A 230,686-nucleotide genomic window follows, 5' to 3' on the forward strand; every position below is an offset into this window, starting at 1 on the left:
TGGTGCAGGTCGGCGCACCGGAAAAGCCCCTTTCCGTCCATGCCTTCAGCCTTATACCCGGCCGCAAGACCTTCGCCGGTTCAATGATCGGCGGCATTCCCGAAACCCAGGAAATGCTGGATTTCTGCGCCGACAAGGGCATCACCGCCGAAATTGAAATGATCGACATCGATCAGATCAACGACGCTTATGAACGTATGATAAAAAGCGATGTGCGTTACCGCTTCGTCATTGATATGAAGAGCTTACCGCGCCAGAACGCTGCCTGAGCAAGACGCTTGTTCAAGGAGAAATGAGGCGCCGGTTGGCGCCTCTTTTTTTGAACATATCGGCTGAAAGCCCAGGACGACAGATGACGATGAATTCCGGCTTCAGCGATACGGTCAGAGGCATGATGATTATGGCGGGCTGCATGATCGTGCTGCCGGTCATGGATGCGATCGCCAAATATATGGCCGTCAGCGGCGGCATGTCGCCGGCGCAGGTCACCTTCTACCGATTCTTCTTCCAGCTGCTCTGCACCCTGCCCCTCATCCTCGTGGTGTCGCCGAGGGCGCTGTTCACCGCCAAACGTCCCTGGATGAATTTCCTGCGCGGCATCCTGCATGCCGCCGCCAGCCTGACCTTCTTTGCCGCCGTCAAATACATGCCATTGGCGGATGTGTTCGCGATCTATTTCGTCGAGCCTTTCATGCTGACCATGATGTCGGCCATCTTCCTCGGCGAAAAGGTCGGCTGGAAACGCTGGACGGCAATTGCCGTCGGCTTTGGCGGCGCGCTGATCGTCATCCAGCCGAGTTTTGCGATCTTCGGCTGGACATCGCTGCTGCCCGTCGTCTGCGCCTTCCTCTACACGCTCTATCTTTTCATGAACCGCGCCATTGGCGATGCCGACAGCCCGCTGACCATGCAGACCATGGCCGGTATTGCCGGCACCGTGTTCATGGGCGCGGCACTGCTGATCGGTGACAGCCTTGGCGACAAGGACTTTGCAATCTCGCTGCCGCAGAATGGATCGCATCTCATTCTGCTGATCCTGCTCGGATCGATATCGGGCTACATGCACCTGCTGATCGTGCAGGCATTCCGGCTGGCGCCACTGTCTCTGCTGGCGCCGTTCCAGTATTTCGAAATCATCTCCGCGACCGTGCTCGGCTACGTATTCTTTGCCGATTTCCCGACCCCGTCGAAATGGCTCGGCATTCTCATCATCGTGGCTTCAGGGCTGTTCATCATCTGGCGGGAGCGCAAGCACGCCGGCGCAACCCAGCCGCTCGACACGCAGTAAAAACGTTGAAGGCGTGGCCTCAGGCGTGCGAGGGCGGCAAGTCGTGCGCGTGGTGGTCCTGCGCTTCAACGAGGCTGCCAAGCAGCCACAGAGAAACCTCGGCCGCCTCTCCCGCCGATTTGAAGCGGTATGCACCGCTATATTTCGGCATGTCCTCAAAGCTCACGACAAAACCGTCGCCGCTTTCCAGACTTTCCACACGGATGCGCTCGGGATCGATCAGGATGCAGGCATAGTGTGAGCCCATGTTGCGCATGAAGCCCGCCTTGTTGTCGTGCAGGCGCACGAAGGCGGTCTTTCCATCCACCGTCATGTGCAGGCTGCGGATCGCCTCGTTCGGGAACGCCCGTGCAAAATCCATGATTGCCTGACCGACATCATGACTGTTGTCGTCGTCGGTCGCCCGCGACATGCGCAGGGCATAAAAAGCGAAGACTGCAAGCAACACGAAGACGATGATCCAGATCGCCAAATTCATCCGCGACGCTCCCTCGGGCAAGTGGCTGGTGTGATTCGCGACTCTGAACGCGCGAACCCGATCCCCGGTTCATACCAGCCGAGGCTTGCGTGGAGTTTGGGTGTGAAAATTCTTCCCTCAGAATCGCTTGAGGAAGGATGCCTTTGCCAGAAGCCATTGGCGGCGCAGCTGCGAAAGCTGCACGCCACCGTCCAGAAGACCGGCGCCGGCCTTCCTGGCAGCAGAGATCACCGGGCCTGCCATGGCGACAGGCAGAAAGGCCGGAAAGACCTGCGGTGAAATTTTGTGCGCCCTTGCCTTGGCAAGATGATCGAGCCCATGAACAGCAAACAGTTCAATGGCGATACCGATGCGCTGCCTGTCGTCGCCCTCAAGGAAGCTCTCACGGTTGAGACCGGCAGCCGCCAGCATGTCGGCGGGAATATAGACCTGGCCGCGACGGCGATGCAGCGGCATGAGCAGCAGCAGCCCCGCCATGGCCTGCGCCACACCGGCATGGCCGGCAGCTTCCGCGCTGGCAGCAGCATCCTCGGGCGACAGGACGAGGCTGGAAAGCTGGATAAGCGCCGAGGCGGTTTCACCCGCATAACCCTCGAGCGCGTTTCTGTCTTCGAACACGTCGTCATAGAGATCGAAGATACGCGCTTCGATCATGTTGAGGAGAACCTGACGCGGCAGACGGTGTTTCTCGATGGTGTCGAGGAGTGCTGCCGCAACCGGATGCGACTGGCTGTCGCCATGCGGATTGCCTTCCAGCAGATCGCTCCACCACTGCATCCGCACTTCACCGGGCAAGGCGTCCCGCACCAGATCGCGAATGCGGGCGATTTCGGCGTTAAAGGCATATAGCGCCGCCAGAGAGGACCGTTTGTCCTCAGGCGAAAGCAGGCAGGAAAGATAGCGGTCGCGATCGGTGTCGCGCAACGTCGCAAGGCAGATGTCGAGATTTTCTTGGCGCGCCATCGTTCCCCGCGAGGTCCGTCTTTTTAGCCTTCGACCGCGATCAGTGCCGCAGCGACGGCACGCGATTCCGAAAGCAGAATATTGTAGGTCCGCACCGCAGCCCCCGTGCTCATCGGATCAACCGATATGCCCGCCTCTTTGAAGACAGCGCGCAGTTCCTTCGGAACCACCCGCATGCCGTCACCCATGCCGAGCAACAGCACTTCAATGTCCTGCGCTTCGGCAAGCACCTTTTCGAAATGCTCAAGCGCCAGATCGCTGTACGTCACCGGCGCCCAGCCGTGGATGCCGGAAGGCAGGCACAGCAGCGAACCGCGATGCGACATGTCCGCAAAGCGAAATCCGCCGTTGCCATAAGCGTCGATGGGCGCCCGGCCGGGAAAATGGGCCGGGCGTATTTCGATACCGCCAGCCATCAGACGGCAGGCTTGCCGCCGATGGTGCCGTTCTTGGCAGCATCTTCCTTCTCGTCTTCCGCATCGGCGCTATCAGGGCGCAGCTTGAAGGCAATCAGCACCGGAGCCGCGATGTAGAGCGAGGAGAAGATACCGATACCGACGCCGAACAGCATGGCAAAGGTGAAGGAACGAATGACTTCGCCGCCGAACAGGTAGAGTGCCAAGAGCGCCAGCAGAACCGTCAGACCCGTCAGGATCGTGCGCGACAGCGTCTGGTTGAGCGACACGTCGATAATCATCGACAGCGGCATCTTCTTGTAGCGTCTGAGGTTTTCGCGGATTCGGTCGTAAATGACGACCGTATCGTTCAGCGAGTAACCGATGATGGTCAGGATCGCCGCGATACTCGTCAGGTTGAATTCTATTCCAAGGAACACGAACAACCCGAGTGTGAACACCACGTCATGCACCATCGAGATAACCGCACCGAGGGCGAACTGCCATTCGAAACGGAACCAGATGTAGACCATGATCGCGCCCATCGCGAGCAGGATACCAATGGTGGACGTGAAGGTCAGGTCACCGGAAACGGCAGGGCCAACCACTTCAACGCGGCGGAAGTCGTAATTGTCTTCCAGTTCGCCACGCACCATGGTGATCGCAGACTGCTCGGCATTTTCGCCGCCTTCCTGCGCCTGAATACGGATCAGAACGTCCTGCGGCGTGCCGAAATTCTGCGCCTGGATTTCGCCGAGGTTGAGCTGGCTCAGGCGTTCGCGGATATCGGCCAGATCAGCTTCACCCTGCTTGGCACGGACTTCGATGACCGAACCGCCCTGGAAGTCGATACCGAGGTTCAGACCCTTGCTGACGAAACCGCCAACGCAGACCAGCATGACCGCGCCGGTGATCATGAAGACCAGACGGCGATACCGCATGAACGGAATATCGCGGCCATCGAACATGGCGGTGCGAACACCCTTCGGCAGATGCTTCGGACGGCTGCGGCGAACCCAGAAGCCGAACATCCACGCCGTCAGCGTGTAGGCCGTGAAGACGGTGGTGATGATACCGACAGCCAGCGTAACGGCGAAGCCTTTGACCGGACCGGTACCCATGTAGAACAGCACGCTGGCGACGATCAGTGTCGTCAGGTTGGCGTCGATAATCGTCGCGAAGGCTCGTGAGAAGCCGTTTTCGAGCGAAGATATCAGCGGTTTTCCGCTCTTCACCTCTTCGCGGATGCGCTCATAGATCAGAACGTTGGAGTCAACCGCCATACCAATCGTCAAGACGATACCGGCAATACCCGGTAGTGTCAGTGTCGACCCGATAATACTGAGCACCGCCAGCAGCATGACGATGTTGACGACGAGCGCGATGTTCGCAAGCAGGCCGAAGAAGCCATAGAAAACGAACATGAAGAGCAGAACGCCGACCGCGCCGATGGCGCTGGCCGTCAGACCCGCGGTGATGGAGTCGTTACCGAGGCTTGGACCGACGGTGCGTTCTTCAACCACCGTCAGCGTTGCCGGAAGTGCACCGGCGCGCAATAGCACGGCGAGATCGTTTGCACCCTGAACGGAGAAGTTGCCGGAAATCTGGCCCGAACCGCCGATGATCGGCTCACGGATCACCGGTGCGGAAATCACCTGATTGTCGAGCACGATGGCGAAGGGCTTGCCGACGTTCTGCTGCGTTGCCTGGGCAAAGCGCTGCGCACCGCGGCTGTCGAAGCGGAAGGTCACGACCGGTTCGTTGTTCTGCTGGTTGAAGCTTGCCTGCGCGTCAACGAGGTTGTCACCCGAAACGAGAGCGCGGCGTTCGACCAGGTAAGGAACCGGCGGATCGTCCTGCGAATAGAGAACTTCAGAGGTGGCCGGCGGACGGCCATTCATGGCTTCCTGCACCGGCATGGTGGTGTCGACCATGCGGAACGACAGCTTTGCCGTCTGGTTCAGAAGCGACTTCAGGCGCTGCGGGTCCTGAAGGCCCGGCACCTGCACGATGATGCGGTCGCCACCCTGACGCTGGATCAGCGGCTCGGTGGTGCCGACTTCGTCGACGCGGCGGCGAACGACTTCGATCGACTGCGACACAGCCGACGACAGACGGTAATCGATACCCTCGTCGGTCAGGTTGAGACGCAGAGAATTGTTGTCGCCATCGCTCATCGTCACTTCCGTGACGGTGCCACCGACCAGCGTTCCGTGGGAGACAGGCAGGGTCAGATCGCGAAGCGCGGTTTTCGCCGCTTCGAGCTGAGCCGGATCGCTGATGCGAACCTGGACCTGCTGTCCGTTACCGGCAAGGCCGGAATAGCGGATATTGGCATCGCGGAGCTGCGTGCGCACGTCTCCGACGATGGTTTCGAGGCGTTCCTTGACGATGTCGGAACGCTCGATCTTGAGCATGATATGCGAACCGCCCTGAAGGTCGAGACCGAGCGTTACCTTGTTGTCCTTGTACCAGGCGGGCATGCTGGCCAACTGTTTGTCTGAGAACAGGTTGGCGGAGGCGATGACGACGCTTGCCAGAACAAGCAGCCATATAAAGACTGTTTTCCAACGGGAAAAATGAAGCATTTCGATCTCGGTCAGGGTTGGGGGTCGCGGAATCCGCAACCCGTCAAAGGTTCGTTATTCCGGCAGGATCAGGAAGCGGCTTCCGTCTTGACCACTTCGCCCTTGACGCGCACTTCAGCAATGTAAGCGCGTGCGGCACGGATCTTCACGCCTTCGGCGATTTCAACTTCGAGTTCATTGTCGTCGATAACTTTCGTCACCTTGCCAACGATGCCGCCACCCAGAACGACCTGATCACCACGGCGAACAGAAGACAGGGTTTCCTGACGCTTTTTCATCTGCGCGCGCTGCGGGCGGATCAGGAAAAAGTACCAGACCACCATAAGCGGTGCAAACAGGAAAAGCATCTCAAGGCCGGAGCCGAGTGCAGACGTACCGCCTGCTGCATCCTGCGCAAAAGCTTGACTAATGAACATATAAAACTCCTCAGATTACAGCACCATCCAAAGATGCCGCCCCAGCTTTCAAGTCGCCGGAATATAGTGGGGAACGCCGTGAATGCAACAGATGCAAGGGGCACGCCGTACCGATTCCGGACCTCTTAACCTTTATGTGCCCGAAACGCCATGCTAGGCGGGGCCGAAAACATCGTTTTGAACATGCCAAAAGCGGGAGAAACATCATGATTCAGGAAGAAACCGCGTCCCTTCTTCTTGCAGAACTGCGCAGACTGGCCACCGCCGTAGAACGCCTTGCCGGCCCCGCCCCGGCCGTAAATGACTGGAATGCTGCCGACTGCTTCGTCTGGGTGCCTGCCAATTCCTGGCTGCAGCCGGTTGCACGCCCCAACCGCATCGCGCTGAAACTCATCCGCGGTGTAGACCATGTGCGCGACATCCTGCATGAAAACACGCTGCGTTTTGCCGAGGGTTTTGCCGCCAACAACGTGCTGCTCTGGGGCGCACGCGGCATGGGCAAGTCCTCGCTGGTCAAAGCCGTTCACGAAGATGTGCGTGCCGCAAGCGGCGTATCGCTGAAGCTGGTGGAAGTTCACCGGGAGGATATCCATACCCTGCCCGCCCTCCTCGACATCCTCAAATCGTCGTCGCAGCGCGTCATCGTCTTCTGTGACGACCTGTCCTTCGACCACGACGATACCGCCTACAAGTCGCTGAAGGCAGCGCTCGACGGCGGCATCGAGGGACGGCCGGACAATGTGCTGTTCTACGCAACCTCCAACCGCCGCCACCTCTTGCCGCGCCACATGATGGAAAACGAGCAGTCGACCGCCATCAACCCATCCGAAGCCGTCGAGGAAAAGGTGTCGCTGTCGGACCGTTTCGGCCTCTGGCTCGGCTTCCACAAATGCGGCCAGGACGATTACCTGACGATGATCGACAGCTACGCTGCGCATTTCGATCTGGGTCTGGACAAGCAGACGCTGCATCACGAAGCGCTGGAATGGGCAACGACGCGTGGCGGACGCTCCGGTCGCGTCGCCTGGCAATATATTCAGGATGCCGCTGGCCGCCTGCGCAAGCCGCTCGACAGATAATATCACCGCGCAGTGATGCATCATCGCAAACAAACAGAAACGCCCGCAACGAAGACCGTTGCGGGCGTTCTTTTTTAAGTCACATGACCTGACATCACCTTGCGGCGACGATCAGAGATCCACGTCGAGGATCGCCATGGAGAAGTTGTAGGAACGGTCGCCGTCTTCGTCGTCGATGTAGACAACACCCAGGAACTCGTCGCCGAGATAGACTTCAGCGGAATCGTCCTTGCGCGGACGGGCCTTGACCACCATTTCGGGGTTGAAGGTGCGCTTGAAATAGGCGTCGAGCTTTTTGATTTCGTCGGCTTTCACCACTGTTCTCCTGTGCGGTTCCCACGGCGCCGCGCACCCATCCAGGGCGCGCCACAAGGACGCCGTGCTTCTGAAAATTCCACGCCACACCAAGACCGGTTCCGATCCCGAATGTTCGCGTCAAGTGCGCCGCTTTTGGCATGGCTTAACGGCGAAAGTAAAGTGAAAGCGGGAAACTGTCCGCATGTTCCACACGGACGTTTGATCACATGTCAGATATCGGCGCCGATGACCTGATCCATCAGGCGTGAGGGCTCGGAACACCCGGCCTCTCCTACCACGCGCGCCGGAACACCCGCCACGGTGGTCTTGGACGGCACATGTTTCAGAACGACGGAACCTGCGGCAATGCGCGAGCAGCTGCCGATCTCGATATTGCCGAGAATCTTGGCGCCTGCGCCGATCATCACGCCATTGCCGATCTTCGGATGGCGGTCGGCGCCTTCCTTGCCCGTACCGCCCAGCGTCACACCATGCAGAATGGACACGTTGTCGCCGATCACGGCGGTTTCCCCGACGACTAGCCCGGTCGCATGATCGAGGAAGATCCCCTTGCCGATCCGTGCAGCCGGGTTGATGTCCGTCTGGAAGATCGAGGACGAACGACTTTGCAGATAGAACGCGAAGTCCCTGCGGCCCTTCTGCAGCAGCCAGTGCGCGAGGCGGTGCGTCTGGATGGCGTGGAAACCCTTGAAATACAGAAGCGGCTCCATGAACCGCGTGCAGGCCGGGTCACGGTCATAGACGGCCTGGATATCGACGCGCAGCACACTGCCCCATTCCGGCCAGTCTTCCAGCATCTCCTGGAACGTCTGGCGCAGAAGAACGGCCTGCATGTCGGGATGGTCTAGGAGTTCGCAGATCCGGTAGATCACGCACTCTTCCAGCGAACGATGATTGAGGATGGTCGAATACAGGAATGCCGACAGCAGCGGATCTTGCGCAGCAGCGGTGCGCGCCTCGTGCAGCAGACTTCCCCAGATCGGGTCGACGATCGCCAGTTGATCCTGCTGACGGGCCTCGGTACGTGCGACCATGAATGGCCTCCTCATGAACGTGGTCGTTCTTTATACAAAAAAAGACGTCCGTTAGAAATGGGATTCGAACGACGACTTTAAAGGCGGGATAGCCTCAGTTTTTCTTCATCATTGATGAAAAAGCGTTTCTTGCCGGACCCGGCTTTTAGAGACTGGCGTAAAACTCCAGAACCGCAGCCTTGAACACCCTGTCGCCGACGGCAAGCATGTGATCGCGGCCGGGAATGTCGATGGCGCGTGCATGCGGCATCAGGGCGGCAAGCTCTTCACCCGAACCGGCAATATCGTCCTTGGTGCCAACGCCGATCAATGTCGGAACGTCGATTTTGCCCATGTCTTCGCGGCTGACGAGAACACGCGAGGTCTCGATACACGCAGCCAGCGCCAGCCGGTCGCTTTTCGTCTGATCGGCAAACGCCCGGAACATGCGGCCACGCTCATGCGTCACCACATCGAGCGACGGCGCAAGCAGCGCCTCGGCAATAGGGTCCCAGTCGCCAACGCCATCGACCATGCCGATGCCGAGCCCGCCGAATACCAGAGACCGCACCCGTTCCGGATGCGCCAGCGTCAGAAAGGCGGAGATACGGGCGCCCATGGAATATCCCATGATATGCGCTTCCGGAATTCCCAGATGATTGAGCAGCGCCACGGCATCGCCAGCCATGACGGAAGGATAATAAGCCTCCGTGTCATGCGGTTTGTCGCTTGCGCCATGGCCGCGATTGTCGATGGCGATCACCCGGTATCCCGCCTCGCCCAGCGTCTTCAGCCATCCGGGATGAACCCAGTTGACGTTGGCACTGGAGGCAAAGCCATGAATGAGTAAAACCGGCTCGCCAGCAGGATCACCCTCATCGAAATAGGCCAGACGCAGGCCATCGTGAGAAAAATCGGAAAACTGCGGCGTGTTGAGATTCATCAAAGACATCCTTTTTGCCGGACCATATGGCAGGAAATCGCATGGTTGAACATGTTTTCCTGACGATTTTTATGGAGATGCAACGCGTTTGAGGCTACATATCCGCAACAATGAGCCTGGCCGCGTTGACGGCGTGAGGCTCACCCACAATTTCGCATTTGGAGACAAGCATGGCCGGGCATTCCATTCCCCACTTCCAGAACGACGGCGGACACCGCATGATCGAGATCGGCGTCAAGGAATTCATGTGCACCGGCGCTTCGGTTCCCTACGATCACCCCCATATCTTCATCGACATGGGTGACGACAACGAAAAAGTCTGTTCGTACTGCTCCACGCTTTACCGCTACAACCCGTCGCTGAAAGCCGAGCAGACCAATCCTCCGGGCTGCGTCTTTCACGTGAAGGCGGCCTGATCCCTCCTTTTTCCTGATTGGGGCTTCCAATGCCCGTTAAATCCGTTGCCATTGTCGGTGCCGGCATCGCCGGTCTTACCGCTGCGCTTTCTTTTGCCCGCAAGGGCGTGAGCTGCGACATTCTCGAACAGGCACCCGAACTTGCAGAAGTCGGCGCCGGTCTTCAGGTCTCGCCGAACGCCGCCCGCATTCTGGCGGAACTCGAGGTGCTGCCGCAGCTCGAAGCGCGCTGGACCGAGCCGGTCAGCATCGACCTCGCATCCGGAAAATCGCTTGCCACGCTTCTTTCCCTGCCGGTCGGCGCAGTTGCGCGCTCCCGCTGGGGCCAGCCTTACGGCGTTCTTCACCGCGCCACCCTGCAAAGGGCGCTCCATGAGGCGGTGATGCGCAATCCGCTCTGCCATCTGCATCTTGGCAAGCGTATCGAGAATGCAAAAGCCGAGACCATCGCCGCCCTCACCTTTCGCGATCACGACCTGATAGTCGGTGCCGATGGCGTCTGGTCTGCCGCACGTTTTTCCGTGCCGTCAGCACCCTTGTCGACCTTTTCGGGAAATGTCGCCTGGCGTTTCACCGTCAACGACCGCGATGTGCCGTCTTCCGTCAACAAGCGCGCCGTCACGGCCTATCTAGGCCCGCGCGGCCACATCGTTGCCTATCCTCTGAAAGAGGTCGGTGGCCTCAACATCGTGGCGATTGCGCTTGGCCCGGACCCCGGCGCCACATGGCGGGCAGAATCGAGCGGCCAGCACAAGACGATGCTGATGCAGCAGTTTCGCGACTGGAACCCGGAAATCGTCAAATTGCTCGCCTCTGCCGAACAGCCGACCTTCTGGCCGCTGTACCAGGCCGGTGCCGGACACTGGCACAATGGCCGCGATACCGTGCTGATCGGCGACGCCGCCCACGCGATGATGCCTTTTGCCGCGCAGGGCGCCGCCATGGCCATCGAGGACGCCTTCGAACTGGCGGGCAAGGTCACGGGTGCCCTGCCCTTGCCGCAGGCGCTGGCCTCCTTCGAGGCCCTGCGTCTGCCGCGCATTGAAAAGGCCCGCAAGCGGGCCTCCGTCAATCGTTTCGCCTATCACGCCCGCGGTCCCTTCCGCCTGGGAAGGGACTTTGTTTTCGCCACGCGCCCGACTCAGGCCTTTCTCAAGGACTTTGACTGGCTCTACGGCTACCGCGCCGAAGGCTGATCGCTCTGCTCAGACCGCCGCAGCGGCTGCAAAACCGATCTCGAGATCCTTCTTGAGATCGGCAACATCTTCAAGACCGATCTGCAGACGGATGACCGGACCTTCACTCGGGCCCTTGGCGACGGTTCGGTCGGCCAGCGACACCATGACGGCCAGCGATTCGTAACCGCCCCAGGAATAACCGAGACCAAAGAACGTCAGCGCATCGAGGAAGGCCTGCGCCGCCTCCTTGAACTTTCCGTCTTCCGCCTTGAGCACGAAGGAGAACACGCCGCTAGCGCCCTTGAAATCGCGCTTCCAGAGATCGTGCCCCGGAAAGCTCGGCAAGGCCGGATGCAGAACCCGCAGCACATCGTCGCGGCCTTCCAGCCATGTGGCGATGTCGAGCGCGCTTTTCTGGTGGTGCTCCAGCCGCACGCCCATGGTGCGCAGGCCGCGCAGGATCTGGTAGGCGTCATCCGACGTCACGCAGATGCCGAGATTGGCATTGGCCTGGTAAAGCGCCTTCCAGTGCTTCTCGTTGGAGGACACGAAGCCCATCAACACATCGGAATGACCGGAGGGATATTTCGTCGCCGCATGGATCGACACGTCGACACCAAAATCCAGCGGTTTGAAATAAAGCGGCGTCGCCCAAGTGTTATCCATGGTGACGACACAGTCATATTTATGCGCGACGGCAGTGATCGCCGCGATATCCTGAATTTCGAAGGTGTTTGAACCCGGCGCTTCGGTGTGGATGAGCCTGGTGTTCGGGCGAATGAGCTTTTCGATGCCTGCACCGATCGAAGGATCGTAATAGTCGATCTCTACGCCGAGCTTGCGCAGCATCACATTGCAGAAACGCCGTGTCGGGAAATAGACCGAATCCACGATCAGGGCGTGATCGCCGGCCGAGAGGTAGGCAAGAAACGGAACCGTGACAGCAGCCAGACCCGATGGCACGAGAATCGTGCCGGCAGAACCCTCCAGCTCGTTGACCAGATTGCAGAGCGCATCCGTCGTGGGCGTGCCATGCGTGCCGTAAGTGTATTTCTGGTCTTCCGTCGCAAGCGTCTTCGCATCGGGAAAAAGGACCGTGGAACCACGAACGATGGGGGGATTGACGAAACCGAAGCAGTCATACGGGTCGTTGCCGCCATGGGCCAGGCGGGTATTCACACCTGCGCCTGCGCGCAGGTCATTTTTCTTGGTCATTGCGGATCAGCTTTCGAAGATGTTTGACGCGAGCGACAATGCTGAGCGCGCAACCCAAGGTCAAGCCCTCAACGATGACACCGAACCGTACCGTTTTGCCTCAAAAACAGCACGCAAAAAGTATACAAAAAATATGCACGCGTAAATTTTTGCCAAAACATGCTTATTTTTTCATCCTATGCACTGTTTAAAGTCAAATTTTGGAAAATTCCGTTTTGTAGGCACAATTATTGCTCGCAAGTCTTGACCCAAGCCGGAATGTCGACTGTGATGTACAAGGCGGATCAAAAAGATACGCCGAAGGGGGAACTGGGGGAACACAATCACGCAGACCCTCTTCCAATTAGATGAGAACAAACAAAGGTTGGGAAAAATGAAAAAGGCAATTCTGTCAGCCGCTGTTGGCGCTGCGGTTTTGGGGGGAGCGTCATTCGCTTCGGCTGCGACACTGGACGACGTTAAGGCAAAGGGTTTCGTTCAGTGCGGCGTCAACACAGGTCTTGCAGGTTTCGCATCGCCGGATTCGGCTGGTGAATGGACTGGCTTCGACGTCGATTACTGCCGCGCAGTCGCGTCTGCTATCTTCAACGATCCCAAAAAGGTAAAATTCACGCCCACGACCGCACAGAGCCGCTTCACCGCTCTGCAGTCTGGCGAAATCGATCTCCTGGCACGTAACACCACTTGGACGATCAGCCGCGACACCGCGCTCGGCTTCAACTTCCGTTACGTCAACTATTACGACGGCCAGGGCTTCATGGTCCCGAAGAGCCTCAACGTAAAGTCCGCTCTTGAACTGTCCGGCGCAGCCGTCTGCGTTCAGTCCGGTACGACCACCGAACTCAACCTCGCCGACTACTTCAAGGCCAACAACCTGCAGTACAACCCGGTCGTCTTCGAAAAGCTCGAAGAAGTGAACGCCGCCTACCAGGCTGGCCGTTGCGACGTTTACACCACCGACCAGTCGGGCCTGTATTCGATCCGCCTGTCGCTGAGCAACCCGGATGACCATATCGTTCTGCCGGAAATCATCTCCAAGGAGCCGCTTGGCCCGGCCGTTCGCCAGGGCGACGACAAGTGGTTCGACATCGTTTCCTGGGCTGGCTACGCGCTGGTACAGGCTGAAGAGTTCGGCATCACCAAAGCCAACGTCGACGAGATGAAGAACTCGACCAACCCGGACATCCGCCGCTTCCTCGGCGCTGAAGCCGACACCAAGATCGGTACCGACCTCGGCCTGACCAACGACTGGGCCTACAACATCATCAAGGGCGTCGGCAACTACGGCGAAGTCTTTGAGCGCAACATCGGTACGGGCACCCCGCTCAAGATCGAGCGCGGCCTGAACGCTCTGTGGTCGAAGGGCGGTCTGCAATACGCACCGCCGATCCGCTAAGCGGTCGCATAAAACACTGAACAAGGCGGCCGCTGGCCGCCTTGTCTGCCTATAAAAACAAAACAATGGGCCAAACAGGCCATATCTTTCGGGGACCGGGCAAGCATGACTGATCAGGCTACAATTGCGCCTTCCGGCGGGCGAACGACCCGCTCATTGATCTACGATCCCAAAATTCGTTCTATCGCCTTCCAGATTCTGACCATCGTTGTTCTGGTGATCTCCGTCTGGTGGATCGGGCACAACGTGGCGACGAACCTCGCGCGTTCCAACACCGCGTCCGGTTACGGCTTCCTCGCAGGCCGTTCCGGTTTCGATATCGGCGATACGCTGATCGAATACAGCAGCAACTCCACCTATGGACGAGCACTCGTTGTCGGCTTCCTCAACACCTTGATGGTTGCGGCAATCGGCATCGTCACGGCAACGATCATCGGCTTCATCGTCGGTATCGGCCGCCTTTCCGGCAACTGGCTGATTGCCAAGCTGTGCACCGTCTATGTTGAAGTGTTCCGCAACATCCCACCGTTGCTGGTCATCTTCTTCTGGTATTCGGGCGTCCTCAGAGCGCTGCCGAACGTGCGCGAATCCCTCGCGCTGCCATTCAACGTTTTCCTCAACAACCGCGGCCTGGTGTTTCCCAAGCCCATCTGGGGCGAAAACGCCTGGATGATCGCGGTAGCGATCCTTGTCGGGATCATCGCGACCGTTGGGGTCTACAAATGGGCAACAAAGCGCCAGATGGCGACCGGCCAGCGGTTCCCGATCCTCTGGACCGCCATCGCGCTGATTATCGGACTGCCGCTCATTACCTTCCTGGCGCTCGGCGCACCCATCACGTTCGACATTCCTGTAGCCGGACGTTTCAACCTGACGGGTGGCGGCACGATCCTGCCGGAATTCTTCGCGCTTTACCTGGCCCTGTCGTTCTATACGGCCGCCTTCATCGCGGAAATCATCCGCGCCGGTATTCGCGGCGTTTCCAAGGGCCAGACGGAAGCCTCGACGGCTCTCGGCGTCCAGCCGGGGCTGACCACGCGCCTCGTTGTGGTGCCGCAGGCAATGCGCATCATCATTCCGCCGCTGACAAGCCAGTATCTCAACCTCACGAAGAACTCGTCGCTTGGCGTCGCCATCGGTTATCCGGAACTCGTTTCCACCGGCGGCACGACCATGAACCAGACCGGTCAGGCTGTTGAAATCGTCTCGATCTGGATCGTCGTTTATCTCAGCATCAGTCTCGCGACGTCGCTGTTCATGAACTGGTTCAACGCCAAGATGGCTCTGGTGGAGAGATAAACCATGGACACCAGAAACATTCACTTCGTTCGTTCCAGCATGCTTGCGCCGGAGCCTCCGCCGCACAGCGAAAAGAACATTGCCGGCTGGGTGCGCAGCAACCTCCTGGCAACGCCCAAGGACGTGATCCTGACGATCATCGGTCTGTTGATCGTGTTCGCCATTCTTCCGGGCGCAATCAACTGGCTTTTCCTGCAGGCAAGCTGGTTCGGTGCAGACCGCACCGCCTGCCTCAGCGTTGCACAGGGCGGCGTCCAGCCGGATGGCTGGAGCGGTGCCTGCTGGGCATTCGTACAGGATCGCTTTTCGCAGTTCATCTTCGGTCGTTATCCGCTCGATGAGCGCTGGCGTCCGATGCTGGTCGGCATCCTGTTCATCGCCCTCCTCGTCCCTCTGCTCATCCCCAAGCTGCCGCACAAGGGCCTGAACGCCCTTCTGCTGTTCGTCATCTTCCCGGTCGTTGCCTTCTTCATCCTGCATGGCGGCTTCGGACTGGAACGTGTCGAAACCCCGCTCTGGGGTGGCCTGATGGTGACGTTGATCCTGTCCTTCGTCGGTATCGCGGTATCGCTGCCGCTCGGTATTCTTCTGGCACTCGGCCGTCGGTCGAACATGCCCGTCGTGAAGATGCTGTGTGTCACCTTCATCGAGGTGGTGCGCGGTGTGCCTCTGATCACGGTTCTGTTCATGGCCAACGTGATGTTGCCGCTCTTCCTGCCGACAGGCTGGACGATCGACAACTTCCTGCGTGCGCTGGTCGGTGTCGCCCTCTTCGCCTCTGCCTATATGGCCGAAGTGATCCGTGGCGGCCTGCAGGCGATCCCCAAGGGACAGTCCGAAGGCGCCGATTCTCTCGGTCTCGGTTATTGGCAGAAGATGCGTCTGATCATTCTGCCGCAGGCGATCAAGCTGGTTATCCCAGGCATCGTCAACACCTTCATCGGCCTGTTCAAGGATACGTCCCTCGTCTCGATCATCGGTATGTTCGACCTGCTCGGCATCGTCCGCCTGAACTTTACCGACACGACATGGATCACGCCTGTCACGCCCATTACCGGCCTCATCTTCGCCGGTTTCATTTTCTGGATATTCTGCTTCGGCATGTCGCGTTATTCTGCCTTCATGGAACGGCACCTCGACACCGGGCACAAACGATAAGGGACGCTCAAATGGCAGAAACCCAAGCAAAAAAACTGGCCGTTTCGGCAACCGACGTTGCAATCGAAATAGTCGGCATGAACAAGTGGTACGGCGATTTCCACGTGCTGCGCGACATCAATCTCAAGGTCATGCGCGGCGAGCGCATCGTCATTGCTGGCCCTTCCGGTTCCGGCAAGTCGACCATGATCCGCTGCATCAACCGTCTGGAAGAACACCAGTCGGGCAACATCTTCGTTGACGGTATCGAACTCACCAACGACCTGAAGAAGATCGATGAAGTGCGTCGCGAAGTCGGCATGGTGTTCCAGCACTTCAACCTCTTCCCGCATCTGACGATCCTGGAAAACTGCACGCTGGCACCGATCTGGGTTCGCAAGATGCCGAAGAAGGAGGCCGAGGAAGTGGCGATGCACTACCTCAAGCGCGTCAAGATCCCTGAACAGGCCAACAAATATCCCGGCCAGCTTTCCGGTGGTCAGCAGCAGCGTGTGGCAATCGCCCGCTCGCTGTGCATGAAGCCGAAGATCATGCTGTTCGACGAACCGACCTCGGCACTTGACCCGGAAATGGTCAAGGAAGTGCTGGATACGATGGTGAGCCTTGCCGAAGACGGCATGACCATGCTGTGCGTGACCCACGAAATGGGTTTTGCCCGTCAGGTGGCAAACCGGGTGATCTTCATGGATCAGGGCCAGATCGTCGAACAGAACTCCCCGCAGGAGTTCTTCGACAATCCGCAGCACGAGCGCACCAAGCTCTTCCTCAGCCAGATTCTGCACTAGGCCAGATTCTTCACCAGGATCGAAGAAACATCGAACCTTCATCAGACGGGGCCTCAATGGCCCCGTTTTTTATTGGCCGATCGCAGTTTTCGGCGATTTTTCTGGGCCGCAGCGATTCCGGAAATTCGAATCTCTTGTGACGTTTCCGGCGATCAAAGGCTCGAAACAGGGCTGAATAGCACCTCAACGGTACGAATTAACTATCTGTTACGAAACGAAAATCCTTGTTTTGCAGGGCTTCTGGAGCGCCTTGTCATTTTTTTGTCAAATCATGCAATTTTCCGCTTGCGGACATTCAAGAGCCTGACTATAAGGGCGCCACACCACAAGCGCACGCGCCCTTCGTCTATCGGTTAGGACGTCAGATTTTCATTCTGAAAAGAGGGGTTCGACTCCCCTAGGGCGTGCCACTTGTGGGGTTAATCTCCCCAAGACAATCTGATCTGGCTTCAAACATTGCTTTGATCTGTCGATCTGCGTCTCCAGTTTCACTGCCTTATCCATCGCCCAGAACAACGCTTCGAGGACACCTCCCCGGTCGTCACGCGTCCGCTGCGCATCATTTTGTCGGATCATAGCCGCACCCGATGATGTCAGCGAAAATATAGGTGCCTTCGGCGCACCTCACCGTTTAGGCCCTTTAGAATATCCTCATATTTTCAATCGCTTGCCGATTTTGAAGCCAGTTTTCCACAGGCTTCGGCGGCCAATTAAAAAAAATGCCGTTCAGACGAAAAAAATGCATTTTGCCGCTTGCGGAGAATCCGGAGCCTGACTATAAGGGCGCCACACCACAAGCGCACGCGCCCTTCGTCTATCGGTTAGGACGTCAGATTTTCATTCTGAAAAGAGGGGTTCGACTCCCCTAGGGCGTGCCACTTGCTTCTCTCATAAAATCATAGAGTTACAGCAACGTCTTGAACGTCGCGACATACGTTTGCGATCAAACTTGACGTGAACCGTATCGCGATATTTCGGTCCTCCTCCCCTCGGCTTGAATACTTTTTCAGACGCAGACCAGCGCCGCAAAAACCGCGCAACGGTTTGGCGTATCGGGCTCTCTGCAGGAAGAGTGTAACCTGCTGGCCTTGCGGCCCGTCAGGACGCCGCCGGAGCGCTATCAGGCAGACTTGTCAGGGAGACAGGGCAGCATCGAGAAGACGAAGCTGCACGCGCTTCTGTCCCTGCCACAGATCCGCACCAAGCGTGCCTGCGACGTGGAGAAGCTTACCGCGAGAATTGAGCAGCAATTGCCCCAGAGGCGCCTCTGCGGCACGAAATGCGATACCATCGAGCCGTGAGCCATCCATCGCCTCCAGCGTCACCTTGACGTGCGAGGTGCCAACCAGGCGCACATCGCGCAGGCGGTGGGCTGGAATCGCAAAGACTGGCTGCGAATGACCGGAGCCATATGGCCCGGCCTGCTCCAGCTGGTCGATCAGTTGCAGGGTCGCGCCGGATGCACCGATGGCACCGTCAATCTTCAGAACGCTGTTTTCAACCAGCGTACTGACCGTCTTGGCAGCGCTCTCCTCGAAAAAGGCTCTCAGTTTGCCGAGATTGGCACGCTCGACGGTGAGACCGGCCGCCATGGCGTGACCGCCACCCTTGACCAGCAGCCCCATGTCCACGGCGGTACGCACCATCTTGCCAAGGTCGAAACCATTGATCGAGCGTCCCGAGCCCGTGCCCTTCCCCGAGGGATCGAAAGCAATGGCAAAGGCCGGACGGCGAAAACGATCCTTGAGGCGCGAGGCCAGTAGGCCGACAATACCCGGATGCCAGTTCTCGCGCGCCGTGACGATCACGCCGGCACCTGTGCCGTCGCCATATTCAAACAGCGCCTCAGCCTCGGCTTCAGCCAGCATGGCGGCTTCCATCGCCTGACGCTCGCGATTGAGCTCATCCAGCTTCTCGGCAATGACTTCCGCCTCGACCGTATCATCAAGCGTCAGCAGCCGGCTGCCGAGTGCGGCGTCACCGATACGACCGCCGGCGTTGATACGTGGGCCGATCAGAAAGCCGAAATGATAAGGCGTCACAGGCCCGCCAAGGCCCGCCTTGCGAAACAGGGCAGCAAGCCCGGCATTGTTCATGTGGCGGGCCGCAATCAGCCCCTTGACCACATAAGCGCGGTTCAGCCCCTTGAGCGGCACAACATCGCAAACAGTGGCGAGCGCGACGATATCCAGATAGGACAGGAGATCGAGCGTGAAGGCCTGCCGGTGCTTGCGGTCTTTCAGCAGACGCAGCGTTGCGACCAGAACAAGAAACACCACACCTGCCGCGCAGAGATGCCCCTGCCCCGACAGATCGTCCTCACGGTTCGGATTGACCAGCGCCACCGCATACGGCAGCTCCGTGCCGACCTGGTGGTGGTCGATGACGACGACATCGGTACCGGCCTCGCGCGCCGCCGAAAGCGATTCATGGCTGGTCGAACCGCAGTCGACGGTGACGATCAGTGTGGCGCCATTGGCGGCCAGTTGCTGCATGGCGGCGCGGTTTGGCCCGTAGCCTTCGAAAATGCGGTCGGGAATGTAGATTTCCGGCGTCAGGCCGAAATGATGCAGGAAACGATACATCAGCGCGGAAGACGAAGCACCGTCAACATCATAGTCGCCGAAGATCGCAACCTTTTCGCCGCGCTCAATGGCCTGCGCCAGACGTTCGGCCGCTTTTGCGCAATCTGTCAGCACATGCGGATCGGGCATCAGTGAACGGATGGTCGGATCGAGAAATGCCATGGCGTCATCCACGGCCACGCCACGTCCCGCCAGCACGCGTGCAATCAGTTCCGGAATGCCGTGAACCTGTGACATGGCGAGCGCGCGGTTCTGGCCGGCCTGATCGAGCCGCGACACCCAACGCTGCTCAGTCGCCGACCGCTCCACGCCGAGAAAGGCGCGGGCCACGGCATCGAGCGGCTCATTCATTGCGATTCTGTCCATTGTCCTGCCTTGCGCCTTTCCATCAAGGCGCATGTTGTCTCAACAATGGGCTAGAGGGCAGATCGGCGTTTTTCAAGCAAAAACGCCTGAAGGTAGGGTCATAAAGCCAGAATCGAGAAAAACGGGCTGGCGATGGAAAGCGTGCCGACCAGCAGCAGCGACGAAAAAACCGCCAGGGAACACCAGTTGCGCTCCCGCATGACGACGTCGAACTCCATGCTGCGGATATTGTCATTGGCGCTATGACGCGCCCTGCAACGGGCAACAGCAACCTGCGACGGACTGGAATCCTTGAAGAGAATGATGGATGTCACGGCCGCGCCTCCCTCGCTTCGGTGAACTTCATTAACCGTATTCTGAAATACGAGTATTTTCCAGTGTCTTTGTCCCATCACAACTCAAGAATTTGCAGGCAATTCAGCAGTCTGAAGTCACCACGACTGACAAACCGCAATAAAAAACGGCGACATCTTTGAAATGTCGCCGTTTCCTGAAGATCATCTGCCTGCGAGAGAAACTTACGTCCGCTCGATTCGGATCACCTGCGGTTCACTGACGAGATACTTCTCGTTCTTGATCGCCTTCACCGCCTTGCGGATCGCATCTTCCATCGTCGCGTGCGTAACGAGAATGATGGTCTTCGCGCCGCCTTCAACGGGAACGCGCGAGTGCTGGACGATCGATTCCAGCGAGATGTTGTTGTCGGCCATGCGGGTGGCGATCGACGCAAACACGCCGGCCTTGTCCTTCACGGTCAGACGAATGAAGTATCCGCCCTCGTGGCTCTTCATCTTGGCACGACGATATTCGGTCAGCGCCTTGGCCGGACGGCCAAGCACCGGCACCTGCTGTGCGCCCGGACGGCTCTTGGCAATGTCGGCGATGTCGCCGAGCACGGCCGAGGCCGTGGCGTTGCCGCCGGCACCAGGACCGACCATCAACAGTTCACCGAGAATATCGGACTCGACGGCAACAGCGTTGGTCACGCCGTCCACCTGCGCGATGACGGAATCGAGCGGCACCATCGTCGGATGAACGCGCTGTTCGATGCCGGTTTCAGTCACCTGCGCCACGCCGAGCAGCTTGATGCGGTAACCGAGATCGGCTGCCGCCTGAATATCCTCGATGGAGATATTCGTGATGCCTTCGAGGTAGATATCGTCAGCCGAGATCTTGTTGCCGAAAGCAAGCGTTGTCAGGATCGCCAGCTTGTGCGCCGTATCGTTGCCTTCGATGTCGAAGGCCGGGTCGGCTTCGGCGTAACCGAGACGCTGGGCTTCCTTGAGGCAGGCCTCGAACGACAACCCTTCCTTCTCCATCTTGGTAAGGATGTAATTGCAGGTGCCGTTCATGATGCCGTAGATGCGCGACACATGGTTGCCGGTGAGCGACTCGCGCAGCGCCTTGATGATCGGGATGCCACCGGCCACAGCCGCTTCGAAGTTCAGGAGCGCGCCCTTCTCTTCCGCCAGCACAGCCAGCTCGACGCCATGCTTGGCAAGCAGCGCCTTGTTGGCTGTCACCACATGGAGACCACGTGCGAGCGCCGAACGGACGGCATTTTCCGCCTGTCCGGACGCACCGCCGACCAGTTCAACGAAAACATCGATATCGGCTTCGCTGGCAAGCTGCTCCGGCGTGTCAAACCAGGTAATACCGGTGAGATCAATGCCGCGGTCGCGCGAACGGTCGCGCGCGCTGACGGCAATAATCTCAATTGCGCGTCCGCAGGTAATCGCAAGTTCGTTGCTTCTCTGCTGGAGGATGCGCACGAGCGAAGCGCCGACAGTGCCGAGCCCCGCTATGCCGATTCTCAATGAATCTGCCATGGGTATGTTCCTGATTTGCTGGTGATGGTGGCGGCCGGGACCGGCCGCCTTCGGGTGCCCTTATCTGTGGGCGTTCAGAGAAACGACGTTGTGCATCGTTTCGTCTGCAGTCGACAGGAAGCGCTTCAGATTGCGCGCGGCCTGGCGAATTCGATGCTCGTTCTCAACGAGCGCGAGACGAACGTAATCATCGCCCATCTCGCCAAAACCGATGCCGGGAGCAACGGCGATATCGGCCTTCTCGACCAGGAGCTTGGAGAACTCCAGAGAGCCGAGATGGCGGAACTTTTCCGGGATTTTCGCCCATGCGAACATCGTCGCAGCCGGCGGCGGAACTTCAAAACCGGCCTTGCCGAACGTGTCGACCATGACGTCGCGACGGCGGCGATAGACATTGCGCACTTCCGCGATGTCGGAACCGTCGCCGTTGAGCGCGTGGGTCGCGGCAACCTGGATCGGCGTGAACGCGCCGTAATCCAGATAGGACTTCACGCGTGTCAGAGCTGCGATCAGGCGTTCGTTGCCCACCGCAAAGCCCATGCGCCAGCCGGGCATGGAGAAGGTCTTCGACATGGAGGTGAATTCCACCGTCACATCGATAGCGCCCGGCACTTCCAGAACGGACGGCGGCGGGTTGTTGTCGTCGAAATAGATTTCCGAATAGGCAAGGTCGGACAGCACGATCAGCTCATGCTTCTTCGCAAACGCGATGACGTCCTTGTAGAAATCCAGCGATGCAACATGCGCCGTCGGGTTGGACGGGTAGTTGATGATCAGCGCCAGAGGCTTCGGAATGGAGTGGCGCACAGCGCGCTCCAGCGGGCCGAAGAAATTTTCATCCGGCTCGACATTCATCGAACGGATAACACCGCCAGCCATCAGGAAGCCGAAAGCGTGGATCGGATATGTCGGGTTCGGACACAGGATGACATCGCCCGGTGCCGTGATGGCCTGCGCCATGTTGGCGAAGCCTTCCTTGGAACCGAGGGTCGCAACGACCTGCGTGTCCGGGTTCAGCTTCACGCCGAAGCGGCGGGCGTAATAGGCGGCCTGCGCGCGGCGAAGGCCGGGAATACCCTTGGACGAGGAATAGCGATGGGTGCGTGGGTCCTGAACCACTTCGCAGAGCTTGTCGACGATCGCCTTCGGCGTCGGCAGATCCGGATTACCCATGCCAAGGTCGATGATATCCGCGCCACCCGCTCGCGCGCTCGCTTTCAAACGGTTGACCTGTTCGAAGACGTATTGCGGCAGACGCTTGACCTTGTGAAACTCTTCCATCTCTTTCCTCATGGAAATGGACCGGACTGCCGGCCCATAACGAAGGTTCGTTTTTGTTGGTGAACGCTGCCGATACGAACCCATCCGGCAAGCGTTGTTCATTGTAACGCAAAGCGCCGAAAAACATAAAAGGGTTTTCGTCCGCAAAGCGGTTGTGCGATCGCCTGCCCTGCCATCACCGGCACAAGCTTCAGCGGCTCATGCGAACCGCATGGATTTCAGCAGGAAATCGAAGACCTTGCATAACGCCAGATTCTGGGAAAATGCAAGGCAAGCTATGCTCAAGGTGGTCGTGACGATTCAACTTTTATTCCGCGACACGCGAAATCGTCACGACGGACCTCAAACCGCCATTTACGGCATCAGCCGCGTTCACCGCGAACGATGACCGCCTTGATCAGATCCAGCACCCGCTCCGGCTCGATATCCGTGCAGATAAGCTGGCTTGGATGACCATCCCAATGGCCCGGCGGAAAACCACGACCATCCGGCTTCTGAATCGTCTGACCATCGGCAATACCGCCGCAGACAACGCGGATCGGGCCGCTACGGGTCTGGAACAGCTCGGGCGCCACCAGATAGACGCAGGCGCAGCTATCATGCACCACCATGCCGTCGCCGGTGCGGGTCTTGTAGAAATCGATGTAGAACTGCGACAGATCGGACAGAAGCTGGACGGGCTTGCCGCCCTCCTTCGCCATCTCGTCGAGAAATGCGCTCGTCATGACCGTCTTGGTGGTCACGTCGAGACCAACGACGGTGACACGCCAGGGCGCGGTGAAGACCAGATCGGCCGCTTCCGGGTCGCCGTGGATATTGGCTTCTGCGGCGGGCGAAACGTTGCCGTTCATGTCGAAGGCGCCGCCCATGATGATGACGTCTTTCACCAGTGCGGCGAAATCCGGCTCCTGACGCAGCGCAAGCGCAAGGTTCGTCATGCGGCCAACGGCAATCAGCGTCACTTCGCCCGGATTGGCCTTGACCGTGTCGATGATGAAATCATGCGCCGAACGCGGATCGAGCGGCAGGTCGATGGTCTCGGGAATATCGATGTCGCCAAGACCGTTCTCGCCGTGAATGAGGGTCGGCCAGTGACGCTCAGGACGGGCTGGATCGAAGGTGACGCCAGCCCCCTTGGCGACAGGCGCCGTCATCTGCCATTCCTGCTTGAGGAACAGCGCATTGCGGGTGGTGATATCGATCGGAGCGTTGCCGAACACCGTCGTCACGCCGATAAGGTCGATATCGGGATGGCGGTGCAAAAACAGCAGCGCCATGGCATCGTCCACACCGGGGTCCGTATCGAAAATCACTTTATGCATTGTCGTCCTGCTCCAAAATTCCGGCACTGCCGGAACTGACCGGCGGCACGCCACGCACCATAGCCATAAGCGCCGCCGCCGCAAGCCGGGGACGATCCGAATATCGAAGCGGATGACTTATAAAATCATTGCACCGGCATCGTTTAGGTGAAAGAAGAAGCCCACCTCCCCGCATCCGCTTTCTCCCGGATTTTTTCAGTGCAAGACATCGCCCTCCACGTATTCCTGGTTCTCATTCTGGTTGCCGTTTTTGCCGGATTTATCGATTCCATCGCGGGTGGAGGCGGCCTCATCACCATTCCGGCCATGCTCATCATGGGCATTCCGCCGCTTGATGCGCTCGGCACCAACAAGCTGCAATCGCAGTTCGGCTCCGCCTCGGCGACCATCGCTTACGCGCGCCGCGGCCACGTCAATCTGCGCAAGCAGTTGCCCATGGCATTCATGGCGATGCTGGGCGGCATGCTAGGCGCGCTGGCAGCGGCCTTCGTGCCCTCCGATATCCTGCGCGCCATCATGCCGTTTCTGCTGATCGCCATTGCCACCTATTTCGCCTTCAAGCCGCAACTGAGCGATATCGACAGCCACCAGCGCATGACGCCGTTCATCTTCGGCGCCGTGGTGGCGCCGCTGATCGGCTTTTATGACGGTGTTTTCGGACCGGGCGCAGGTTCCTTCTACATGCTGGCCTTCGTGGCGCTCGCAGGCTTCGGCATGCTCAAGGCGACGGCGCACACCAAGCTTCTCAATCTCGGCTCTAATTTCGGCGGCTTCGTCGTGTTTGCGCTGGGCGGTGCAGTGCTGTGGAAACTCGGCCTCGCCATGGGCTTTGGTCAGTTCGTCGGCGCGCAGATCGGCTCACGTTTTGCCATGAAGAACGGCGCAAAGATCATCCGCCCGCTTCTGGTGATTTCGTGCGTCGCCATGGCGGCGAGGCTGATGATGGACAGCTCAAGCCCCTATTCGATCAGCGCTCTTCTGAACGCTCTGATTTCGGGATAAACGACGTTTCCTTACGCCGTTACCATCACGCCATCGCGCGGCGTCTGCGATCGGCGATTTCGCGGATGACCACCATGGCGCCCACCAGCTTGTAGGCCGAGGAATAGCACGGCGACATCTCGAGCGACTTCACAACGGTATGGCCGTTGCTGTCTTCCGCGTAGGTGTACTTCGAAGCGTCGCCCTTGAAGCAGTTGTCGAGCTTCTCACGCAGATCGTTCTGGAAACGGTGAACCCCGACCAGCTCGGCAATGTGGCAGCCGACCAGCCCCTCGGGAGCATTGCGCTGGAAGGTATCCAGACCATTGGCATAGGACACGCGATAACCGGGAGAGACGACGACAACGGGCTCTCCGAGATCGGACAGCATGTCCTCATCGAAAACGAGATGGCGGTGCTGCCATTCGAAACTGCCGATATCGGCGTCTTCGTCACCAACCGCCTTCGACTTGCGCGACAGGCCGACATAACGATCGACAAGCGTTCTCAGGATTTCGGAGTTGCGCTGGACGCAACCCAGGTCCTCGGCTTCATGGTTCAGAAGGTCGATGGCGAAACGGAACTGCTCGCGAATTTCTTCGGCGTTCTCCGTCTTGCTGCCGGCGATCTTGTCCAGAAGCTGTTCGAGCTCACGCTCCAGCACTGCGATCTTGTCGGCTTCGTTCTTGCCGACAGCAGATTGCAGTTCCGTGTAACGCAACCAGAACAGTTCAATCAAATCTTTCAACCCGACTCTCCCGGAACGAACAAATAGCCCGTTCTCAACCCGAACGCATATACCCTGTTCTCCCCGTTATATCGGCTGGTCGCTTAAAAATGCCGTAACGAGAAACGAGAACGCCATTCAGAATAGCAGCCAAAATATCACAGCCGCGAACGTTTTTTCAATTTCGATAATCTACGAGCAAAAAGTTAGGGCTGGAAGTCCGGTTGGCCCGACCAGAAATGCCTTTTGTCAAAAAAAACCGGCGCCTCGAAAGGCACCGGTCTTTTGTCTTATTCAGCTGGAATCTGGTGTTTGACGTTCCAGCGATCGTGGTACCAGAGCCATTGGCCGGGATGCTCCCGTACCCAGCTTTCAACCTTGTCGTTGAGCATCTGGGCCGTTGCCTGCACGTCGACATTGCCTTTGTCATCGCGCGGAATGTCGACCTTCGGTTCGATTTCCAGACGATAGCGGTTGTCGGGCAAGCGCACGCAGCGCGCCGGATAAACATCGCAGTTGAACTGGCGCACCAGCTTGGCAAGCAGCGGGTTGGTCCGCACCTCAAGATCGAAGAACCTGGTGGGCAGCCCCTTGCTGAACTTCTGGTCGACGAGAACGCCAACCCCGCCGCCCCTCTCGAGCTGGCGGGCCAGCGCAAAGGACGATCCGGCATGCGAAGGCACGAGATTGCCCATGCGTTCCTTGCGGAAGTTGAACACCTTGTCGGCCACGTAAGGATTGTTCGGCGGACGGAACAGCACCGTGACATCAAGACCGAACGCAGAGCTTGCAACCGGCAGCAATTCGAAATTGCCGGTATGGGCGGTGAAAACGATGAACGGACGCGGATTGTCGCGCAGTTCCAGGAACGAAGGAATGCCGACAACCTCGATACGGCCGGGCTTGTCGTTCTCGGGATCGAAGTCGAAGAGACGGTCGAGGAACACATATTCGGCCGCAAGACGGCCCATATTGCCCCAGCTATCCATGGCGATTGCCAGGCGCTCTTCCTCGGTCTTCTCGGGGAAGGCCCGCGCCAGATTGTAGAGTACAAGCCTGTGACGGCCGGTCTTCGGCCCCATCCAGCGGGCAAATCTGTCAGCGAAGCGAATTCCCGCATCGGCGGGAAAAAGCTTCAATATGTTCAAGAAACCAAACGCAAAGGTCGCGATCAACCATTGCCGGAAGTTATCCAGCTTCAGGACGATGCGCGTGAGAAACATTTTCACGGGCTTCAATCCATCCGCAGAACGATTTTCCCGAAGACCTGGCGGGTTTCCATGCGCTCCAGCGCCCGATCGATATCATCGAAAGTCACTTCGGTATCGATAACGGGGTGAACGATGCCGCGTGCCATCTTCTGCATGGCGTTCGCCATGTTTTCCATGCGGCAACCGAAGGAGCCGAGCAGCTTCAACTGCTGCTGGAACAGCATCATCAGGTTGATATCGGTCGAAACACCTGAGGTCGAACCGCAAGTGACGAGACGTCCGCCGCGCTTCAGCGAGAACATGGAACCGGCCCAGGTGTCCTTGCCGACATGTTCGAAGACGACGTCGACGCCCTTCTTCTTCGTCAGCTTGCGCACGACGCCTTCAAAACGGTCCGTACGGTAGTTGATGACGTGGTCGGCACCCAATGCCTTGGCGCGTTCGATCTTGTCGTCGGAACCAACGGTGGTGATGACGGTGCAGCCCATCTTCTTGGCAAGCTGGATGGCGGCCGTGCCGATGCCGGAACCGCCGGCGTGAACCAGGATCGTTTCACCCGGCTCGAGCTTGGCGTTGTCGAACAGCATGTGCTCGACCGTGCCGAAAGTCACAGGCGCCAGCGCAGCACCGATGGCGTCCACGCCGTGCGGTGCCGGAACGAGCTGGCGAGCCGGGATATTGATCTTTTCCTGCGCAAAGCCGTCCAGATGGAAGCCATGGACACCCTGAACGTGTTCGCACAGGTTGTCGCGGCCTTCGCGACAGGGCTTGCAGAGACCGCAGGTGCGCGCGCCGTAGATCGACACGAGCTGGCCGGGCAGAACATTCGACACGCCGGGGCCGATTGCCTCGACCACACCGGACGCCTCGGCGCCGATGGTGAGTGGCATCTTGCGCTTGGCGAACGCCATGCCGCGCCAGCCCCAGACGTCGATATGGTTCAGCGCGACAGCCTTGACGCGCAACGTCACTTCACCCGCAGCCGGTGCTTCCGGCTCGGGCAGTTCCACTTTTTCAAGCCTACGGTCATCGACGAGTTGCAGAGCGCGCATAATTTAAAGTCCTTCGCCTGGAGGCGTTATTTTTGTTTTTGATCCAGAGCGCCGCGCGTCCGTCAGGACGCGCAAGAGGCGCTCAATCTCTTTGAATGTCTGCATCGTCCTGGCCGAAAATCGTTTCCGATTTATGGCAACGATGCCTCGGGGAACCGATTAAGCCGGTTCCCGCGTCATGACAAGGCTCGCATTCTGCCCGCCAAACCCGAAGGAGTTGGACAGAACAGCACTAACCTCGGCGTCACGTTTTACGTTGGGCACCACATCCAGCACGATAGCCGGATCGGGATTGGTGTAGTTGATCGTCGGCGGCAAGGTGCCGGTCAACATGGTCTGCAGCGAAAACACCGCTTCAACCGCACCAGCCGCCGTCAGGGTGTGACCGATCATCGACTTGTTGGACGAGAGCGGAATATCCTTCAGTCCTTCGCCGAACACGGCAAGCATCGAACCATATTCCATCTTGTCGTTTTCAGGCGTCGACGTGCCATGGGCGTTGATGTAGCCGATATCGCTTTCGGCAACACCAGCGTCCGCAAGTGCGGCGCGGATTGTCGCGATAGCCGGGCCGCCATCAGGCGAGGACCGGGTGCGGTGGAAGCTGTCGGCCTTTTCGCCAGCGCCCTTGATGATGCCGAGAACCTTTGCGCCACGCGCAACGGCCGCTTCGAGCGACTCCAGCACCAGCGTTGCAGCGCCTTCGGCAATCACGAAACCGTCGCGATCCTTGCTGAACGGCTTGGACGCCTTTTCCGGCGGATCGTTCTGCGTCGACAGCGCCGACAGCAACGAGAAGCGGATCAGCGCTTCGGCACTGACCGAACCGTCGGTGGCAACCGTCAGTGCACGGTCGGTGCGACCCTGACGGATCGCCTCGACGCCGAGCTGGATTGCCGTGGCGCCGGAGGCGCACGCGGTCGACAGCGTTACCGGAAGGCCACGCGTGCCGAAACGGTCGGAAAGACGCTCGGAAATCGCGCCGAACAGCGCCGCTTCCTGAAATGCTGGATCGGGACGCTGACGCAGCGCCGCCATGAAGCGATCATAGGCGTCGCCGGGCTTCGCAGCCGGTGGAGAACGGTCGCCCAGTTCGAAACGTGCACTCCATTCCGGCTCGATCGGCGGTGCGGCAAGAAACAGCGGTCCCTCGAAATCACCGGAGATGCCGGCCTGCGCCAGCGCTTCGATCGTCGTTTCACGCGCAAACGCATAGGAGCGCTCGACGGAATTCGGCACGGGAATGTCGATGAAATCGACGGTACCGCTGATGCGGGTCGAAAGCTTGTCGGTCGGGAAACGGGTGATCGCATGGATGCCCGATTTGCCCGAGGTCAAAGCCGCCCAGTTGTCCTGAAGGCCCTGCCCCAGCGACGTGATGATGCCCATGCCGGTAACGGCGACGAGCGGGCGACCGAGATGATCCTTGAAACTGGAAGTCATATCCTTCACTCCCTCAAACGTCGCGCGACAGCACGGCAACACCTTCGCCGCGCACATGACCAACCGTGGTGACAACCGCTTCATCAGCGGCCTGTGCCATCGGCTTTTCGGCATTGGCATCGAATGGCGGAACCTTGGCACCGCTTTCAAGCGTCAGCGCTGCGAGCGCCAGACCAAGCGGGAACTGTGCTTCGAGGCCATGACCGGTGACACCGCCAAAGCCGCGAATGGCAGCCTGCGGCAGAACTTTTTCCAGAACGTCCTTTTCCCGTACGGTCACCGAGTCATAACCGCTGGCACCGGAGAACACGACCGTTGAGGCGCTGTCACTGGCAGGTGCCAGCATGCGCTCCAGACGCTTTTCCATGCGCCCCTCGTCACGGCTGCCGCGATCGCCTTCAATCGCGTCGATGCGTGCATAGATGCGTGCGCCGCGCGCTTCGGCGCGCTTGCGTGATTCCAGCACCAGGAACGCGCCGAGCGAACCGATGACGATGCCGCCGCCTGCAGCCTCAGAACGAGACCAGAGCGGCTGCCAGTCGCCCTGCGCATGCGCGCCGATGGCTTCGAACAGCAGGATCATGTCAGGACGTTCGGCCGAAAATGCGCCGCCCACCAGGGCGTGCGTGGATTCGCCTGAGCGGATGCGATGGAACGCGGTCTCGACGGCGGAGATGCCGGCAGCCTCTTCACCCATGAAGGTGCGCGACGAACCGGTGACCTTGTGAACGATGGAGATGTTACCGGCCATCAGGTTGGAAAGCTGCGCCAGGAACAGCGTCGGACGCAGTTCCGTCGTCAGCTTCTCATTGAGCATGACTTCACGGTCGTTGCGCTTCAGGCCTTCATCGACGATCTGCGTGTCGACATTGATGTCGCGCTCGCCGCCACCGGCCGCCACGATCATGTCCATTGTGCCGCAGGCTTCGGCGTCTTCCTTCAGGCCGGCATCATCAAGTGCCACGCCTGCGGCGTAAACGCCGAGACGCTGCCAGTTTTCCATCTGGCGCTGATCCTTGCGGCCGATCTGGGTAGACCAGTCGATTTCCGGTAGCGGATGGATCGGGTATGGCGCAAATTTTTCGGTTTCGACAATCGCTCCCGGCGCGGAACCGGCGGAGAGCAGTGCAATATGGGCGTCAACACCGACACCATGACAGGTCACGATACCGACCCCGGTAATCACCACATCATTGTCAGACTTCATAATCCGTCATCCTTTGTCGCTTTTCCGGAACATAGTGTCTCCGGGCCAGCCATAAAAAACGGCAGGAACGCCGCACTTGCCATGCGGAATAATGCCCGCGATGCGGCTTTGCAATGGCGAAGGCTGCAAGACCTGCTCCAATGCATGACTTTTCATCGTTTAACGGCGGGCTTTTCGCAAAGATCAGGCAGAAGTATCGGCGGCGATCGCCGCCATCAGGCCAACTTCCTCGGCCCGCTTCTTGACGATCGGGCCAAGCGGAATTTCGCTGAACGGCATGGTGCGCAGCTTGAGTTGCGCATCGCAGACCTTCTTGCCGCCGGACGTGATCTTCGCCTTGGTCACGGCAAAGCCCGAACCGTCATGCTCCAGAACCGCCTCGATATCCAGCACGGCGCCCGGCTCCACGAAGGTACGCATCTTGGCGCCATCGACCGTCATCAGGAACGGCATGGCGGCGAAATCGCTGAACGCCAGAACCAGCATGCCCGAAGCCTGCGCCATGGTCTCGATCAGAAGCACACCCGGCACCAATGGCATGCCTGGAAAGTGTCCTTCGAAAACCGGGCTTTGATCCGGGACAATGGACTGCGCCTTCAACGTGCGCGTACCCATATCAACGGCTTCGACCTTGTCGATCATCTGGAAATATTCGAGCAGCATGTTTCGTCCATGAAGTTGGGTAGCAGCGGAAGGAAGGCTACACCGATGTATGCACGACGTCCCGACTTGCGTCATCCCGGAACTGATCCGGGAGCCAGCCGCCGCGCGTCTGCGCGGCAGAAGAGCTCTTCGCGATCAAGGACCTGATCGCACTGGATTCCGGCTCAAGGCCGGAATGACGAATATTGAAAGCACGCCCGGCCGTAATTGCCGGGCACCCTCAAAATCAGCCCTTGGCTGCGCGCAGTTCGTCGATCTTGGCGCAGAGGTTCTTCAGCACGAAATACTCTTCCGTGGAAACCTTGCCCTCGTTGACTTCCTGCGTCCACTGCTCGAGAGGAATCTTGATGCCGAATTCCTTGTCGATCGCGAAAACGATGTCGAGGAAGTCGAGGCTGTCGATGCCCAGATCGTCGATCGTGTGGCTCTCCGGCGTAATGGTTTCGCGGTCGATTTCGCTGGTTTCAGCGATAATGTCGGCAACCTTGTCGAATGTAGCTGTCACGCCCATAATCCTTATTGTCGTTGTATAAAATAATCTTGTCTGACGCTCCACATAGGCAAGTCGCGTCAAAAAGCCAATGGTTTCGTGACCTGACATTCAAATTTGGCGGGAAACTGTTGCTTAAACAGCAACCGAATGGCGCCCACGGCCATTGGAAAGATAGCTGTCGAAGGTTGCGGCAACTGTCCGGGCAAACGGCTTTCCGGCGTCGCTCAGGGCAAAAACGTCACCGTCGAGTGCCACAAGCCCATCCCTGTCGCCTGCGGCAAAAAGCTGCGCCTCGGCCATCACGGCATGGGCGGTCTTGCCGAAGGCACGCTTGAGCGCAGCCAGATCAAGACTGAAATCGCACATCAGCCGCTCAATGGCAAAAGCGCGCACGCGGTCGTCATCCGACAGCGCAATGCCCCTGACCGCACAAAGCCCACCCTCGCCTGCCATACGCTGATATTCCCCTGTCGCCACCATGTTCTGCACATAACCCTGCGGCAGCTTGCCGATCGATGACGCACCAAGCCCGATCAGCGCGTCGGCCGTATCCGTCGTGTATCCCTGGAAATTCCGCCGCAACCCGCCATCGATCGTGGCCTTCGCGAGCGTGTCATCCGGCTTGGCAAAATGATCGATGCCGATCGCCTGATATCCCGCCGCGCCCAACATCCCGGCCGCAAGCGACATCTGCCGATAACGCTCCTCGATACCGGGCAGCGCATCCTCCGGTATCAGCGACTGGTGTTTCTTCATCCACGGCACATGCGCGTAACCGAAAAGCGCAATGCGATCAGGGTCGAGCGAGACGATCTGCTCGACCGTTCGTTTCAGCGTGTCGAGCGTCTGATAAGGCAGCCCATAAAGAATGTCGCAATTGACTGAATTGACACCGCGTGCCCGCACCGCCTGCACCACCGACCGCGTCTGATCGAAACTCTGGATGCGATTGATGGTCTTTTGCACCTTCTCATCAAAATCCTGCACACCCAGGCTGGCGCGTGTCATGCCGATCGCGGCCAGCGCGTCATACCGCAAATCGTCCAGATCGTTGGGGTCCATCTCCACACTGATCTCCGGCTCGATACCGAAGGTAAAATGCTCCTTCAGACACGCCATCAGACCTTTCATGTCTTCCGGCCTCAGCATGGTCGGCGAACCACCGCCAAAATGCACCGCGCTGACCACGGCATCAGGCGACACACGATCTCCGACAGCAGCAATCTCCCGTTTCAGTGCTTCGACATAGGCGGCAATCGGCTCGTATTTCAGCGTGTGCTTGGTGTGGCAGGCGCAGAACCAACACAGGCGATCGCAATAAGGAATGTGCAGATAGAGCGAAATCCGGTTCGTTCGATCCAGCGCGCCAAGCCACCCGGCGTAAACATCTGAATTGATTCCCTCATGGAAATGCGGGGCAGTCGGATAGCTCGTATAGCGCGGCACCGCGCCCGAATATTTCTTGAGGAGTTCGCCAGCCATGTCCAGTTTTGCCTTTTGTCAAGAAAATGTCGATTTCATTCCCCTGAGTAGCGGCTGCGACAGTTTGCAACTTTGACTTCAATCAAATAGCGACTTAAATTCCACGTGAATTCGTTGAGGGGCGGTGACGAAGATAAGCGGCCTAAAACGACGCGGTTTTGCCGGCATAGCTTGACGTTTGCGAAGCCCTCACTGGAATCATCGGCTCATGGATACGCTGCAGAAAACCATCCACAATTCGGACGTGCCCGTTGTCTGTCGGTCGTGTGAATCGCGCCACGGCGGCCTTTGCAGTGCGCTGACCCCGCAGCAGCTTTGCGAACTGAACCGACATTCCAGCCGCAAGAAACTGGACGCCGGAAACGAACTGCTTGGTCAGGGAGAACTGGTCACCTCTTACGGAAACATCCTGAACGGCGTCGTGAAGCTCTCGAAAATGCTGTCGGATGGACGCCAGCAGATCGTCGGACTGCAATTCGCACCCGATTTCCTCGGCCGTCCCTTCATGGCGGAAAGCCGCATGACGGCGGAGGCCGCGACCGATGTGGAAATCTGCATGTTCCCGCGCCGCGTGCTGGACCGCATGGCAACGGAAGTGCCCGGCATGGAGCGCAAGCTGCACGATCAGGCACTGAAAGAGCTGGATGAAGCGCGCGACTGGATGCTGACGCTCGGACGCAAGTCGGCCCAGGAAAAGGTTGCCAGCTTCCTTTACCTGATTGCCACGCACATAGACCCCGAAAACGATGACAAATCCTGTTTCGATTTGCCGTTGTCACGCGCCGATATTGCTGATTTCCTTGGGCTTACCATCGAAACCGTCAGCCGTCAGATGACCAAGCTGCGCAAGGATGGCATCATCCGCATCGAAAACAACCGCCACATCACGGTTCCCGATCTGCGCGCCCTGAACGAAGCCGCCGGCAACGACTGACGATACGGTTTCAGGCCGCTCGGTCGACTGTCCTCACCGGCCATGCAGCGCATGCGTGCCGCCATAGATCAGCGGCGCACGTGCCTGTGCGGGATTGAGCGCAAAACCGGCAAGAACCAGCAGAGCGGCGATGCATTTCATGATATTTCACCCTGAATACCGCTTTTTCGGCGGCCTGTTTGTTATGGCCGCACCATAACCACCAAACCGCATCCATTCGCTTAAGAACTTGGGTAAGCGGATCGTTGAGCGACAGGGTAAAGAAGGTCTTGCGACGGCGTAGCAATACGCCTGTCGACGCAGATCTTCAGCCACCGGACATCATACGGAGCACACGCCGTCTCGAATAACAGGAGCGTCGATTTTACTGCGAGGCTGGTGTCGGAACCGGTTTTTGATTTTCGGCAATCGCACGCAGTTCGGCAACGCGGCGATTGTATTCGGCTTCCGAAATCTGGCCGTTGCGACGCGCCAGGCCGAGACGCGTCATGCTCGTCTCCATCTTGGCGGCTTCGTCATCGGTCATCTGGCTGCCTGCCGCCGTCATGGGCTGGCCGAAGGTCGGATAGGTGCCGGTATCGCGCTTCTGACTGACGGCATCGCTGTTGACAGGCTGCGGACCGACAATTTCAGCCGTCGGGCGGCGCATATGGGCGGGCGCAACAATCGGCTCGGGCGCCTTGCAGGCGGCAAGCATCACGCCGGAAAGGGACAGAAGCATGATTCTCCCCGTATATTTCCCGTACTTGCCCATCTGCTTGCCCATCCGTATGTTCCGCCTCTAGGGATATCTGCCGATACCGTATCCGACTGTGAGGGCGCTTGACCGCCTCACCCTTGCTGGTGGAACTTGTATTCGTTTTCATGCAGAATGTGCAAACACAAAGATAACAAAAATGTGCAGGAGGACGGGTGCATGGCAGGCGTTGATGGCATGGGCGGAGACAAGGACGAAAAAGCGTCCGGCTTCGATGCCAGATCCGCCGAAGCATATGTGATCCGCGACCCCCAGGAATTTGCGATGAATATCGCCCGGGCGCTGGAAAACCTGGGCAAGGCGGCGTCCGAATGGCTGGCTCCGCGCGAACGGGGTGACATTCCGCAAAACAGCGCAAGCCCGATGACCGATCTGGTCAAAACCCTCTCCGACGTTGCCGAATACTGGATGGCGGAGCCGAAGCGCTCTCTGGAAGCCCAGACCCACCTGCTCTCAAGCTATTACGATCTATGGACGAAATCGGTCGCGCAGTTTTCCGGCGAGACGCCGCCTAAGCCCGAAAAGGCCGACCCCGGCAAGACCGGCCGCCGCAACCGGCGCTTTGCCGACGAAGACTGGCACGCCAATCCGTTTTTCGATTTCCTGTTAAAGACCTATCAGACCACCGTCGCCTTTGCCGACAAGATGGTCAATGAAGCCGAAGGGCTTGACGATCATACCCGCGAGAAAGCCCTGTTTTACATGCGGCAGATGACCGATGCGATTTCACCGGCCAACTTCGTGTTCACCAACCCGCAGGTGTTTCGCGAGACCGTGGCAACGAGCGGCGCCAATCTGGTCAAGGGCATGGCGCAACTGGCCGAAGATGTCGCCGCCGGCAATGGCCACCTGAAACTGCGCCAGACCGACTACAGCAAGTTCGTCATCGGTCAGAACATTGCCATAACCCCCGGCAAGGTCATTGCCCGCAGCGCTCTTTGCGAAATCATCCAGTACGTCCCCTCCACCGACAAAGCTCTCAGACGGCCGCTCCTCATCATCCCGCCGTGGATCAACAAGTTCTATATCCTCGATCTCAACCCGCAGAAATCCTTCGTCAAATGGTGCCTTGAGCAAGGCCACAGCGTCTTCATGGTGTCGTGGATCAATCCGGATGCGCAACTCGCCGACAAGAACTGGGAAGATTATATCCGCGAAGGAATAGGCTTTGCGCTGGATGCCGTCGAAACTGCGACCGGCGAAAGCGAGGTCAACACCGTCGGTTACTGTGTCGGCGGCACCCTGCTCTCTTGCGCACTGGCGCTCTACGCGCAGGAGGGTGACACCCGCATCCGTACCGCAACGCTTCTGGCGGCGCAGACGGATTTTACCCATGCCGGCGACCTCAAGGTGTTCATCGACGAAAACCAGCTTGCCGCACTCGACCAGCACATGAAGGCGGTCGGTTACCTCGACGGCTCGATCATGGCGACAGTCTTCAACATGCTGCGCGCCTCCGACCTGATCTGGCCCTATATGGTCGACAACTATCTGCGGGGCGCAGAGCCGCTGCCCTTCGACCTTCTGTACTGGAACTCCGATTCAACCCGGGTGACGGCGGCGAGCCATTCCTTCTACCTGCACAATTGCTACCTGAAGAACAATCTGGCCCGCGGCCTGATGAGCGTGGCTGGCAAGCGGATCAATCTCGGTGACGTGAAAATCCCGGTCTACGATCTGGCAACCCGCGAGGACCATATCGCGCCCGCCAAGTCGGTTTTCACCGGCGCATCCCTGTTCGGCGGCCCTGTGGATTTCGTGCTCGGTGCCTCCGGCCACATCGCCGGTGTCGTGAACCCCCCGGAGCTTGAGAAATATCAATACTGGACAGGGCAGTCACCATCCGGAGACTTTGACGCCTGGCAGGCTGCGGCCACCGCGCACAAGGGCTCGTGGTGGGTGCACTGGCAAAGCTGGATCGAAGGCCACGACAACACAAGGGTCAAGGCAAGACCGCCCGGCGCCAATGACAGACCGGTGCTCGCCGATGCGCCCGGCACCTATGTTCTGGCATGAACAGGCAGCATGCCGGGGCGCTTGCCATCCCTCACGTCGCGGTTCAATAAGTCGTCATGCAATTTTCCCCGCCCCTTACGCCCGCCACCCTCGTTACCCGCTACAAGCGGTTTCTCTTCGATGCCATTCTCGAAGACGGAACCGCGATTACCGGCTCCTGCCCCAATACCGGTTCGATGCGCGGCCTGACGACGCCAGGATCGCGGATCTGGCTTTCCGAACACGACAGCCCGACCCGCAAGTACCGCCACATGCTCGAAATGGTGGAAGCCGACGGTACCGTGGTCGGCATCAACACCGGCATGCCGAACAAGCTGGCGGAAGAAGCAATCCTCAACGGTCGCATCGAACCGCTCACCGGTTATGCGACGCTCAAACGCGAGCAGAAATACGGGCGCAATTCCCGCATCGATTTCCTGCTCTCAGGCCCCGGACGGCCCGACGCCTATGTCGAGGTCAAGAACGTGCACTTCATGCGCGAGCCGGGTCTGGCGGAGTTTCCAGATACGGCGACCAAGCGCGGCGCAAAACATCTGGAAGAGCTGGGCGACGCGAAAGAAGCGGGTCACCGCGCGGTGATGCTCTATCTCATCCAGCGCGGCGATTGCGACCGGATGCGCATCTGCGGGGATCTGGACCCGGTCTATGCTCTGGCCTTCCGCCGCGCCATGCAGCGTGGTGTCGAGGCATATGCGGTCAAATGTGACGTTTCTCCGGCACAAATTGCAGTCAGCGCGGCGGTTAAGATGGACGAAGGCCACCTCGCTGTTTTATGAACGGAGATAAGAAAGAACAGAAAGCACTATCATGGTCACCTATATCGATGCAGCCTCTGCTCCCCTGAAGAATACCGGCGTCATCCGCCTCTATAACGCGGAAGACTTTGCCGGCATGCGCAAGGCGTGCCAGTTGACGGCGCGCTGCCTCGACGAGCTTGCGGCAATCGTCAAGCCCGGCGTGACGACCGATACCATAGACCGTTTCGTTTTCGAGTTCGGTGCCGATCACGGCGCCTTGCCCGCAACGCTGAACTATCGCGGTTATACCAAATCGGTCTGCACCTCGATCAACCATGTGGTCTGCCACGGCATACCGGATAACAAGCCGCTGCGTGAGGGCGATATCGTCAACATCGACGTGACCTATGTGGTGGATGGCTGGCACGGCGATTCGAGCCGCATGTACCCGGTCGGCCAGATCAAGCGCGCTGCAGAGCGCCTGCTGGAAGTGACCTATGAGTGCCTGATGCTCGGCATCGCCGCTGTGAAGCCCGGCGTCCGCACCGGCGCCATCGGCGCTGCCATTCAGACCTATGCGGAAGCGGAACGTTGCTCCGTGGTGACGGATTTCTGCGGCCACGGCGTTGGCCGCCTGTTCCACGATACGCCGAACATTCTCCACTACGGCAAGGAAAGCGAAGGCCCGGAAATCCGCGAGGGCATGATCTTCACCATCGAGCCGATGATCAACCTCGGCAAACCGCATGTGAAGGTGCTCTCGGACGGCTGGACGGCGGTAACGCGCGACCGTTCGCTCTCGGCGCAGTACGAACATGCCGTCGGCGTCACCGCAACCGGCTGCGAAATCTTCACCCTGTCGCCCGGCGGCTTCGACCGTCCCGGCCTGCCGCCCCTTCCCAAAGCTTGAGGCAACGACCGCTCGATGGCCAAACGCCCCGTCCCGCCTTCTGCCGATCTATTGACGACATCAGGCTCCGGGGCGGGCCAAAGCGGCCTTTTCGGGCAGGATGACGAACGTCATTTTTTCGCCGACCCACAACCGGCAGCCAGAAAGACGGCATCAACTGCGCCGAAACGGGAACCGGATGCGGCCCATTATCACGGCCATCGCGACCGATTGCGCACCCGCTACCGCGACGGTGGCGACGCCGCCCTGGCCGATTACGAACTGCTGGAACTGCTGCTGTTCCGGCTGATCCCCCGCAAGGATACCAAACCCATTGCCAAGGCGCTGATTGCCCGGTTTGGAACGCTGGGCGGCGTTTTCGGCGCACCGCCAACCTTGTTGCAGGAGGTCGATGGTGTCGGCGAAGCCGTCGCACTCGATCTCAAGCTCATCGGCTCCGTTTCGCAGCGCATGCTGAAAAGCGAAATCCGCAACAAGCAGGTTCTGGGCTCCTGGTCGTCCGTCATCGACTATTGCCATGCGGCGATGGCCTATGAATCGCGCGAACAGTTCCGCATTCTGTTTCTGGACAAAAGAAACGTCCTGATTGCCGATGAAATTCAGGGCCACGGCACGGTGGATCACACGCCGGTTTATCCGCGCGAGGTGGTGCGAAGGGCGCTTGAACTGTCATCTACAGCCTTGATTTTAGTCCACAATCACCCGAGTGGAGACCCCACCCCTTCCCGCGCCGACATCGAAATGACGAAGACCATCATTGACACGGCCAAACCTCTCGGCATCGCCGTTCACGACCACATCATCATCGGCCGGGATGGCCATGTCAGTTTCAAAGGCCTGCGCCTGATCTGACGATCTTTACTTGCAAGCAACGGGAATTTTACTTGCGCCGCAACCTTTAAGGGTCGGCGCAAGGGAAAATTAACGTCTGCAAATTAGCATTTCCGAAAATAATAATATCCGGCGTTCAAGAATAGCGCCAATAAAGCGGGAGTGTGCTATGCGTAAGGGGGTACGTTTATTCCGTGACCGGTCTGGCTCGTCGGCTGTCGAGTTCGCGATTGTCGCACCGATTTTCTTTCTCGTTCTGCTGACCATGATTGCCTACGGCATCTATCTGATGGCTGCCTATTCGGTTCAGCAGGTTGCAGCTGACGCCGCACGTACGGCCGTTGCCGGGCTGAACACCGCCGAGCGACAGAAGCTCGCCCGTGATTTCGTTGCCCAGAGCAACCTCAACTACGCCTTCATGAACAAGAACCATTTCACCATCAGCGTCGATGGCGACCCCAGCAATGCCAACCAGTTCACGGTGAAGGTCGAGTACGACGCCCGCGACCTGCCCATCTGGAGCCTCTACAGCTACACGCTGCCGGAACCGGTGATCCGGCGTTTCTCCACGATCCGGATCGGGGGAGTCTGACATGAAACATGCATCCTCGCTCCTCACCCGCCTGTTTCGGGACCGTTCAGGCAACATCGCCATCACTGCCGGCCTGACCGCGCCGCTGTTCATCGGCATTCTCGCGCTTGGCGTCGATTACGGTTACCTCACCCTGCAGAAACGGCAATTGCAGCAGACGGCTGACCTGGCCGCCATCTCCGCCGCCGGAACCACCAATCCCGAACAGGCCGTCCAGCAATACTTCCAGCTCAATGGCATGAACCTTGGCGTCAAGACCGCTCAGGGCCTGCTGACGGAAAATGGCGTCGTCCCCTTCGACCCGCTGAAAGCCTTTGCCACCCGCAACGGTTACGCCGAAGTGGTGAAGGGTCACTATGAACCGGATGCAAGCCTCGCCGTCGGCAAGCGCTTTGTCGAAAATGCCCTGCCGACCAACGCGGTGAAGGTCAATATCGTCGAAAAAGGCCAGATATTCTTCGCATCTGCCTTCACCACACCACCGACGGTCTCGGCGGTCGGAACGGCATCGTCGCAAAGAATTGCCGCCTTTTCCGTTGGCTCGCGCCTGGCAAGCCTGAATGACGGTCTGTTGAACAGCCTGCTTGGCGGCTTGCTCGGCACCACCGTCTCGCTGAAACTGATGGACTACAAGGCGCTGGTCGATGCCGACGTCAACGCGCTTCACGTCATCGACGCACTGGCGCTCGACCTTGGCCTGACGGCTGGGACCTACAAGGATGTGCTGAAGACCGAAATCACCTACGGCAAGTTCCTGAACGTGCTGACCAAGACCACCGGCATTCAGCCAACTGTCGCCACCGTTTTGAAAACGCTCGAAAAAGCTGCGAACAAGACCAACGTCAAATTGCGCCTGGAGGAAATCCTCAATCTCGGGCCATTGAGCGAACAGCTCATCGGAACCGGCGAGAACCTGAAGGTGACGGCAGGCGTCTTCGATCTGATCAACGCCGCAGCCGTCGCCGGCAATGGCGGCAACCAGATTGCGCTCGATGCCGGTGCGGTCGTTCCGGGCCTGGCCTCGGTCAAGATCACGCTGGCGATCGGCGAACCGCCGGTTGAAACACCGCCCATGGCGGTTGGCGGTGTCGGCACGGTCGTTCGCACGGCCCAGACCCGCCTGTCGGTCAATGTCACCGTGGATGGACTTCAGGCAATTGCCGGCCTGAAGATCAATCTGCCGCTTTACGTGGAAGTCGCCAATGCCGAGGCGCGGCTGGCGGATCTGCGCTGCACCGGTGGCGGTCAGGGCACGGTCGATGTCGAAGTCGTTCCCGGTGTCGCCGAAATCGCTGTGGGCAATGTCGATACCAGCGCCTTCAACAACTTCGGCAAGGACCCACGCGTCACCAAGGCAGCCCTGATCGACTCCGCCCTGCTCAGCGTCAATGGCATGGCCCATATCAATGCCGGCAACATGACCAAGACCAAGCTGACCTTCCAGCAGACGGATATCACCCAGGCGAAGATCAAGAGCGTCTCGACCAAGAACACAGTGACCTCTCTGGTCAGTTCGCTGCTGACGAACCTCGATCTCGACATCAAGATCCTGTTCCTCAGCCTCGGCACCCCGACGCTGATCCAGCAGGCGCTTGCCAACACGCTGTCGCTGGTAACAGCCCCGGTAGATGCCCTGCTCTACAACACGCTGCTGGTGCTCGGGGTCAAGATTGGCGAAGCCGATGTCCGTGTCACCGATGTTCGCTGCATGCAGCCCGCGCTGGTGCAATAACCCCTCCTCCACCGCCGAACAAAAAAGCCGCCGGTTCAACTCCGGCGGCTTTTTTCATTCGATCTTGTCGGCGATCAGAAGTTGGCGATTGCCAGACGCTTCTCGTCGCGGCCGCTCTTCATGCGCTCCGACAGCAGGAACGCCAGTTCCAGAGCCTGATCGGCGTTGAGGCGCGGGTCGCAATGGGTGTGGTAACGATCCGACAGCGAGTCGGCCGTAACCGCGCGTGCACCGCCGGTGCATTCGGTCACGTCCTTGCCGGTCATCTCGATGTGGATGCCGCCCGGATGGGTGCCTTCCGCACGATGGATCTGGAAGAAGCTCTCGACCTCAGACAGGATGCGCTCGAAAGGACGCGTCTTGTAGTGGTTAAGCGTGATCGTGTTGCCGTGCATCGGGTCGCAGGACCAGACGACCTTCTTGCCTTCCTTCTCGACAGCGCGAATGAGCTTCGGCAGGTTTTCGGCAACCTTGTCGTGGCCGAAACGGCAGATCAGCGTCAGGCGACCGGCTTCGTTCGTCGGGTTCAGCGCATCGATCAGCTCGATCAGGTTGTCGGGCTGCAGGGATGGGCCACACTTCAGACCGATCGGGTTCTTGATGCCGCGGAAATATTCGACATGCGCGTGATCGAGCTGGCGCGTACGGTCGCCGATCCACAGCATGTGGCCGGACGTGGCGTACCAGTCGCCGGAGGTGGAATCGATACGCGTCAGCGCCTCTTCGTAACCGAGAAGCAGCGCTTCATGGCTGGTGAAGAAATCCGTCTCGCGCAGGCTCGGATTGTTTTCAGCCGAAATACCGATGGCCTTCATGAAGTCCATGGTTTCGGAGATACGGTCCGCCAGCTTGCGGTAACGGTCTGCCTGCGGGCTGTCCTTGATGAAGCCGAGCATCCACTGATGCACGTTTTCGAGGTTGGCGTAGCCACCCATCGCGAAAGCGCGCAACAGGTTCAGCGTCGCTGCCGACTGGCGGTACGCGTCGAGCTGGCGCTCAGGGTTCGGAATGCGCGAACCTTCATTGAATTCGATGCCGTTGATGATGTCACCACGGTAGGACGGCAACTCGACGCCGTTCTGCGATTCAATGTTGGAAGAACGCGGCTTGGCGAACTGACCGGCAATACGGCCAACCTTGACGACAGGAAGCTGTGCGCCATAGGTCAGAACAACGGCCATCTGCAGGAACGCACGGAAGAAGTCGCGGATGTTGTCAGCGCCATGTTCCAAGAAGCTTTCAGCGCAGTCACCGCCCTGCAGCAGGAACGCATTGCCTTCGGCAACGTTGGCGAGCTGCTTTTTCAGGCGACGTGCTTCACCGGCAAAAACCAGCGGAGGATAGCTTGCAAGCTGGGCTTCCGTAGCAGCCAGAGCTGCTGCGTCAGGATATTCAGGAACCTGCTGGATTGGCTTGTGTCTCCAGCTACCGGGGGTCCAATTCTGTGCCATTGTTCTTCACCTGGTTTTCACGTCCGCTCCATCCCGGGCGGCGATCTCGAAAGTTGCGCGCTTATATCTCCAAGGATCGGCTTTGCATAGCCGATCCTTCCGTGCCCCCTGGGTTTCGGGGCGTTTTGGGCCTTCAAAGCGCAGAAAAACAAATCTAAACGATTTAAATTTCTGACCGGACCTGAAGGCGCAGGGCGCAAGGCCTGAACGCAGATGATATCACGCTTGCGCGCTGACTACACGCGCTCGCCGTTGACGACGCGATAGCTCGGCGAATACATCGTGACAAGCTCTTCCGCAGCCGTCGGATGAACGGCCATCGTGCGGTCGAAATCGTCCTTCGTGCAGCCGGCCTTCAATGTAATGCCGAGAAGCTGCGCCATCTCGCCAGCCTCATGGCCGAGGATATGCGCGCCGACAACCTTACGGTCCGCCGCATTGACGATCAGCTTCATGATCGTCTTTTCCGAGCGGCCGGAAAGCGTCGCCTTCATCGGCCTGAACTGGGCGCGGTAGACTTCAAGTTCAGGATATTTCGCACCGGCCTCTTCTTCGGACAGACCAACCGTGCCGATTTCCGGCTGCGAGAACACCGCCGTCGCGATCAGTTCATGATCGGGCTTGGTCGGGTTGTTCTTGTATTCGGTCTCGATGAAGCACATGGCCTCGTGGATCGCCACCGGCGTCAGTTGCACCCGGTCGGTGACATCACCCAGCGCGAAGATGCTCGGCACGTTGGTACGAGAATAATCGTCGACGATGATCGCACCGCGCGCATCGAGCTTCACACCGGCATTCTCAAGGCCAAGGCCCTTGGTGTTCGGATCGCGGCCAAGCGCCAGCATGACCGTGTCGACCGCAAGCGTGCCGTTGTTCTTGGTGCGGGCGTTAAGACCGCCCTCGCCCTTCGTCACCTCTTCGATGACGTCGGTGAGTAGGATCTTGATGCCTTTGGCTTCCATGGCTTCGTGCAGACCACGGCGCATGTCGTGGTCGAAACGCGACAGGATTTCCTTGCCGCGATAGATCAGCGTCGTCTCGACACCGAGACCATGGAAAATATTCGCGAATTCGACGGCAATGTAGCCACCGCCGGCAATCAGGATCGATTTCGGCAGCTCTTCCAGGTGGAACGCCTCATTGGACGAGATCGTCAGTTCATGACCCGGCAGCGCCTTGTGCTCGTTCGGCGTGCCGCCGACGGCAATGACGATGCGCTCGGCCGTGAAGGTCTGACCGGTCTTCACCAGCTTGACGGTATTCGCGTCGACCAGTTCGGCACGGCTGTCGAAAATATCCGCCTTGGCGTTATCCAGTCCTTTGCGGTACAGGCCCTCAAGGCGGGTGATTTCCTTGTCCTTCGCCTCGATCAGCTTCTTCCAGTCGAAGCTGCTTTTGCCGACAGTCCAGCCAAAGCCTTCCGCATCCTCGAAATGTTCCGGGAACTGCGAGGCATAGACAAACAGCTTCTTCGGCACGCAGCCGCGAATGACGCAGGTTCCGCCGTACCGGTATTCCTCGGCGATTGCGACGCGCTTGCCGAGAGAGGCAGCCACGCGGGCGCTGCGCACACCGCCGGAACCGCCACCGATGACGAAAAGGTCATAGTCATAAGCTGTCATAGTCAAAACCCCTGCTCAAAATCACTGGCCGACCGCCTGAAGATGGCAGCGGCGCATTCGTGGCACATATAGGTGCTGCGACGCACAAATGAAAAGCCCGGTCTTGCGACCGGGCTTTGAAAATTTCTGAACGAAACGTCAGCCGATTATGGCTTCGGTGCAGCCGGTGCGCCGCCCGTTGCGTTCTGGTCTGCCGGAAGCGGAGCCAGATCGGCGCCGGCAACCTTCTGCAGTTCAGCCATGCTGGACGTGTTGAGGTCGCGGTTGATGCCTGCAGCCCAGATATCGGCAGCCTTCATCAGTTCGCGCGTAGCGATCGGGCCGTCCTTCAGGAGCTTCTTGCCGGCTTCGCTGCCGTAGAATGCAGAAATGGCCTTCAGCTCGTCGATGGTGAAGGCGCGCGCATAGGTCAGCGCAGCTTCACGCTCGAGGTCGGCACGGCGCGGTGCAAGCTCGAGAGCCTTGGCATCGACGGTCGCGCTGATGGCATCCTGAACATTCGGCGAAGCCTGGATGAGCTCGCCCTTCAGGCGCTCTGCCAGGCCCGGAAGGATGGCGTCGAAACGATCGGTAACGCCGAGAGAGGCGATTGCCTGCCGTGCGGCAGCGACATGCTCTTCCGAAATTTCCTGAGCCCGTACGGCCGTGCCGAATACGATGCCGGAAATGAGGATCGAAGCAGCGGCAGCTTTGCCCAGTCCCGCTAGTTTGACCATGAAAATCTCGCTCCTGTTATACTGCCTGCATCACGCGGGCGCCGTCCGGGCCTGCAATGATGGCAAGCGATGCCAAATTTATGAAAAGTCCGTGCTCGACGACACCGGGAATCGTGTTCAGCTCGCGTGCAAGCGCTTCTGCATCAGGAATACGGCCAAAAGATGCGTCGAAAATAAGGTGTCCGCCGTCCGTGGTGAAAGCGCTGTCTCCCATGGTGCGGGTGGTCAATTCACCGGTCAGACCGAGACGCGATGCCAGTTTTTCAATGGCGATGCGTGTCGAAACCTGCCCGAAGGGATTGACCTCGATGGGCAGCGGAAAAGCGCCCAGCGTCTCCACGACCTTGGTCTGGTCGGCAATGACGATCACGCGCTCGGAAGCCGCAGCCACGATCTTTTCGCGCAAAAGTGCGCCGCCGCCGCCCTTGACCAGCCGCAGGGCATGGTCAACTTCGTCTGCGCCATCAATGGTCAGATCGAGTTCCGGCAACTCGTCGAGAGATTTGAGCGGCACGCCGAGTTCGACGCAGAGCCGCGCAGTTCTTTCAGAGGTCGGTACGCCCTGCACTTTCAGGCCGCCCGCAACCTTTTCAGCCAGAAGTCGCACGAATTCCTCAGCCGTCGAACCCGTACCGATACCGAGACGCATGCCGTCTTCCACATAGGACAACGCGGCCTCGGCGGCCTTGATCTTCATCTGGCGGGCATCCATGTGCCTGAAACTCCGGTCTCTTGATCGTCGCCGTGCTGTTTACACGGGTCGCAGGCCAAACGAAAGCCTTTTTGCGCAGAAGAAACAGAACACTTGCCCGCGATTGCAAAGACGACGGGGATTGCCTACGGTTTGCAGCAACACCACACCAGCACGACACCGAAAGAGGCGATCTCTTGACTTCCCCGCTTGCCATCTTCGATCTCGACGGCACATTGGTCGACACTGCAACCGACCTCGTCTCGAGCCTGAACTACACCATTGCCGCCGCAGGCCTTGCCCCTGTGACCTATAACGACCTGACCCATCTTGTCGGCCAGGGTGCGCGCGTCATGATCAAGCGCGCCTTTGCGCTGCGTGAAACGCCGCTGTCGGAAGATGAGGTCGAGCCGCTCTACGAGCGTTTCATCGCCCATTACAAACATGAAATGCCTGGCGAAAGCCGCCCCTATCCCGGCATCGTCGAAACGCTGGAAAGCCTTGCCGCAGCGGGCATCACACTTGCCGTCTGCACCAACAAGACCGAAGTTCTGGCGCTTCCGCTGCTCGAAAAACTCGGCCTGACCAAATATTTCGCGGCGATTACCTGCGGCGATACCTTCGAGTACCGCAAACCAGATCCACGCCATATTCTCGGAACCATCGCCAAGGCCGGCGGCGACCCGCTGCGCTCCGTCATGGTGGGCGACAGCATCAACGATATTCTGGCGGCCAGAAACGCCGAAGTGCCGTCGATTGGCGTCACCTTCGGATACACGGATGTACCGATGTCGGAACTCGACCCGACCGTCATCATCGATGACTACAAGACGCTGACACCGGCCCTGTTCAACAAGCTGATTGCCGGCCGCGTCGCCGCAGCCTGACCATCGGCTGCACCACAAACGAAAAAAGCGCCGTCTCCGGCGCTTTTTTTATGTCTTGTCAGATCGATATCAGACCGACGAGCCACGGGCCTTCGTGGTGATGGCAAACGCCTTCTGCACGTAGCTGTCGCGATCGTAGACGTCGTTGAAATATTCGATCTTGCCGTCCTTGTTCGGCCATGCCGTGAAATAGGACACGTAGACCGGGATCTTCTGCGGCACCTGAACGGCGCGGTTCTTGCCGGAAGCGATCTGCTCGCCGACCTTATCGACACTGGTGCCGAGAACGGCGGCTGCCATGCGGCGCGGATCGACCAGACGAATACAGCCGTGGCTGAGAGCGCGCATGTCACGGTTGAAGAAGCTCTTGGCCGGCGTGTCGTGCATGTAGATCGCATGCGCGTTGGGGAAGAGGATTTTCAGATCGCCCAGCGCGTTGTCACTGCTCGGTGGCTGACGCACGGAAATGGCGTTCGTGGAGCCGTACCAGTTGACGCTGCTGGAAGACACGGCCCGGCCACCGACCTGAACCTCGTAACCCAGACGGTCGAGGTAGGACGGATCGCGGCGCAGTTTCGGCAGCATTTCATTGACGATGATCGACTGCGGAACGCCCCAGTAGGGGTTGAATTCCACCGTCTGGATTTCATCTTGGAAGAAATAGGTCTGGTTGGCCTTGGAGCCGACGACCACCTTCATGCCGAACTCTTCCTGGCCACCGTTATGGTAGTACGCCATGAAGGCAGGCTGGTTGATGAAGACGTAACGCTGGCCGAGGTCAGCCGGAAGCCAGCGAACCTGCTCCATTGCCACTTCAACCTTGGCAATGCGCGCATCGTTGGTTTCGCCAACCATGGCACGAACCGTCGCCGGACCGATGACGCCATCGGCCTTGAGACCCTGCGCGCTCTGGAATGCCTTCACCAGATCGACCAGTTCCGGCGAATAGTCCGTCGTCTGCTGGTAACCGGAGATAACGGCCGCATGCTCGGTCTTGAACGACGCCGAAGCCCGGTGTTCAATGGCCTTGACCACATTCGCCAGTTCAGCGCTGCTGTTGCCTGGCTTGAGGACCAGATCGGCAGGAACGGAAACGACATGCGCCGGATCGGTCTCGGCGCGCAGCGTCGCAAGTTCGGCCTTCAGCGCCTGATATTCGGCACTCGACGGCTCGCGGCTGCGCAGATAGGCGCCAACATCGGGGCTGAGCGAAGCAAGCTTCAGCACCGGTGCAAGGTTGACAGTCTTGCGCTTGAAATCATGATAGCCCGACAGCCGGTTCGGATCGACGCGGCCACGATTGGTGTCCTGCACGTAAGCCAGAACCTTCGCGGACAATGTCAACTCAAACTGCATCAGGGCGCGCTGATAGGCGTCCGACGCCGATGTGGAAGCGTCAGCCTGCGGTGCGGCGGCAGTGTCGCTAATGCTGGCAGTGACGTCCTTTGCCGGTGCGGAGACGGAATAGTCGGCCGGATCAAGGCCGCTGGCACCGACGGTCTCAAGGAATGCCATTGCCGCATTGGCGCGATCAGTCAACGCACCTTCTGAGACCCAGAGCTTCTTGCCGCCGGCGCCATAATAGGCTTCCAGCGCCTTGGCGATCTCGGGCGTGGCGCTGAACTTGACGCCTGCCAGACCATCCGCAAATTTGCTGGTATCGACAGCACGCGTCGCATCGGCCTTGTAGGTGTAATAACGCGGACCGGAAACGCGCGGCAGAGGCTCGGGATCGGAAGCATCGGCGCTGAGAGATCCGGACGAAGGAGACGTGACGATGCCCGCAGGTGGCATCTCGCCGCGATCACGCGCAACCTTGCCCGGACCACCGCGCAGCAGATCCATCAACGTGATTGCGTCCGCAGTGCCAGGCATGGCCGTGGAGAAGGAAAGACCGAGAGCCAGCATTACTGCTGCTGATGTTTTTCCAGATGTGACTTGCAATTTGATCCTCGTAGCACCCGGCATGTCTATCCGAAGACATGCGTCAGTTTCATGCTTTGTCTAGCCGATCGGCGGCCTGTTGAAAAGAAAACGCGCGAAGCACAAACCTGCCGCGGAATGAACTTCATGTTACAGCCGAAACCATAAAAGCGTAATTTCCAGAATTGGTCAGAACGGTTAAATTTTCATTTATTTCATTAACTTTACGACAAGACTTTGAAGATCGGCAAAGCCTGTCGCGATGGCTTTTTTACGTCTGAGGGCCGCGTAGTAAAAATGCCACGTTCCCTGCTTTTTCGCAAAGTCGGGAAATATCTGCCGCAGCTCCACGCCAACGCTTTCATTGGCGGCACGATGATTCTATATATCGGCGCGCGCGAAGCGGGCCGAGGCGCCGTTTTGGCGGAGGAAAACGAATATAAAGGCAAGATTGATGACAGCCACACGCACGGAAACCGATACATTTGGCCCTATTGAGGTTCAGGCCGACCGCTACTGGGGCGCGCAGGCGCAGCGCTCGCTCGGCAACTTCAAGATCGGCTGGGAAAAACAGCCTGCTTCCGTCGTGCGTGCACTCGGCATCGTCAAGCAGGCCGCCGCCCGCGCCAACATGGCGCTCGCCGGCCTCGACCCGAAAGTCGGCGATGCCATCATTCAGGCCGCACAGGAAGTCATCGACGGCAAGCTGACCGAGCACTTCCCGCTGGTCGTCTGGCAGACGGGTTCGGGCACACAGTCCAACATGAACGCCAACGAGGTCATCTCCAACCGTGCGATTGAAATCCTCGGCGGCGAAATGGGCACCAAGAAGCCAGTTCACCCGAACGACCACGTCAACATGAGCCAGTCGTCGAACGACACCTACCCGACCGCGATGCACATCGCCTGCGTCGAGCAGATCGTTCACCACCTGCTGCCGGGCCTCAAGCACCTGCACGCGGCGCTCGAAGCCAAGGTCAAGCAGTTCGAACACATCATCAAGATCGGCCGCACCCACACGCAGGATGCAACGCCGCTGACACTCGGCCAGGAATTCTCCGGCTACGCAGCCCAGGTTGCTTCCGCGATCGCCAACATCGAAACCACCCTGCCCGCGCTTTCCAAGCTGGCACAGGGCGGCACGGCTGTCGGCACGGGCCTCAACGCACCGATCGGCTTTGCCGAAAAGGTTGCCGACGAGATTTCCAAGATCACCGGCCTGCCGTTCGTGACCGCGCCGAACAAGTTCGAAGCACTTGCTTCGCACGATTCCATGGTCTTCTCGCACGGCGCCATCAATGCTGCCGCAGCCGCTCTCTTCAAGATCGCCAACGACATCCGCTTCCTCGGTTCCGGCCCGCGCGCCGGTCTTGGTGAACTGTCGCTGCCTGAGAACGAGCCTGGCTCGTCGATCATGCCTGGCAAGGTCAACCCGACCCAGTCCGAAGCGCTGACACAGGTTTGCGCCCACATCTTCGGCAACAACGCAGCTCTTTCCTTCGCTGGCTCGCAGGGCCACTTCGAGCTGAACGTCTACAACCCGATGATGGCGTACAACTTCCTCCAGTCGGTCCAGCTTCTCGGCGACGCCGCCGTCTCCTTCACCGACAATTGCGTTGTCGGCATCGAGGCCCGCGAAGACAACATCAGGAAGGGCGTTGAAAACTCCCTGATGCTCGTCACGGCGCTGAACAGCAAGCTCGGCTACGACATCTGCGCCAAGATCGCCAAGACCGCACACAAGAACGGCACAACGCTGCGCGACGAAGCCGTCGGCGGCGGTTACCTCACCAACGAGGAATTCGACCAGTACGTTCGCCCGGAAAACATGATCGGCCCGAAATAAGCCGATCGCGATTTTCACTGACAGTCAGGAACGGGCCTTCGGGCCCGTTTTTTTGTTGGGTGGATAGAAAGAGTTTGCTCCCATCCCCAATGACCGATTTGATTCTGAGCCGGGTGCGATCAGGGACTCGTCTCAAGGCGCAGGCGCAGGCGCGTCGTGGCCTGACTACGTCCGTAGCACCGCAAGGGTGATTTCCTGGAGCGCGGCATGATGGCAGACCTTGGGCCACTTCGTTCAGCCCATCAAACCGGAGTCACCAAACAAAAAGGGCCGCTTTCGCGGCCCTTTCGAATTCTTAAACCAGACGGCTCTGCTCGAGCGCCGCTTCAACGAAGCTGGCGAACAGAGGGTGTGGATCGAGCGGACGGCTTTTCAGTTCCGGGTGGTACTGAACGCCGATGAACCACGGATGGTCAGGGTATTCCACCGTCTCAGGCAGAACGCCGTCCGGTGACATGCCCGAGAACACCAGGCCGCAGTTTTCCAGGCGATCCTTGTAGTCCACGTTCACCTCGTAACGGTGGCGGTGACGCTCGGAAATATCGGTCGAACCGTAGATTTCGGCAATCTTGGTGTCTTTCTTGAGCGATGCCTTGTACGCGCCAAGACGCATCGTGCCGCCGAGATCACCCTTCGCGTTGCGCTTCTCCAGCTCGTTGCCCTTCACCCATTCGGTCATCAGACCGACAACCGGCTCCTGCGTCGGACCGAATTCGGTCGACGAGGCTTTTTCGATACCGGCGAGATGACGGGCCGCTTCGACGACTGCCATCTGCATGCCGAAGCAGATGCCGAAGTAAGGCACCTTGCGCTCACGGGCGAACTGCGCCGCCATGATCTTGCCTTCGGAACCGCGCTCGCCGAAACCACCGGGAACGAGGATCGCATTGACCTTTTCCAGATAAGGCGCCGGATCTTCCTTTTCGAAGACTTCCGATTCGATCCACTCAAGCTTGACCTTGACGCGGTTGGCGATGCCACCGTGATGCAGCGCTTCGATCAGCGACTTATAGGCATCCTTGAGACCGGTATATTTGCCGACGATGGCAATGGTCACTTCGCCTTCCGGCGTATGGATGCGGTCGCAAACCTCTTCCCACTGCTCCAGACGCGGCTTCGGTGCAGGCTCGATGCCGAATGCTGCCAGAACCTCGTTGTCGAGGCCTTCCTTGTGGTAGGCCATCGGCACGTCGTAGATGTTGGCAACGTCGAGCGCCTGAATAACGGCCGATTCGCGCACGTTGCAGAACAACGAAAGCTTGCGGCGTTCCGCTTCCGGGATTTCCCGGTCTGCACGCACCAGAAGAATGTCAGGGTGAATACCGAGTGCCTGCAGTTCCTTGACGGAGTGCTGGGTCGGCTTGGTCTTCAGCTCGCCTGCAGCCGGAATGTACGGCATCAGGGTCAGGTGAAGATAGATCGCCGTGCCACGTGGCAGGTCGTTACCGAGCTGACGGATCGCCTCCATGAACGGCATCGCTTCGATGTCACCCACGGTACCGCCGATTTCGCAGATGACGAAGTCGTAGTCGTCATTGCCCTCGATCACGAAATCCTTGATTTCGTTGGTCACGTGCGGGATCACCTGAACGGTCGCGCCGAGATAGTCGCCGCGGCGTTCCTTGTCGATGATGTTCTTGTAGATGCGGCCAGTGGTGATGTTGTCGGTCTTGGTCGCCGAACGCCCTGTAAAGCGTTCATAATGGCCAAGATCGAGGTCCGTCTCGGCACCGTCATCCGTCACAAACACTTCACCGTGCTGTGTCGGGCTCATTGTGCCGGGATCGACGTTCAAATAGGGGTCGAGTTTACGAAGTCGCACCCGATAACCACGGGACTGCAACAACGCTCCGAGTGCTGCGGCCGCAATGCCCTTTCCAAGAGAGGAGACCACGCCGCCTGTGATGAATACATATCGCGCCATGGGATTCACCGGATACCTTTTTACCTTTGATTCCGCCAGCCCAAAATTCATGCTTTTGCAAATTCGCTGTTGACGAACGTGCAGTTCCACTGGCCGGAATGCGAACAAAAGAAAACCGGCAGGCTTTTGGCCTGCCGGAGCGTCAAACTTGAACCGGGCTTACTGTCCGGTCGGAACTGCGTTCGGGTCCGCCTGCTGAGCGGGAGCCGCCGGGGCTGGTGCCGGGGCGGCTGCGCCACCAGCGGCCGGAGCCTGGCTGGTAGAAGGAACGCCGTTGTCGGCCGGAGCCGGTGTTGCTGGCGTCGTGGCCGCCGGGCCGAGCGTATCGAGAATGCCGTTACCCTGACCCTGCGTGGCCGGAATACGGTTCAGGATATCGGTCGGGCGTGCTTCGTAGCGGGTCAGAAGACCAAGACCGAGCGAGGTGATGAAGAACAGCGCGGCAAGAATGCCGGTCGTCCGCGTCAGCGCATTGGCCGTTCCCCGTGCGGACATGAAGCCCGAACCGCCGCCGATACCAAGGCCGCCGCCTTCAGAACGCTGGATCAGAACGACGCCAACCAGCGCCAACACGATCATGAGGTGAATAACAATCAAAACGGTCTGCATGACAATCCATTCCATGCCCCGAAAGGAGCACCATAAAGAAGGTTTTGCGGCTCTTTACATGAGGTAGCGGCTTATTCCAAGCCCCCGTGACAGGAAACCGTGTTTCAAGCCGTCAGTTGCTCGTATGCCGCATAGATGGAAAGGAAGTCCGACGCTTTCAAGCTCGCCCCACCGATCAATGCACCATCGACGTTTTCGACACCCATCAATTCGAGCGCATTGGACGGCTTTACTGAGCCGCCATAAAGGATTCGCATCTTGGCGCCTTCGCCACCGAAGCGCTTGACGAGTTCGTCGCGCATGAAGGCGTGCGCCTCGCGCACGTCCTGAACGGTCGGCGTCAGGCCGGTGCCGATGGCCCAGACCGGCTCATAGGCGATGACAGTATTTTGCGCCGTCGCACCATCCGGAAGCGAACCGGCAAGCTGGCGCTTGAGGATATCGAGCGTCTGGCCTGCCTTGCGCTCATCGGCCGTCTCGCCGATGCAGACGATGGCAACCAGTTCGGCCGCATGTGCAGCCTCTGCCTTGACCCGCACCAGATGGTCGGTCTCCGCATGGTCGGTGCGACGCTCGGAATGGCCAACGATCACGTGGGTACCAAAGCAATCGGCAATCATCTCGGCGGAAATATCACCGGTATGGGCACCCGAAGCGTTCTGATGGCAATCCTGCGCGCCGATCAGCAGCGGGCTATCGTCGCAAAGCGCGGTCGCTACGTAAAGCAGCGTCGAAGGCGGGCAGATCAGTGCGTCCACTTTTTCGGACAGCGCGCCCTTGACGCCTTCGGCCATGGCCTTGATCTGATCGAGGGATGAACGGGTGCCGTTCATCTTCCAGTTTCCGGCAACGAGCGGTCGAACATTCGGCGTCATGCGTATCTAATCCTCTGCTGAAACGGGGTCCACGCCACCCTGGCAGCGTTACCCCTCTCCCCTTGCCCCGATCGCGGTTCGCCCTGCGACGGACAGCCTTAAAAACTCCGACACTCCCTTTAGCCGCAGCCAGTGGCAATTGGTATAAAAAAGCGCCGGTTTGGTTCAGAACCGTGGTTAATTTTGCCGAAATCACGCAAGTTTCATCGATAACGGCAATAAAACACCCGTCAACGGCTCAAAATCCAGTTCAGCACCGCCCGCCAGTCGGTCATGCGCACCGGCGTTCCATGCCCGCCGGTCTGGAAAACCGAAAACCGCGCCGGTTGCCCGGCCTTGAGCATGGTGCGGAAAATCGTTGCCTGCTGATCGGCTGAATAGACCTTGTCGACGCTGCCATGGGTAAACCACACTGGCTTCTTCGCCCTGGCGAAAGCGCTCTTCGGGAATTCGGGATCGACCGCACCGCCAAGAATGGCCATGCCCTTGAGATCGGCAACGGCAGTGGCGTCGCGGCTGATGCCGTAGCAGATGAAGCTGCCCATCGAGGCACAGGTGAGAATGACCGGCTTGCCCCCGGAACTGCGCTTTGCGTCGGCAATCAGCGCGGCAACATCTGCAACACCCTGCGCATCGAAAGAGCGGACGCTCGGCACATAATAGGTGCCGCCATTGGCAGCGGCGAGGTTCTTCAGCCGGTTGAAATTGCCGCCGAAGGTATAATCGTTCATGCCAAGTCTCCGGTCGCCACCGCGCCCGTGGATGAAGATGACGGTGAAGGACTGCCCGGAGGCCGGCCCGACACGTCCGACCTCGACTGCCCTGCCCCCGGCCGTGACGGTTTCGAGCGCCTGCACCCTCTTGATACCCATATCGACATATTGCCGTTTCACGCGGCGCTCGGGCACCTCGTCGCGGCCGTTGATATCGCGCATTTCGTCGTAGTCGAGAACTTCCGAAGCTCCGCCGTCGGCGGTGGAAAGCACCGTCTGACCCGAGAACAGATCGTCCTTGAAAGGCTTGAGCGGCCCGCCCGATGTCTGCGCGGCGACCGGCATCACCGCAACAGTCAGGCAAAAAAGAGTACAAAACGTGAAATGAGCTGTGGACATGCCTTGCTGAACCGTTCCATTAGTTGGCCTGAGACTTGCCATCGCGACGGCGGCGGCGCAATCCTCCTGTTGCGAAACCCTGACATATTCAGTCGTGCAGGAGGCCTCGCCTTTGGCCGACCGGGCGGATTGTAGTGTTTCGCGCTATACTCGCGCCGATTCGCATGGCGAAATTCTGACGACACGATAAGACTTGAACCTTGGGCACGATGGACGACAGCAACGATCTTTTCTCCGGTCTACCGGCAGCACGGCGCTATGAAACGGAAACGCAGGGCGAACCGGCGCAGCCGGCAAACGCCAATACGCAGCCGAAGCCCGCAGCCGTGACACCTGTTGCCGCGCCGGCCGCGACATCCGTTGCGCCGCCCGTGTCATCATCCGGTGACGACTACGGCGCGTCCTCGATCCGCGTACTCGAAGGCCTAGAGCCGGTGCGTATGCGCCCCGGCATGTATATTGGCGGCACCGATGAAAAAGCGCTGCACCATCTGTTTGCCGAAGTCATCGACAACTCGATGGACGAAGCCGTTGCCGGTCACGCCAATTTCATCGAGGTTCATCTCGATGCCGAGGGTTTCCTGACGGTCAGCGACAACGGTCGCGGTATTCCGGTGGAAAACCACCCACAGGTTCCCGGCAAGTCGACGCTTGAAGTCATCATGACCAAGCTGCACGCCGGCGGCAAATTCGACGGCAAGGCCTATGAAACCTCCGGCGGCCTGCACGGGGTCGGCGTCTCCGTCGTCAACGCGCTGTCCGACCTGCTGGAAGTGGAAGTCGCCCGTAACCGCAAGCTCTATCGTCAGCGCTTTTCACGCGGCCTGCCGCTTGGACCGCTGGAAGAGCTTGGTGACGTGCACAACCGTCGCGGCACCCGCGTTCGCTTCCATCCCGATCCGGAAATTTTCGGACCGCACGCCAAGTTCGAAGCTGCCCGCATTTTCCGCATGGCGCGCTCGAAGGCCTATCTGTTCGGCGGCGTCGAAATCCGCTGGAGCTGCGATCCGGGCCTCGTCCAGCAGGGCGGCGAAATCCCGGAAAAAGCGGTTTTCCATTTCCCTGGCGGTCTGAAGGATTATCTGTCTGCCACGCTTGGCAAGGAATTCACCGTCACCCGCGAAATCTTTTCGGGCCGCACCGAAAAGACTGGCGGCCATGGCGCACTGGAATGGGCGGTCACCTGGTATGGCGGCGACACGCAGCTACATTCCTATTGTAACACCATCCCGACGCCCGAAGGCGGCACCCACGAAGCCGGTCTGCGCATTGCACTGACCAAGGGCCTCAAGAACTATGCGGAGATGACGCAGAACAAGCGCGCCAAGGAGATCACCACCGATGACGTGATGATTTCCGCCGTTGGCATGTTGTCCGTCTTCATTCGCGAACCGGAATTCGTCGGGCAGACCAAGGACAAGCTTGCGACCGTCGAGGCGCAGCGTATCGTCGAAAACGCCCTGCGCGACCCCTTCGACCATTACCTAACCGGTAACCCGGCGGAAGCCGACAAGCTGCTGGAATGGGTGATCGAGCGCGCTGAAGAGCGTCTTCGCCGCCGCAAGGAAAAGGAAGTCAACCGCAAGACGGCCGTGCGCAAGCTGCGCCTGCCCGGCAAGCTGGCGGACTGCGCCCAGAACACCGCCGAAGGTGCTGAACTGTTCATCGTCGAGGGCGACTCGGCTGGCGGTTCGGCCAAGCAGGCGCGTAACCGCGCCAATCAGGCCATTCTGCCGCTGCGCGGCAAGATCCTCAACGTCGGTAGCGCCAGCCGTGAGAAGCTCTCTGCCAACCAGCAGATTGCCGATCTCATTCAGGCGCTCGGTTGCGGCACGCGCACGAAATATCGCGAAGAAGATCTGCGTTACGAACGCATCATCATCATGACCGATGCCGACGTCGATGGCGCACATATCGCATCGCTGCTGATCACCTTCTTCTATCAGGAAATGCCGGAACTGATCCGCGGCAACCATCTCTACCTCGCGGTACCGCCGCTCTACGTCATCCGTCAGGGTGCGAAGACCGCCTATGCCCGCGACGACGCCCACCGCGCCGAACTGATGGAAACGACCTTCAAGGGCCGCAAGGTCGAAATCGGTCGCTTCAAAGGCCTTGGCGAGATGATGGCCGCACAGTTGAAGGAAACCACCATGGACCCGGCAAAGCGCACGCTGCTGCGCGTCGAGATCGATGATGTGGATTTCGAAGGCACCCGCGAAGCCGTGGACAACCTGATGGGAACCAAGGCCGACGCCCGTTTCCGCTTCATCCAGGAACGCGCCGCCTTCGCCGAAAACCTGGATATCTGACGCTTGAGCGCAGAGCCATTCGAGCGGCCCGTTCTGCGGGCCGCAATTTTACTTCCCCTTACGTGAACGCTTTATCCTCTCGCGCGTTTTCGCCCGGCCTGATACTGTCGGGGCGGGAGCAAAAAAAGACGTGACTGCAATCTGGGTCGTCATAGCCATTCTGTCGCTGGTCCTCGGGTCCAGCCTTTTTGTCGTTGTCAGCAAACAGCTCGAAAAAACCAGTCCGAAGCGCCCTTCCCGCGCCTTGCCGGTGCATGAAAACCGCACCCCGCTCGACCGTCACTGGCAGGTGATACGCAACGGACGCAATGAGCGAAACGCGCTCTGCCTCCTGCAATCCAACCTCGATGCCTTTGCGGTGCGCGTTGCCACGGCACGCGCCGCCGGACGCAGCCTCGACCTGATGTATTATATGTGGAACGCCGATCTGGCCGGTCGGCTGATGATGCGGGAAATCGTCGCCGCCGCCGACCGTGGCGTTCGCGTGCGCCTTCTTCTCGACGATCTCGGGGTATCGATCTCCGACCGCGTTTTCCACGCCATCGACCGGCATCCGAATATCGATCTCAGGCTGTTCAACCCGACGCGGGCACGCGAAAACGCCCTGCATCGTGGCATCGAACTTCTGCTGCGCTTCGGCAGCGTCAATCGTCGCATGCACAACAAGGCATGGATTGCCGATGGACGCGTCGCAATCGTCGGTGGCCGCAACATTGGTGACGCCTATTTCGACGCGGCAGAGCAGGCCAATTTCCGCGACTTCGACATTCTTGGTTTTGGCAAGGTTGTCGAGGATGCCTCGCTGATCTTCGACGACTACTGGAACAGCGCCGCAGCCGTGCCGGTTCGCTCTCTTCTGGCGCGTCGGCCGAACAAGCTCGCCAGATTGCGCCGCGACCTTGCCGCCCTTCCGAAGAGCGATGCGGCCAAGCCCTATCTGGCCCGTGTCGAAAAACAATATGACAACGGCAACTTCCTGATGTCCGACCGGCTTCATTGGGTCGATGCCGCCGACGTGCTGGCAGATCCGCCTGAAAAGGCCACGGGAAAACGGCGCCAGGGTCACAATTTCCTGATGGAGACGCTGCTGCCGCTGCTTGAAGCCGCACAGCAGAATCTGCACATCACCTCCCCCTATTTCATTCCCGGCAAGCAGGGCGTCGCGACCTTCTCCGGACTGGCAAAGGACGGGGTCTGCGTCAACATCCTGACCAATTCGCTGGGAGCAACGGATGTCGCCGCCGTTCACGGCGGTTATGCCCGTTATCGCAAGCCGCTTCTGGCCGGTGGTGTCATTCTTCACGAGTTGCGCCCACGCGCCGACCACCAGCCGCTGTCGCTGCGTGGTTCGGGTCAGGCGAGCCTGCACACAAAGGCCTTCACCCGGGATGGAGAAACCGGTTTCGTCGGCTCGCTGAATTTCGATCCACGGTCCATGTCACTGAACACGGAAATGGGCGTGCTGTTCTCCTCGCCTGCCCTTGTCGAGATGATGGATGCCGTCTTCTGCGAGGAAACCAACAGCTCCATGAGCTTTCAGCTCGAAATGACCAGGGGCAACCGCATTGTCTGGTCATGCACGGAAAAAGGCGAACCGAGGCGTTACAGCAGCGAGCCGAACGCCCCGCCGGCACGCCGGCTGATTGCCTGGGTCATGGGCCTGCTGCCGCTGGAATCGCAGCTCTGACGATGAAAGGTGACATCAGGCGGCTGCGGCCTTCGCACCCGCCTTGGCAAGCTGGATCTGCACCAGCGTGTCGAGGTTCTGGTTGACGCGGCAATAGAACTCCTCGTCGATGAACGGCCGCAGCATGAAGTCGTTGCCGCCAGCCTTGAGGAAACGCGCTGATAGAAGCCGGTTGGTCGAAGACGACACACCGATGATGCGCAACTCGTGCGATCCACGCATGGTGCGTATGCGGCGCGTCAGTTCGAAACCGTCGATATCGGGCATGTTGTAATCTGTGACAACAAGGCCGATATCCGGATTGGCCTTGAGGATTTCGAGTGCCTTTGCACCGCTGTCGGCAAGGCTGACGCGGAAATTGTAGCGCTTGAGGCGGCTGGACAACAAGGCACGCGCTGTCGGGCTGTCATCGACGATCAGCACGTGGTGACGATGATTGGTCAGGAACCGGCAGACGGATTCCGTCAGCATGTCGACGGCGAAGATATTGTCCTTGAGAATGTAGTCGACCACGTTCTTGGCGATCAGCGTTTCGCGGGTCGCCTCGTGGAAGGTGCTGGTAAAAACGATGGTCGGGATCGACAGGTCGATCAGATATTCGAGCGCCTCGCCGTTTTCCGCACCCGGCAGATTGATGTTGGAAATCGCCAGCGTCACCGGATCGGAGGAGCGCTCGTAGCACTCCTGCAACTCCTCGAACGAGCGGCAGATTTCGACGGTGACACCCAGCAGCTCTCTCAGCCGCATGCTCACCATCTGGGTAAAGACATTGGTGTCTTCCGCCAGCAGAATACGATTGTTCGTAAAAGGTACGCCGGAATATTGCATTCCGGTAATTCCGAGAAAGTTCATGTGCCCCAAGCCCCCGTCTTTTCACGGGAAAAATAGCCGGGACCATTTGCCGAATGATTAATCGCATTTTCGCCGCGCAACGAGTTTGCGGACATGATTACTCAAAAGAAAATACGGCCCCGAAGGGCCGTATTCATCGCGTTCGAATGGGGTGCCGGTCAGCCACGCAAAGCCACGTTGTCGGTATCGAACGGGCTCTCCTGAACGACCTCGGCATCGTAGAGAACGCCGAGAATACGCACCTTGAGTTTGGTGCCGATGGCAGCATGTGCAGGCGCCAGCATGGCAAGCGCCACCGACTTGTTGATACGCCAGCCGAAACCGCCGCTTGTGACGCGTCCCACCAGTGCGCCGCTTTCGTCGTAGATCGCTTCCGACCCACGCGCATCGACATCGCTATTGCCTGAAACGATCAGCGTCGAGAAGATCCATTTGACGCCTGCCTCCTTGTAGGCAACCAGCGCATCGCGGCCGATAAAGGATTTTTCCGGACGCAGGAAACGGTCGAGACCGGACTCATAGGCGTTGTATTCCACCGAAAGCTCACGCCCCATGTTGCGGTAGGACTTTTCGACAGCCATCGACACCATCGCCCGGATGCCGAACGGCTTGATGCCGAATTCAGCCCCCGCCTCCATCAACCGGTCGAAGATGTAATTCTGCATTTCGATCGGGTGGTGCAGTTCCCAGCCGAGTTCACCGACAAAGTTGACGCGCAAGGCATGAGCGGTGGCGACACCGACGGAAATCTGCTTTGCCGTCAGCCACGGGAAATCCTTGTTTTCAAGACTGGTACGCGTCAGCTTCTTCAGAAGATCGCGCGACTTCGGCCCTGCCAGCACCAGCACCCCGTATTTCTGGGTAATGGGCTGCAGCACGACCGACCCGTCACCCGGCAGCAGCCGGAACAGCGTATCGTGGTCATGGGCCTCCAGACCGCCCGCCGAAACCAGGTAGAAACGGCCCGGTGCCCATTCGTAGACGGTGAACTCCGCCTTCACACCACCATTCGGCGTCAGAAGATGGGTCAGCGCGATACGGCCGCGCTTCTTCGGCACCGTATTGGCGAGAATACTGTCCAGCCAGGCGCGAGCGCCCGGACCCGAAACTTCCATTTTGGCGAAAGCCGACATGTCGAGCACGCCGACATTCTGGTGAACGTTCTTCACCTCGTTGCCGACATGCTCGAAATAGTTTGAGCGGCGGAACGACCACTTTTCAACGAAACGGCCATCATCCAGCGGTGGCGCGTAGTTGTGGCTGGTGATGACATCGACGCCAACACCCTTTTCGCTCTCCGGCAACTCGTAGCCTTCGGGCGCATACCAGTTGGCGCGTTCCCAGCCATAGACGGAACCGAACACACCGCCGAGCTTCTTCAGGCGGTCGTAAACCGGTGTCGTCTTCAGCGGGCGGGCCGCCGAACGCTCCTCATCCGGGTAGTGCATGGTGAAGACGTTGGCATAGGCCTCCTCATTTTTGGCAATGAGATAGCCTTCCGTCGCGTAAGGTCCGAAGCGTCGTGGATCGACACCCATCAGATCGAGCGTCGGCTCCCCATCGACAATCCATTCGGCAAGCTGCCAGCCGGCACCACCGGCAGCAGTGATGCCGAAGGAGTGGCCCTCGTTCAGCCAGAAGTTCTTGAGCCCCGGCGCCGGACCGACAATCGGGTTGCCATCCGGCGTATAGGCGATCGCGCCATTATAGACCTTCTTGATGCCGACCTCGCCAAAGGCCGGAACACGCACCATCGCCGCCTCGATATGCGGCATCAGGCGGTCGAGTTCTTCCTGGAACAGCTCGTATTCGCTGTCGTCGGAGGGACCGTCGACATAACAGACCGGTGCACCAACTTCGTATGGGCCAAGGATCAGGCCACCGGCCTCCTCACGCATGTACCAGGCGGAATCGGATTCGCGCAGCACGCCCATTTCCGGCAGGCCCTGCTTGCGACGTTCCAGAATGGCCGGATGCGGTTCCGTGACGATATACTGATGCTCCACCGGAATGACGGGAATATTGATGCCGACCATCTCGCCTGTCTTGCGGGCAAAGGAGCCGGTACAGGAGATGATATGCTCGGCAATGATCTCGCCCTTATCCGTTATCACCTTCCAGTGACCGCCTTCAAGCTGTTCGATACCGGTAACGGAGGTGTTGCGGTAAATGGTGGCGCCGCGATCACGCGCCCCCTTGGCCAGCGCCTGCGTCAGATCGGCAGGCTGGATGTAACCGTCGTCGGGATGCTGGATGGCACCGAGAAGCCCTTCCGTCTCGCAGAGCGGCCAGACTTCCTTGATCTGTTCGGGGGTGAGGATATTGACCTTGATGCCGATGGTTTCGGCAATGCCGGCATAATACATATATTCGTCCCAGCGATCTTTGATCCGGGCGAGACGAATGTTGGAGACTTTCGCAAAACCGACATTCATGCCGGTTTCTTCCTGAAGCTCCTCGTAGAACTTCACCGAGTATTTGTGGATCTGGCCGACCGAGTAGCTCATGTTGAACAGCGGCAAGAGGCCCGCCGCATGCCATGTCGAGCCGGATGTCAGTTCCTTGCGCTCGATCAGAACGCTGTCGCTCCAGCCCTTTCTGGCAAGATGATAGAGCGTCGACACGCCAACAACGCCGCCGCCGATCACCACTGCCCGTGCATGTGTCTTCATTTACAGAACCCCTCATGAGCGCCGGCCTCGTGCAAGTGTGCCGACAAATCGATGAGGAGAATATGAAGCGACTGATTTGCGTTCAGCCGCCTGATTGCGACATGGCCAATGGGTGCTGCGACAGGGCTGAAAATGCCGTCATCCGTCTGTCGGTGGGTCGCCGTCTCCAGACGTAGACACGACGCCCCACCACAGAAGATCTTACCGACGCGCCTCGGACACGGACTTGCTGGGCTGTTCGGCGCCCTTGTCATCCCTGTTGTCTTCCTTCGGCGTCTGCGCGACCTTCGCCGATGCGGCAGCGGTACGCGACACAACCGTCTTGTCGCCTTCCTCTTCAAGGATTGCCGCCAGCATTTGCGGGTTGTTTTCACCATCCACGTGGATGTTCAGATTGCGCTGCGGGAATGGAATTTCGATGCCTTCCTCGCGGAAGCGCTTGAGGATGGCGATACGCAATGCGTTCTTGACGGTCAGACCGCTGGAGAGGTCAGCGAGATGGAAACGCAGTTCGAAATCCAGGGCGAAATCGCCAAACCGCATGAATTCCACATGCGGTTCCGGATTGCGCAGCACCGGCGGCTGCGCCCGTACCAGCTCGAGGAGAATATCCATCACCTGCTGCGGATCGGCATTGTAGGACACCGAAACTGGAATTTCCGCACGCATGATGCGGTTGCGGTGGGTCCAGTTTCCGACAGAGGCGTTGATGAATTCCGAGTTCGGCACGATGATTGACTGCCCACGGAAGGTTTCGATTTCGGTCGCACGCACCGACAGGCGCTTGACGGTGCCCTCGGTCGTGCCTGTCACCACCCAGTCACCAACCTTGAATGGGCGCTCGACCAGCAGGATGAGGCCGGACACAAAGTTCGACACGATGTTCTGCAGGCCAAAACCGATACCGACCGACAGTGCCGAGGCGACCAGCGCCAGACTGGAGAGATTAAGCCCCGCCGACGAAACGCCGAAGATCGCCGCAACGGCAATACCGAGATAACCGATACCCGTCTTGACGGAGTTGCGCACGCCGGCATCCACCTGACCGCGCGCCATAACGTTGTTATCAAGCCACTTCTGGAACCAGCGGGTGATGGTGTAGCCGATGGCGAAGACCATAACGCCACCGAACAGCCCAAGCAGCGAAATCGAGGCGTTGCCGACGGTAATGCCTGTCAGCAGACGATACGCCCAGCTTTCGATGTCGCCCGGCTGGAAACCCCAGGAGAACAGGATGAGCGGCACACCGAAGAACAACGCGACGACATAGATGCCGAGACCGGCGGCAAGACCGGCCTGATCGAGCGGCACCGGGCCGAGATTATAGCGCCGCTGCAGGAAGCGGCCGGCCAGGGATTCGGCAAAAGCGCCCTGTCGGGAAATCGCCTTGCCCGAGAGGATGCCGATATACATCGTTGCCAGAACCGCGCCTGTCGCGACGATCTGCGTGGCTAGGAAGCGCGCAAGGCCGACATAACCGGTGAGGCACGCGCCGATGAGAATGAGGCCACCAACCCGCAGCAGAATGACGAGCCAGCGCGGCAGGCGCTGGTTGCCGGTATCGTGGTCCTGCCCCTCGCCGATGACCGGTCGCAGGAACGACACGGCGAGAAGAATGACGCCGATGGTCACAGACGCAATGAAGCTCTTGGCCACGGTGACTATCAGAGGCGAATAGAGCGTCTCGCTGATGGTTCCGAACAGATAATCGAGACCATTGACCAGCGCCATCAGAACGACGGCTGTCGAGAGCGTATGCGCGCCCTTGTTCGAGACCTGCAGCAAACGCCATTCCGGCTGCGTTGGCGCAAAGATCGCGTAGCTCAGCCGCGATACGAAATAGACGAAGCCGATGATCGCCATGGCGCCGAACAGGATCGGCGCGATGTCGGACCGCAGGACGTTGAAATTGTCTAGAAAGAAGGCCGAGGTGATGAGGAACAGGAACAGCGAGAGCGACTGAACCATCGTCGACCAGAAGGCAAGCGACAGACGTCGCAGATAAGACGGTTCACCCGAAAACGCCCGCCGGTCCATGCGGCTGCCGAAAAAGCGATAGCCGCCGACCAGGAACAGCATCGCTGCCATGACGGAAAGCGCCACCGCGCCGAACATCGGAAGGCGCTTGTAGTTCCAGACGAACGTTACCCAGCTGCTGACGGCGTTGTTGAGATTGGAGAGTTCGTCGACAAAGGCAGACGTGGCTTCTGTAAATGTGGCTGCGGACAGGTCCGTCCGCTTGAACAGTGTCGCGGCAAACAGTGCACGGCGGACAGCCGTGATATTGTTGGAAATCTGCGCCGCATTGGTGGCGATGCTATCCACCTCACCGGCAATGGCATTCACTTCGGCCCGTTCGGACGTCAGACGGGTGCGCTCTTCGGTAACGACGCTGGCTTCGGGCGCCTGCCCTTCGGCTGGCGGTTCGCCAAGCGCATCAAGCCGGGCCTTGATCTGGTCGAGGCGCGCACGCAGCTTGCTGTTGGTCGCACCCGCATCACCGGCGATCTGGTCGACCTGCCCCTTCATATCCACCAGCTTGGCATCGTCGTTGCCACCCGCCTCGATCTGGCTGGTCACTCTGGCGACATCTGCCTTCCAGCGTTCGAGATCGGTTTTGGCCTGCTCGGAAACCGATTGCTGGATTCCGACAGCGGTTGGCGGCGTTTCCTCCTGGGCGGAAGCCTGCATTGCGGAAAAGAACAATCCGCCAATGAGGGCCAGCACAATCGCCCCGATGAATTTATGCCGCTTGTCAAACATCAACCGCACTCCGTTCCTTTCCGTCGTCTCGATCATCGCACCCGGCCCGTCAATGCCCGACACCTTGAAAACTACCCGCAAAAGGGGTGTTTCCCCAAGGATTGCCTTGCCTTCCAACGCGAGAATCACCACCTTTGATATTGCAGCAATCATGGGAGGAAATCATGGAATCTGCTGGCATTGGCTGGATTGCAGCCATCATCATCGGTGGCATCGCCGGGTGGCTCGCCGAACAATTCATGAAAAGCAATATGGGTGTTTTCATGAACATCCTACTTGGAATCGTCGGCGCGGTCGTCGCCAACGCCATTCTTGCCGTTTTCGGAATCGTTTTGACGGGCTGGCTCGGTTATCTCATCGCCGGATTCGTCGGCGCATGTATTTTGATCGCGATCGGGCGAATGTTCAGACGCGGATAGCGAAAAAAAAGAAAAGCCGGAAAACCCCGGTTTTCCGGCACTTTTCGCGATTGCCGAAATTTTTCTGTCATAAAAATCGAAGAAAATTCATTTCGGCGCTAGACAACCAGAATGATCCTCTTTATACGGCCTCTCACACCGCCAGACGGCGGGCGGCGGGTGATTAGCTCAGTTGGTAGAGCAGCTGACTCTTAATCAGCGGGTCGTAGGTTCGAGCCCTACATCACCCACCAAATTCTCTCAAAAAGACAATACGTTGCTGATTTTCGTTAAAGCGCTTTCGAGGCGCTTGGCGTAGCGGTTTCAGCCTGAACGTGGTCCAAGGACTACACAGTTCGCGCTTAAATCCGAGATAGTGTTTTCTTCGAAATTCTGTGTCATCGTTATTGCGGTGTGACGAAAGCGGAGAAACAATTGCAGTTTGAATACACCCCTCCCCAAACCACCTTTGAGGAAGCATTTGGGGGCTTTAATTCAATCAATGCATTCGGCCCCATAGCGGCCGGAGATGACGAACGTTTTTTGGATTTTTTGCAAAAAACACAAGCGCCACCAAGAACACCCATTTATATTAACTCTACAGGTGGTGACGTAGAGAGTTCAATAAACATAGGTCGAATGGTAAGAGATAGCTGGCTCTCTACTAATGTGGGCCAATATATTCTGGATGAGGACCTATCAGATGAACTCACCAAAAAGAGAAAGCTATTACCCGCACGTTGTTTAAGTGCGGCAACGCTCATTTATTTGGGTGGTCGTTTGCGCTATCTCAATCAAGATTCAGAATTTGGCGTCCATCAATTTTCTTTTAGAAATCCCTCACCAAGGCATCTTGCGCAATCGCAAATTCTCTCCGCAAAAATCGCGCGCTACATTGTCGAAATGGGAATAACATCAGAATTTCTAGAGATATCCTCCGCCACTCCAAGCGATGAAATTGAGATTTTATCGCACGACCTCCTAGAACGACTCGGCGTCGTAACTGGTGGTCAAACCCCTGTGACATGGTCCATTCAAGCTGTTGAAGGCGCTCTTTATGTTCGAGGCGAAAGAGACAACTTGTTTGGCCATCATAAAATGCTTTTAGGCTTCATAAAACCCAGAGGTTTTTTCGTTCACGCGGTAATTGAATCACAGGGAAGGGAACAGGAACTTATGACGTTCCCCCTTGTCGAGTTGGTAATTGGAGACAATGATAGCGAGACAATCGATATTTCAGATCGTTGCGATAGAAAAATTAATGGCATTTACGCTAATGTCAGCGCGTATCTCGATCCCGAAGAGGCTAGACAGGTCGCGCATTCTAACGCATTTGGAGTACGGCTCCGAACCACCCCAGATGCACCGGTATTTTTAGGCATAGGCCCAATGTCTACCGATGGTGGCGGCCATTTGCTGCAATCGTTCTTCCTAACTCTGTCATAGCCATTAGTAATAAGGCCAATATTCGAAGCCCACTGTCAGTATTTCGCATTTGTCGCTTTCGCCCATCAAGCGATAACTGCCCGCCCGTCAAAATTTCCGGATCGACCGCGTTTTTCCCCAAAGCTGTCTTAATCGTACTTATGATTGAGACCATGAGACTGATCACCAATATAGTGCTGTTCGTTCTCGGCATCGTCGGAAGCGGAACGCTTGCATTTTTATTGTCGTCGGCGCTTGCCGCAAATGGCCTTCTCGGTTCCTGTTTCGAGGGAAGCTGCGGTTACGCTGCCCTCTTCATGGTTGCCCCGCTCGCCTGGTTCGTCATGTTCGCCCTTTATGTCATGGCCCTGCTGATCTGGCGAAAAAAGCCATTTAGAAGTGAAAAATTGTGAGATCACGACGCTGACGACACGTAACCCGACGTCTCAGTTGCAAACACCACCAACCGTTCGTTGACAGTCGTTGCGACTTCCCGCTAACGTCCGGCTGCTGTGGGGAATCGCTGTCTGCGATGCGTGTGAGATATCAGGTCTTGCCGCATAACGGGCCTCTGAAGAGACATGTCGCCACTATGTATGGCGTGCGACATGCGGGAAAACAGGGAGACTAAACGATGCGGGCCGCCATTAACCCACCATCGCTTTCCATCGGCACGCTCGACTATCAATCGGAATGCCAGTTCGCACTTGAACCATCGATCCAGGGGTTGCTCGAGAAGGCAATCGATGCCGGATGGAACCGCCAGCAGGCCGCCATGGCCATCATTGCACTGGCAAGCGAACATGTCGGCGACTTTACCTCCGAGATCGTTCTGTCAGAACAGCGCCCGCTCTGCTGAGAGCGCGCCACACGACGGGAGGCGGGTATCTGCCCGCCATTCACCCCGAATAGTGAAAAGCCGCTCCTGAGCCGCCCTCCTCCCTTTTTACCCCCATTTCCAGACAGGACTTGCCCACGCTGCCACAGTGTTGACATCAACCGCCATTAATGAGAACATAAAGTGAACATTATGGAGGTCAGCATGAACAGGCCAGACATCACCATAGAAAATGCACTGTCCGTTGTTGCCCGCTCGCAGAGCATGCGGGAGCGCGCACTGGAAAGACGGCGTGAATTGCAGCGGCGCACCGAGGTCATCACCACCCGCCCGCTCTATGTTCTGAAAAAGCGCCCCGTGGAGCGGCAGCTTTCCCTGAAGCTGGATAGCTGATTGCAGCGATAAAAATGAAAATCCCGCGCAAACCAGATGCCACGCGGGATGATCGTATAAAGATGTCGCCAGGCTTATTGCATGCGTTGCAGTGCAGCTTCCGGCTCTCCCACCGTCGTCGATGACGGAAGGCGGTCTGTCTTCTTGAGAACAAGGATCGGTTTTTCCACCGGATCAGACGGCGGAACGATGCTGGCGGTCTTGAATTCGCGATCTACGGCTGGAACGGATGCGTTGATCTGTTGATGACCTGCGCATTCCGCAAACGCTGCGCTGGCGGAAAAACCAAGTACAGCGGCGATTATGAGAACTGATTTCATGTCATTCTCCCTTCGCTATTATGGCGATCTCCAGTCTATGTGGAGATCTTGCTGATTGAAAATCACACTTTAGTGGGCACTAAAAAACGGCAATACAGTCTGCGTGCCAATCTTCTCTTGCCTGAAACAAGAAAAACCGGATCAAACACCGCTACCCTTTTTGCACATCATGTGTTTTTGGGCCTCGGGAACGGCGGAATATCATCGCGGCGAAACTTCCCTTGAGGGGAATGATGATCGGATGATACGTCGATACCGTTTCCGTGTTTGCGGCCTTAATCGTTCTTCCGGCTGTGGAATTCTGCTGCATGGCACGCCTCCTTCCGAGGCGTTAACGACAGACATGCCGTCTTGTTCCCTCAGCTATCCCTGCAAATGCTTGAAAGCGGCACTGCAAAGGCTTATATCGCTCTCGCGAGGACGACCTCGGCCATCATGGCAATCGCATCGGGACGGCCCGGACATCAACCGGAGAACACCATGCGTTCCCTTGCAGATCGTATCCGCCACGCGCTCAGCTTTGAAATCATCGGTCTTTTGCTGGTCGTTCCGCTCGGTGCGCTGGTTTTCGGCATGCCGATGGAAGACATCGGTATCGTCGGTGTGGTCAGCGCCACGCTGGCAACCACCTGGAACTATCTCTACAACCTGATCTTCGATCACGCCATGCAGCGCCTGAAGGGTACCACCCTCAAGACGCCAGCAATCCGTGTCGCCCATGCCGTGCTGTTCGAGATCGGCCTGTTGATCGCGTTGATGCCATTCATCGCCTGGTATCTCGGCATCAGCCTCATGCATGCGCTGGTGATGGATATCTCGTTCGCGCTGTTCTACGTGGTCTATGCCTTCATATTCAATCTGGGCTACGACAAGCTTTTCCCGCTGCCTGAGTGGCAGACAGAAGCGGCGGCCGAATAGGCCGCCCTACCCCCTCTGAGCGCAGTCTCAGCGCAACGACGCCTTGAAGAAGGCCACCACGCCCTCGTTGAGCGTGCGGTGAAACGCCACCCGGTCAAACCCCTCTTCATCGCCGCAAACCTGCGGCGCCATCTCTGCCATTTCGGCAGGACACGGGGCGACAAATGAAAAATGCCCTGCCCCGGCCACCGTATGAAACTCGGGCTTCGCCGGCAGGTTGTCGCGCAGTGCCGCAATATCCTCCGGCGTAACACCGTCGCCACCGCGCTCCGACTGCCAGAGCTGGACGGGGATCGTAATCGCTCGCAGATCGTCGGCATCGGGAAAAGCATTCAGCGGATCTGCAACCGACACGGCCTTCACTCTGGCATCACGAAGCGCACCCTGCATTCCCACGCCTTCTTCCTTCATCCCGGCGCAGACTGTCGCCTGCCCCTCAGGACACGGCAGCGTGGCATTCTTCCAATCGGCAACAGCACCGGCAAGCAGAAGCGCCGTATAGCCGCCACGCGAAAAGCCGAAGACACCAATCTTATCGGCATCGATAAAACGACGGTCCGTCCAGTCGCCAAGCAAATGATCGAGCAGGCGGATCACATCGGACGGGCGCTCGGTCAGCGCCGAAACCTCGCCGGCCCGCGTCATGTCGAGAGCACTGTCGCCGGGATGATTGATCGCCACCACCAGAAAGCCGGCATCCGCCAGCGCCGTAGCCGTATCGCGGTGGCTGAGATAGGTGCCTTCAAAGCCATGCGAAATGACCACGAGCGGATACTTCCCCTCGGCGATGTCGCAATCGCGCACGGCGGGCAGCACAAAAGGTCCAATACGGGTGTCAACCGGCGCTGCCGCACAGGGCGACCAGAGTGCCGCCCTTATCGACGGTTTTCCTTGAGGCGAAGGCACTTCAACCAGCCGCAGTCCCGCCGCCCAGGCGACACTGGTCTGCGGAACAATGGAAAGAGCAGTAACGAAGAGCAGCGTTGAAATTCGCATGAAGACCTCGCATGTCGACAACATCAGGTGCGGCCGGTCAAAACCGGCCACGACCGCGAGCACAGCGTTTCCATGTCAGGAATGACGACAGCCGGTTAAAGCGACTTCAGCGTCCAGCTTACGATATCGCGCGTTGCGGACGCGAAGGCCTGATCGAGTGCCTTGACGAGATTGGCATTACCCGAGCCGCTGACGCGGGCACCGGCGCGGAATACTTCCTGCGCCTTGACCGTGCCGTTGCGATCGTTGAGCAGCTTCACCGAGATTTCGATGTTGGCGACATTGCGCGCCGTATCGATCTCGAAGGCGCGGATATCGGTCACGACCTGATAGTCGATGGCAAGGCCCTGCCCCGGCCGTCCGACACCACCCAGTTTGCCGGTATCTTCAAACGCTTCAACCAGCTTCGACTGCACCATGCGCGGCAGGCGATCGCTCCACTGCGAATTGGCGAGATACTGCACTTCCGATCCCGAAAGCCGCACAACGATGTTCTCGCTGTCGAGCGCCTTCAGAGCGGTCGGATCGGCAATCAGCAACTGCCGGCTTTTCAGCGACGGTCCCTGCGTCTCGGCAGCCGACGAAACCGACAGATCGAACGTGTCGTTCTTCGGGCTTCCGGCACATCCGGCCAGCAGCGCGGATACCAGCGGAACCAGCAAAAGGGTGCGGCGTGTATTGCCGCTGATCAGTCGTCTTTTCACCCCAAAACCCCTCTTAACGCCTGGTCCTGCCATCGTATTGTTTCACGGTTTCGCCCCCGAAAATCAACCGCTGCGGATCGCGGTCGATATTGGTGATCGCATTGTTCAGATTGTCGACGGTCTGTCGCGTGCTGCCGATCAGCGCCTGGAAGTCCTTCAGACCGGAGCCGGAGAACCGGGTCAGATTGTCGGCAATCGGACCGATGCGCGCATTGAGATTGTCGGCGACCGCCTTGAAGGACACCAGCGTCTCGCGCGCCTTGGCAAACAGCGAGTTGGCATCCTCGGTTCCAAGCATGGTGTCGATCTTGGCAAGAATGCCATCGACACGGCTGGATGCGAGGTTCAGCTTGCGTCCCATTTCGGTGAAGTCGGACACGGCCTGATCGATATCGGCGCGGCGTGCGCCCACATCATCGGCAATCTGCTTGAAGTTGGCGACCGCATCGCGTGCGTCCGCGGTGGCGGTGGACACATCGTCCACGACATTGCCGACCTTGGCCGGATCGACGGAAGCCAGAAGCTCGTCGGCGCGCTTGACGACAGTCTGCACCTCGGTGCTGGCAGCCTCGAAATTACGCGCAGTGCTCTGCACCGTTTCCATGATGCCCTGAATATCGCTCGATGCGGTGGCGACATCCTTCGTCACCTTGTCGACATTGGTCAGGATGGAATCGATCTTGCCGGCATCGACGGCCTTCACCAGATCCTCAACGGCCGTCAACGTGCTGTCGAGACGCACCGAAACGGACTGCACGGTCGTGGAGAGCGAGCTCAGGCTGGCGATGAAGGTCTTGATGCCATCGGAGTTGGCAGCCAGCGCATCCGAAAACTTCTCGGCGTTGCGCACCGTCTGCGTCAACGGGCCACGTGCATCCTGCACGAAGCCCTGCAGCTCGCCGATGGCGCCATCGGCGCGCTTCAAAATCTTGTCGGCAGTGGCAAGCAGGTTGGTCACGCTCGAAAGATCGGCTGTCAGTTCGGCAGGAACACCGGTATCGACGGCTTTCTGGAGAATGCGCTCGCCATCCTTGTTGCCGCCGGACAGTTCGATGTAGGCGGCACCGGTCAGGCCCTGAATTTCAAGCACGGCGCGGGTCGACGGAAACACCGGCGCATCGGCCTGTACTTCGGTGAAGGCAATGGAATAGGCCGGATCATCGCGGTCGATGGCAAGCCCGCGCACCGTACCAACCGGAATACCGTTGAAGCGCACCGGCGAACCGACCGAAAGGCCGTTTGCCGAGCCGGGAATACGCACGGTGAGCTGCGCTGTCGGCCCACCACGGCCGAACTCCGCCATCCAGTAGACAAAGCCGAAAGCAGCGGCGATCACGATCAGCGTGAAAATTCCGACAATGGTGTAGTTCGCCTTGGTTTCCATACTGTTCGTTACTCCACCGGATTTTCGTGCTTGCCGTCCGGAAGAACGACAGAACGCGCCCGCTTGCCGCGAAAATAGGACTGCACCCAGGGGTCGTCGCAGGCAAACATGTCCTGCAGCGTTCCCTCGACAAGAACCTTCTTCTGCCCCAGCACCGCAATACGGTCGCAGACGGAAAACAGGCTGTCGAGATCGTGCGTCACCATATACACGGTCAGACCGAGCGAATCGCGCAAGCGCGCAATGAGCATATCAAATTCTGCGGCGCCGATGGGATCGAGGCCGGAAGTCGGTTCATCCAGGAACACCAGATCGGGATCGAGCGACAGCGCGCGGGCAAGTGCGGCACGTTTGATCATGCCGCCGGAAAGCTCCGACGGATACTTGTCACCCGCATCGGGCTTCAGACCGACCATCTCGATCTTGAGATAGGCCAGTTCGTCCATCAGCTTCTGCGGCAGGTCGAGATATTCACGCATCGGAAGCTGGATGTTTTCCTTGACCGTCAGGCCGGAAAACAGCGCACCCTGCTGAAAAAGAACGCCAAGCCGCGTGTCGAGCTTCACCCGCTCGTCTTCGGTCGCCTTATCGTAATCCGTGCCGAGAATGCGGATCGTGCCCGCCTGACGAGGAAGAAGACGCAGCACCGCGCGCATCAGCACCGACTTGCCGGCACCGGACGGACCGATAAAGCCGAGGATTTCGCCGCGATAAACGTCGAGATTGAGGTTCTCCAGCACGTTCTTGCCGCTGAAACCAACCGTCACGCCTTCGACGGAAAGCACCACTTCGCGGTCTTTCTCAGGCTTCTGTGCCGGTTGTAACTGTGTGGTCGGCTGGTTCAACGCGCCCTCCTCAAAAATCGATGGCTGCGTAGAAGATGGCAAACAGGCCATCGACCAGAATGACGACGAAGATCGATTTCACCACGGAGGACGTCACATGCTGGCCGAGCGATTCTGCCGAACCGCCAACCTTCATGCCTTCCACCGCAGCAACGATACCGATGATGAGCGCCATGAACGGCGCCTTGATCATGCCGGCGGCAATAGTGGATTGCTCAACCGCACCATGCAGGCGCGACAGGAACACCTCGAATGTGATGCCGGAATAAAGCAGCGCCACGACGGCAGCGCCAAAAAGCGCGGCGAAGTTGGCCAGAATGGTCAGAAGCGGCAACGCGATCGTCAACGCAACAAGCCGCGGAAACACCAGAACACCGACAGGGTTGAGGCCGATGACCTTCAACGCGTCGATTTCCTCGCGCATCTTCATCGAGCCGATTTCGGCTGTAATGGCGCTGCCAGAACGACCGGCAATCATGATCGCGGTCAGGAGAACGCCGATTTCGCGCAATTGCAGAATGCCAACGAGATCGACAACGAAGACTTCCGCGCCAAAATAGCGAAGCTGGAACGCGCCCTGCTGCGCAATGATCGCACCGATCAGGAACGACATCAGCACGATGATCGGCACGGCACGCACGCCCATGTGGTCGATCTGGTTGACGATGGCCGCAGGCGATACGCCGCGTCCGCGCCCGAGTTTCATCTGCGCACCGCGCACCGCCGAGCCGAGAATATACATGCCGGCCAGAAAATCCGCACCGCTCTGGATCACCGCTTCGCCAACGGGTGCGAAGATGCGTTCTGCCCAGCCGCGCTTTTCAACCGGTTCGCTCGGCTGTGGCGGCTGGTCGGGCAACTGGCCGATGAGGTCCTCGACACGGCTGTTGCCGTCGAGCTTGACGGTGGCGCCGCGCGCCTCAAGCTCCTGCCGCAAGCGGTGAATGATCCAGGCACCCGTCGTGTCGATGGCGTCGACGCCAGAGAGGTCGATATCGATTGCACCGCCCGGCGCACTCTTGCCGATCTTCTCCACAGCCTCGAAGACATGCGCCAGATCGCTGTTTCGCCAGGAGCCGGTCAACGCGTAGCGAACACCTTCGCCGTGGACATTGTTGTCCTCGGAGATTGCGGCCGGGTTCGCCTGTTGCCGTCTGTCCTGTTCTTGCATAATGCTCCGAGCGAATGCAGCCTTCATGAGAATCTTAAAGGTTTCATAACGTTTTGACCTTTGACAGGCCACAGTGACGGCTGACAATTCGTAATAAATTTGGCGTCATCCCCTTCTTGTCGCTTATTCGGAAGTGAAAAATCATGCCCCGTTACCTCCAAGCCACAACCGAACGCTTTCCCGTTGCAGGGAGCTTCACCATCTCGCGCGGCAGCCGGACTCACGCCGACGTCGTAACGTGCACGATCCACGACGGTTCCCTTGCCGGTCGCGGCGAATGTGTTCCCTACCCGCGTTACGGCGAAAGCATTGAAGGCGTGATCGCCGATATCGAAGCAATGGCCGACGCCGTTTCCAATGGCCTGACACGTGCCGAACTGCAAAAGGCGATGAAGCCGGGCGCCGCCCGCAATGCGGTGGATTGTGCCTTGTGGGACCTCGAAGCCAAGACATCCGGAAAAAGCGTTGCCGATCTTGTGCTTGGCGCCGCCGCAAAACCGCTGGTCACCGCCTACACGATTTCCCTTGGCGAACCTGAGACGATGGCGGCCAAGGCGGCGGAAAATGCCGCCCGCCCATTGTTGAAGATCAAGACCGGCACGGAGAGCGATGAAGCGCGCCTGCGTGCCGTACGCGCCGCCGCCCCCGACGCCCGCATCATCATCGACGCCAATGAAGGCTGGAATGACGGCAATATCGAATATTACCTGCGGCTGGCGGCGGAGTTGAAGATTTCGCTGATCGAACAGCCGCTTCCCGCCGACAAGGATGATATTCTCGCCCGCATCGAGCACCCCGTCCTGATCTGCGCCGACGAAAGCGTGCATTCCACCAGGGATCTGGAAGGTCTGCGCAATCGCTACGACGCAATCAACATCAAGCTCGACAAGACGGGCGGCCTGACGGAAGCGCTGGCGATGAAGGCGGAGGCGGATCGGCTGGGCTACACCGTTATGGTCGGCTGCATGCTCGGCACCTCGCTTGGCATGGCGCCTGCGATCTTCGCCGCACAGGGCACGGCCTTTGCCGATGTCGACGGCCCCCTGCTTCTGGCCGAGGATCGCCAACCCGGCCTCATCTACGAGGGATCGCTGGTCTATCCGCCCAAACCCGACCTGTGGGGCTGACCATTCCCCCATAACAAAAGGGCGCGGATTTTACACCGCGCCCCTTTTTATATGAAGTGCCGTGAACTCAGGCGGCCCGTCTGCCGATCAGGCCCGGCAGGTTGACCGGCTCCATCTCGTCGGAGGCGCCCTCGGAGGCAACGTCGCTTGCCTGCATCCAGGTGATCAGTTCGAAGCTGCCATCCATGTTTTCGGCAATCGCCGTGCAGCTTTCCACCCAGTCACCGGTGTTGATGTAGCGGATGCCATCCATGTCTTCCATCACCGCATGGTGAATATGGCCACAAATCACGCCATCCACATTGTTGCGGCGCGCTTCGTCGGCAACAACGCGTTGAAACTCGCCGATGAAGTTGACGGCGTGTTTGACCTGCAGCTTTGCCCAGGCGGAGAACGACCAGTAAGGCAGGCCGATACGCCGACGCACGGCTGCAATGCCGATGTTGAGCGCGATGGCCGCGTCATAGGCCCAGTCACCGAGATAGGCGAGAAGCCTTGCATTTCGCACCACCACATCGAATTCATCGCCGTGGATAACGAGGTATTTCTTGCCATCCGCCGCTTCGTGGATCATCCGCTCGGCCACTTCGATACCGCCGAAATGCGTGCCGGGAAACTCTCGCAGGAATTCGTCATGGTTGCCTGGGATGTAAACGATGCGCGTACCCTTGCGCGCCTTGCGCAACAATTTCTGCACGACGTCGTTGCAGCCCTGCGGCCAATACCAGCTGCGCCGCAAGCGCCAGCCGTCGATGATGTCACCGACGAGTATCAGCGTCTCGGCCTCGTGATGTTTCAGGAAGTCGAGCAGGAAATCCGTCTTGGCGGCTTTTGAGCCAAGATGGACGTCCGAAATGAAAAGCGTTCTGAACTGTCTGGGTTCACTGTGACCGGCCACGGAATTCATCCCCCTGTTCGGCTGCGTCTTCTGCGACTTTCATGCCTCTCAGAACCAGACTCGTGTTTCAGCAAAATGACAGACAGGCTTTTTTGTGACAATTCCGGCCGCGTACCTCACGAAAATGCGAATAACCCGTGCCCCGAATTTGCATGACAGAGCGGCAAATAACGGCTGTACGCACAGGCTGTTTGTTGTATGCAGGTGCCTACCAAGACAAAACAGATACGACGGTGAAAAGCATGACGTCTCAAGATAAGAACAAAACGCCCGCCACCACGGCAAAGGCCGATATTGAAGAACAGGCGCTCTTTTTTCACCGCTATCCGCGTCCAGGCAAGCTGGAAATCCAGGCGACCAAGCCGCTCGGCAACCAGCGCGATCTTGCGCTCGCTTATTCGCCGGGCGTTGCCGCACCGTGCCTCGCCATTCACGAAAACCCGGAAACCGCTGCCGATTACACGGCCCGCGCCAATCTGGTTGCGGTGATCTCGAACGGCACTGCCGTTCTCGGTCTCGGCAACATCGGCCCGCTGGCGTCGAAGCCGGTCATGGAAGGCAAGGCCGTTCTGTTCAAGAAATTCGCCGGCATCGACGTGTTCGACATCGAAATCGACGCGCCCGGCATCAACGACATGGTCTCGACCATTTCAGCACTGGAGCCGACCTTCGGCGGCATCAACCTTGAAGACATCAAGGCGCCGGAATGTTTCGAGGTCGAGCGTCAGCTTCGTGAAAAGATGAACATCCCGGTGTTCCACGACGACCAGCACGGCACGGCCATCATCGTTGCGGCAGCCGTCACCAACGCTCTGGAACTGACCGGAAAGTCGCTGTCGAGCGTCAAGATCGTCGCCTCCGGCGCCGGTGCGGCCGCCCTCGCCTGCCTTAACCTTCTCGTTTCCATGGGTGCAAAGAAGGAAAACATCTGGGTCCACGACATTGAAGGCCTCGTTTATGACGGCCGCAACACGTTGATGGACGAGTGGAAGGAAGTTTACGCCCAGAAGAGCGACAAGCGCGTGCTTGCCGAAACCATTGATGGCGCAGACGTGTTCCTCGGCCTTTCGGCTGCAGGCGTGCTGAAGCCGGAACTGCTGGAGCGCATGGCGGAAAACCCGCTGATCCTGGCGCTTGCCAACCCGAACCCGGAAATCATGCCCGAGGCTGCGCGCGCTGCCCGTCCGGACGCGATGATCTGCACTGGCCGTTCTGACTTCCCGAACCAGGTCAACAACGTTCTCTGCTTCCCTTACATCTTCCGCGGCGCGCTGGATTGCGGCGCCACGACCATCAATGAAGAGATGAAGATGGCCGCCGTCGAGGCCATCGCAGCGCTGGCGCGTGAGGAAGTCTCCGAAGTTGCCGCCAAGGCCTACAGCGGCGATACGCCGGTCTTTGGCCCGAACTACCTCATCCCGTCGCCATTCGATCCGCGCCTGATCCTGCGCATCGCGCCCGCTGTTGCCCGTGCCGCGGCCGCAAGCGGTGTCGCCGCGCGTCCGATCACCGATTTCGAAGCCTATCTCGACCAGTTGAACCGCTTCGTCTGGCGTTCTGGCTTCATCATGAAGCCGATCTTCAACACGGCCAAAGTCGCGGAAAAGAAGCGTATCATCTTCGCGGAAGGCGAAGACGAACGCGTCCTGCGTGCCGCACAGGTTCTTCTCGAAGAAGGCACCGGCGTTCCGATCCTGATCGGCCGTCCGCAGATCATCGAAACACGACTGAAGCGTTTTGGCCTGCGTATCCGTCCGCACACCGACTTTGCCGTCGTGAACCCGGAAGACGATCCGCGTTACCGCGAATATGTCGACGACTATTTTGCCCTCGTTGGCCGTGTGGGCATCAACCCGGAAGCGGCGCGTACCATCGTTCGTACCAACAGCACGGTCATCGGCGCGCTCTCGGTGAAGCGTGGTGAAGCAGACGCCCTGATCTGCGGCCTCGAAGGCCGTTACGACCGCCACCTGCGGGACGTCAACCAGATCATCGGCAAGCAGGAAGGCGTCCGCTCCTTCGCTGGTCTCAGCCTACTCATCACCCAGCAGGGTGCACTGTTCCTGACGGATACCTTCGTCAATTACGAGCCGACCTCGGAAGAAGTGGCCGAAATGGCGGTACTTGCCGCCAAGGAAATCCGTCGTTTCGGCATTACGCCGAAGATCGCGCTCGCCAGCCATTCGAACTTCGGTTCGCGTGATTCCGAAAGCGCCCGCAAGATGCGTCGTGCGCTGCAGATCATCCAGAACGTGGCACCGGAACTGGAAGTGGACGGCGAAATGCAGGGTGGTTCTGCGCTTTCGGAAGCACTGCGCAAGCGCGCCATGCCGAACAGCGCACTGACGGGCGAAGCCAACCTTCTGGTCTTCCCGAACCTCGATGCCGCCAACATCACGCTCGGTGTCACCCGCACGCTGACCGAAGGTCTGCATGTCGGCCCGATCCTGCTCGGCACGGCTCTTCCGGCCCATATCCTGTCGCCGTCGGTCACCTCGCGCGGCGTCGTCAACATGGCGGCTCTGGCTGTCGTTCAGGCCTCGCATCCTTCGGTGTGATAGCCTCCTGACGGGATATTAACGCAATTTTGAACGCGCTGTTGCCGCCTTGCGGCAACGGCATATGCTAAAGTCCGAAAAGACACTTTGGACTGGCAATGCCGACAGCATGGCTGACAGCATTGCCCGCAAGATCTGACGGAACGGACAAATTGACCTGCCGCAGCCGCATGACCGGCTTCTTTTTTGCGATGTTCCTTGCCGCACCCGCTGCAGCATTTGCGAACGAGGTGTGCGACACGCTGTATGCCCAGTTGCGTGAGCCACCTCGCGTCATCGGCAACACGGCGGAAGTCCGCTTCTACGCCAACGCCCTTGCCCGCCAGAACATCGCCATCCGCAGGATCAGGAACGATCTGCGTGGCTACGGCTGTTCTTCCGGCAGCATCATCACCTACGGCAGTCCGAATGCCGGTGTCTGCGCGGAAATAGGCGATGCGCTTCTCGACGCCGAACACGAGCGCGATGCCATCATCCATGATCGCGATCAGGCGCTGGCAACCCAGCGCGGTGATGATCCCGGCATTCGCCGTCAGCGCATTCTGGCGGCTTTGGACGCAAATGGCTGCAGCCCGGTGGAGGCCGAACGGCCTGCCGTAACGGAACGTAACGTTACGGTATACGGGAACGCCCCGCGGTACGACCAGACGGGAATCCCGCCGCAACCCGGCCTATCCGGCGAAACTGGCCTCAGAACTCTTTGCGTGAAGACCTGCGACGGTTCATTCTTTCCGATTGCTTCCAACGCCTCGCCACTTGATTTTCGTGGACAGGCGGAACAGTGCCGCAACATGTGCCCCGGCACGGAAACGGAACTTTATTACCACTCCATGACGGATCAGGAGACATCCGACATGGTATCGGCCGAAACCGGCAAACCCTACAAGGAACTGCCGACGGCATTCGCCTATCGCAATGCGTCCACCCGCGCACCGGGCTGTAGCTGCAACATGGCGGCCTATCAGGACGAGATGAAAAAGCAGGAAGCGGCTGCGACGCCGGAGGCCGAAAAGCCCTACTCCAGCATCACCGACATCACGTCACCACCGGGAGACAAGGTGGCGAAACCTGTCGAACCCGAGGCTGCCAAGGCGCCGGAACTGCAGGTTCCGGAACGCGAGTACGATCCGCACAACAACAAGGTGCGCGTCGTCGGCCCAAAATTCCTGCCGGACGAAACAAGCCGCATCGATCTGAAGAACCCTGCCCTCAAGGGTATCCAGCCGCAACAGTAACAACGCTCAGCGGTTGCCCCAGCCGTTCCTGAACACCAGCTCTTCCAGTGGCAGGCGCTGGCGCCAGCCTTTGACGGCAAGTTCCGGCTCGCTATAGAGCGTGTCGACGCGGCCGAGGCAGAGCCAGGCGACGATTTCGATATGCTCGGGGATATCGAGAATGACGCGAATATCGCTGTCATGAAAGATGCTGAGCCAGCCAACGCCGACCCCTTCAGCCCGCGCAGCAAGCCAGAGATTCTGGATGGCGCAGACGGTGGAATAGACGTCCGTGCGCAGATTATGGGTACGTCCCAGCACCACATCGCCGCCACGGGTCGGATCGCAGGTCACACAAATGCTGAGCGGCGCCTTGCGAAGTCCCTCCAACTTCAGACTGCGGTAAAGCGCCTGCCGCTCGCCGGAAAACATCTCCGCCGCCTCTTCATTGGCGCGGCGAAACGCCACCCAGGCCGCCTGCTTGATGGCGCCATCGGTGACAAGCGTGAAATTCCACGGCTGCATGAAACCGACGGATGGCGCGGCATGTGCGGCGGCCAGCAGACGTGTCACCAGATCATCCGGCAGCGGATCGGGCAGGAATTCGTCGCGCACATCGCGGCGCGTTTCAATGGCGCGGTAAAGCGCCGCCTTGTCTTGTTCGCAAAATTCACTGGCCGGACGCATGGCCTTGCGGAAGTCTTCAGGTTGCATCGTTAATCCCCAACAATGCCGGGGCAAGACACGAGAGCGCCTCACCCATCAACAACCTTCCGCCGTCCGCGCGGGTTGGTCTATCGTATCAGGCCGGTCTTCTGACTTGGCTTCATCCACCCGCTTCGCCTTCCCGAATGACTTCAGTGGCAATCAAAGCTGGTGTCCGCCTTACAGCGCTGGGCACGTTCCGGTCTCACACCGGATTCCCGATTCTCCCGCCCCGTGGGCAGGCACCTGATGCCTGAGGTTATGGCTACGGCAGCGCGGGAATGCAAGCATCATGAATGCCGAACGCTGACCTGGCTGTGGCCAACACCCAGCCTGCCCTTCTTTCCGGCCTTGAGCCAATACCCGACCAGCCCAAATCCTTGAGCTGGAAATATCTCTTTCATGCGTGCGCTGTGGCGGAGACAGACTCGCGTGCCGGCTTATCCGACAGGGAAATACCTGACATAGGCAAACTCATCCCCATCCGGTGACCAGTTGGGGGAGTTCATCGTGCCCTGCCCGCCGAAGAGATCAAACAGCGTTTCGACATTGCCGCCATCGGGGTCCATCAGCCGCACGCGCACATGAAGGTCGCGTGGATGGTCGAAGACATCGCCATCATAGGAGACGAAAACCACTTTGTCTCCCTTCGGTGACGGGTGAGGAAACCAGTCACCATACACGCTGTCCGTCACGCGCTCGACCGCCGAACCATCGGTGCGCACGCGCCAGATCTGCATCTGGCCGGTGCGGCTGGAGTTGAAATAGATCCACTGCCCGTCGGCAGAATAATCCGGGCCGTCATTGCGCCCTTCGCCATGCGTCAGGCGCGTCTCGATACCGGTCTCGATCTCCATGGAATAGATGTCAAACACCTGATCGCGAATGCCACAATAGGCGAAGTGCTTTCCATCCGGCGACCAGCCATGCCAGTATGACGGCAGGTTTTTCGTCATCAGCCTCAGCGCGCCACCGGAAGACGGCAAAAGATAGATGGTGCTCTTGCCGAACTCCACCTTGTCCGAGAGCGCATACATCAACCCATCGGGTGAAATGCCGTGATCGTTGTTGCAGATCGTCGCAAACCCCGTGTCGACCTTCTGAGGCGAAGGATCGCCGGAAAGCGGCAGGCGATAGAGAAATCCCTCGGAATTAAGCAGCAGATACATGCCATCAGGCGACCAGTTCGGTGCCTCGAACAGTTCAGGTGTCTGCCAGACCACCCGCATCTGGCGGGTGCGGATATTATAGATTTCGATCGAACTGCGCATTCTGCCTCCCGCTTCGTCATCGACCCGCACTATGACCGAAACATTTGGCGCTTGCATACCCCGAAGCTGTCTCTATGGTCACTAAGTCGCAGGCACCGTCCTGCATACGAAAATTTGGAGCATGGCAACGAACCGGCACCGTCCGCGTCTGTCGCCCTCTCTCCTTCGAGGTTTCTCGATGAATACCAATGCCGATCAAGCGATCCGGTTCGGCCGTATCGCCGCAATGCTTCCCGTCAAGAATATCCAGAAGGCCCATGATTTCTATGTGGGCGTGCTGGGCTTCACCAAAACCTTCGAAAACGGCAATCCCGTTGGCTTCATGATCCTGAAACAAGGCAATGCCGAACTTCACCTGACCTTGCAGCCATCGCACAAGGCAGCCCCCTTCAATGTGGCGCATATGATGGTGAGCGATGTCGACGCGCTGCACGCCCTTTGCAGGGCGCACGGCCTGCGCATCATCAAGGGCCTGCAGGACAAGGACTATGGTTTGCGGGCCTTCGTTTTCGAAGACCCGGATGGCAACCGCATCGATGTCGGGCAAGCCATATAAAGGCCAGATCCGGCGGCGCGGTTCACTCCGCGCCGTTTGCCGGCGGTGAAAATGGCGCGCAGCAAAAGCTGCACGTCATAAAAGACTACCGATCACGGAAGCGATTGGTGATCGGGTAACGCCGGTCACGGCCGAAGTTCTTTTTGGTGATCTTAACGCCCGGCGCCGACTGGCGGCGTTTGTATTCGGCGAGATAGAGCAGATGCTCGATGCGGTGCACGGTGGCAACGTCATGACCACGCGCCACGATATCCTCAACCGACATTTCCTGCTCGACCAGGCATTCCAGAATATCGTCGAGGACCGGATATGGCGGCAGCGAATCCTGGTCCGTCTGGTTGGGACGAAGCTCGGCGGATGGCGCCTTGGAGATGATGTTCTGCGGAATGACCTCGCCCGAAGGGCCGAGGGCGCCAGGCGGCACATGGTCGTTACGCCATTTCGAAATTGCGTAGACCTGCATCTTGTACAGATCCTTGATCGGGTTGAAGCCGCCGTTCATGTCGCCATAAAGCGTGGCATAGCCGACCGACATTTCCGACTTGTTCCCCGTCGTCACCACCATCGAGCCGAACTTGTTGGAAACGGCCATCAGGATCGTTCCACGGGCACGGCTCTGCAGGTTTTCTTCGGTAATGCCCTCTTCCGTGCCTTCGAACAGGTCCGACAGCGCCGACATGAAACCGTCCACCGGCTCGGCAATCGGCACGATATCGTAACGGCAGCCAAGTGCCCGGGCGCAGTCCGCAGCATCCTTCAGCGAATCTTCAGAAGTGTAGCGGTATGGCAGCATGATGCAGCGAACCCGCTCCTCGCCCAGCGCATCCACGGCGATTGCCGCGCAGATGGCCGAATCGATGCCGCCGGAAAGGCCGAGCACTACGCTCTTGAAGCCGTTCTTGTTGACGTAGTCGCGGAAGCCAAGCAGGCAGGCCCGGTAGTCAGCCTCTTCGCCTTCAGGAATTTTCGAGAACGGCCCGTTTTCGCAGCGCCAGCCATCGCCGTTGCGCTTCCAGTCGGTAACGGCAAGCGTCGCCTCGAACTGGCTCATCTGGAAGGCCAGCGTCTTGTCGGCATTGAAGGCAAAGCTTGCGCCGTCGAACACCAGTTCGTCCTGGCCGCCAAGCTGGTTGGCGAAAATCAGCGGCAAACCGCTTTCGATCACCTGTTTCAGCGCGACCTGATGGCGAACATCGAGTTTGCCGCGATAATAGGGCGAACCGTTCGGCACCAGCAGTAGCTCGGCGCCGCTTTCCGCCAGCGTTTCGCAGACACCCATGTCGTTCCAGATTTCCTCGCAGATCGGAATACCGATCCGCACGCCACGGAAATTATAGGGCCCGGAAATCGAACCTTCCGAAAAGACGCGTTTTTCGTCGAACTCGCCGTAGTTCGGCAGGTCAATCTTGTCGCGCAGCGCAATGATCTTGCCACCGTCGATAAGCGCCACAGAGTTGTGCCGGCCAGTCTCGCCCTGGCGCGGGAACCCGATAATCACGCCCGGCCCGCCATCGGCCGTATCCGCTGCCAGTTCTTCCACGGCCTTGAGGCAAGCCTTCAGAAAAGCTGGCTTCAAAACCAGATCTTCAGGCGGATAGCCGGAAATGAACAGCTCCGTCAGAAGCAGGAGATCGGCCCCTTGCGTTGCCGCATCGGCTCTCGCCTCACGCGCCTTGGCGAGATTGCCCGCCACGTCGCCGACTGTGGGATTGAACTGCCCGACGGCAATCCGGAGATGGTTCGCAGTGGTCTGTCTGTCGCTCATGGCTCTTCATTACCGCGCTCGCGCCCGCTCCGCAACGCGGCAAATGCAGTGCGCGCATCATCCCTTGCGTTCACGCAGAGGTTATCGCGCCATCTGTGTGTGAACGCAAAGTTCATGTCGCATTCATCCCGCTTATGTGACAGTTACATGACACTTTCGCGACATACGATTCACTCCCGCTTCGTCACGTCGCACTGCATACCGGAGTTTAAGAGTTTGAGAAATTCGGCGCCTGAAACAGCGGCTTCCGAAAAGGCGAAGTCTGTCTTTTCGTTTGGCCTGGCTCGCGGCCTTTCCAACCGTGCCCTTTCCAAAGGTGCGGCCATTGCCTACACGACCGCCAATCTTGTGGTGATCTCCATTCTGCTGATTGTTGCACTGGAATGGATCGTGCGTGGCACGCTGACAGATGTTGGGCCGTTTCTCACCTCGTCCGTTCGCCCCGGCATGACAACCATTGCATCGCTGGCGCTGCTGATTATCGCGCTCGATGCCGTTTTCGGCCGGCGTTATCTGTCGCTGATCGTCGTTGCTCCGACACTGCTGCTGGTGGCGCTGATTTCGGCACAGAAACAGACCTATCTTTCCGATCCGCTCTACCCCTCCGACCTGCTGTTCGGCCGTCAGATCGTTGAACTCCTGCCGACCATGCTGAAAGCCCAGCCGCTGGTGGCGGCACTTGTCGTCCTCGGCCTCTGCGCCGTTGTCGGAGTGCTTGTCTTTGCGTGGATCTCCGTTCGCAAACATGCGCCATCGCTGCGCTGGCGCGAGCGTGTCCTGAGCCTTGCGTTGGCCCTGCCCCTGCTGGCCGGTCTCGGCTCGCTGATGGAGTATTCACATTATTCCTGGATGCGTGACCGCCTCAACATTATCCCCATGATGTGGGACCAGAAGGAAAATTACCGTCACAACGGCTTCCTGATGGCCTTTGCCTTCAATATTCCGATGGCCAATGTCTCGGCACCCGACGGCTACAGCGAAAACACCATCGCCGAACTGATGCCTGATTCCTCCGCCTTTGCTGCCAACAAGAGCGATTACCCTGATGTCATCATGCTGATGAGTGAATCGCTGTGGGACCCGACACGACTGAAAAACGTCGAGCTTTCAGCCGATCCGATGCCGGCAATCCGCGCCAAGCAATCCGGCAACGTGTTTTCGCCGGAGTTCGGCGGCATGACGGCCAATGTGGAATTCGAGGCGCTGACCGGCTTCTCCAACGCCTTCCTGCCCTATGGCAGCATTCCCTATCAGCAGTATATCCGTCGCCCAGTCCCCTCGCTCGCCAGCTTCTTCCGTGGCGAAGGTTATTCGGCCATTGCCATGCACCCGTTCCAGGAATGGTTCTGGAACCGCAAGGAAGTCTACAAGAACTTCGGCTTCGAGGAATTCCGCTCGGAAGAAACCTTGCCTCCGATGGAAAAGCGCGGCAACTTTGCCTCCGACGACGCGCTGATGGAAGAGATCATGACGACCGCGGACCAGACCGCGAACCCGCTGTTCCTCTTTGCCGTCACCCTGCAGGGACATGGCCCTTACGAGGCCGATCGTTACGCTGCCAATACCATTGGCGTCAGCGGTGATCTCTCCGCACCGGCATCGCAGGCGCTCGCCACCTACACGCAGGGCGTGGTCGAAGCCGATGAATCGCTCGTCAAGCTGATGAAGTGGGCCAAGAAGCGCGACCGCGAAACCATCATCGTTCTTTTCGGCGACCATCTGCCGCCGCTTGGCCGTACCTTCATGGAAAGCGGCTATATGCCGGGCATGGTGGCAAGCCGCCGCGCGCCGCTCGACGTCATGAAAAAGGAACACGAAACGCCACTCGTCGTCTGGTCGTCGAAAAAGGGCGTGCAGAAGAACATCGGTACGATCAGCCCGTCCCTGTTGCCCTACCACATTCTCAAGACGGCAGGCTTCTCCGACCCGTTCTATACGGATACACTCGGTGAACTTCAGGACAAGTTCTCCGTCATCGACAGGCACATGCTGGTGACCAAGGAGGGCAACGCCCTGCCCGACTGGTCGATTTCACCGAAGGACGTTCCACAGTCGGTGAGCAATTATCGCATGCTGCAATTCGATATGATGTTTGGCAAGCAATACGGCCGCGAGCGCTTCTTCCCAGGCTTCAACTGGCTGAACACGGAGCAGCAGCCGTCAGTCTGACCCCATCGGCGAGGGACGCCGGCCCGCATGGCACGGAAATCATTTGAATTCCGTCGCCATGCGGGCTTATGTCTCAGCACTTACAAAAGCCAAGCGGGGTTCCGCCGTGTCAGATATCTCCGACTATATCGTTTCGCATTTCAAACGCTCGTCCCGCGAGATTGGCGAGGTGGAGCGGCGCATTCTGGAACTGTCGCACCAGAAGAAGCTGATCTCGACGGACACGAATGCGGAGTTTTCCGCTGGCGCCAGCCTTGGTGACAAACTGGCCGATGGCATTGCCAGGGTCGGTGGCTCCTGGGGCTTCATCATCGGATTCTGCTGTTTCCTGATCTTCTGGGCGGTGATCAACACCATCATCCTTACCACCGGTGCCTTTGACCCCTACCCGTTCATCTTCCTCAACCTGCTGCTTTCCATGCTCGCAGCCATCCAGGCGCCGATCATCATGATGTCGCAGAACCGGCAGGCGGCGCGTGACCGCTTCGAGGCCGCCAAGGACTATGAAGTCAATCTCAAGGCCGAGCTCGAGGTTCTGTCCCTGCACGAAAAGATCGACGTAAAGGTTCTGGCCGAACTCGCCCTGCTGCGGCAGGAACTGGCGCAGCTTCATAGCAAGGTAACAGACAGGAAGCTCTGAAGCTGCGGCAATCTGCCCGGCGATACCGGCAGGCATTCATTTTCCACGTCGCAAAACGGAGATTGGCTGTTCCGGTTACGAATCCGTCAGAATCTTCCGCTACAGATTGACGCAGGCGTTTGTTGCATTGCACTCTTGCGGGCAAGGCAAGGGAATCAGTTCCCTCCGTCGAAAGGGCATCATGCCCATTTCGCAGCGACGCCAGGCCGGATACCAGTTCCGGTCATCGCAAATGCATTAATGTTCCGGGGTTTTTCATGCACCAGTACGATCTGATTGTTGTCGGTAGCGGTCCGGCGGGAAGACGCGCCGCCATCCAGGCTGCCAAGCTGGAAAAAAGAGTTCTGGTCGTGGAAAAAGGCACCCGCGTTGGCGGTGTCTCGGTACACACCGGCACCATCCCCTCCAAGACGCTGCGCGAAACCGCGCTGAACCTGACGGGCTGGCGCGAGCGCGGCTTTTACGGCCGCTCCTACCGCGTCAAACAGGAAATCGATGCCGAAGACCTGCGACGCCGCCTGCTGATAACACTCGACCACGAAGTCGAGGTTCTCGAACACCAGTTCGCCCGCAACCGCGTACAGCACATTCGCGGCACGGCAAGCTTCATCGACGCCAACACGCTGAAGGTCGTGAAGAACGATGGCGAAATCCTGAGCGTCACCGGCACCTCCATCCTGCTGACGATCGGCACCCGGCCCTACCGGCCGCCGCACATTCCCTTCGATGGCGAGGCCGTGATCGATTCCGACGAAATTCTCGAAATCAAGGAACTGCCGCGCTCGATGATCGTGGTTGGCGCAGGCGTCATCGGCATCGAATATGCAACCATCTTCAGCGCGCTCGACACCCAGGTAACGGTGATCGAACCGCGCGAAACCATGCTGGAATTCATCGACAAGGAAATCGTCGAGGACTTCACCTACCAGCTTCGTGATCGCAACATGAAGTTGATCTTCGGCCAGAAGGCTGAAAAGGTCGAGCGAGACGAGAGCGGCAAGTGCCTGGTATCGCTTGGCAATGGCCGCGTTCTCAAAGCCGAGACCGTGCTGTTTGCCGCCGGCCGCGTCGGCGCGACCGATACGCTGAACCTTGCCGCCTGCGGACTGGAAGCCGATAGCCGTGGCCGTCTGAAGGTCGATCCCGTGACCTTCCAGACCTCCGTTCCGAACATCTATGCCGCCGGCGATATCATCGGCTTCCCAAGCCTTGCATCGACCTCGATGGAACAGGGCCGTATCGCCGCCCGCCACGCGGTTGGTGCGCCAGCTGGCGAACCGCCGCAGTTCTTCCCCTATGGCATCTACGCCGTACCGGAAATTTCCACCTGCGGCCTGACGGAAGAAGAAGTTCTCGAGCGCGGCATTCCCTATGAATGCGGCATCGCGCATTTCCGCGAAACGTCACGCGGTCACATCATGGGTCTCGACAGCGGCTTGCTGAAGATGATCTTTTCGTTGAAGACCCGCCGCCTGCTCGGCGTCCACATCGTTGGCGAAGGCGCGACCGAACTGGTGCATATCGGCCAGGCCGTGCTGAACCTCAAAGGCACGGTGGAGTATTTCGTCGAAAACACCTTCAACTATCCAACCCTTGCCGAAGCCTACAAGATTGCCGGCCTGGATGCCTGGAACCGCATGGGTGAAAAGAAGGAATAGGCCGCGCTATCGCCGGTCCTTATTTGCAGCCGTTACCCCGGACGTGATCCGGGGTGACAGACCCATCACGTCGTCCAAGCACTCACCACTTGATGCTGTAACGGGCGTTCACGCCGGGACGGAAACTGTCCTCGAAGCCCTGATTGAGCGTGCCGCTGACGGTCAGATGATCGCCAAGCTTCTGTTCGACGGCAACGCCGGTCGAGAACTCATCGAAACTGTTGCGGCTGGCTCCTGTCAGCACGAAGGCCGTGCCGGTCTCCGAGCGCGTCAGGCGCAGGGATTGCGAGACATCGAGACCGCTCCACTGCTGCGCGGAGCCATCATAGCGAACAGTGAAATTGCGATTGGCTTCGATATCCAGCTCTGGCGTGACGATACGCTTTTGCGACGATGTCATCGTCAGCGCACTGGAGCCGGTCAGGGCATTGAACATGACTGCCACGTCGCGGGCAAGTGACACCCCCGGCAGGTTTGTCGAAGCAATCGACATGTTGCCCCAGAACCGCACAGGCGTATCCGTCACCTGCCCTTTCCTCGAGGCATTCATACCCATTTCGAGCCCGGCGCGAATGGGCGTATCGGTCGGCAGCTTTGCCCCAAGCCGCGCCGAATAAGACCGGCTGGAATTCTTGACCGGCTTCCAGATCAGGCCGGCATCGTCAGCGTAAACTGTGCTTGCGGCAAAAAGGCTTGCAACGAAAGGCAGGCAAAAAACGAAAATTGGCGTCCGTGACGGCATATCTTGTTCCCAGGCCATTTAAGGGCGCACCGGTGCGATCCGGTTTGCACGGTAAAAGTCGAGTCCAACGAGATTGTCGGCGATGAGGGCCACCCCCTTGGGATGGCCTTGCATTTCCCTTGATGGCAGCGCGAAGCAACCGGGAAATCATGCTTCGCATTCTGCCAGATGAACGGGAGATGAACAAGCGCACATGCAGCAAAAATTATATGCGCCGCATTAAAGGCACAAATCGTGACCGTATCGCCACGCCCGTGTCCGGTGCTGGCTATACAGTCAGGTCCAAAAGATCGAAAAAAACCGGCTAAACCTAGGCGTAGGTAAAAACGAATGACGGGCTCTGCTGAACACGCTCCATCACACTCTCCGCGCCGGAAAGTTGCGCAAGCGGAATGAAGAAGATCACGTCCGGTAGATTGCGGGCATCGCCAGGGGTGATTTGCAGCATGCCGTTTCGCTGAAAGATAAGGCCGATCTTTTCGGCATCATCATAGCTGGCCGAAAATTGCACATTATCCTGCACCAGTTCGAAATGATCTTCACCGAAGCGCGCCTCGCCCCGCACACTGTCCCGCCCCTTGAAAATCCGTTTTTCGAGGGCTTTGACGACAGCGTTGCGCGAAACTTTACGTGTGGCGCCCAACTGGTTCATGCCGCGCTTGATGCGCCAGTCACTGAACTTGAAGAGAACACCAAACACCATCAGAACCACCACGCCGATCTGCATCCACGGCGCTTTGTTTACCCAGATGCCAGCGATCATCGTCGGAATAAGCACGACGACCGAAAGCATCCTGAGCTTTCTCCAGAGCCCTGTCTTGTCATCGACGACCTGTGCGGACGCCCCACGCATATCCTGCATCACAGCCAAAACATCCTGGCGCTGCAGTGTAAAACTGCCCCTGCCGATCACCTCATCGTGTCTCATGGGATTCCCGCTACCATCGCAGCTTGTGGCTGCGTTCATTACAATCACAGGAGGGATTTAGAGGATCTGGTGTGGGGCTTGTAGGGCGAAATCATACCAGTGAGCGTTTAGATGACGCTACCGTTCCGGGGTTCTAAGGGCCCGCTTCCAAAACAAAAAGGCCGCAGCTTTCGCCACGGCCTTTCGTTTGTTCAGCGTATGCTGAAGAAGATTATTCGGCGTCGCCTTCAGCGGCCTTCTTCTTGGCCGGAGCCTTCTTCTTTGGAGCGGCTTCTTCGCCTTCAGCAGCGTCGTCAGCCTTGGCAGCAGCCTTTTTCTTGGCCGGAGCCTTCTTCTTGGTTTCGGTCGCTTCTTCAGCGTCGTCAGCCAGCAGCTCTTCCTTGGAAACGGTCTTGTCCGTTACCGAGATTTCGCCGAGCAGCTTGTCGATGACCTTTTCTTCGAAGATCGGAGCGCGCAGCGAAGCGGAAGCGCCAGGCGTGTTGCGGAAGAAATCGAGGATTTCCTTCTGCTGGCCAGGGAACTGCTGAAGCTGCTGGAACAGGGCGCGCTGCATTTCTTCTTCGGTCACTTCGACGCCGGCCTTTTCGCCGATTTCGGAGAGAACGAGGCCGAGGCGAACGCGGCGTTCAGCCAGCTTGCGGTATTCTTCGCGAGCTTCTTCTTCGGTGGTGTCTTCGTCAGCAAAAGTCTTGCCGGACTGTGCGAGATCGGTGTTGATCTGGCGCCAGATGTTGTCGAACTCGGCGTCTACGAGACCAGCCGGCGTGTCGAACTTGTACATCTCGTCGAGCTGGTCGAGGATCTGACGCTTGACCTTCTGGCGGGTGACGTTGCCGTACTGGCTTTCGATCTGACCCTTGACGATTTCCTTGAGCTTTTCAGCAGACTCGAGACCAAGCTTGGAAGCAAGTTCGTCGTTGATTTCAACGGCGCCAGCAGCAGCAACTTCCTTGACGGTGATGTCGAAGGCAGCTTCCTTGCCAGCAAGGTTTGCAGCCGGGTAATCAGCCGGGAACGTTACGGTGATGGTCTTTTCGTCGCCAGCCTTGACGCCAACGAGCTGGTCTTCGAAGCCAGGAATGAAACGGCCCGAACCGAGAACCAGTTCTGCGTCTTCAGCAGCGCCACCGTCAAAAGCAACGCCGTCGACCTTGCCGAGGTAGTTCATGGTGACGCGGTCGCCTTCAGCGGCCTTGCCCTTCTTGGTTTCGTAAGTGCGTGCGCTTTCAGCGATCTTGAGGATCTGCTCGTTGATTTCGTCTTCGGAGACTTCAACAACTTCGCGGGTAACCTTGATGCCGTCGTTGGCTTTCAGTTCAATCGCAGGAATAATTTCGTAAGCCAGCGTGAATTCGAAATCGGCTTCGCCTGCAATGATCTTGTCGGCTTCTTTTTCGTCTTCGGTCATGGCGATTGCCGGCTGCGTTGCAGACTTTTCACCACGGCTGGAGAGAATTTCAGTCGGCTTCTCGCGAACCAGTTCGTTGACAAGCTCGACCATGATCGACTTGCCGTACATCTTCTTGAGGTGACCAACCGGTACCTTGCCCGGACGGAAACCGTTGATGCGAACCTTGTCCTTGGCGTCAACCAGGCGCTCATCCAGACGAGCCTTCATGTCGGCAGCCGGGATAACGACCTTGAGTTCGCGCTTCAGCCCTTCAGAGAGCGTTTCGATAACCTGCATTTTCTCAAACCTTCACAATCATGGCGGCGGTGCTCAGACAGCCGTTGGTTTACTTTCGAGCACTGCGCCGGAAACATGGATACCGGCCGTGACTTCAATTCTCATTGCACAAACAGCGCCGGACACCTGATATGTGCTTGGGTTCGGGAAATAATGAGCGGTATCTCGCGAACCGTCAGACCTCCCGCGCAGCAAAATGCGCCGGACCGGACCTGACGCCCCGCCCTGCTCGACCGAAACCGGATGTCCTGAGGACATCACGCCGTTCCAGCCTGCATCTCGCCGACCCATGCCTATACCGGCATACTCTGGCGCAAGCGTGGCACCGCCAAGCTTTGCTTGTGGTGCGGGTAGAGAGACTCGAACTCCCACGCCGAAGCGTTGGTACCTAAAACCAATGCGTCTACCAATTCCGCCATACCCGCACGTTGGGCGGCGGTATGTCACAATGTTCAGGAAGGGTCAAGCGCGGGTTTCCGGCCTCATCCGTTTCCAACGAATTTTCCCGCCCGGACGAGCCGACTTCACGTCCAAAAGCCCGCAAATGATGGTTATCGGCCCAAAGGGCCAACTACGCGAAGTTCGCAACACTATATATAAGGAGCGCGCTGAAACCAGGGAAATGATGCATGACGCTCGCCATGCGTCAGTGGCATCGCGGGAATCATGTCGCCTCGGACCCGCCACCTTCTCAAAAACATACCGATTTTTAACCCTCTCCCGCGACGGATCATCAGTTGATTGGCTGGCAGGCAGCCCAAAACGCCACAATCGGGTGAAAGCCTCAATTTTGGTCACAAATTGAGCACGGAAATGCCTGAAACGGCCGAATACGCCCACTGCCTTGCAAATGGTGCATAGGTGGCATCTTGCTTTGTCTGTTTTTGTTTCGATTAAAACGATTATATCTACGGCCATACAAGAGATCGAAGTTCAGCGCAGGCCACATCCTCCCAAGACAGGCCGCGGACTGGACACCACGAAAAGGAAGATGACCATGAACATTGCACGCTCGCTCACCAACTGGCGCAAGTACCGTCAGACCGTAACCGAACTCGGCCGCATGACCGACCGCGAACTGAACGACCTCGGCATTGGCCGCCAGGACATCCGTCGCGTCGCTCGCACCGCAGTCGGCATGTAATATAAAGTGTCGCCATAACTGGCGACGCGCAGAATTGACCTCCCAAAAAGGCCAGAGGCTTCCCGCCTCCGGCCTTTTCTGTTTTTTGGCGCATCACACTGCACGCGCATGATGCAAACGGCATCCCAGACCTTGCGCAATCGGCAGAGCTCAAGCCACCGCAAGCCTTCATCCAGACAGCTTCCGCACCAGGGATTCCCGTCGCTTTTCGCTCTGAAACGCAGCAAAAGCGGGTTCATGAACCCTACCCCGCGCCTGACCGCCTATGACGCGGGCATTTTCGCTCAAAAAACGCGCATATGGCCCCTGCAGCCGCAAAATTAGCCGACACATTGCACAAATGCATGGCAGTCGCTTAAAATCTGCACTCCAAAACATGGCTGATTGCCTCTATATAAGCCTCAACAGCCGAGAGCGCAGAACAACTTCTGAGCCGGCCGCGAAATTCAGACAACACACCAACACAACTTAGATTGAGGAAAAGAACGATGAACCCGATTCGCATTGCAAAAAACTGGATCAGCTACCGCCGCACGATGAACGAGCTCGGCAGCCTCTCCAACCAGGCTCTGAACGACATTGGCCTGACCCGTTACGACATCCGTAACGTTGCTTCCCGTTCGTTCCGCTAATCAGCGTCAAGGGTCATCCCGCTGCCCGACCTCCAGGGCGCGATGACTGAGCGACAGGTAAAAGAAACGGCGCCTCTGGCGCCGTTTTTGATTCTGGGGACAGAACGCGGTTCCGGGTCATTTCTTCCGTTATATCGTTTCCTCGGCATCGAGGCGTATCCCGCAATCAAAGACTTGATCGCACCGGTGTCAGGCGCAATGCCCGAATGAAGATCACGCATGGAGTCACGCGCACCCTCACCGCTTTTTTCTTCCGCCTCTTCCTATGAGCGCCAGCCAAAGCGCGCCGCGAAAACATTTGGCGGCAACGCGCTTGCATGCTACTGCATCGGCACGAAGACGCATCCCTGAGGATTGCGCGAAACACTCACTTTAAAAAACTGCCGCGTCATGGAGGCTCATGCTTCCCGGCGGCATATGGGTTGACGATGCAAGACAAGACTTATTCCCCCATTCACGTCGTTGGTGGCGGACTGGCCGGCTCAGAAGCCGCATGGCAGATCGCACAGAGCGGCGTCCCCGTCATTTTGCACGAGATGCGCGGTGTACGCGGCACGGACGCACACAAGGGCGATACGCTGGCTGAACTCGTCTGCTCGAACTCTTTCCGCTCCGACGACGCGACTGCAAATGCCGTTGGCGTCATTCACGCCGAAATGCGTCTTGCCGGCTCGCTGATCATGGCCTGCGCCGACAAACACCAGGTTCCGGCCGGTGGCGCACTGGCCGTCGATCGCGACGGTTTTTCGCAGGCAGTGACGGACATGCTGGAAAGTCACCCTTTGGTGACGATCGTGCGCGAAGAGGTCAACGGCCTGCCGCCAAAGGAATGGGGCAACACCATCATTGCGACCGGCCCGCTGACATCGCCCGATCTCGCCGCCGCCATTCAGTCGCAAACCGGTGAAGATGCGCTTGCATTTTTCGATGCCATTGCGCCGATCGTTCACCGCGACAGCATCAACATGGATATATGCTGGTACCAGTCGCGCTACGACAAGGTCGGCCCAGGCGGCACCGGCAAGGACTACATCAACTGCCCGATGAATGAAGAGCAATACAATGCCTTCATCGACGCGCTGGTCGAAGGCGATACGGTCGGCTTCAAGGAATGGGAAGGCACACCCTACTTCGATGGCTGCCTGCCAATCGAGATCATGGCCGAGCGCGGCCGCGAAACCCTGCGTCACGGCCCGATGAAGCCGATGGGGCTGACCAACTCCCACAACCCCACCGTCAAGGCTTACGCTGTCGTACAGCTTCGTCAGGACAATGCGCTTGGCACGCTCTACAATATGGTCGGCTTCCAGACGAAGCTGAAATACGGTGCGCAGGCGGATATTTTCCGCATGATCCCCGGCCTTGAAAACGCGGAATTTGCGCGTCTCGGTGGCCTGCACCGCAACACCTATATCGACTCCCCGATTTTGCTCGATCCGTATCTCAGACTGAAATCGCGTCCGGACATCCGTTTTGCCGGCCAGATTACCGGTTGCGAGGGTTATGTCGAAAGCGCCTCGGTCGGCCTCCTGGCCGGTCGTTTCGCCGCTGCCGAGCGAAAGGGTGAGGAACTGAGCCCGCCGCCTGCGACCAGCGCGCTTGGCGCGCTTCTCAACCACATCACCGGAGGACACCTGTCCTCCACCGATGAGCCGGGCAAGCGCTCCTTCCAGCCGATGAACATCAATTTTGGCCTGTTTCCCGAACTCGCACCGGGCTCCATCGTCAAACCGGAAGGCGTCAAGCGCTTCCGTGGCAAGGACAAGACCATCATGAAGCGCCAGCTTATTGCCGCACGCGCCCTCAAGGATTGCGCCGGATGGCTGGGCGTTGAAACTGCCGCCGACGAACAGGAAAACGTCGCAGCCTCGTAAGTTTCACGACGGCACAATCTTTTAAAAACAGGCGGGGTGCGTTTCCCACGCACCCCGTTTTGATTCCACAAACCGTATTTTTACGCCTGTGGCCCTTGTCGCTCCCGGCAGGCTCAGGCAAAAAACGTTTCAAATCACATAGGCAATCCCAAGGAGATCACCGATGGATGTTCGCGCCGCTGTTGCCATTCAGGCAGGCAAACCACTGGAAGTCATGACCGTTCAGCTCGAAGGACCGCGTGCGGGCGAAGTGCTGATCGAGGTCAAGGCCACGGGCATCTGCCACACCGACGACTTCACGTTGTCCGGCGCTGACCCGGAAGGCCTGTTCCCGGCCATTCTCGGCCATGAGGGTGCCGGTATCGTCGTGGATATTGGCCCAGGCGTCACCTCGGTCAAGAAGGGCGACCACGTTATCCCGCTCTACACGCCGGAATGCCGCGAGTGCTATTCCTGCACCTCGCGCAAGACCAACCTCTGCACCTCCATCCGTTCGACGCAGGGCCAGGGCGTGATGCCTGACGGCACCAGCCGCTTCTCGATCGGCAAGGACAAGATCCATCACTACATGGGCTGCTCGACCTTCTCGAACTTCACCGTTCTGCCGGAGATCGCCCTTGCCAAGATCAACCCCGACGCTCCGTTCGACAAGGTTTGCTACATCGGCTGCGGTGTCACCACGGGTATCGGTGCCGTCATCAACACCGCAAAGGTCGAAATTGGCTCGACGGCCATCGTTTTCGGTCTTGGCGGCATTGGCCTCAACGTGCTGCAGGGCCTGCGTCTTGCCGGTGCCGACATGATCATCGGCGTCGACATCAACCCCGAGCGCAAGGCCTGGGGCGAAAAGTTCGGCATGACGCACTTCGTTAACCCGAAGGAAGTCGGCGACGACATCGTGCCCTATCTGGTCAACATGACCAAGCGTAACGGCGACCTGATCGGCGGCGCGGATTACACCTTCGATTGCACGGGTAACACCAAGGTCATGCGTCAGGCGCTGGAAGCCTCGCACCGTGGCTGGGGCAAGTCTGTCATCATCGGCGTTGCAGGCGCTGGCCAGGAAATCTCCACCCGTCCGTTCCAGCTCGTGACCGGCCGTAACTGGATGGGCACGGCCTTCGGTGGCGCACGTGGCCGTACCGACGTTCCGAAGATCGTCGACTGGTACATGGAAGGCAAGATCCAGATCGATCCGATGATTACCCACACAATGCCGCTCGAAGACATCAACAAGGGCTTCGAACTGATGCACAAGGGTGAATCGATCCGCGGCGTCGTCGTCTACTGATCGTCACAATCCGACCCGAACTGGCAGGCGGCGCATCTTTCGCGCCTCCTGTCCACCGATCATAAAAATGTGATCGCACAACTCGCCGTTCAACCTCGGCATTTAACGGCCCGGTAAAATTATCGTCATAAAGCGTTGAATACGCGGCACGGTTGAAACTGCTTTCGGCCCGGCGAGACGAAACCCCGGAGAACAGACGCTGAAGACCGTTCCCATCGACAAGGATAACATCGACGCAGCCCACGCGCTGCTGGTCAAAGGTTTTCCGGAAAAAACGGCCTCCTTCTGGCGCGAAGGCCTGACCCGCGTCAGCGCCCATCACGAGCGCCGCAATCTCGGCAGTATCGGCCAGCTTCTGATGAAGAAGGAAGAGGCAGTCGGCGTTCTCCTGACACTCAAAAGCCGCCTGCCCGGCAGCGAGCGCCCGGTTGTCAACCTCTCGAGCTGGTATCTCGATCCATCCTGCCGCTGGTTTGCTCCGCGTATGCTGCAACTGGCATCCGCATCGGCGGATGAAACCTACACCGATCTAACACCCTCGCCCGAGGCCGCCACGCTCAATGAAAGGCTGGGGTTTACAACGGCCACGGATGTCACGCTATTCTATCCGCTGCCCCTCAAGGCCCTTCGCCCATCAGAGGCGGCAGTCGTCGACATGAGGACGGTGCCGCAGGATGCCTTTTCCCTAGATATAACGCAGATGCTGGAAGACCACCGCCGCCTAGGCTGCATTCTGGCTGCCCTTCGTGTTGATAACAGCTATCACCCACTGGTCTTTTTGAAGACAACCACCAAGCGATTGCCCTCCGCTCGGCTGATCTATTGCGACAACCGCCATCTGGCCCAGAAAAACCTTGGCGCCATTGCCCGTTTCCTTCTGAAGCATGGGCGGATTGCCATGACCATGCCATGCCCGCAAGAGGACAAGAACAGTGGCGGCTTTGCTTTGCACAAGACTGCGACGACACAAGTAAAAGGCGAGTGGAACGCTCGCCTTGTTAACGAAACATATTCAGAATTGGTGTTATTACCACTCTAGGACGTAGTCGCGACGTGGCTTTTATCTCGATAAGAGTCAAAGATCGTTGCGGTCTCGAAATTGAGACAGACCATTTAAATCGCCTGCCGGTGTTGCGCAGACAAGAGTGAATCCCGACTTACATGAGGTAACGACGGGAAATCGGAGACTTGATATGCTTGCAGCGAAATTGAACGAGCGCGATGTTGCGGAAACGATTTACGACTATCTCGCACAACGTTTTCCAGCATCTGCGCCCTTCAGCGCCGATACCCCGCTTCTCGAAGGTGGTGTGATCGATTCTCTCGGTTTCCTGGAACTCATGGTGTTTCTGGGCGAGACGTTTGGCATCCTGCTTGAGGATGAACATTTCACCCCTGACAACCTCGGCACGCCCGCAGAACTCATCGCTTTCGTCGTGCGGGAAAAGAGATGAAACCATCCTACCTCCTGCATCATCTGCTGGACGCGCAAGCGGACAATGACCGCCAGGCGCTTGCCCACAATGGAAAATCGCTGACGTACCGCGAATTTGCCTTGGCAACGGCGCGCTGTGCGGCAGCGCTGCGGGAGAAGGGATTGCAGCGCGGCGACCGTGTGGTCGTCTTCTTGCCACGCGGCCTTGAGGAATGCTGGTCGATCTTCGGTGTCAGCGCCGCCTCCGGCGTCTTCGTCCCGGTCAATGCGTTGCTGAAGGCTCCTCAAATCCGCCATATCGTGCAGGATTGCGGCGCAAAACTCGTTATCGGCAGCACCGAGATGCGTGCGGAACTGGACGCCGCCCTGACAGGGCTTTCGGATGTCACGGTTCTTCTGGCTGAAGAGATCGACGCCCGTCAGGATCTCGGCACAAAACCCTCTGCCGCAATTGGCGAGGACCTTGCCGCAATCCTCTATACATCGGGCTCAACCGGTTCGCCCAAGGGCGTCATGCTTTCGCACCGGAACCTTCTGGCTGGTGCGCGCATCGTACGCACCTATCTGGAAATCACCGAAAGAGATCGTATCCTTTCGATCCTGCCTTTCAGCTTCGACTATGGCCTGAACCAGCTGCTTACCGCGGTGGAACAGGGCGCGGTCACGGTGATCTCGACGTTCAGACTGGGCGACGATATCGTCAAGGCATTGCGTGACAACGAGATTACTGCACTTGCAGGCGTGCCGACCGTGTGGGCGATCCTGACGCGTGCCGCACCGCTTCTTGCCAAAACGCCGCTGCCGCATCTGCGTTACGTCACCAATTCCGGCGGGCGTGTTCCCTCCGAAACCGTCAAGGCACTGCGGGACAAGCTGCCCGACACGAAAATCTTCCTGATGTATGGTCTGACCGAAGCATTCCGGTCCACTTACCTGCCACCGGAAGAAATCGACATCCGCCCGACCTCCATCGGCAAGGCCATTCCGGAATGCGAGATCTTCATTGTCACCGCCGAAGGACAACGCGCAAAACCCGGTGAACCCGGAATTCTCGTTCATCGCGGCCCGACGGTATCCATGGGATACTGGAACCGGCCGGAAGACACCGCCAAGGTGCTGCGACCTCACCCCTTCATTCCCGTCACCCAGGGCGGCGAAACGGTATGTTACTCCGGCGATCTGGCGATTGAAGACGAAGACGGCTTTTTCAGTTTCGTTGCCCGCAATGACGCGATGATCAAATCATCCGGTTATCGCATCAGCCCGACCGAGGTGGAAGAAAGCCTGATGTCGACAGGTCTCTTCCATCAGGTTGCGGTGATTGGCCTACCAGACCCCTTCGCGGGGGAAAAGGTGCATGCCGTGGCAACAGCAGCCAACCAGAACATCGATGTTTCCGCGGCACTCAGAAAAGCTGCGGAAATGCTCGCCCCCTTCATGATCCCGCGCGCCATTGAACTGGTCGATCAGCTTCCGGTGACAGCAAACGGCAAGGTCGATTATCGCGCCTTGGTGCGCGAACGGACAGACAAATAGACGGTACGATGGCGCCCACGGACAAGACTGCAAACCACGGCCCGGACATTGCTTCCGCATGGTTCGAGGTAAAGGGAAACGATCTTTTTGCCAGTGGCGTGCCGATTGGCGACATCGTTGCCAGGACCGGAACACCCGCCTTCATCTACGACGCCGCTGTCATGCGCCGGACCTATGCTGATCTGCAGGCGGCGCTGAACGGGTTTGCCGACATCTATTATTCGGTCAAAGCCAACCCGCTGCCAGCCGTCATCGCGCTATTTCATGGCCAGGGTGCTGGTGCCGAGATCGCGTCGATCGGCGAATATCACGCTGCACTGAAGGCTGGAGTCCCGCCTCAACACATCATCTTTGCCGGTCCCGGCAAACGTGAAAGCGAGTTGCGTGCCGTGATCGATGGCGGCATCGGCGAGATACACGTCGAGAGCGCTGAAGAAATCGCCCGCCTCAAGGCCATCGGCAAGCCGGTCAAGGTTTCGATCCGCATCAACCCGGTGCCGGATGCGCAGGCCGGTGCCATGCGTATGGGCGGCAAGGCGACCGCTTTCGGTTTCGATGAGGAAGAACTCGAAACCATTCTGCCGCTTTTCAATACAGCGCCGAATGTCGATCTCGTCGGCATCCACGTTTATGGCGGCACGCAGATTCTCGATGCGGACGCACTTGTCTCCCAGTGGAGACATGCTGTCACGCTCGGCGGCCGCGTTGCGGCCATGCTCGGCAAACCGCTTGAAACAATTGATCTCGGCGGCGGATTGGGCATCCCCTATTTCACCGGGGAGACGCCGCTTGACCTCAGCGTTGTCGCGTCTGCGATTGCCGATCTCAAAGCCATGCTTGCCGGCGATCCGAACCTTGCGGCGACACGGGTGATTGTCGAACCCGGCCGTTATCTGGTTGGACCGGCGGGCATTTATGTCTGCGAGATCAATTCGGTGAAAGTCTCGCGCGGTACCACATTCCTTGTCACCGATGGTGGCATGCATCATCATCTGGCTGCATCGGGCAATCTCGGCCAGATCGTCAAGCGCAATTATCCCATCGTGGCTCCAGCCAGGATGCGCGAGACATGCGATGAAACCGCAACTGTCGTCGGCCCGCTCTGCACCCCGCTCGACACCCTCGCCCGCAACGCCGCCCTGCCAAAACTGAAGGCTGGCGACCTAGTCGCTTTCCTGCAATCGGGCGCCTATGGCGCCAGCGCAAGCCCTGCTGGCTTCCTCAGCCACCCCCATGCGACGGAAGTTCTGGTGGACAATGGCGCGTTTGAGGCGATCGAGCGTTAGTCGACACAAGCTAGTAATGACCGAAGAGAGATAGGCTACGGAAAGATACCGAGCTTATTCACAGACCAACAGCGAGAAGACAAAAAGCTTCCGCTTATCGCCCCTGCAACAATCTGTCCCCGACGGCAAATCGGGATTTCAGCAGGCATTCCGCATATTCCGCCTCTGCCTCGGAATCGAAGACAATGCCGCCGCCGACATTGAAGGTGGCGTTGCCATCTTCAAACAGCGTCATGGTGCGGATTGCCACGGAGAACCGCATCTCTCCACTCGGAGACATGACGCCAATCGCGCCGCAATAGACGTCTCGGGGTGTCTGCTCCAGATCATGCAGGATCTTCATGGCCCACATTTTCGGAGCGCCGGTAACCGAACCACAGGGAAACAGCGCCGAGAAAATATCTTCGACCGTCATGTCTGGCAGGAGTTTTGCCCGCACATGGCTGACCATCTGATGCACGGTGGGATAGGTCTCGATTTCGAACAGCTTCGGAACATCCAGACTGCCGACTTCGGTAATCCGGGAAATGTCGTTGCGCAGCAGATCGACGATCATGCGGTTTTCGGCCAGCGTCTTTTCGTCCTCAAGCATCGCCGCGATGATCGCCCTGTCTTCCGCTTCCGATGCTCCGCGCGGGGTCGTGCCCTTCATCGGGTGCGTTTCGATCCATCCCTCTCCATCGACCGAGAAGAACAGTTCAGGCGAACGGGACAGGACGACGGGGCCGCCGAGATCGACCAGGGCACCGTATTTGACCGGTTGCCGCTCGATCAACGACCAGAAGGCGGTCAGGGGATCACCGGACCAGCGTGCATGTACCGGCATTGTCAGATTGCCCTGATAACAATCGCCTTTGCGCAGATGCATGTGCAGACGGTCGAACCGCTCGCGATATTCGGAAAGCGTCCAGGCCGGGCGTGGATCGGAAAGTAACGCGTCCGCCGCTGGTATGTTCACCGGACGGTCGAATCGGCTATCGTTTTCGTGTGGCCCGGAAAACACCCCGAACAGGAGAAGCGGCACCTTGCGATCCGTCTGGGCAAAAGTCGTAAGTTTGGGCTCAAATAGGTAGCCGGCTTCATAAGATATGTAACCGGCAAGATACTTTCCGCTCTTTCTGAGCGTTTCCATGCGCTGCAGCGCTGCAAAAAACGCCTCTGGCTCGTCCGCAAAAATGATCTCTTCCGGTTCGGTGAACGCCGTCACCGTACCGGTGGAATCATCCCGGAAAAGAACATAAGGCGCGTTTGCCAAGCCAGGGCGTCCGAACTGCAGCGATGGGGAGCGAAGGGTCAGACCGGATCGATGTCGCCTCTCGCCCACATTTCTATGGTTTCCGCATAGAAATCGGCAAAGCGGCCTTCTTCGATCGACTTGCGAATACCCTGCATCAGCTCCTGATAATAGGCAAGATTGTGCCAGGAGAGCAGCATGCCGCCCAGCGCTTCGTTGGCGCGCACCAGATGGTGCAGGTAAGCGCGGGAATAGTCGCGCGAGGCCGGGCAATTGGACTGCTCGTCCAGCGGGCGCATGTCTTCGGCATGGCGGGCATTGCGGATGTTGACCTTGCCGCGACGGGTAAATGCCAGACCGTGACGACCCGACCGGGTCGGCATCACGCAGTCGAACATGTCGATGCCGCGTGCCACCGACTTCAGAATATCATCAGGCGTGCCGACCCCCATCAGGTAACGCGGCTTTTCGCTCGGCAGAACCGGCAGCGTGATATCGAGCATGCCAAGCATCACGTCCTGCGGCTCGCCAACGGCGAGACCGCCAACAGCATAACCCTTGAGGTCAAGCTGCTTCAGACCTTCGGCGGAGCGAATGCGCAGATCCGGCTGGTCGCCACCCTGCACGATGCCGAACATCGCCTTGCCCGGCTGCTCACCGAAGGCAACGCGGCAGCGTTCGGCCCAGCGCAGCGACATTTCCATGGCGCGTTCGATTTCCTTGCGCTCGGCCGGCAGCGCAATGCATTCGTCGAGCTGCATCTGGATATCGGAATCCAGCAGGCCCTGAATTTCAATGGAACGTTCCGGTGACATGTGGTGCAGCGAGCCATCGACGTGGCTTTTGAAGGTCACGCCCTTCTCGTCGAGCTTGCGCAGACCGGACAGCGACATGACCTGGAAACCGCCGGAATCGGTCAGGATCGGATGCGGCCAGCGGATCAGCTCATGCAGACCGCCAAGCCGCGCCACGCGCTCCGGGCCGGGACGCAGCATCAGGTGATAGGTATTGCCGAGAATGATGTCGGCGCCAAGCTCGCGCACCTGGTCCAGATACATGGCCTTGACGGTACCGACAGTACCGACCGGCATGAAGGCCGGCGTGCGGATGACACCGCGCGGCATCGCCACTTCGCCGAGGCGGGCGCCGCCACTGGTTGCTTTCAGGGTGAAGGTAAAGTTCTCGTGCATCAGTTTTTCCGGAACAGCAGGCTGGAATCGCCATAGGAATAGAAACGGTAGCCGGTTTCGATGGCATGGGCATAGGCCGCCCGCATCGTTTCCAACCCGCTAAAGGCCGAAACCAGCATGAACAGCGTGGATTTCGGCAGGTGAAAATTCGTCATCAGGATATCGACCGCCCTGAAGCGATAACCCGGCGTGATGAAGATGCCGGTTGCGGCAGACCACGGCTTGATCTGACCGTCTTCGGCCGCCGCACTTTCGATCAGGCGAAGCGAGGTCGTGCCGACACAGATGATGCGCCCGCCCCTCGCCTTCACGGCATTGAGCTTGTCGGCCGTCTCCTGCGAGACGTAACCGATCTCCAGATGCATCTTGTGATCGTCGGTGTCGTCAGCCTTGACCGGCAGGAACGTGCCCGCACCAACGTGCAGCGTCACGAAATGCCGTTCGATACCGGCCTTGTCGAGCGCCTCGAACAATGCAGGCGTAAAATGAAGACCAGCCGTCGGCGCGGCAACCGCGCCTTTTTCACGGGCATAGATGGTCTGGTAATCGGTCTGGTCCTGCGCGTCTTCGGGCCGTTTGGCGGCGATGTAAGGCGGCAGCGGAATATGGCCGACGGAGGCAATCGCTTCATCGAGGACCGGGCCCGATACGTCGAACAACAGGGTGATTTCACCCTCGTCGCCCTTTTCCTCAACAGTCGCCTCAAGGAAGGCCAGACCGCAGGCATTGTCGCGCTCATAACCAAAGCGGATGCGATCGCCCTGCTTGATGCGCTTGCCCGGACGGGCAAACGCCTTCCAGCGGCTGGCATCGGCACGCATGTGCAGCGTTGCGGAAACCGGTGTTTCCTGCGCGCCTTCACGCAGCCGCACACCTTCAAGCTGGGCGGGAATGACGCGTGTGTCATTGAACACCAGCGCATCGCCGGGCTTCAGAAATGACGGCAGATCGAACACATTGTGATCCGTCATGCGGTCCGTATTCGGATCAACCACGAGCAGGCGCGCACTGTCGCGCGGATTGGCCGGGCGAAGGGCAATATTTTCCTCGGGAAGATCAAAATCGAAAAGGTCTACGCGCATGATGGTGCTCTTGAAGTTCAAAAACCTGTCCGGCAGTCGCCGCCGCTGCATCACGCCAACGTCGGAACCGATTGTCCGAAAGCGCGATGCCAGGATTTAACAAGTGAGAGCGCCGTGCATCCCAGCGGATGCACGGCGCCCTAAGCGGTCAAACGTCTATATCCTGAGCTCAGGCTGCGGATGCAAGACGGATGGAAACGATGGAGTCGGGATCTTTCACCGGCTCGCCGCGCTTTACCTTGTCGATGGATTCCATGCCTTCAATGACCTGGCCCCAGACGGTGTACTGCTTGTTCAGCCATGGTGCGTCGGTGAAGCAGATGAAGAACTGCGAGTTTGCAGAGTTCGGGCTCTGCGAACGAGCCATCGAGCAGGTGCCGCGAACGTGCGGAACTGCGGAGAACTCAGCCTTCAGGTCCGGCTTGTCGGAGCCGCCCATGCCGGCACGCGCCGGGTTGAAGCTCTCGGAACCCTTCTTGCCGAACTTGACGTCGCCGGTCTGGGCCATGAAGTCTTCGATGACGCGGTGGAACACGACGCCGTCATAAGCACCTTCGGAAACCAGTTCCTTGATGCGGGCAACGTGACCCGGAGCAACGTCCGGAAGCAACTGGATGACGACCTTGCCAGCCGTCGTTTCCACGATGAGGGTGTTTTCCGGATCTTTGATCTCGGCCATGATATCTCTCCTTACTTATTTCCGACGGTGACTTTGATCATCCGGTCGGGGTTGGAAACTTCGCCATTGCCGCCTTGACCACGCTTGATCTTATCGACGGCTTCCATGCCGGATACGACCTTGCCGACGACGGTGTACTGACCGTTGAGGAAAGCGCCTTCGGCAAACATGATGAAGAATTGCGAATTGGCGGAATTCGGGTCCTGCGAACGGGCCATACCGACGGTGCCGCGCTCAAACGGAACCTTGGAAAACTCGGCCTTGATATCCGGCAGATCGGAGCCGCCGGTGCCGGCGCGCTGGGCACTAAAGCCCTTTTCCATATTGCCGAACTGCACGTCGCCGGTCTGCGCCATGAAACCGTCGATGACGCGGTGGAAGGCAACGTTGTCGTAAGCGCCCTTCTTTGCCAGCGCCTCGATCTGCGCCACATGCTTCGGCGCAACATCAGGCATCAGCTCGATAACAACCGGGCCGTCCTTGAGCTGAATGGTCAGCGTTTCGGCAGCGGAGGCGAGCGTGCTGGCGGTGAGTGCGCCGACAAACATGGTGCCTGCAAAGGCAAACTTCAGCAGTTTCATTGAATTGGCTCCCAGATATGACACTGAAACTAACGTTTCAGCTTGCTGTTAAGGGCTTTGAGCACGGCTTTCGGAACGAAGGCTTCCACATTGCCGCCCATCGCGGCGATCTGGCGGACCAATGTGGCCGTAATGGGTCGCGACGACGAACCGGCAGGCAGGAATACGGTCTGAATGTCCGGCGCCATCTGGCGGTTCATGCCGGCCATCTGCATTTCGTAATCGAGGTCGGTGCCATCGCGCAGGCCGCGCAGCAAAAGCCGCGCGCCATGCTGGCGGGCAGCATCGACGACAAGATTGTCAAAGGAGACGACGTCCATCCGGGCCGCCTCGTTGGGAAGGCTTTCGGCAAGCGCCTGCTTGATCAATGCGGCCCGCTCGTCGAACGAGAACATCGGCGCCTTGCCAGGGTGAACACCGACGGCAACGATCACCTTCGATGCAACGTTCAACGCCTGGATCAACACATCCAGATGTCCGTTGGTCATCGGATCGAACGATCCGGGATAAAAGGCAATCGTCATATCGCTCTCGATACTTCGCCGGGACTGGCGCCGATACACGGCATTGTTGAGCCGCCTTTTGTCACGGCAAGCGGCGCGGCGCAAGACATTTGCCGTTTTCGCCCACCCCATCAGCGCCCTGAACGGCATATGAATGGCGTGTTCAGGGGCGTTTCAGAGCCATTCATTTAAATCAGCAGCATCGGGAAACCGAAAGGCACTTTCGCTCGTTGAGCACCTGGAGAAACAAACATGCTGGCTTTCATGATCGTTCTATCGATCGTCACGTCATTCGCAGCCGAGTACCTTTTTCTCGATTGACGTAAGGAGCCGGTTTTCTGAACGCCAGATGAACAAGCCATTCAAGGAAGTTTCAGAGGCGCGATGCTAATCGATTTTTATGATTGACGCGGAACATGCATGGACATGGCGCGTTCGGATCAAATGAACAAGGAATGGACAGATGTTTGTAAAAGAAAAACAGTCTACCTCGGCGAAAATCAGCGTCATCAGCACCGCCTGGACAATGCTGGTCATCGCGATGGTGGCAACAACGTTTAGCCTTTATGAACAGAAGGCCGAACATCAGGGCCCGGAATATCCGCAACTCACCGCCCGCTATCAGTACATGAACTACTACTGATAATTGAGGCTCAATCCCCCGTCTAAGAAAACGGAGACATGCCATGACCACAGTACTGACAGCGCTTCTTGCCCTCATCAGCCTTATGTTCGTGGCTTCCATGGTCTCTGCCGTCGCAGAAATGCGGCGTGAAGGCGAGGATTTGAAAGAAGCCATGAAGCGCAACCGGGTCTTCTGACGAGAACCTGAGCGCGACAGCAACGTGATTCTTATTCGACCGTCCGGATTTCCGGGCGGTTATGTTTTGTCATCGGCAGCAGCGCCGGCCAACCCTGCCTCCGAATGCGAGCAATGCCCCTGCCTCCTGATCTCAGCCACCGATCGATGCGCACCTGCATACCGAAAAACCCATTCATGCCAATGGCTTGGTGAATTCGGGTTTATATTCGACAGCGAAATAACGACGCTGGAAGCGCTCACAAGCAGCAAGAAACGATGCGACGGCTGCGCCGGCAGCCGCCTTTTGCCGGGAGAACGACAGCGCTTGCCGGGTGAGATCACAGAACCGTTTTTGCCAAACCCCGTTTTTCCAAGGGAAATTCCCTTCAATTTCCGTTTGGATTGTTTTAAGGAACCCCGATACGGTGCAGCCGGCTATGAACGCCGCTGCGGCCATGCCCGGTGTTTTCGCGTCGCTTTGACCAGCACGCTTGGCGCCTGAGTGGCAAACGATGTTCTTTTGAGGTTTGCATAACGATGCTCGATTCCCTGAGAAATGCTTCTCGAACCATGGCAGCAAAGCTGCTGCTTCTCCTGCTTGTTGTTTCTTTCGGCATCTGGGGTGTCTCCGCATCGCTTGTCACGTCGAATTCCCACGCGGTGGTGACCGTTGGCGACCAGACGGTTGGCCCGGAGGAATTCCGTCTCGCTTACCAGCGGCAGATTTCCGACCTGAGCCGCCAGTTCGGCACACGTCTGACGACCGAACAGGCCAAGGCCTTCGGCATTGACCGTCAGGTCTTCAGCCAGCTGGCCGCAGGCGCGGCTCTGGACGAACTGGCCTCGAAGATGAACCTCGGCCTGTCCGAAGACCGGCTTGCCAACCTCATCGCCGAAGACCCCGCCTTCAAGTCGGTCAACGGCCAGTTTGACCGCAATCTGTTCAGCGAGCGTCTGCGCAACTCCGGTTTCCGCGAGGATGATTACATCAAGGAGCGCAGCAAGGTTGCGGTTCGTAGCCAGATCGTCGAAGCCGTGTCCGATGGCTTCAAGGCGCCGCAGGTCCTGGTGGACGCGCTCAAGCAATATCGCCACGAACAGCGTTCGGTGGATTATGTGATCCTCTCCAACGCCGTCATTCCTCCGGTCAAGGCACCGGGCGACGACGTGCTGACGCCGTGGTTCGAAACCAACAAGTCGAAATATCGCGCTCCGGAATTCCGCAAATTCACCTATGTTAAGCTTGAGCCATCGGATATTGCCGATCCGACCGCGATCACCGACGCCCAGATCACCGAATATTACGACAGCCACAAGGACAGCTTCCGCACCGCCGGTCGCCGCACCGTCGAGCAGCTCACCTTCCCGAACAAGGAAATGGCCGAAGCTGCCGCAGAGCAGATCCGCCTTGGCAACACCACCTATGACCAGGTCGTCAAGGATCAGGGCAAAACGGCGTCTGACGTGATGCTCGGCGAATTCACCCGCGACACCGTTCCTGATCCGGCGCTGGCCGATGCGGTCTTTGCCGTTCAGAAGGATGGCGGCGTAACGCGGGTCGTCGAAGGTGCATTTGGTCCGGTCGTTCTGCGCGTTACCGGCATCACGCCGGAAACGACCAAGACGCTGGATGAATCGAAAGAGGAAATCCGCAAGGATCTCGCAACCGCTGCCGCGGCTGAAGAAATCACCAACGTTCATGACCGTTACGAAGACCTGCGCGCAGGCGGCTCCTCGCTTGCCGACGCCGCCAAGGAACTGAACCTCAAGCCCGTCACCATCGCTGCCGCCGATGCCTCCGGCCTCGACGAAAAGGGCGACACCATTCAGGGTCTGCCCTCCCCGCAGCTCGTTTCTGACGTGTTCAAGACCGAGCCAGGTACAGAAGCGCTGCCGATCAACCTTGGTCGCGAAGGCTACATTTGGTTCGACGTCGATGAAATCATCGCAGCCCGCGACCGCACGCTGGCCGAAGTCCGTGACGATGTCGTCGCCGACTGGACGGCAGAGCAGCAGCGCACGGCACTTGCCGCCAAGGCGGACGAGCTGAAGGCACGCGTCGAAAAGAGCGAAACGCTGGAAACCATTGCTGGCGAACTCGGCCTTGCCGTCGAGCAGAAGTCGGGCCTGCGCCGCAACGGCGAGGACGCGATCTTCGGTCAGCAGACGATCGCCGCTGTATTCTCCGGTGGCGACGGCATGGTCGGCGCAGCCGCGGATGCTGATGGCTCCAGCCGCATTCTCTTCAAGGTCACATCCGTCGACGCCAATGCACCGGCAGATGCGCTGACCAACGATGACCAGCAGTTGACGGCCATTGCCTCGGCAGCCGGCGACGACATGCTCGACCAGATGGTCAACCGTCTGCAGAACGATTATGGTGTCACCATCAATCAGCCCCTCGCCGATCAGGCGATGGTCGGCTTCTAAGCGGGAGGCTTGAACACATGGCCGAACTGAAGCCGCTGATTGCCAAGGTCGCCAACGGGGAAAGCCTCAACCGCGAAGAATCGCGAGCGGCTTTCGACATCCTGATGTCCGGTGAGGCCACCCCGTCGCAGATCGGCGCATTTCTGATGGCGCTGCGCGTTCGCGGTGAAACGGTCGACGAAATCGTCGGCGCGGTGTCATCGATGCGGGCGCGCATGTTGCCAGTCAAGGCGCCTGCGGACGCCATCGATATCGTCGGCACGGGCGGCGACGGCATCGGCACCTACAACATCTCGACCCTGGCTTCGATCATTGTTGCCGGCACGGGCGTACCGGTGGCAAAGCACGGCAACCGGGCGCTGAGCTCAAAATCCGGTACGGCCGATGCGCTTTCCGCGCTCGGCGTGAAGCTCGATATCGGCCCTGACATGATTGCACGCTGCATTGCCGAAGCCGGTCTCGGCTTCATGTTTGCGCAGCTGCACCACTCGGCCATGCGCCATGTCGGTCCGACCCGCGTCGAGCTTGGCACACGCACGGTGTTCAACCTGCTCGGCCCGCTGTCCAACCCGGCAGGCGCAAAACGCCAGCTGCTCGGCGTCTTCTCGCTCCGTTGGCTGGTGCCGCTGGCCGAAGTGCTGCGTGACCTCGGTTCGGAAAGCATCTGGGTTGTCCACGGCGATGGCATGGATGAAGTGACCACCACAGGCGTCACCCATGTTGCAGCACTGGAAAACGGCAAGATCCGCACCTTTGATCTGACGCCGAAGGATTTCGGTGTCGACGTAGCGAAAATGGACGACCTAAAGGGCGGCGACGGCATTGCCAACGCGGCTGCCCTGCGCGAAGTTCTCTCCGGCAAGCGCAACGCCTATCGCGACGTTTCGCTCTGCAACGCTGCCGCATCGCTGGTGATCGCCGGCAAGGCGGAAACGCTTGGCGATGCCATGAAGATCGCATCCGCTGCACTCGATGACGGCAAGGCTGCCGCCGCACTCGACCGCCTGGTCGCCGTTTCCAACGAGGAATGAGAGCCGCACCATGAGCGACATTCTGAAGAAGATCGAAGCTTACAAGCTGGAAGAAATCGCCGCCGCCAAGGCAAAGGTTCCGGTTGCGGAACTGAAGGCGATGGCCGCAGACCAGACCGCACCACGCGGTTTTTACAAGGCGTTGCGGGCAAAGCAGGCGGAAGGCAAGTTCGGGCTGATTGCCGAGATCAAGAAGGCAAGCCCGTCCAAGGGCCTGATCCGTCCGGACTTCAATCCGCCGGCGCTCGCCGCAGCCTATGAAGCTGGTGGCGCTGCCTGTCTCTCCGTCCTGACCGATACGCCAAGCTTTCAGGGTGCACCGGAATTCCTGACCGCGGCACGCAATGCCTGCGCGTTGCCGGCACTGCGCAAGGATTTCATGTTCGACACCTACCAGGTGCATGAAGCCCGCGCCTGGGGCGCCGACTGCATTCTGCTGATCATGGCCTCGCTGTCGGACGATGACGCGAAACGCCTTGAAGACGAAGCGCTCGCGCTCGGCATGGATGTGCTGGTGGAAGTGCACGACGCCGAGGAGACCGAACGGGCACTGAAGCTGTCCTCACCCCTGCTTGGCATCAACAACCGCAATCTGCGGACCTTCGAGGTCAGCCTCGAAACCAGCGAGAAGCTGGCCGGTCTCGTGCCCGCCGACAAGCTTTTGGTGGGTGAAAGCGGCATCTTCACCTTCGAGGATTGCAAGCGTCTCGAAAAGAGCGGCATCAGCACCTTCCTGGTTGGCGAAAGCCTGATGCGCAAGGACGACGTGACGGCGGCAACCGTGGCGTTGCTGACAGGCAAGACCGGCGTTCTGGCCGCAGAATGAGCGGCGACGGCAAGCTGACCCATATCGATGCGTCCGGCGAGGCGCATATGGTCGACGTTGGCGACAAGGCCGAAACGGTCCGTGTCGCCATCGCCGAAGGTTTCGTAAAAATGAAGCCGGAAACACTTGCCCTGATCCGTGAAGGCAACGCCAAGAAAGGTGATGTCATTGGTACGGCAAGGCTGGCCGGCATCATGGCTGCCAAACAGACCGCAAGTCTCATACCGTTGTGCCACCCGCTGATGTTGACCAAGGTGGCGGTAGACATCACCGAAGACAGCGCCCTGCCCGGCCTGCGCGTCGAGGCGATGGCGAAGCTGACGGGAAAAACCGGCGTAGAGATGGAGGCGCTGACTGCCGTCTCCGTCGCCTGCCTGACGATCTATGACATGGCGAAAGCCGCCGACAAGGCGATGGAAATCATCAACATTCGCCTCGTTGAAAAAAGCGGCGGAAAATCCGGCGATTTCTGGCGCGAGGAACCCTGATGAAACCGCTGCTGCCCGTTGACGATGCCAAGGCCCGCCTTCTGGATGCGGCGGCTCCCGTTACGGAAAGCGAGTTGCTGCCGCTGTCGGTGTGCGACGGTCGGGTTCTGGCTGCCGATCTGCCTGCCCTTCTCACCCAGCCACCTTTCGATGCGTCGGCCATGGACGGTTATGCGCTCAGCGCCGCTGATACCCCGGCCATCGGCTCCGTTCTGACCGTCATTGGCCAGGCTGCCGCCGGACATGCATTTGAGGGAACGCTCGGCCATGGCGAAGCCGTCCGCATCTTCACCGGCGCGCCCGTGCCGAAAGGTGCAGACGCCATTCTCATTCAGGAAGACGCCGACCGTCTCGACGAGAACAGGATTCGAACGACGTTCGAAGTCAGGGTCGGACAGCATATTCGCCCGCGCGGGCAGGATTTTGCCGAAGGTGAAACCGTTCTTGCAGCCGGGCGTCAGCTCGATTTCACCGCATTGACGGTTGCGGCGGCAATGAACCACGCGAAACTTGCCGTCTACCGCAAGCCGCTGATCGCCATCCTCGCCACCGGCGACGAACTGTTGCCGCCCGGAAGCAGCCCGAACCCGGCTCAGATCATCGCCTCGAACACATTCGGTGTCTCGGCCCTTGCCAAAAATGCAGGCGCGGACGTTCTCGATCTCGGCATCATTCCTGACGACGATACCTTGATCCGTGCGGCAATCAGCAAGGCAATCGCCGCAAAGGCGGATGTTCTCGTGACACTTGGCGGCGCATCTGTCGGCGACCATGATCTTGTGCAGGCCGCCTTGAAGGCCGAAGGCATGCAGCTCGATTTCTGGCGCATTGCCATGCGGCCCGGAAAGCCGTTGATGGTTGGGGCGATCGGCGACATGCAGGTTCTCGGCCTGCCGGGAAATCCCGTGGCAAGCCTTGTCTGCAGCCTGCTGTTCCTGGAGCCGCTGGTCCGCAAGATCGCCCGTCTTGCCCCCATGCCGCGAATGGGCGTCGCGACGACCGCAACCGCGCTCAAGGCAAACGATCACCGTCAGGACTATGTTCGCGCCCGGCTGATCGTCGATGATGGACAGGAAACAGTTGCCGAAGCCTACACCAAGCAGGATTCGTCGATGATGAAGATCCTCGCTCATTCCGACTGCCTGATCGTTCGTCCACCCAATGCGCCTGAACTTGCGGCAGGTTCACAATGCCCTATCATTCGCTTCCGGGCCCAGAACGTCTGAAACATTCCGACGATGTCACCTGCCTGCGACAGTAACGCCGGTGAAATTTCCCAATAATATCGTTTAAAATATCATCGGCGCAAAGAACACTCTGTTGTATGCGGTCGTTCCGGTGTAAGTGGGCGCTCCCACCGCAAAGCTTCGTCCACGGCAAGACTTGCATTGTTGAACAATTGCAACCGGACGACCTGCCGGACGGCACGATCAAGAAAAACGACCAAAGAACGAAAAGAAATTTGAAAACCTATACGTTGTCAAATAAGTACAAATTCCGAAAGATAAATTCAGTGAACAAAAATTACTTCGCTGTAAATTAGGCTTTTCAAAACAAGTTTCCTAACAATAATCTCTAAAGTAAGCAGACTCACTGGAGTTCCTTGATGAACACGGTATCCACGCCGAAGGCGACGGGGCCTGATATCGCCGCGCAGATCACCTATGCGATGCGCAGCATGGGCGTTTCGCCAATTCCGCGTAACTACCAGCTTTTCTACGAAGCCTATATCGGCTCCAACCCGGCCTTGACGAGAGATCTCACGGCACTCGGCAGCCGGGCAACGCAGGAAGAGCTGGACGATCTATGCGCGCACTACTTCGACACCAGCGCTGTCAGACTGATCGACGATGTGCAGGAGCGCGTGCGCCAGGAGCTGGAAGCCCTGTTAAACACGCTGCGTCGCGAACAATCCTCGATCGAGAACTACAACAGAATTCTCGGCGAGACGCGCCAGCGCATCGATGACAAGAACGCGACCAGCACCAACATCCTGAAAAACGCCATTGCCCTTCTGGCAGAGGCCACAGGAACAAAGCTTGTCGACGGCGAAAAGGCCGTCAACGACGTCAACCGCCATGCCGAGGAAATGCATCAGGTTCGTCTGGAGCTGGACGAATACAAGCGCATCGCCAACACCGACTCCCTGACACGGCTTTCCAACCGTCGCGCTTTCGACGACCGGCTTGCCAGCATCTATGACAGCTCACTTGGACTGAACTACACAACGCTCGCCCTGCTGGATATCGACCACTTCAAGAAGATCAACGACACCTTTGGTCATCCGGTTGGTGACAAGATCCTGGCAACTGTCGCTTCCGTCATTCGCGCCAATGTGCGCAAGGATGGTTTTGTCGCCAGAAGCGGCGGTGAGGAATTCGCCATTATTCTGGATGGCAATACGCCTGAAGAAGTCATGGTGGCCTGTGAACGCATCCGCCTTGCGCTGGAAAGCACGCCATTCCGTCACTCCAAGTCGGGCATCGATTACGGCCCGGTGACGATTTCGATCGGCTTCGCGTCTGCTGCCCAGGCGGACAATCCCGGCGAGCTCTACGCCCATGCCGATACGGCGCTCTACCATGCCAAGGAAACGGGCCGTAATCGCACCGTCTTTTTTGAAGAGGGCATGCAGAAGAACTACGTCGGCAAGAACTGGCTCATCTACAAGAAATAAAGGCTGGAACGCCGAAAAAGCTGATAAAAAAGGCCGCGAAAGCGGCCTTTTCTCTATTTTCGCGTCACCACTTTCGCGATGTCACCACATCGTTTTTGCGGCGCGCACCGGCCATTCCCGATCATAGGTTTCCTGATCGAAGCTTGCCTTTGCGGCCTTCAGCAAGGTGCCGGGCGTTGGCAAGGAGGTCGGATCAACAAAATGTTCGGGGTTCCACAGTTCGGAGCGCATGAGCGCACGCGCACACTGGAAATAAACCTCGCCGATGGTGATGACGATCACGGTGCGTGGATGCTTGCCATCCATCTCGAAACTATGCAGCAGGTCGGGATCGACGGAAACCACAGCCGTACCATTGACCCGCATCGTCGTATTGGAACCGGGGATCAGGAACATCAGCGCCACACGCGGATCGCGCACGATGTTCATCAGCGAGTCGACACGGTTGTTGCCGCGCCAGTCGGGAAGCAGCAGTGTCGTTTCGTCGCCGATGCGCACGACACCGTCGCCAGCCTGCGGCCTGTCACCGCGCGGTGAACAGTCCATACCTTCCGGCCCAACCGTCGCCAAAGCCACAAAGGGCGATGCCTCGATCATCTGACGATATTCGGCGGTCAGCGCGCTCGTTACCTTGGCAACCGATGCTTCGGTCACGCCGTCATAGATGGCCTTCAATTCCTCGACGCTACGAATAATCGTCATCTGCCCTCTTCCCTCATCGACATCAGACCATGCCCCCCTCAGGAGAACAACAGCCCGCTTACTCCTCGTCCTGCTCCACCTTTTCCCGTTCGGCACGCTCGCGCGCAGTGCGGGCGGCAACGAGATCGGCAGGCTGGGCATTGCCACGGATCAGCGAACGCCCGGCATAGATACCGCCAACGATTTCCATGGCAAAGCGCTCTGCATCCCTGTCGCGGAACTCCTCGACGAGACGCACCGCATCCTCCTGGTCCTCGCCCATGGCAGTCAACACCTCACCGCTGAAAATCAGCGCCGATTCCAGTGTTTCGCGGATCTGGTAGTCCACCCCGGCCTTCAGCAGATCGATGGCATGGCCACGGTCGAAGGCGCGGGCCAGAACAGGAATTAGCGGGAACTCGTGCTTGACGATTTCGGCGATACGGATCGCCGCCTCCTTGTCGTCGACACAGATCAGCACGGCACGCGCCGTTCCGGCGCCGGCGGCATGCAGAATTTCCGCCCGCGAACCATCGCCATAATAGACCTTGAAACCGAACTCCGCCGCATCACGGACGAAATCGGCGTCCCTGTCGATCAGCGACAATGTGTAACCGCGCGCCAGAAGCGGCTGGCTGACAATCTGGCCGAAGCGGCCAAAGCCAATCAGCAGGATGCTGCCTTCGACATTTTCCGGCATATCGAGGTCGTCGGTATTGGGAGCAGCCTTGGGAACGATACGGTCATGCAGGATGACCATTAGCGGCGTCAGCACCATGGAGATGATGATCGTTGCCGTCAGGATGGCGTTGGATTCGCGGTCGAGCACGCCGGCGTTGACCGCCGCCGAATAGAGCACGAATGCAAATTCGCCGCCCTGCGCCATCAGTACCGCCCGCTCCAGGCTTTCGCGGCGCGTCGTGCCAAGTGCACGCGCAACGCCGTAAATCAGGAACGCCTTCAGCAACATGTAACCGGCAACGCTGACCACAACGAGCTGCCAGTTCGCACCGATCACGCCGATATCGATCGCCATGCCGACGCCGAGAAAAAACAGCCCGAGCAGAATGCCGCGGAATGGCTCGATGTCAGCCTCGAGCTGGTGGCGGAAAGAGGATTCCGAAAGAAGAACACCGGCGAGAAACGCACCCATCGCCATGGAGAGGCCGCTGACCTGCATCAGAAGCGCTGATCCCAGCACTACCAGAAGCGCTGCCGCGGTCATCACCTCACGCGCGCCGGAGGCAGCCAGAAGCCGGAAGAACGGATTGAGAAGATAACGGCCCGCCAGAATGAGTGCTCCAACGGCGGAAAGCGCAATACCGACCGAAACCCAGCGCTCGGAGGCCGTGACCTCCTCCCCACCTGAACCAAGGAAGGCAACCAGCGCCAGAAGCGGCACGATGGCCAGATCCTCGAACAGCAGGATCGCAATGATCCGCTGCCCCTTGAGACTGGACATGCTGTTGCGTTCCTGAAGCATCTGCATGACGATCGCGGTCGACGTCAGCACGAAACCCGTTCCGGCAACGAAGGATGGAATGATCGGAAAGCCAAGCGCGATGCCGATCAGTGTCAGGCCGGCCATGCATACGAGCACCTGAAGTGCGCCGAGCCCGAATATATCCTTGCGCATCGACCACAGCCGTGACGGCTGCATTTCAAGGCCGATGATGAACAGGAACATCACCACGCCAAGTTCGGCGATGTGGAGAATGGCCTGCGAATTGGAAAAGAAACCGAGACCATAGGGGCCCACGACAAGACCGGCAGCAAGATAGCCGAGAACCGAGCCAAGTCCGATCCGCTTGAAAATCGGCGCGGCCACAACGCCGGCAGCCAAAAGCACGACCACCTGAGCCAGATCATTTCCGTTCGCTTCGACCGCCACGCGCCACCCCGTATCAAATGCAGGACGAGGGTGTCGCCCCTCGTCGAATTGCCGTCAAAGTTCAAGAAAGTCCGGAGCAAAGGAGGCGAAGACCCCGGTTTTCCGAAGCATGCCTCTCTCAACACCCTTGATGTGTTCTAGCGGGATTGCCGTTACCGGCTCAAGCCTTTTTCCGCCAGTTCCCGTTCATAGGACTGAAACAGTGCGTCACCCGTCTCTCCGAGTTCGCGCAGATATCTCCATGTGAAGATGCCGCTGTCGTGGCCATCGTCAAAAACGATCCGGACGGCGTAGTTTCCGGTCGCCGAAAGGGCGCGAATTGTGACGTTGCGCTTGCCGGGAACCGTGACCTTCTGCCCCGGCCCGTGTCCCTGCACCTCCGCCGACGGAGAAAGGACGCGCAGCATTTCCGCGCTCAGCCGAAAGGCGGTTCCGTCATCGAACGAGACGGTCAGTTCCTTCCGGTCTTTCGACACACGCAGTTCTATCGGCCAGACATCACTCATTTTTCACTTCCGCAGCAGTGGCTTTTGCGCGAGAATTACGAGCTTGCCCAACGATAGGCAAGGCACTACATCCTAATGAACGCCAAGAGATTTTCTAAACACGTTTGGCGAACGGAGACGGACACGTGAACGGCTTCCTCGGATCGCTCGATAAAGCGCAGTCCCTGACGGAAACAACCGCACCGATGGTAGACCCATTCGGGCGCGCGATCACCTATCTGCGCGTCTCCGTGACCGACCGTTGCGACTTCCGCTGCACCTATTGCATGGCGGAGCACATGACCTTCCTGCCCAAGAAGGATCTGCTGACGCTGGAAGAGCTCGATCGTCTCTGTTCCGTCTTCGTGGCGCGCGGCGTGCGAAAGCTGCGCCTCACCGGTGGCGAACCGCTGGTGCGCAAGAACATCATGGAACTGGTCCGCAATCTCGGCCGTCACGTCCATGCAGGCACGCTTGAAGAACTGACGCTGACCACCAACGGCTCGCAGCTTTCCAAATTCGCAGCCGAACTGGCCGATTGCGGCGTCAGGCGCATCAATGTCTCGCTCGACACGCTCGACGCCGACAAGTTTCGCCAGATCACCCGCTGGGGCGATCTCGGCCGGGTCATGGAGGGGCTGGACGCAGCGCTCTCCGCCGGCATCAAGGTGAAGCTCAACGCTGTGGCGTTGAAGGATTTCAACGAGGCCGAAATTCCAGAACTGATGCGCTTTGCGCATGCACGCGGCATGGACCTGACTGTGATCGAAACCATGCCGATGGGCGAGATCGAGGAAGATCGCACTGACCGATATCTGCCGCTGTCCGAACTCAGGGCGTCTCTCGAGCAACAGTTCACCCTGACCGACAACGATTACCAGACGGGTGGTCCGGCACGTTACGTCACGGTCAGCGAGACCGGCGGCAGGCTCGGTTTCATTACGCCGATGACGCATAATTTCTGCGAAAGCTGCAATCGCGTTCGCCTGACCTGCAAAGGCACGCTCTATATGTGTCTCGGCCAGGACGATGCTGCGGACCTGCGCACAGCACTCCGGGCTTCCGACGATGATGCCTATCTTTCCAGAGCGATTGACGAAGCCATCCTGCGCAAGCCCAAGGGGCACGATTTCATCATCGATCGCACCCATAAACGCCCCGCTGTTGCGCGTCACATGAGCGTAACCGGCGGTTAGGCGCCAACAGGCGCTTCTTTCTCGCGACCCCCAGATATAAACGGTTGAAATGACATCCGGACCGTGTCACGTCTGAACGGTGGAGGAATGCGGAGTCGTGGCCTTTTTGCAGTGAGATGTCGCTGCTGAGCCAGACCGACGAACGGCTGCGCATGGTCTAGGACAAGATGGAATGGCATTGACGGACAACACCCGCGGCGCCCTGCTTATGGCGGTTGCGATGGCAAGCTTTACAGCCAACGACGCGCTGACGAAATCCGTCACCCCCTACATCAACACCGGCCAGATCATGTTCGTTCGCGGTATCATGACCGCGATCCTCGTCTATTTTGCCGCACGGCATTTTGGCGCCCTGCGCCCGCTGAAGACGCTGTTCCGGCCAATCATCATCCTGCGCTGTCTCTGCGAGGTGACAGCCGCCGTCCTCTATCTGACCGCACTCGGTCTCATCGAATTCTCCAATGCCTCGGCAATCCTACAATCGCTGCCGCTGGTGGTGACGCTTGGGGCGGCCCTGTTCCTGCGCGAGCCGGTTGGCTGGCGGCGCTGGCTGGCAATCATTGTCGGTTTTCTCGGCGTCCTCGTCATCCTGCGCCCCGGCCCCGATGGCTTCACCTTCGGCGCATTGCTGGTCGTCGCATCGCTTGCCGTCACCGCCGCCCGCGATCTGCTGACGCGCAAGATGTATGCCGATGTCCCCTCGCTTGCCGTAACCGTCATCACAGCATTCGTGAACATGGCGATGGGCGGCCTGCTCATTCAGCCTTTCGGCGGCTGGCAACCGATGAATGGCTGGATCATTTCTCACCTTGCCGGTTCGGCGGTGCTGGTTCTGATCGGCTATCAGGCGATTATCGTCGCCATGCGCACCGGAGAAATCTCCTTTGTGGCGCCATTCCGTTACACCAGCCTCCTCTGGGGCTTCATGATCGGCATCTTCTTCTTCAACGAACGCATAGATTCCTGGACGATCGTTGGAGCGGCCATCGTCATCGGCTCAGGTCTTTATACATTCTACCGCGAAAGCAAGCGCAACCGGTCGCAACTTGCCAAGCGTTCGGCCGTCACACCGACCGAGCCGCCAACCGTCAGGCCGGCTTCCGTTACGGAACCTCACGTCACGAGATCCATGCGCGCGGAAGAAGCGGGAGAGTGACGTGAATACCGGCCGTTTCCTGGACAGGACGACACCGCCCCACATTCTCACGCTGGTCATCATCGCGGGCGTCGCAGCGCTGTGCATGAACGTCTTCCTGCCGTCGCTTGCGGCCATGGCCGTCTATTTTGAAACCGACTATGCGGTCATGCAGTTTGCCGTATCCGGTTATCTCGCTGCCACCGCCTGCCTGCAACTCGTTATAGGCCCCCTCTCCGACCGTTTTGGCCGACGCCCGGTCATGCTCGTCAGCATCGCCATCATGATCCTCGCCACGGTGGTCTGCGGGTTTGCCACCACCACAGGCGTATTCATGGCCGGTCGTGTTGCACAGGCGGCCATCGTCTCGGCTTTCGTGCTGGCCCGCGCCATCGTCAGGGACATGGTGCCGATGGAACAGGCTGCATCAATGATCGGCTACATCACCATGGGCATGTCGGTCGTGCCGATGATCGGCCCGACGATTGGCGGCATCCTCAACGATGTCTCCGGCTGGCAGGCCAGTTTTGCACTTCTCGCCATCCTCGGCGTCGTCATCCTGGCGCTGGCCTGGTTCGACCTTGGCGAGACCAACGACAGCAAATCCACCAGTTTTTCCGAGCAGTTCCATGCCTGGCCGGAGCTGTTGCGCTCCCCGCTGTTCTGGGGTTACGCACTGACATCGACCTTCTCGTCGGGCATGTTCTTTTCCTTTCTCGGCGGCGCCCCCTTCGTTGGCAGCGTGATTTACGGCCTCTCACCGGCCATGCTCGGCCTGCAATTCTTCTTCATGGCAACGGGCTACATGATCGGAAACTTCATTTCCGGCCGCTACGCCAGCCGCATCGGCATCACCATCATGATGCTGTCGGGCAATGTCATCGGTCTTGCCGGCATTCTGGCCGCAATAGCACTGACCGGCATCGGCATTCACAGCGCTTATGTCTTCTTCGTACCGCTGGCGCTGATCGGCGTCGGAAATGGCGTGACATTACCCAGCGCCAATGCCGGCATGGTCAGCGTCCAGCCGCATCTTGCCGGTTCAGCCTCCGGCCTCGGCGGCGCCATGACGATTGGCGGCGGTGCCGCACTTTCGGTCCTTGCCTCGGCAGTCCTGTCGGAGGAAGCCGGCACATGGCCGCTGCTTCTGGTGATGCTGGTAACCGGCATCATCGCATTCATAACCACCTGGTTCATCCGCGTTGGGGAAAAGAAACACAATGTCCGTAGCTGAACGTTTTCCCGGTCTTGTTCTCGCTGGCGGACTTTCCAGACGCATGGGCGCCAACAAGGCGACCGTCATGCTTGGGAGCGAGCCGCTGCTGGCGCATGTGTTGCGACGCATGACACCGCAGGTCTCGGACGTCGCGGTCAACGCCGCAAATGGTTGGGCAGACCAGTTCGGAAAGCCGGTGCTCCCGGATACGATCACCGGCCACGCCGGCCCACTGGCGGGTGTTCTGGCCGGAATGCGCTATTTCAAGGCTGCTGCAACCGGCAAGAGCCATTTTCTCACCGCGCCCGCCGACAGCCCGTTCTTCCCGCAGGATCTGGCAAACCGCCTCGCAGAACATGTTACCAGCGACAACGAGATCGTCATCGCCGCCTCCGGCGGTCAGGTTCACCCGGTCTTCGCCCTTTGGCCGGTTGCGCTGGCAGACGATCTGGAAGAATGGCTGCAGGATGAGAAGAACCGGCGCATCCGCGCCTATCTTGCCCGCCATGTGACGATCGGCGTATCCTTCCCACCGCTTGAAACGGTGAATGGCAGTATCGATCCCTTCTTCAACATCAACACGCCGGATGAACTTGCCCTCGCCCGGACCTATCTCGAGAGCATGGAACAGTGAGCGGACAAAAAGTCTTCGGCATCGCCGGCTGGAAGAACTCCGGAAAAACCGGACTTGCAGTGCGCATTGTCAGCGAACTCACCGCCCGAGGCTACAAGGTTTCGACGATCAAGCACGCCCATCATGATTTCGATATCGATAAGGTCGGTGCCGATAGCTGGCGACACCGGCAGGCCGGGGCGCATGAGGTCACCATCGTCTCCGGCACGCGTTTCGCCATCATGCATGAGCTGCGCGGTGGGCCAGAACCCTCTTTCGAAGACATACTCGCACGGATCGAGCCATGCGATCTGGTGTTGATCGAAGGATACAAATACGAGCCGGTGCCGAAGATCGAGGCCCGGCGTCTGGAAGCGGCCAAGTCTGAGCCTTTGGCACCGACCGATCCGCACATCATCGCCATTGCCGCCGACCATCCGGTCACCGATAGCGCGCTTCCCGCCTTCGATCTCGACGACACGAACACGATAGCCGACTTCATCGAAAAGACGGTCGGCCTTGTCAGGCCATGAACTTGGTTCGGACGATTTCCGACACCCGCCATTCGACAAAACAAGATGCCACAAAATGAAAAAGCCGGGCTTTTGACCCGGCTTCTTCATTCCTTGAGACGCAATACCTATTCAAGGAAACCTGATGGGTTCACAGGCGTCGCATCCTTGCGAACCTCGAAGTGAACCTGCGGACGCTTTGCACTGCCAGTCATGCCGGAGGTGGCGATTGTCTGGCCACGCTGGACCTTCTGACCGCGCTGAACGTCCAGATTGGCGGCGTTGCCGTAAACGGTGACCTTACCGTCGTCATGGCGAACCAGAACGGTGTTGCCGAGCTGTTTCAGGCCGTTACCAGCGTAGATAACCACACCGTTTTCGGCTGCCTTGATCGGCGTCCCCTCGGGAACCGAGATATTGATACCATCGTTGCGGCTGCCATCGACGTTGTCGCCGAAGCTGTTGATGACGGCGCCACGGACGGGCCAGCGATATTTGCCGATGCCGGTGGATTCCGGAGCGATGGAGGCAACGTCGGTCTTCTTCTCGATGTCGGCGACACTTGCCGAAGCAGCCGGAGCCGAAGGTGCGGCAGCAGCAGCCGGTGCCTTGTAGGGCTCGGGCTTCGCAGATGCGGTTTCGACCGGCTTGGCAGGTGCGGCTTCCTTGGCAGGAACCGATGCCGTTTTGATCGAGTCAGTCGCGGCACCCGGCATGGTCAAGGTCTGACCGACCCGAATGTTTTCATTCGAAATGCCGTTTGCGGCCTTGAGCGCTGCAACCGAAACACCGTTTTCACGGGCGATCTTGGCGAGGCTGTCGCCCGGCTGAACTTTGTAACCGCCAGTTGGAGGCAGCGGCTTGCCACCCGGAGGTGTCAGCTTGCCGTTTTCAGCAGAAACCTTGTCACGGGCGGCGCCCTGCGACGGCAGAACGGCAACGTTCTGATCCGGCGTACGAAGCGGCGTCGGCTGATCGCCATTACCGTTCAGCGCGATGTTGTCAGCAGCGGCCTTGGCCGGATTGCGGGACTGGCCGAACTTCGGAATGAGGATCGACTGACCAGGCTGTACTGCCGAAGCGCTCTTCAGACCGTTGACGCGCAGCAGTTCCTTTTCCGGAACGCCGTAGCGGTTGGAAAGCGTCTTGATGTTTTCACCGGCACGCAGGGTAACCGACGATGCACCATCCGTGTGCCAGCCGTTATTGTCCGCCTTGATGGTGGACGTGGTGATGTTATCGGGACGTACCGCAGCCTGCTGGGTTGGCGGCGCCAGAGTTTGGGCGGCCTTGGGAGCAGCCGACGGGAACGGCTGCGCCATCGCTTCGCTGCGGGTCGACGGTTCGCGGCTCGCAGGAGCACCAGGCGCGGAGAGTTCCGAACGCTGGACCGGCGATGCGGAGGCCGAACGGGCCATCGACGGCTGAACGCCACCACCATAACCGCCGGACTGCGGATAGCCCTGACCACCCATGCCCGAATTGGAGGCCATGTTCTGGTTGGCATAACCACCCTGCGGAGCCGAAGCATAACCGCCATTCATGTCGCCCTGCGGCACGGGAACCTGCCCGTACGCACCTGCGCCTTGTCGGTTAGGGATAGATGCCGTCGTCATCTGGTCCGGTCCACTGGAGAAGAGGCCGCTGAACCGCGATGCATCCGAGCTACAGCCCGTTGCGACGCTTGCCAGCAATGCCGCTGCGAACATTTTTGCGACTGATTTTCCGATTTGAGACGAATTACTCATACGCATGACTCGATCTACACTGACGCCAACCCGCCGCATCACGATCGATCCGGCGCAACTTCATTCTTTGCAAGGCATCTTTCCTGAACAGGAAAGCCATGCGTCTATGGAGATGATTAAAGCGCGTTAGTGTTACCACGCCGTTAAAACGTTAAGCCGTTTGGCGCTTTTTTGACACTTCGATAACCATGTCGAACACGACATGTGCCACGAAGAAACAACAATATGATTGAAAATCAGAAGCTTGCGGTAAATCAGCACATTCGAAGACAGACATGAACCGTCTTCGAAAATTTCATTTTGTCACAAATGACGCGCAATGTGGGTTGCCAGAGGCAGATATGGCGCCTCGAACAGCTCTTCCCGCTCGAATCGGCTGCCGGTCTTGGAAAAGCGCGTCATGACACAGCGCTCGTCTTCGGTAATGACGGGCGCAATCATCATGCCGCCGGAGACGATCTGCTCCGCGAAAAACCGAGGCATGGTGGTGAACGCCGCCGTCGAAACGATTCGGTCGAACGTACCCTCACCCACGAGCCCATTGCTGCCATCCGCCTGGCGGATGACGACATTGCGAATCGAGAGGTCGTCGAGATTGTTCTGCGCCGCCTGAACTAGCGTCTTGAAACGCTCGAGCGAGAAAACCCGCTCGACACGCCGCGCCATGATCGCCGTCATGAAGCCGCTGCCCGTGCCGATTTCCAGAACGCGCTGTCCCGGCTTCAATTGCAGGCGGGCAAGTATCTTCACTGCCATGTCAGCCCCTTCCATGAAGGAACCGCAGTCAAGCGGGATCGTGCGGGTGGAATAGGCATCGGCGGCGAATTGTGCCGGCACGAATTTGGAACGCGGGGTCTGTTCCACAGCCGTCAGGAGGTCGAGGTCGGAAATCCCCTCGCCCCTCAGCCGAAGCACGAGAGCAGCAAAACCTTCCTTTTCGACCATTGCAGATTTCAATCGGCGACTCCGAATCCCAGTGCCTGTGCAACACGATCCTTGACCGTGTAGTCCGTCAGGTCAAGCTTCAACGGTGTGACCGAAATCTTGCCGTGTTTCAAAGCGTGGATATCCGTACCTTCGCGGAACGTGCCGAGACGCTCGCCGAAGCGCAGCCAGTAATAAGGAAAACCGCGACCGTCCTTGCGCTCTTCCACGGTCAGACCGAAATCGAGTTTGCCCTGTCCGGTTACGGAAACGCCCTGCACATCTTTCGGTGCACAATTCGGGAAATTGAGGTTGAGGAACGTCCCGTCAGGCAGGTCGACATTCATCAGCTTGCGGATGAGATCCGGCGCGTAGGTCTCGGCGACCTCCCAAGGCGTGACACTGCCTTCGGCATGGTTGAACGCCTGGCTGAGCGCGAAGGAGCGAACGCCCTGCAACGTGCCTTCGATGGCACCGGCGATCGTGCCTGAATAGGTCACATCATCGGCCATGTTGGCACCGGCATTGACACCGGACAGAACGAGGTCAGGCTTTTCCGGCAGGACTTCGCGAATGCCCATGATGACGCAATCGGTCGGTGTGCCGCGTAGCGCATAATGCTTTTCGGAAACCTTGCGCAGCCGCAGCGGCTCGGACAGTGTCAGCGAATGCGCCAGACCGCTCTGATCGGTTTCAGGCGCAACGATCCAGACATCGTCGGACAGCGTGCGGGCGATCCGCTCTAGAACCGCCAGTCCCTCGGCATGAATGCCATCGTCATTCGTCAACAGAATCCGCATATCAATCCCCCGCAACCCGTTTCATTCGCGCTTCGAACCTCCCCGCCAGCCTTACCGCGGCGGGAATGCCCTTTGTCAGCCCAAATGCCTGGGCTGACAGGTCCGGCTCGACGCCGGAATGACGAAATCGGAAACTGGCCGTGAAACTCAGGCCGCTTTTTCGATCCGCTTCAGGCCGCCCATATAGGGGAGCAGCACGTCAGGAATTGTGACAGAACCGTCTTCGTTCAGATAATTTTCGAGAACGGCGATCAGGCAGCGGCCGACAGCGGTGCCCGAGCCGTTCAGCGTGTGAACGAACTTCGTGGCTTTGTCGTCCTTGCTGCGATAACGCGCATTCATGCGACGACCCTGGAAATCACCGCAGACCGAGCAGGACGAGATTTCGCGGTAGGTGTTCTGGCCCGGCAGCCAGACTTCGAGATCATAGGTCTTGCGCGCGCCGAAGCCCATATCGCCGGTGCACAGCGTCATGGTGCGGAAATGCAGGCCAAGACGCTTCAGAACTTCCTCGGCGCAGGCCGTCATGCGCTCGTGCTCGGCAATCGAGCTTTCCGCATCGGTGATCGAAACAAGTTCGCACTTCCAGAACTGGTGCTGGCGCAGCATGCCGCGCGTATCGCGCCCTGCAGAGCCCGCTTCCGAACGGAAGGACGGCGTCAGCGCGGTAAAGCGCAGCGGCAGCTTTTCACCGTCGAGAATTTCGGCGGCAACCAGGTTGGTCAGCGTCACCTCAGCCGTCGGGATCAACCAGCGACCGTCGGTTGTCCTGAACAGGTCTTCCGAAAACTTCGGAAGCTGGCCGGTACCGAACATCGCCTCGTCACGCACCAGAAGCGGCGACGACACCTCCGTATAACCGTGCTCACCGGTGTGCAGGTCGATCATGAACTGACCGAGCGCACGCTCCAGACGGGCGAGCTGGCTGGTCAGAACGGTAAAGCGCGACCCCGAAAGCTTGGCGGCACGCTCGAAATCCATGTACCCAAGCGCTTCGCCGATGTCGAAGTGTTCCTGGGCTTCGTGGTTCCAGCCAGGCTTCTGGCCAACAACGCGGGCAACGACGTTGTCGTGCTCATCCTTGCCTTCGGGAACATCCTCAAGCGGAATGTTCGGCAGACGCGACAGGGCATCGTTGAGCTCGGCGGTGACCTGACGGTCCTCCTCCTCGGCGCGCGGCATGTTTTCCTTGATGGCGGCAACTTCCGCCTTCAGCTTCTCGGCCAGTTCGGCATTCTTCTGCGCCATCGCAGCGCCGATTTCCTTCGACGCGGCGTTGCGGCGCGACTGCATGTCCTGCAGGGACTGGATGACGGAACGGCGTTTCTCATCGAGAGCGATCAGGCCTGCGGCTGCAGGCTCGGCGCCACGGCGAGCAAGGCCCGCATCGAAAGCTTCAGGGTTTTCACGTATCCATTTAATGTCGTGCATCGTCGTTCCAGACCGTTGTTTGCGTCGCCGGCAATATGTCAGCAAAACGCCGGGCGAAGACCCGGCGTGTAGAAGTCGTTGAAGCGGAAAGAGCCTTGAACGTCAGGTTTCTTCCAGCTCCGTGGTTGCGGATTCCGCAGCGCGCTTCTTCTCCACGAGTCGAGCCATGTAGATGGAAATCTCGTAGAGAATGATCGCAGGCAGCGCAAGACCGATCTGGGACATCGGATCGGGGGGCGTCAGCACCGCGGCAACCACGAAGGCCAGCACGATGGCGAATTTGCGCTTTTCCCGCAGCCAGTCGCTTGTCAGAATGCCGACACGGGCAAGCAGGGTCGTTACGACAGGCAACTGGAAAACCAGACCGAAAGACAGCACCAGCGTCATGATGAGGCTGAGATACTCCGAAACCTTCGGCATCAGCGAAATTGCGACTTCACCGTCCTCAGGCAATTGCTGCATGGCCAGGAAGAACCACATCACCATGGGTGTGAAGAAGAAGTAGACGAGCGCCGCACCGATCAGGAACAGGATCGGTGATGCGACCAGGAACGGCAGGAATGCTGCACGCTCGTTCTTGTAAAGGCCGGGCGCCACGAACTTGTAAAGCTGCGAGGCGATAACCGGAAACGCGATGACCATGGCGCCGAACATGGCGACCTTGATCTGCGTGAAGAAGAATTCCTGCGGCGCCGTGTAGATCAGCGACGATTTCGTCACGTCGAGGCCAGCCCACAGAACCGCCCACTTATAGGGAATAACAAGCAGGTTGAAGAGATGCTTGGCAACGGCAAAACAGGCGATGAAGGCAACGAAGAACGCACCGAGCGACCACATCAGTCGCGTGCGCAGTTCCATGAGGTGTTCGATAAGCGGCTGTGGCTTATCCTCGATTTCCTCACTCATGCTTCATCCTTCTTGGCCTTTGCAGCCTTTGGTTTTGCCGTTTTTGCCGCGGCCGCCTTGACGCCGTCCTTTGGCGCAGCCGGCTTCTTGACTGCGGCCTTCTTCGGTGCGGCCGCAACGGTCTCTGCACTTGCCGGCGCCTTCTTTGCCGCAACGCGCTTCGGCTTTGCAGCAACCGGAGCCGCTGGTGCCGTGACATCTGCTGTCGCTACAGTGTCGGCAGCCGGTATCTTCTTGGCGCGGCTGCGCTTCGGCTTGGTCTCGCCAGCTTCAGATGCCGTTGCGACGGCAGGAGCCGACGTGGCCGGGCCGACAGCCTCGACCGGAACGACCGGAGGCGTATCCGGCAGCTTCATGTCCGGTTCCGGCACGCTAACGAGCGGTGCAACAGGCTCGCTCGTCGCGGGTGCAGAGGTTGCGGCAGGCGTCGCCGCTTTCTGCAGGTCCGACTTGATGTCGTTGCCAAGCTGGCGCAGCGGGTTCATCGCGTCGCGCAACGAGTTGGTCGGATTGAGATTGCGGACGTCGGATATGGTCTGGCGCACGTCGTCCATGTCGGCCTCTTTCAAGGCCTCATCAAACTGGGTGCGGAAATCACCCGCCATCTTTCGAAGACCCGCCATCGTCTTGCCGAAGGCGCGGATCATGGGCGGCAAGTCTTTGGGTCCGACGACCACGATCAACACGACCGCAATCACCAGAAGCTCGCTCCAGCCGATATCTAACATCAAAACGCTCCCGAAACCGGTTCGGCAATCTCAAAGTAAACAGGGGAAAACCCTGCTTACTTGATCTCGTCAGCCTTGTGCTCGACAGTCTTCGAATTTGCATCGGTCGACTGCGGCGGCGTCTGATCTTCGTCAGCGATACCCTTCTTGAAGCTCTTGATGCCCTTTGCAACATCGCCCATCAGTTCCGGGATCTTGCCACGTCCGAAGAGGACGAGAACGATCACCAGCACGATTAGCCAATGCCACACACTAAAAGAACCCATAACTGAAACTCCTGAATTTCGCTTTCAGACGATGTAAGATGTTTGACGTGGTTTTTCAAACAGCAAATCGCCTCTTCAACAATGAGTGTGCAGAATCTTTTTCCGCCCAAATTCCGTGCAGAAGCACAAGTCGATCAATCGTCGCCGTCGCCACCGCTTGGTGCCAGCAATCCGAGCTCTTCCAGATCGAGCTGGGTGATCGGGTCCTCGTCTTCACGCAGGTCGTCGCTCATCATCGGCAACGGGACGCCGAAATTGGAGGGGATGCGGCCGGAGAGCAGCCCTGCCCCCTTCAGCTCTTCGAGACCTGGAAGATCGCGCAGCTCCTCAAGCCCGAAATGATCGAGGAATTCGACCGTCGTTCCGATCGTGACCGGGCGGCCGGGGGTGCGCCTGCGCCCGCGAAACCGCACCCAGCCCGCCTCCATCAACACGTCGAGCGTGCCGCGTGAGGTCTGCACACCGCGAATCTCCTCGATCTCGGCCCGGGTCACCGGCTGGTGGTAGGCGATGATGGCAAGAACCTCCAGCGCTGCACGCGACAGCTTCTTCGGCTCCTTCTCGTCGGTGCGGATCACGAAGGACAAATCGCCCGCGGTGCGGAACGCCCAGTTGCCGCCCACCTGAACGAGACCGACCCCACGGCCATTGTAGAACACCTTGAGCTTCCACATCAGCGCCGCCACGTCCATGCCACGCGGCAGGCGCTCGGCAATGAAGGCTTCCGAAACCGGCTCGGCAGAGGCGAACACCAGCGCCTCGGCAATCCGTTCGGCCTCTTTTAGCTGGCGCTCGGAAAACACCGCCGGGTCGTCGCCAACCTCATCCGTCATCAGAACGGTTTCATCGCCGGTATTGTGCTCAGACGTCATTCCTGGTCCTTTCGGCTGCATCAGCCTCGCCGCCTCGCTCGCCCTTGCGCACGTAGATTGGCTGGAACGCCCCCTCCTGCCGGATCTGCAGCGAACCTTCACGCACCAGCTCCAGAGAGGCCGCAAACGCGCTGGCAATCGCCGTTACGCGCATTGCCGGGTCCGGCACATAACGCAGCAGATAATGATCGAGTGCCGTCCATTCACCAACATCGCCCAGAAGGCTGGTCAGAAGCTCACGGGCCTCCACAAGGGACCAGACCTGGCGTTTTTCAATCGTGACCTGGGTGATGGCCTGACGTTGCCGGAGATTGGCGTAAGCACTGAGCAGGTCGTAGAGACTTGCATCATAAGAGGAGCGGCTGACATGCGGAATATGTTCGGGGGCGCCGCGGGCAAACACATCGCGGCCCAGCTGGTCGCGATTGACAAGCTTCTCCGCCGCATCGCGCATCGCCTCCAGACGTTTCAGCCGGAAAGCCAGCGTCGCGGCCATTTCTTCACCCGAGGGACCGTCGTCCTTGGCCTGCTGGGGAATGAGAAGCTTGGATTTGAGAAAGGCAAGCCACGCCGCCATCACCAGATAGTCGGCGGCAAGCTCGATGCGCACCCGACGCGCGCTTTCGACAAACTGCAGATATTGTTCGGCCAGCGCCAGCACCGAGATGCGCGACAGATCGACCTTCTGGGTCCGGGCAAGATGCAACAGCAGATCGAGTGGACCTTCGAAGCCGGCCACGTCGATGACAAACGCAGCTTCGCCGGTCAGCCGCTCTGGCGTCACATCCTGCCAGAGCTTCTCCATCGGTGTCGAATTGCGAGACTTGTCTGCCGCCATTGCTCCATCCGCCGGGTTTCCGGCCTGTCGTCCCTACCCAGATGGCGCCGACTGTTCTTCAGGAAACGGCCCACATGGCGTTGAATTCGGCTCTCAGTTCCGCCTCATCGGCTGCATCCGCGACCGTAAAGCCGATCTCGACGGCGCGTGCGCGCTCCAGGGCGCGGCCGGAAAGGACGGGAACTTCCTTCACGACCTGAAGCATTTCACCCATCACGCCGTTGCAATGCAAGACTATATCACAGCCGCCCTCAACAATATTCGCCGCCCGCTCGCCAAGCGTGCCCTTGAGCGCATTCATCGAGCTGTCGTCCGACATCAGCAGACCGTCGAAGCCGATACGGCCACGGATGATCTCGTCGATAACCTTGGCAGAAGTGGTGGCCGGGCGTTCGCGATCGACGGCATTGAAAACGAGATGCGCGCTCATCGCCATCAATTCGTGTCGGAGGGCGCGGAACGGCACGAAGTCGTGACGATCCAGTTCATCGAGAGGAACATCGACCACGGGCAACTCATGATGCGAATCCACCATGCCGCGACCATGGCCGGGCATATGCTTCATCACCGGAAGCATGCCGCCAGCCTTCAGGCCATTGGCGGCCGCCTGCCCCATCTCCGCAACCATCTCAGGCGCGTAACCGTAGGCGCGGTTGCCGATGACGTTGCTGGCGCCCTCCACCGGTACGTCCAGTACCGGCAGGCAGTCGACATTGATGCCGAACCTCATCAAATCGAAGGCATGCAGGCGCGACATCAGCCAGGCCGCACGCAATCCCGTCTCGCGATCGCGCTCATAGATTTCACCGATAATGCGGGCGTTCGGATAGGCCTGAAGGATCGGCGGCTTGATGCGCTGCACACGTCCACCTTCCTGATCGATCAGCACCGGCGCATTCGGGCGGCCGATAGCGTCACGCATCGATGCAACCAGATCGGTAATCTGCTGCGGCTCGCCGATATTGCGACCGAACAGAATGAAGCCCCAAGGGCGCTCATCGCGATAAAGGGAGATTTCGTCCGCCGTCAGTTCAAGACCGCTGCACCCAAGGATCATAGCTTTGGAAACTGTCATGATGTCATGCCCGCAAAAGAAACAGAAAGGGAAGGAAGGCCACAAAAAAGCCGGGAGCGTGGTCGGTCCCGGCTTTTGTCTTGAAAGGGTCTGGTATCAGCGTGCGACGAGGCAGCTTCCGCCAGCAGCGCGATAACGTTCGCACAACGCTACGGCTTCGTTCTTGTCACCGGCCGGGATGCGGACGCGGTAGAACGTGCCCTTGCCGGCAATTTCGGCTGCCTTGATGTCCACGCCGCGGCCGCCGATGACGGAACCGAACTTGGCGGACAGGCTCTGGTAGGACTTCTGCGCTTCAGCCTGGCTCGGCAAGGAGGCAACCTGGACGTAATAACCACCGGAAGACGCCGTGTTCGTGACAGCCGGGGTCGCCGCAGCCGTCTGCTGCGTGGCCTGCGGCTGCGCAGGCGTTGCCGGCGTCGTCGGGCGAACATTGCCCTGATTGGTTACGGTCGCAACCACGTTGGAAGGCTGAGCGGACGGACGAGCGGCCGGAACAGGAGCGCCATTCTGGTTGGCAGCCGGAGCCGTCGTTGCAGCAGGCGTGTGTGGCTGCGCCGGTTCAGGCGTGACGGCAACACGCGATGCGGCGATCACGGCCGGAGCACCCTCACCCGCATTGTTCACCGGCGGCGGCGCCAGCTCGGCAACCTTGTCAGCCGCCGGCTGCTGTGCTGCCGGAGCATCGATTTCCTGCGCAACGAGCGTGCCATCGGGCTTGACGATCATCGTGCGGACCTTGCGCGGCGAAACGCCTGGGGTCGCAGCCGTTTCCGTCTGCGCGGCCTTTTCCTGCGGAGACAGAAGGCGCGGATCTTCGGTTTCACCAACAGGCGTACCTGCGGCTTCCATTTCACCGTCATTTTCGCCTTCCAGCGGAAGCTGCTCGGGGATCAGCGTACGCTGAACCACATCGACAGGCTCTTCGCTGCTGGAAATCAGCGACGGCTGCTTCGGATCTGCAGCGCTACCACCGGCAACGCGATCATAAACGGCCTTGTCCTGGTTCGGGACAACACGACCGCCCGGATTTTCCGGAACGACTTTGGTCGGATCGTTGTCGGCGGAAATGATGACCGGCGCACCGCCGGAGCCCGTGCTTGACGAACCGCCGAACATCAGAGCGTAGACACCACCACCGATCAGCACGAGGCCAACGGCTGCCGCGACCGGCATCAGCCAGCGGCGACCGGAACGTTCTTCTTCACCACGATAAGCTGCCTGATGGTCGGCATAACCATCGTCCTGCATCTGGTTGCCGCGAGACACCGAGGCTTCCTGCATGGAGCGACGGAAGTCCTCTTCCAGTGCGCGCTCGAACTCGTCGACATCCTGCGGCGCCGGCGCGGCCGGACGTGCCTGCTGCGCGTTTCCGCGGGCTTCGGCATGTTTGTGGCGATCAAGACCACCCGTCACTGCGGGCGCAAACAGGGCCGCGAGTTCAGTGTCGATGTCGAGGTCTTCTTCCTGACGGCGAACAGGCTTCGGTTCGAACGCGGCAACCGGCAGTTCCGGAACATCCATCTCGGTGATGGTTTCCGGATGCTCCTCGGTTTCGCCGATCTGCGAAGGATCGAACGGCAGGCTTTCAAGCGATGCAGGCTCGGCCACGTGCGGTGCCGGCGCTGCGGCAACAGGCGCTGCCGGACGCGGAGCCGGTGCTACGGCAACGGGCGCAGGCGCCGCAACAACAGGAGCCGGGGCAGCAACGCGGCTTGCATTAGCAACAACAGGTGCGGCAGCAACCGTGACAGTCGCAGGACGCTGTGCCGGCGGCGTGGCGACCCGAACAGGGATCGGCGGCGCGACAGGCGCAGGCTTCGGCTGCGCAGCAACGACTGGTGCCGGTGCGGCTGCGACAGGCTGCGGCTCGGAGACAACATCGATAGAAGCGATTTCCGACAGGTCGAGATCCAGATCGAGATCATCGAGAGCCAGTTCGAAATCGTCGTCGTTGAAACCGTCAAAATCGGCCATCACAGGCGCTTCGACAGGCTTCGGAGCAACAGCTTCAACAACCGGCTCCCTGCGAACGGGAGCGGCAGCAACAGGCTCCTGCGCGGCGGGAGCTTCCGGCGCGCGGGTCGGAATGGAGTATTTGGCGACGTCGTAGATCAGCTCGTCCATTGGCGAAAGCTGGTCTGCGGAAGGCGTGGCTGCAACCTCGGCGACAGGCGCGAAGGTGGCTGCAGCATCCTGTGCCTGAACTGTAGCCGGTGTCGGCTCGACACGGGCCTCGACACGGCGCGGTTCGGCAGCCGGCACATCCCGACGGGCACCGAAATTGGCAAGCGGCAGACGAAGGCCGGAGAACTCCAGCGACGAACGGCCAACCTGCGACGGGGCGCGGACGGAAGGAGCGACATGCGGCTGAACGGGCGCTGGCGTCACCGGCGCTTCTGCAGCAACCGCCTGCTCCACCTCGTCGGCGAGATCGAACGTCGGAACCTGTGCGACCTCGGCATGCGCATAGGGCTGCGCGCTCGAGGAAATATCGGCAGGCAGCGCAGGCATTTCATGCCATTCGGCCTGCTGCGGCTCGAAGGATGGCTCCGGCTGCCATGCAGCCTGTTCGTAAACCGGCTCTTCGTAAGCTACCGGCTGTGGCTCGCGAGGCTGTACGTCGAACACTTCGGCGACAGCGCCTGCATCATCACGGAAATCATTGCGGATATCGAAGGCGTGTGCGCCCTCATCCTGCTGCGCATAGGCGAACTCCGCGCCGGGAAGCGGCTCTTCCCTGACCTGCGGCTCTTCGACCGGCGCAAATTCCGGCTCGCGACGTGCGAAAACGGATTCGACGCGCTGCATGAAATCGCCGGCATGAATGCCGCCACGAACGTCGTTGGCCGGATCGAGAACGACCGGGTCGGCGCTTGGCGCGTCATAGACCTCGAACTCGCGCAGCAGCTCGTCTTCAAGATTAAATTCGGGTTCGCGCCGGACATCGGGCGACGCAGCGGACTGCGTAGCCTGGGACGTCACATGCGAAGGACGATCCTCGAAGCCGACGATACGCGCCAGCTCTGCCAAAGGATCATTGTCAGCGAATTCCTCGGACCGGTTGCCCCGGTTATACGCGACATTTTTTTCGACCATTACGTGTTCCACCATCTACGCATTGCAGCTCTTGCCAGCGTATTGTGAGCAAATAATGGTGATATGTTATCGCATTTCGTCAGGTGCGTCCGCTCCCAAAAGAGCAAGTCCGGACTTCAAAACATTCGCGACAGCATTCACCAGCCCGAGTCTGGCAATGCTCAATTCTCGGTTTTTATCGTTAACAAAACGTAATTCCGGCTGGTCTTTACCTTTATTCCAGTGTCCGTGGAAGAAACTTGCCAGGTCATAAAGGTAAAATGCGAGGCGATGAGGCTCATGCGTCAGCGCTGCAGACTCGATCAGGCGCGGATATTCCGCAAGCTTAGCAACAAGCTGCAACTCGTTGATATCACTAATCAATGATGCAGAGGCAGCCAGCTCTTCCTGCGTCGGAGCAAGCCCCGGAAACGCTTCTTTCGCCTGCCGGAACACGGACATGCAACGCGCATGCGCATACTGCACGTAAAAGACCGGATTATCCTTCGATTGTTCCGTTACTTTCGCAAAATCGAAGTCGAGCGGCTCGGAATTCTTCCGATAGAGCATCATGAATCGCACCGGATCACGGCCGACTTCATCCACAACATCGCGCAAAGTGACGAAATCACCGGAGCGCTTCGACATCTTCACCGGCTCACCGTCGCGGAACAGCTTCACGAGCTGGCACAACAGAACGGTCAGTTTCGACTTGCCTTCGGAGACAGCTCTTGCCACTGCCTCGAGACGCTTGACGTAGCCGCCATGATCGGCGCCGAGCACGTAGATCATCTCGTTGAAGCCACGATCGTACTTGTTCTTGAAGTAGGCCACGTCAGCCGCGAAGTAGGTATAGGAGCCGTCAGACTTCATCAGCGCGCGGTCCATGTCGTCGCCGACCTCAGTAGAACGGAACAGCGTCTGTTCACGGTCCTCCCAATCGTCCGGCAACTCGCCCTTCGGCGGCGGCAGCGTGCCCTTGTAGACATGGCCCTTGAAAGTAAGATCGTTGATGGCCGACAGAATGGGGCCGCCATTGCCCTCATGCAGCGTGCGCTCCGAGAAGAACACGTCATGCTTGACGTTGAGGGCCGCCAGATCCTCACGGATCATCACCATCATCGCATCGATCGCCTTGTCCTTGACGATCGGCATCCACTTTTCTTCCGGCATGGTGCGCAGCTTGATGCCGTACTCGTCCGCCAGCGCCTGGCCGACCGGAACGAGATAGTCGCCCGGATAAAGACCGGGCGGAATGACGCCGACATCCTCACCCAGCGCTTCGCGGTAACGCAGGAACACAGAACGCGCCAGAACATCGATCTGCGAGCCGGCGTCGTTGATGTAATATTCCTTGGTAACGTCATAACCGGCGAAGGACAGCAGGTTCGCCAGCGTGTCGCCAACGACGGCGCCACGGCAATGGCCGACATGCATCGGTCCCGTCGGGTTTGCCGACACATATTCAACGTTGATCTTCTGACCGACACCAACCTTCGAGCGACCGAAATCGGTACCCTCGGAGATCATACCCGACAGCAGGCGCTGCCAGTAGCCAACGGACACCTTGAGGTTGATGAAGCCGGGACCGGCAACATTGACGCTGTCGACATCCGGGTCCTGCTGCAGCGCAGGCACGATCAGTTCCGCCAGCGCGCGTGGATTGGTGCCAAGCGGCTTTGCCAGCACCATGGCGGCATTGGTCGCCACATCACCGTGGCTCGCATCACGCGGCGCTTCGACGGTGACTCGTCCAAAATCGATATTTTCGCGGTTCTGTTTCACGAGATCGACTGTCTCGAGCGCGTTTTTGATCCTGGTATCGAAATCGGCAAAAATATTCATCGTTCCAACCTGCGCGAAGCGTTTTCTGTTCTGATATCCGGCAATATGTCACCGGTCGGGGGGTTCGCGATCGCCCGCTGCCCTATCGTAAATCCGGTGTATGGTCAAACAGCCGCTGGTGGGTGCGCAGTGCATAACTGTCGGTCATCCCTGCCAAATAGTCGCCGACGTGGCGGGCCTTGGCCGCGACACTCATGCCGGAAATGCTGTCCACCCAGTAGTGGCTCTGCATTTCGGCAGGTGTTTCCATATAACGGTGGAAAAGATCGGTGACGATCTGTGTTGCGCCTGCGCGGATGCGCATGATTTCCGGATGCCGGTAGATATGACCGAACAGCAGCTTCTTGATCTGCTTGTCGGTTTCAGCCATCGCCGGCGAGAAGGTTGCGACCGTCAGATCGGCGCCGCGAATATCGGCTGCGCTCTTCGGCTTCAGCCTGGCAAGATTATGCTGCGCAACGCCGATGACATCTTCCACCATGCGGGTGATTTGCCGGCGCATGATTTCATGGGCAAAACGGTCGTCATCCAGCTTCGGGTATTTCTCCCGAACCTCGGCCATCAGGCCGCTGAGGAAAGGCACCTCCTCCAGCATCTCGAAGGTCAGATAACCGGCCCGCAGACCATCATCGATGTCGTGCGTGTTGTAGGCGATGTCATCGGCAATGGCCGCGACCTGCGCTTCAAGGCTTGCATAGGTGCCGATCTCGAGATCCTGTAGCTGACAATATTCGAGGATCGGCAGAGGCACCGGCCCATGCGTGCCCTCGCCCCTGGCGTCGAGCAGCGGTCCATTATGTTTGACCAGCCCTTCCAGCGTTTCCCAGGTGAGATTGATCCCGTCATATTCGGCGTAGCGGCGCTCCAGCTTGGTGACGATGCGGAGCGACTGGGCGTTATGATCGAACCCGCCATAGGGCTTCAGCACTTCATCCAGAGCATCCTCGCCGGTATGACCGAAAGGCGTGTGGCCAAAATCGTGGACGAGTGCGACGCCCTCGGCCAGATCCTCATCCAGTTTCAGTGCACGCGCCAGCGCACGCGCAATCTGCGCCACCTCGATGGTGTGGGTCAGACGTGTGCGGTAATGGTCACCATCCGGGCTGATAAACACCTGCGTCTTGTGCTTGAGCCGGCGAAACGCCGTGGTGTGGACGATACGATCGCGGTCGCGCTGGAATTCGGATCGCGTCAGACTGGATGGTTCCGGGAACAGACGCCCACGCGTCGTCCATGGATCGGCGGCGAAAACCGCACGCTCTCCGCTTCCAAACCCCAGTGCACGCTGATCGATTATCATGCCTTGTCCTGCCATATGGCCATTGACCTTTTCATCTACCCTTCATACCTATCGCGAAGGTTGCCGCAAAGCACGTTCGCTGTGTGGTAACGCTATAGACGGCCAATTTGACTGGTTTATAATCGGTCTTGCACAGAACTTTACTCGCCGGTTCTTGACCCCGGTTGGAGAAAACACATGACGACTGACATCACACTCTCGGAATCCGCTGCAAAACGAATCGCCCAGATCGTCTCTGCCGAGGCTGGAAAACAGGCTCTTCGCGTCTCTGTCGAAGGGGGCGGCTGTTCCGGCTTTTCCTACAAGTTTGACCTCGACGGCGAACCGACCGACGACGATATCGTCATCGCCCGCGGCGACGCCAAGGTGCTGATCGACAGCATGTCCGTGGTCTATATGGCGGGCTCGGAAATCGACTTCGTCGACAATCTGCTTGGCCAGTCGTTCCAGATCAAGAACCCGAACGCCGTCGCAAGCTGTGGCTGCGGCACCAGCTTCTCGATCTGACCCTTCTTTCCACCGCTACCACGCCCCCGCCGGGGGAAAACGGTGGCAATCACTGCCGCATCGGGTAAAAGGATTCCTGTAAAAAGGAATTACCGATGAAGATTGCCACCTGGAACATCAATGGCGTCAAGGCGCGTATCGAAAACCTTTGCCAGTGGCTGAAGGATTCCGCGCCCGATATCGTTTGCCTCCAGGAAATCAAATCGGTCGACGAAGGTTTCCCGCGCCTTGAGATCGAGGCGCTGGGTTATCATGTCGAGACCCACGGCCAGAAAGGCTTCAACGGGGTCGCCCTGCTCTCCAAGGTGAAACCCGACGAGGTCAATCGCGGCCTGCCGGGAGACGACGCCGACGAACAGGCCCGCTTCATCGAGGGTGTATTCTCAGTCGAAGGCGGCGTGATCCGTGTCTGCTCGCTTTATCTGCCGAACGGCAACCCGCCGGACGATCCGGTCAAATACCCCTACAAGCTGGCATGGATGGAGCGTCTTCGTCGTTTCGCCGAAGATCGTCTTGCGCTGGAAGAGCCGCTCATTCTGGCCGGCGACTACAACGTCATCCCCGAACCGTTCGACTGCCATGACCCACGTGTTTGGGAAGGCGATGCGCTGTTTCTGCCGCAGACCCGCACTGCGTTCCGCAAGCTGGAGCATCTGGGCCTCACAGACGCAGCACGCGCGACCACCGATGCAGCGGGTCTTTATACATTTTGGGATTATCAGGCAGGCGCCTGGCCGAAGAACAACGGCATTCGCATCGATCATCTCATGCTTTCGGCGGAAGCGTCCGACCGGCTGCAATCGGTCATGATCGAAAAACACGTTCGCGCCTGGGAAAAACCTTCAGACCACGTGCCCGTCTGCGGTTACTTCGATTTCTCGCCGGTCAACTGACGCATAAGCGCTCGGACCAGACATGTTCGAGCGCAACGAACCGGCATGTTCAGGACGTCATGAAGGCCGACCGGATCAGTCCAGATCTTCGCCACGCATGCTCTGTGCAAGCGAGATGGCGGCGCGGCGATCGTTCTCGGTGGCAAGAGAGAAAGCCTGCTCCTGAATGTTCTGAATCCAGGTGCAATCGGCTGCCGCGCACTTGTCCAGCGCCGCCGTCATGAACGCCAGTCCACGCGTCGTCTGGCCTTCCTGGAACAGGAGATTGCCGAAGATCGACATCGCACCCGCATGGCCGTGTCGGCGTGCCTGGTTGAGCCACTTCTTCGCCTGTTGCACATCAGCGCGGCCGCCCTCGCCGGCCAGGATCATCTCCGCCAGCTTGAACTGTGCTTCCGCAACACCAAAGGTGGAGGCCACCTGGAAATAGAGTTGACGCGCCTGCGACATGTCCATCTTCACCGGGCTGCCGGGAATGCCGTGGCGGTAATAATTGGCGAGAGACAGGAGAGCGTTGACGAAAAATCCGGTATCTTCCGAGCCAGGTTCGACACCCTGGTTGGCGATTTCGCTGTAGATCTTGAAAGCTTCGAAGTCGTTCTGGGCGACGCCATCGCCATAGGCATACATGTTGGCCAGCGCCCAACGGGAGCCGGTGTGACCTTTTTCTGCAGCGTAACGGTAGGCCTCGACAGCCTCATCCTTGTTGCCGTTCTTGTAGGCCTTGAAGCCAAACTTGAACAGATCAAAGGGGCCGGATTCCTTGGTCACGCCTGCATTGATATCAAAAGCCGCAGCAGGCATTGCGAGCGACGCAAGCAACATGCCCAGGAAGAGCGGCTTTATAACGTTGGCTTCACATTTCAGCATTTCAGCGAACTTCTCTCACTCTACCCGGCGTATAGCCAATACTTGCGGAATACTGCAAAGCCAAACTCCGCCGGGTCGCGATTTTTCGAATACACTGCGTCTTTCCGGCAGCACTTTCCAGCGCACCACCGATGGTCTGTTGCGGTAATTGCTCAAGTTTTTCAGTGAGACAGATATAGACATAATTTCCGGCAATATCGCGGCGCCCCACCGCTCTTTTGCCAGGTCCAAACAAGTGCGGGGAGCACAATTCCCTCGTTACTTGCTTAAACCCTGAATCCAAATCCGTTTTCACTTTCCGCAATTCCACAGGACCATAAAAAACGCCTGCATATTCTTCCATTCCCGCGTCCGTAAACAAAGCCAAGCACCTTGTTTGTGGCGGGAAATGGACAAATCTGCCCACATTCCAACGCGACTAGAAGCTTGCAGAAAAGTGTTGCGAAATCGTCACAAAACAGACAGGCCCAAAAATTTTGTCTGTCAGGAATCACAGTCACAAAAGAAAAAAGGCCCGGTTGGTAAACCGGACCTTTCCAAAACGTCACCCTAGGCAGATCGCCTCAGAACTTGACCTTCACACCGGTCGAGATCGCAGCAACGAGATCGTTGCCGAACCGATAAGATGCTTCGTCACCACATGTCATCGTTCCACACGGTGCACCAGAAATCGAGGATTCACCCGATGTCAGGAGACCAATAGCACCAGCAATCTTGAACTCGATATTCTTGTTCGGAGAGTAGACGAGCTGCGTACCGAGCATCCAGGTATCGGTCTGCGTGCCGATAACTGTCGAGGTACCACGGTCCCAGGTCAGGCTGACCGCGCCGCTCCATTGGTCGTTAAACTTGTGGCCAATACCGCCAGAGATCGTCCACCCATCACGGTAGTACAGATCCAGTGTGTTGAGCGCGCCGACACCCGGTACGCAGGGTGAAACGCCGACTGCGCAGAACGGAATGAACTGAATCTGGCTCCAGTCCGTCCACTTGACCGAACCAAACGCCAACCAATCAGGTGCAATACCGGATTGAACCTTAAGCTCAACGCTATCAGGCATCGAGACTGAGCCATAAACCGGAGTGATCTTGCCGCCATAGGCAACGAGAAGTGGATTACCAGCCGCTGGAACACCGCGAAGGTCAACCGTTCCACTTAGATCATGGTCAACAGCGCTGTTGTAAACCAGGCTGGTACGGAAGGCGATTTCCGGAATTTCATAGGCAACACCGGCACGCCAACCCCAGCCGTCACCTTCCATTTCCAGCTTGCCGACGCCCGAATAAAGCGAAGGATAAGCGGGGCCAAGAGCAAGCGGGGAAACGACCTGACGATATTTGTAACCGCTGAGCTCCTGATAGAAGCCGCCACCGATGATCGAGAAGTCACCCTTGCCGAGATCGAACTTCACGCGGCAGGTCGTGGCATAGTTATGCGACTTGACCTTGGTTTCGATGTTGTAGCTCGAGCCCTGCCAGATGCCTGGCTTCAGATGGGCACCCCATGGCTCCGAATAGTCGAACATGCAGTCGCCGAAATCGCCAATGGCTGCTTTGGCGCCAACGCGGGTCGACCAGTAGTTTTCGGAATCATCAGCCGATGTCGACCACGAGGCCGGCAGAGGACCGCCGCCCTTCAGCGGCAATGGATTGTCTCGTGCATCCTTCACTTCGCGCTGAGGCGCAACGAAGGTAGCAGAGCTATCCAGAACATAGTCGGACGGATCGAACAGCAGGTCGATATTGTAGCCGCCGCGCTCAAGGCCGCCAGCCAGCGAAGGCGTTACCGCTGCGATGCTGACCGCAAAACATACCGCGCCGCGAAAAATTGCAGTTTTTGCCATCTCTCTCCCCAATCAAGGCAATGTGATCGTCAACAGACTGAAGTGGTTCGCGGGAAATAACAATCTGCCGCGAGTTGGCGCAGTTCTGCGACAATGTCCCATTTTTTTACGTAAGATTTTCATGTTCGCCCTCTCGCCTAATCATTTTAGGCTATTTTTCTAACCCCACAGCAAAAACCAGACATAAAACGAAACAAATTCCCACTCCGGATGGGAAATGTCGCCGAATGACAACACTGAAAACTTTCCAAAAGAAAGTCCGTTATCAGGCCGTTTTCATTGGATATTTCGCTGTTTTCGTCCCCTTCGCGCCACGTAGACGGCAACGAAACATTTCACTTTGCGATCATGGACGATTCGTCGCTGCAGCGCAGCAAAGGCCGGAAAAGAAACTTTGCAAAACACAAAAAAAGCGCCCCTTTTTCAAGGAGCGCTTTTTTATTGCCACAGTAGCTGGAGGCCGGCTTATCCGGCTTCGCTGACCCGCTGCAACGCAGTCTTGAGGCTGACAAGCTGAACATCCAGCTCCGCCTTGCGTTCGCGGTCTGCCGCCACGACTTCCGGATCGGCATTGGCAACGAACTTCTCGTTGCCGAGCTTCTTGTCGATACGTTCCATTTCGGCTTCGACCTTGCCAATCGCCTTTTCAAGACGTGCCTTCTCAGCCGAGAGATCGATCAGGTTGCCAAGCGGCAGGCAGATGGTCGCTTCGCCGATGATGATCTGCGCGGACCCCTTCGGCGCAACATCCGCACCGCGGATTTCGTCCGCACGGGCAAGACGACGGATCGCGGCCGCATGGCGGTCAAGCCGTGCTTCGGTGGACGTGTTGGCACCGACGACGACGAGCGCTGCCGTCGCACCCGGCGGCACATTCATTTCAGCGCGAGCCGAACGAATGCCGGAAACGAGATCGATCAGCCAGTTGATTTCCGCAGCCGCAGCATCGTCGCGGAATTCCGGCGTCGGCCAGTCGGTGTGGCAAAGAAGATCAGTGCGCTCTTCACCCTCGCCTGCCGTATGCGCCCACAGCTCTTCCGTCATGAACGGCATGAAGGGATGCAGAAGCTTGTAGATTTCTTCCAGAACGTAGGCAGCGCATGCCTGCGATTCCTTCTTAGCGGCTTCGTCTTCGCCGCTGAACACCGGCTTCAGCAGTTCCAGATACCAGTCGCAGAACTGGTTCCAGACGAAGCGGTAGATCGTTCCTGCCGCATCGTTGAAGCGGAAGTTCTCGATCGCACCGGTCAGATCTCTCGTGGTGTTGGCAAGCTCGGTCAGAATCCAGCGGTTGATCGTCAGCGAAGCGGTTTCCGGCAGGAAATGCGGATCGCGCTTCACGCCGTTCATTTCGGCAAAGCGGGTCGCGTTCCATAGCTTCGTACCGAAGTTGCGATAACCGGCGATACGCGCCGGATCGAGCTTCACGTCGCGTCCCTGCGCCGCCATGATGGCAAGCGTGAAGCGCAGCGCATCCGCACCATATTCGTCGATCAGGTCGAGCGGATCGATGACGTTACCCTTGGACTTCGACATCTTCTGGCCGTTCTTGTCGCGGACCAGAGCGTGAATGTAGACCGTGCTGAACGGCTCGACCGGATTGCCCGCATCGTCCTTCATGAAGTGCAGACCCATCTGCATCATACGAACGACCCAGAACGGAATGATATCGAAACCGGTCACAAGCACGTTGGTCGGATAATAGCGCGCCAGTTCCGGCGTCTTTTCCGGCCAGCCGAGCGTCGAAAACGGCCAGAGTGCCGACGAGAACCAGGTGTCGAGAACGTCCTCGTCACGTGTCAGGATTTCGCCCGGCTTGAAGTTCTCGAGCTTTTCCTCGACCCATGCCTTCCACGGACCTTCGTGGGCGATGTAGTGCTGGATAGCCGCTTCCAAAGCCTCTTCTTCGGTCTTTTCAACGAAGACCTGACCATCCGGGCCGTACCAGGCCGGAATCTGGTGACCCCACCAGAGCTGACGCGAAATGCACCAGGGCTGAATGTTTTCCATCCACTGGAAGTAGGTGTTTTCCCAGTTCTTCGGAACGAAATTGGTGCGGCCTTCGCGAACCGAAGCAATCGCCGGCTTGGCCAGCGTCTTGTTGTCGACCCACCACTGGTCGGTCAAACGCGGCTCGATCGGCACACCACCACGGTCGCCATGCGGAACCACATGCTTGTGCGGCTCGATCTTGTCGAGAAGACCGGCTTCTTCGAAGATTTCAACGATGATCTTGCGGGCCGTGAAGCGGTCCTGCCCTTCCAGACGATCCCACGCGCCATGCAGGGCAGCCGGGTTGCTCAGTCCTTCGAGGAAGTCCTCATTGTCCTTGATCGAGATCGTCGCATCGATGTTCATGACGTTGATGGCGCGCAAACCGGCGCGCTTGCCGACTTCGAAGTCGTTGAAATCATGCGCTGGCGTGATCTTGACGGCACCGGTTCCGGCAGCCGGATCGGCATAGCTGTCGGCGACAATCGGGATCTTGCGGCCGACGATCGGCAGAATGACGTGCTTGCCGACGATGCTCTTGTAACGCTCGTCATCGGGGTTGACCGCAATACCGGTGTCACCGAGCATGGTTTCAGGGCGCGTCGTCGCAACAACGATGTAATCGCGGGTTTCGAACTCGGTGGGCTTGCCCTCTTCGTCGAAAGCAATCGGATACTGGTAGGTAACGCCCTTTTCCAGCGGGTAGCGGAAATGCCAGAGGTTCCCCTTCACGTCCAGCTGCTCCACTTCCATGTCGGAAATGGCGGTCAGAAGCTTCGGGTCCCAGTTCACAAGGCGCTTGTCCTTGTAGATCAGGCCATCCTTGTAAAGCGATACGAAAACTTCGAGAACGGCTTCGGAAAGCCCCTCGTCCATGGTGAAGCGTTCACGCGACCAGTCGCAGGACGCGCCAAGGCGCTTCAACTGGTTGAAGATCAACCCGCCGGACTCGGCCTTCCATTCCCAGACCTTTTCGACGAAAGCCTCACGGCCCATGTCGCGACGGCCCGGCAACTGCTGTTCCATCAGCTTGCGCTCGACAACCATCTGCGTGGCAATACCGGCATGGTCCATGCCCGGCTGCCACAACACGTCCTTGCCGCGCATGCGCTCGAAACGGATCATGATGTCCTGCAGCGTATTGTTGAGCGCGTGGCCCATGTGCAGGGAGCCCGTCACGTTCGGCGGCGGGATCACGATGGTGAAGGTTTCCGCGCCTGGCTTGGCGTTGGCACCGGCACGGAAGGCATTGGCCTCGTCCCAGGCTGCGGCGATCTTCGGTTCGACGGATGCGGAATCGTAGGTCTTTTCGAGCATTTCCTGACCTGAATTTTAGAGTTCTATGTTGATTTTTTAAATAAGGATGGCCGGTTGAGAGTCAACAGAAACCGGACATTTCGACGGCAAAGGTTATCAAACAAAAAAGCCGCCCCCGGAACGGAGCGGCCTTTGTACCTAACCTTATCCGTTGATCAGCGGCGCGAACCGCGCGCCACGCGCTCGATTTCCTCGCGCACGAGACGTTCCACCAGCGTCGGAAGATTGTCTTCCAGCCAGTCCTGCAGCATCGGCCGCAGCATTTCCTGCGCCATATCTTCAAGCGAACGGCGCTCCACGCCGTCAAAAACCTCGGCAAGTTCACCAAAGGAACGGGCAATCTGCTCGCCAGCGGCGGCGGAAATCAGGCTGTTGAGCGAGGACATGCCCTCGGCCTGCGGCTCCTCCGGCTGCTGGATGGGCTCGATCTGAGCTTCAAACTGCGGTGCTTCCTCGATTTCCGGCAAAACCAGAGACGGCGCTTCGAAGCGTTCTTCGACAACAGGCGTCTCGATGGCACCACGCAGGGCGACATTTTCGAAACGCGGTTCGGCGACTGCAACATTTTCGATAGCGGCAGCGGCAGCGCGATCCTCGACCGCACCGAAGTTCGGCTGCTCGCGGCTTTCCTGCTGTGCGGCAACCATCAAAGGACGGACATCGGTCGGACGCTGCGCGACCGGACGCTCGATCGGAGCGGGTGCGACCGGGCTTGCTGCCTGCGCCAGTTCTTCTGCACGACGCTGCTGCGCCTGCGCGGCGAATGCCTGCGGTCCCATGGCCGCATTGCGATCGGCAGCAGCTCTGACGCGTGCGGCCACATCGGCAAGCGACATGGTCTTTTCGCCGGCACTCTCCTGCTGTTCGGACATAGAGGCAAATTCCTGTGCGGGGCGCTGGCCGTAGGGCTGGTTAGCCGCAGGTGGAACACGTGTCGGAAGGCTGGACGTATCGGCCGCGAAGGATGTTTCCGCAACCATTTCGTCTTCATCGTCATAGACCGGCGGCAACTGCCCCGAGAACGCACCGGCAGGACCAGGCTCGTTACTTTCGATGATCCGGCGGATCGACGCCAGAATTTCTTCCATGGACGGTTCACGCGCTACGCTTGGCTGAGCCATTTCTATCCCCGAGTTCCACTTAAAGGCCATGCGGGGCGGCAAAACACACACACGCCCCGAATCACCCCTAGTTTAGGCCAGCCGACTCAGGAACTAAATCGCCGATTGAGCGACTTTCGCAGCGGTACACAGCTTTGTTGCGCCAACAAAAAAGCCGGAATGGAAGAACCATCCCGGCTTTTACGAAAAAACATGTGGTTTTCGTCAGAAAACGAAATCCTTGGCCTTGGCAAAGCCCGGAACCGGCTTGATCGACGCGTTGAACAGCGTGACCGAGGACGTGCCGTTGCCGTCACGGCGGTAAACGGTTGCCTTGGCAGCATTGCCGTAGCCAACGACGACGACCAGTCGTCCGCCGTCGCGAAGCTGACCGAGCAGTCCAGCCGGCACGTCTTCGACAGAGCCGTTGATGAAGATCAGATCGTAAGGCGCTTCGCCCGCATAACCCTTTTCAAGATCGCCGGTCACAACGGCAACATTGTCGTAGCCAAGCGAAGCGAGGGTTTCGGTTGCTTCAGCAGCAAGCTGCTCGTCGCTTTCCAGCGAAACGACCGAACCTGCAAGCTGCGACAGGATGGCAGCCGCATAACCGGAACCGCCGCCGATTTCCAGAACCACGTCGTCCTTCGTCACGGCAGCAAGCTGAAGAAGCTTTGCAAGCGGCGAGGCCTTCATGACGTAACGCGCAGGACGACCGTCCTTTGCGGGACAGACCTGCAGATCCTCGTCCACATAGGCAATCTGCTTGACGCCAGCCGGCACGAAAGCTTCGCGCGGAACGTTCGCAAACGCCGTGAGCACGGAATGCGACGTCACGTCGGTCGTACGCAACTGGCTGTCGACCATCTTCGCGCGCGCGGTTTCGAAATCCATCATATCGTTATCGCCTCAATTTCACGGATGCTGGGCAAAAACGCCACGGCTCCAAAGCTCTCAAGCGGCACAGGGCTCCCCCTCGCCTTTCGATAATCTCATAATTGCCCGCGCCCGCGCTTTCAAGCACGCGATGAAGCCTAACAAGGAAAAAGAGCAGGAGGATTTCGGGAGAACAACAGAAAACGACCGCACCAACTGAATGGCACGCTGTCTATTCATCACTGTGTGGTTGAAATTTTGGAGGCCTCGCCCGGAATTGAACCGGGGTACAAGGATTTGCAGTCCTCTGCGTCACCACTCCGCCACGAGGCCTCACACGCTCTTCGTTTCGAGCGATGGCGGGCATTTAGAACGAATCCATTTTGGGTGCAAGGGGGTTAAAGTCGAATGCCAATTTTTTCCGTGAACATCTCAACGTCATTCACGGAACTCTTTGCATTCTTGTGATGGCCCCCCACGACCCAATTTCTGGATAAGCAAAGAAACGGCACCACAGGCTGCATCAAAGAGACACGCCTGTGGTGCCATCGGTTAAACTCGGCCCAGGAGCACGAGGATCAGCACGATCACCAGAACCAGACCAAGGCCGCCCGAGGGGCCGTAGCCGTAATTGTGGTATCCCCAGCTCGGCAGCGCGCCGATGAGGAAAAGAATAAGAAGAATGACGAGGATTGTGCCGAGCATTTGGACCCTCCTGGAGTTGCATTTGTCCTGCGGATTCAAATGGTCGAGCGCGATAAAGGTTCCGCGGGGCAATGCTGATTCTGCAAGGTAATTTCTCGGCCTATATGTGGGATGCCAGCATGGTACATACTCAAATCAAGTCGCCCGTCCCCTGAAACTGGCGGGAGGCGAAGAGACCCGGTAACACTGGCAGTGCGCCGGGTCTCTTTTAATCCATCGGCCCTTTTTCGGGCCTCGCATCTGTCACGCCGGCGTTTTGTATCGCTGTAAACGGCACCGGCCAGATTGCGTCTTGACCACCCCTTCTCCCGCGGATTGGAAAATCCGAACCGGAGAAAAAACGAGAATTCCATGTCCGGTTTCGCGAACCTCATTCCGCTCTTCATCTGCGCGCTGTTCATCTATGTTTTCTTCCGCTGGGTCGCAAAAGACATCCAGACTCCGAAAAAGAAATAGCCGTCCGGCGGCGTTATCCTCGTTGACAAACCGGTGCCTGCGCTGGACACCGGGCATCGGGAACCTGTTTGCCCGCACGGCGTTTTCCACGACGCAATTCGGAGGATATGATGAACAAGATCGCGCCTTATGCCGCAACCGTACTGAGCCTTGGGCTGACAGGCTGCACCGTCGCAGCGCCGGCCTATGAAGTGGAGCCGATTCCCGGCAGCATCATCTATAATGGGCAACCGCGCACCAAGTTGACGAAGTCGCCAATCGGCAGCACGTTCAGCCATGAGTTCCGGATCGACAGCAGCACGAAGGCGATCGAGACCTATCGCATCGCGCCGGATCGCTCGCTACAACTCATCAATCGCCGCATCGTGCGCGACTGGCCGATGTTTGGACGCGACGACTAAAGGCTGCAGGTTGCGTGCGACATCGTGCGGCGCGGAACGGGATTGCGCATCCCGGCCGCTTGGGTTAGAGCCCGACACAAGATTTTGACATGGATGAGCGATGAACACGCGCTGGCAAAAACCCGTCCTGATCGCGTTTGAAACGCCGGGCGAGTACACGACCATTGACACCACACAGGCAGCCTCCTGGGCGCTGATCGAGGATTGGCCTGTCGAAGACGGCGATGCGCTGGACAAAGCGCTGCTGGTCTGCGCCGCTGTCGATGCGGGTAAAAAGAAGCCCGAAGATGCAAGAAAAGCCTTTGTCGCCGCCGCGATCGAAGCTGGACTGGACTTCAAGGCGTAATAAGCAGCCAATTTACGGCTCTATTGCACAGCGAAAACAGGATTTCCGACATATGAAAAAAGCCCTGTTCATTACCCTTCTCTCCTGCCTCGTCATCGGTATCGTCGGCCACCTCGTCGTCGCTTTCGTGATCTCCGGTTGACGACCTGAATAACGCTGTCCGTTCCTGACGGAAATTTTGCATTCCCGAACGGAACCACAACACGCATTTGTCGTTCATTCTCCACGCGATGCAAGGAGGAAGAGACATGCGAGACGGATTGAATGGTGTTCTGGAAATCTCATTGATTGGCGTGGTTATTGCCAGCTGCCTGATGATGGTCAGCCTGCCGATCTGACGGCCCCTCACCTCATCCGTTATCCAGTCTCGGACCGGTAAACCCGGTAGAAAAAATGCGGCCTTTCGGGCCGCATTTTCTTTTCTGGAAGGAGGCTAGGATCAGGCCGAAACCTTGGCGGCGATTTTCGCCACATGTGCACCCTGGAAACGGGCACCTTCCAGTTCGATCTCGGAAGGCTGGCGCGAACCGTCTCCATCGGTAATGGTCGACGCACCATAAGGCGAACCACCCTTGATTTCGTCAACGCCCATCTGTCCCTGGAATGCATAGGGAAGACCGGCAACGACCATGCCATGATGCAGGAAGGTGGGCAGGAAACCGAGAATGGTGGATTCCTGACCGCCATGCTGGGTGGCAGACGACGTGAAAGCCGAGCCGACCTTGCCGACCAGCTTGCCGGTGAACCACAGGCCACCGGTCTGATCCCAGAAATTGCGCATCTGCGACGCGACCGTGCCAAAGCGCGTGCCGGCACCAACGATGATTGCGTCATATTCCGCCAGTTCGTCCACGGTTGCCACAGGAGCAGCCTGGTCCAGCTTGAAATGCGAAGACTTGGCAACGGCTTCCGGAACCAGTTCCGGAACCCGCTTGACGACGGCTTCCGCACCGGTCGATTTCACGCCTTCCGCCACGGCATAAGCCATTTTTTCGATATGGCCGTAGGACGAATAATAGAGCACCAGAACCTTGGTCATTCTCTTTGTTTCCTTTGCTGTGAGGGTTTCCGGCGTGCCGGCCAGGAACCGTTTCAAAAACTCGATAATCATAAGCGAATATCCCTGAAAGCAAGCTGCGATCTCTCAAGGGAGCGCACGGCACTTCCAATCCTTGTTCGCCGCCTGCCGTTATCGCAAAACCGTGCAACAGTTTTGCACGTCTTGCCTGGAAAGCATGGAACGGAAGGTAGCCAAGAGCCCGGCCCTCGACCAGCCAGACTTCGACAAACGCACTGTTCACGATGATTGAACGAGAAACGCCAGCGTCAATCAATCCTATCCATAAGTTCAGCCAAAAGCGCTTTGCATTCCGACGGCAGAGCGCTAACGTCGGGCGAAACAGATGACGAGTACAACCATGTCCAGCCCCTCCTCCACCCAATCCGTCGTAACCGCAGCCATGCTCGCAATCGGTGACGAACTTCTCTCGGGACGCACCAAGGACAAGAACATCGGTCATCTCGCCGATGTGCTGACCATGTCCGGTATCGACCTCAAGGAAGTCCGTATCGTCGCCGATGAAGAAGCCTCGATCGTCGAGGCGCTCAATGCGCTGCGCGCACGTTACGACTATGTTTTTACCTCGGGTGGCATTGGGCCGACCCATGACGACATCACTGCCGATGCCGTCTCCGCAGCCTTTGGCCTGCCATGCGAACACGATGCGGAAGCGCTGCGTATTCTGGGCGACATGTACCGCGTTCGCGAAATGGAATTTACCGAGGCGCGCAAGCGCATGGCCCGCATGCCCAAAGGTGCGGCCCATATCGCCAATCCGGTCTCCGTTGCGCCCGGTTTCGTCATCGGCAACGTCTATGTGATGGCGGGTGTGCCGCAGGTATTTCAGGCCATGCTCGACAACGTGATGCCGACATTGCGCACGGGATCGAAGGTCATGTCGCAGGCGGTGCGCTCCCCCTATGGCGAGGGCGATATCGGCACGCCGCTGACCGCAATTCAGAAAGCACATCCCGAAACCAGCATCGGTTCCTACCCGAAATATGACGGCCAGCGTTTCTCGACGGAGATCGTCGTGCGTGCCCGCGACCCTCAGGTTCTGAAGGCAGCGGCGGATGCCGTTTCGGAAATGATCGAAGCCATCGGCCGCGAGAAAAGGCTCGCTGCCAGCAAGGGCGATGCAACCGCCTGAACAGCAAAACGGTTTGACCAATATCAAGGTGATGTCCGCAAAACCGGACCACGCTTCACCATCGAAAATGCCGATATAATGTCGGCCAACGAGGAGAATAGCATGGGTTACAAGACAATACTTGCCGTTGTCGACAATGTTGCGAACACGCAAAAGCTCGACGATTTCGTCGTCAGCCTTGCCAACCAGTTTTCTGCCCATGTGATCGGCTTGCACATGGAAACCCTTGCTGCGGTTCCACTCGTGGCGCCAATGGAAATTCCAGATCCTGCAACCGTGCAGGCCATTCAGGATGTGGCGCACAAGGAAACGACGGAGATCGGTTCGATTTTCGAACGCACGCTTGCGGCGAATGGCATTTCGCATGAGTGGCGCAGCTTCGTGACCTCGGTGGGTTACGCCTCTGCCGCAGCAATCGACAGCGCGCGGTGCGCCGACCTGGTCGTTGCACGCCAGAGCAGCACCTCGGCACTGTCCGACAGCCGCTCGGATATCGACAGTTTTCTTTATGAAAGCGGTCGCCCCGTTCTTCTCGTTCCGCATGTCCTGACCGAACCGAAGCCGATCCGCAAAGTGCTGATTGCCTGGAACGGATCGCGCGAAGCAACGCGCGCGACCTTCGACGCCCTGCCGTTCCTGAAAGAAGCGGAAAGTGTCGAAATCTTCTCCGTTGATCCGGTTGAAAGCGAAACGCAATCTTCCACCATGGCCGGGGCGGAACTTGCCGCGACCCTTGCGCGCCATGGCGTCAACGTCACCGTCACCTCGCAGGAAAAGATCGCCGGCATCTCGCCGCAGGCGGCAATCGAGAACCGCCTGTCCGATAACAGCATCGATCTGCTCGTGATGGGCGCTTACGGCCACTCACGCTGGTGGGAAATGCTGTTTGGCGGCGTGACGCGCACGCTGCTCGATTCCATGACGGCGATGACGCTGCTGTCGCGCTGATCGTCGCCGCGCATCTCGTCAGGCAACAGTCAGACGCCCCGTCACTCTCAGCCGGGGCGTCCTTTCTTTCCGGTTTTGGATCGTCCACAGCCCCAAACATTGCAGAACTGCCGTGAAATGGTGGCCGCAGCAGCGCAAAGCTTGCCTTTTTGCTGGACTTGCGGCTATTAGCCCAACCCATCACCAATTTGACCGGACGGTAAACGATGTCCCTGCCCGATAAAGCCTTTCCCGTTTCCTGGGATCAGTTCCACCGCGACGCCCGTGCACTCGCCTGGCGTCTTGCCGGCCTCGACCGCGAGTTCAAGGCCATTGTCTGTATTACCCGCGGCGGCCTCGTACCGGCTGCCATCATTTCCCGCGAGCTGAACATTCGTCTGATCGACACCGTCTGCATCGCCACACGTCACGATTATGTGAACCAGGGCGAGACGGTATTGCTGAAGGGCATTGCTCCGGAACTTGCAGCCGATGGCGGCGAAGGCGTTCTGGTTGTGGACGACCTGACGGACACCGGCAAAACTGCCATTGAAGTGCGCGAGATGCTGCCGAAGGCACACTTTGCCTGCGTCTACGCAAAGCCGAAGGGCGTGCCGACCATCGACACCTTCGTGACCGAAGTGAGCCAGGACACCTGGATCTACTTCCCCTGGGATATGGGCTTCACCTACCAGGAGCCGATCGCCAAGGGTTCGCGCGGCTGATAGCGAAAGCACATGCAAGCAAAAACCGCCTGTTACGGGCGGTTTTTTTATGGGGAAAAGGTTCTTTTCCAATCCGGCAAAAAAGGCCGAAAAAATGATTGCGTCACGAATATGTCGCACCCCAAAAGCCGCAAAATCAGCATTCCGCTAGGAAAGCCAGCCTCGCGCAAGCTTCAAATTTATGCGCCAAGTCACTGATTTTTCTAAGAGCTTTTCCTTTCCCCGTTTTCCACAGGCCCTACACACAATATCTTGTGGTTAAAAAACCCTTTCAATCTATGGCTTGACGAATCTGTGCTGTGTGGGGAAAGTGGCAGTCATGTTGCGGCGGCAACGGAATCGGGTGTCCTGATCATCGGTTCTTTCCAGTTTCAGTTGATGCGTTTGCCTGCGTTTCGGCCATGAGGGGGTGGAACGTAGAGCTGTTTTCGCGCGCTGATTTTGTCGCCAAAAACATGATACGGGGACTGGCGCTGACAAGCTGTGGATACTATATTTAGTAGCTGAATTCGCTTGCAGCCAAATTCGCCACGAGATACAGGGATGACATCTACGGATGAACATCCCATTCATATCGGCAACAACCGGCTGCACGCAGACTGCGCGTCGCTGGAACGAACTTTTGCGCCCTTTTGCTGGCGCCCAATGGACGAGGACAGGAACCAATGCGCATTGAACGTCGCTTCACGAAGCCCGGCCAGTCGCCTTACGCGGAGATCGATTTCCGCAAGGCCGTCAGTGAAATCAAGAACCCGGATGGTTCCATCGTGTTCCGTCTGGCGGATATCGACGTTCCCGCGCAGTTCAGCCAGGTTGCGACCGACGTTCTCGCGCAGAAATACTTCCGCAAGGCCGGCGTTCCGAAGATCCTGAAAAAGGTTGAAGAGAACGACGTTCCATCCTTCCTGTGGCGTTCGGTTGCCGACGAAAAGGCCATGAAGGATCTTCCGGAAGGTGAGCGTTACGGCTCTGAAACCGACGCTCGTCAGGTTTTTGACCGTCTTGCCGGCACCTGGACCTATTGGGGCTGGAAGGGCAAATATTTCTCGTCCGAAGAAGATGCCCTCGCCTTCCGTGATGAGCTTGCCTACATGCTGGCCACCCAGCGCGTTGCGCCGAACTCTCCGCAATGGTTCAACACCGGCCTGCACTGGGCTTATGGCATCGACGGTCCTGGCCAGGGCCATTTCTATGTCGACCCTTTCACCGGCAAGCTGACCAAGTCCAAGTCCGCTTACGAACATCCCCAGCCGCATGCCTGCTTCATCCAGTCCGTCGAGGACGATCTGGTCAACGAAGGCGGCATCATGGACCTGTGGGTGCGTGAAGCGCGCCTGTTCAAGTACGGTTCCGGCACCGGCTCCAACTTCTCCTACCTGCGTGGCGAAGGCGAAAAGCTTTCGGGCGGCGGCAAGTCCTCCGGCCTGATGAGCTTCCTCAAGATCGGCGACCGCGCCGCTGGCGCCATCAAGTCTGGCGGCACGACCCGCCGCGCCGCAAAGATGGTTGTTGTCGACGCCGACCACCCGGATATCGAAGCCTACATCGACTGGAAGGTGAACGAAGAGCAGAAGGTCGCGGCTCTCGTGACCGGCTCCAAGATCGTCGCCCGTCACCTGAAGGCGATCATGAAGGCCTGCGTCAATTGCGAAGCCGACAATGGCGATTGCTTTGACCCGACCAAAAACCCTGCCCTGAAGCGCGAAATCCGCGCCGCCAAGAAGGACCAGGTTCCGGAAAACTACATCAAGCGTGTCATCCAGTTCGCCGAACAGGGTTACAAGGACATCCAGTTCAAGACCTATGACACCGACTGGGATTCTGAAGCCTACCTCACGGTATCCGGCCAGAACTCCAACAACTCCGTGTCACTGAAGGATGACTTCCTGCGCGCAGTTGAAAACGACGGCGACTGGAACCTGACGGCACGCCGCGACGGCAAGGTCATGAAGACCCTGAAGGCGCGCGACCTGTGGGAAAAGATTTCGCATGCCGCATGGGCATCGGCAGATCCCGGCCTGCACTTCAACACGACCATGAACGACTGGCACACCAGCCCGGCTGCCGGCCCGATCCGCGCATCCAACCCGTGCTCGGAATACATGTTCCTCGACGATACGGCCTGCAACCTTGCTTCGCTGAACCTCATTCAGTTCAAGGATGCCGCCACCAAGAACATCAACATTGCCGATTACGAACATGCGGTTCGTCTGTGGACGATCGTTCTCGAAGTTTCGGTCATGATGGCGCAGTTCCCGTCCCGCCAGATTGCCGAACTCTCCTACGAGTACCGGACACTCGGCCTCGGCTACGCCAACATCGGCGGCCTGCTGATGTCGTCGGGCATTCCTTATGACAGCAACGAGGGCCGCGCGATTGCCGGTGCTCTGACAGCGATCATGACTGGCGTTTCCTATGCGACCTCGGCTGAAATGGCGGGTGAGCTTGGTCCGTTCCCGGGCTTTGCACCGAACCGCGACAACATGCTGCGCGTCATCCGTAACCACCGCCGTGCAGCGCAGGGCCTGGCTTACGGTTATGAAGGCCTGTCGGTGAACCCGGTTGCGCTGATCCACGCTGATTGCCCGGACCAGGACCTCATCACCCATGCAACCGCGGCCTGGGACAAGGCCCTCGAGCTTGGCGAACAGCACGGCTACCGCAACGCCCAGACCACCGTTATCGCGCCGACCGGCACGATCGGCCTCGTCATGGATTGCGACACGACCGGCATCGAGCCTGACTTCGCGCTGGTAAAGTTCAAGAAGCTCGCCGGTGGCGGTTACTTCAAGATCATCAACCGCGCTGTTCCCGACGCACTGCGTTCGCTCGGTTACTCCGAAAGCCAGATCGCCGAGATCGAGGCTTACGCAGTTGGCCACGGTAACCTGAACCAGGCTCCGGGCGTCAATCCCGGTACGCTGAAGGCAAAGGGCTTCACCGACGAGAAGATCGAAGCTGTCAACGCTGCTCTCAAGAGCGCCTTCGACATCAAGTTCGTCTTCAACCAGTGGACGCTTGGCGCAGACTTCCTCAAGGACACGCTGAAGGTTTCCGACGAGCAACTGTCCGACATGACCTTCAACCTGCTGGACCATCTCGGTTTTGGCAAGAAGGACATTGAAGCGGCCAACGTGCATGTTTGCGGCGCGATGACGCTGGAAGGCGCACCGTTCCTGAAGAACGAGCATCTGCCTGTCTTCGATTGCGCCAACCCCTGCGGCAAGATCGGCAAGCGTTATCTCTCGGTGGAATCCCACATCCGCATGATGGCTGCTGCCCAGCCGTTCATCTCGGGTGCGATCTCCAAGACGATCAACATGCCGAACGACGCAACCGTTGAAGATTGCGGCGCAGCCTACATGCTGTCCTGGAAGCTGGCGCTGAAGGCCAACGCACTTTACCGCGATGGTTCCAAGCTCTCGCAGCCGCTCAATGCCTCGCTGGTCGAGGATGAAGAGGACGAGGATGCACTGGAAGAGCTGATCGCTCAGCCACAGGCAGCCCAGGCCGTGACCATCACGGAAAAGATCATCGAGCGCGTTGTCGAGCGTGTGACCCGTGAGCGTGAAAAGCTGCCGAACCGCCGCCAGGGTTACACCCAGAAGGCTGCTGTCGGTGGACACAAGGTCTACCTGCGCACCGGGGAATTCGGTGATGGCCGTCTCGGCGAAATCTTCATCGACATGCACAAAGAAGGCGCTGCTTTCCGTGCGATGATGAACAACTTCGCCATCGCCATCTCGCTTGGCCTGCAATACGGCGTGCCGCTGGAAGAATATGTGGAGGCCTTCACCTTCACCAAGTTCGAACCGGCTGGCATGGTTATCGGCAACGACGCAATCAAGAACGCCACGTCGATCCTTGACTACGTGTTCCGTGAACTCGCCGTTTCCTACCTCGGCCGTCACGACCTCGCACATGTCGATACGTCGGACTTCTCGAACACGGCACTCGGCAAGGGCATCCAGGAAGGCAAGACCAACCTCGTTTCCACCGGCTGGACCCGTGGTTACAAGCCGACGCTTGTTTCCAGCAACGGCAGCGAGCGTTCGTCTTCCGAGCCGAAAGGTTCCGCAACCGCAGCACCTGCCCGCGCTTCGGCCAGCGTGACCTCGATTTCCGGCAATGCAGCCCGCAAGCTGGAACCGGTCATCGCAGCCTCGGCCTCCGAAATCGTCGCCTTCAAACGCGACTACGAGGAACGCGCCAAGGAACTAGCGGAAGAGATTGCCGAAGAAGCTTTGGCAACCGAAACCGAACAGGCAGCAACAGCCCTCTTCTCCGACAAGGCAGCAGCTGATGCCGCATCTGCCAAGACGGAAGCCAAGAAGGTCGAAAACGAACGCCGGATGCGCTCCATCGCACAGGGCTACACGGGCAACATGTGCTCCGAGTGCCAGAACTTCACCATGGTGCGCAACGGCACCTGCGAGAAGTGCGACACATGCGGCGCGACGAGCGGTTGCTCTTGAGAAATACAGGGATAAGTGGTGAAGCCACTTCCCAACAACTTACGTTGACGTGAATATGTCCCCGCAGCGATTTGCCTCGCTGCGGGGATTTTTCGTAGGCGATCGCTGTGGACTGCCTGCGTCCTCGTGGTTACTCAAAAATGCTGCGTGAAACGCACCATTGTCGGCAGGACAGCGGCCATTGGCACACCATTTCAAATCTACTGGAAACCCGTAGTTCGGCATGTTATATTTCGAGTGGGATGAGCAGAAGGCAGTCGCCAATCTTGCCAAGCATGGCGTCAGTTTTGAAACTGCGGCGCATGTCTTCAACGATCCGTTTGCAGTCGATATTGAAGAACGTTCAATGGAGTACCACGAAATCAGAAGGCGTATTCTGGGACTTGGCAATGGATTGCTGCTGACCGTCATTTACACGGAGCGCAGTGAAAAAGTCCGCATCATCTCAGCACGAAAGTCAACGCGGGCAGAGCGTAGGGAGTATGAAGACGATGGGTGGTAAAACAGATCAAACCGACTGGGCTCGTCTTCACGCGATGACCGATGAAGAAGCGGAAATTAATGCTCTGGCCGACCCCGACAATCGTCCTCTCTCCGCAGAACAGTTTGCCGCTGCAAAAAGAATGCCTCGCATAAAAATCATTCGACGCGCATTGAAGCTGACACAAGAAGAGTTTTCGGCCCGATACCATATTCCGCTTGGAACACTTCGCGACTGGGAACAGGGCCGTAGCGAACCGGATCAGCCGACCAGAGCTTATCTTAGAGTTATTGCTGTCGATCCAGAAGGAACGGCCGCAGCGCTAAGAAAAGGTGCGGCTTGAGCCTGTCATGTCTCTGGCGACATTTAAGACGATGACTCCATACATTTCAATTTGCGTAGTCGGGGTATCATTGTTCTGGGCACCCGTTGCGCAGGCAACCTGCTTCGACGTCTCAAAGAATGAGCCTTCTGCGTTGAGCGGCCATCTTACCCATCGTATCTTCGCGGGTCCGCCAAATTTCGAGGATGTTCAGAAGGGTGACGCCCCGGAACCGGGCTATGTCCTGAAGCTTGATGATCCGATCTGCCTTACCGGCGACGACTTTGCCGATCCGGAGAGCACATTTGATGAGGTCCAACTCGTTCCCGACGAAATGACCGGGAAGGACATGGCACGGTTGAGAGATACCGATGTCTTCGTTGACGTCGTCAAGCCAATGCCGGCAATGACGGGACACCATCATCGGCCTCTTGTCGCCTGGGTAAAGGCAATTGCCCCAGCCCGCGACATCACCGAAAGTTACGGGACGGCAGCAACCACGATTGAGGCTTTCTATGCGGCTCTGCAGTCCGGCGACGGCAAGCTTGCATCAACATTCGTCGTGCCAGAGAAAACAAGGAAAGGCGCCTTCAGCCCGCAGGCTCTGTCCAGCTTCTACGGATCGTTGTCAGAGCCAATCTCGTTGATCGATATCCACAAGGTCGACGAGACACACTTCTCCGTTCGCTATCGTTTCACAAGTGGAAAGCGGCCATGCGACGGCTCCGCAGCGATCACCACAGTGAAACGTGACGGAAGAGATTTCATTCAGTCAATTCGCGCGGAGAATGGCTGCTAGAGCGCTTATCAAGCCTTTGTCATCAAAGGAACATCCCCGCGCATCGCTGCGTTGACCTTGACGACAACCGATCGAGGTCTGGGGTAGATGATGTTGCCATTTGATAGACTGAAGCTGATGCAGGAGCCGGGGCGATGGCCACCGTTTTCGGTAAGTGAGCGAAAACCGCGCGAGTGGCTGCTGACAATCAGCGGTCTTGTTCTGCTGTTCGTGCTCTCGACAGCCATTGCTATGGGCTACCTCGTGACCCGCCACCCCGGCAAGGCGGAACCGAATCCCGGTATTGCGGAAGAGCAGCGCATCGAGCAGGGAAGCTAGGCAAGACGCGCCCTTCGACCGCCACACCATGTCCCATCAGAAAGCTTTTCGCAGCGTCGTCAGATAGCACCATTGGCTATGAGAATGGGAGATAGCTTTTCTTCAGTCCTCGCGCAGTCCCTGCCGGCGGCCTTGGCGGCATAAAGTGCTGCGTCGGCGCACTTTAGCAGTTCGGCTGGTTTTTCCGATGAGCCGCGATCCGTCGCAATGCCGATGCTGATGGTAACGACGCCCTTCTCACTGAAATGGTGTTCGATTGCCTGAGCCCGAACGGCGGCCACGGCCATTGCGCCCATCGCTATCGCTTCCTGCGGGAGAGCACGTGGCAATATAACGGCAAACTCCTCACCGCCGTATCTGGCAGTCACCGCACCTTCGAACGGCAAGAAAACACGGGACAACGCCGCAGCGACTTGTTGGAGGCACTCATCACCGGCAACGTGTCCGTAGCCATCGTTGTAAGCTTTGAAATGATCAACGTCGATCATCAGCACGGAAAGAGGCACAACCTTGGCCACCGCGTGCGACACTGCCGAGCGCATGGCGTCATCGAAGGCGCGGCGGTTGACCAGCCCTGTCAAACTGTCGGTGCTCGCCAGTGCGGTCAGTCTTTCATTCAGATCCCTCAGGCGGTTCTCACGGTCGCGGTTTGCCGTGACGTCCGAATACACGATCATCACGCCACCGCCCTCCGTAGTGCGTGAATTCGCCTCTATCCATCGACCGTCAGCGAGTTTCACGATGCGGTCGCCATTGCGCATCAGTACGTCGGCAGTACGTTCGACAAGATCAGAAATGTTTCCGACAGCCTCAGGCTCTTCGCCGCGCTCAAGTGATGCCTGAATGATTTCCCTGAGACACTTGCCAGGCACCCGAACATCCGCAGTCAAAGGAAAAAGCTCGTGATATCGACGATTGTGGAGGACAAGAATTCCGCTCCCGTCAAACATCGCCAAACCGTCCGCCATGCTTTCAATAGCGTCGATCAGGGTCGTTTGCGTGCGTGCAAGCCTCTGTTCGAGCCGTTTCCGATCCGTGATCTCACGATTGTGCGTAACGATGCCAATGATATTCCCGCTCACGTCGAGAAGCGGCGCCTTGAGTGTCGAAAGCCACGTCTCCGACCCGTTAAGCCCTATGAACTGTTGTTCCACGGTGACCGGACGACCGGAGCTGAGCACAAGTTCTTCCGGTTCGCGAAACATATTCGCAGTTTCGGATGGATAGTAGTCGGCATCGGTTTTACCGATCAGTTCATTGACCCCGGTCCCCATCATCTTCGCCGTTGCGGGGTTTGCCAGAAGGAACTGCCCGTGTTCATCCTTTGCGTTCAAGCAATCCGGAAGCGCCTCGATCACTTGCCGATAGCGACGGTTTTCGACCGTGGCCGCGTGCCTGCGATGTTCCTGCACAATGGCGAGCCCCGACAGAAGGGTCGCGCCTGCGACGATGATCGCCAGCGGCCCGGTTGCGTCGAGTGTAAGCGAAGGCCAGTTGGCGACCGGGTACACAACGTAAAAACCCGCCGTCGCACTTACCCCGGCCCAAACAGCAAGGATGGCTGTCGCGCGAGTGGACGCAAGGTGATTTCTGAACATGTAATGCAGGACGACACCACCTGCGGAGGCAGCGACGATCTGCGGAATAGCGGTGTAAACGCCTGTGCCACCTGTCGACAGTCGCCGGATAACCGCCGTTGCGAATGGCAACACGGCTGCAAAGGGACCCCCGAAATACGCGGATATCGCCAACAGAGTGTACCGCGCATCGAGCAACACCCCAGGCAGCCATTCAAACGGGAGTGCCATGGTAGCAAGAACGCCACCCGCCATCACGACGCTGAAGATGGTGGTCCGTGCGGCCCATCTGAGCTGTTCGACGTGCCGATGGCCGAGTGTCCAGATTGACGTGGTGATTGCGACGACAGCGAGATTCGGAAGGAGTTGATGCCAGAGGCTCATCGATAGTCCATCATTTTCGCTCCGTAATGCCAAGATGGCATGACGACATGGTTTGCAAGCTCATGGCCAGCTTGATCACTATAACTGATGATCCAGAGGATGCGCCTATAGGTAACTGTAAACACTGGAAGTTTCGTAATCGCTTACCCAGGTCGTCCGAGGCTAACCATACGTAAGGAACTCACAATTTCTTAGAACAGACTTTCTAGCGGGTATCGCGGCCGATGACAGCTATGAGTTATCGTGGATAACGTATGCTACTGAGTTATGAAAGCAGTGACGTGAGACGAAGCCAAATTGACGTCGCAAAGACGCACGTCGGTCGATAGCGATTTGGAATCATTAGGCATTCCATTGCTAAGGCAATCCCGAGCGCAGTCAAAACGCTTGCCTCTTGGGGCCGCTTGCGCTGTCATGGAAGCGGACCGTCCATCGCCAATAATGCTGTAGATTTCATAGGCGATCTCCACAGACGCCCCGCCATAACATCATTGCTGGAACTTGAAGTTTTTACGGTCGTACGCGTGCTCAAACCCCATTTTCCTCAGGTTCTCGTAGGAAATATTGGGTTTGCCAGCTGTGGGCACTTCTGTTTCTACGACAAATGTCGAAATGCCTTCTGCTATGCCGTAATCAGTGCGAGCCTGGATAAGCGCCTTTTGAACGCCGCGGTTCCGGAACTCCGGATGTGTGGTACCACCACCCAACCACGCATAGTTCCCAAACGTGAAAATGGCGCCAGTGCCGATTGGCGTTTCCCCATCGAGAGCAAAAAAACACCCCCACCCCTCTTTGCCGACAATGGCTGACCAAAGAGGGATCAAGGATGGCGGGAAATTGAAGCCACTGCACATCATCGATCCGAACTGCGACGCCTCGCGAACGTGCACCCTTCGGGTACGGACAGGACTTGGTGCGCGAAAGCGCTGGGCAGCGGTGAATGTAAGCTTTGCCCAGCCGGGACCGTGTTCATGCAGATCCCTGCCCTGTATCCAGTTTTTCACCTCATCCGAGGCAGTATCCATATTCAGTTGGAGGAACCGGTTGCCTGCCCTTCGTCGCATCCAGCCATATGCTTGATCGAGATCCTCGACAGCGCCTAGTCCCAGCACCCGATTTAGGCCGATCGCCGGCGCGCCTGGCAGGGAGATCGCGCACCCTCCGCTGATGGCAATGCAGTCGAAATGCTCTTCGGGCCGCAGATCCCTAGCTGAGATCCTGTGCAGACTGAGGAAAGCCTCAGCCTCAATGGCGTCTTCTTTCGTTGGGAATGAGCGTTCTGAAAACTGAGGATTCAAGATTGGCTCCTGAGCCGCCGCCCCGTGAAAGCCTAATGAAGAAAGACGGACGATTGTCGACTAAAAACCGAATTCGCTGAGACCGGGGTGGTCATTCGGCCTGCGGCCGAGCGGCCACAGGAAACGCCGGTCTTCGGCCTTGATGGGCAGGTCGTTGATGCAGGCATGCCGCTTTCGCATCAGGCCACTATCGTCGAATTCCCAGTTCTCGTTTCCGAACGACCGGAACCAGTTCCCACTGTCGTCATGCCATTCGTAAGCAAATCTGACAGCTATTCGGTTGCCGCCAAACGCCCAGAGTTCCTTGATCAACCGGTAATCGAGCTCACGCCGCCATTTTGCAGAAAGAAATGCGACGATTGCATCCCTCCCCGTGACAAACTCGGCACGGTTCCGCCACTGGCTGTCCCTGGTGTAAGCCAAGGCAACCCTTGCAGGATCGCGACTGTTCCAGCCATCTTCAGCCAGCCTGACCTTTTCAACTGCGCTTTCAAACGTAAAAGGGGGAAAAGGCGGTCGTTCAGCGTCGATCATCTCTCTGGGTTCTCCAACCGTGCACGTAAGTTCGCGTTCTCGATTTCCAATCGCTGCAGCCGCTCACGAAGCGGAGCGACTGCCTGCTCAACCTGCTGTTCCGTGTAGCGCGGCGTTATATGCTGCGGGCAATTCCAGTCAAAAGCCTCGAGCCGCAGCTTGAACACCCGTTCCGGCCTCCCCTTATAGGTTTGGTCGGACACCAATTCCGTGAGTTCCGGATCGGCATCAAGCGCCAGCCGCTCTACATGCACATAGATTTTGAGCCGGGCTCGCCGCACATAATCCATCAGGAACAGGCAGGCACGATCGTTGACGGCAAGGTTGCCGGCACTGATGTATTGACGATTACCCCGATAGTCAGCGAAGGCCATTGTCTGCCGGTCGATCACCTTGAGGAAGCCGATTTTTCCTCCACGATGCTGAACATATGGCCAACCCGTTTCGGAGACCGACGCCATGTAAAAGCTGTCAAGTGAGGCAATGAAGGCGATCTCGTCGTCTGTGAACGCGTCCGACGGGCGGTTGTGGGCGCCCAACCAGATCTGGTCCACGCCCATGTCCGCCTGAGCCGCTCTGACACTCGGCGTCACGGCAACCTCAAGGAAATGATATGGCATATCTGATCTCCCTGCTCGGTCGAGCCTGTATTGTCGTCTGACGTCGCAAGCCCGGGCCTGCCTCTATCTGCCGAAACCAGTTGCCGACAAATTTCACCCCGCAAACCGCGCGCTCACCTTAATCCTGCAAGGCCCAGTCTGCCACTTCCCAGCGGGTCTGCCCACGGTCGGAAACGATGCGGCCGAGCCCCGGGAACGGCATGTGCGTGGCGGCAATCAGTGCGCCTTCTGCGGCAGCACGCGGGAAAAACCGGTCGCGCATCGCCCTGGCAGCGTCACGATCCTGCTCGAACAGGAAGAACACATCCGTGGCAGCATGGCCCGTCAGGTCGACGATCGACACGCCGGGGACGATTTCACGTTCGCCGTCAATCGCCTGCAGCCTGGGGTAAAGGCGCACCACCTCATCCGCCATCTGGAAGCTGGTCTGCAGGTAATCCGGTGCACCGGCGCGCTTGGCGGGGTCGGTCCAGTGCTTGACGTCGCGGCGATCGATATAAAGCTCTGCCTTCGGATAGTTGTTTTTGCCGCCGGCAATCAGACCGCCCATGTGGTCCTGGTGCATATGCGTGACGATCACGGCGTCGATCTGGTCCAGCTTCAGGCCGAGCGTGGCAAGCGCCTGCGGCAACTTGCCGGTCTCGCCGATCGAACCTGCCGCACCGGCATCGATCAGGATGCGGCGTTGTCCATCATCGATCAGATACTGGTTGAACAGGAACCGCACGCCGCTTGGCCGGGCGGTAGACTGGGCGACGGCTGCCTGCTCCACATCGGCCGGGCTGCGGCCGGGAAAGAAGTTGTAGGGCATGTCGGCATAACCGTCCGTCAGCGCTGTCACCGTAAAGCGACCGATGCGGATCTGCGCCAGCGGCGTGACGCTGGCCAGCGCCTTGGCAGGTTCCTGCGCTGCAACGAGGCCTGGCAATGCACTGCCGATCAGCCCTCCGCCTAGAAGGCCAAGAGGAAGAGCGCTGGCGAAGGCACGGCGTGAAAGTTGAGGCATGGCGTCTTGCTCCGTTTCAGACGATGATGTTCTAAGTTGCTTGGTTTTCAGCCGCGGTTGTTATTAGGGCTGCGACCTTTTCAGGCTGCGACAGCATCACCGCATGACTGCTGCGCACTTCCACTATTTTCGCACCTGCCCGCACGGCCATCTTCTCCTGCGCTTCAGGGGGGATCATTCGATCGTCGGTGGCGAGCAGGTAATAGGAAGGCTTGTTTTTCCAAGCCGTTGCACTGATTTTTCCCTGCACCGCCTCCAGCCCCCAAGGTCGCTGGGCGACGGCCATAAAATGCGTCAGAGCGGGCTCAACATCCGCGGCAAAGGCGGCAGGAAACTTCGCGCTATCCACTCGGATAAATCCATTAGCCGGCGGCAAAAGAGGAGCTTTCTCCGCCCCATGAGCCGCCTGCGAAGCCAGATCGAATACCGACTCCCCGATCTCCGGCACGAAGGCAGCCAGATAAACCAGGCACACTACCTTTTCATCGGTTCCGGCTTCAGTGATCACGGCTCCACCATAGGAATGACCAACGAGAACAACCGGATTGGACGCATCAGCGATCACCTGCCGCGTGCGCTCGACATCAGCGCTCAAACTGACAGCAGAGTTCTGAACGACAAGAACTTCGTAGCCCTCACGCGAAAGGATCTCAAAAACCTGGCGCCATCCGGACGCATCGACAAATGCTCCGTGCACGAGAACGACTGTGATAGATTTGTCGCTGGTATCTCCAACGGTAAGGGTCATGAGCTTAACCTACCCGGTTGTGTCAAAAGGGCTCGTCATTCCGAAAATTGCTTGATCAGTGTCGAAGGCGGCGTTGGCGCGCATATTCATGCGCTGACGCTCAGACGTTATTGCGGGTCAATGTGTAGGTCGGTTCAGGTCGCCTCACAATTGCGATCTAGGTCGCATGCAACTAGACGAAGGCACTGCGAAAATAGACCATCGTCTATGAATCATGCCTAACGCGGAGGCGCGAAAGGGCGTAGATTTGAGTTCCATGCTGGGACGCCATGCGCTGAAGGGAATAGACTTGGAGAATCAGGACTTCGACGCGATCATTGACTTCATTCCGGCAATGGCATGGGCGACAACGTCCGATGGAATGCTCGACTTCGCCAATCAGCATTTTCTGGAATACATCGGCATGCCACTTGCCGAAATTGCAGGCGAAAATTTCTACCGGATTTTTCATCCAGATGACGTCGATCATTTAGGATCGGAATGGCGAAGCATCATGGCTTCCAAGGCGGGACGAGAAGTCGAAGGCCGAATTCGGCGCGCCGATGGCGTTTATCGCTGGTGCAGCCTTCGGCAAAAGCCCCGGCTCGATCCTGACGGCAATGTCGTCAAATGGTACGGCGTTGTTCTTGATATCGAAGATCGCAAAAGCGCTGAAGACGCGCTCAAAGAGGCAAAATCGGCACTTGTGGCAAGTGAAGAGAACCTCAGGCTCATCATCAATTCGCTTCCTGTGCTGGTATGGTCAGCACGCCCGGATGGAAGCGCCGATTTCGTGAACCAGAGCTGGCTCGATTACGCCGGATTGCCGGCCGACCAGATTCTCGAATGGGGTTTTCTCGACCTCTACCATCCGGACGATATCCCTGAAATGGTCGAGATATGGAAGAGAGACCTCGAGCATTCAGATTATACTCGGCTGAGAGGCCGCATTCGTGGTGCGGATGGGCAGTATCGATGGTTCTATTTTTCCGGTCGCAAGCTGACGGATGCCAATGGCGTCGTACGCTGGTTTGGCGTCAACATCGATATCGAAAACCTCCAGCGAGCCGAGTTCGCTCTCAGAGAGAGTGAAGCGGCGCTGAGGGAGAGCGAACACAAGCTGAAACTCATCATCAACACGATCCCTGCCATGGCCTGGTCATGCACCCCCGACGGGCAGCTCGAATACTGGAACCAGCATCTCACCAACTACGTGGGGCTCCCGATCGAAGAGATTGTCGGATTCGGCTTCTATCGCATGTTCCATCCCGAGGACGTTGAACGGATGCGTGAGAGTTGGGAGGAAATCGTTGCGACCAAACAGCCAAATCCGGTCGATGCGCGGATCAGACGGTTCGATGGCGAATACAGGTGGTTCAATCTTCAGCAGAGCCCACTCCTCGACCCGGAGGGAAATGTCGTGCGGTGGTACGGAATTGTGGTCGATATCGAAGACCGCAAGCGCGCCGAAGAATCACTGCGCCAGAGCCAGGCCCAACTCGCCCAAGTCACCCGAATGACGACGATAGGCGAGCTTGCAGTCTCCATTGCCCATGAGATCAATCAACCCCTTATGGCGATCGTGACCAATGCTGGGACCTGTCTGCGGTGGTTGCAGGAGGGACATACGGACGTCGAGCAGGCGCGTTTGGCCGCCGGGCGGATCGTTCATGATGGCCACCGCGCCGGCGAAATCGTCACGAGCATTCGCTCCATGGCGCAGAAAACGCCTACTCGCATGCAACGGACGGATTTCAGTCATTCGCTTAAAGATGTTCTGGATCTGCTTCATGGAGAACTACGCTCGCGCGGTCTGGAGGTCATAGCAGAATTGCCCCCTGAGCCCGTCGAAGTTCTCGGTGACCGTACACAGCTTCAGCAGGTCCTGCTCAATCTGATAATGAACAGCGCTGAAGCGACGCCTCGTGACCATGAAGCAGTGATGACGATCAGATGCACCGAGTATCCAGAGGGCAAAGTCGAGGTCAGCGTTTCGGATTCGGGACGAGGAATACCACCTGAACAGCTCGACCAGGTATTCGAGCCCTTCTATACCACGAAGTCTGACGGGATAGGGATGGGCCTGCCCATCTGCCGCTCCATTGTCGAAGCTCATGGAGGGCGCATTTGGGCGACGAGTGATGCTGGTGGAAGCTCATTCACCTTCACGCTCTCTAGCTTTAAGGAAATAACCGTTGATCGATGAAAGGAAGAACAGGCAGCCCACCGTCGTCGTCATCGACGACGATCATGGTGTCCGTGAAGCACTAAAGGGACTGTTTGAGTCCGTTGGGCTTAGCGCCGAGACCCACGGTTCCGTCAAGGAGTTCCTGGCTGCAGACGATCCCGAAAAGGCAGGATGTATCGTCCTCGACATCCGCCTTCCCGGCCAAGGCGGACTGGAGTTTCAGGAGGCGTTGGCGAAAAGCGATTTTCCTCGTTCCGTCGTATTGATTAGCGCTCATGTCGATGTGCCCATGGCGGTTCGGGCAATGAAGGCGGGGGCGATCGACGTTCTCAGCAAGCCGGTCCGTGAGCAGGATCTGCTGGAAGCCGTCAACCGTGCGATCGCCAATGACGCCGCTCGCCGAGAGGAAAGAACCGCGAGAGCCAGCAGTCAAGCGAGATACCTCACCCTGACCGACCGTGAACGACAGATCATGAAACTGGTTATTGCGGGTAAACTGAACAAGCAGATTGCAGCAGAGCTACAGCTTGCAGAGCCGACGGTAAAGCTTCACAGGGGCCACATGATGCGGAAGATGAAGGCAACGTCGGTCGCTCATCTGGTCAAGATCTCCGACGTCCTTCTGTAATTCAGATCAGATGAGCTCGGCGAAAAACGCCGAAGTCTTGTCAGGTCAAAAAAGTTCTGTCAGGCCGGAAGATGTGCGCCGAACTGGGCGTCGTGCAGACGGCTGTAATGGCCTTTCGCGGCCAGGAGTTCTGCGTGGTCGCCGGTCTCGGCAATGCCGGTCTGATCCACCACCACAATGCGCGAGGCATCGCGGATCGTTGCCAGACGGTGGGCGATGACGAGCGTCGTGCGGCCCTTGGCCAGTTCCGTCAGCGACTGCTGGATTGCCCGTTCCGTTTCGGTATCAAGCGCCGAGGTCGCCTCATCGAGGATGAGGATCGGCGGATTTTTCAGGAACATGCGGGCAATGGCAAGACGCTGCTTCTGACCGCCTGACAGCTTGACGCCACGTTCGCCGATGATGGTGTCGAGACCGTTCGGCATCGCCTCGATCACACCATCAAGCCGCGCACGACGCGCCGCATCCATGATATCGGCATCAGACGCACCGAGGCGGCCATATTCGATGTTCTCGCGGATCGAGCCGCCGAACAGGAAAACATCCTGCTGCACGATACCGATCTGGGCGCGCAGCGAAGCAAGCTTCATCTCGCGAATGTCGATGCCATCGATGGTGATCGCGCCGCCGGTAACATCGTAAAAGCGTGGCAGCAGCGAGCAGAGCGTGGTCTTGCCGGCGCCGGACGGACCGACAAAGGCAACCGTTTCGCCGGCCCTGATCTTCAGGTCGATATTGCGCAGAACCTGCTTGCCTTCAGCATAGGCGAAATCAACGCCACGATATTCGATCGCGCCGCGGAATGCCGGAGCTTCGACCGCACCGGGTGCATCGACGATATCAGGGGCCGTATCCATCAGCTCGGTAAAGCGGCGGAAACCGGCAATACCCTTGGGATAGGTTTCAATGACCGAATTGATCTTTTCGACCGGGCGGAAGAACACGCCGACCAGAAGCAGGAAGCCGACAAAACCGCCTTCCGTCAGGCTGCCGTTCAGCACGAAATAGGCGCCGCAGATCATCACGATCATCTGCGTCAGACGCATGCTCATGTAGCTGAGCGAGGTGCTGGCTGCCATGATCTTGTAAGCATTGAGCTTCGTCTGGCGGTATTTCTGGTTGTCCTTCTCGAACAGCGCGCGCTCGTGATCTTCGTTGGCAAAGGCCTGAACCACACGCATACCGCCGACATTTTCCTCGATACGGGCGTTGAAGGCACCGATCCGGCCGTAAAGCTGACGGAAGTTGTTGGTCATGCGACCACCGTAACGGCTGGTCACCCAGGCCGTTACAGGCACCACGGCAGCCGTGATCAGCGCCAGCGGCACATTGACCGACAGCATCAGCAGGAACGCGCCGATAAAGGTCATGATGGCGATGAACAGGTCTTCCGGACCGTGATGCGCCACCTCGCCGATTTCTTCCAGATCTTTCGTCAGGCGCCCGACGAGATGGCCGGTCTTCTGGTTATCGAAGTAACGGAAGGACAGTTTTTGCAGATGATCGAAGGCAAGCCGGCGCATATCGGTTTCGATATTGATGCCGAGCATGTGTCCCCAGTAGGTGACCGTCGCCATCAGGCCGGTGTTCAGCACGTAGATCATCAGCAGGCCGATCGATGCCGCAATGATGATCCCCCATTCGCCGCCCGGCAAAAGCACGTCGACGAACGCTTTCACGGCCATCGGAAAGCCGAGTTCGAGTACGCCGGACAGAACCGCGCACGAGAAATCGAGGATGAACAGACCCCTGTAAGGGCGATAATAAGCAAAGAAACGGCGTAGCATGGGACAACCTGGGGATACATGGCGGCAGGCGAACCGCGATAAAAACGGAGTTCAATTGTCATATTTCTGCGCGCCCGCCAAGGCCGATGTTCTATTTTTACCAAAATCGTTCAATAGACTAGGCGATAAACACACAACGGTAATGTGAACGGGTCATATTGCACTTATATGTATCCGTGTGACAGAGTGAACGCGCCCCACGGGAGCCTGGTGGGGGAGAATGCGAGAAAGAAGCCTGCCGTGAGTAACATTGAGAGTCGTAAGCCGAGTGGCGAACCGAGATGGCTTGGCCCCGCCAGCCCAACGCGGATCGCGATGATACCGCCGATTTCGGCGGCACGCTGGCTGCTTGTCCTGATCGTTCTGGCCGGGATCTATTTCTTTCACGGTTTTCTCGTTCCGGTTTTAGCCGCCCTCGTCATCGGCTTTGCGAGCTGGCCGGTCTACACACGGCTTCTGAGGCATGTGGGGGGCAACACCACTCTTGGCGCCACCGTCGCCATCGTTCTCATCATCGCCTTCCTCGTCGTTCCGATTTTCATCGCCGCCTCCTATACGGCAAGTGAAATCCGCGAATGGTTCGGCTGGGCCGTCGAGGTCAACAAGACAGGCGCACCGGTTCCGGACTGGATTGCCGCCCTGCCCGCCGTCGGCCCCTGGTTCGGCGAACAATGGGTCAGATATGTCGGCACGCCTGGTGCCATCGGTGAAGTCATTCAGCTCGTCAGCGGCGCCAATATCGGCAACATCTATCGCGCCATTCTCGCAGCCGGCAACGGCGCATTCCATCTGATGCTGACTTTGCTGTTCATGCTGATTGCGCTGTTTTTCGTCTACCGAAACGGCGCAGGCTTTTCCCGTCAGGTCGATCTCGTTGGCGAGCGCATCCTGCCAACGCGCTGGGAGCGCATTTCCCGCGTCGTGCCCGCCACCATCAGCTCCACCGTCACAGGCATGACGCTGATCGCTATCGGTGAAGGCATCATTCTCGGTATCGCCTACTGGATTGCAGGCGTACCCTCGCCGGTGACACTCGGTGTTCTCACTGGCGTCATGGCGCTTATTCCGGGCGGCGCACCGCTCTCCTTCACGCTCGTTTCGATCTATCTCGTCGCCAGCGGCTCGCCCGCTCACGGTCTTGCCCTGTTCGTCTGGGGTTCGGTCGAGCTCTTCATCGTCGACAAGACGATCCGTCCGAAACTCGTCGGCGGTCCCATCAAGCTGCCTTTCCTGCCGACCTTCTTCGGCCTCGTCGGCGGCGTGAAGACCATGGGTTTCCTTGGCCTGTTCATCGGCCCGGTGCTGATGGCCCTCCTTGTCGCCATCTGGCGCGAATGGGTGCGTGAAGTCGAACTCTCCGCAGCCCCGGCAGGCGATGCCCTTTCTGTCCCGGTCGAAACGGAAGACGACACGTGCCCCGCCGCGACCGAAAAGGAATCCTCGCCGCTGCGAAAGGCCGCATCCTGACAATCGACGACCGGCGGATGCGAAAACAGCGTCCGCCGCCGCTTTTCGAGCGGCATTGCAACGTCTGTTTACGTTCGTTTTCATTCAGGCCGTAATCTCACTACAATCAGCATGGATGAGTCTGACAACGGAATCATCGGTGAGACATCGGATAGACCATGAAAACAGCCCTCGTTCTCATGACCATTCTCGGCTGCGACGACAGCGCGACGCAGTGCAATTACATAGCCACGTCGCAGCAGCGCTGGACCAGCATCGAATTGTGCGATGCCGTTTCTGAAAAGGAACTGGAAAGCTACGCCAACGCCCCCTACCCGGTGGTGGTCGCCGTGTGCCAGACACCGGATGAACCCGCTCCGCAGACTGCGGGAAACCAGGCACCGGCCCAGCCGGATGCGAGCCAGGCCCCCCCACCGGCCGCAGAAGTTAGCGAACAGCAGCAGGAAGAAAGCCTGACACGCAAGGCCATCACCCGCGTCAGCAAGATCCTTCCCTCGACGGAAGGCGTCAAACATATTCTTGGAACGCCGGTGCGTATGGTCGAAAACAGCTATTCCTGGATCGCCAAGCGCTTCGAGAAATAAATCTCAGGCCGCTTCCACGGTCACGGTGCGCGCGTAGTGTCTGGCCTTCTGGCGCTGCTCGGCAACGGCCAGCCTGCGAATGGCGTGCAGCAGATCGAGGAACGTCTCGGACCCGTCGGCGTCACAGAAATGCGCCAGCAACTCCCCGGACACGGAGATCACCGCATCGGGCAGATGCGACTGCGCGGCGCTGCGCCACAACAGTGTCGCCTTGATGAAGACGGCGGCGACATCGCCGAACAGACCGACCGACTGGAACAGTGCCTTCAGCGCATGGGGACGCGCCGTTGCCAGCATCGAGCGGACCTTGCGCTCATCGAGCCCCGAGAGATTGACCATGGCCGCGGTAAAGAATTCAAGCTTTCCGGAGGAGATCGCGTGCACAAGCAGCGCCGGCGTCAGCTCTTCTTTCAAACGCAGATGTTCGACCAGATCGGGCAATTCGCGTGGCGAAACGGCGGCCGCAATGAGGATCGTGCCGGAATCTGCCGCTTCGCGGAGAATGTTTTCCACGCGGCTGCGAGGAATGAAGTTGTGGATCAGCGCAGAGCCCGCCAGAGCCTCGCTGACGCGCTCCATCAACAGGTGACGGGCATCAGCAGACAGATTGTCCCGTTGCAGCAGCAGGTCGCGTATGTCGGCGTTATCGCCATGGCGCTCGGCGATGCGGCGCAGTGAAAACGGCGTGATGGGCGACGCGGCATTTTCCAGAAGGATGATCGTCTCAGGCAGATCGCCGATTTCGGCAAGAGCCGCACAGACACCGCGCGACAGTTCCGGGCGCGCCGCGATGAACGAGCGCGTCACGCTGTCGCCTCGCCCGGCGAGATCCACCAGATCGCCGTCTCCCAGAACCGGAGAGCGGGCAATGACCGTGCAGGCAATTTCCGGCTGGTCTTCTGCCAGCGAAACGAGAATGGCGCGCGGCGCATCGGCATCATCAGCCAAAGCTTCAGCCAGCGCCAGCCTGACGCGCGGCGACGGATCGTCAAGGAGATAGGTCATCGCCATATAGGCGGCGTCGCGCTGTTCGCGTGCCATCTCCGACTGCAGATAAGCCCGGCCAAGCATCTTGGCAGCTTTCGCCCGCTCGCTCGAACCGGCTTTTTCAGACCAGCGAAGAAATGCCTGTACGATCACCCGAGCCTCGACGTAACTGTGCGCCACCATAATGGGCAGCACAAACGCCGCCCCTGTCGATAAACTCTAGGCAGAAAAGGTTTACGTTTGGTTCACCATAAAATTTAACCATGACCGATAACACACGCATCGGTCATGATTGGTATCTCAGGCCTTCGCCTTGGGACGCTCCAACTGGAAAACGTCGCTGCCGCCGTCGGAATAATCCATGTATCCCATGCGGGCGACAGGCCGCGCCAGACCCATGTCGATCCGGCCATCGCGAATGATAGCCTCATCGATGTGGATCGCCATGACCTGACCGATCACCATCCAGGAATCGGAAGGTTCGCCCTCCACATCCTTGAGCTGCATGATCTCCGTCACCCGGCACTCGAGAACGGCGAAGGCTTCCCCCACATAGGGCGCATCCACCACACGGCCGTCCACGGCCGTCAGGCCCGCAAGCTGAAACTCGTCCACGTCGTATGCAACGGGCGCGGACGATGCGTTCATCTTGTCGACCAGGTGGCGGCTGACGAGATTGGCGGTGAAAACGCCCGTTTCCTCAACGTTCCGCAAGCTGTCCTTGCGACCGCTTGAGGAAAACATCACCAGCTTCGGTCGGTCGGATATGGCGTTGAAGAAGGAGTAAGGCGAAAGGTTGAGATGGCCGTCACGGCCTTTCGAACCTATCCAGCCAATCGGCCGTGGCGCCACAATCGCCTTGAACGGATCATGTGGCAGGCCGTGCTGATTGGTATCGGTGGTGTAGAACATCATGCGTTCCCGTCTTCAGGACCACCAACCCAGGTAACGACATCGGCAAGTTCCGGGCGGGGACGTTCGACCGGCGGGAATGTCGTGGAGCCGATATACATGAAGCCGGCGACCTTCTCGCCGCTCTTGATGCCGAGTTCCGGCCAAAGCGCTTCGTCGAACGCCAGCCATTCCGTCAACCAGTTCGCGGCATAACCATGCGCGTTGGCGGACATGAGAAGGTTAAGGCACACGGCACCGGCGGACATGACCTGTTCCCATTCCGGAATCTTGAAATGCGGCTGCGCCGTGCTGACGATGGCAATCACGACGGGCGCACGCAAAAAGCGGCTGCGCTCCACATTCTGCTGCTCTTCGCCAAGCTCGGGGTTCTTTTCAAGCGCAATCCTCAGCGCCGCTTCACCGAGACGCTCGCGCTCGGCGCCGCGATAGACGATAAAGCGCCAGGGGGCCAGTTTGCCATGATCGGGCACGCGCACGGCAAGGCGCAGAATATCTTCGATCTCAGCCTTTTCGGGGCCGGGCTCCGACAGTTGCAGAGCGGGTGTAGAGCGGCGGACCTTGAGGTAGTCGAGAAGCTTGATGTCAGTCGTCATAGTCAAAAATCTTCCATTCTAGGGCCGTGGGAAAAGATGGGCCTTGAAATAGCCACGGCATTGGTTTTGAAGTGGTCCCGGAAACTCAGGAAGTCAATCGGCCAAGTGCCAATCGGAACGAGAAATGACGGCAATCAAGTTCGCGACCTGCTTCACAATCGCGTTGGTCGCGTTTGGTATTCACACTGAAGCCGCCTTCTCGCAAGACGCATTCAAGGAATTCAAGCAGCTTGGCGGCACCCCGAAAATGCCGAAGCTCAATGCGTTTTCCGCCCCCTCCGTCATTGCCGCACCTGAAAACACCACGCGCGATATCGTCATGGAAGCCAAGCTGACCAACGATGGCGACACGGTCAAGGAAGGCCTGTCCTGGCGCGTTTTCAGCCCTATTCCCGGTGCTGACGGAAAGCTGCCGATGCTGGCGAGCTCCGAAGGCGGTTCGGCTGCCTTCCATCTGGTGCCCGGCGAATATTTCGTCAACGTGTCGTTCGGACGTGCCGGCGTGACCAAGAAACTGCAGGTGCCGAATTCCGGCAATGTCGACAAACAGGTGCTGATTCTCGACGCCGGCGGATTTCTGCTGAACGCCGTTGCCGGTACCGACAAGCAGATCACCGGCACCCAGCTCAAATTCGCGGTCTATTCTTCCGAGGTCAAACCGGATGGGGAACGCGGCCTCGTGATGTCCGATATCAAGCCGAACACGATCGTTCGTCTCAACGCCGGCACCTACCATGTCGTTTCCGAATACGGCAACGTCAACGCCGTCGTCCGCGCCGACATCCAGGTTGACGCCGGGAAACTGACCGAAGCAACATTGCAGCACCACGCCGCCCAGATCACGCTCAAACTGGTCTCTGAAGAAGGTGGCGAAGCCATTGCCGATACGGCATGGTCGGTTCTGAGCGGCGGCGGCGACGTCGTCAACGAAAGCGTCAGCGCCTTCTCCACCATGGTTCTGGCCGAAGGCGAATATACCGCCATTGCCCGCAACAAGGACAAGGTCTACCAGCGCAACTTCAAGGTCACCTCTGGCCGCGATGTTGATGTCGAGGTTCTGATGAAGGACCAGGCGCCGGAAGACGTCAGCGGCGACTTCGAATAGGCCCTCATATTTCCGTCAGTTCGGCTTTGAACCTGAGCGTGACTGCTTTTGGGCAGCGCATTTTCTCGAGACGAAATACAAAAGAAAACGGCCCCCGAAGGGGCCGTTCCTGATTATGCTACCTGTTTCCTGGCAGCGCGCTTGCGCTTTACATCCGGCGGTGTCGCCTCTTCGACCAGGCTCGAGATCGCTTCGTCCAGCGTCATCGAAGTCTGGTTCTGCGAACCGAGACGACGGATGTTGACCGTACGCTCTTCCGCTTCCTTGCGACCGCATACGATGATGACGGGAACCTTCGTGACCGAGTGTTCGCGGATCTTGTAGTTGATCTTCTCATTGCGGAAGTCGGTTTCGACCGCCATGCCTGCCTCACGCAAAGCTTCGGCAACTTCACGGCCGTAATCGTCCGCATCCGAGGTGATCGTTGCGACGACGACCTGAAGCGGCGCGAACCACAGCGGCATGTGGCCGGCGAAGTTCTCGATCAGGATGCCGAGGAAACGCTCCATCGAGCCGCAGATGGCGCGGTGGATCATCACCGGCTGCGTCTTTTCGGAGTTATGGTCGATATAGAAGGCGCCGAAACGTTCCGGCAGGTTGAAGTCAACCTGCGTCGTGCCGCACTGCCATTCACGGCCGATGGCATCCTTCAGGGTGTATTCGAACTTCGGACCGTAGAAAGCGCCCTCGCCCGGCAGGATGCCGGTCTTGATGCGGCCTTCAGACTGCTCCTCAATGGTCTTGAGCACATCCGTCATCACGCTTTCGGCGCGATCCCACAGGTCATCGGAACCGACGCGCTTTTCAGGACGCGTGGAGAGCTTCACGACAACCTCGCTGAAGCCGAAGTCCTCATAGACCGACAGGATCAGGTCGTTGATTCGCAGGCATTCAGCCGCCATCTGCTCTTCCGTGCAGAAGACGTGCGCGTCGTCCTGCGTGAAGCCACGCACGCGCATCAGACCGTGCAGAGCGCCCGATGCTTCGTAACGATGCACATTGCCAAACTCCGCCAGACGGACCGGCATTTCACGATAGGATTTCAAGCCGTGCTTGAAGATCTGCACGTGGCCGGGGCAGTTCATCGGCTTAAGGGCGAAGACGCGCTGATCGGCTTCCTCGTCATCGGGATGGGTAAACGCATGGGCGGATTTTACCGCGAACATGTTTTCCTGATACCAGCCCCAGTGACCGGAGGTTTCCCACAGCGACTTGTCGAGCACCTGCGGCGCGTTGACTTCCTGATAGGTGTTGGCCAGACGACGACGCATGTAGGCCGTCAGGGTCTGGAACATACGCCAGCCCTTGCCGTGCCAGAACACCACGCCCGGACCTTCTTCCTGGAAATGGAACAGGTCCATTTCGCGGCCGAGGCGACGGTGGTCGCGCTTTTCGGCCTCGGCAAGAATGTGCAGGTAGTTGTCCAGTTCTTCCTGTGTTGCCCAGGCAGTACCGTAGATGCGTGTCAGCATCGGGTTGTTGCTGTCGCCACGCCAGTAAGCGCCTGCAACCTTCATCAGCTTGAACGCCGTGCCGATCTGGCCAGTCGAGGCCATATGCGGACCGCGGCAAAGATCGAACCAGTCGCCCTGATAATAGATCTTCAGGTCCTGCCCTTCCGGGATCGCATCGACGAGTTCGACCTTGTAGTTTTCGCCCTTGGCGGCAAAAACTTCCTTGGCCTTGTCACGCGACCAGATCTCGCGGGTAAACGGCTTGTTGCGCTGGATGATCTCCTTCATCCGCTTTTCGATCTTCGGCAGATCGTCGGGCGTGAAGGGTTCGTTCTTGGCGAAGTCGTAATAGAAGCCGTTTTCGATCACCGGGCCAATCGTCACCTGCGTGCCGGGCCACAGTTCCTGCACGGCCTCGGCCATGACGTGAGCGGCATCGTGACGGATGAGTTCGAGCGCACGGCTGTCTTCACGTGTGACGATCTCGATCTTGCCATCCGTTACGGTGTCGGAAAGGTCGCGCACGGTGCCGTCCAGCGCAATGGCGACGGCCTTCTTTGCAAGCGACTTGGAAATGGATTCGGCCACATCACGGCCGGTCGCGCCAGCCGGGTAGCTGCGCACGGAACCATCGGGAAATGTAAGGGAAACGGATTCAGACATTGTAGACTTCTCCTGTCCAGTCCCGCCAACGAATGCGGGTGGTGTTGGAATGATAATCGCCCTGCGTGACGCAGGCACGCTGGCTGATAAAGGCTTTTGCCATTCCAGTCAAAGGCGAAGGGCGATTCAACAGGTTCGGTCACGGAGCATGGCGGAAATTCCATTGACCGTATTGGCATTACGAGTCGTTCCGATCCCGAGCCTTTTCGTGGTCAAGACCGACAGAAGCCTGCTCTCGTTTGCCTTGCCGCAGAAATCGATCCACAGGTCGCCACCAACGACAGCGAGCTTTTCCCGCCCGCGATATTTTTCCAGCAATCCGAGAACATCGTTGCCCAGCGGTTCCCGCATCACCCGCACGGAGACATCCGGCGGATTGCCATACGGAAACGGATTGTCCGCCACAAGCCTCAGCCAGTCGTGGGCAGAACGCACCAGAATATCGACATGTTTTCCGAACCGCGTTTCGAAGGCCTGCTCAAGCATATCCTCGATATTGCGGACAGTAGCTTCAGGCGCGCGGAACACCAGATTGCCGGTTGCGACCAGCGTTCTGCATTCGGCAAATCCCAGCGCCTCAGCCATCGCCCGCAGATCAGCCATTATGAGCCGCTTGCCAGCACCCAGCACGATGCTGTGCAGCAGAGCGACATAAGTGCAATCGCTCATCGGTGACGGCTCCAATAGCGCCACGGCATAGCCCAATGGTGGCGAGACGACAGTTGCTCCGGCACCGGATCAAGACCGCTGGTGCCGCCCGGACCACAACGCCCGACCCGGAACAGCGTCATCCAGCCCCCAGCCCAGAGCCCGTGGCGGGCAATGGCCTCGTAGCCGAATTCTGAACAGGTCGGGATATGTCGGCACGAGTTGCCAATGAAACCGGAAAACGTGAGCTGGTAAAGCCGGATGAAACCCATGCCGAAAAGCCGTCCGGGCGTCTTGGCAAACGACCCCTGCCAGTTGCGCGATTGCCGATGTCTCCCTTTGGGGATATCGTGGCGACAACCCGGTTCACCGCACATTGTCAGCCCGCGACGTTCATGGCCGGAGCGGCAGCGGCACGGGCCTCGATCTGATCGAGTGCATCGACCACGGCCTCGAATGTCAGCATCGTCGATGCGTGGCGCGCCTTGAAATCCCTGACAGGCGAAAGCACCCGCATATCCGCGAAACGACCTGTCGGGCCCTCACCGCCCTGCTTCAGCATGGCAAGCATATCCTCGCGCGCCTGCCGTATCTCGGCGCTGGTCGCACCGATGACGTGATGGGCCATGATGGATGCCGATGCCTGACCGAGTGCACAGGCACGCACCTCATGCGAAAAGCCGGTGACGATGTCGTTGTCGACCTTGATATAGACCTTGAGCTTCGATCCGCAGAGCTTGGAGTGTTTTTCGGCACTGGCATCTGCATCGTCAAGAACGCCGATCAGCGGAATGTTTCCGGCGAACTCGAGAATGCGGTTATTATATATGTCGTCCATCGTCAGCCATCCGGTGCACTCAAGGTAAGACAGGTCGATTTTTTCAAACACTGCGTCTACAGCGGTGAAGCTTTTCTGCCCACGCATATCATTATATGCTAACCACTGATCTGGATATCAAGTTGGCGTAATTTCGCCGCAGCAGAGCCGAAAAAACGCTGCCGGTCTTGCCAAAATGCCGGAAAACAACCAGATAGCAACGAAGGCGGGCAAGACGTGCTCCGCCGAGAGATTTAATTTCAGGTGCGGCCTTTACCCGCATCGGGAGATACGGAATGGATGCGATCGTGAAGAACTTCCCAGCCGCTGGCGCAAAACTTGACGCGGCCGGTGCACGCCCAACCCAGGCGGAAGCGGAAGAAGCCGTACGCGTGCTCCTTCGCTGGGCCGGTGACAACCCGGAGCGCGAGGGACTGCTGGACACGCCGAAGCGTGTTGCCAAGGCTTATAAAGAGCTGTTTTCGGGATATGAACAGAGCGTCGAAGACGTGCTCGGCACAACCTTCGAGGAAGTCGGCGGTTATGACGACATCGTTCTCGTCCGCGACATTCCCTTCTACTCGCACTGTGAACACCATGTGGTGCCGATCGTCGGCAAGGCGCATGTCGCCTATCTGCCGTCCGGTCGCGTGCTCGGTCTTTCCAAGATAGCCCGCCTGGTCGAGATTTTCGGTCGTCGCCTGCAGACGCAGGAGAACATGACCGCACAGATCGCCAATGCGCTGGAAGACACGCTGAAGCCACGCGGTGTTGCGGTTATGATCGACGCGGAGCATATGTGCATGTCGATGCGCGGTGTGCAGAAGCAGGGTTCTTCGACCCTGACGACGAGCTTTACCGGCGCTTTCAAGACCGACCCTGCAGAGCAGGTACGTTTCATGACCATGGCGCGGAACCGCTGAACGCGACTTCCCGCCCCTTCCCCTGGGGTTCATCAGCATGTCCTTGACCTTTGCCTCCGCCTCCGCGGACAAGGAAGTCCTCGAAAATTCCGGCGCCTTCTCTCCGAAATTCGACGCCAACGGCCTTGTCACCGCAGTGGTGACAGACGCACGCGACGGCGAATTGCTGATGGTCGCGCATATGAATGCCGAGGCCCTGGCACTGACGCTCGAAACAGGCATTGCGCATTATTACAGCCGCTCGCGCGACAAGATCTGGAAGAAGGGTGAGACCTCCGGCAATCTTCAGACCGTGAAGGAATTCCGCACCGATTGCGACCAGGACGCAGTGTGGCTGAAAGTGTCCGTCGCCGGCCATGACGCAACATGTCACACCGGCAGACGCTCCTGTTTCTACCGCACCGTCGAAATCGAAAACGGCCAGGCCGTCACGAAGATCACCGACGACACCCGTCACTTCGATCCGGCGGAAACCTATTCGAAGGCGTAAAGACGCGACCTTCCCCACGCCGCACCAATTTGCTACCAATAAACTGGGAGACCGGGAGGATATCGGTTTCCCGGCGTCGCGTCTGACAGCCCAACCGCTTTGGACGTAGCGCGTCGATTGAAGCAGTGGTGCGCGTTTTCTTACCCGCTTGAAGCAGGCAGTGCGTGCGCCCCGTAAACTGACAGGGAGTGCGGTTATGCTGGGATGGGGAAACAATCGCAACAATCCTGTCTTGCCTTCCGAAGACATCACCGGTGAGACATCCATCGTCAACGAGAACGTGGACACGCGACGCATTGCACTGGCGCTCGGTGGCGGCGCCGCACGCGGCTGGGCTCATATCGGCGTGCTGCGCGCCCTTGATGAAGCGGGCGTCAAGATCGGCATGATTGCCGGTACCTCCATAGGCGCGCTCGTCGGCGGTTGTTATCTGGCCGGAAAACTTGATGAACTGGAAGAATTCGCCCGCTCTCTGACGATGCGCCGCATTGCCGGACTGCTCGACCTGACGATTGGTGGCGGCGGCCTATTTGGCGGCATGCGATTGACCAAGCGTATGCAGGAGCATCTGGAAGGCCATAGCATCGAAAGCCTCGCCCACCCTTTCATTGCCGTCGCAACGGAGCTTCGTACCGGTCATGAAGTCTGGATTCACCAGGGCGATCTCATCACCGCCTTGCGCGCATCCTACGCCCTGCCCGGCATTTTCGAGCCCGTCCAGTGCAATGGACGCACGCTGATCGATGGCGCCCTGGTCAATCCCGTTCCGGTATCTGTGTGTCGTGCCTACGAACAGGCGCTCGTGGTGGCCGTGAACCTCAATTACGACCTTTTCGGCCGTTCCGCCGTCGTCAAGCATACAGCCGGGCTGCCGGGGTCGCCGCCTTCAACCTCGGGACAATCGCGGCTTGGCCTGCCGGGCGTCATGGTGCAGGCGTTCAACATCATTCAGGACAGGATTTCGCGCTCGCGCCTGGCAGGCGATCCGCCCGACCTGATGCTTCATCCACGTATCAACGAAATTGGTCTTTCGGAATTCCATCGCGCCAGTGAAGCGATCGATCGCGGTTATGAAGAAACACGATCACGCATTCCAGAGCTTGAGCGCATGCAACAGGCGCTCAAGCGCTAACGATCAGACAGTATTGAGAGGCGCTGTTACAAGCGCCTCCTCCATGCCAGCGGACTAGCCGGCGATATAGGCCTTGATCTGTTCGGCCTCGGCTTCGATTTCGCCGATTCTGGCCTTCACCACGTCACCGATCGAAATGATCCCGGCGAGACGTCCATTTTCTTCAACCGGGATATGGCGGAACCGTCCGCCGGTCATGATTTCCATCAGCTCGTCCGTTGTGGACGTGTGACGACAGCGAATGACGTTGCGCGTCATCGCCAGCGATACGGATTGTTGAAGGGACGTTGCGCCCCGTCCTGCCACAGCCTTCACCAGATCACGTTCCGTGAAAATACCCAGAACGACACCTTCGGCGTCCGTGACGACGACAGCGCCGATACGGTTTGAATGCAGCGTTCCCGCCGCTTCGCCGATCGTCACGTCCGGTCCCACGGTTACGACATCCCGCCCTTTACGGTCGAGAAGATCCTTCACGAATGTTGGCATGCCTTCCTCCTTTCGCCTGTGACCGGCAACGCTCCGTATCCTCCACGAGCGTTATCCGATCATGCGAACATGGTGCGCTGAGGCACCGACGAAAGCAATATCCCGATGAAAAAGCGCGCTGATATTCCCGAAAAGGCGCGGGAAAAGGCCTAGAGCCGCACCGGTTGCCGATCGAAAAGCGCAAAAAACACAAAACCGAGGACAAAACCGAAAATATGGGCATCCCAGGCAACTTCACCAGCCATGTCACCGAACAGCGGCACGCCCACGGCAATGAGAATATTGCCGAGCAACCACATCAGGGTGAAGATCAGCACAGTCTTGTTCGTCAATGCGCCGAAGATGGTCTGCCGTGGCATCAGGTGACCGAAAGAGGCGCTGTAACCGCCACGCGGCGGGAACGCAAAGCGGCAAGCCGCCCCCATCAAAGCCGAAACCACACCGGACGCACCGATCAGTACCGTGACATCGCCCCAATGCAGGAAGGCATGACCAAAGGCCGCCACAGCCGCCGAAACGGCCCAGAGCAAAATGAAACGCCATGTCCCGATGCGACGCAGCACAGGCGCACCAAACGCCATCAGCCACAATCCGTTGAACAGAATATGCTCCACGCTGCCATGCAGGAATGAATAGGTAACCGGCGTCCAGAGCCATTCCAGAGCCTGCTGCGAAAATGGCACGGCGTAACGCAGGGGAATGAAACCGAAGGTGAAGATGAACCAGCCGTACCCATCTTCAGACAGCAGATAGGTCGGCACGACGTAGGCGACCAGCAGCACCGCCAGAATCCCCACCAGCAATGGCGGCAGATTGAAGACAGGAGGATTGCGATCATCGTCTTTCGGCCTTGGCGATACGGACTCCGGCGGCACCTCGCCGTCCTCATAAGACATGATCCCATCCTTGGCGTTGGGTAAGTTTCTGCTCTCCGACCAATATAGGAAGCAACAGCGAAAAAAAAGCCGTTCCCCCGAGGCGGAACGGCTGCAGACACATCCTTCAGGGACGGTCATTCATCAATTGTGCTGATGGAGAGTGCTATCCCGTCATCAGGCCTGTGGTTGCCATGCGAGCACGGGCAAGGCAACGTCAACCATCTGTTAACCCTAACGAAATGTGCTGGCATGAAAATCGCATCACTCTCTTCAGGAGGCATCCTGAGGGACATGAATGTCCCAAAAGAGAACAAGGACGAATGCGATGAAGCACACGGCTGGCCTGGACATATACGCCTACTGGAACGAATTGCGCGGCGGACGATCCGCCCCGAAGCGTGAAGATATCGATCCGGTAAAGCTGAAACACCATCTGGGAGATCTCTTCATCCTCTCGGACGCCGGACAGGCGTGTCCACGCTTTCGCCTGGCGGGAACCCGCGTCTGCGCCCTGTTCGGCCGCGAACTTCGCGACAGCAGTTTCTCGGACCTCTGGCTTGCGGAAAACGCCGCCTTTGCCTGCCGGATCGCCCAGGGGGTCATGCAACACGCGTTGCCCGTGCTGTTCACCGCCGAGGCCGAGGATGAGTATGCGCCATCGCCGCTGAATTTCGAAATGCTGCTGCTGCCGCTGCGATCGGATCACAGCGAAGCGCCAAGGCTTCTGGGAGCCCTCCTCCCGGAAAAGCCCCGCCCTGAATTTGCGTCGCCGATCGACAGCATGGCGTTAATCAGCAGCAATCTCCTGCGCATCGAAACCTTCGGCAGCGAGCCGCTGGATCGTTATCGCCACCCCTGAAGCGTGCTGGTGGCCCATGTGTCACCAAAAGAGACAAGACCCGCAAAACTGGTGAGAATTCTATGCTTTAACAAACATGGTCTGTTAACTCGGATGCGGTAAAGACAATCAATCATCGTCTTTTATCGTTATATTGCGGCCAATGTTCTCATCCCGTTCGATCAATACAGCCCCTGTCGTCCGCCCGGTCGAGGAGACCGGTATCGAGAATGCCGTTCGCATCGGTTTCTCGGGTCGGCTGATGCTGCCCGATCATCAGGAATATGATTGCACCGCAACGGAAATGACCGCTGAAAAAGCGCAGTTCACCTGCTCGGCCATGGCACGCAACGGTGATCGAGTGATTGCCTATCTGCAGCACATCGGCAGAATTGAAGGTACAATCGTCACCGTAACGACGGCAGGCTTTATCATCGCCATCAATGCGCCCGAGCGCAAACGTGAAAAGCTCGCAGCCCAGCTCGCCTGGATCGCCAAGCGCCAGATGCTTGGCCTGCCGGAAGACCGTCGCCACGACCGTCTGACGCCACGCAACGCCAAGGCTCAGTTGATGCTGGAAGACGGCGCGCTCGTGCCATGCCGTCTTATCGACCTGTCGCTATCGGGTGCAGCCGTCGAAATCGACGACCGCCCTGATCTCGGCAGCAGGGTCCAGCTTGGCAAGCACATGACCGGCAAGATCGTCCGACACTTCATGGAGGGCGTCGCCATCGAGTTCGACCGGGTTCAGTCGGCCGACGCACTGATCGAATTTCTCTGAACCGCAAACCGTCGCGACCGCGTTCAGCATCAGATTATAAAAGCCTGCCGTTCCCACGGCAGGCTTTTTCGTTTGCGGCACGCGAACGCCAGATCCGCAGTCACGGGCAGAGCCAGAGACGGCACGAGAACTGCGACAACGTTCTGAGCCCGTTCGTGAACAGAACCGCAAATGCGCCATCGGCCTGTACCATTTCTGACCGGATTCCACGCTGAGCCCAGGACGAGAAACCCGCTCCAAGTATTTTTCCCAAAAAAAATCATTTTTTCGAAGATTTTTTTCGATGCCTTTTCTGGCTGTACCAAGCTGAAACGGTCATCCCAAAATGGGAAGTATCCTCAAAAACCACAGCTTTTCTCATGCATTCCCTGAGGCTCTCAGTTCTGACGAAACCCAAAAAAATCATTTTATACAGAGAGATAGATACCTACCAGAAGGCTAACGACGAGATCGATAAAATTGTAATAAAATTCGATTCAAATAAACCTAAAAACAATCGAAAATACATCTCAAAACAACGGCAAATTTGCTTAAAACGAAGCTCAAATTGACCCGCCTATATTTCCGCACGGTCAAAATATACATGCGAATGTCTCCCCAACACAGGGAGACAAGCAATGAACAAGAACAAGCGTTTCGGTTTCTTTCTGATTGCATTCATCGCCAGCGCCTTCGCACAGCAGGCTTTCGCGTCACCGGCAGCCGTCATGCGCGTCATCGGCAAAGCCAACCCGCCGATCGGCCATTATGAGTTCTGCCAGACCTATCAGAGCGAATGCCGTCCGACCTCGCTCGACAACGGCCCGATGAAGCTGACGGAAGATAGCTGGAAGACCATTCTTGACGTCAACTATACCGTGAACACCACGATCACACCGATGACCGACATGGAAATCTACGGCGTTGAAGAGCGCTGGGCTTACCCGACCACGGCTGGCGATTGCGAAGACTTTGTTTTGCTGAAGCGCAAGATGCTGATGAACAAGGGCATCTCCCCTTCCAACCTGCTCATCACCGTCGTTCTTCAGCCAAATGGCCAGGGCCATGCCGTTCTGACGGTTCGCACCGACCGCGGCGACTTCATTCTCGATAACATGCGCAACAAGGTCATGAACTGGTCTGAGACGGAGTACACCTACCTGAAGCGTCAGGACAGCGCCAATCCGGGCCGCTGGGTGAAGATTCAGGACGGCCGCGCCACCACGGCGGTCGGCGGCATCAACTGATCAGAAAAGACCATCGCCGGCCTTGAAACGTCGGCGGACAAGAACTCCCTGTAAAAGAAAAGCCGGCCCCCCAGCGGGACCGGCTTTTCTGATTCAGCAAGACTTGAAAGACGGCTCAGAGAAGGCCGAGTTCAGCCAGTTCCCGTCTCAGCTCCAGCGGCATATCTTCGCCGCCGCTACTCGTTCCGCCGAGATCACGTGGCGCTTCGGGATCGTTCAGGTAACGCCAGCCCTGAAACGGGCGTTTTGGCGCAGGTGACGTCTCGATCACCTCAGGGCCGAGCACCAGATCGCAGCGGGAAATACCGTCTTCACCCTTGAAGGAGCGAATATCGAGAAGCTTCTGGCGCGCCTGCACCTGCCCTTTGATGACCCAGTAGAGCGAGCCGCCATCGAGCAGCTCTTCGACGCGCTTGGGTATCATCCGGGTCGTATGGACGCTGTGCGGCTCAAGGCCTGCCGCGATATTGATAAGCGAGCGCTGCGATACCCAGTCCCGAAGGTCCTCGATCGAATCCGCGCCGACGCAGAGTTTTATGAGATGGAGAGGCATGGCTCTATCAATGCCTTTTTGGCCTGGGCGTCAAGCATGGGAATGCGGGCGGGACCTGAAGTCCCGCAGTTCAACATTCGACGACGTTGACGGCCAGACCGCCGGTCGAAGTTTCCTTGTACTTCTCGCTCATGTCGTTGCCCGTCTGCCGCATCGTCTCGATGCAGGCGTCGAGCGGCACGAAATGCTGGCCATCGCCCTTGAGCGCCAGAGATGCCGCCGTAACCGCCTTGACGGCGCCGAGTGCATTGCGTTCGATGCAGGGCACCTGCACCAGACCGGCAATCGGATCGCAGGTCATGCCGAGATGATGCTCGAGAGCAATTTCAGCAGCATTTTCGATCTGCTCTGGCGAACCGCCCATGACGGCGGCAAGTCCCGCCGCAGCCATGGCGGCGGCAGAGCCCACTTCCCCCTGACAGCCGACTTCCGCGCCGGAAATCGAGGCATTGTGCTTGATGATGCCGCCGATGGCCGCAGCCGTCAGCAGAAAGTCCCTGACATCGTCGACCGTTGCATCTTCGTGGAAATGGCGGAAATAGCGTACCGTTGCCGGCACAACGCCGGCTGCACCGTTGGTCGGGGCAGTAACGACACGTCCGCCCGCGGCGTTCTCCTCGTTCACCGCCATTGCATAAACGCTCAGCCAGTCATTCGCCATGACCGGATTGAGCCGGTTGCTGCGCCATTCGGCATTGAGCTTTTCATAGATGGAATGGGCGCGGCGCCGAACCTTCAAACCGCCGGGCATGATGCCTTCGACTTTCAGCCCCCGCTCGATACAGCCGTTCATCGCCTCCCAGATCTGGTCGAGACGAGCATTCAACTCGTCACGGGACACGACGGTTTCTTCGTTTGCGCGCTTCATCTGCGCAATGGTGCGGCCGGAGCGCTGCGCCATGTCGAGCATTTCTCTTGCTGTGGCAAACGGATACGGCACGCGCGGACCATTATCGATGGTCTTGCCGCGCTGACGAATGGCGTCCAGTTCCGTGTCGGTGACGACGAAGCCGCCGCCGACCGAATAATAGATGCGCTTCACAAGCAGCCTGTCCTGATTGTCGTACGCCGAGAAGGTCATGCCGTTGGCATGGCCGGGCAAAGGGTTCTTCTTGTCATAGACAAGATCTTCCGCCGGACGGAAGATGTAGGACGGATGGCCGGGCGGCGAGACAATGCCGCTTTTCTCGACCTCGGCAATGATGCCGTCCATCGCATCCGGATCGACGAGATCGGGACGCTGACCCGTCAGGCCCAGGATCACCGCGCGGCCGGTTCCATGTCCGATACCGGTAAAGGCAAGCGATCCATGCAGCGTGACGCGGAAACGGGCAACGGTGGCGCCGGCAGGGCGTGGCCATTCATCGCTGAGGATGAGATCGAGAAAACGGTTCGCTGCGGTCATCGGCCCCATCGTATGAGAGCTCGAAGGACCGATACCGATCTTGAAGACGTCGAAGACCGAAAGAAACATGACATTGCCCTGAAGAATAGATTCACATGGCCATCATATCCAATGCCCTGACGGATCGCCACCGGTGCATTGGCCCGAAAGGCAGAACGCAATTTTCGGAAAAATCCGACGTGTCGGCAAGAACGAAGAGCGTCATGGGCTGAAACGGCTGCGACATATTCGAAGCCAAAACGAAAACAGCACGGTCTCAAGAGGAGAACCGTGCCGTTTCAAAACCTGTCATTCAGGAGAATGCTTATGGGCTGCCAAAAATGTACGTCAATGCGAGAAATGCGGCAAAGCCTGCAAGTGCGCGTAGTGTAACGCCCCAGCAAGATTTCTGAGCGGTTTCTTCCATGATTACTCCAGCTGTTCACTCTCCGGGCGGCCTTCAGCTCAGCCCGTTGGTGAAGCATTTATTAAAATCTCGCGGCGAACGCAAATGCAAAAAACGGCGAAATGTAGGCATTTGCGATAAGCTGCCATTCGCGAGGCGCATAGCTACATGAAAAAACAAGGCCTTAGCAGCGGGCATTTTTCCCGCCCGATTTTCCGACCGCCGCAATTTAGACCAAAGTGTAACTGTTCGATGAATGCAGCGCAAAACGGGCTGTTGATAACCTCTGTTCGGCGACGGCTGCCAAGGGCTTGAAAGCCCCGTCCCGCTGCTTTATCCCGTCGAAAAATTGAACTGGAAACGAGGCAACACAGTCGATGCAAGCAGCGTCATCTTTTCCCGATCGCGAAACCGTAGCGTCGAAACTGGCGTCCTTGTCTGCAGAGGACAAATCCTGGCTCGCACTGTTGATGGAAAATGCCGTGCAGGACGAAAACCTGCTGGAAGGCGTCCATCTTTATCTCGACCAGCAGGCGGGAGCGCCTTTCCTGAACAGCCTGAAACTGGAAGCCTGCGGTGAGTGGATCGGCGCCAACGCGCCTGCCCGCCTGCAGATCAGGCTGGCAGAGACGGCAAAAGCCGGCCAGCATCCGGCCTATCTGGCATTCCGCAAAGGCCTGACAAAATCGGCCGGCCTTGAGAAAGCCTACCCCAAGGCGCCGATCTGAGGCGTCAGGCTACCGGGTTTCAATCCGGCACCTTCTCGACCACGGCGATGATCGGCCCCATCTGAAACAGCGAATCCCGGCGCTTCATCGCCGGTATGTCGACGCTCGAAATCGTGCCGTCGAGATAAAGCGCGTTAGGGGAATCGAGCACATCGCGAAACAGGGTGGCGAAATCGTAGAAGCGAACCGTGCTTTCCGAGATCACGAAATGCACAAAGCCGTCGCGCGAGACGCCAACACCGTTGCGACGCTTGAAACTGTCGCTATCCGGCAGGAAACGTGGGTGAAGCTGGTCGTCGATCACCAGCATCGGCCCGGACTGCGTCGCGAAATCCGGCTTCATTCCCGCCGCAACATAGGCTTCTGTCGCCAACACGCCGGCCGTTTGCCCGTTGAGGTAAAACACCCCGTTCGGCAGCAGATGGAAATTGCCCCAACCATCATTGGTGACAATCGGTGAGCGCTCGATACCGTTTTCGATGAAGAGCCCAACCGGCGAATAGTCTTGATGGTACATGCCGCCATTCATGGCAAAGACGCTGAACATGTGTTGTCGCCACAGGCCGGACGAGAGACTGGCAAAAGAGCCATACCCCTCGCCGGAGACATGGTCGCGATCATAGATCCGGATGTCGCTTCGGGTCGGATCAAAACTGCAAACAAGATAGCGGCCGCCGGCGTGGTCAATGGCCTTGCAAAAATCCGGGTGCGCGCCAGCATCAGCCGAGAACGGCAACAGCAGCGGCACCAGCCACGTCATCAGTCTTTTCATCAATTGTCCGTTCACGCCTTCGCGCCAATGCAACGGCGCGATTCTTTTCAGCGCGGACGTTGCGGGCAGAATGCGGGCAAAGAAAAGGCGCCGCCCTGCATGCAGGGTGACGCCCTATCCGGAAAAGGGAAGAATTCTTAGCGACGGGCGGCGCGATCTACGCTGCGGCCGGCGTCCTGCGTCGCATCAACAGCATTTGCCGTATCCCGGCCCACGCCGCGGATGGTGTTGCCGCAAGAGCTGAGTGTCACGACTGTTACGATGGCGACGGCAAAAACAGAAACGATGCGTGTGATCATGTGAATAACTCCCCTAAGGCTTGCCGCTCCAGGGCAAGCACCAATGTGATAAGCCTCACAGTAACGTGAGCCGTAAAAAACGGTTCCATCGGCAATTCAAAAAATACAACCGCAAAATTAACCGGGTTTTGAAGCTCTGCAGGCATGGTCTTTCAAACTGGAAAAAGCGCGTGAACGAAATGAGTGAACCGAACAAGCGATTGCTGGTGATGACGGCGGGTGGTGCCAACCCGAACGTGATGATCAACGCTCTCGCGACGCATTTTCCGGATATCCATGTTTTTCTGGAAAACCCTGAGGGCAAAGGAGAGATTTTCAAGCGTCGTGCACGCCGCCTCGGCTGGCTGACTGCCGCAGGCCAGATGGGCACGATGGTTGCCTCGAGGCTCGGCAAACGTTTCACCGCCAGACGAACGGCTGAGATCATTGCCGAACACGGCCTCAACGCAGAAATCGGCAGCTCGATCCCGGTGGCGCGCTTTTCCTCCCTGAACGATGAAGACTGCCACAGGGCAACCGAAAAACTGCAACCTGCCGTGATTTTTACCATCTCGTGCCGGATCTTGAAGCCCAGGACACTGGCAAGTTTTGAATGCCCCGTCATCAACTTTCATGCCGGTATAAACCCGGCCTATCGTGGCCAGATGGGTGGTTACTGGGCACTGGTGGAAAATGACAAAGGCAATTTCGGTGCGACGGTGCATCTCGTCGACAAGGGCGTAGACACAGGCGCAACGCTTTATGAAATGCGCCTGAAACCGGCACGCAACGACACGATCTCCACCTACCCCCTGCTCCTCACAGCCGGATCGATCGATATCGCCGTCAGCGCCATCGAGGATGCACTGTCAGGTAGCCTGTCGCCGCAGCCGCCTCTGCCGGGAAAATCCGTACTGCGATATCCGCCGCCGCTGTGGACCTGGCTGTGGAACGGCGTGACGCGACGCATCTGGTGATCCGTCACCGGGCAAAGCGCCCAAGCCGCGTCGCAGATGCAAGGCTGTCTTGCCGCAACGGGTAAAGACGCAACCGCAAAAAACGTGCATGATAATCAAAAGGAACATGCACAAATTGTCCAGAATTTCAGCCTCCATAGAAGCCTCACCGGCGCAGGTGCTGGGCTCCGAGAGCCTCGCAAACCTCTTTCCGCCCGCAACCGCCGTCTACCTGACCGACCTCGGACCGACGTCACAGGACAGGCTTGTCGAGGCCGCGAAGCATCTGCGCGATCTGGGTTACAACCCGGTTCCGCATTTTGCCGCCCGCAGGCTGCCATCGCATGACAGGTTCGAGACGCTGGTCAAACGTCTCGCCGACGAAGCGGAGCTGACAGATGTGCTTGTCATTGGCGGCGGCGTGGACAAGGCCGCAGGCCCGTTCTCGTCCAGCATGGAGCTTCTGGAAACGGGAATCTTCGACAGTCTCGGCATCAGGCGTATCGGCGTTGCCGGTCACCCGGAGGGCAGCCCCGATTTCAGTGAGGAGACCGCACTCGCAGCCCTGAAGTTCAAGCAAGATTTTGCCGAACGCAGCGACGCCTCGATGCATATCGTCACGCAGTTCGGCTTTGACGCTGCCCGCTTCATAGGCTGGGCGGAAGGCCTTGCCGCCTCCGGCATCGATCTGCCTGTGCATATCGGCGTTTCCGGCCCGGCCAAGATCACCACTCTGGTGAAATACGCAGCATTATGCGGGGTCGGCAATTCGATCGCCTATCTCAAGAAGAACGAGCTCTCCCTGACCGCGCTGGCCAAGGGCCACTCGCCGGAAGGTGTTGTCGGCCCGATCGAGAGACACTGGCAGGAAAACCCGGCAGGCCCCATCCGCCAGATTCATGTCTTCCCATTCGGCGGGCTGCAAAAATCGGCAGAATGGCTGAGGGAGCGCGGAAGCTGGCAATCGAACGCCGACGACCGTGATAACCTACCCGGCTCTCTCGCCGGGTAAGGGTCCTTCGTACCATCAGGCGGCTTTGGCAGCATCCAGAAACGCGTTGCGAATGCTCTCGGCAACGGCCTGGATGGGGCGTGACGGCTTTTCACCGACAATCAGGCGAATATCGAAACAGCCGAGTTCGGGAAGCCCTTCCTTGTCCCCGAGAATGACCATGTCGTTCTGCACATAGGATCGCGGCAACGGCGCAATGGCGAGATCGGCGATGATCGCCGCACGCTGCGCCATGGTGTGACCGCTGAGATAGGCGACGCGGAAATTGCGCCCGCGCTTTTCAAGCGAGTTGATTGCCTCGGAACGCCAGATGCAACCCTCTTCCCATATGGAAATCGGCAGCGGATCGCGAAGATGGGCCGTTCCGCATTTTGCCCCCGTCCAGACAAGACGTTCGCGCATCAGCACCTCGCCGGTATCGCGCAGCGGATGGGAGGCACAGTTCACAAGCGCCAGATCGAGACGCCGCTCATCCATGCGCTTATAGAGATTGGAACTGGAATCGATCGTGACATCGATCATGATTCCCGGAAACGCCTCGGCAAAACGCTTGAGAATGCCGGGCAGAAGCCCGCGCTCACCAATGTCTTCAGGCGCACCGAGGCGCACGACGCCAGAAAGCTCCGGCATGACAAAGCGCGACACGGCCTCGTTCGACAAGGCAATCATGCGTCGCGCATAGGTCAAAAGCGTCTCGCCATGCGCCGTCAGCGTCACGGAGCGGGCATCGCGCAGGAACAGCGTCGTCTTCAACTGTTCCTCAAGTTTCTTGATCTGCATGGAAACGGCGGATGGCGTTCTGAACACCACTTCGGCGGCCGTGGAAAAGTTTCCGGTTTCGGCAATCGCCACGAAGGTTCTCAAAATGTCGTTGTCCAACAACGGCAGGGGTTGGCGGAACGTAACGGTCATAGCGCTCACCTTCAAATATTTTGATTTATAGATGGATATCATTTCGTTTGATTGAATGTCAACAATCCTGCACGATCCCAGTCAACAAGGAGGCGCCAGCAAAGAATGCACGACATTCATGGCGTCCACCTCGCCAAGTTCTCCGCTTCCCCTGGTGGGCGGAAAAGCAAGCCTGTCTTGCAGCACAGACGTTCTCAGGAACGATGCATAACATTGATGAATGATATAAAATTCATTCGTTTGATTGATGAAAAATCCAGGCGCATACCGGAATGGTAATCGAGATCGTGGTTACGGAAAGGATCAAGAGATGACCATGGTACACACGCATCCAACCGCAAGCCGTTCAAGTGCACGGCTAACATCAACTGTCTGGCTGCACCGTCTGGCCGGCTATGTTTCGGAGTTTGCTGCCGCACGGCGCCGCGCCAGAATGATGCGCGCACTGGAAGCACTGCCCCCTGAGACATTGAAGGATATTGGATGGCCAACGACGGACAACAACCGCGCCCGTATCGTGCGCAAATAGAACAATGACGGCTCGCAATCGAAAAATGATTGCGAGCCGCATTTTTATTTTCGGAAAGAAGCCCTTCCAGCACCGGGCGATGCCTATTTTAAAAGCGGCCTGACGCCTCTTTTCAAAGCGATCAGCAAAATTTGCATATTTCAAAAGCGCTTTTTTGACAGCCCCATATCCGCGACGTATTTTGCGTCTAATATGTCGCATACAGGATATCCAGAACACCAATTCCAAGCAAGGAATTGCGTATTCGCAAAGGAGCCGGGCAAATGAGCAAATCGTCCCAAAAGAAACGCTCGATCGTCTTTTTTCTTGTTCCGCAATTTACCCTGCTGCCGTTCACGGCCGCCGTCGAAACGTTACGCATCGCCAATCGTATGCTGGGCTATAAGGCCTATGAATGGCGCCTTGCGTCTGCCGATGGTCAGAAGGTCATGTCATCGAGTGGCATCTGTCTTGAGGCCGACACCTGTCTTGCCGACGAGCGGCGCTATGTCAGCGGTGAAAACCGGCCTGAAATGGCGATCATCTGTTCCGGCATCGATGTCGATCAATACCACAACAAATCCGTCAACGCCTGGCTTCGCGAAGCCTACAACCGCGGCATTTCGATCGGAAGCCTCTGTACGGGCGCCCATATCCTAGCTCAGGCGGGCCTGTTGAACGGCAAGAGATGTGCGATCCACTGGGAAAACCTGCCCGGCTTTTCCGAAGCCTTCCCGCAGGTGGAAGTCTACGCCGATCTCTACGAAGTCGATTCCAACATCTACACCTGTGCCGGCGGCACCGCGTCGCTGGACATGATGCTGAATCTTCTCAGACAGGATTTCGGCGACAACCTCGTCAATCGTGTCTGCGAACAGCAATTGACCGACCGTGTCCGCAACCCGCACGACCGCCAGCGTCTGCCTTTGCGCGCGCGCCTCGGCGTGCAGAACAACAAGGTCCTGTCGATCATCGAACTGATGGAAAGCAATCTTGCCGAACCGCTGTCGCTGCTCGACATCGCCGATGGCGCCGATCTTTCACGCCGCCAGGTCGAACGCCTGTTCCGTCAGGAAATGGGTCGCTCCCCTGCCCGTTATTATCTCGAAATCCGCCTTGACCGGGCCCGCCACCTTCTCGTTCAGTCGGCCATGCCCGTGGTCGAGGTCGCGGTTGCCTGTGGTTTCGTCTCCGCCTCGCATTTTTCCAAATGCTACCGGGAAATCTACAACCGCACCCCGCAGCAGGAACGGGCCGAACGCAAGCTGGTGCTCAGCGCATCCCGCATGGCCGCAGCAAGCCAGGGTAAAGCCGCGCACTGAAAGCGCGGCTTCAGCATTGCCTCCTGCCAATCGGTTTCAATGATCGCGCTACCGCCGGATCATATCCGGGTGACACGGTTCAGGACCGCCCTACATTCATGAGAACGGCCTGACGGCATGGACCAGATCCTCAGCCGTGAGACCAAGCCCTGCCCTTTGCCCCGCCTCGCCGTGCAACCAGACACCGGCTGCCGCAGCCTCAAAAACGGGCACGCCCTGTGCAAGCAAGGCGCCAATGATCCCGGCCAGCACGTCGCCAGATCCGGCCGTTGCCAGAGACGACGGCGCATTCGTATTGACGAGCGCCCTGCCATCCGGCGCGGCGATGACGGTATCCGCTCCCTTGTAGACGACGACAGCCCCGCTGCGCGCCGACGCTGCCTGCGCCCGTTCGACCTTGCCAAGTGTGGCATCGCCCGCAATGTCAGGAAACAGCCGCGCAAATTCGCCCTCATGCGGCGTTATGACGAAGTGCCCCTTGCCTGACGCCATCAGCGCAAACAGGCTTTCCGGCTTTTCCTTGAACGCCGTTATGCCATCCGCATCGAGAACAAGTGAAGCGTCCCCGAGAAGAGACACGAAAGCACGCGCCTTCTCAAGATCGCCAAAGCCGGGACCGAGAACGAAGGTGGCGTGTCGTTTATCCCGCAGCCAAAGACCAAGTTCCTCGACGGTGTCGAGTGGTGAGGTCATCACCGCAGTCAGTGTAATCGACAGAATATCCAGTGCGGTTTGCGGGGCAGCCACCGTGACGATGCCGGCTCCAGCCTTCAATGCGGCAAGCGACGTCATGCGCGCCGCACCCGTGGCGTGCGGCGGCCCGGAAAAGACAGTCAGATGACCCCGTTTGAACTTATGCGTTTCCGCGTCAGTTCGCGGCAAGGCGTGTTGCCACAACTGCGGATGATTTTCTGCCACCTTTCCGGCCTGCGCGGCAAGAATACGTTGGGGGATGCCAATGTCGAACACCTCAAGCACGCCGCACAATTCCCGCCCCGGCAACAGGACATGACCGGGCTTGCGCATCATGAACGTCACGGTTCGCGCCGCAGCGAACGCCGCCCCGAGCGCAACACCCCGCCTGCCGCAAAGCCCTGAAGGCAAATCCACTGCAATGACCGGAAGCTTCGCCGCCGCAACAGCCTCGATCAGCCGCTTCACCTCCAAAGGTACATCACGGGAAAGCCCCGCCCCGAAGATGGCATCGACCACCACATCACCGACACTCGGTTCGTAATCCGCCAGGGGCAAAGGCCTCGTTCCGCTCCGCTCATAGGCAAGACGGGCGTCACCCTTGAGATTTGAAGCGTCTCCCAGCTGATAGACAGCGACATCGGCGCCGGCGGCCGCAAGCGCGCGCGCAGCCACGTAACCGTCGCCACCATTGTTGCCACCCCCGCACAGAACCACGAAACGGTGAGCGTCGGGATAATGCCTGAGCGCTGTCGCGGCCACAGCCTGCCCGGCCTGTTCCATCAGGCCAAACAGGGCAATTCCGGACTGTCCTGCCGCCGCATCAACGCGGGACATGGCTTCAGGATCGATGAGGCAGAGAGAGGATTGGAAGATCATGCCCGAATATTCACCTCAAAACACACCGAAAGGCAATCGACACAAAAATGGGCAAAACAGAAAGATGTAAATTAATGCAAATGCATAAAATATAACCACCACATGATTTCCAAACCGCGCCTCAATGCGAATATGGCGCAGCTCTAAAATACGGAAAATAAGTCACATTTAACTCGGTTTTTTCCGATTTTTGCGAGAAAATCTCTGAAAACCACCCGGAAGCGCATGCATTTTGCCTGCAACTGTCCCTGAAACGAACTTTTTTCTTCACGCCCGCTTCCGATCTGGCACAATACGTGCATTCTTGTCGCAGAGCGGGAATAACCTGCTTTAACGGGAGAAGCGGAGAGATATTTTCTCATGAAAAAGATCGAAGCGATCATTAAGCCTTTCAAGCTCGATGAAGTGAAGGAAGCCCTTCAGGAAGTCGGACTGCAGGGAATCACGGTCACGGAAGCAAAAGGCTTTGGTCGTCAGAAGGGCCACACTGAACTCTACCGCGGTGCAGAGTACGTTGTGGACTTTTTGCCGAAAGTGAAAGTCGAAGTTGTATTGGCGGATGAAAATGCGGAAGCCGTTATCGAGGCAATCCGCAACGCGGCTCAGACCGGGCGCATCGGCGACGGAAAGATTTTCGTTTCCAATGTGGAAGAAGTCATCAGAATTCGAACCGGTGAAACAGGCGTGGACGCCATATAATCAAAACCAAATCCTGAGCCGGGGAGGCTCAGGTTTTTCACCTCGTCATCATCACACTCAAGGAAATCCTATATGACGACCGCAAACGATATCCTGAAGCAGATCAAGGACAACGACATCAAGTTCGTAGACCTGCGCTTTACCGATCCCAAGGGCAAGCTGCAGCACGTCACGATGGATATTTCGTGCGTCGACGAAGACATGTTCGCTGACGGCGTCATGTTCGACGGCTCCTCGATCGCAGGCTGGAAGGCCATCAACGAGTCCGACATGGTGCTGATGCCCGATCCGGCAACTGTCCACATCGACCCGTTCTTCGCGCAGTCCACCCTCGTTATCCTTTGCGATATCCTCGACCCGATCTCCGGCGAAGCCTATAACCGCGACCCGCGCGGCACTGCCAAGAAGGCAGAAGCCTACCTCAAGGCTTCCGGTATCGGCGATACCGTCTATGTCGGCCCCGAGCCTGAATTCTTCGTCTTCGACGACGTGAAGTACAAGGCTGACCCTTACAACACCGGCTTCAAGCTCGATTCTTCCGAACTGCCGTCCAACGACGACACCGACTACGAGACCGGCAACCTCGGCCACCGTCCGCGCGTCAAGGGCGGCTACTTCCCCGTACCGCCGGTCGACAGCCTTCAGGACATGCGTTCTGAAATGCTGACGGTTCTGGCCGAAATGGGCGTCGTTGTTGAAAAGCATCACCACGAAGTGGCCTCCGCCCAGCACGAACTGGGTGTGAAGTTCGACACGCTGGTTTCCAGCGCCGACAAGATGCAGATCTACAAGTACGTTGTGCACCAGGTCGCCAACGCCTACGGCAAGACGGCAACCTTCATGCCGAAGCCGATCTTCGGCGACAACGGCTCGGGCATGCACGTTCACCAGTCGATCTGGAAGGGTGGCAAGCCAACCTTCGCAGGCGACGAATATGCTGGCCTGTCGGAAAATTGCCTCTACTACATCGGCGGCATCATCAAGCATGCCAAGGCAATCAACGCCTTCACCAACCCGACCACCAACTCCTACAAGCGTCTGGTGCCGGGTTACGAAGCGCCGGTTCTGCTCGCCTACTCCGCGCGCAACCGTTCCGCATCGTGCCGTATTCCGTTCGGCTCCAACCCGAAGGCAAAGCGCGTCGAAGTTCGCTTCCCTGACCCGACCCAGAACCCCTACCTCGGTTTTGCGGCGATGCTCATGGCTGGCCTCGACGGCATCAAGAACAAGATCCACCCCGGCAAGCCGATGGACAAGGATCTCTACGACCTGCCGGCCAAGGAACTGAAGAAGATCCCGACCGTCTGCGGTTCGCTGCGCGAAGCACTGGAAAGCCTGGACAAGGATCGCAAGTTCCTGACCGCCGGCGGCGTGTTCGATGACGACCAGATCGACAGCTTCATCGAGCTGAAGATGCAGGAAGTCATGCGCTTCGAAATGACGCCGCATCCTGTCGAATTCGACATGTACTACTCGGCCTGATTACCCTTCGGACGCCGCAAAGGCGCCCGGACCGGTTTCGGCGGCTTTCCCAGGAAAGCCGCCGTTTTCATTTGAAACAAAGCCTGCTGATAAAAACCATGTCCACATCCCCCGCCTCCCAGCCCGCTGCCCGCACGACCGACTGGTTGATCTTTCTGGCCGTTCCGATCTTCTTTTCAAGCAACGTCATTTTCGGGCGCGGCGTCATTGGTGAAGTGTCGCCGTTTACGACCGCTTTCATTCGCTGGATCGGCTCCAGCCTGATCATTGCACCCTTCATGATTGCCGACTGGCGCAACTGCGTTCAGTTCATCACGAAGAAGACCGTGCTGTGGCTCTGCCTCGGCATTCTCGGCATGGGTATCTGCGGCGGCGTGGTCTATTGGGGGCTGACGGAAACAACCGCCTCAAACGGCACGCTGATCTACACGACTTCGTCGTTGTTCATCATCCTCTTCCAGCGGATCTTTCAGGGGCGGAAGATCAAGCCGCTGGAAATGATCGGCATGATGATCGCCTTCGTCGGCGTCGGTGTGATCGTTCTCAAAGGCGACATTAATGCGCTGTGGCATCTGAATTTCAACATCGGCGATTTCGCCATCCTGACCGGGGCCATTTCGTTTGCGATCTATTCCATGCTGTTGCGTGAGCCGGCAGCCCGCAGCATGGCTTCCCTCAGCCTTTTTGGCCTGATCGCCTTTTCCGGCGCGCTGGTTCTCTTGCCGCCTGCGGCGATCGAGGTCGCGCACGGCGGCATGCTGCCAACCACCCTCACCGCCTGGGCCAAGATCGGCGGGATCATCCTCTTCGCGTCGCTGCTGGCGTTTTATTGTTTCACCCATACGGTGCGGGTTTTCGGCCCTGCAACGGCAGGCATCACGCTCTACATGATGCCGCCGATCTCGATCGTCATGGCAACCATGTTCCTTGGCGAGACCTTTGAAACCTACCATGCCATCGGCATCGTGCTGGTCACCGGCGGTGTCGTCCTTTCCACGGCGCCAATCGGGCGCCGATAGGACGCGATCCGCCGGCCCGACACCTCAAGGACTTGATATTTCCTTGCGCGCCCCCACATCATGTAGGGAAAGGAAGGTCATGCCATGAAACAACGAGACGCAAAATTCACGCTTGGTGAGATCGTTCGCCATAAGGTGTTTCCGTTCCGAGGTGTGATTGTCGATGTCGACCCGGAATATGCCAACACCGAGGAATGGTGGAATGCCATCCCTGCGGAAATAAGGCCGGATCGCGACCAGCCGTTTTATCATCTTCTGGCTGAGAACGAGGAAACGGAATATGTCGCCTATGTCTCTGAACAGAACCTTGTTCATGATGACAACGAGACACCGTTGAGAAACCCGAACATCGGACGCCTCTTCGACAAGGCGCCAAACGGTGAATGGCGACCGAAGATGTCGACTGCGCACTAAGCGCCTGACGACAAGCAGTCATCGCGCACCTCATTACGCACCAGGGCATAAAAAAACCGGTCTGTTTCCAGACCGGTTTTTTCTTTCGCCATAAGCGAGAAATCAGGGCTTCGGAGCAGCCTTGGCAGCGTCCTGAGCAGCTTCGAGCTTCTTGCGAGCCTCTTCAGCCTTCTTCTGCATGCCTTCCTGCAGGGTACGCTGGCTTTCAGCGAGCTGCGACTGGGTGATCGGCGCGCCATCATAGGCACCGGTGAAGCCAGTGAGGGCAATCTTGATCGGGTTCGGCGCACGGCGGAAGTTGATCGAGGTGAAGACAACCTCGCTACCCTTCTTCAGCGAAGCGATCATTGCATCTGTGAGCGGGATTTCGGCGGTGCACTTGTCCGGAAGGCAGACAGCGTAGTCGAGCTTCTGGCCCTTGCCGCCATCGATCTGCATCTGCACGCCCGGAGGAATGAGACGCGCGGTCGGTACGGAAACCTGAAGCAGCTTGCGGTTGACCTTGCCTTCGACAGTGATGAGGCCGACAGCGGTGATCATCTGGCCGTTCTGGGCAAGAACCACGTTCTGCACGACGCAGACGTCGTTGTCTTCCTGCTTGGAGCAGGTCTTGAACCAGCCGAGCGGCGGAGCGCCAGCCGGTGCGGCAGCTTCCTGCGCCTGCGAAACAGCCGGAGCAGCAACCGCGCCCAGAGAAAGAACGAGAGCGGACAGAGCCGTCCGGGTGAAAATGTTTGCCTTTTGCATCATAAGAGTTCCGTCTCCTGAATGTCTGCCGGAACAGAACGCAAGGTCCTGCTTGTCGATGGCGGTATCCTTCTGCCCGTTCAACTGTCGTTTAAATGAGGCAAATGCGTGACCCGTCTCTTCCGGCCACCCTGTTACATGCCGTTCGGCGCGATATCCAGCGTTTCTTTAACTTTTTCTTGAGCGGAGGCAAGATTTCGGGCCCTTGCCTGCCTTCCCGGCGGGCTTGTGTTACAGTCCGGCCAGAATCAGACCGGCAGTTGAGACAGGATAGTGAAATGCGTAACCTTGCGGCCCTTATTCCCGCATTGTTTTTTTCGAGCGTCGCCTTTGCGCAGCCGCTTCACGGGATTTCCATGCACGGTACTCCCGCCCTTTCGCCGGACTATAAACACTTCTCCTACGTCAACCCGGACGTGAAGAAGGGTGGACGCGTCTCCTATGGCGTCGTCGGCACCTTCGACGCGCTCAATCCCTTTGTTCTCAAAGGAATGCGCACGACCGCACGCGGCGTATGGGACCCTGAATTCGGCAATCTGCTTTACGAACCCCTGATGCAGCGTTCGAATGACGAGCCCTTCTCGCTCTATGGTCTGCTGGCGGAAACCGCCGAATGGGATGAGGAGCGCACCTTCATCCAGTTCAACCTCAATCCCAAGGCAAAGTGGTCTGACGGGCAGCCGGTGACGCCTGACGACGTGATCTTCACCTTCAATCTTCTGAAGGAAAAAGGCCGCCCACCCTTCGACAGCCGCCTGAATGGCGTCGAAAAAATGGAAAAGGTCGGCGATCACAGCGTTCGTTTCACCTTCAACGACAAGGCAAACCGCGAAACGCCGCTGATTCTTGCCTCTTCCACCCCGATCCTGCCGAAACACGCGATCGATCCGGAAAAATTCGAACAGGCAGGCCTCGGTCCGGTCATCGGCTCCGGTCCTTATCGAATCAAGACATTGCGGCCAGGCGAACGAATCGTCTGGGAGCGGAACCCGGATTACTGGGGCAAGGACATTCCGGCCAAGGTCGGCTTCGACAATTATGATGAAATCAGCGTGATGTATTTCCTGCAGGTGCCAACAATGTTCGAAGCCTTCAAGAAGGGCGACATCGACATCTACCCGGAAGGCGATGCAATCAACGGCACCTCCGACACCTCGCACTGGGGTCAGGCCTATAACTTCCCCGCCGTGCATCGTGGCGACATCGCCAAGGACGTCTTCCAGCCGAAATTGCCATCCGGCATGTTCGGTTTCATCTTCAACACGCGCCGCTCCGTCTTCGCCGATGAAAAGGTGCGCGAAGGTCTGTCCTATGCGCTCGATTTCGAATGGCTGAACAGGAACATTCTGGGCGGTGCCTTCAAGCGCACCCAGAGCTACTGGCAGAATTCGCCGCTTGGCGCTTACGGTAATGCGGCCGATGAGCGGGAACTCACCCTGCTTGGCGACGCGGCAAAACGACTGTCGCCAGAGTTGCTGGCCGGCACCTACGCATTGCCGGAGACCGATGGTTCCGGCGTCGACCGCAAGGTTCTCAAGATGGCCGTGGATACGCTGAAAGAAGCGGGCTACACCATCAAGAACGGCCGGATGAGCAATGCGGACGGGCGCCCGCTGACGTTCGAGGTGATGACCCAGAATCCGGCACAGGAGCGCATCGCACTCGCCTATCAGCGATCACTGAAGCTGATAGGGGTCGACATGGCGATCCGCTCGGTTGACGATGGCCAATATCAGGCGCGGTCGAACAGTTTCGACTACGACATGATTATCCGCTCCTACCCCTCGTCGCTGTCGCCGGGCGCGGAGCAGTTGAACCGCTGGAGTTCTCTGTCGAGAGACGCCCAGGGCAGCTTCAACTATGCGGGTGCGGCTGATCCCGATATAGACCGGATGATCGATGCCCTGTTACAGGCCCGCTCGACAGAAGATTTTCAGGCGGCTGTCCGCGCTTATGACCGCCTGCTCGTCGCCGAACACTTCGTCATCCCGCTCTATTACATCGGAGCGCAGTGGGTGGCACGCTGGAAGTATATCGAACGACCGGACATGACACCGGTGTTCGGCAATCAGAAACAGACCTGGTGGGATGCGCGCGCACAATAGCCGCGCCGCCGGTCGGAAATTCGGAGAAAAACCATGGAACGCATCGTTATCGACGTCGTATCGGATATGGTCTGCCCCTGGTGTTACCTCGGCAAGGCACGACTCGATCTTGCCATCGCCGAAGTGCAGGATGAGGTCAGTGTGGACGTGAACTGGCGTCCCTACCGCCTCAACCCGGATTATCCGCCGGAAGGCGTCGACCAGAAAGCCGCTCTCGAGGAAAAGCTCGGCAAGGAGCGTCTGGAGCAGGCGCACACCACGCTGACGCAGCTCGGCAAGGAAGTCGGCATTCACTATGATTTCGATGCCATCAAGATCGGCCCGAACACGCTCGATGCGCACCGCCTTTCGCTCTGGGCGCACGCCGAAGGTCGCGAAGTTCAAGAAAAGGTCGTCAACGGCCTGTTCAAGGCGAATTTCGAAGAAGGCCGTAATATCGGCGACCATGCGGTTTTGACCGACGTTGCTGAAAAGGCCGGCATGGACCGTGCCGTCGTTTCGCGACTGCTGGCATCGGATGCCGACAAGGACACCGTACTGGCGGAAATCGATGCCGCCCAGCAGATGGGCGTTTCCGGCGTGCCGTTTTTCATTCTCGATCAGAAATACGCGATAAGCGGCGCGCAAACGCCCGATGTCCTAATTGCTGCACTGCGGGATATTGCAAAAATGAAGGCTGAAGAGCATAGAGCGATGAACTGACGGCAAACGCCGGCAGTTCTATCCTGAACGATATGCTGTTGGTGTTTTCCCATGTCAGACCAGTCCCTGAAGGGCATCCTGCTCGCCTTTGCTGCTTTCGCCGCATATGCTTGGAGTGATGCCAGCGTAAAACTCATCGAAGGGCAGCTTTCGCCGATCCAGTCCGCGTTTTTTGGCGCCTTTTTCGGTCTGTTTGCCCTGCCCTTCATTCGCAAACGCAACGACCGCTGGGTTGACATCGTCAGGACGACCAATCGTCCGCTCTGGCTGATCCGCTTTTTTGCCTCGGGTATCGGCGCGGTCGGCAGCGTCACCGCCTTTACCCATCTGTCGATGGCCGAGGCCTTCGCGTTGATCTTCCTGCTTCCCTCCTTCGTTACCATCATGTCGGTGGTGTTCCTGAAGGAGCAGGTCGGCATCAAGCGCTGGTCTGCGGTCCTCATCGGTTTTGCCGGTGTTCTGATTATCCTGCGCCCCGGTTTCCGTGAGCTGTCGATCGGCCATCTCGGCGCCATTCTCGGCGGTTTCGGCGGCGCTCTGACCATCGTGATTTTCCGTGCCATGGGACCGTCGGAAAAGAACATTTCGCTTTATGGCGCGGGCGTTCTGGGCTGTCTCGTCATCTGTGGCATTGCCATGGTGCCGACATTCGCCCCGCCAACCGGTCATCAATGGCTGCTTCTCGCCGGGTACGGCCTGCTTGGCGCGCTCGCCAACGTGTTGATCATGTATGCAGCACAATACGCGCCGGCCGCGATGATTGGCCCGACGCAATATAGCCAGATGCTCTGGGCAATCTTTTTCGGTTACCTGATTTTCGGTGACCACGTCGATGGCTGGATGCTGGTCGGCATCGTTCTCATCGTCGGTTCCGGTCTCCTGACGCTGGTTCGCGAAAAGCAGCGCAAGGTTCCCCTGCCCACATCCATTGCCGCCACCGACCAGAACGTCGCAGTGGCAATGACGCCGCAAGACGGCGACGACAGCAAGGCGAGCTGAGAAACCTCAGCTCTTTGCCAATTCCGCAAGCTGGGTCATGACCATGGCCGCACCCGTAAGACGCTTTTCCGGGGTCGGCAGATCGCGGGTCAGGAACAGGCTGTGGTCCGGCCTGATCTTCGCCATGGAACCCTGCTTGCCGATATAACCGACCAGAGCCGCCGGGTTCGGGAATTCCTTGTTGCGGAACTGCACGACAACGCCCTTTGGGCCGGCATCAAGCTTCTCGACATTGGCGATGCGGCACAGCGACTTGATATAGACGATCTTCAGAAGATGCTGGACTTCCTTCGGCAACGGGCCGAAGCGGTCGATCATTTCCGCGCCGAAACCATCGATCTCCGAAATATCGGCCAGTTCGCCGAGACGGCGATAGAGACCCATACGCAGATGCAGATCCGGTACGTAATCTTCCGGGATCATCACCGAGGTGCCGACGGAGATCTGCGGCGACCAGCCGGTATCCTGCACCTCTTCATCGCCCTTCACTTCCGCAACAGCTTCTTCCAGCATCTGCTGGTAAAGCTCGAAACCGACTTCCTTGATGTGGCCGGACTGCTCCTCGCCAAGCAGGTTGCCCGCACCGCGAATATCGAGGTCGTGGCTGGCAAGCTGGAAACCGGCGCCCAGCGTATCGAGCGATTGCAGAACCTTCAGGCGGCGTTCCGCCATCGTGGTCAGAACCTTGTTGACAGGCAACGTGAATAGCGCGAAAGCGCGCACCTTCGAACGCCCAACGCGACCGCGAAGCTGGTAAAGCTGCGCCAGGCCAAACATGTCAGCACGGTGCACGATCAGCGTGTTCGCGGTCGGCACATCAAGACCGGATTCGACGATGGTGGTCGACAGAAGCACATCATATTTGCCGTCATAGAAGGCATTCATGATGTCTTCGAGTTCACCAGCCGCCATCTGGCCATGCGCCACAGCCACCTTCAGCTCCGGCACATCCGATTGCAGGAAGGCGTGGATATCGGCGAGATCGGCAAGACGCGGGCAGACGTAGAAGCTCTGGCCACCACGATAATGCTCGCGCATCAGGGTTTCGCGGATCACCAGCGGGTCGAACGGTGAAATGAAGGTACGCACCGCCATACGGTCGACCGGCGGCGTGGTGATGAGCGAGAGTTCGCGCACACCAGTCATGGCAAGCTGCAGCGTACGAGGAATAGGCGTGGCCGAAAGCGTCAGCACATGCACGTCGCTTTTCAGTTCCTTCAGCCGTTCCTTGTGCTTCACGCCGAAATGCTGCTCCTCATCGATGATGAGCAGACCGAGATTGGCGAAGCTGATGCCCGCGCCGAGAAGCGCATGCGTACCGACGACGATATCGGTCTTGCCCTCTGCCACTTCCTTCTTGGTCAGCGTCAGTTCCTTGGAGCCGACAAGCCGCGATGCCTGCTGCACGCGGATCGGCAAACCACGGAAACGTTCCGAGAAGGTGCGGAAGTGCTGGCGCGCCAGAAGCGTGGTCGGCACGACCACCGCCACCTGCACGCCGTTCATGGCGGCAAGGAAGGCGGCGCGCAGCGCCACTTCCGTCTTGCCGAAACCGACGTCGCCGCAAATCAGGCGGTCCATCGGACGCCCGGCGCCCAGATCTTCGCGAATGGCGTCGATGGCGTTGAGCTGGTCTTCCGTCTCGTCATAGGGGAACCGGGCCGCGAACTCATCATAGAGCCCATCCGGCGCCGTCAGCGCCGGTGCATGACGCACCATGCGCGCGGCAGCGATCCGAATAAGATCGCCCGCCATATCCAGAAGCTTCTTCTTGAGCTTGGCCTTGCGCATCTGCCATGCGCCACCGCCGAGCTTGTCGAGCTGCGCTTCGGCCGCATCCGAACCATAACGCGACAGAAGATCGATGTTTTCGACCGGCAGGAACAGCTTGGCCTCATCGGCATAATGCAGTTCCAGGCAGGCGCGTGGTGCGCCCGCTGCTTCGATGGTGCGCAGGCCGACAAAGCGGCCGATACCGTGCTCGGCATGGACGACCAGCGATCCCTCATCGAGACCCGCGACTTCGGAGATGAAGTCGGCACCGCGCTTGCGGCGCTTGGACCGGCGCACCATGCGATCGCCAAGAATATCCTGCTCACCGATGACGGCGAGAGTGCCTGTTTCGAAACCGGCTTCAAGGCTGAGTACGGCAGACGCCGCCTCCCCCTTACCGAGCTTTTCGATCTCTTTCAGCGATGCCACCGGCTTGATCTTCTCAAGCCCGTGCTCGTTCAGCACCTGAAGCAGACGGTCGAGCGAACCCTCCGACCAGCCGGTAATCAGGACCTTCCAGCCTTTGGCTCGCCGTTCGGCAATGTGCTTGACGGCGAGATCGAAGACATTGATCCGCTCTTCATCGCCTGTCTCGGTCGGCGGACGTGCCCACCGCGGCCCGACATGCGCATCGAGCGTGGCGACCGGCCGGCCCTGCGTGTCGTGTTCGTTGAACGGCGTCAGGCGAACGGCATTGACCTCGGCGAGAGCCGCATCGAAGTTCTTGCCATCGAGGTAAAGCTGACCGGGCGAAACGGGCTTGTAAGGTGCGCCCTGCGTCGCACCCTTCGTTTCACCGGAATTGCGGCGCGCTTCGTAATAATCGAGAACGAGCTTGGAGCGTTCCTTGGCCGCTTCGCGCGCCGTATGATCAGTGACGATGCGGAAACCCTTGAGATAATCGAAGGCCGTTTCCAGCGTTTCATAAAACAGCGGCAGCCAATGTTCCATGCCGGCATAACGGCGGCCTTCGGACACAGCCTGATAGAGCGCGTCGTCGCGGGTCGCCGCACCAAACAGCGACAGATAATTCTTGCGGAAGCGGCTGATCGTATCCGGCGTCAGCGTTACCTCGCTCATCGGATTGAGATCGAGAGAACGGGCCTGACCGATGGTGCGCTGGCTGGCGGGATCGAAGGTACGGATGCTTTCCAGCGTATCGCCGAAGAAATCGAGGCGCACGGGTTCTTCCGTGCCCGGGACGAAAACATCGAGAATACCGCCGCGTACGGCAAATTCGCCGACCTCGCGCACCGTCGCCACCCGGTCGAAACCGTTGCGCTCAAGCCGTGCGGCAATCTCTTCCATACGAATCTGATTGCCGGGCTTTGCCGAGAAGCCGAGGCTTTCGATGATGTCGCGGGGCGCCATCTTCTGCAGCATGGCATTGACGGTGACGAGCACGATCGCCGGATGCGGCTTTTTCGCGTGGTTGATGAGACCGGACAACGCTGCCAGCCGCCGCGCCGAGGTATCGGCGCTGGGCGACACGCGGTCATAGGGCAAGCAGTCCCATGCCGGAAGCGTCAGGACCGGAATATCGGGCGCAACAAAACCGAGGATCTGCTCCAGATCGGCCACACGTTGCCCGTCCGACATGACGTAGGCTACGGAGGTTCCCGCCCGCGCCATGTCTGCAAGCAGCAGCGCTTCCATACCCGAAGGCACGTTTCCGATGGTCAGCGGCGTATCGGCCGACGCGACCAGCTTGACATCGAATCCGGCAATCATGTTTCAGGCTTTCGCTTTTTCGGCTGTGACGATGTCGAAGTCCGGACGGTAGGACGCAATCTTCTCGAACAGCGGCGTCTGGAATTTCTCCGGCACCGGCAGAGCGCCCGTCACCATCTTGACCAGGTCGTTATCCTCTTCCGCCATGATGATTTCCAGCTCATCGAGCTGCTCTTCAGACAGATCGGCAATGTGGTCTTCCGCGAACTGGCCAAGCACCAGATCCATCTCGCGAATGCCCCGGTGCCAACAGCGATAAAGTATCCGCCTGCGCCTCGGTTCGAGGTCCGCACTCGTCCGCACCAGTCCAGTCATCGCATTCACCTTTCGGTTGGCTATTCAACAAGATGTTGATTGCGACCTCCTATAGAACATGTCGGGAACGGTTGGGAACCGGTTTTTACTGAAATTACGTCGCCGTGTAGAAAAACTGCGGGTGATAAACGGCCTTTGTCGCAGCTACGGTCTTGCAATGCGCGCGCCCTTCCCCGATTTTGCAGGCCATGCGTCCGGCCATACTCGATCCCCTTTTCGCCAGCGTCTCCACCCTTGCCGGTGTGGGGCCGAAGCTTGCCGATCTTCTGGCCAAACTTCTTGGCCGCGAGAACGCGGAAGACACGCGCGTCATCGACCTGTTGTTTCACGCTCCGTCAAACGTCATCGACCGACGCAACCGTCCGGGCATTGCGCTGGCACAGCCGGGCGCCATTGTCACCATCCAGGGACGCGTTGACCGCCACCAGCCGGCACCGCCCGGCAACCGATCGGCTCCCTACCGCGTATTCCTGCATGACGACACCGGCGAGCTGGCGCTGACCTTTTTCCGTGCCAAAGGCGACTGGTTGTCGAAAGCCCTGCCTGTCGATGAAGAGGTGCTCGTCAGCGGCAAGGTCGACTGGTTCAACGGCCGCGCCTCGATGGTGCACCCCGATTTCATGGTGAAACTGTCCGAGGCGGAAAACCTGCCACTGGTCGAAGCCGTCTACCCGATGACCGCAGGGCTCTCATCAAAGGTTCTGAAACGCGCTGTCGATGGTGGCCTCTCCAAACTGCCCGCCTTCCCCGAATGGATCGACGAGACGCTGATCGCCAAACAGGGTTTCGCCGGTGTTGCGGAAAGTTTCCGCGAACTGCACGATCCACGCGACGGCACCGATATCGATCCCCGTGCGCCCGCCAGACGACGGCTGGCCTATGACGAGTTTCTGGCCGGACAGCTTTCACTGGCGCTGGTAAGACAACGATTGCGCAAGGTGGCAGGGCAACCGATCCGCGCCAAGGGCGATGTTGCCGCAAAAATTCTCTCGCAACTTCCTTTCTCGCTGACACCGAGCCAGAATGTCGCCGTCAAGGAAATCCTGACCGACATGGCAGGCGAAGACCGCATGCTGCGACTGCTGCAGGGTGATGTTGGCGCGGGTAAAACGCTTGTTGCCCTGATGGCCATGGCAACGGCGGTCGAGGCCGGTGGACAGGCCGTGTTAATGGCCCCGACCGAAATCCTGGCACGCCAGCATTTTGCAACAATCTCGAAATATGCGGCCGCAGCCGGTCTCACCTGCGAGGTTCTGACCGGGCGCACCAAAGGCAAGGAGCGCCGCGAAATCGAGGAGCGCGTTGCCTCCGGTGAAGCACAGATCATCATCGGCACGCACGCGCTGTTCCAGGATAGCGTCGCCTATAAAAATCTGGTTCTGGCAGTGGTGGACGAACAGCATCGCTTCGGTGTGCACCAGCGCCTGCGTCTCACCGCCAAAGGCATTACCCCGCATATGCTGGTGATGACCGCGACCCCCATTCCGCGAACGCTGGTTCTGGCCGCCTTCGGCGACATGGATGTTTCCAAGCTCACCGAAAAACCGGCCGGTCGCAAACCGATCCAGACCGTGACCATTCCAACCGAACGCATCGGCGATATCGTTGATCGTCTGAGAAAGGCACTTTCTGACGGCAAGAAGGCCTACTGGATTTGCCCACTGGTGGAAGAATCCGAGGAATCCGACCTGATGTCGGCGGAAGAGCGTCACGCGGTTCTGAGCAAGGCACTGGGCGCTGATATCGGCCTCATCCATGGGCGCATGAGCGGTCCGGACAAGGATGCCGCCATGCTGGCCTTCAAGAGCGGCGAGACGCGTCTGCTGGCGGCAACCACCGTGGTGGAAGTGGGCGTGGATGTGCCCGATGCCACAATCATGGTCATCGAACACGCCGAACGTTTCGGCCTTGCCCAGCTTCACCAGTTGCGCGGCCGTGTCGGGCGTGGCGACGAGGCATCAACCTGTATTCTGCTCTACAAGGGGCCCCTCAGCGAAAACGGTCGGGCGCGTCTGTCGATCCTGCGCGATAGCGAGGACGGCTTCCTGATCGCCGAAGAGGATCTGAAGCTGCGCGGCGAAGGGGAGCTTCTCGGCACCCGACAATCCGGCACGCCCGGCTTCCGCATTGCCAGCCTTGAGGCGCATGCCGATCTCCTGGAAATTGCCCGCAAGGACGCCGCCTATGTGATAGAGCGCGACCCCGAATTGACCGGCAAACGCGGCGAAAGCCTGCGTACCCTGCTCTACCTGCACCGTCGCGATGAAGCGATCCGCTTCCTGCACGCCGGATAAAGAGAACACACGATATGAACATGCACGACGTCTCACGCCCGCCGCCCGCTTTCCAGAAGGGCTATGCGCTATGCTCCCCGGACAATCTTCTCCAGCCGGACACATTTGCGAAATCCGAAAAGAAAGCAATCGGCAAGGTTTTCAAGAAACCCGGTCGCAAGAAAGCATGGATGAAAGCGCTGGAAGAAGGCTGGAGCGTCAAGCTCGTTTACATGCGCCTTTTCGTCCCGGTATTTCATTCGACCACCGTGACCACGGATCTGGACGACCTGGATGACGACGACGATTGATTAATTGATCGGCGCGAAAAGCCACGCCAGTCGTATGAGACACACCTCACACCGGCGCGATAGTCTTGGGCGGGGTGAAATCGGGGGCGACGAGACCGCCGGAGATCAACAGCTTTGCCGCGTCTTCCGGCGTCATGTAGAGCATGACGATCTTCTTTTTCGGTACGAACAGCAGAAAGCCCGCCGTCGGAACCGGGGTCGGCGGCAGGAAGACCGCGACCATTTCTTCACCGAGTTCGTTGAAACGGTGAGCCAGCTCTCCCTTGGCCTCGGACGCCACGAACACCAGCGCCCATGTCCCGGATGACGGAAACTCGATCAGACCGACTTTCTTGAAGGAATTCGAGTGCTCGCGCAGCACCGATTCGAAGATCTGCTTGATGCTCTTGTAGATCGGCCGCACCAGCGGCATGCGGTTGAGAACGGACTCACCGAGACCGACAATCCACTTGCCGATCAGGTTGTTGCCCAGAAAGCCGATCATTGTGATGGCAATCACCGCGATCAGCAGCCCGAAACCGGGGATCGCAACATCGAAATACTGCTCCGGATCATAACGCGCCGGAATATAGGGTTTGACCCAGCTATCGGCCCATTGCAGGAAACTCCACACCAGCCACATGGTCAATGTGACAGGCGCGAGGATCAGCACACCCGTGAGGAAGCTGTTGCGCAGGCGGGCCGCAAAGGAAACTTTAAGTGGATTTTCGGTCATGTACCAATCGGTAATTATACGGCATCGCCGTAGAAGCCCTGGTGAAAACCGACAATGCCGGATGGAGTTCCACCGTGCAAGGTCAGCGCCATCAAATATTCGTCGGGAATACCGTCACTTGTGAGACCGGCCACATTGGCGAAACCGAAGCGTCCGTAATAGGCCGGATTTCCAGCGAGTACACAGCCCGAAGCCCCCATCCCATCCAACGCCGACAGGCCAGCACGAACAAGCGCCGCACCGACGCCCTGCCCCTGATTTTCGGGGAGGACGGACAGTGGGCCGAGAGCAAACCAGCCCGCCTCACCGCTCGACAGGGTGACCGGCGAAAATCCGATATGGCCGATAATCTCGTCGCCATGTTCAGCCACCAGTGAAACCGCCAGCGCTCCCGCCTGCCTTAACCGCCCAACGATCAGATGTTCCGTCTGATCGCTAAAGGCCATGTTACGGAAAGCAGCTTCCGTAACGCGAGAAATATCAGCTTCGTCTCCAGAGCGTTCCGGGCGAACGATCATTCCACGGTGACCGACTTTGCGAGGTTACGCGGCTGGTCAACATCCGTGCCCATGAAGACAGCGGTGTGATAGGCGAGAAGCTGGATCGGCAGCGAGAACACCATTGGCGCGATCAGCTCGTCGACGGTCGGCAGCGTGATCGTCGCCATCGTCGGCAGCTTGGAGGCGGCAGCGCCCTTCTCGTCCGTAATGAAGATGATGCGGCCGCCGCGTGCGGCAACCTCCTGCATGTTCGAAACGGTCTTTTCGAAGAACCGGTCATGCGGTGCAATCACGATCACCGGCATATTCTCGTCGATCAGTGCGATCGGTCCATGCTTCAACTCACCCGCGGCATAACCTTCGGCGTGGATGTAGGAGATTTCCTTGAGCTTCAATGCACCTTCCAGCGCCAGCGGGAAGCTGGTGCCACGGCCAAGATAAAGCACGTCCTTGAAGCGCGACAGGTCGCGCGACAGGCCCTCGATCTGCGGCTGGATGATGTTGAGCACCTGGCTCATGATGCGCGGCATCTCGATGAGATGGCGCACCAGTTCGCTTTCCTGCTCTGCCGTCAGCGTTCCGCGTGCCTTGCCGGCAGCAATCGCCAGCGACGCAAGAACCGCGAGCTGGCAGGTGAATGCCTTGGTGGAGGCCACGCCGATCTCAGGCCCGGCCAGAATCGGGAACACCGCATCCGACTCGCGCGCAATGGTCGATTCACGCACGTTGACGACTGCGCCGATCTTGAGGCCCTCATCCTTGCAGTAACGCAGCGACGCGAGTGTATCGGCCGTTTCACCGGACTGCGAGATGAAGAGTGCGGCCTGTGATGGCGACAGCGGCATTTCGCGATAACGGAACTCCGACGCGACATCGATTTCGACCGGCAGGCGCGCATAACGCTCGAACCAGTACTTACCAATGAGGCCGGAAAGATAGGCCGTTCCGCAGGCGGAGATGGCAAGGCCAGACAGCTTGGAGAAATCGATTGCCTTGTCGGCGTCCTTCACCTTTCTGGAGGCGAAATCCACGTAGTGGGAGAGCGCATGCGAAATGACTTCCGGCTGCTCGTAGATTTCCTTTTCCATGAAGTGGCGGTGGTTGCCCTTGTCGACCACGAATGCGGTGGCCTGCGAAATCTGCCGCTCGCGCTTCACGGGATTGCCGGAGAAATCGATGATTTCGGCGCCCTGACGGGTGATGATGGCGCAATCGCCATCCACCAGGTAGGTGATCTCGTTGGTGAAGGGCGACAGCGCGATGGCGTCCGAGCCCAGGAACATTTCACCACGACCGTAACCAACGGCAAGTGGCGGACCGGAACGCGCCGAGAGCAGCGTACCGGGATCGTCCTGGAACATCACCACCAGCGCATAAGCACCGGTGACGCGGTTCAGCATCTTCAGCATCGCCTCGCGATGGCCAATGCCCTCGCGAGTATATTTGGCCAGAAGTTGCGCCACCACTTCCGTGTCGGTCTGGGTGGTAAAGGTCGCCCCTTCCGCCGTCAGCTCCTCGCGCAATTCCGCGAAATTCTCGATGATGCCGTTATGAACGACGGCAACGCCATCCACAAAATGCGGATGGGCATTGGTTTCGTTTGGCACACCGTGGGTTGCCCAACGGGTATGGGCAATGCCAACGAGACCGGGAAGCGGCTCTTCGGAGAGCTTCTTCTCGAGGTTGAACAGCTTGCCTTCCGCACGGCGGCGATCCATCGCACCGTTTTCGATGGTGGCGACGCCTGCCGAATCGTAACCGCGATATTCAAGGCGCTTCAGCGCATCGACAAGCCGTTCAGCAACAGGCTGGGTTCCGACAATTCCGACAATTCCGCACATATATTTCTCCAGACGACGATCACTTTCGCCGAAACTACTAACCGTTTCTTAGAAATCGGCAATTCTTCCGCCGGTCACTTTGGGTGACGTAACGTAACGAAGGTCACTTGGCCTTCTTGTTTGCTTCCTTGAGCGCCTTTGCCCGTTCACGGACCACGACTGCCCTGCCCGACTTGACCTCCTGCCGCGCCCGGCCAAATGCCAGGGCATCGGAGGGCACATCATCGGTGATGACGCTGCCAGATGCGATATAGGCCCCGTCACCGATGGTAACGGGTGCAACCAGTGACGAATTCGAGCCGACAAAGCTGTTGGCCCCGATCCGCGTTTCAAACTTGTTGTAACCATCGTAATTGCAGGTGATGGTGCCCGCACCGATATTGCTGCCTGCACCAACGAACGCGTCGCCGATATAGGTCAGGTGATTGACCTTGGCGCCCTCACCGATCTCGGCCTTCTTCACTTCACAGAAATTGCCGACCTTCGAATTGGCATGCAGGTTGGCGCCAGGCCGCAGGCGCGCATAGGGGCCAACGGCGGCACCCGCGCTAACATAGGCGCCTTCGAGATGCGAAAACGCATGAATGACGGCACCGGGTTCGATTGTGACGCCTGTACCGATCACAACATTCGGCTCGATCAACACGTCTTGGCCGATTTTTGTGTCCCACGACAGGAAGACCGTTTCCGGCGCAACCATCGAAACGCCATCAACCATCAATTCGTAACGTCGGCGTTCCTGCCAGAGCTTTTCGATGGCCGCGAGTTCGGCGCGGTTGTTGCAGCCGGTCAGCTCGCTTTCCGGCGCATCGATCGCCACTGTACGGCGACCGAGCGAGCGGGCGATTTCCACCAGATCCGTCAGATAATACTCACCCTTGACGTTGTTGTTGCCGATCCGCTCCAGAAGGTCCAGCGCATTGCGACCGTTGATTGCCATCAAGCCGCTGTTGCACCAGGTAACCTTGCGCTCTACCTCGGTGGCGTCCTTTTCCTCGCGAATGGCAACGAGTTCGCCGTTCTCCACCAGCAGGCGGCCGTAACCCGTCGGGCGATCCGTATGAAAACCGATGACGACGACATCGACGCCTGTGTTCAATGCCTCGCGCGCCCTGTTCAGCGTCGCAGAGGTAATCAGCGGCACATCGCCATAAGCGACGATGACATCGTCGAACCCGCGCGCGATCGCGTCGCGCGCCGCGAGAACCGCATTGCCCGTTCCCTTGCGCTCTTTCTGGAGAAAGCTTTCCACCGAGACGCCAGGCAGGCTGGCCGCCTTGGCAACGTTCTCCGCATCACGGCCGACAACAAGCGCCACCGTTCCGACACCGGCACCCGCAACCGCTTCAACCACATGCGCGATCATCGACCGTCCGGCAACAGGATGAAGCACCTTGGACATCGATGATTTCATGCGCGTGCTTTCGCCAGCGGCAAGAATAACGGCAAGAGAGCTGCGCTCCATAAGACCTCCAGTGCGCCGCATCCCGGCCTGATCTGACCGGCACATCGGCATAACATTCGATTTCGCCCGCACCTTCCGCAGATCGGACAAGGCGGGACGTGATTTCATTGCAGCATTGCTATAACGACGCCGTACTTAAGAAACCATGCAAATCCGGACCAATTTTCCCGGCTTGTTTTCATGAAACGTGATCGAAACGGTGTTCGCTACGGGCGGAAAATGCCCTAGCGACGAACCTTGCCGGCGGTAAACTCCAGAATCTGGCGACGCCCGTTTTCAATGAGCCTTTCCATTTCCTTGCGCGCTGCGGCGGCATCACGCATTCGAAATGCCTCAACCAGCCTCAGGTGAGAGGCGGAAACATCGGAAATTTCATGTGGGTCCGTATCCGGGTTGCTCATCCGGAAAATGCCCGCCAATGCCGCCTTGATCAGTGTGCCGACTGTTCGCATGAACGGGTTGCCCGACATTTCGGTGATGAGCACGTGAAAATTCATATCGGCAAGGGCCCGCTTTTCCTTGGAATAGGCGGTGTTGCCCATTTCGTTGGCAAGGCCGATCAGCCGCGCGATGTCGGCATCCGTGGCACGCTGAGCGGCAAGTCCCGCACCATAGGGCTCGAAAGCCAGCCGGATGTCGTAGAGATGGAGGAGAAAATCCTCGCTGACGCCAGATTCGAAATGCCAGAGCAAAACGTCGCTGTCGAACATGTTCCAGCTCTCGCGTTCGGTAACGCGGGTACCGATACGCGCCTTCGGCGAGATCATGCCTTTTGCCGTCAGCGTCTTCATCGCTTCGCGCAGGACGGTTCTCGAGACCTTGAGCCGCTCCATGAGCTCGGCATCACCGGGCAGGATTTCGCCGATCTTGAACGCGCCGGACACAATATCGAGACCGAGCTTGTGCACGACCTTTGCATGATTGGTGCGCAATTTGCGAAGACCGATCGCCGCATCAAGCATTCCACGCTGCAAGAGTGATGTCCTTTCAAAGAAACGGCGTGTGGCCGCTTTATATCGTAAAACCCTGGGATGAAAAACCAGGGCGCTGCAAAGGCGGATGGATCGTCAGAAACAAACCGCCGGGATGAAGGCAGCGCTCAAATACGTTTATTCGTAGACATATGTCAAAATGACAAAGCCGCGCATGCATTCCACGCGCGGCTTCGGCTGCAGATTGCTGGGCCGAATTACTGCGGCAGCTTGTCGTCGACGCCTTCGACGTAGAAGTTGAGGCCGAGCAGAACGCCGTCTTCAGCCTTTTCGCCAGCCTTCAGCCACTCGGAACCATCCTGCTTCTTCACAGGACCGGTGAATGGGTGAAGTTCGCCCGACTTGATCTTGGCTTCGGTTTCCTCGGCCATTTTCTTCACGTCATCAGGCATGTTGGTGTAAGGCGCCATGGTCAGGATGCCATCCTTGAGGCCATCCCAGACCTGTTCGGACTTCCAGTTGCCGTCGAGGAGCGCCTGCGTACGCTTGATGTAATAAGCGCCCCAGGTGTCGACGATCGCCGTCAACTGCGTGTTCGGACCAGCCTTGATCATGTCGGATGCCTGACCGAACGCCTTGATGCCACGCTCTGCTGCAACCTGCATCGGTGCAGTCGTGTCCGTGTGCTGCGTCAGAATGTCGACGCCCTGGTCGATCAGCGCCTTGGCAGCATCGGCTTCCTTGCCGGGGTCGAACCAGGTGTTGGCCCAGACGACCTTGACCTTGAAGTCAGGATTGACCGAACGAGCGCCGAGCAGGAACGCGTCGATGCCCATCACCACTTCCGGGATCGGGAAGGAGGCGATGTAACCTGCAAGACCCTTCTGCGACATCTTCGCGGCGATCTGGCCCTGAATGTAACGGCCCTCATAGAAACGCGAGTTGTAGGTCGCAACGTTTTCAGCAGCCTTGAAGCCGGTTGCATGCTCGAACTTCACCTTCGGGAACTTCTGCGCAACCTTGACCGTCGCGTCCATGAAACCGAACGAGGTGGTGAAGACCAGTTCGCAGCCGGAGCGGGCCATGCGCTCGATGGCGCGTTCAGCATCCGGACCTTCCGGAACGCTTTCCAGGAACGGCGTTTCGATCTTGTCACCGAAATGTGCCTGGAGTTCCTGACGGCCGATATCGTGCGCCTGCGTCCAGCCGCCATCGGTCTTGGAACCGACGTAGATGAAGCAGATCTTCTTCGCGTCGGCGGCCTGCGCAGCAGGAACCATGCTGCCGAGTGCCGCTGCGGAAGCAGCGAGTGCGATGATCAGTTTTTTCATTTTTACCCCTGTCTGGTTTGAAGCCTTGAAATGATGAGTTCGCATCGAATTTTCCGGAAACTGAATGACACTTTCCGGTCCGATGCCTTAGCGATCCGGCACGAAGGATTTTCCCAGCGAAGCCGGTGTATTGATGAGCGTCGTGCGGCGATTATGCGAGATGATGACCAGCACGACAATAGTGGCAAGATAGGGCAGCGCCGAAAGCAGCTGCGAGGGAACGCCGATGCCGAAGGCCTGCGCGTGCAACTGGCCGATGGTGACGGCGCCGAAGAGATAACCGCCTGCCAGCACCCGCCATGGACGCCAGGAGGCGAAAACAACAAGCGCAAGCGCAATCCAGCCGCGGCCAGCCGACATGTTTTCCACCCATTGCGGTGTGTAGACGAGAGAAAGCTGCGCGCCGGCAAGCCCGGCACAGGCACCGCCGAACATCACCGCGAGATAACGGGTACGGATGACATTGATGCCAAGCGCATGAGCGGAGCCGTGATTGTCACCAATGGCGCGGATCTTGAGACCTGTGCGGCTCTTGAACAGGAACCAGCCAATACCGGCAACCAGCGCGATCGACATGTAAAAAATCAGATCCTGCCGGAACAGCAGCGGCCCGATAAAGGGAATATCCGACAATACAGGAAAAACGATCGGCGCAAGCTTGACGCCGGGAAGACCAACGAAGCTCTCCCCCAGCATGCCGGAAACGCCAAGCCCCAGAATGGTCAGCGCAAGACCGGTCGCAACCTGATTGGTCACCAGCGTCAAAGTCAGGAAACCGAACAGCAACGAAAAAACCGCACCGCTTGCGATACCCGCCAGAATGCCGAGATAGGGCGAGCCGGTCAGATGGGCGGCAGCGAAAGCGCAGACCGCACCAATGATCATCATGCCCTCGACGCCAAGATTGAGAACGCCAGCACGTTCCGTCACCAGTTCGCCCGATGCGGCAATCACCAGCGGCGTGGCGGCGGTGATAACGGTAAGGAGAATGGCCTGAAGCATATCCATCATGCCGCTCCTTGCTGATTGGTGTTCTGTGTGCCGGCCTTGCCGCTGAAAATGAACCGGATGCGGTAGAAGATCAGCGTATCGCAGGACAATACAAAGAACAGCATCAACCCCTGGAAGACACGCGTAACCTTATCCGACACGCCGATGGAAAGCTGCGCCGCCTCCCCGCCGAGATAGGTCAAGGCGAGAACGAGGCCGGAAGCAATGATGCCGAGCGGATTGAGACGTCCCAGGAAGGCGACGATAATCGCGGTAAAACCATATCCCGGCGAAATGCTGGGCTGGAGATGGCCGATTGAGCCGGATGCTTCGGAGATACCGGCAAGGCCCGCCAGTGCACCGGACAGCAGGAACGCGAACCACACCATGCGCGACGATGAAAATCCGGCAAACCGCCCTGCCCTGGCCGATTGGCCAAGCACGGTAACTTCAAAGCCCTTGAGCATGTAGCGCATCATGAACCACAGGGCGATTGCCGCCACGATGGCGAAGACGAAACCCCAGTGGGCGCGGCCGGATGCCAGCATTTCCGGCAGAACGGCGCTTTCATTAAAGGGCTTGGTCTGCGGAAAGTTGTAACCGCCCGGATCGCGCCAGATACCTCGTGTCAGCCAGTCGAGAAAAAGCTGCGCAACGTAAACCAGCATCAGGCTGACCAGGATTTCATTGGTGTTGAACCTGGTCTTCAGCAATGCCGGAATACCGGCATAAAGCGCGCCGCCCAGAGCCCCCATCACCAGCATCAGCGGCAGCAGCATAGGCGACTGCCAGTCGGGATAAAGGACCGGCAGGATCGAGCCGGTAATGGCGCCGATGGTGAATTGGCCTTCAGCTCCGATATTCCAGTTATTCGAGCGATAACAGATCGATAGACCGACCGCGATCAAGATCAGCGGCGCTGCCTTGATGGCCAGTTCATGCAGCGACCAGACCTCCAGCAGCGGCTCGACAAAGAAGGCATAAAGCGCGTTCAGCGGGCTTTTTCCGAGCAGGGCGAACATGATCGCCCCGAAAACCAGCGTCAGCGCTAGCGCCAGAAGTGGCGAGACAAAAGCGAAAAGCTTCGAGACACCCGCCCGTTTTTCAAGCTCAATGCGCATGTTCGGTGGCTCCCGAATGTGCTGTGTGAATACCGCCCATGAGCAGCCCGATCTTTTCCAGTGTCATGTCTTCAACCGGATGGGCCGCAGAAAGGTGCCCATCGGAAATGACCGCGATATTGGTGGCGACCTCGAAGATTTCATCGAGATCCTGGCTGATGACGATGACGGCAGAACCGGCCTTGGCAAGATCGACAAGAGCCTGACGGATGCGGCTGGCGGCACCCGCATCGACACCCCAGGTCGGCTGATTGACGACAAGGACCGTGGGCTGGCGATCGAGTTCACGCCCGACAATGAATTTCTGCAGATTGCCGCCGGATAGAGATCCGGCCAGTGGATCGGCTCCGCTCTTGCGCACATCCATGGTCTCGGAAATACGCCGTGCGGCAGTCTTGATGGTCGAACCGCGAATGACCCGCAAAATACCACCTGACAAAAACGCCTTGCGGTCGGAGCGCGAACGCGCCAGCAACAGATTGTCCGAAAGGCTCATGCCGGGCACGGCAGCATGGCCATGCCGTTCTTCCGGCACGAAACCCGCGCCCAGAAGCCGGCGGCCATTGATCCCCGTGCGCCCCACCGCCTTGCCGCGAATGTAGATCGCCTCGTCATTGGCAACCGGATATTCGCCGGACAGCGCATCGAAAAGTTCGCCCTGACCGTTTCCGGCAACGCCGGCAATCGCCAGAACCTCACCGGCTCGAACGCTCATGGAGATCGATCGCAAAGCGACCGAAAACGGCGTGCGCGGCGCAACCGACAGCCCCATCACCTCGAGCTGCGGCTCACCCAGCGGGGCACCCGCCTCGCGGGAAACGCCTGCCACATCGGAACCGACCATCATGCGCGCCAGCGATGCAGGCGTTTCCTTGCGCGGATCGCAAGCGCCCGTCACCTTGCCGTGGCGCAGCACCGTGGCGCGGTCGCAGATGCGCTGAACCTCTTCGAGACGGTGGCTGATATAAAGGACCGAACGACCCTCAGCCTTGAGCTTGGCAAGCGTCTCGAACAGCTTGTCGGCTTCCTGCGGGGTCAGAACCGAGGTCGGTTCGTCCAGAATAATGAGTTTGGGGTTCTGCAACAGTGCGCGTACGATCTCGATGCGCTGGCGCTCTCCAACCGAGAGATCGGCCACATGCGCATTCGGGTCAAGCGGCAAACCGTAGGCCTTGGAGAGCACTTCCGCCTCCTTGGCAATCTCCTTGAGCGACACCTTCGGATCGAGCGAAAGGGCAATGTTTTCGGCCACCGTCAGCGCTTCGAACAACGAAAAATGCTGAAACACCATGCCGACGCCAAGCTTGCGCGCCTCACTCGGAGAACCGATGAAAACCGGGCTGCCCTGCCAGAGAATGTCACCGCTGGTTGGCGCGAGCACACCGAACAGCATCTTGACGAGCGTGGACTTTCCCGCACCGTTTTCACCCAGAAGCGCGTGGATTTCGCCGGGCGCAATATCCAGATCGATCCCGTTGCAGGCCGCGAAGGTGCCAAAAAGCTTGGTCAGTTTGCGCACGGAAAGGAGAGGCACGGCCTCGGGCGCCAAAGTTCCAGTCACTGATCCCTCTCTGACCGGCCGTGCTGCTTTCTGCGAAGCATTCCCAAACGGCTGCGTTCTTGTTCCCAATCGCGGTGTGCATTCGTATTCAATGCTGATGCGATCAACCGGTATTGATAACTGTTTTGCTGCTGCGCACAACTGAAAAACAAAGGTACGAAGCCGGATTTACACAACTGAAAGACAGTCTTAGCGGTTTTTTACTTGGCGCCGAGCGATGGGAAAAACTGCAATACGCCGCCGATGACGTAAAGATAGATTCCGGTGACAACAACGCCGATCACAGCCCAGGACGGCGTCTGGAAATGCATCAGCAAGGAATAACCGCCAAGCGCGCACCAGAGCAGGAAAATCGCCATGTTGAGCGGCCGCAACCGCGCCACACGGACTGGATGCAGGAAATTGATCGGCAGGAATGTCAACACGACCGATACCGTGACCACCGCCATTGCCGTTGTGGCGCTGGCATCGATGACGAACAGCGTGAACACCACCATGTTCCACACCACGGGAAAACCGGAGAAGAAGTATTCATCCGTCTTCATGCCCATGTCGGCATAATAGATGGCGCTGGAAACGACGATCATGCCGGCCGCGACGAAGGACCATGGCTCGCCGATCATGCCCTTCTGATAGAGCGCGAAAGCGGGCAGGAGAACATAGGTCACATAGTCGATGATGTTGTCGAGCGTGTCGCCCGACCAGTTCGGCAACACTTCCTTGACGCGAACCTTGCGGGCAATGGGACCATCGATACCATCGACCAGCAGCGCCAGACCGAGCCACCAGAACATGTCGACGAAACGATGTTCGGCAGCAGCCACAACACCCAGGAATGCCAGGAAGGAGCCGGAAGCCGTCAGAATGTGAACGGAAAAGGCGCGGATTTCTGCGTACGGAACACGCTTGTACTTGAAAAGTTTCATGGTCAGCGTCAGCGCCCCGTTTTCATCCGCCTCGATATTCTTCCGGTATGCGGCCATTCACCACGCTTTGCAACCACCTGATACCTCTTATCCTAAGGGGATTGCTGGCATATCGGCATATCCAGGGCGTCAAATGCATCATCCGGCAAGTGGATTTGCGACCACAAAGCCTTTATGCTGGACAGCGTAACAGGAATGGACACACGACCATGAGAGACTTCGATATCGCCATCATAGGTGCAGGACTTGCCGGCCAGATCGCCGCGATCGCACTGGCACGCGCAGGACGGCATGTCGCGCTTGTCGCCCCGGCGGCGGCAAGGAAGGATCGGCGCACGACGGCATTGATGGATCAGTCGATCCGCTTCATGGATCGCCTTGGCCTCTGGTCGCGCATCGTCCCCTCCGCCGCACGTCTTTCGACCATGCAGATCATCGATGGGACGGATCGTCTGCTGCGCGCACCGACCGTTCAGTTCCGCTCCTCCGAAATTGGCCTGGATGCCTTCGGCTGGAACATTCCCAATGAAGCGCTGCTGTCGGTTCTGCACGACGCCGTCGAGCAGGAGCACAATATCAGCCGTTTCGATGGTACGGCCGCAATGATCGATATCGGCAATGACCGGGTTTCGGTGACGCTGGAAAGCGGCGAAACGGTCTGCGCAGCATTCCTGATTGGCGCCGATGGCAGAAATTCGAAGGTTCGTGAAACTGCAGACATCGGTGTAAAAACCTGGTCCTATCCGCAAACCGCAATCGTACTGAATTTCACCCACACGCGCCCGCATGAGCAGATTTCGACGGAATTTCACACACCGACTGGTCCTTTCACCCAGGTACCGCTCCCCGGAGACCGCTCAAGTCTGGTCTGGGTGGTCAAACCCGCCGAGGCTGAAGAGCTGACGTCTCTGTCCCTGGCCGATCTTGGGCTGCGGATTGAAGAGCGCATGCAATCCATGCTCGGCACCGTCACGGTTGAAGACAGCGTTCAGGCCTGGCCGCTTTCATCGATGACGGCGCATCATTTCGGCAAGGGGCGCGTCGCGCTTGTTGGCGAGGCCGGCCATGGCTTCCCGCCAATCGGCGCGCAGGGCCTGAACCTCAGCCTGCGCGATATCATTGCTCTGACGGACCTGCTGGGCGCGACCTCTGACAAGCCGATCGCTGCGGATGCCGGAAGCCGGTTCGACCGCAAACGGCGCGCCGATGTCTACAGCCGCACCCTTAGCGTCGATCTTCTGAACCGCTCGCTGCTTTCAGATATGCTTCCCATGCAGGTGGCGCGCGCAGCGGGATTGCATGTGCTGTCCGGCATCGGACCTCTGCGCAGCCTTGTCATGCGCGAGGGTATCGAGCCCGGACGCGGCCTGAAGGCACTCCCCTCCCTGTTATGGAGCGGTCTTAAAAGGGCTGTATGAAATAAAGTACGGCCGTCAGCGTAAAGACCGACAGAATGGTCGAGATCAGGATCGTGGCTGACGCCCTCTCCTGCCAGACATGATATTGCTGACCGATGACGAACACATTCGTCGCGGTCGGCAAGCCCGCCAGGAGAACGGCGGAGTAAATCCAGACCGGCTCGAACCGCCCGAGAGCGGTAAGGAAGACGTAAACCAGAACGGGATGCAGGATCAGCTTTGCCGGCACGATATAGCTGATTTCAACGGGTACACGTTTCATCGGCCTGAGCGCCAGGGTGACGCCCATGGCGAACAACGCGCAGGGTGCTGCCGACTGTGCCAGATAATCAACGAGACGCTGCAGAGGCTCCGGCGGCTGCCACGAAAAGGCTGCAGCAGCAAAGCCGGCAATGACCGAAACGATGAACGGATGAGTCAAGACCTTTCGCGTTACATCCAGTGCGAGTCTGGCCGGCGAGCGCTTGTCGCCGCCTGAAAAAGCCATCATCGCCGGCGCCACGATGAAGTGCATCGCGTTCTCCAGGCAGACGATCAGCGCAACAGGCACAGCCGCCTTTTCGCCAATGGCAAGAAGGGCAAGCCCCGGCCCCATATAGCCGATATTTCCGTAACTTGCGGCAAAACTCTGAATCGTTGTCTCAGCAAGACTGTTGCCCCGCAAGAACCGGCCGATGAGGAAAACCAGCACGAATATGCCATAGGTGCAGACGAGACTGGCAGCGACAAAATCCATGCGCGCCAGTTGTTCGACCGGGGTTTTCGATACGAGCTTGAAAAACAGCGCCGGTAGCGCGGCATAGATGATGAAGATATTGAGCCAGCCCATCGCTTCGATGGGCTGTTTGCTGATGCGCGCCGCGACATAACCAATGAAGATCAGGCCGAAAAACGGCAGCAACAATCCCACGATGGCGGCCACGGCCTGCTCCCTTCACATCATTCAGAGCAGATTCCGATTAGCCGATTTGCATCAGAATCGGGAAAGTCTCCTGAAACCAGATCGCCATATTGGTGATGAAACCCGACATGAACGCAAGGCCAGTCAGGACCAGAAGCGTTCCCATGATCTTTTCCACGAGACCGAGATGACGGCGGAATCGTACGAGGAATCGCATGAAGGAGCCGGAAAATCCGGCCGCGATCCAGAACGGCACGGCAAGGCCGAGCGAATAGACGGCAAGCAGCGTCGCACCGTCTCCCACAGTCTCGCGCGACGCCGCCACGCCGAGAATGGCACCGAGGACGGGACCGATGCAGGGGGTCCAGCCAAACGCGAAGGCAAGTCCCATGATGTAGGCGCCGGAAAGCGTGGCCGGCTTGCCACTGCCCTGAAAGCGCGCTTCACGCGAAAACAGCCCTATCCTGAAGACACCCAGAAAATTCAGTCCCATCAGAATGATGATGGCGCCGCCGACCTTTGCCAGAATATCGAGATTCTGACGCAGCAGGGTGCCGATGGTTGACGCGCCTGCCCCGAGCGCCACGAACACCGTGGCAAACCCCAGCGTAAAGAAGAAGGCGGATAACAGCACCGCCTTGCGAATCTCTGGCTGTGGCGCGCTGTCCTGGGTTTTGAACTGCTCGACGGACACACCGGCCATATAACAGAGATAAGGCGGCACCAGCGGCAATACGCAAGGGGAAAGAAAGGACAAGGCACCAGCCAGCAAGGCGCTGAACAGGGAAATATCGGCAATGGACAAGGAAAAGCTCCTCTTTCGTCTGCCCGCTTTTAGCCCCAGCAAAGCCTTGTCACCAATCACCTTTTTGCGGGTGCGACAAAAAAAACCGGAATGATTGTGAAAAGCGCTTTTTATGGGTTGACCGGAGAGGTCGCTCTACCTATGTTCCGCCCACTTCCGCAGGGCGCTTCGCCCGACACACGGGAGAGCGTAGCTCAGCCGGTAGAGCAACTGACTTTTAATCAGTAGGTCCAGGGTTCGAATCCCTGCGCTCTCACCACTTTTCCAAAGAAGTTTCAGTGAGATAGAAGACGGCACGAACGTTCGCTTAACGTTAGGTCATGCTTTTCAAATTTCAAAAAATGCGGCCCGCCTGCCATCAGACGAGCGGAAAAATTCAGCATCTGGAAAGAGCGGTTTTCAACACGCCTTCAAGGCTGCCACGCATCGGCTATCCTCATGGGAACGCGACACATACCGGTAATATTGTCGTACATGCTTTAAGATAAGCTAGGACGCACCTGAGAAACTTCGCGCGCGCTTCCCAACCCTCCCTATTAGAGAGCTCAAACGACATAAAACGGTGTAGACGATTACTTTCGCGAAGCTGTGCGGCGGCAGCGCCAGTTCCAGTCACGCGGCTCACCCGTGTCGAGATGCACCGATTCCGTATGGCAATAGGTGCCAACGCCACCGCGATTGGGAAGCGAGCGGAGATAGGTCGCAAGCTCCCACTTGGAAACACCCTTGATCTGAATGTCAGCCGCGTCGCAGGTATAATGTTTGGAACCGCGTCGAACGCCCTTTGGCGGCCGGTAACCGGAGGTGATGATCGCCGGGCTGTTATAATGACCCTCGACGTCCTTGATCATCTTTACGAGTTCGGGCTTGAAGCATCCGACCTCGACACGATCCGTCTGGAGAAACAGCCCGTTTGGTGCAATGCGCGTCAGGCCGGAAAGAGACGCAAGCTTCATCAGGCCTGTCGGCTGGTCGTCTTCTTCATCAAGATGCGCATCGTCGAACTCATCCGACATCATCGAGCGGCCGGAAAGCGCAATGCCCATGGTATCGACATCACCATTTGGGAGCGCGGCCACTTCCTTGCTTTCCGCAGGGCCGCCCTCCAAAGCTTTCGGCAGCCGTTTTTTGGCGGCGCCAGCAAAAAATGCCGCCATCGTCACGCTGTCGGTCGAGCCTTCGGGCTTAGGCGTGCCTGTCGAAGCGGGAACCGGCACAGCCGCGGCCACTTCCGGTGCAGCCTGAGGCACAGGCACCGGTTGGCTGTTCTGCGAATGCTGCTCCGCCGTCACCGGCACTTGCTGCTGTTGAACCTGCTGAGGTGCGGAATAAACGCTGCTGACAGCAGGGACGATTCTCTGCCCCGGAACGGCGCTCGGCTGGGCGCCGGTGCCTGCGGGAACTGCGACAGCAGCCGTCGCGGCTGATCCCGTGGAATAAATGCTCGTCGTGCCTGCCGAAATACCCGTGGGTTGCGTCACAAGACCGCCGATATCGGCCGGCGCGCCATAGACCTGCCCCTGGGCACCTTCCGGTTGTTGAGCGAGTTGAGCATTTGCGGCCGCAGCGCCAGCACCAGCTGCGGAGACCATTGCCGGATCGACATAATGTCCCTGCTGCTTTGAGGCAGGGCTGCCATTGGCAGCCGCAACCTTTTGTTCTGCAACAACTTCCGGCTTTTTGACGTCGGCCGCCATCTCATCATCCGTCACGGCTGAAACGCAGCCTGACAGACCGAGCAGCGAAACCGCGACGACGAGGCGGTGACAGGAAGCGCGCCCTCTCTTGCCGTCGACAGTCTTCATGAATGGCCTCCGTATCTTGTATTTCCAGCCGCAGCACGGGAACGGAATCGCCTGCGTCGTCCCAAAACGGAACATGTCGTTTCGATTCGCGGACTATGCCTCATCCTGTCGGGACAAGGCAATAGCAGCAAAAACCGCACTGACCGGCCAGAACTTACGTCACCAGGAGCCGGTGTTTTCCATAGATATCCACGGTTCGGCTGGTGCGAGGCTTTCGCCTTTTTGCAGAATTTCGATGGAGATGCCATCCGGAGAGCGAACAAATGCCATGTGACCATCACGCGGTGGACGGTTGATCGTCACGCCATTGGCCTGAAGGTGCGCACAGGTTTCGTAGATATTGTCGACCTCATAGGCGAGGTGCCCGAAGTTGCGACCACCCTTGTAGTCTTCGCTATCCCAGTTGTAGGTCAGTTCAAGGCAGGGCGCCTTGTTTTCCTTTGCCGCAGCAACATCATCGGGGGCCGCAAGAAAAACCAGCGTGAAGCGGCCTTTTTCGTTTTCAATCCGGCGGACTTCCTGAAGGCCGAACAGATCGCCGTAGAATTTCAGTGATTCGCCAAGGTCTTTGACGCGAACCATGGTGTGCAGATACCGCATTTTATTCCCTTCCAATATGCATTCCGGGATATTCCCGCCCGCTTTTGCAGCCAGGAAGCAAGCCCCGGACAAGGACGGCAACATAAAAGCACTTGGGCAAATCAAAAACTAGGGCTTGCGCAAAACCGTTACCAAGATGTTAATCTGCGGCACAGGAATCAGTTGACCGATAGTGTGGCGCGTAATCGAGGGGTTGGCAGGATATGGCTGATAGGATGTCATCGAAAACGATAGTCGATGTCGAGGACCTTTCGGGCGATGCCGTCGATCTGACCGAAATCACCGGCGTGGTGAAGTGGTTCGATGTCGCCAAGGGCTTCGGCTTTATTGTTCCCGATAGCGGCATACAGGACGTGCTTTTGCACGTGTCATGCCTGCGACGTGACGGATACCAGACAATTCTCGAGGGTACGCGCATCGTTGCCCTGATCCAGCGGCGCGACCGCGGTTTTCAGGCATTCCGCATCCTGTCGATGGATCAATCGACAGCCGTTCACCCTTCGCAGCTTCCGCCGGTGCGCACTCACGTTCAGGTCACGCCGTCGAGCGGGCTTGAGCGCGCTATCGTCAAATGGTTCAACCGCACGAAAGGCTTCGGCTTCCTGACGCGCGGCGAAGGAACGGAAGACATTTTCGTCCACATGGAAACGCTGCGCCGCTTTGGCCTCACGGAGCTTCGTCCCGGCCAGGTCGTTCTGGTTCGTTACGGTGATGGTGACAAGGGCCTGATGGCGGCGGAAATCCATCCGGACAATCCGGCGCCAATCGGGATGGCGCACTGATGATCGCGACACGTCGCATGTTGGGAAGCGCCTTTGTGGCGCTTCTTTTTGTTGTTGCGGCCAACAATGCCGTCGCCCAGCAAAAATTCTCGACCGAAACGCTGACAATCGAATCAGCTTCG

215 protein-coding genes, 6 tRNA genes and 1 riboswitch (2 of these 222 cut by a window edge) are annotated in these 230,686 nt (G+C 58.5%); of the genes, 101 read left to right on the plus strand and 120 right to left on the minus strand.

What is annotated here, in order from left to right; genetic code table 11:
- On the plus strand, window positions 1-269 hold the 3' end of the coding sequence (locus tag HWX89_RS18175; RefSeq protein WP_138792540.1) for an NAD(P)-dependent alcohol dehydrogenase. 799 nt of this gene lie to the left of the window's left edge; the window shows 269 of its 1,068 coding nt (coding positions 800-1,068); its start codon lies beyond the left edge, outside the window; its stop codon occupies window positions 267-269.
- Window positions 270-352: 83 nt separating this feature from the next.
- Entirely contained in the window at window positions 353-1,288 is a 936-nt protein-coding gene (locus HWX89_RS18180) for a DMT family transporter (RefSeq protein ID WP_178340826.1), read from the plus strand.
- Window positions 1,289-1,307: 19 nt separating this feature from the next.
- Here the strand turns inward: HWX89_RS18180 and HWX89_RS18185 are convergent, their stop codons facing one another.
- The 5 genes from HWX89_RS18185 to yajC all read right to left on the minus strand — a co-directional run bounded on the left by HWX89_RS18185 (window position 1,308) and on the right by yajC (window position 6,128).
- Window positions 1,308-1,766, minus strand: coding sequence for a hypothetical protein (locus HWX89_RS18185; protein WP_138792541.1), 459 nt, complete (start codon window positions 1,764-1,766; stop codon window positions 1,308-1,310).
- A 117-nt stretch (window positions 1,767-1,883) separates the two neighbouring features.
- Window positions 1,884-2,729 (minus strand): phytoene/squalene synthase family protein, encoded by an 846-nt coding sequence (locus HWX89_RS18190; RefSeq protein ID WP_138792542.1) that lies wholly within the window; start codon window positions 2,727-2,729, stop codon window positions 1,884-1,886.
- Window positions 2,730-2,752: 23 nt separating this feature from the next.
- Complete coding sequence (locus HWX89_RS18195; protein WP_138792543.1) at window positions 2,753-3,145, minus strand: Mth938-like domain-containing protein; 393 nt, start codon at window positions 3,143-3,145, stop codon at window positions 2,753-2,755.
- Window positions 3,145-5,712, minus strand: a complete 2,568-nt coding sequence (gene secDF, locus HWX89_RS18200; protein WP_138792544.1) for a protein translocase subunit SecDF — start codon at window positions 5,710-5,712, stop codon at window positions 3,145-3,147. Before secDF ends, HWX89_RS18195 begins: the two co-directional genes overlap by 1 nt.
- 68 nt (window positions 5,713-5,780) lie before the next feature.
- Entirely contained in the window at window positions 5,781-6,128 is a 348-nt protein-coding gene (gene yajC, locus HWX89_RS18205; RefSeq protein ID WP_138792545.1) for a preprotein translocase subunit YajC, read from the minus strand.
- A 206-nt stretch (window positions 6,129-6,334) separates the two neighbouring features.
- Here yajC and HWX89_RS18210 point away from each other — a divergent pair, with 206 nt between their 5' ends.
- On the plus strand, window positions 6,335-7,207 hold the full coding sequence (locus HWX89_RS18210) for an ATP-binding protein (RefSeq protein WP_138792546.1): 873 nt from the start codon (window positions 6,335-6,337) through the stop codon (window positions 7,205-7,207).
- Between the two features lie 111 nt (window positions 7,208-7,318).
- On the opposite strand, the gene HWX89_RS18215 is transcribed toward HWX89_RS18210, so the two are convergent.
- The 3 genes from HWX89_RS18215 to HWX89_RS18225 all read right to left on the minus strand — a co-directional run bounded on the left by HWX89_RS18215 (window position 7,319) and on the right by HWX89_RS18225 (window position 9,481).
- Entirely contained in the window at window positions 7,319-7,522 is a 204-nt protein-coding gene (locus tag HWX89_RS18215) for a DUF3126 family protein (RefSeq protein WP_138792547.1), read from the minus strand.
- Between the two features lie 212 nt (window positions 7,523-7,734).
- Window positions 7,735-8,559 carry a serine O-acetyltransferase gene (gene cysE, locus HWX89_RS18220; RefSeq protein ID WP_138792548.1) on the minus strand — a complete coding sequence of 275 codons (825 nt, stop codon included), beginning with the start codon at window positions 8,557-8,559 and terminating at the stop codon, window positions 7,735-7,737.
- Between the two features lie 145 nt (window positions 8,560-8,704).
- A complete protein-coding gene (locus HWX89_RS18225) occupies window positions 8,705-9,481 on the minus strand; it encodes an alpha/beta fold hydrolase (RefSeq protein WP_138792549.1) in 777 nt (258 codons plus the stop codon).
- A 170-nt stretch (window positions 9,482-9,651) separates the two neighbouring features.
- Between HWX89_RS18225 and HWX89_RS18230 the strand changes: the two genes are divergently transcribed.
- Together HWX89_RS18230 and HWX89_RS18235 are read left to right on the plus strand one after the other, a co-directional pair.
- A complete protein-coding gene (locus tag HWX89_RS18230; RefSeq protein ID WP_035261222.1) occupies window positions 9,652-9,897 on the plus strand; it encodes a zinc-finger domain-containing protein in 246 nt (81 codons plus the stop codon).
- A gap of 29 nt (window positions 9,898-9,926) precedes the next feature.
- On the plus strand, window positions 9,927-11,093 hold the full coding sequence (locus HWX89_RS18235; RefSeq protein WP_138792550.1) for an FAD-dependent monooxygenase: 1,167 nt from the start codon (window positions 9,927-9,929) through the stop codon (window positions 11,091-11,093).
- Between the two features lie 9 nt (window positions 11,094-11,102).
- On the opposite strand, the gene HWX89_RS18240 is transcribed toward HWX89_RS18235, so the two are convergent.
- Complete coding sequence (locus HWX89_RS18240; RefSeq protein ID WP_138792551.1) at window positions 11,103-12,290, minus strand: cystathionine beta-lyase; 1,188 nt, start codon at window positions 12,288-12,290, stop codon at window positions 11,103-11,105.
- Window positions 12,291-12,663: 373 nt separating this feature from the next.
- Between HWX89_RS18240 and HWX89_RS18245 the strand changes: the two genes are divergently transcribed.
- From HWX89_RS18245 to HWX89_RS18270, 6 genes are all read left to right on the plus strand, one after another.
- Window positions 12,664-13,686 carry an amino acid ABC transporter substrate-binding protein gene (locus HWX89_RS18245; RefSeq protein ID WP_138792552.1) on the plus strand — a complete coding sequence of 341 codons (1,023 nt, stop codon included), beginning with the start codon at window positions 12,664-12,666 and terminating at the stop codon, window positions 13,684-13,686.
- Between the two features lie 105 nt (window positions 13,687-13,791).
- Window positions 13,792-14,985 carry an amino acid ABC transporter permease gene (locus tag HWX89_RS18250; protein WP_138792553.1) on the plus strand — a complete coding sequence of 398 codons (1,194 nt, stop codon included), beginning with the start codon at window positions 13,792-13,794 and terminating at the stop codon, window positions 14,983-14,985.
- A 3-nt stretch (window positions 14,986-14,988) separates the two neighbouring features.
- Complete coding sequence (locus tag HWX89_RS18255; protein WP_138792554.1) at window positions 14,989-16,143, plus strand: amino acid ABC transporter permease; 1,155 nt, start codon at window positions 14,989-14,991, stop codon at window positions 16,141-16,143.
- Between the two features lie 11 nt (window positions 16,144-16,154).
- The gene (locus HWX89_RS18260; RefSeq protein WP_178340827.1) at window positions 16,155-16,928 is read left to right on the plus strand and encodes an amino acid ABC transporter ATP-binding protein; all 774 of its coding nucleotides are present in this window, start codon (window positions 16,155-16,157) and stop codon (window positions 16,926-16,928) included.
- Between the two features lie 335 nt (window positions 16,929-17,263).
- Window positions 17,264-17,338 (plus strand) — tRNA-Glu (locus HWX89_RS18265).
- 393 nt (window positions 17,339-17,731) lie between these two features.
- Window positions 17,732-17,806: transfer RNA gene (locus HWX89_RS18270), tRNA-Glu, on the plus strand.
- A gap of 255 nt (window positions 17,807-18,061) precedes the next feature.
- On the opposite strand, the gene recJ is transcribed toward HWX89_RS18270, so the two are convergent.
- The 5 genes from recJ to HWX89_RS18295 all read right to left on the minus strand — a co-directional run bounded on the left by recJ (window position 18,062) and on the right by HWX89_RS18295 (window position 24,311).
- Window positions 18,062-19,864, minus strand: coding sequence for a single-stranded-DNA-specific exonuclease RecJ (gene recJ / locus HWX89_RS18275; RefSeq protein WP_178340878.1), 1,803 nt, complete (start codon window positions 19,862-19,864; stop codon window positions 18,062-18,064).
- Window positions 19,865-19,977: 113 nt separating this feature from the next.
- Window positions 19,978-20,193, minus strand: a complete 216-nt coding sequence (locus HWX89_RS18280; protein ID WP_138793101.1) for a hypothetical protein — start codon at window positions 20,191-20,193, stop codon at window positions 19,978-19,980.
- 204 nt (window positions 20,194-20,397) lie between these two features.
- Window positions 20,398-21,708, minus strand: coding sequence for a homoserine dehydrogenase (locus tag HWX89_RS18285; RefSeq protein WP_138793102.1), 1,311 nt, complete (start codon window positions 21,706-21,708; stop codon window positions 20,398-20,400).
- Between the two features lie 60 nt (window positions 21,709-21,768).
- Window positions 21,769-22,989 carry an LL-diaminopimelate aminotransferase gene (locus HWX89_RS18290; RefSeq protein WP_138793103.1) on the minus strand — a complete coding sequence of 407 codons (1,221 nt, stop codon included), beginning with the start codon at window positions 22,987-22,989 and terminating at the stop codon, window positions 21,769-21,771.
- Between the two features lie 362 nt (window positions 22,990-23,351).
- Window positions 23,352-24,311: a nucleoside hydrolase gene (locus HWX89_RS18295; RefSeq protein WP_138793104.1), complete on the minus strand. Its 960-nt coding sequence runs from the start codon at window positions 24,309-24,311 to the stop codon at window positions 23,352-23,354.
- A gap of 198 nt (window positions 24,312-24,509) precedes the next feature.
- Here HWX89_RS18295 and HWX89_RS18300 point away from each other — a divergent pair, with 198 nt between their 5' ends.
- The gene (locus HWX89_RS18300) at window positions 24,510-25,313 is read left to right on the plus strand and encodes a TSUP family transporter (RefSeq protein WP_138793105.1); all 804 of its coding nucleotides are present in this window, start codon (window positions 24,510-24,512) and stop codon (window positions 25,311-25,313) included.
- Window positions 25,314-25,338: 25 nt separating this feature from the next.
- Here the strand turns inward: HWX89_RS18300 and HWX89_RS18305 are convergent, their stop codons facing one another.
- The 8 genes from HWX89_RS18305 to hemN all read right to left on the minus strand — a co-directional run bounded on the left by HWX89_RS18305 (window position 25,339) and on the right by hemN (window position 33,570).
- Window positions 25,339-26,040 carry a hypothetical protein gene (locus tag HWX89_RS18305; protein WP_138793106.1) on the minus strand — a complete coding sequence of 234 codons (702 nt, stop codon included), beginning with the start codon at window positions 26,038-26,040 and terminating at the stop codon, window positions 25,339-25,341.
- 269 nt (window positions 26,041-26,309) lie between these two features.
- Window positions 26,310-27,242 (minus strand): lipid A biosynthesis lauroyl acyltransferase, encoded by a 933-nt coding sequence (locus tag HWX89_RS18310; RefSeq protein WP_178340879.1) that lies wholly within the window; start codon window positions 27,240-27,242, stop codon window positions 26,310-26,312.
- 11 nt (window positions 27,243-27,253) lie between these two features.
- Entirely contained in the window at window positions 27,254-28,282 is a 1,029-nt protein-coding gene (locus HWX89_RS18315; RefSeq protein WP_138793108.1) for a zinc-binding dehydrogenase, read from the minus strand.
- Window positions 28,283-28,441: 159 nt separating this feature from the next.
- On the minus strand, window positions 28,442-29,725 hold the full coding sequence (locus HWX89_RS18320; RefSeq protein WP_138793109.1) for a beta-ketoacyl-ACP synthase: 1,284 nt from the start codon (window positions 29,723-29,725) through the stop codon (window positions 28,442-28,444).
- Between the two features lie 13 nt (window positions 29,726-29,738).
- Entirely contained in the window at window positions 29,739-30,935 is a 1,197-nt protein-coding gene (locus tag HWX89_RS18325) for a beta-ketoacyl-ACP synthase (protein WP_178340880.1), read from the minus strand.
- A gap of 180 nt (window positions 30,936-31,115) precedes the next feature.
- On the minus strand, window positions 31,116-31,595 hold the full coding sequence (locus tag HWX89_RS18330; protein ID WP_138793111.1) for a 3-hydroxyacyl-ACP dehydratase FabZ family protein: 480 nt from the start codon (window positions 31,593-31,595) through the stop codon (window positions 31,116-31,118).
- 226 nt (window positions 31,596-31,821) lie between these two features.
- Complete coding sequence (locus tag HWX89_RS18335) at window positions 31,822-32,106, minus strand: acyl carrier protein (RefSeq protein ID WP_003495848.1); 285 nt, start codon at window positions 32,104-32,106, stop codon at window positions 31,822-31,824.
- A gap of 114 nt (window positions 32,107-32,220) precedes the next feature.
- A complete protein-coding gene (gene hemN / locus HWX89_RS18340; RefSeq protein ID WP_138793112.1) occupies window positions 32,221-33,570 on the minus strand; it encodes an oxygen-independent coproporphyrinogen III oxidase in 1,350 nt (449 codons plus the stop codon).
- A 208-nt stretch (window positions 33,571-33,778) separates the two neighbouring features.
- Here hemN and fnrN point away from each other — a divergent pair, with 208 nt between their 5' ends.
- Window positions 33,779-34,504, plus strand: a complete 726-nt coding sequence (gene fnrN, locus HWX89_RS18345) for a transcriptional regulator FnrN (RefSeq protein WP_138793113.1) — start codon at window positions 33,779-33,781, stop codon at window positions 34,502-34,504.
- Between the two features lie 364 nt (window positions 34,505-34,868).
- Here the strand turns inward: fnrN and HWX89_RS18350 are convergent, their stop codons facing one another.
- Window positions 34,869-35,225, minus strand: coding sequence for a hypothetical protein (locus HWX89_RS18350; protein ID WP_246705213.1), 357 nt, complete (start codon window positions 35,223-35,225; stop codon window positions 34,869-34,871).
- A 195-nt stretch (window positions 35,226-35,420) separates the two neighbouring features.
- Between HWX89_RS18350 and HWX89_RS18355 the strand changes: the two genes are divergently transcribed.
- From HWX89_RS18355 to HWX89_RS18380, 6 genes are all read left to right on the plus strand, one after another.
- Window positions 35,421-37,277: a PHA/PHB synthase family protein gene (locus HWX89_RS18355; RefSeq protein WP_138793115.1), complete on the plus strand. Its 1,857-nt coding sequence runs from the start codon at window positions 35,421-35,423 to the stop codon at window positions 37,275-37,277.
- Window positions 37,278-37,333: 56 nt separating this feature from the next.
- Complete coding sequence (gene sfsA / locus HWX89_RS18360; RefSeq protein ID WP_138793116.1) at window positions 37,334-38,053, plus strand: DNA/RNA nuclease SfsA; 720 nt, start codon at window positions 37,334-37,336, stop codon at window positions 38,051-38,053.
- Between the two features lie 31 nt (window positions 38,054-38,084).
- A complete protein-coding gene (gene map / locus HWX89_RS18365) occupies window positions 38,085-38,924 on the plus strand; it encodes a type I methionyl aminopeptidase (protein WP_178340828.1) in 840 nt (279 codons plus the stop codon).
- 15 nt (window positions 38,925-38,939) lie between these two features.
- Complete coding sequence (radC, locus tag HWX89_RS18370; RefSeq protein ID WP_138793118.1) at window positions 38,940-39,776, plus strand: RadC family protein; 837 nt, start codon at window positions 38,940-38,942, stop codon at window positions 39,774-39,776.
- 148 nt (window positions 39,777-39,924) lie between these two features.
- Complete coding sequence (locus tag HWX89_RS18375) at window positions 39,925-40,347, plus strand: TadE/TadG family type IV pilus assembly protein (protein ID WP_138793119.1); 423 nt, start codon at window positions 39,925-39,927, stop codon at window positions 40,345-40,347.
- Window position 40,348: 1 nt separating this feature from the next.
- Window positions 40,349-42,079: a TadG family pilus assembly protein gene (locus HWX89_RS18380; protein WP_138793120.1), complete on the plus strand. Its 1,731-nt coding sequence runs from the start codon at window positions 40,349-40,351 to the stop codon at window positions 42,077-42,079.
- Between the two features lie 74 nt (window positions 42,080-42,153).
- On the opposite strand, the gene HWX89_RS18385 is transcribed toward HWX89_RS18380, so the two are convergent.
- The 4 genes from HWX89_RS18385 to rpiA form a co-directional block, all read right to left on the minus strand.
- Window positions 42,154-43,530, minus strand: coding sequence for a class II 3-deoxy-7-phosphoheptulonate synthase (locus HWX89_RS18385; protein WP_138793121.1), 1,377 nt, complete (start codon window positions 43,528-43,530; stop codon window positions 42,154-42,156).
- 236 nt (window positions 43,531-43,766) lie between these two features.
- Entirely contained in the window at window positions 43,767-45,152 is a 1,386-nt protein-coding gene (gene gor / locus HWX89_RS18390; RefSeq protein WP_138793122.1) for a glutathione-disulfide reductase, read from the minus strand.
- A 146-nt stretch (window positions 45,153-45,298) separates the two neighbouring features.
- The gene (locus tag HWX89_RS18395; protein ID WP_138793123.1) at window positions 45,299-45,868 is read right to left on the minus strand and encodes a DUF2059 domain-containing protein; all 570 of its coding nucleotides are present in this window, start codon (window positions 45,866-45,868) and stop codon (window positions 45,299-45,301) included.
- Window positions 45,869-45,884: 16 nt separating this feature from the next.
- Window positions 45,885-46,580: a ribose-5-phosphate isomerase RpiA gene (rpiA, locus tag HWX89_RS18400; protein ID WP_138793124.1), complete on the minus strand. Its 696-nt coding sequence runs from the start codon at window positions 46,578-46,580 to the stop codon at window positions 45,885-45,887.
- Window positions 46,581-46,756: 176 nt separating this feature from the next.
- Here rpiA and HWX89_RS18405 point away from each other — a divergent pair, with 176 nt between their 5' ends.
- Window positions 46,757-47,446: an HAD family hydrolase gene (locus tag HWX89_RS18405; RefSeq protein WP_138793125.1), complete on the plus strand. Its 690-nt coding sequence runs from the start codon at window positions 46,757-46,759 to the stop codon at window positions 47,444-47,446.
- Window positions 47,447-47,515: 69 nt separating this feature from the next.
- Here HWX89_RS18405 and HWX89_RS18410 read toward each other — a convergent pair whose 3' ends face one another.
- Window positions 47,516-49,414, minus strand: coding sequence for a L,D-transpeptidase family protein (locus HWX89_RS18410; protein WP_138793126.1), 1,899 nt, complete (start codon window positions 49,412-49,414; stop codon window positions 47,516-47,518).
- A 192-nt stretch (window positions 49,415-49,606) separates the two neighbouring features.
- Here HWX89_RS18410 and HWX89_RS18415 point away from each other — a divergent pair, with 192 nt between their 5' ends.
- The gene (locus HWX89_RS18415) at window positions 49,607-49,867 is read left to right on the plus strand and encodes a hypothetical protein (RefSeq protein ID WP_138793127.1); all 261 of its coding nucleotides are present in this window, start codon (window positions 49,607-49,609) and stop codon (window positions 49,865-49,867) included.
- Window positions 49,824-51,215: a class II fumarate hydratase gene (fumC, locus tag HWX89_RS18420; protein ID WP_138793128.1), complete on the plus strand. Its 1,392-nt coding sequence runs from the start codon at window positions 49,824-49,826 to the stop codon at window positions 51,213-51,215. The genes HWX89_RS18415 and fumC overlap by 44 nt, the downstream gene beginning before the upstream one ends.
- A 295-nt stretch (window positions 51,216-51,510) precedes the next feature.
- Here fumC and pyrG read toward each other — a convergent pair whose 3' ends face one another.
- From pyrG to HWX89_RS18440, 4 genes are all read right to left on the minus strand, one after another.
- Window positions 51,511-53,148, minus strand: a complete 1,638-nt coding sequence (gene pyrG / locus HWX89_RS18425; RefSeq protein ID WP_316961591.1) for a CTP synthase — start codon at window positions 53,146-53,148, stop codon at window positions 51,511-51,513.
- A 150-nt stretch (window positions 53,149-53,298) separates the two neighbouring features.
- Entirely contained in the window at window positions 53,299-53,748 is a 450-nt protein-coding gene (gene secG, locus HWX89_RS18430; RefSeq protein WP_138793130.1) for a preprotein translocase subunit SecG, read from the minus strand.
- Between the two features lie 104 nt (window positions 53,749-53,852).
- Window positions 53,853-54,623 (minus strand): triose-phosphate isomerase, encoded by a 771-nt coding sequence (gene tpiA, locus HWX89_RS18435; RefSeq protein WP_138793131.1) that lies wholly within the window; start codon window positions 54,621-54,623, stop codon window positions 53,853-53,855.
- 230 nt (window positions 54,624-54,853) lie between these two features.
- The gene (locus HWX89_RS18440) at window positions 54,854-55,735 is read right to left on the minus strand and encodes an alpha/beta fold hydrolase (protein WP_138793132.1); all 882 of its coding nucleotides are present in this window, start codon (window positions 55,733-55,735) and stop codon (window positions 54,854-54,856) included.
- Window positions 55,736-55,944: 209 nt separating this feature from the next.
- Here HWX89_RS18440 and parE point away from each other — a divergent pair, with 209 nt between their 5' ends.
- Window positions 55,945-58,047: a DNA topoisomerase IV subunit B gene (gene parE, locus HWX89_RS18445; protein WP_138793133.1), complete on the plus strand. Its 2,103-nt coding sequence runs from the start codon at window positions 55,945-55,947 to the stop codon at window positions 58,045-58,047.
- A gap of 130 nt (window positions 58,048-58,177) precedes the next feature.
- The gene (locus HWX89_RS18450) at window positions 58,178-59,734 is read left to right on the plus strand and encodes a phospholipase D family protein (protein WP_138793134.1); all 1,557 of its coding nucleotides are present in this window, start codon (window positions 58,178-58,180) and stop codon (window positions 59,732-59,734) included.
- A 15-nt stretch (window positions 59,735-59,749) separates the two neighbouring features.
- Here HWX89_RS18450 and HWX89_RS18455 read toward each other — a convergent pair whose 3' ends face one another.
- From HWX89_RS18455 to HWX89_RS18465, 3 genes are all read right to left on the minus strand, one after another.
- On the minus strand, window positions 59,750-60,586 hold the full coding sequence (locus HWX89_RS18455) for a response regulator (RefSeq protein ID WP_138793135.1): 837 nt from the start codon (window positions 60,584-60,586) through the stop codon (window positions 59,750-59,752).
- Window positions 60,587-60,744: 158 nt separating this feature from the next.
- Window positions 60,745-63,258 carry a GcvT family protein gene (locus HWX89_RS18460; RefSeq protein WP_138793136.1) on the minus strand — a complete coding sequence of 838 codons (2,514 nt, stop codon included), beginning with the start codon at window positions 63,256-63,258 and terminating at the stop codon, window positions 60,745-60,747.
- Between the two features lie 201 nt (window positions 63,259-63,459).
- The gene (locus HWX89_RS18465) at window positions 63,460-65,949 is read right to left on the minus strand and encodes a mechanosensitive ion channel family protein (protein ID WP_138793224.1); all 2,490 of its coding nucleotides are present in this window, start codon (window positions 65,947-65,949) and stop codon (window positions 63,460-63,462) included.
- Window positions 65,950-66,185: 236 nt separating this feature from the next.
- Between HWX89_RS18465 and HWX89_RS18470 the strand changes: the two genes are divergently transcribed.
- The 6 genes from HWX89_RS18470 (at window position 66,186) to HWX89_RS18495 (ending at window position 69,075) form a co-directional block, all read left to right on the plus strand.
- Window positions 66,186-66,440 (plus strand): GlsB/YeaQ/YmgE family stress response membrane protein, encoded by a 255-nt coding sequence (locus tag HWX89_RS18470; RefSeq protein WP_138793137.1) that lies wholly within the window; start codon window positions 66,186-66,188, stop codon window positions 66,438-66,440.
- 157 nt (window positions 66,441-66,597) lie between these two features.
- Window positions 66,598-66,673, plus strand: a tRNA-Lys gene (locus HWX89_RS18475).
- A 181-nt stretch (window positions 66,674-66,854) separates the two neighbouring features.
- Window positions 66,855-67,865 (plus strand): COG3904 family protein, encoded by a 1,011-nt coding sequence (locus tag HWX89_RS18480; protein ID WP_138793138.1) that lies wholly within the window; start codon window positions 66,855-66,857, stop codon window positions 67,863-67,865.
- A 140-nt stretch (window positions 67,866-68,005) separates the two neighbouring features.
- Window positions 68,006-68,257, plus strand: coding sequence for a hypothetical protein (locus HWX89_RS18485; protein WP_138793139.1), 252 nt, complete (start codon window positions 68,006-68,008; stop codon window positions 68,255-68,257).
- 221 nt (window positions 68,258-68,478) lie between these two features.
- Complete coding sequence (locus HWX89_RS18490) at window positions 68,479-68,703, plus strand: hypothetical protein (RefSeq protein WP_138793140.1); 225 nt, start codon at window positions 68,479-68,481, stop codon at window positions 68,701-68,703.
- A 183-nt stretch (window positions 68,704-68,886) separates the two neighbouring features.
- A complete protein-coding gene (locus tag HWX89_RS18495) occupies window positions 68,887-69,075 on the plus strand; it encodes a hypothetical protein (RefSeq protein ID WP_138793141.1) in 189 nt (62 codons plus the stop codon).
- A gap of 74 nt (window positions 69,076-69,149) precedes the next feature.
- Here HWX89_RS18495 and HWX89_RS18500 read toward each other — a convergent pair whose 3' ends face one another.
- Window positions 69,150-69,395: a hypothetical protein gene (locus HWX89_RS18500; protein WP_138793142.1), complete on the minus strand. Its 246-nt coding sequence runs from the start codon at window positions 69,393-69,395 to the stop codon at window positions 69,150-69,152.
- A 480-nt stretch (window positions 69,396-69,875) separates the two neighbouring features.
- Between HWX89_RS18500 and HWX89_RS18505 the strand changes: the two genes are divergently transcribed.
- Window positions 69,876-70,313, plus strand: a complete 438-nt coding sequence (locus HWX89_RS18505; RefSeq protein WP_138793143.1) for a PACE efflux transporter — start codon at window positions 69,876-69,878, stop codon at window positions 70,311-70,313.
- 27 nt (window positions 70,314-70,340) lie between these two features.
- Here HWX89_RS18505 and HWX89_RS18510 read toward each other — a convergent pair whose 3' ends face one another.
- From HWX89_RS18510 to HWX89_RS18530, 5 genes are all read right to left on the minus strand, one after another.
- Window positions 70,341-71,309 (minus strand): alpha/beta hydrolase family protein, encoded by a 969-nt coding sequence (locus tag HWX89_RS18510; RefSeq protein ID WP_138793225.1) that lies wholly within the window; start codon window positions 71,307-71,309, stop codon window positions 70,341-70,343.
- A 95-nt stretch (window positions 71,310-71,404) separates the two neighbouring features.
- The gene (locus HWX89_RS18515) at window positions 71,405-72,046 is read right to left on the minus strand and encodes an ABC-type transport auxiliary lipoprotein family protein (protein ID WP_138793144.1); all 642 of its coding nucleotides are present in this window, start codon (window positions 72,044-72,046) and stop codon (window positions 71,405-71,407) included.
- Window positions 72,027-73,397: an MlaD family protein gene (locus HWX89_RS18520; protein WP_138793145.1), complete on the minus strand. Its 1,371-nt coding sequence runs from the start codon at window positions 73,395-73,397 to the stop codon at window positions 72,027-72,029. Before HWX89_RS18520 ends, HWX89_RS18515 begins: the two co-directional genes overlap by 20 nt.
- A gap of 8 nt (window positions 73,398-73,405) precedes the next feature.
- Entirely contained in the window at window positions 73,406-74,242 is an 837-nt protein-coding gene (locus HWX89_RS18525) for an ABC transporter ATP-binding protein (RefSeq protein ID WP_138793146.1), read from the minus strand.
- Window positions 74,243-74,252: 10 nt separating this feature from the next.
- On the minus strand, window positions 74,253-75,413 hold the full coding sequence (locus tag HWX89_RS18530) for an ABC transporter permease (RefSeq protein WP_138793147.1): 1,161 nt from the start codon (window positions 75,411-75,413) through the stop codon (window positions 74,253-74,255).
- Window positions 75,414-75,556: 143 nt separating this feature from the next.
- Between HWX89_RS18530 and dgcA the strand changes: the two genes are divergently transcribed.
- Window positions 75,557-76,540 carry an N-acetyl-D-Glu racemase DgcA gene (dgcA, locus tag HWX89_RS18535; RefSeq protein ID WP_138793148.1) on the plus strand — a complete coding sequence of 328 codons (984 nt, stop codon included), beginning with the start codon at window positions 75,557-75,559 and terminating at the stop codon, window positions 76,538-76,540.
- 67 nt (window positions 76,541-76,607) lie between these two features.
- Here dgcA and HWX89_RS18540 read toward each other — a convergent pair whose 3' ends face one another.
- On the minus strand, window positions 76,608-77,447 hold the full coding sequence (locus tag HWX89_RS18540) for a UDP-2,3-diacylglucosamine diphosphatase (RefSeq protein ID WP_178340831.1): 840 nt from the start codon (window positions 77,445-77,447) through the stop codon (window positions 76,608-76,610).
- A 233-nt stretch (window positions 77,448-77,680) separates the two neighbouring features.
- Between HWX89_RS18540 and HWX89_RS18545 the strand changes: the two genes are divergently transcribed.
- Together HWX89_RS18545 and HWX89_RS18550 are read left to right on the plus strand one after the other, a co-directional pair.
- Window positions 77,681-79,996 (plus strand): NADP-dependent malic enzyme, encoded by a 2,316-nt coding sequence (locus HWX89_RS18545; RefSeq protein WP_138793150.1) that lies wholly within the window; start codon window positions 77,681-77,683, stop codon window positions 79,994-79,996.
- 152 nt (window positions 79,997-80,148) lie between these two features.
- The gene (locus HWX89_RS18550) at window positions 80,149-81,231 is read left to right on the plus strand and encodes a DUF2865 domain-containing protein (RefSeq protein ID WP_502707610.1); all 1,083 of its coding nucleotides are present in this window, start codon (window positions 80,149-80,151) and stop codon (window positions 81,229-81,231) included.
- 6 nt (window positions 81,232-81,237) lie between these two features.
- Here HWX89_RS18550 and bluB read toward each other — a convergent pair whose 3' ends face one another.
- On the minus strand, window positions 81,238-81,897 hold the full coding sequence (gene bluB / locus HWX89_RS18555; RefSeq protein ID WP_502707611.1) for a 5,6-dimethylbenzimidazole synthase: 660 nt from the start codon (window positions 81,895-81,897) through the stop codon (window positions 81,238-81,240).
- Between the two features lie 101 nt (window positions 81,898-81,998).
- Window positions 81,999-82,180: riboswitch (cobalamin riboswitch) on the minus strand.
- A 175-nt stretch (window positions 82,181-82,355) separates the two neighbouring features.
- The gene (locus HWX89_RS18560) at window positions 82,356-83,186 is read right to left on the minus strand and encodes a TolB family protein (RefSeq protein WP_138793153.1); all 831 of its coding nucleotides are present in this window, start codon (window positions 83,184-83,186) and stop codon (window positions 82,356-82,358) included.
- Between the two features lie 178 nt (window positions 83,187-83,364).
- On the opposite strand from HWX89_RS18560, the gene HWX89_RS18565 reads away from it, so the two are divergent.
- The gene (locus tag HWX89_RS18565; protein WP_138793226.1) at window positions 83,365-83,742 is read left to right on the plus strand and encodes a glyoxalase superfamily protein; all 378 of its coding nucleotides are present in this window, start codon (window positions 83,365-83,367) and stop codon (window positions 83,740-83,742) included.
- Between the two features lie 85 nt (window positions 83,743-83,827).
- Here HWX89_RS18565 and HWX89_RS18570 read toward each other — a convergent pair whose 3' ends face one another.
- Window positions 83,828-85,507, minus strand: a complete 1,680-nt coding sequence (locus HWX89_RS18570) for an NAD+ synthase (RefSeq protein ID WP_138793154.1) — start codon at window positions 85,505-85,507, stop codon at window positions 83,828-83,830.
- A gap of 216 nt (window positions 85,508-85,723) precedes the next feature.
- Between HWX89_RS18570 and HWX89_RS18575 the strand changes: the two genes are divergently transcribed.
- From HWX89_RS18575 to sthA, 3 genes are all read left to right on the plus strand, one after another.
- Window positions 85,724-87,676: an LTA synthase family protein gene (locus HWX89_RS18575; RefSeq protein ID WP_138793155.1), complete on the plus strand. Its 1,953-nt coding sequence runs from the start codon at window positions 85,724-85,726 to the stop codon at window positions 87,674-87,676.
- A gap of 106 nt (window positions 87,677-87,782) precedes the next feature.
- Window positions 87,783-88,316 carry a DUF1003 domain-containing protein gene (locus HWX89_RS18580; protein ID WP_138793156.1) on the plus strand — a complete coding sequence of 178 codons (534 nt, stop codon included), beginning with the start codon at window positions 87,783-87,785 and terminating at the stop codon, window positions 88,314-88,316.
- 257 nt (window positions 88,317-88,573) lie between these two features.
- On the plus strand, window positions 88,574-89,974 hold the full coding sequence (sthA, locus tag HWX89_RS18585) for a Si-specific NAD(P)(+) transhydrogenase (RefSeq protein WP_138793157.1): 1,401 nt from the start codon (window positions 88,574-88,576) through the stop codon (window positions 89,972-89,974).
- A gap of 82 nt (window positions 89,975-90,056) precedes the next feature.
- On the opposite strand, the gene HWX89_RS18590 is transcribed toward sthA, so the two are convergent.
- From HWX89_RS18590 to HWX89_RS18605, 4 genes are all read right to left on the minus strand, one after another.
- Window positions 90,057-90,716: a hypothetical protein gene (locus HWX89_RS18590; protein WP_138793158.1), complete on the minus strand. Its 660-nt coding sequence runs from the start codon at window positions 90,714-90,716 to the stop codon at window positions 90,057-90,059.
- 310 nt (window positions 90,717-91,026) lie between these two features.
- The gene (locus tag HWX89_RS18595; RefSeq protein WP_138793159.1) at window positions 91,027-91,644 is read right to left on the minus strand and encodes a hypothetical protein; all 618 of its coding nucleotides are present in this window, start codon (window positions 91,642-91,644) and stop codon (window positions 91,027-91,029) included.
- Between the two features lie 211 nt (window positions 91,645-91,855).
- Window positions 91,856-93,334: a trigger factor gene (gene tig, locus HWX89_RS18600; protein ID WP_138793160.1), complete on the minus strand. Its 1,479-nt coding sequence runs from the start codon at window positions 93,332-93,334 to the stop codon at window positions 91,856-91,858.
- Window positions 93,335-93,676: 342 nt separating this feature from the next.
- Window positions 93,677-93,759: transfer RNA gene (locus HWX89_RS18605), tRNA-Leu, on the minus strand.
- A gap of 572 nt (window positions 93,760-94,331) precedes the next feature.
- On the opposite strand from HWX89_RS18605, the gene HWX89_RS18610 reads away from it, so the two are divergent.
- The 8 genes from HWX89_RS18610 (at window position 94,332) to HWX89_RS18645 (ending at window position 102,532) form a co-directional block, all read left to right on the plus strand.
- A complete protein-coding gene (locus tag HWX89_RS18610) occupies window positions 94,332-94,478 on the plus strand; it encodes a DUF1127 domain-containing protein (RefSeq protein ID WP_178340833.1) in 147 nt (48 codons plus the stop codon).
- 488 nt (window positions 94,479-94,966) lie between these two features.
- Window positions 94,967-95,110: a DUF1127 domain-containing protein gene (locus HWX89_RS18615; RefSeq protein ID WP_138793161.1), complete on the plus strand. Its 144-nt coding sequence runs from the start codon at window positions 94,967-94,969 to the stop codon at window positions 95,108-95,110.
- Window positions 95,111-95,538: 428 nt separating this feature from the next.
- Window positions 95,539-96,984, plus strand: coding sequence for a methylenetetrahydrofolate--tRNA-(uracil(54)-C(5))-methyltransferase (FADH(2)-oxidizing) TrmFO (gene trmFO / locus HWX89_RS18620; RefSeq protein ID WP_138793162.1), 1,446 nt, complete (start codon window positions 95,539-95,541; stop codon window positions 96,982-96,984).
- Between the two features lie 163 nt (window positions 96,985-97,147).
- Complete coding sequence (locus HWX89_RS18625) at window positions 97,148-98,275, plus strand: S-(hydroxymethyl)glutathione dehydrogenase/class III alcohol dehydrogenase (RefSeq protein WP_138793163.1); 1,128 nt, start codon at window positions 97,148-97,150, stop codon at window positions 98,273-98,275.
- 358 nt (window positions 98,276-98,633) lie between these two features.
- A complete protein-coding gene (locus HWX89_RS18630) occupies window positions 98,634-99,314 on the plus strand; it encodes a hypothetical protein (RefSeq protein ID WP_246705215.1) in 681 nt (226 codons plus the stop codon).
- A 154-nt stretch (window positions 99,315-99,468) separates the two neighbouring features.
- Entirely contained in the window at window positions 99,469-99,729 is a 261-nt protein-coding gene (locus HWX89_RS18635; protein ID WP_138793165.1) for an acyl carrier protein, read from the plus strand.
- Window positions 99,726-101,246 (plus strand): AMP-binding protein, encoded by a 1,521-nt coding sequence (locus HWX89_RS18640; protein ID WP_138793166.1) that lies wholly within the window; start codon window positions 99,726-99,728, stop codon window positions 101,244-101,246. The genes HWX89_RS18635 and HWX89_RS18640 overlap by 4 nt, the downstream gene beginning before the upstream one ends.
- A gap of 8 nt (window positions 101,247-101,254) precedes the next feature.
- Window positions 101,255-102,532: a type III PLP-dependent enzyme gene (locus tag HWX89_RS18645; RefSeq protein WP_178340834.1), complete on the plus strand. Its 1,278-nt coding sequence runs from the start codon at window positions 101,255-101,257 to the stop codon at window positions 102,530-102,532.
- Between the two features lie 94 nt (window positions 102,533-102,626).
- Here the strand turns inward: HWX89_RS18645 and HWX89_RS18650 are convergent, their stop codons facing one another.
- From HWX89_RS18650 to coaD, 6 genes are all read right to left on the minus strand, one after another.
- Window positions 102,627-103,787 carry an aminodeoxychorismate synthase component I gene (locus HWX89_RS18650; protein WP_138793167.1) on the minus strand — a complete coding sequence of 387 codons (1,161 nt, stop codon included), beginning with the start codon at window positions 103,785-103,787 and terminating at the stop codon, window positions 102,627-102,629.
- 38 nt (window positions 103,788-103,825) lie between these two features.
- Complete coding sequence (tgt, locus tag HWX89_RS18655) at window positions 103,826-104,956, minus strand: tRNA guanosine(34) transglycosylase Tgt (RefSeq protein WP_138793168.1); 1,131 nt, start codon at window positions 104,954-104,956, stop codon at window positions 103,826-103,828.
- Window positions 104,956-106,038 carry a tRNA preQ1(34) S-adenosylmethionine ribosyltransferase-isomerase QueA gene (gene queA / locus HWX89_RS18660; protein ID WP_138793169.1) on the minus strand — a complete coding sequence of 361 codons (1,083 nt, stop codon included), beginning with the start codon at window positions 106,036-106,038 and terminating at the stop codon, window positions 104,956-104,958. Before queA ends, tgt begins: the two co-directional genes overlap by 1 nt.
- 169 nt (window positions 106,039-106,207) lie before the next feature.
- Complete coding sequence (locus HWX89_RS18665) at window positions 106,208-106,717, minus strand: peptidylprolyl isomerase (RefSeq protein ID WP_138793170.1); 510 nt, start codon at window positions 106,715-106,717, stop codon at window positions 106,208-106,210.
- An 11-nt stretch (window positions 106,718-106,728) separates the two neighbouring features.
- Window positions 106,729-107,298 carry a peptidylprolyl isomerase gene (locus HWX89_RS18670; protein WP_138793171.1) on the minus strand — a complete coding sequence of 190 codons (570 nt, stop codon included), beginning with the start codon at window positions 107,296-107,298 and terminating at the stop codon, window positions 106,729-106,731.
- A gap of 29 nt (window positions 107,299-107,327) precedes the next feature.
- Window positions 107,328-107,822 (minus strand): pantetheine-phosphate adenylyltransferase, encoded by a 495-nt coding sequence (gene coaD / locus HWX89_RS18675; RefSeq protein WP_178340835.1) that lies wholly within the window; start codon window positions 107,820-107,822, stop codon window positions 107,328-107,330.
- 442 nt (window positions 107,823-108,264) lie between these two features.
- Between coaD and HWX89_RS18680 the strand changes: the two genes are divergently transcribed.
- Both HWX89_RS18680 and HWX89_RS26475 read left to right on the plus strand, forming a co-directional pair.
- Window positions 108,265-108,444: a hypothetical protein gene (locus HWX89_RS18680; protein ID WP_138793173.1), complete on the plus strand. Its 180-nt coding sequence runs from the start codon at window positions 108,265-108,267 to the stop codon at window positions 108,442-108,444.
- 43 nt (window positions 108,445-108,487) lie between these two features.
- The gene (locus tag HWX89_RS26475) at window positions 108,488-108,622 is read left to right on the plus strand and encodes a hypothetical protein (RefSeq protein ID WP_262522595.1); all 135 of its coding nucleotides are present in this window, start codon (window positions 108,488-108,490) and stop codon (window positions 108,620-108,622) included.
- Between the two features lie 174 nt (window positions 108,623-108,796).
- Here HWX89_RS26475 and HWX89_RS18685 read toward each other — a convergent pair whose 3' ends face one another.
- Entirely contained in the window at window positions 108,797-109,183 is a 387-nt protein-coding gene (locus HWX89_RS18685) for a hypothetical protein (protein ID WP_178340803.1), read from the minus strand.
- Between HWX89_RS18685 and HWX89_RS18690 the strand changes: the two genes are divergently transcribed.
- The 6 genes from HWX89_RS18690 to HWX89_RS18715 all read left to right on the plus strand — a co-directional run bounded on the left by HWX89_RS18690 (window position 109,141) and on the right by HWX89_RS18715 (window position 116,055).
- Window positions 109,141-111,033: a peptidylprolyl isomerase gene (locus tag HWX89_RS18690; protein WP_138793175.1), complete on the plus strand. Its 1,893-nt coding sequence runs from the start codon at window positions 109,141-109,143 to the stop codon at window positions 111,031-111,033. The two genes, HWX89_RS18685 and HWX89_RS18690, sit on opposite strands and share 43 nt — an antisense overlap.
- A 17-nt stretch (window positions 111,034-111,050) precedes the next feature.
- Window positions 111,051-112,064, plus strand: coding sequence for an anthranilate phosphoribosyltransferase (trpD, locus tag HWX89_RS18695; protein ID WP_138793176.1), 1,014 nt, complete (start codon window positions 111,051-111,053; stop codon window positions 112,062-112,064).
- A 10-nt stretch (window positions 112,065-112,074) separates the two neighbouring features.
- The gene (trpC, locus tag HWX89_RS18700) at window positions 112,075-112,890 is read left to right on the plus strand and encodes an indole-3-glycerol phosphate synthase TrpC (RefSeq protein WP_138793177.1); all 816 of its coding nucleotides are present in this window, start codon (window positions 112,075-112,077) and stop codon (window positions 112,888-112,890) included.
- The gene (gene moaC / locus HWX89_RS18705; RefSeq protein WP_138793178.1) at window positions 112,887-113,378 is read left to right on the plus strand and encodes a cyclic pyranopterin monophosphate synthase MoaC; all 492 of its coding nucleotides are present in this window, start codon (window positions 112,887-112,889) and stop codon (window positions 113,376-113,378) included. The genes trpC and moaC overlap by 4 nt, the downstream gene beginning before the upstream one ends.
- Window positions 113,378-114,604 carry a molybdopterin molybdotransferase MoeA gene (locus tag HWX89_RS18710; protein WP_138793179.1) on the plus strand — a complete coding sequence of 409 codons (1,227 nt, stop codon included), beginning with the start codon at window positions 113,378-113,380 and terminating at the stop codon, window positions 114,602-114,604. Before moaC ends, HWX89_RS18710 begins: the two co-directional genes overlap by 1 nt.
- A 380-nt stretch (window positions 114,605-114,984) precedes the next feature.
- On the plus strand, window positions 114,985-116,055 hold the full coding sequence (locus HWX89_RS18715) for a GGDEF domain-containing protein (RefSeq protein WP_138793180.1): 1,071 nt from the start codon (window positions 114,985-114,987) through the stop codon (window positions 116,053-116,055).
- 81 nt (window positions 116,056-116,136) lie between these two features.
- Here HWX89_RS18715 and HWX89_RS18720 read toward each other — a convergent pair whose 3' ends face one another.
- The 3 genes from HWX89_RS18720 to HWX89_RS18730 form a co-directional block, all read right to left on the minus strand.
- The gene (locus HWX89_RS18720) at window positions 116,137-116,757 is read right to left on the minus strand and encodes a pyridoxamine 5'-phosphate oxidase family protein (RefSeq protein ID WP_138793181.1); all 621 of its coding nucleotides are present in this window, start codon (window positions 116,755-116,757) and stop codon (window positions 116,137-116,139) included.
- Window positions 116,758-116,815: 58 nt separating this feature from the next.
- Window positions 116,816-118,627: a monovalent cation:proton antiporter-2 (CPA2) family protein gene (locus tag HWX89_RS18725; protein WP_138793182.1), complete on the minus strand. Its 1,812-nt coding sequence runs from the start codon at window positions 118,625-118,627 to the stop codon at window positions 116,816-116,818.
- 152 nt (window positions 118,628-118,779) lie between these two features.
- Complete coding sequence (locus HWX89_RS18730; RefSeq protein ID WP_138793183.1) at window positions 118,780-119,133, minus strand: gamma-butyrobetaine hydroxylase family protein; 354 nt, start codon at window positions 119,131-119,133, stop codon at window positions 118,780-118,782.
- Between the two features lie 185 nt (window positions 119,134-119,318).
- On the opposite strand from HWX89_RS18730, the gene moaA reads away from it, so the two are divergent.
- The 5 genes from moaA to mobB all read left to right on the plus strand — a co-directional run bounded on the left by moaA (window position 119,319) and on the right by mobB (window position 123,805).
- Window positions 119,319-120,308, plus strand: a complete 990-nt coding sequence (gene moaA / locus HWX89_RS18735; RefSeq protein ID WP_246705244.1) for a GTP 3',8-cyclase MoaA — start codon at window positions 119,319-119,321, stop codon at window positions 120,306-120,308.
- A gap of 172 nt (window positions 120,309-120,480) precedes the next feature.
- Window positions 120,481-121,464 carry a DMT family transporter gene (locus HWX89_RS18740; protein ID WP_138793185.1) on the plus strand — a complete coding sequence of 328 codons (984 nt, stop codon included), beginning with the start codon at window positions 120,481-120,483 and terminating at the stop codon, window positions 121,462-121,464.
- Window position 121,465: 1 nt separating this feature from the next.
- The gene (locus HWX89_RS18745) at window positions 121,466-122,677 is read left to right on the plus strand and encodes a multidrug effflux MFS transporter (protein ID WP_138793186.1); all 1,212 of its coding nucleotides are present in this window, start codon (window positions 121,466-121,468) and stop codon (window positions 122,675-122,677) included.
- Window positions 122,664-123,293, plus strand: coding sequence for a molybdenum cofactor guanylyltransferase MobA (gene mobA, locus HWX89_RS18750; RefSeq protein WP_138793187.1), 630 nt, complete (start codon window positions 122,664-122,666; stop codon window positions 123,291-123,293). Before HWX89_RS18745 ends, mobA begins: the two co-directional genes overlap by 14 nt.
- Window positions 123,290-123,805, plus strand: a complete 516-nt coding sequence (gene mobB / locus HWX89_RS18755; protein WP_138793188.1) for a molybdopterin-guanine dinucleotide biosynthesis protein B — start codon at window positions 123,290-123,292, stop codon at window positions 123,803-123,805. The genes mobA and mobB overlap by 4 nt, the downstream gene beginning before the upstream one ends.
- Before the next feature lie 107 nt (window positions 123,806-123,912).
- Here mobB and HWX89_RS18760 read toward each other — a convergent pair whose 3' ends face one another.
- The 13 genes from HWX89_RS18760 to HWX89_RS18820 form a co-directional block, all read right to left on the minus strand.
- Window positions 123,913-125,493 carry a peptidoglycan DD-metalloendopeptidase family protein gene (locus HWX89_RS18760; RefSeq protein WP_178340883.1) on the minus strand — a complete coding sequence of 527 codons (1,581 nt, stop codon included), beginning with the start codon at window positions 125,491-125,493 and terminating at the stop codon, window positions 123,913-123,915.
- Window positions 125,494-125,835: 342 nt separating this feature from the next.
- Window positions 125,836-126,489: a protein-L-isoaspartate(D-aspartate) O-methyltransferase gene (locus HWX89_RS18765; RefSeq protein WP_178340836.1), complete on the minus strand. Its 654-nt coding sequence runs from the start codon at window positions 126,487-126,489 to the stop codon at window positions 125,836-125,838.
- Window positions 126,486-127,256, minus strand: coding sequence for a 5'/3'-nucleotidase SurE (surE, locus tag HWX89_RS18770; RefSeq protein ID WP_138793190.1), 771 nt, complete (start codon window positions 127,254-127,256; stop codon window positions 126,486-126,488). The genes HWX89_RS18765 and surE overlap by 4 nt, the downstream gene beginning before the upstream one ends.
- A gap of 147 nt (window positions 127,257-127,403) precedes the next feature.
- A complete protein-coding gene (serS, locus tag HWX89_RS18775; RefSeq protein WP_138793191.1) occupies window positions 127,404-128,687 on the minus strand; it encodes a serine--tRNA ligase in 1,284 nt (427 codons plus the stop codon).
- Window positions 128,688-128,789: 102 nt separating this feature from the next.
- On the minus strand, window positions 128,790-129,593 hold the full coding sequence (tatC, locus tag HWX89_RS18780; RefSeq protein WP_138793192.1) for a twin-arginine translocase subunit TatC: 804 nt from the start codon (window positions 129,591-129,593) through the stop codon (window positions 128,790-128,792).
- Window positions 129,590-130,321, minus strand: coding sequence for a Sec-independent protein translocase protein TatB (tatB, locus tag HWX89_RS18785; protein ID WP_138793193.1), 732 nt, complete (start codon window positions 130,319-130,321; stop codon window positions 129,590-129,592). The genes tatC and tatB overlap by 4 nt, the downstream gene beginning before the upstream one ends.
- Before the next feature lie 56 nt (window positions 130,322-130,377).
- Window positions 130,378-130,587, minus strand: coding sequence for a twin-arginine translocase TatA/TatE family subunit (locus HWX89_RS18790; RefSeq protein WP_138793194.1), 210 nt, complete (start codon window positions 130,585-130,587; stop codon window positions 130,378-130,380).
- A 134-nt stretch (window positions 130,588-130,721) separates the two neighbouring features.
- Window positions 130,722-131,459: an SMC-Scp complex subunit ScpB gene (gene scpB / locus HWX89_RS18795; RefSeq protein ID WP_138793195.1), complete on the minus strand. Its 738-nt coding sequence runs from the start codon at window positions 131,457-131,459 to the stop codon at window positions 130,722-130,724.
- Window positions 131,449-132,297: a segregation and condensation protein A gene (locus tag HWX89_RS18800; protein ID WP_138793196.1), complete on the minus strand. Its 849-nt coding sequence runs from the start codon at window positions 132,295-132,297 to the stop codon at window positions 131,449-131,451. Before HWX89_RS18800 ends, scpB begins: the two co-directional genes overlap by 11 nt.
- 58 nt (window positions 132,298-132,355) lie before the next feature.
- A complete protein-coding gene (nagZ, locus tag HWX89_RS18805; protein WP_138793197.1) occupies window positions 132,356-133,372 on the minus strand; it encodes a beta-N-acetylhexosaminidase in 1,017 nt (338 codons plus the stop codon).
- A 96-nt stretch (window positions 133,373-133,468) separates the two neighbouring features.
- Window positions 133,469-136,471 carry an SPOR domain-containing protein gene (locus tag HWX89_RS18810; protein WP_138793198.1) on the minus strand — a complete coding sequence of 1,001 codons (3,003 nt, stop codon included), beginning with the start codon at window positions 136,469-136,471 and terminating at the stop codon, window positions 133,469-133,471.
- Window positions 136,472-136,537: 66 nt separating this feature from the next.
- A complete protein-coding gene (gene argS / locus HWX89_RS18815; RefSeq protein ID WP_138793199.1) occupies window positions 136,538-138,295 on the minus strand; it encodes an arginine--tRNA ligase in 1,758 nt (585 codons plus the stop codon).
- 82 nt (window positions 138,296-138,377) lie between these two features.
- Window positions 138,378-139,595: a deoxyguanosinetriphosphate triphosphohydrolase gene (locus tag HWX89_RS18820; protein ID WP_138793200.1), complete on the minus strand. Its 1,218-nt coding sequence runs from the start codon at window positions 139,593-139,595 to the stop codon at window positions 138,378-138,380.
- A 177-nt stretch (window positions 139,596-139,772) separates the two neighbouring features.
- Between HWX89_RS18820 and erpA the strand changes: the two genes are divergently transcribed.
- Window positions 139,773-140,102 carry an iron-sulfur cluster insertion protein ErpA gene (gene erpA, locus HWX89_RS18825; protein WP_138793201.1) on the plus strand — a complete coding sequence of 110 codons (330 nt, stop codon included), beginning with the start codon at window positions 139,773-139,775 and terminating at the stop codon, window positions 140,100-140,102.
- Window positions 140,103-140,197: 95 nt separating this feature from the next.
- Window positions 140,198-140,995 (plus strand): exodeoxyribonuclease III, encoded by a 798-nt coding sequence (xth, locus tag HWX89_RS18830; RefSeq protein WP_138793202.1) that lies wholly within the window; start codon window positions 140,198-140,200, stop codon window positions 140,993-140,995.
- A 75-nt stretch (window positions 140,996-141,070) separates the two neighbouring features.
- Here the strand turns inward: xth and exoR are convergent, their stop codons facing one another.
- From exoR to HWX89_RS18845, 3 genes are all read right to left on the minus strand, one after another.
- Window positions 141,071-141,865, minus strand: a complete 795-nt coding sequence (gene exoR / locus HWX89_RS18835; RefSeq protein WP_138793203.1) for an exopolysaccharide production regulator ExoR — start codon at window positions 141,863-141,865, stop codon at window positions 141,071-141,073.
- A 1-nt stretch (window position 141,866) separates the two neighbouring features.
- The gene (locus HWX89_RS18840) at window positions 141,867-142,208 is read right to left on the minus strand and encodes a hypothetical protein (protein ID WP_246705216.1); all 342 of its coding nucleotides are present in this window, start codon (window positions 142,206-142,208) and stop codon (window positions 141,867-141,869) included.
- Between the two features lie 220 nt (window positions 142,209-142,428).
- Window positions 142,429-143,709 (minus strand): outer membrane protein transport protein, encoded by a 1,281-nt coding sequence (locus tag HWX89_RS18845; RefSeq protein WP_138793204.1) that lies wholly within the window; start codon window positions 143,707-143,709, stop codon window positions 142,429-142,431.
- Between the two features lie 227 nt (window positions 143,710-143,936).
- On the opposite strand from HWX89_RS18845, the gene HWX89_RS18850 reads away from it, so the two are divergent.
- Window positions 143,937-144,191 carry a hypothetical protein gene (locus HWX89_RS18850; RefSeq protein WP_138793205.1) on the plus strand — a complete coding sequence of 85 codons (255 nt, stop codon included), beginning with the start codon at window positions 143,937-143,939 and terminating at the stop codon, window positions 144,189-144,191.
- Here the strand turns inward: HWX89_RS18850 and HWX89_RS18855 are convergent.
- The 5 genes from HWX89_RS18855 to HWX89_RS18875 all read right to left on the minus strand — a co-directional run bounded on the left by HWX89_RS18855 (window position 144,175) and on the right by HWX89_RS18875 (window position 149,699).
- Window positions 144,175-147,018 (minus strand): valine--tRNA ligase, encoded by a 2,844-nt coding sequence (locus HWX89_RS18855; protein WP_138793206.1) that lies wholly within the window; start codon window positions 147,016-147,018, stop codon window positions 144,175-144,177. The two genes, HWX89_RS18850 and HWX89_RS18855, sit on opposite strands and share 17 nt — an antisense overlap.
- A 155-nt stretch (window positions 147,019-147,173) precedes the next feature.
- Window positions 147,174-148,139, minus strand: a complete 966-nt coding sequence (locus HWX89_RS18860; RefSeq protein WP_138793207.1) for a PopZ family protein — start codon at window positions 148,137-148,139, stop codon at window positions 147,174-147,176.
- A 204-nt stretch (window positions 148,140-148,343) separates the two neighbouring features.
- Entirely contained in the window at window positions 148,344-149,015 is a 672-nt protein-coding gene (locus tag HWX89_RS18865; protein ID WP_138793208.1) for a protein-L-isoaspartate O-methyltransferase family protein, read from the minus strand.
- A 238-nt stretch (window positions 149,016-149,253) separates the two neighbouring features.
- Window positions 149,254-149,327, minus strand: a tRNA-Cys gene (locus HWX89_RS18870).
- A gap of 219 nt (window positions 149,328-149,546) precedes the next feature.
- Window positions 149,547-149,699, minus strand: a complete 153-nt coding sequence (locus HWX89_RS18875; RefSeq protein ID WP_138793209.1) for a DUF3309 family protein — start codon at window positions 149,697-149,699, stop codon at window positions 149,547-149,549.
- Window positions 149,700-150,265: 566 nt separating this feature from the next.
- Between HWX89_RS18875 and HWX89_RS18880 the strand changes: the two genes are divergently transcribed.
- Together HWX89_RS18880 and HWX89_RS18885 are read left to right on the plus strand one after the other, a co-directional pair.
- The gene (locus HWX89_RS18880) at window positions 150,266-150,556 is read left to right on the plus strand and encodes a hypothetical protein (RefSeq protein ID WP_138793210.1); all 291 of its coding nucleotides are present in this window, start codon (window positions 150,266-150,268) and stop codon (window positions 150,554-150,556) included.
- A 100-nt stretch (window positions 150,557-150,656) separates the two neighbouring features.
- Complete coding sequence (locus tag HWX89_RS18885; RefSeq protein ID WP_138793211.1) at window positions 150,657-150,902, plus strand: DUF982 domain-containing protein; 246 nt, start codon at window positions 150,657-150,659, stop codon at window positions 150,900-150,902.
- Window positions 150,903-151,341: 439 nt separating this feature from the next.
- Here HWX89_RS18885 and wrbA read toward each other — a convergent pair whose 3' ends face one another.
- Window positions 151,342-151,941 carry an NAD(P)H:quinone oxidoreductase type IV gene (gene wrbA, locus HWX89_RS18890; protein ID WP_138793231.1) on the minus strand — a complete coding sequence of 200 codons (600 nt, stop codon included), beginning with the start codon at window positions 151,939-151,941 and terminating at the stop codon, window positions 151,342-151,344.
- A 379-nt stretch (window positions 151,942-152,320) separates the two neighbouring features.
- On the opposite strand from wrbA, the gene HWX89_RS18895 reads away from it, so the two are divergent.
- From HWX89_RS18895 to HWX89_RS18930, 8 genes are all read left to right on the plus strand, one after another.
- On the plus strand, window positions 152,321-153,112 hold the full coding sequence (locus HWX89_RS18895; RefSeq protein ID WP_138793232.1) for a competence/damage-inducible protein A: 792 nt from the start codon (window positions 152,321-152,323) through the stop codon (window positions 153,110-153,112).
- A gap of 102 nt (window positions 153,113-153,214) precedes the next feature.
- Window positions 153,215-154,060, plus strand: coding sequence for a universal stress protein (locus tag HWX89_RS18900; protein WP_138793212.1), 846 nt, complete (start codon window positions 153,215-153,217; stop codon window positions 154,058-154,060).
- A 206-nt stretch (window positions 154,061-154,266) separates the two neighbouring features.
- Window positions 154,267-154,764, plus strand: a complete 498-nt coding sequence (gene gpt / locus HWX89_RS18905; protein ID WP_138793213.1) for a xanthine phosphoribosyltransferase — start codon at window positions 154,267-154,269, stop codon at window positions 154,762-154,764.
- 665 nt (window positions 154,765-155,429) lie between these two features.
- Window positions 155,430-159,239, plus strand: coding sequence for a vitamin B12-dependent ribonucleotide reductase (locus HWX89_RS18910; protein ID WP_138793215.1), 3,810 nt, complete (start codon window positions 155,430-155,432; stop codon window positions 159,237-159,239).
- Between the two features lie 223 nt (window positions 159,240-159,462).
- The gene (locus HWX89_RS18915) at window positions 159,463-159,741 is read left to right on the plus strand and encodes a BrnT family toxin (RefSeq protein WP_138793216.1); all 279 of its coding nucleotides are present in this window, start codon (window positions 159,463-159,465) and stop codon (window positions 159,739-159,741) included.
- Window positions 159,731-160,063, plus strand: a complete 333-nt coding sequence (locus HWX89_RS18920; RefSeq protein ID WP_178340837.1) for a helix-turn-helix domain-containing protein — start codon at window positions 159,731-159,733, stop codon at window positions 160,061-160,063. The genes HWX89_RS18915 and HWX89_RS18920 overlap by 11 nt, the downstream gene beginning before the upstream one ends.
- A 133-nt stretch (window positions 160,064-160,196) precedes the next feature.
- The gene (locus HWX89_RS18925) at window positions 160,197-160,841 is read left to right on the plus strand and encodes a hypothetical protein (protein ID WP_210271450.1); all 645 of its coding nucleotides are present in this window, start codon (window positions 160,197-160,199) and stop codon (window positions 160,839-160,841) included.
- A 90-nt stretch (window positions 160,842-160,931) separates the two neighbouring features.
- Window positions 160,932-161,159 carry a hypothetical protein gene (locus HWX89_RS18930; protein WP_138793218.1) on the plus strand — a complete coding sequence of 76 codons (228 nt, stop codon included), beginning with the start codon at window positions 160,932-160,934 and terminating at the stop codon, window positions 161,157-161,159.
- Between the two features lie 59 nt (window positions 161,160-161,218).
- Here HWX89_RS18930 and HWX89_RS18935 read toward each other — a convergent pair whose 3' ends face one another.
- The 6 genes from HWX89_RS18935 to HWX89_RS18960 all read right to left on the minus strand — a co-directional run bounded on the left by HWX89_RS18935 (window position 161,219) and on the right by HWX89_RS18960 (window position 167,326).
- Window positions 161,219-163,120, minus strand: a complete 1,902-nt coding sequence (locus HWX89_RS18935; RefSeq protein ID WP_138793219.1) for a diguanylate cyclase — start codon at window positions 163,118-163,120, stop codon at window positions 161,219-161,221.
- Between the two features lie 488 nt (window positions 163,121-163,608).
- Window positions 163,609-164,418: a GNAT family N-acetyltransferase gene (locus HWX89_RS18940; protein WP_138793220.1), complete on the minus strand. Its 810-nt coding sequence runs from the start codon at window positions 164,416-164,418 to the stop codon at window positions 163,609-163,611.
- Between the two features lie 60 nt (window positions 164,419-164,478).
- Window positions 164,479-164,952, minus strand: a complete 474-nt coding sequence (locus tag HWX89_RS18945) for a nuclear transport factor 2 family protein (protein WP_138793221.1) — start codon at window positions 164,950-164,952, stop codon at window positions 164,479-164,481.
- Window positions 164,949-165,572, minus strand: coding sequence for a pyridoxamine 5'-phosphate oxidase family protein (locus tag HWX89_RS18950; RefSeq protein ID WP_138793222.1), 624 nt, complete (start codon window positions 165,570-165,572; stop codon window positions 164,949-164,951). Before HWX89_RS18950 ends, HWX89_RS18945 begins: the two co-directional genes overlap by 4 nt.
- Window positions 165,573-165,690: 118 nt before the next feature.
- Window positions 165,691-166,578 carry an MBL fold metallo-hydrolase gene (locus HWX89_RS18955; protein ID WP_178340838.1) on the minus strand — a complete coding sequence of 296 codons (888 nt, stop codon included), beginning with the start codon at window positions 166,576-166,578 and terminating at the stop codon, window positions 165,691-165,693.
- A 31-nt stretch (window positions 166,579-166,609) separates the two neighbouring features.
- Window positions 166,610-167,326: an alpha/beta hydrolase gene (locus HWX89_RS18960; protein ID WP_138793795.1), complete on the minus strand. Its 717-nt coding sequence runs from the start codon at window positions 167,324-167,326 to the stop codon at window positions 166,610-166,612.
- A 256-nt stretch (window positions 167,327-167,582) separates the two neighbouring features.
- Between HWX89_RS18960 and HWX89_RS18965 the strand changes: the two genes are divergently transcribed.
- Entirely contained in the window at window positions 167,583-169,511 is a 1,929-nt protein-coding gene (locus tag HWX89_RS18965; protein WP_210271479.1) for a PAS domain-containing sensor histidine kinase, read from the plus strand.
- Entirely contained in the window at window positions 169,501-170,121 is a 621-nt protein-coding gene (locus HWX89_RS18970) for a response regulator transcription factor (RefSeq protein WP_138793796.1), read from the plus strand. Before HWX89_RS18965 ends, HWX89_RS18970 begins: the two co-directional genes overlap by 11 nt.
- Before the next feature lie 59 nt (window positions 170,122-170,180).
- On the opposite strand, the gene HWX89_RS18975 is transcribed toward HWX89_RS18970, so the two are convergent.
- Entirely contained in the window at window positions 170,181-171,908 is a 1,728-nt protein-coding gene (locus tag HWX89_RS18975; protein WP_138793797.1) for an ABC transporter ATP-binding protein, read from the minus strand.
- Window positions 171,909-172,148: 240 nt separating this feature from the next.
- Between HWX89_RS18975 and HWX89_RS18980 the strand changes: the two genes are divergently transcribed.
- Window positions 172,149-173,375, plus strand: coding sequence for an AI-2E family transporter (locus tag HWX89_RS18980; protein ID WP_353505706.1), 1,227 nt, complete (start codon window positions 172,149-172,151; stop codon window positions 173,373-173,375).
- Between the two features lie 158 nt (window positions 173,376-173,533).
- On the plus strand, window positions 173,534-173,959 hold the full coding sequence (locus tag HWX89_RS18985; RefSeq protein WP_138793798.1) for a hypothetical protein: 426 nt from the start codon (window positions 173,534-173,536) through the stop codon (window positions 173,957-173,959).
- 3 nt (window positions 173,960-173,962) lie between these two features.
- Here HWX89_RS18985 and HWX89_RS18990 read toward each other — a convergent pair whose 3' ends face one another.
- The 3 genes from HWX89_RS18990 to HWX89_RS19000 form a co-directional block, all read right to left on the minus strand.
- Complete coding sequence (locus HWX89_RS18990; RefSeq protein ID WP_138793922.1) at window positions 173,963-175,129, minus strand: DUF2336 domain-containing protein; 1,167 nt, start codon at window positions 175,127-175,129, stop codon at window positions 173,963-173,965.
- A gap of 117 nt (window positions 175,130-175,246) precedes the next feature.
- A complete protein-coding gene (locus tag HWX89_RS18995; RefSeq protein ID WP_138793923.1) occupies window positions 175,247-175,858 on the minus strand; it encodes a flavin reductase family protein in 612 nt (203 codons plus the stop codon).
- A complete protein-coding gene (locus tag HWX89_RS19000) occupies window positions 175,858-176,454 on the minus strand; it encodes a nitroreductase family protein (RefSeq protein ID WP_138793799.1) in 597 nt (198 codons plus the stop codon). The genes HWX89_RS18995 and HWX89_RS19000 overlap by 1 nt, the downstream gene beginning before the upstream one ends.
- A 124-nt stretch (window positions 176,455-176,578) precedes the next feature.
- On the opposite strand from HWX89_RS19000, the gene HWX89_RS19005 reads away from it, so the two are divergent.
- Window positions 176,579-177,559, plus strand: coding sequence for an RgsD C-terminal domain-containing protein (locus HWX89_RS19005; RefSeq protein ID WP_138793800.1), 981 nt, complete (start codon window positions 176,579-176,581; stop codon window positions 177,557-177,559).
- A 113-nt stretch (window positions 177,560-177,672) separates the two neighbouring features.
- On the opposite strand, the gene thrS is transcribed toward HWX89_RS19005, so the two are convergent.
- From thrS to HWX89_RS19025, 4 genes are all read right to left on the minus strand, one after another.
- The gene (gene thrS, locus HWX89_RS19010) at window positions 177,673-179,676 is read right to left on the minus strand and encodes a threonine--tRNA ligase (RefSeq protein WP_138793801.1); all 2,004 of its coding nucleotides are present in this window, start codon (window positions 179,674-179,676) and stop codon (window positions 177,673-177,675) included.
- Window positions 179,677-179,802: 126 nt separating this feature from the next.
- Entirely contained in the window at window positions 179,803-180,345 is a 543-nt protein-coding gene (locus HWX89_RS19015; RefSeq protein ID WP_138793802.1) for a DUF1697 domain-containing protein, read from the minus strand.
- Window positions 180,342-180,701: a membrane protein insertion efficiency factor YidD gene (gene yidD, locus HWX89_RS19020; RefSeq protein ID WP_138793803.1), complete on the minus strand. Its 360-nt coding sequence runs from the start codon at window positions 180,699-180,701 to the stop codon at window positions 180,342-180,344. The genes HWX89_RS19015 and yidD overlap by 4 nt, the downstream gene beginning before the upstream one ends.
- A gap of 2 nt (window positions 180,702-180,703) precedes the next feature.
- A complete protein-coding gene (locus HWX89_RS19025) occupies window positions 180,704-181,162 on the minus strand; it encodes an iron-sulfur cluster assembly scaffold protein (RefSeq protein WP_138793804.1) in 459 nt (152 codons plus the stop codon).
- Window positions 181,163-181,437: 275 nt separating this feature from the next.
- Here HWX89_RS19025 and folE point away from each other — a divergent pair, with 275 nt between their 5' ends.
- From folE to HWX89_RS19040, 3 genes are all read left to right on the plus strand, one after another.
- Window positions 181,438-182,064 (plus strand): GTP cyclohydrolase I FolE, encoded by a 627-nt coding sequence (gene folE / locus HWX89_RS19030; RefSeq protein ID WP_138793805.1) that lies wholly within the window; start codon window positions 181,438-181,440, stop codon window positions 182,062-182,064.
- Between the two features lie 37 nt (window positions 182,065-182,101).
- Entirely contained in the window at window positions 182,102-182,554 is a 453-nt protein-coding gene (gene hisI / locus HWX89_RS19035) for a phosphoribosyl-AMP cyclohydrolase (protein WP_138793806.1), read from the plus strand.
- 196 nt (window positions 182,555-182,750) lie between these two features.
- Window positions 182,751-183,686 carry a patatin-like phospholipase family protein gene (locus tag HWX89_RS19040; protein ID WP_138793807.1) on the plus strand — a complete coding sequence of 312 codons (936 nt, stop codon included), beginning with the start codon at window positions 182,751-182,753 and terminating at the stop codon, window positions 183,684-183,686.
- A gap of 54 nt (window positions 183,687-183,740) precedes the next feature.
- Here HWX89_RS19040 and HWX89_RS19045 read toward each other — a convergent pair whose 3' ends face one another.
- Both HWX89_RS19045 and HWX89_RS19050 read right to left on the minus strand, forming a co-directional pair.
- Window positions 183,741-184,175: a CBS domain-containing protein gene (locus tag HWX89_RS19045; protein ID WP_138793808.1), complete on the minus strand. Its 435-nt coding sequence runs from the start codon at window positions 184,173-184,175 to the stop codon at window positions 183,741-183,743.
- A 149-nt stretch (window positions 184,176-184,324) separates the two neighbouring features.
- On the minus strand, window positions 184,325-185,071 hold the full coding sequence (locus tag HWX89_RS19050; RefSeq protein ID WP_138793809.1) for a rhomboid family intramembrane serine protease: 747 nt from the start codon (window positions 185,069-185,071) through the stop codon (window positions 184,325-184,327).
- 307 nt (window positions 185,072-185,378) lie between these two features.
- Here HWX89_RS19050 and HWX89_RS19055 point away from each other — a divergent pair, with 307 nt between their 5' ends.
- From HWX89_RS19055 to HWX89_RS19065, 3 genes are all read left to right on the plus strand, one after another.
- Window positions 185,379-185,912, plus strand: a complete 534-nt coding sequence (locus HWX89_RS19055) for a PAS domain-containing protein (RefSeq protein ID WP_138793810.1) — start codon at window positions 185,379-185,381, stop codon at window positions 185,910-185,912.
- 142 nt (window positions 185,913-186,054) lie between these two features.
- Window positions 186,055-186,672 (plus strand): PilZ domain-containing protein, encoded by a 618-nt coding sequence (locus tag HWX89_RS19060; RefSeq protein ID WP_138793811.1) that lies wholly within the window; start codon window positions 186,055-186,057, stop codon window positions 186,670-186,672.
- 617 nt (window positions 186,673-187,289) lie between these two features.
- A complete protein-coding gene (locus tag HWX89_RS19065; RefSeq protein ID WP_138793812.1) occupies window positions 187,290-187,898 on the plus strand; it encodes a transglutaminase-like cysteine peptidase in 609 nt (202 codons plus the stop codon).
- A gap of 115 nt (window positions 187,899-188,013) precedes the next feature.
- Here HWX89_RS19065 and HWX89_RS19070 read toward each other — a convergent pair whose 3' ends face one another.
- Complete coding sequence (locus HWX89_RS19070) at window positions 188,014-188,451, minus strand: DUF1489 family protein (protein WP_138793813.1); 438 nt, start codon at window positions 188,449-188,451, stop codon at window positions 188,014-188,016.
- Window positions 188,452-188,521: 70 nt separating this feature from the next.
- Window positions 188,522-189,925 (minus strand): L-serine ammonia-lyase, encoded by a 1,404-nt coding sequence (locus HWX89_RS19075; RefSeq protein ID WP_138793814.1) that lies wholly within the window; start codon window positions 189,923-189,925, stop codon window positions 188,522-188,524.
- 693 nt (window positions 189,926-190,618) lie between these two features.
- Between HWX89_RS19075 and HWX89_RS19080 the strand changes: the two genes are divergently transcribed.
- Window positions 190,619-190,969, plus strand: coding sequence for a hypothetical protein (locus HWX89_RS19080; protein WP_138793815.1), 351 nt, complete (start codon window positions 190,619-190,621; stop codon window positions 190,967-190,969).
- A gap of 19 nt (window positions 190,970-190,988) precedes the next feature.
- On the opposite strand, the gene HWX89_RS19085 is transcribed toward HWX89_RS19080, so the two are convergent.
- Together HWX89_RS19085 and HWX89_RS19090 are read right to left on the minus strand one after the other, a co-directional pair.
- Window positions 190,989-191,741, minus strand: a complete 753-nt coding sequence (locus HWX89_RS19085; RefSeq protein ID WP_138793816.1) for a phosphodiester glycosidase family protein — start codon at window positions 191,739-191,741, stop codon at window positions 190,989-190,991.
- A gap of 137 nt (window positions 191,742-191,878) precedes the next feature.
- A complete protein-coding gene (locus HWX89_RS19090; protein ID WP_138793817.1) occupies window positions 191,879-192,040 on the minus strand; it encodes an entericidin domain-containing protein in 162 nt (53 codons plus the stop codon).
- A 179-nt stretch (window positions 192,041-192,219) separates the two neighbouring features.
- On the opposite strand from HWX89_RS19090, the gene HWX89_RS19095 reads away from it, so the two are divergent.
- Together HWX89_RS19095 and HWX89_RS19100 are read left to right on the plus strand one after the other, a co-directional pair.
- Window positions 192,220-192,996 (plus strand): formyl transferase, encoded by a 777-nt coding sequence (locus HWX89_RS19095; RefSeq protein WP_138793924.1) that lies wholly within the window; start codon window positions 192,220-192,222, stop codon window positions 192,994-192,996.
- An 88-nt stretch (window positions 192,997-193,084) separates the two neighbouring features.
- Window positions 193,085-193,987 (plus strand): methylenetetrahydrofolate reductase, encoded by a 903-nt coding sequence (locus HWX89_RS19100; RefSeq protein ID WP_138793818.1) that lies wholly within the window; start codon window positions 193,085-193,087, stop codon window positions 193,985-193,987.
- A 15-nt stretch (window positions 193,988-194,002) separates the two neighbouring features.
- On the opposite strand, the gene HWX89_RS19105 is transcribed toward HWX89_RS19100, so the two are convergent.
- A complete protein-coding gene (locus HWX89_RS19105) occupies window positions 194,003-194,941 on the minus strand; it encodes a LysR family transcriptional regulator (RefSeq protein WP_178340839.1) in 939 nt (312 codons plus the stop codon).
- Window positions 194,942-195,209: 268 nt separating this feature from the next.
- Between HWX89_RS19105 and HWX89_RS19110 the strand changes: the two genes are divergently transcribed.
- Window positions 195,210-195,428 carry a DUF1127 domain-containing protein gene (locus HWX89_RS19110; RefSeq protein WP_138793820.1) on the plus strand — a complete coding sequence of 73 codons (219 nt, stop codon included), beginning with the start codon at window positions 195,210-195,212 and terminating at the stop codon, window positions 195,426-195,428.
- Between the two features lie 263 nt (window positions 195,429-195,691).
- Window positions 195,692-196,729 carry a GlxA family transcriptional regulator gene (locus HWX89_RS19115; protein WP_138793821.1) on the plus strand — a complete coding sequence of 346 codons (1,038 nt, stop codon included), beginning with the start codon at window positions 195,692-195,694 and terminating at the stop codon, window positions 196,727-196,729.
- A gap of 96 nt (window positions 196,730-196,825) precedes the next feature.
- Here HWX89_RS19115 and HWX89_RS19120 read toward each other — a convergent pair whose 3' ends face one another.
- Window positions 196,826-198,301: an NAD(P)H-hydrate dehydratase gene (locus HWX89_RS19120; RefSeq protein WP_138793822.1), complete on the minus strand. Its 1,476-nt coding sequence runs from the start codon at window positions 198,299-198,301 to the stop codon at window positions 196,826-196,828.
- A gap of 360 nt (window positions 198,302-198,661) precedes the next feature.
- Between HWX89_RS19120 and HWX89_RS19125 the strand changes: the two genes are divergently transcribed.
- From HWX89_RS19125 to hspQ, 4 genes are all read left to right on the plus strand, one after another.
- Window positions 198,662-199,000, plus strand: a complete 339-nt coding sequence (locus HWX89_RS19125) for a P-II family nitrogen regulator (protein WP_003515720.1) — start codon at window positions 198,662-198,664, stop codon at window positions 198,998-199,000.
- Between the two features lie 72 nt (window positions 199,001-199,072).
- The gene (gene glnA / locus HWX89_RS19130; protein WP_138793823.1) at window positions 199,073-200,482 is read left to right on the plus strand and encodes a type I glutamate--ammonia ligase; all 1,410 of its coding nucleotides are present in this window, start codon (window positions 199,073-199,075) and stop codon (window positions 200,480-200,482) included.
- 98 nt (window positions 200,483-200,580) lie between these two features.
- On the plus strand, window positions 200,581-201,501 hold the full coding sequence (locus tag HWX89_RS19135; protein WP_138793824.1) for a DMT family transporter: 921 nt from the start codon (window positions 200,581-200,583) through the stop codon (window positions 201,499-201,501).
- Between the two features lie 84 nt (window positions 201,502-201,585).
- A complete protein-coding gene (hspQ, locus tag HWX89_RS19140) occupies window positions 201,586-201,915 on the plus strand; it encodes a heat shock protein HspQ (RefSeq protein WP_138793825.1) in 330 nt (109 codons plus the stop codon).
- A 102-nt stretch (window positions 201,916-202,017) separates the two neighbouring features.
- On the opposite strand, the gene HWX89_RS19145 is transcribed toward hspQ, so the two are convergent.
- Entirely contained in the window at window positions 202,018-202,665 is a 648-nt protein-coding gene (locus HWX89_RS19145; RefSeq protein WP_138793826.1) for an invasion associated locus B family protein, read from the minus strand.
- 275 nt (window positions 202,666-202,940) lie between these two features.
- Between HWX89_RS19145 and HWX89_RS19150 the strand changes: the two genes are divergently transcribed.
- From HWX89_RS19150 to HWX89_RS19160, 3 genes are read left to right on the plus strand one after another with little or no spacing between them, the layout of a single operon-like run.
- The gene (locus HWX89_RS19150) at window positions 202,941-204,767 is read left to right on the plus strand and encodes an extracellular solute-binding protein (protein WP_138793827.1); all 1,827 of its coding nucleotides are present in this window, start codon (window positions 202,941-202,943) and stop codon (window positions 204,765-204,767) included.
- A 33-nt stretch (window positions 204,768-204,800) separates the two neighbouring features.
- A complete protein-coding gene (locus HWX89_RS19155; RefSeq protein WP_138793828.1) occupies window positions 204,801-205,469 on the plus strand; it encodes a DsbA family oxidoreductase in 669 nt (222 codons plus the stop codon).
- Window positions 205,470-205,520: 51 nt separating this feature from the next.
- Window positions 205,521-206,468 carry a DMT family transporter gene (locus HWX89_RS19160; RefSeq protein WP_138793829.1) on the plus strand — a complete coding sequence of 316 codons (948 nt, stop codon included), beginning with the start codon at window positions 205,521-205,523 and terminating at the stop codon, window positions 206,466-206,468.
- A 6-nt stretch (window positions 206,469-206,474) separates the two neighbouring features.
- On the opposite strand, the gene mfd is transcribed toward HWX89_RS19160, so the two are convergent.
- Both mfd and HWX89_RS19170 read right to left on the minus strand, forming a co-directional pair.
- Window positions 206,475-209,972 carry a transcription-repair coupling factor gene (gene mfd, locus HWX89_RS19165; protein ID WP_138793830.1) on the minus strand — a complete coding sequence of 1,166 codons (3,498 nt, stop codon included), beginning with the start codon at window positions 209,970-209,972 and terminating at the stop codon, window positions 206,475-206,477.
- 3 nt (window positions 209,973-209,975) lie between these two features.
- On the minus strand, window positions 209,976-210,287 hold the full coding sequence (locus HWX89_RS19170) for an FAD assembly factor SdhE (RefSeq protein ID WP_138793831.1): 312 nt from the start codon (window positions 210,285-210,287) through the stop codon (window positions 209,976-209,978).
- A gap of 188 nt (window positions 210,288-210,475) precedes the next feature.
- Here HWX89_RS19170 and recG point away from each other — a divergent pair, with 188 nt between their 5' ends.
- The gene (gene recG / locus HWX89_RS19175; RefSeq protein ID WP_138793832.1) at window positions 210,476-212,581 is read left to right on the plus strand and encodes an ATP-dependent DNA helicase RecG; all 2,106 of its coding nucleotides are present in this window, start codon (window positions 210,476-210,478) and stop codon (window positions 212,579-212,581) included.
- Between the two features lie 14 nt (window positions 212,582-212,595).
- Window positions 212,596-212,871 (plus strand): hypothetical protein, encoded by a 276-nt coding sequence (locus HWX89_RS19180; protein ID WP_138793833.1) that lies wholly within the window; start codon window positions 212,596-212,598, stop codon window positions 212,869-212,871.
- Window positions 212,872-212,917: 46 nt separating this feature from the next.
- Here the strand turns inward: HWX89_RS19180 and HWX89_RS19185 are convergent, their stop codons facing one another.
- From HWX89_RS19185 to pcsA, 10 genes are all read right to left on the minus strand, one after another.
- Complete coding sequence (locus tag HWX89_RS19185) at window positions 212,918-213,586, minus strand: DUF502 domain-containing protein (protein WP_138793834.1); 669 nt, start codon at window positions 213,584-213,586, stop codon at window positions 212,918-212,920.
- 14 nt (window positions 213,587-213,600) lie between these two features.
- Window positions 213,601-214,104, minus strand: coding sequence for a GNAT family N-acetyltransferase (locus tag HWX89_RS19190; protein ID WP_138793835.1), 504 nt, complete (start codon window positions 214,102-214,104; stop codon window positions 213,601-213,603).
- Window positions 214,101-215,927 (minus strand): glutamine--fructose-6-phosphate transaminase (isomerizing), encoded by a 1,827-nt coding sequence (glmS, locus tag HWX89_RS19195; protein ID WP_138793836.1) that lies wholly within the window; start codon window positions 215,925-215,927, stop codon window positions 214,101-214,103. Before glmS ends, HWX89_RS19190 begins: the two co-directional genes overlap by 4 nt.
- Before the next feature lie 103 nt (window positions 215,928-216,030).
- Window positions 216,031-217,392 carry a bifunctional UDP-N-acetylglucosamine diphosphorylase/glucosamine-1-phosphate N-acetyltransferase GlmU gene (gene glmU, locus HWX89_RS19200; RefSeq protein WP_138793837.1) on the minus strand — a complete coding sequence of 454 codons (1,362 nt, stop codon included), beginning with the start codon at window positions 217,390-217,392 and terminating at the stop codon, window positions 216,031-216,033.
- Between the two features lie 224 nt (window positions 217,393-217,616).
- Window positions 217,617-218,354, minus strand: a complete 738-nt coding sequence (locus HWX89_RS19205) for a FadR/GntR family transcriptional regulator (protein WP_138793925.1) — start codon at window positions 218,352-218,354, stop codon at window positions 217,617-217,619.
- A gap of 227 nt (window positions 218,355-218,581) precedes the next feature.
- Window positions 218,582-219,655, minus strand: coding sequence for a BMP family ABC transporter substrate-binding protein (locus HWX89_RS19210; RefSeq protein ID WP_138793838.1), 1,074 nt, complete (start codon window positions 219,653-219,655; stop codon window positions 218,582-218,584).
- A gap of 87 nt (window positions 219,656-219,742) precedes the next feature.
- Window positions 219,743-220,663, minus strand: coding sequence for an ABC transporter permease (locus tag HWX89_RS19215; RefSeq protein ID WP_178340840.1), 921 nt, complete (start codon window positions 220,661-220,663; stop codon window positions 219,743-219,745).
- Window positions 220,663-221,766: an ABC transporter permease gene (locus tag HWX89_RS19220; protein ID WP_138793840.1), complete on the minus strand. Its 1,104-nt coding sequence runs from the start codon at window positions 221,764-221,766 to the stop codon at window positions 220,663-220,665. Before HWX89_RS19220 ends, HWX89_RS19215 begins: the two co-directional genes overlap by 1 nt.
- The gene (locus tag HWX89_RS19225; protein WP_178340884.1) at window positions 221,756-223,315 is read right to left on the minus strand and encodes an ABC transporter ATP-binding protein; all 1,560 of its coding nucleotides are present in this window, start codon (window positions 223,313-223,315) and stop codon (window positions 221,756-221,758) included. Before HWX89_RS19225 ends, HWX89_RS19220 begins: the two co-directional genes overlap by 11 nt.
- Window positions 223,316-223,527: 212 nt before the next feature.
- On the minus strand, window positions 223,528-224,253 hold the full coding sequence (gene pcsA / locus HWX89_RS19230) for a phosphatidylcholine synthase (protein ID WP_138793927.1): 726 nt from the start codon (window positions 224,251-224,253) through the stop codon (window positions 223,528-223,530).
- A gap of 209 nt (window positions 224,254-224,462) precedes the next feature.
- On the opposite strand from pcsA, the gene HWX89_RS19235 reads away from it, so the two are divergent.
- Window positions 224,463-225,671, plus strand: a complete 1,209-nt coding sequence (locus tag HWX89_RS19235) for a UbiH/UbiF family hydroxylase (protein ID WP_138793841.1) — start codon at window positions 224,463-224,465, stop codon at window positions 225,669-225,671.
- Here HWX89_RS19235 and HWX89_RS19240 read toward each other — a convergent pair.
- Together HWX89_RS19240 and HWX89_RS19245 are read right to left on the minus strand one after the other, a co-directional pair.
- Entirely contained in the window at window positions 225,655-226,593 is a 939-nt protein-coding gene (locus tag HWX89_RS19240) for an AEC family transporter (RefSeq protein WP_138793842.1), read from the minus strand. The genes HWX89_RS19235 and HWX89_RS19240 overlap by 17 nt on opposite strands.
- Window positions 226,594-226,630: 37 nt before the next feature.
- Window positions 226,631-227,377, minus strand: coding sequence for a cytochrome c biogenesis CcdA family protein (locus tag HWX89_RS19245; protein WP_138793843.1), 747 nt, complete (start codon window positions 227,375-227,377; stop codon window positions 226,631-226,633).
- 183 nt (window positions 227,378-227,560) lie between these two features.
- On the opposite strand from HWX89_RS19245, the gene HWX89_RS19250 reads away from it, so the two are divergent.
- A tRNA-Lys gene (locus HWX89_RS19250) sits at window positions 227,561-227,636 on the plus strand.
- 313 nt (window positions 227,637-227,949) lie between these two features.
- On the opposite strand, the gene HWX89_RS19255 is transcribed toward HWX89_RS19250, so the two are convergent.
- Both HWX89_RS19255 and gloA read right to left on the minus strand, forming a co-directional pair.
- Window positions 227,950-229,182, minus strand: coding sequence for a YcbK family protein (locus HWX89_RS19255; RefSeq protein WP_138793844.1), 1,233 nt, complete (start codon window positions 229,180-229,182; stop codon window positions 227,950-227,952).
- 159 nt (window positions 229,183-229,341) lie between these two features.
- Entirely contained in the window at window positions 229,342-229,782 is a 441-nt protein-coding gene (gene gloA / locus HWX89_RS19260; protein ID WP_138793845.1) for a lactoylglutathione lyase, read from the minus strand.
- A 203-nt stretch (window positions 229,783-229,985) separates the two neighbouring features.
- Here gloA and HWX89_RS19265 point away from each other — a divergent pair, with 203 nt between their 5' ends.
- Both HWX89_RS19265 and HWX89_RS19270 read left to right on the plus strand, forming a co-directional pair.
- Complete coding sequence (locus HWX89_RS19265) at window positions 229,986-230,564, plus strand: cold-shock protein (RefSeq protein WP_138793846.1); 579 nt, start codon at window positions 229,986-229,988, stop codon at window positions 230,562-230,564.
- Window positions 230,564-230,686, plus strand: partial view of a DUF192 domain-containing protein gene (locus tag HWX89_RS19270; protein ID WP_138793847.1) — the 5' portion only. 348 nt of this gene lie beyond the right edge of the window; 123 of the gene's 471 nt are visible here — the first part of the coding sequence; its start codon is at window positions 230,564-230,566; the stop codon falls past the right edge of the window. Before HWX89_RS19265 ends, HWX89_RS19270 begins: the two co-directional genes overlap by 1 nt.

It is taken from the genome of Rhizobium sp. RM (assembly GCF_013390595.1).
Taxonomy (GTDB): Bacteria; Pseudomonadota; Alphaproteobacteria; order Rhizobiales; family Rhizobiaceae; genus Agrobacterium.

Coding starts and splice junctions, on each gene's coding strand:
- yajC (WP_138792545.1), bottom strand. CDS start 6,128: ATGTTCATTAGTCAAGCTTTTGCGCAGGATGCAGCAGGCGGTACGTCT.
- map (WP_178340828.1), top strand. CDS start 38,085: ATGGTCACCTATATCGATGCAGCCTCTGCTCCCCTGAAGAATACCGGC.
- sthA (WP_138793157.1), top strand. CDS start 88,574: ATGCACCAGTACGATCTGATTGTTGTCGGTAGCGGTCCGGCGGGAAGA.
- HWX89_RS18895 (WP_138793232.1), top strand. CDS start 152,321: ATGTCCAGCCCCTCCTCCACCCAATCCGTCGTAACCGCAGCCATGCTC.
- HWX89_RS18240 (WP_138792551.1), bottom strand. CDS start 12,290: ATGACCAAGAAAAATGACCTGCGCGCAGGCGCAGGTGTGAATACCCGC.
- thrS (WP_138793801.1), bottom strand. CDS start 179,676: ATGTCTGAATCCGTTTCCCTTACATTTCCCGATGGTTCCGTGCGCAGC.
- secDF (WP_138792544.1), bottom strand. CDS start 5,712: ATGCTTCATTTTTCCCGTTGGAAAACAGTCTTTATATGGCTGCTTGTT.
- HWX89_RS18520 (WP_138793145.1), bottom strand. CDS start 73,397: ATGGAAACCAAGGCGAACTACACCATTGTCGGAATTTTCACGCTGATC.
- HWX89_RS19190 (WP_138793835.1), bottom strand. CDS start 214,104: ATGATCGTTCGCCCGGAACGCTCTGGAGACGAAGCTGATATTTCTCGC.
- HWX89_RS18310 (WP_178340879.1), bottom strand. CDS start 27,242: ATGTTTCTCACGCGCATCGTCCTGAAGCTGGATAACTTCCGGCAATGG.
- HWX89_RS18545 (WP_138793150.1), top strand. CDS start 77,681: ATGACGTCTCAAGATAAGAACAAAACGCCCGCCACCACGGCAAAGGCC.
- sfsA (WP_138793116.1), top strand. CDS start 37,334: ATGCAATTTTCCCCGCCCCTTACGCCCGCCACCCTCGTTACCCGCTAC.
- HWX89_RS18410 (WP_138793126.1), bottom strand. CDS start 49,414: ATGCCGGGTGCTACGAGGATCAAATTGCAAGTCACATCTGGAAAAACA.
- HWX89_RS18335 (WP_003495848.1), bottom strand. CDS start 32,106: ATGGGCGTGACAGCTACATTCGACAAGGTTGCCGACATTATCGCTGAA.
- trmFO (WP_138793162.1), top strand. CDS start 95,539: ATGCAAGACAAGACTTATTCCCCCATTCACGTCGTTGGTGGCGGACTG.
- gpt (WP_138793213.1), top strand. CDS start 154,267: ATGTCCCTGCCCGATAAAGCCTTTCCCGTTTCCTGGGATCAGTTCCAC.
- tpiA (WP_138793131.1), bottom strand. CDS start 54,623: ATGACGCCGAATGTTCGACCGCTCGTTGCCGGAAACTGGAAGATGAAC.
- queA (WP_138793169.1), bottom strand. CDS start 106,038: ATGCGCGTAGACCTTTTCGATTTTGATCTTCCCGAGGAAAATATTGCC.
- gor (WP_138793122.1), bottom strand. CDS start 45,152: ATGACAGCTTATGACTATGACCTTTTCGTCATCGGTGGCGGTTCCGGC.
- radC (WP_138793118.1), top strand. CDS start 38,940: ATGGCCAAACGCCCCGTCCCGCCTTCTGCCGATCTATTGACGACATCA.
- HWX89_RS18730 (WP_138793183.1), bottom strand. CDS start 119,133: ATGAGTGATGTCTGGCCGATAGAACTGCGTGTGTCGAAAGACCGGAAG.
- HWX89_RS18225 (WP_138792549.1), bottom strand. CDS start 9,481: ATGAATCTCAACACGCCGCAGTTTTCCGATTTTTCTCACGATGGCCTG.
- HWX89_RS19120 (WP_138793822.1), bottom strand. CDS start 198,301: ATGATCTTCCAATCCTCTCTCTGCCTCATCGATCCTGAAGCCATGTCC.
- HWX89_RS18850 (WP_138793205.1), top strand. CDS start 143,937: ATGACAACACTGAAAACTTTCCAAAAGAAAGTCCGTTATCAGGCCGTT.
- HWX89_RS18495 (WP_138793141.1), top strand. CDS start 68,887: ATGAACAGGCCAGACATCACCATAGAAAATGCACTGTCCGTTGTTGCC.
- HWX89_RS19100 (WP_138793818.1), top strand. CDS start 193,085: ATGATAATCAAAAGGAACATGCACAAATTGTCCAGAATTTCAGCCTCC.
- cysE (WP_138792548.1), bottom strand. CDS start 8,559: ATGGTCGCACGTACCGAGGCCCGTCAGCAGGATCAACTGGCGATCGTC.
- HWX89_RS19155 (WP_138793828.1), top strand. CDS start 204,801: ATGGAACGCATCGTTATCGACGTCGTATCGGATATGGTCTGCCCCTGG.
- HWX89_RS18455 (WP_138793135.1), bottom strand. CDS start 60,586: ATGAACTTTCTCGGAATTACCGGAATGCAATATTCCGGCGTACCTTTT.
- HWX89_RS19145 (WP_138793826.1), bottom strand. CDS start 202,665: ATGATGCAAAAGGCAAACATTTTCACCCGGACGGCTCTGTCCGCTCTC.
- HWX89_RS19065 (WP_138793812.1), top strand. CDS start 187,290: ATGAACAAGAACAAGCGTTTCGGTTTCTTTCTGATTGCATTCATCGCC.
- HWX89_RS19050 (WP_138793809.1), bottom strand. CDS start 185,071: ATGTCTTATGAGGACGGCGAGGTGCCGCCGGAGTCCGTATCGCCAAGG.
- HWX89_RS19185 (WP_138793834.1), bottom strand. CDS start 213,586: ATGACCGAAAATCCACTTAAAGTTTCCTTTGCGGCCCGCCTGCGCAAC.
- dgcA (WP_138793148.1), top strand. CDS start 75,557: ATGCCCCGTTACCTCCAAGCCACAACCGAACGCTTTCCCGTTGCAGGG.
- HWX89_RS18230 (WP_035261222.1), top strand. CDS start 9,652: ATGGCCGGGCATTCCATTCCCCACTTCCAGAACGACGGCGGACACCGC.
- nagZ (WP_138793197.1), bottom strand. CDS start 133,372: ATGACAGTTTCCAAAGCTATGATCCTTGGGTGCAGCGGTCTTGAACTG.
- HWX89_RS26475 (WP_262522595.1), top strand. CDS start 108,488: ATGACCACAGTACTGACAGCGCTTCTTGCCCTCATCAGCCTTATGTTC.
- HWX89_RS18570 (WP_138793154.1), bottom strand. CDS start 85,507: ATGAGCGACAGACAGACCACTGCGAACCATCTCCGGATTGCCGTCGGG.
- HWX89_RS18625 (WP_138793163.1), top strand. CDS start 97,148: ATGGATGTTCGCGCCGCTGTTGCCATTCAGGCAGGCAAACCACTGGAA.
- HWX89_RS18470 (WP_138793137.1), top strand. CDS start 66,186: ATGGAATCTGCTGGCATTGGCTGGATTGCAGCCATCATCATCGGTGGC.
- folE (WP_138793805.1), top strand. CDS start 181,438: ATGGATGCGATCGTGAAGAACTTCCCAGCCGCTGGCGCAAAACTTGAC.
- HWX89_RS18820 (WP_138793200.1), bottom strand. CDS start 139,595: ATGATAATCGATCAGCGTGCACTGGGGTTTGGAAGCGGAGAGCGTGCG.
- coaD (WP_178340835.1), bottom strand. CDS start 107,822: ATGACGATTGCCTTTTATCCCGGATCGTTCGATCCGATGACCAACGGA.
- HWX89_RS18560 (WP_138793153.1), bottom strand. CDS start 83,186: ATGCGCAGTTCGATCGAAATCTATAATATCCGCACCCGCCAGATGCGG.
- exoR (WP_138793203.1), bottom strand. CDS start 141,865: ATGCTGAAATGTGAAGCCAACGTTATAAAGCCGCTCTTCCTGGGCATG.
- parE (WP_138793133.1), top strand. CDS start 55,945: ATGGACGACAGCAACGATCTTTTCTCCGGTCTACCGGCAGCACGGCGC.
- moaC (WP_138793178.1), top strand. CDS start 112,887: ATGAGCGGCGACGGCAAGCTGACCCATATCGATGCGTCCGGCGAGGCG.
- hemN (WP_138793112.1), bottom strand. CDS start 33,570: ATGGCTGGCGAACTCCTCAAGAAATATTCGGGCGCGGTGCCGCGCTAT.
- HWX89_RS18715 (WP_138793180.1), top strand. CDS start 114,985: ATGAACACGGTATCCACGCCGAAGGCGACGGGGCCTGATATCGCCGCG.
- HWX89_RS19205 (WP_138793925.1), bottom strand. CDS start 218,354: ATGCTTGATGCGGCGATCGGTCTTCGCAAATTGCGCACCAATCATGCA.
- HWX89_RS18235 (WP_138792550.1), top strand. CDS start 9,927: ATGCCCGTTAAATCCGTTGCCATTGTCGGTGCCGGCATCGCCGGTCTT.
- moaA (WP_246705244.1), top strand. CDS start 119,319: ATGGTAGACCCATTCGGGCGCGCGATCACCTATCTGCGCGTCTCCGTG.
- HWX89_RS18500 (WP_138793142.1), bottom strand. CDS start 69,395: ATGAAATCAGTTCTCATAATCGCCGCTGTACTTGGTTTTTCCGCCAGC.
- HWX89_RS18665 (WP_138793170.1), bottom strand. CDS start 106,717: ATGGCCGAGATCAAAGATCCGGAAAACACCCTCATCGTGGAAACGACG.
- HWX89_RS18975 (WP_138793797.1), bottom strand. CDS start 171,908: ATGCTACGCCGTTTCTTTGCTTATTATCGCCCTTACAGGGGTCTGTTC.
- HWX89_RS19005 (WP_138793800.1), top strand. CDS start 176,579: ATGACGGCAATCAAGTTCGCGACCTGCTTCACAATCGCGTTGGTCGCG.
- HWX89_RS19025 (WP_138793804.1), bottom strand. CDS start 181,162: ATGGACGACATATATAATAACCGCATTCTCGAGTTCGCCGGAAACATT.
- HWX89_RS19000 (WP_138793799.1), bottom strand. CDS start 176,454: ATGACGACTGACATCAAGCTTCTCGACTACCTCAAGGTCCGCCGCTCT.
- HWX89_RS18630 (WP_246705215.1), top strand. CDS start 98,634: ATGAAGAAGGAAGAGGCAGTCGGCGTTCTCCTGACACTCAAAAGCCGC.
- mobA (WP_138793187.1), top strand. CDS start 122,664: ATGTCCGTAGCTGAACGTTTTCCCGGTCTTGTTCTCGCTGGCGGACTT.
- glmU (WP_138793837.1), bottom strand. CDS start 217,392: ATGGAGCGCAGCTCTCTTGCCGTTATTCTTGCCGCTGGCGAAAGCACG.
- HWX89_RS18485 (WP_138793139.1), top strand. CDS start 68,006: ATGATTGAGACCATGAGACTGATCACCAATATAGTGCTGTTCGTTCTC.
- HWX89_RS18505 (WP_138793143.1), top strand. CDS start 69,876: ATGCGTTCCCTTGCAGATCGTATCCGCCACGCGCTCAGCTTTGAAATC.
- HWX89_RS18915 (WP_138793216.1), top strand. CDS start 159,463: ATGTTATATTTCGAGTGGGATGAGCAGAAGGCAGTCGCCAATCTTGCC.
- HWX89_RS18590 (WP_138793158.1), bottom strand. CDS start 90,716: ATGCCGTCACGGACGCCAATTTTCGTTTTTTGCCTGCCTTTCGTTGCA.
- argS (WP_138793199.1), bottom strand. CDS start 138,295: ATGAATATTTTTGCCGATTTCGATACCAGGATCAAAAACGCGCTCGAG.
- HWX89_RS19255 (WP_138793844.1), bottom strand. CDS start 229,182: ATGAAGACTGTCGACGGCAAGAGAGGGCGCGCTTCCTGTCACCGCCTC.
- HWX89_RS18255 (WP_138792554.1), top strand. CDS start 14,989: ATGGACACCAGAAACATTCACTTCGTTCGTTCCAGCATGCTTGCGCCG.
- HWX89_RS18935 (WP_138793219.1), bottom strand. CDS start 163,120: ATGAGCCTCTGGCATCAACTCCTTCCGAATCTCGCTGTCGTCGCAATC.
- HWX89_RS19220 (WP_138793840.1), bottom strand. CDS start 221,766: ATGCGCATTGAGCTTGAAAAACGGGCGGGTGTCTCGAAGCTTTTCGCT.
- recJ (WP_178340878.1), bottom strand. CDS start 19,864: ATGAATGAGCCGCTCGATGCCGTGGCCCGCGCCTTTCTCGGCGTGGAG.
- yidD (WP_138793803.1), bottom strand. CDS start 180,701: ATGTGCGGTGAACCGGGTTGTCGCCACGATATCCCCAAAGGGAGACAT.
- tig (WP_138793160.1), bottom strand. CDS start 93,334: ATGCAGGTTATCGAAACGCTCTCTGAAGGGCTGAAGCGCGAACTCAAG.
- HWX89_RS18635 (WP_138793165.1), top strand. CDS start 99,469: ATGCTTGCAGCGAAATTGAACGAGCGCGATGTTGCGGAAACGATTTAC.
- HWX89_RS18875 (WP_138793209.1), bottom strand. CDS start 149,699: ATGCTCGGCACAATCCTCGTCATTCTTCTTATTCTTTTCCTCATCGGC.
- HWX89_RS18945 (WP_138793221.1), bottom strand. CDS start 164,952: ATGATCGACGCTGAACGACCGCCTTTTCCCCCTTTTACGTTTGAAAGC.
- glnA (WP_138793823.1), top strand. CDS start 199,073: ATGACGACCGCAAACGATATCCTGAAGCAGATCAAGGACAACGACATC.
- HWX89_RS18990 (WP_138793922.1), bottom strand. CDS start 175,129: ATGGTGGCGCACAGTTACGTCGAGGCTCGGGTGATCGTACAGGCATTT.
- HWX89_RS18180 (WP_178340826.1), top strand. CDS start 353: ATGACGATGAATTCCGGCTTCAGCGATACGGTCAGAGGCATGATGATT.
- HWX89_RS18320 (WP_138793109.1), bottom strand. CDS start 29,725: ATGACTTCCAGTTTCAAGGATCATCTCGGTCGCCCGCTCGTCGCCGTT.
- HWX89_RS18885 (WP_138793211.1), top strand. CDS start 150,657: ATGAACACGCGCTGGCAAAAACCCGTCCTGATCGCGTTTGAAACGCCG.
- HWX89_RS18965 (WP_210271479.1), top strand. CDS start 167,583: ATGCTGGGACGCCATGCGCTGAAGGGAATAGACTTGGAGAATCAGGAC.
- bluB (WP_502707611.1), bottom strand. CDS start 81,897: ATGCGTCCGGCCAGTGAATTTTGCGAACAAGACAAGGCGGCGCTTTAC.
- pcsA (WP_138793927.1), bottom strand. CDS start 224,253: ATGAAACTTTTCAAGTACAAGCGTGTTCCGTACGCAGAAATCCGCGCC.
- HWX89_RS18910 (WP_138793215.1), top strand. CDS start 155,430: ATGCGCATTGAACGTCGCTTCACGAAGCCCGGCCAGTCGCCTTACGCG.
- recG (WP_138793832.1), top strand. CDS start 210,476: ATGCGTCCGGCCATACTCGATCCCCTTTTCGCCAGCGTCTCCACCCTT.
- HWX89_RS18195 (WP_138792543.1), bottom strand. CDS start 3,145: ATGGCTGGCGGTATCGAAATACGCCCGGCCCATTTTCCCGGCCGGGCG.
- HWX89_RS18800 (WP_138793196.1), bottom strand. CDS start 132,297: ATGGCGGCAGACAAGTCTCGCAATTCGACACCGATGGAGAAGCTCTGG.
- HWX89_RS19125 (WP_003515720.1), top strand. CDS start 198,662: ATGAAAAAGATCGAAGCGATCATTAAGCCTTTCAAGCTCGATGAAGTG.
- HWX89_RS18760 (WP_178340883.1), bottom strand. CDS start 125,493: ATGTTCGCAGCGGCATTGCTGGCAAGCGTCGCAACGGGCTGTAGCTCG.
- HWX89_RS18845 (WP_138793204.1), bottom strand. CDS start 143,709: ATGGCAAAAACTGCAATTTTTCGCGGCGCGGTATGTTTTGCGGTCAGC.
- HWX89_RS18380 (WP_138793120.1), top strand. CDS start 40,349: ATGAAACATGCATCCTCGCTCCTCACCCGCCTGTTTCGGGACCGTTCA.
- HWX89_RS18260 (WP_178340827.1), top strand. CDS start 16,155: ATGGCAGAAACCCAAGCAAAAAAACTGGCCGTTTCGGCAACCGACGTT.
- HWX89_RS18510 (WP_138793225.1), bottom strand. CDS start 71,309: ATGCGAATTTCAACGCTGCTCTTCGTTACTGCTCTTTCCATTGTTCCG.
- serS (WP_138793191.1), bottom strand. CDS start 128,687: ATGCACGACATTAAATGGATACGTGAAAACCCTGAAGCTTTCGATGCG.
- HWX89_RS18185 (WP_138792541.1), bottom strand. CDS start 1,766: ATGAATTTGGCGATCTGGATCATCGTCTTCGTGTTGCTTGCAGTCTTC.
- HWX89_RS18710 (WP_138793179.1), top strand. CDS start 113,378: ATGAAACCGCTGCTGCCCGTTGACGATGCCAAGGCCCGCCTTCTGGAT.
- trpD (WP_138793176.1), top strand. CDS start 111,051: ATGGCCGAACTGAAGCCGCTGATTGCCAAGGTCGCCAACGGGGAAAGC.
- HWX89_RS19265 (WP_138793846.1), top strand. CDS start 229,986: ATGGCTGATAGGATGTCATCGAAAACGATAGTCGATGTCGAGGACCTT.
- HWX89_RS18790 (WP_138793194.1), bottom strand. CDS start 130,587: ATGGGTTCTTTTAGTGTGTGGCATTGGCTAATCGTGCTGGTGATCGTT.
- HWX89_RS18595 (WP_138793159.1), bottom strand. CDS start 91,644: ATGAGACACGATGAGGTGATCGGCAGGGGCAGTTTTACACTGCAGCGC.
- HWX89_RS18860 (WP_138793207.1), bottom strand. CDS start 148,139: ATGGCTCAGCCAAGCGTAGCGCGTGAACCGTCCATGGAAGAAATTCTG.
- HWX89_RS18855 (WP_138793206.1), bottom strand. CDS start 147,018: ATGCTCGAAAAGACCTACGATTCCGCATCCGTCGAACCGAAGATCGCC.
- HWX89_RS18865 (WP_138793208.1), bottom strand. CDS start 149,015: ATGATGGATTTCGAAACCGCGCGCGCGAAGATGGTCGACAGCCAGTTG.
- glmS (WP_138793836.1), bottom strand. CDS start 215,927: ATGTGCGGAATTGTCGGAATTGTCGGAACCCAGCCTGTTGCTGAACGG.
- erpA (WP_138793201.1), top strand. CDS start 139,773: ATGACGACTGACATCACACTCTCGGAATCCGCTGCAAAACGAATCGCC.
- HWX89_RS19075 (WP_138793814.1), bottom strand. CDS start 189,925: ATGTTTCTTTCGGTCTTCGACGTCTTCAAGATCGGTATCGGTCCTTCG.
- HWX89_RS19060 (WP_138793811.1), top strand. CDS start 186,055: ATGTTCTCATCCCGTTCGATCAATACAGCCCCTGTCGTCCGCCCGGTC.
- HWX89_RS18920 (WP_178340837.1), top strand. CDS start 159,731: ATGGGTGGTAAAACAGATCAAACCGACTGGGCTCGTCTTCACGCGATG.
- gloA (WP_138793845.1), bottom strand. CDS start 229,782: ATGCGGTATCTGCACACCATGGTTCGCGTCAAAGACCTTGGCGAATCA.
- tatC (WP_138793192.1), bottom strand. CDS start 129,593: ATGAGTGAGGAAATCGAGGATAAGCCACAGCCGCTTATCGAACACCTC.
- HWX89_RS19150 (WP_138793827.1), top strand. CDS start 202,941: ATGCGTAACCTTGCGGCCCTTATTCCCGCATTGTTTTTTTCGAGCGTC.
- trpC (WP_138793177.1), top strand. CDS start 112,075: ATGAGCGACATTCTGAAGAAGATCGAAGCTTACAAGCTGGAAGAAATC.
- HWX89_RS18385 (WP_138793121.1), bottom strand. CDS start 43,530: ATGGCACAGAATTGGACCCCCGGTAGCTGGAGACACAAGCCAATCCAG.
- HWX89_RS18670 (WP_138793171.1), bottom strand. CDS start 107,298: ATGAAACTGCTGAAGTTTGCCTTTGCAGGCACCATGTTTGTCGGCGCA.
- HWX89_RS18950 (WP_138793222.1), bottom strand. CDS start 165,572: ATGCCATATCATTTCCTTGAGGTTGCCGTGACGCCGAGTGTCAGAGCG.
- HWX89_RS19095 (WP_138793924.1), top strand. CDS start 192,220: ATGAGTGAACCGAACAAGCGATTGCTGGTGATGACGGCGGGTGGTGCC.
- fumC (WP_138793128.1), top strand. CDS start 49,824: ATGACAGCCACACGCACGGAAACCGATACATTTGGCCCTATTGAGGTT.
- HWX89_RS18640 (WP_138793166.1), top strand. CDS start 99,726: ATGAAACCATCCTACCTCCTGCATCATCTGCTGGACGCGCAAGCGGAC.
- HWX89_RS18900 (WP_138793212.1), top strand. CDS start 153,215: ATGGGTTACAAGACAATACTTGCCGTTGTCGACAATGTTGCGAACACG.
- HWX89_RS18490 (WP_138793140.1), top strand. CDS start 68,479: ATGCGGGCCGCCATTAACCCACCATCGCTTTCCATCGGCACGCTCGAC.
- HWX89_RS18465 (WP_138793224.1), bottom strand. CDS start 65,949: ATGCAGGCTTCCGCCCAGGAGGAAACGCCGCCAACCGCTGTCGGAATC.
- HWX89_RS19210 (WP_138793838.1), bottom strand. CDS start 219,655: ATGAAAAAACTGATCATCGCACTCGCTGCTTCCGCAGCGGCACTCGGC.
- hisI (WP_138793806.1), top strand. CDS start 182,102: ATGTCCTTGACCTTTGCCTCCGCCTCCGCGGACAAGGAAGTCCTCGAA.
- scpB (WP_138793195.1), bottom strand. CDS start 131,459: ATGACGTCTGAGCACAATACCGGCGATGAAACCGTTCTGATGACGGAT.
- HWX89_RS19080 (WP_138793815.1), top strand. CDS start 190,619: ATGCAAGCAGCGTCATCTTTTCCCGATCGCGAAACCGTAGCGTCGAAA.
- mfd (WP_138793830.1), bottom strand. CDS start 209,972: ATGATTGCCGGATTCGATGTCAAGCTGGTCGCGTCGGCCGATACGCCG.
- HWX89_RS18960 (WP_138793795.1), bottom strand. CDS start 167,326: ATGACCCTTACCGTTGGAGATACCAGCGACAAATCTATCACAGTCGTT.
- HWX89_RS18315 (WP_138793108.1), bottom strand. CDS start 28,282: ATGCGCGCTCTGCAACTCGTCGATGACCGTAGGCTTGAAAAAGTGGAA.
- HWX89_RS18355 (WP_138793115.1), top strand. CDS start 35,421: ATGGCAGGCGTTGATGGCATGGGCGGAGACAAGGACGAAAAAGCGTCC.
- HWX89_RS18680 (WP_138793173.1), top strand. CDS start 108,265: ATGTTTGTAAAAGAAAAACAGTCTACCTCGGCGAAAATCAGCGTCATC.
- HWX89_RS18930 (WP_138793218.1), top strand. CDS start 160,932: ATGTTGCCATTTGATAGACTGAAGCTGATGCAGGAGCCGGGGCGATGG.
- HWX89_RS18645 (WP_178340834.1), top strand. CDS start 101,255: ATGGCGCCCACGGACAAGACTGCAAACCACGGCCCGGACATTGCTTCC.
- wrbA (WP_138793231.1), bottom strand. CDS start 151,941: ATGACCAAGGTTCTGGTGCTCTATTATTCGTCCTACGGCCATATCGAA.
- rpiA (WP_138793124.1), bottom strand. CDS start 46,580: ATGGATGCCCGCCAGATGAAGATCAAGGCCGCCGAGGCCGCGTTGTCC.
- HWX89_RS18540 (WP_178340831.1), bottom strand. CDS start 77,447: ATGAATTCCGTGGCCGGTCACAGTGAACCCAGACAGTTCAGAACGCTT.
- HWX89_RS18250 (WP_138792553.1), top strand. CDS start 13,792: ATGACTGATCAGGCTACAATTGCGCCTTCCGGCGGGCGAACGACCCGC.
- HWX89_RS18985 (WP_138793798.1), top strand. CDS start 173,534: ATGAAAACAGCCCTCGTTCTCATGACCATTCTCGGCTGCGACGACAGC.
- HWX89_RS18295 (WP_138793104.1), bottom strand. CDS start 24,311: ATGCATAAAGTGATTTTCGATACGGACCCCGGTGTGGACGATGCCATG.
- HWX89_RS19040 (WP_138793807.1), top strand. CDS start 182,751: ATGCTGGGATGGGGAAACAATCGCAACAATCCTGTCTTGCCTTCCGAA.
- HWX89_RS18995 (WP_138793923.1), bottom strand. CDS start 175,858: ATGTTCTACACCACCGATACCAATCAGCACGGCCTGCCACATGATCCG.
- HWX89_RS18565 (WP_138793226.1), top strand. CDS start 83,365: ATGAATACCAATGCCGATCAAGCGATCCGGTTCGGCCGTATCGCCGCA.
- secG (WP_138793130.1), bottom strand. CDS start 53,748: ATGCAGACCGTTTTGATTGTTATTCACCTCATGATCGTGTTGGCGCTG.
- HWX89_RS18720 (WP_138793181.1), bottom strand. CDS start 116,757: ATGACGATTATTCGTAGCGTCGAGGAATTGAAGGCCATCTATGACGGC.
- HWX89_RS18375 (WP_138793119.1), top strand. CDS start 39,925: ATGCGTAAGGGGGTACGTTTATTCCGTGACCGGTCTGGCTCGTCGGCT.
- HWX89_RS18690 (WP_138793175.1), top strand. CDS start 109,141: ATGCTCGATTCCCTGAGAAATGCTTCTCGAACCATGGCAGCAAAGCTG.
- HWX89_RS18190 (WP_138792542.1), bottom strand. CDS start 2,729: ATGGCGCGCCAAGAAAATCTCGACATCTGCCTTGCGACGTTGCGCGAC.
- HWX89_RS19160 (WP_138793829.1), top strand. CDS start 205,521: ATGTCAGACCAGTCCCTGAAGGGCATCCTGCTCGCCTTTGCTGCTTTC.
- HWX89_RS18440 (WP_138793132.1), bottom strand. CDS start 55,735: ATGTCCACAGCTCATTTCACGTTTTGTACTCTTTTTTGCCTGACTGTT.
- HWX89_RS18615 (WP_138793161.1), top strand. CDS start 94,967: ATGAACCCGATTCGCATTGCAAAAAACTGGATCAGCTACCGCCGCACG.
- HWX89_RS19085 (WP_138793816.1), bottom strand. CDS start 191,741: ATGAAAAGACTGATGACGTGGCTGGTGCCGCTGCTGTTGCCGTTCTCG.
- HWX89_RS19110 (WP_138793820.1), top strand. CDS start 195,210: ATGACCATGGTACACACGCATCCAACCGCAAGCCGTTCAAGTGCACGG.
- HWX89_RS18530 (WP_138793147.1), bottom strand. CDS start 75,413: ATGCAAGAACAGGACAGACGGCAACAGGCGAACCCGGCCGCAATCTCC.
- HWX89_RS18880 (WP_138793210.1), top strand. CDS start 150,266: ATGAACAAGATCGCGCCTTATGCCGCAACCGTACTGAGCCTTGGGCTG.
- HWX89_RS18245 (WP_138792552.1), top strand. CDS start 12,664: ATGAAAAAGGCAATTCTGTCAGCCGCTGTTGGCGCTGCGGTTTTGGGG.
- tatB (WP_138793193.1), bottom strand. CDS start 130,321: ATGTTAGATATCGGCTGGAGCGAGCTTCTGGTGATTGCGGTCGTGTTG.
- xth (WP_138793202.1), top strand. CDS start 140,198: ATGAAGATTGCCACCTGGAACATCAATGGCGTCAAGGCGCGTATCGAA.
- HWX89_RS19055 (WP_138793810.1), top strand. CDS start 185,379: ATGAAGCACACGGCTGGCCTGGACATATACGCCTACTGGAACGAATTG.
- HWX89_RS19105 (WP_178340839.1), bottom strand. CDS start 194,941: ATGATATCCATCTATAAATCAAAATATTTGAAGGTGAGCGCTATGACC.
- HWX89_RS19045 (WP_138793808.1), bottom strand. CDS start 184,175: ATGCCAACATTCGTGAAGGATCTTCTCGACCGTAAAGGGCGGGATGTC.
- tgt (WP_138793168.1), bottom strand. CDS start 104,956: ATGCACGAGAACTTTACCTTCACCCTGAAAGCAACCAGTGGCGGCGCC.
- surE (WP_138793190.1), bottom strand. CDS start 127,256: ATGCGGATTCTGTTGACGAATGACGATGGCATTCATGCCGAGGGACTG.
- HWX89_RS18330 (WP_138793111.1), bottom strand. CDS start 31,595: ATGCTGCTCGAATATTTCCAGATGATCGACAAGGTCGAAGCCGTTGAT.
- HWX89_RS19170 (WP_138793831.1), bottom strand. CDS start 210,287: ATGACTGGACTGGTGCGGACGAGTGCGGACCTCGAACCGAGGCGCAGG.
- HWX89_RS18395 (WP_138793123.1), bottom strand. CDS start 45,868: ATGGTCAAACTAGCGGGACTGGGCAAAGCTGCCGCTGCTTCGATCCTC.
- fnrN (WP_138793113.1), top strand. CDS start 33,779: ATGGATACGCTGCAGAAAACCATCCACAATTCGGACGTGCCCGTTGTC.
- HWX89_RS18290 (WP_138793103.1), bottom strand. CDS start 22,989: ATGGAAGAGTTTCACAAGGTCAAGCGTCTGCCGCAATACGTCTTCGAA.
- HWX89_RS19135 (WP_138793824.1), top strand. CDS start 200,581: ATGTCCACATCCCCCGCCTCCCAGCCCGCTGCCCGCACGACCGACTGG.
- HWX89_RS19180 (WP_138793833.1), top strand. CDS start 212,596: ATGAACATGCACGACGTCTCACGCCCGCCGCCCGCTTTCCAGAAGGGC.
- HWX89_RS18955 (WP_178340838.1), bottom strand. CDS start 166,578: ATGCCTCAACTTTCACGCCGTGCCTTCGCCAGCGCTCTTCCTCTTGGC.
- HWX89_RS18350 (WP_246705213.1), bottom strand. CDS start 35,225: ATGCTTCTGTCCCTTTCCGGCGTGATGCTTGCCGCCTGCAAGGCGCCC.
- HWX89_RS19015 (WP_138793802.1), bottom strand. CDS start 180,345: ATGAGCGATTGCACTTATGTCGCTCTGCTGCACAGCATCGTGCTGGGT.
- HWX89_RS19115 (WP_138793821.1), top strand. CDS start 195,692: ATGAGCAAATCGTCCCAAAAGAAACGCTCGATCGTCTTTTTTCTTGTT.
- HWX89_RS18460 (WP_138793136.1), bottom strand. CDS start 63,258: ATGAAGACACATGCACGGGCAGTGGTGATCGGCGGCGGCGTTGTTGGC.
- HWX89_RS18810 (WP_138793198.1), bottom strand. CDS start 136,471: ATGGTCGAAAAAAATGTCGCGTATAACCGGGGCAACCGGTCCGAGGAA.
- HWX89_RS19090 (WP_138793817.1), bottom strand. CDS start 192,040: ATGATCACACGCATCGTTTCTGTTTTTGCCGTCGCCATCGTAACAGTC.
- HWX89_RS18610 (WP_178340833.1), top strand. CDS start 94,332: ATGAACATTGCACGCTCGCTCACCAACTGGCGCAAGTACCGTCAGACC.
- HWX89_RS19070 (WP_138793813.1), bottom strand. CDS start 188,451: ATGCCTCTCCATCTCATAAAACTCTGCGTCGGCGCGGATTCGATCGAG.
- HWX89_RS18210 (WP_138792546.1), top strand. CDS start 6,335: ATGATTCAGGAAGAAACCGCGTCCCTTCTTCTTGCAGAACTGCGCAGA.
- HWX89_RS19235 (WP_138793841.1), top strand. CDS start 224,463: ATGAGAGACTTCGATATCGCCATCATAGGTGCAGGACTTGCCGGCCAG.
- HWX89_RS18515 (WP_138793144.1), bottom strand. CDS start 72,046: ATGGCAGGACCAGGCGTTAAGAGGGGTTTTGGGGTGAAAAGACGACTG.
- HWX89_RS18840 (WP_246705216.1), bottom strand. CDS start 142,208: ATGGAAGAATATGCAGGCGTTTTTTATGGTCCTGTGGAATTGCGGAAA.
- hspQ (WP_138793825.1), top strand. CDS start 201,586: ATGAAACAACGAGACGCAAAATTCACGCTTGGTGAGATCGTTCGCCAT.
- HWX89_RS19215 (WP_178340840.1), bottom strand. CDS start 220,663: ATGGATATGCTTCAGGCCATTCTCCTTACCGTTATCACCGCCGCCACG.
- HWX89_RS18740 (WP_138793185.1), top strand. CDS start 120,481: ATGGCATTGACGGACAACACCCGCGGCGCCCTGCTTATGGCGGTTGCG.
- HWX89_RS18285 (WP_138793102.1), bottom strand. CDS start 21,708: ATGGCAGATTCATTGAGAATCGGCATAGCGGGGCTCGGCACTGTCGGC.